The organism is Enterobacter sp. HK169, from assembly GCF_001719105.1.
GTDB classification, from domain to species: domain Bacteria; phylum Pseudomonadota; class Gammaproteobacteria; order Enterobacterales; family Enterobacteriaceae; genus Enterobacter; species Enterobacter asburiae_B.
Genome location: NZ_CP017087.1, coordinates 4,160,053 through 4,390,738, shown reverse-complemented (window position 1 = coordinate 4,390,738; position 230,686 = coordinate 4,160,053). Strand labels below are relative to the sequence as shown.

At 56.9% G+C, this 230,686-nt stretch carries 214 protein-coding genes, 12 tRNA genes and 1 riboswitch (1 of these 227 cut by a window edge); of the genes, 115 read left to right on the top strand and 111 right to left on the bottom strand.

The features are described from left to right. The first annotated feature begins 207 nt into the window (after positions 1-207). Complete coding sequence (locus EnteroDNA1_RS20830; RefSeq protein ID WP_064672154.1) at positions 208-834, top strand: glutathione S-transferase family protein; 627 nt, start codon at positions 208-210, stop codon at positions 832-834. On the opposite strand, the gene EnteroDNA1_RS20825 is transcribed toward EnteroDNA1_RS20830, so the two are convergent. Together EnteroDNA1_RS20825 and bssR are read right to left on the bottom strand one after the other, a co-directional pair. Next, the gene (locus EnteroDNA1_RS20825; protein ID WP_064672153.1) at positions 835-1,953 is read right to left on the bottom strand and encodes a PQQ-dependent sugar dehydrogenase; all 1,119 of its coding nucleotides are present in this window, start codon (positions 1,951-1,953) and stop codon (positions 835-837) included. Between the two features lie 106 nt (positions 1,954-2,059). Beyond that, positions 2,060-2,443, bottom strand: a complete 384-nt coding sequence (gene bssR, locus EnteroDNA1_RS20820; RefSeq protein ID WP_064672152.1) for a biofilm formation regulator BssR — start codon at positions 2,441-2,443, stop codon at positions 2,060-2,062. 216 nt (positions 2,444-2,659) lie between these two features. On the opposite strand from bssR, the gene rimO reads away from it, so the two are divergent. Further along, positions 2,660-3,985, top strand: coding sequence for a 30S ribosomal protein S12 methylthiotransferase RimO (rimO, locus tag EnteroDNA1_RS20815; RefSeq protein ID WP_039261460.1), 1,326 nt, complete (start codon positions 2,660-2,662; stop codon positions 3,983-3,985). Between the two features lie 114 nt (positions 3,986-4,099). Here rimO and gsiD read toward each other — a convergent pair whose 3' ends face one another. From gsiD to iaaA, 5 genes are read right to left on the bottom strand one after another with little or no spacing between them, the layout of a single operon-like run. After that, complete coding sequence (gene gsiD, locus EnteroDNA1_RS20810) at positions 4,100-5,011, bottom strand: glutathione ABC transporter permease GsiD (protein ID WP_069303859.1); 912 nt, start codon at positions 5,009-5,011, stop codon at positions 4,100-4,102. Position 5,012: 1 nt separating this feature from the next. Then, a complete protein-coding gene (gene gsiC / locus EnteroDNA1_RS20805; RefSeq protein WP_023310911.1) occupies positions 5,013-5,933 on the bottom strand; it encodes a glutathione ABC transporter permease GsiC in 921 nt (306 codons plus the stop codon). Positions 5,934-5,938: 5 nt separating this feature from the next. Next, on the bottom strand, positions 5,939-7,477 hold the full coding sequence (gene gsiB, locus EnteroDNA1_RS20800) for a glutathione ABC transporter substrate-binding protein GsiB (protein ID WP_064672151.1): 1,539 nt from the start codon (positions 7,475-7,477) through the stop codon (positions 5,939-5,941). A gap of 23 nt (positions 7,478-7,500) precedes the next feature. Then, positions 7,501-9,372 (bottom strand): glutathione ABC transporter ATP-binding protein GsiA, encoded by a 1,872-nt coding sequence (gsiA, locus tag EnteroDNA1_RS20795; RefSeq protein ID WP_064672150.1) that lies wholly within the window; start codon positions 9,370-9,372, stop codon positions 7,501-7,503. A gap of 11 nt (positions 9,373-9,383) precedes the next feature. Continuing rightward, positions 9,384-10,322: a beta-aspartyl-peptidase gene (iaaA, locus tag EnteroDNA1_RS20790; protein ID WP_069303951.1), complete on the bottom strand. Its 939-nt coding sequence runs from the start codon at positions 10,320-10,322 to the stop codon at positions 9,384-9,386. A gap of 188 nt (positions 10,323-10,510) precedes the next feature. Here iaaA and moeA point away from each other — a divergent pair, with 188 nt between their 5' ends. Further along, a complete protein-coding gene (gene moeA, locus EnteroDNA1_RS20785; protein WP_064672148.1) occupies positions 10,511-11,743 on the top strand; it encodes a molybdopterin molybdotransferase MoeA in 1,233 nt (410 codons plus the stop codon). 1 nt (position 11,744) lies between these two features. Beyond that, on the top strand, positions 11,745-12,497 hold the full coding sequence (gene moeB / locus EnteroDNA1_RS20780; protein WP_064672147.1) for a molybdopterin-synthase adenylyltransferase MoeB: 753 nt from the start codon (positions 11,745-11,747) through the stop codon (positions 12,495-12,497). 89 nt (positions 12,498-12,586) lie between these two features. Here moeB and fsa read toward each other — a convergent pair whose 3' ends face one another. Then, complete coding sequence (fsa, locus tag EnteroDNA1_RS20775; protein ID WP_064672146.1) at positions 12,587-13,249, bottom strand: fructose-6-phosphate aldolase; 663 nt, start codon at positions 13,247-13,249, stop codon at positions 12,587-12,589. Between the two features lie 128 nt (positions 13,250-13,377). Between fsa and EnteroDNA1_RS20770 the strand changes: the two genes are divergently transcribed. The 4 genes from EnteroDNA1_RS20770 to EnteroDNA1_RS20755 all read left to right on the top strand — a co-directional run bounded on the left by EnteroDNA1_RS20770 (position 13,378) and on the right by EnteroDNA1_RS20755 (position 19,102). Beyond that, positions 13,378-14,277 carry a glycyl-radical enzyme activating protein gene (locus EnteroDNA1_RS20770; protein WP_069303858.1) on the top strand — a complete coding sequence of 300 codons (900 nt, stop codon included), beginning with the start codon at positions 13,378-13,380 and terminating at the stop codon, positions 14,275-14,277. A gap of 4 nt (positions 14,278-14,281) precedes the next feature. Further along, positions 14,282-16,714: a formate C-acetyltransferase/glycerol dehydratase family glycyl radical enzyme gene (locus EnteroDNA1_RS20765; protein ID WP_069303857.1), complete on the top strand. Its 2,433-nt coding sequence runs from the start codon at positions 14,282-14,284 to the stop codon at positions 16,712-16,714. Between the two features lie 166 nt (positions 16,715-16,880). Continuing rightward, a complete protein-coding gene (locus EnteroDNA1_RS20760; RefSeq protein WP_048976801.1) occupies positions 16,881-17,696 on the top strand; it encodes a Cof-type HAD-IIB family hydrolase in 816 nt (271 codons plus the stop codon). A 149-nt stretch (positions 17,697-17,845) separates the two neighbouring features. Then, positions 17,846-19,102: a DUF1479 domain-containing protein gene (locus EnteroDNA1_RS20755; RefSeq protein ID WP_047061451.1), complete on the top strand. Its 1,257-nt coding sequence runs from the start codon at positions 17,846-17,848 to the stop codon at positions 19,100-19,102. On the opposite strand, the gene EnteroDNA1_RS20750 is transcribed toward EnteroDNA1_RS20755, so the two are convergent. Then, the gene (locus EnteroDNA1_RS20750) at positions 19,099-20,172 is read right to left on the bottom strand and encodes a LacI family DNA-binding transcriptional regulator (RefSeq protein WP_069303856.1); all 1,074 of its coding nucleotides are present in this window, start codon (positions 20,170-20,172) and stop codon (positions 19,099-19,101) included. The genes EnteroDNA1_RS20755 and EnteroDNA1_RS20750 overlap by 4 nt on opposite strands. Before the next feature lie 288 nt (positions 20,173-20,460). On the opposite strand from EnteroDNA1_RS20750, the gene EnteroDNA1_RS20745 reads away from it, so the two are divergent. Together EnteroDNA1_RS20745 and EnteroDNA1_RS20740 are read left to right on the top strand one after the other, a co-directional pair. Further along, entirely contained in the window at positions 20,461-21,762 is a 1,302-nt protein-coding gene (locus EnteroDNA1_RS20745) for an MFS transporter (protein WP_014883122.1), read from the top strand. Positions 21,763-21,779: 17 nt separating this feature from the next. Beyond that, entirely contained in the window at positions 21,780-24,143 is a 2,364-nt protein-coding gene (locus EnteroDNA1_RS20740) for a glycoside hydrolase family 31 protein (RefSeq protein ID WP_069303855.1), read from the top strand. A gap of 91 nt (positions 24,144-24,234) precedes the next feature. Here EnteroDNA1_RS20740 and EnteroDNA1_RS20735 read toward each other — a convergent pair whose 3' ends face one another. Next, positions 24,235-25,830 (bottom strand): ABC-F family ATPase, encoded by a 1,596-nt coding sequence (locus EnteroDNA1_RS20735; RefSeq protein ID WP_039261438.1) that lies wholly within the window; start codon positions 25,828-25,830, stop codon positions 24,235-24,237. A 222-nt stretch (positions 25,831-26,052) separates the two neighbouring features. Between EnteroDNA1_RS20735 and ldtB the strand changes: the two genes are divergently transcribed. Next, positions 26,053-26,973 (top strand): L,D-transpeptidase, encoded by a 921-nt coding sequence (gene ldtB, locus EnteroDNA1_RS20730; protein ID WP_029740604.1) that lies wholly within the window; start codon positions 26,053-26,055, stop codon positions 26,971-26,973. Positions 26,974-27,015: 42 nt separating this feature from the next. Here ldtB and EnteroDNA1_RS20725 read toward each other — a convergent pair whose 3' ends face one another. The 9 genes from EnteroDNA1_RS20725 to mntR form a co-directional block, all read right to left on the bottom strand. Continuing rightward, positions 27,016-27,732 (bottom strand): GntR family transcriptional regulator, encoded by a 717-nt coding sequence (locus EnteroDNA1_RS20725; protein WP_039261436.1) that lies wholly within the window; start codon positions 27,730-27,732, stop codon positions 27,016-27,018. A gap of 15 nt (positions 27,733-27,747) precedes the next feature. Next, positions 27,748-29,070 (bottom strand): PTS sugar transporter subunit IIC, encoded by a 1,323-nt coding sequence (locus tag EnteroDNA1_RS20720; protein WP_033145007.1) that lies wholly within the window; start codon positions 29,068-29,070, stop codon positions 27,748-27,750. Positions 29,071-29,121: 51 nt separating this feature from the next. After that, positions 29,122-30,498, bottom strand: coding sequence for a glycoside hydrolase family 1 protein (locus tag EnteroDNA1_RS20715; protein ID WP_045887588.1), 1,377 nt, complete (start codon positions 30,496-30,498; stop codon positions 29,122-29,124). A gap of 147 nt (positions 30,499-30,645) precedes the next feature. Further along, entirely contained in the window at positions 30,646-31,686 is a 1,041-nt protein-coding gene (locus tag EnteroDNA1_RS20710) for an aldo/keto reductase (protein WP_023310892.1), read from the bottom strand. A 102-nt stretch (positions 31,687-31,788) separates the two neighbouring features. Beyond that, positions 31,789-33,312 carry an efflux transporter outer membrane subunit gene (locus tag EnteroDNA1_RS20705; protein ID WP_064672138.1) on the bottom strand — a complete coding sequence of 508 codons (1,524 nt, stop codon included), beginning with the start codon at positions 33,310-33,312 and terminating at the stop codon, positions 31,789-31,791. Then, complete coding sequence (locus EnteroDNA1_RS20700) at positions 33,312-34,883, bottom strand: DHA2 family efflux MFS transporter permease subunit (RefSeq protein WP_047061442.1); 1,572 nt, start codon at positions 34,881-34,883, stop codon at positions 33,312-33,314. The genes EnteroDNA1_RS20705 and EnteroDNA1_RS20700 overlap by 1 nt, the downstream gene beginning before the upstream one ends. After that, positions 34,880-35,974: an HlyD family secretion protein gene (locus EnteroDNA1_RS20695; RefSeq protein WP_032661279.1), complete on the bottom strand. Its 1,095-nt coding sequence runs from the start codon at positions 35,972-35,974 to the stop codon at positions 34,880-34,882. Before EnteroDNA1_RS20695 ends, EnteroDNA1_RS20700 begins: the two co-directional genes overlap by 4 nt. 101 nt (positions 35,975-36,075) lie before the next feature. Next, entirely contained in the window at positions 36,076-37,185 is a 1,110-nt protein-coding gene (locus tag EnteroDNA1_RS20690; RefSeq protein WP_048976792.1) for an anion transporter, read from the bottom strand. Next, positions 37,182-37,655 (bottom strand): manganese-binding transcriptional regulator MntR, encoded by a 474-nt coding sequence (gene mntR, locus EnteroDNA1_RS20685; RefSeq protein WP_023310887.1) that lies wholly within the window; start codon positions 37,653-37,655, stop codon positions 37,182-37,184. Before mntR ends, EnteroDNA1_RS20690 begins: the two co-directional genes overlap by 4 nt. 183 nt (positions 37,656-37,838) lie before the next feature. Between mntR and mntS the strand changes: the two genes are divergently transcribed. Next, positions 37,839-37,967: a manganase accumulation protein MntS gene (gene mntS, locus EnteroDNA1_RS20680; protein ID WP_014831181.1), complete on the top strand. Its 129-nt coding sequence runs from the start codon at positions 37,839-37,841 to the stop codon at positions 37,965-37,967. Between the two features lie 283 nt (positions 37,968-38,250). After that, positions 38,251-39,834 carry a phosphoethanolamine transferase gene (locus EnteroDNA1_RS20675; RefSeq protein WP_069303854.1) on the top strand — a complete coding sequence of 528 codons (1,584 nt, stop codon included), beginning with the start codon at positions 38,251-38,253 and terminating at the stop codon, positions 39,832-39,834. A 527-nt stretch (positions 39,835-40,361) separates the two neighbouring features. Here EnteroDNA1_RS20675 and ompX read toward each other — a convergent pair. After that, positions 40,362-40,880 carry an outer membrane protein OmpX gene (gene ompX, locus EnteroDNA1_RS20670; protein WP_023310884.1) on the bottom strand — a complete coding sequence of 173 codons (519 nt, stop codon included), beginning with the start codon at positions 40,878-40,880 and terminating at the stop codon, positions 40,362-40,364. Between the two features lie 354 nt (positions 40,881-41,234). Here ompX and rhtA point away from each other — a divergent pair, with 354 nt between their 5' ends. The 6 genes from rhtA to ybiO all read left to right on the top strand — a co-directional run bounded on the left by rhtA (position 41,235) and on the right by ybiO (position 47,832). Further along, positions 41,235-42,122: a threonine/homoserine exporter RhtA gene (rhtA, locus tag EnteroDNA1_RS20665; protein ID WP_023334998.1), complete on the top strand. Its 888-nt coding sequence runs from the start codon at positions 41,235-41,237 to the stop codon at positions 42,120-42,122. 299 nt (positions 42,123-42,421) lie between these two features. After that, entirely contained in the window at positions 42,422-42,925 is a 504-nt protein-coding gene (dps, locus tag EnteroDNA1_RS20660; protein ID WP_010428924.1) for a DNA starvation/stationary phase protection protein Dps, read from the top strand. A gap of 362 nt (positions 42,926-43,287) precedes the next feature. Beyond that, entirely contained in the window at positions 43,288-44,031 is a 744-nt protein-coding gene (glnH, locus tag EnteroDNA1_RS20655; RefSeq protein ID WP_023310880.1) for a glutamine ABC transporter substrate-binding protein GlnH, read from the top strand. Between the two features lie 84 nt (positions 44,032-44,115). Beyond that, positions 44,116-44,775, top strand: coding sequence for a glutamine ABC transporter permease GlnP (gene glnP / locus EnteroDNA1_RS20650; RefSeq protein WP_003858462.1), 660 nt, complete (start codon positions 44,116-44,118; stop codon positions 44,773-44,775). Continuing rightward, a complete protein-coding gene (gene glnQ / locus EnteroDNA1_RS20645; RefSeq protein WP_032641580.1) occupies positions 44,772-45,494 on the top strand; it encodes a glutamine ABC transporter ATP-binding protein GlnQ in 723 nt (240 codons plus the stop codon). The genes glnP and glnQ overlap by 4 nt, the downstream gene beginning before the upstream one ends. Before the next feature lie 124 nt (positions 45,495-45,618). After that, positions 45,619-47,832: a mechanosensitive channel protein gene (ybiO, locus tag EnteroDNA1_RS20640; protein WP_069303853.1), complete on the top strand. Its 2,214-nt coding sequence runs from the start codon at positions 45,619-45,621 to the stop codon at positions 47,830-47,832. A 45-nt stretch (positions 47,833-47,877) separates the two neighbouring features. Here ybiO and rlmF read toward each other — a convergent pair whose 3' ends face one another. Continuing rightward, complete coding sequence (gene rlmF, locus EnteroDNA1_RS20635; RefSeq protein WP_069303852.1) at positions 47,878-48,789, bottom strand: 23S rRNA (adenine(1618)-N(6))-methyltransferase RlmF; 912 nt, start codon at positions 48,787-48,789, stop codon at positions 47,878-47,880. A 243-nt stretch (positions 48,790-49,032) separates the two neighbouring features. Here rlmF and mcbA point away from each other — a divergent pair, with 243 nt between their 5' ends. The 3 genes from mcbA (at position 49,033) to ybiJ (ending at position 50,234) form a co-directional block, all read left to right on the top strand. After that, positions 49,033-49,299, top strand: coding sequence for a DUF1471 family periplasmic protein McbA (gene mcbA / locus EnteroDNA1_RS20625; protein WP_032661263.1), 267 nt, complete (start codon positions 49,033-49,035; stop codon positions 49,297-49,299). Between the two features lie 122 nt (positions 49,300-49,421). Continuing rightward, a complete protein-coding gene (locus tag EnteroDNA1_RS20620) occupies positions 49,422-49,688 on the top strand; it encodes a DksA/TraR family C4-type zinc finger protein (protein WP_039261413.1) in 267 nt (88 codons plus the stop codon). A gap of 285 nt (positions 49,689-49,973) precedes the next feature. Beyond that, the gene (ybiJ, locus tag EnteroDNA1_RS20615) at positions 49,974-50,234 is read left to right on the top strand and encodes a DUF1471 family protein YbiJ (RefSeq protein WP_023310874.1); all 261 of its coding nucleotides are present in this window, start codon (positions 49,974-49,976) and stop codon (positions 50,232-50,234) included. A gap of 116 nt (positions 50,235-50,350) precedes the next feature. On the opposite strand, the gene ybiB is transcribed toward ybiJ, so the two are convergent. From ybiB to rhlE, 3 genes are all read right to left on the bottom strand, one after another. Continuing rightward, entirely contained in the window at positions 50,351-51,313 is a 963-nt protein-coding gene (gene ybiB / locus EnteroDNA1_RS20610; RefSeq protein WP_069303850.1) for a DNA-binding protein YbiB, read from the bottom strand. A gap of 353 nt (positions 51,314-51,666) precedes the next feature. Further along, positions 51,667-53,832, bottom strand: coding sequence for an ATP-dependent DNA helicase DinG (gene dinG, locus EnteroDNA1_RS20605; RefSeq protein ID WP_069303849.1), 2,166 nt, complete (start codon positions 53,830-53,832; stop codon positions 51,667-51,669). 97 nt (positions 53,833-53,929) lie between these two features. Next, positions 53,930-55,315 carry an ATP-dependent RNA helicase RhlE gene (rhlE, locus tag EnteroDNA1_RS20600; RefSeq protein WP_069303848.1) on the bottom strand — a complete coding sequence of 462 codons (1,386 nt, stop codon included), beginning with the start codon at positions 55,313-55,315 and terminating at the stop codon, positions 53,930-53,932. 207 nt (positions 55,316-55,522) lie between these two features. On the opposite strand from rhlE, the gene cecR reads away from it, so the two are divergent. Genes cecR through EnteroDNA1_RS20575 form a run of 5 tightly spaced genes read left to right on the top strand, consistent with a single transcriptional unit; the run spans position 55,523 to position 61,163 of the window. Then, positions 55,523-56,200 (top strand): transcriptional regulator CecR, encoded by a 678-nt coding sequence (gene cecR / locus EnteroDNA1_RS20595; protein WP_069303847.1) that lies wholly within the window; start codon positions 55,523-55,525, stop codon positions 56,198-56,200. Then, complete coding sequence (gene hlyD, locus EnteroDNA1_RS20590) at positions 56,197-57,183, top strand: secretion protein HlyD (RefSeq protein WP_069303846.1); 987 nt, start codon at positions 56,197-56,199, stop codon at positions 57,181-57,183. The genes cecR and hlyD overlap by 4 nt, the downstream gene beginning before the upstream one ends. 1 nt (position 57,184) lies before the next feature. Further along, entirely contained in the window at positions 57,185-58,924 is a 1,740-nt protein-coding gene (locus tag EnteroDNA1_RS20585; RefSeq protein ID WP_069303845.1) for an ATP-binding cassette domain-containing protein, read from the top strand. Then, positions 58,914-60,047 carry an ABC transporter permease gene (locus EnteroDNA1_RS20580; RefSeq protein ID WP_045142921.1) on the top strand — a complete coding sequence of 378 codons (1,134 nt, stop codon included), beginning with the start codon at positions 58,914-58,916 and terminating at the stop codon, positions 60,045-60,047. Before EnteroDNA1_RS20585 ends, EnteroDNA1_RS20580 begins: the two co-directional genes overlap by 11 nt. A gap of 9 nt (positions 60,048-60,056) precedes the next feature. Further along, on the top strand, positions 60,057-61,163 hold the full coding sequence (locus tag EnteroDNA1_RS20575) for an ABC transporter permease (protein ID WP_039261395.1): 1,107 nt from the start codon (positions 60,057-60,059) through the stop codon (positions 61,161-61,163). On the opposite strand, the gene EnteroDNA1_RS20570 is transcribed toward EnteroDNA1_RS20575, so the two are convergent. Continuing rightward, a complete protein-coding gene (locus EnteroDNA1_RS20570; RefSeq protein ID WP_014883088.1) occupies positions 61,125-61,535 on the bottom strand; it encodes a YbhQ family protein in 411 nt (136 codons plus the stop codon). The genes EnteroDNA1_RS20575 and EnteroDNA1_RS20570 overlap by 39 nt on opposite strands. 133 nt (positions 61,536-61,668) lie before the next feature. On the opposite strand from EnteroDNA1_RS20570, the gene EnteroDNA1_RS20565 reads away from it, so the two are divergent. From EnteroDNA1_RS20565 to EnteroDNA1_RS20555, 3 genes are read left to right on the top strand one after another with little or no spacing between them, the layout of a single operon-like run. Continuing rightward, entirely contained in the window at positions 61,669-62,430 is a 762-nt protein-coding gene (locus EnteroDNA1_RS20565; RefSeq protein WP_023334979.1) for an endonuclease/exonuclease/phosphatase family protein, read from the top strand. After that, the gene (gene clsB / locus EnteroDNA1_RS20560; RefSeq protein ID WP_033144984.1) at positions 62,427-63,665 is read left to right on the top strand and encodes a cardiolipin synthase ClsB; all 1,239 of its coding nucleotides are present in this window, start codon (positions 62,427-62,429) and stop codon (positions 63,663-63,665) included. Before EnteroDNA1_RS20565 ends, clsB begins: the two co-directional genes overlap by 4 nt. Continuing rightward, a complete protein-coding gene (locus EnteroDNA1_RS20555; RefSeq protein ID WP_069303844.1) occupies positions 63,665-64,627 on the top strand; it encodes a lysylphosphatidylglycerol synthase domain-containing protein in 963 nt (320 codons plus the stop codon). The genes clsB and EnteroDNA1_RS20555 overlap by 1 nt, the downstream gene beginning before the upstream one ends. 100 nt (positions 64,628-64,727) lie before the next feature. Here EnteroDNA1_RS20555 and EnteroDNA1_RS20550 read toward each other — a convergent pair whose 3' ends face one another. From EnteroDNA1_RS20550 to moaA, 6 genes are all read right to left on the bottom strand, one after another. Beyond that, entirely contained in the window at positions 64,728-65,435 is a 708-nt protein-coding gene (locus EnteroDNA1_RS20550; RefSeq protein WP_033144982.1) for a Bax inhibitor-1/YccA family protein, read from the bottom strand. Positions 65,436-65,499: 64 nt separating this feature from the next. Further along, the gene (moaE, locus tag EnteroDNA1_RS20545) at positions 65,500-65,952 is read right to left on the bottom strand and encodes a molybdopterin synthase catalytic subunit MoaE (RefSeq protein ID WP_029742165.1); all 453 of its coding nucleotides are present in this window, start codon (positions 65,950-65,952) and stop codon (positions 65,500-65,502) included. A gap of 1 nt (position 65,953) precedes the next feature. Next, positions 65,954-66,199, bottom strand: a complete 246-nt coding sequence (gene moaD, locus EnteroDNA1_RS20540; RefSeq protein ID WP_064672126.1) for a molybdopterin synthase sulfur carrier subunit — start codon at positions 66,197-66,199, stop codon at positions 65,954-65,956. Further along, positions 66,192-66,677: a cyclic pyranopterin monophosphate synthase MoaC gene (gene moaC, locus EnteroDNA1_RS20535; RefSeq protein ID WP_008501142.1), complete on the bottom strand. Its 486-nt coding sequence runs from the start codon at positions 66,675-66,677 to the stop codon at positions 66,192-66,194. The genes moaD and moaC overlap by 8 nt, the downstream gene beginning before the upstream one ends. A gap of 3 nt (positions 66,678-66,680) precedes the next feature. After that, a complete protein-coding gene (gene moaB / locus EnteroDNA1_RS20530) occupies positions 66,681-67,193 on the bottom strand; it encodes a molybdenum cofactor biosynthesis protein B (protein WP_064672125.1) in 513 nt (170 codons plus the stop codon). A 24-nt stretch (positions 67,194-67,217) separates the two neighbouring features. After that, positions 67,218-68,207 (bottom strand): GTP 3',8-cyclase MoaA, encoded by a 990-nt coding sequence (moaA, locus tag EnteroDNA1_RS20525; RefSeq protein ID WP_069303843.1) that lies wholly within the window; start codon positions 68,205-68,207, stop codon positions 67,218-67,220. After that, positions 68,195-68,328, bottom strand: a riboswitch (molybdenum cofactor riboswitch). Its footprint overlaps the gene before it by 13 nt. A 225-nt stretch (positions 68,329-68,553) precedes the next feature. Here moaA and yvcK point away from each other — a divergent pair. Next, entirely contained in the window at positions 68,554-69,462 is a 909-nt protein-coding gene (gene yvcK, locus EnteroDNA1_RS20520) for a uridine diphosphate-N-acetylglucosamine-binding protein YvcK (RefSeq protein ID WP_039261383.1), read from the top strand. 72 nt (positions 69,463-69,534) lie between these two features. Here the strand turns inward: yvcK and uvrB are convergent, their stop codons facing one another. Next, entirely contained in the window at positions 69,535-71,550 is a 2,016-nt protein-coding gene (gene uvrB, locus EnteroDNA1_RS20515) for an excinuclease ABC subunit UvrB (protein WP_029742168.1), read from the bottom strand. Between the two features lie 752 nt (positions 71,551-72,302). Here uvrB and EnteroDNA1_RS20510 point away from each other — a divergent pair. Further along, entirely contained in the window at positions 72,303-73,025 is a 723-nt protein-coding gene (locus tag EnteroDNA1_RS20510) for an ABC transporter ATP-binding protein (RefSeq protein ID WP_064672122.1), read from the top strand. Here the strand turns inward: EnteroDNA1_RS20510 and bioD are convergent. From bioD to bioB, 4 genes are read right to left on the bottom strand one after another with little or no spacing between them, the layout of a single operon-like run. Further along, positions 72,988-73,689 (bottom strand): dethiobiotin synthase, encoded by a 702-nt coding sequence (gene bioD, locus EnteroDNA1_RS20505; protein WP_064672121.1) that lies wholly within the window; start codon positions 73,687-73,689, stop codon positions 72,988-72,990. The two genes, EnteroDNA1_RS20510 and bioD, sit on opposite strands and share 38 nt — an antisense overlap. Continuing rightward, positions 73,682-74,437 carry a malonyl-ACP O-methyltransferase BioC gene (gene bioC, locus EnteroDNA1_RS20500; RefSeq protein WP_069303842.1) on the bottom strand — a complete coding sequence of 252 codons (756 nt, stop codon included), beginning with the start codon at positions 74,435-74,437 and terminating at the stop codon, positions 73,682-73,684. Before bioC ends, bioD begins: the two co-directional genes overlap by 8 nt. Beyond that, positions 74,421-75,578 (bottom strand): 8-amino-7-oxononanoate synthase, encoded by a 1,158-nt coding sequence (gene bioF, locus EnteroDNA1_RS20495; protein WP_069303841.1) that lies wholly within the window; start codon positions 75,576-75,578, stop codon positions 74,421-74,423. Before bioF ends, bioC begins: the two co-directional genes overlap by 17 nt. Then, positions 75,575-76,615, bottom strand: a complete 1,041-nt coding sequence (gene bioB, locus EnteroDNA1_RS20490) for a biotin synthase BioB (RefSeq protein ID WP_069303840.1) — start codon at positions 76,613-76,615, stop codon at positions 75,575-75,577. The genes bioF and bioB overlap by 4 nt, the downstream gene beginning before the upstream one ends. Before the next feature lie 86 nt (positions 76,616-76,701). On the opposite strand from bioB, the gene bioA reads away from it, so the two are divergent. Together bioA and EnteroDNA1_RS20480 are read left to right on the top strand one after the other, a co-directional pair. Next, positions 76,702-77,991 carry an adenosylmethionine--8-amino-7-oxononanoate transaminase gene (bioA, locus tag EnteroDNA1_RS20485; protein WP_073000805.1) on the top strand — a complete coding sequence of 430 codons (1,290 nt, stop codon included), beginning with the start codon at positions 76,702-76,704 and terminating at the stop codon, positions 77,989-77,991. Positions 77,992-78,039: 48 nt separating this feature from the next. After that, complete coding sequence (locus EnteroDNA1_RS20480) at positions 78,040-78,516, top strand: kinase inhibitor (RefSeq protein WP_008501131.1); 477 nt, start codon at positions 78,040-78,042, stop codon at positions 78,514-78,516. A gap of 98 nt (positions 78,517-78,614) precedes the next feature. On the opposite strand, the gene hutH is transcribed toward EnteroDNA1_RS20480, so the two are convergent. The 5 genes from hutH to hutI all read right to left on the bottom strand — a co-directional run bounded on the left by hutH (position 78,615) and on the right by hutI (position 84,860). After that, on the bottom strand, positions 78,615-80,135 hold the full coding sequence (hutH, locus tag EnteroDNA1_RS20475; RefSeq protein ID WP_069303838.1) for a histidine ammonia-lyase: 1,521 nt from the start codon (positions 80,133-80,135) through the stop codon (positions 78,615-78,617). Continuing rightward, positions 80,135-81,820 carry a urocanate hydratase gene (hutU, locus tag EnteroDNA1_RS20470; protein WP_069303837.1) on the bottom strand — a complete coding sequence of 562 codons (1,686 nt, stop codon included), beginning with the start codon at positions 81,818-81,820 and terminating at the stop codon, positions 80,135-80,137. The genes hutH and hutU overlap by 1 nt, the downstream gene beginning before the upstream one ends. A gap of 127 nt (positions 81,821-81,947) precedes the next feature. Continuing rightward, positions 81,948-82,682, bottom strand: coding sequence for a histidine utilization repressor (locus EnteroDNA1_RS20465; protein WP_023310841.1), 735 nt, complete (start codon positions 82,680-82,682; stop codon positions 81,948-81,950). Between the two features lie 19 nt (positions 82,683-82,701). Then, positions 82,702-83,640 (bottom strand): formimidoylglutamase, encoded by a 939-nt coding sequence (gene hutG, locus EnteroDNA1_RS20460; RefSeq protein WP_069303836.1) that lies wholly within the window; start codon positions 83,638-83,640, stop codon positions 82,702-82,704. Next, positions 83,637-84,860, bottom strand: a complete 1,224-nt coding sequence (gene hutI, locus EnteroDNA1_RS20455) for an imidazolonepropionase (protein WP_069303835.1) — start codon at positions 84,858-84,860, stop codon at positions 83,637-83,639. Before hutI ends, hutG begins: the two co-directional genes overlap by 4 nt. Positions 84,861-85,086: 226 nt before the next feature. Here hutI and EnteroDNA1_RS20450 point away from each other — a divergent pair, with 226 nt between their 5' ends. After that, entirely contained in the window at positions 85,087-86,370 is a 1,284-nt protein-coding gene (locus EnteroDNA1_RS20450) for a putative acyl-CoA thioester hydrolase (RefSeq protein ID WP_048976073.1), read from the top strand. A gap of 77 nt (positions 86,371-86,447) precedes the next feature. Here EnteroDNA1_RS20450 and pgl read toward each other — a convergent pair whose 3' ends face one another. Then, positions 86,448-87,443, bottom strand: coding sequence for a 6-phosphogluconolactonase (pgl, locus tag EnteroDNA1_RS20445; protein ID WP_069303834.1), 996 nt, complete (start codon positions 87,441-87,443; stop codon positions 86,448-86,450). Positions 87,444-87,583: 140 nt separating this feature from the next. Here pgl and EnteroDNA1_RS20440 point away from each other — a divergent pair, with 140 nt between their 5' ends. Continuing rightward, complete coding sequence (locus EnteroDNA1_RS20440) at positions 87,584-88,402, top strand: pyridoxal phosphatase (RefSeq protein ID WP_033144968.1); 819 nt, start codon at positions 87,584-87,586, stop codon at positions 88,400-88,402. On the opposite strand, the gene modC is transcribed toward EnteroDNA1_RS20440, so the two are convergent. The 4 genes from modC to EnteroDNA1_RS20420 all read right to left on the bottom strand — a co-directional run bounded on the left by modC (position 88,403) and on the right by EnteroDNA1_RS20420 (position 91,254). Further along, on the bottom strand, positions 88,403-89,461 hold the full coding sequence (gene modC / locus EnteroDNA1_RS20435; protein ID WP_064672111.1) for a molybdenum ABC transporter ATP-binding protein ModC: 1,059 nt from the start codon (positions 89,459-89,461) through the stop codon (positions 88,403-88,405). It lies immediately after the preceding gene. A 2-nt stretch (positions 89,462-89,463) separates the two neighbouring features. Beyond that, positions 89,464-90,153 (bottom strand): molybdate ABC transporter permease subunit, encoded by a 690-nt coding sequence (gene modB, locus EnteroDNA1_RS20430; RefSeq protein ID WP_033144966.1) that lies wholly within the window; start codon positions 90,151-90,153, stop codon positions 89,464-89,466. Then, positions 90,153-90,926 (bottom strand): molybdate ABC transporter substrate-binding protein, encoded by a 774-nt coding sequence (gene modA, locus EnteroDNA1_RS20425; RefSeq protein ID WP_069303833.1) that lies wholly within the window; start codon positions 90,924-90,926, stop codon positions 90,153-90,155. The genes modB and modA overlap by 1 nt, the downstream gene beginning before the upstream one ends. A gap of 178 nt (positions 90,927-91,104) precedes the next feature. Beyond that, positions 91,105-91,254 carry an AcrZ family multidrug efflux pump-associated protein gene (locus EnteroDNA1_RS20420; RefSeq protein WP_023310811.1) on the bottom strand — a complete coding sequence of 50 codons (150 nt, stop codon included), beginning with the start codon at positions 91,252-91,254 and terminating at the stop codon, positions 91,105-91,107. 127 nt (positions 91,255-91,381) lie between these two features. On the opposite strand from EnteroDNA1_RS20420, the gene modE reads away from it, so the two are divergent. The 7 genes from modE (at position 91,382) to gpmA (ending at position 99,129) form a co-directional block, all read left to right on the top strand. Next, entirely contained in the window at positions 91,382-92,170 is a 789-nt protein-coding gene (gene modE, locus EnteroDNA1_RS20415) for a molybdenum-dependent transcriptional regulator (protein ID WP_069303832.1), read from the top strand. A gap of 67 nt (positions 92,171-92,237) precedes the next feature. After that, on the top strand, positions 92,238-93,710 hold the full coding sequence (gene modF / locus EnteroDNA1_RS20410) for a molybdate ABC transporter ATP-binding protein ModF (protein WP_069303831.1): 1,473 nt from the start codon (positions 92,238-92,240) through the stop codon (positions 93,708-93,710). 201 nt (positions 93,711-93,911) lie between these two features. Next, positions 93,912-94,928, top strand: coding sequence for a UDP-glucose 4-epimerase GalE (galE, locus tag EnteroDNA1_RS20405; protein WP_023334950.1), 1,017 nt, complete (start codon positions 93,912-93,914; stop codon positions 94,926-94,928). Between the two features lie 9 nt (positions 94,929-94,937). Continuing rightward, positions 94,938-95,984, top strand: a complete 1,047-nt coding sequence (galT, locus tag EnteroDNA1_RS20400) for a galactose-1-phosphate uridylyltransferase (RefSeq protein WP_069303830.1) — start codon at positions 94,938-94,940, stop codon at positions 95,982-95,984. A gap of 3 nt (positions 95,985-95,987) precedes the next feature. Continuing rightward, positions 95,988-97,136: a galactokinase gene (gene galK / locus EnteroDNA1_RS20395; protein ID WP_029739550.1), complete on the top strand. Its 1,149-nt coding sequence runs from the start codon at positions 95,988-95,990 to the stop codon at positions 97,134-97,136. Further along, positions 97,130-98,170 (top strand): galactose-1-epimerase, encoded by a 1,041-nt coding sequence (gene galM / locus EnteroDNA1_RS20390; RefSeq protein WP_048980885.1) that lies wholly within the window; start codon positions 97,130-97,132, stop codon positions 98,168-98,170. The genes galK and galM overlap by 7 nt, the downstream gene beginning before the upstream one ends. A 206-nt stretch (positions 98,171-98,376) precedes the next feature. Continuing rightward, positions 98,377-99,129: a 2,3-diphosphoglycerate-dependent phosphoglycerate mutase gene (gene gpmA, locus EnteroDNA1_RS20385; RefSeq protein WP_023310804.1), complete on the top strand. Its 753-nt coding sequence runs from the start codon at positions 98,377-98,379 to the stop codon at positions 99,127-99,129. A gap of 62 nt (positions 99,130-99,191) precedes the next feature. Here the strand turns inward: gpmA and aroG are convergent, their stop codons facing one another. Further along, positions 99,192-100,244: a 3-deoxy-7-phosphoheptulonate synthase AroG gene (gene aroG, locus EnteroDNA1_RS20380; RefSeq protein ID WP_024908788.1), complete on the bottom strand. Its 1,053-nt coding sequence runs from the start codon at positions 100,242-100,244 to the stop codon at positions 99,192-99,194. A 304-nt stretch (positions 100,245-100,548) separates the two neighbouring features. Here aroG and EnteroDNA1_RS20375 point away from each other — a divergent pair, with 304 nt between their 5' ends. After that, the gene (locus EnteroDNA1_RS20375) at positions 100,549-100,929 is read left to right on the top strand and encodes a protein YbgS (RefSeq protein WP_032661161.1); all 381 of its coding nucleotides are present in this window, start codon (positions 100,549-100,551) and stop codon (positions 100,927-100,929) included. Between the two features lie 105 nt (positions 100,930-101,034). Then, entirely contained in the window at positions 101,035-101,973 is a 939-nt protein-coding gene (gene zitB / locus EnteroDNA1_RS20370; RefSeq protein ID WP_058841708.1) for a CDF family zinc transporter ZitB, read from the top strand. On the opposite strand, the gene pnuC is transcribed toward zitB, so the two are convergent. The 26 genes from pnuC to sdhC all read right to left on the bottom strand — a co-directional run bounded on the left by pnuC (position 101,970) and on the right by sdhC (position 123,908). Then, positions 101,970-102,689, bottom strand: a complete 720-nt coding sequence (gene pnuC / locus EnteroDNA1_RS20365; RefSeq protein WP_047061376.1) for a nicotinamide riboside transporter PnuC — start codon at positions 102,687-102,689, stop codon at positions 101,970-101,972. The two genes, zitB and pnuC, sit on opposite strands and share 4 nt — an antisense overlap. Positions 102,690-102,710: 21 nt before the next feature. After that, a complete protein-coding gene (gene nadA / locus EnteroDNA1_RS20360) occupies positions 102,711-103,754 on the bottom strand; it encodes a quinolinate synthase NadA (protein WP_069303829.1) in 1,044 nt (347 codons plus the stop codon). 222 nt (positions 103,755-103,976) lie between these two features. After that, positions 103,977-104,052, bottom strand: a tRNA-Lys gene (locus EnteroDNA1_RS20355). Positions 104,053-104,083: 31 nt separating this feature from the next. Then, a tRNA-Lys gene (locus tag EnteroDNA1_RS20350) sits at positions 104,084-104,159 on the bottom strand. Between the two features lie 41 nt (positions 104,160-104,200). Further along, positions 104,201-104,276, bottom strand: a tRNA-Lys gene (locus EnteroDNA1_RS20345). A 3-nt stretch (positions 104,277-104,279) separates the two neighbouring features. Continuing rightward, positions 104,280-104,355 (bottom strand) — tRNA-Val (locus EnteroDNA1_RS20340). Positions 104,356-104,381: 26 nt separating this feature from the next. Next, positions 104,382-104,457: transfer RNA gene (locus tag EnteroDNA1_RS20335), tRNA-Lys, on the bottom strand. 161 nt (positions 104,458-104,618) lie between these two features. Beyond that, on the bottom strand, positions 104,619-105,413 hold the full coding sequence (cpoB, locus tag EnteroDNA1_RS20330; RefSeq protein ID WP_048976319.1) for a cell division protein CpoB: 795 nt from the start codon (positions 105,411-105,413) through the stop codon (positions 104,619-104,621). A gap of 9 nt (positions 105,414-105,422) precedes the next feature. Continuing rightward, the gene (gene pal / locus EnteroDNA1_RS20325; protein ID WP_003858578.1) at positions 105,423-105,944 is read right to left on the bottom strand and encodes a peptidoglycan-associated lipoprotein Pal; all 522 of its coding nucleotides are present in this window, start codon (positions 105,942-105,944) and stop codon (positions 105,423-105,425) included. 35 nt (positions 105,945-105,979) lie between these two features. Continuing rightward, on the bottom strand, positions 105,980-107,272 hold the full coding sequence (gene tolB, locus EnteroDNA1_RS20320) for a Tol-Pal system beta propeller repeat protein TolB (RefSeq protein WP_008501103.1): 1,293 nt from the start codon (positions 107,270-107,272) through the stop codon (positions 105,980-105,982). Positions 107,273-107,406: 134 nt separating this feature from the next. After that, a complete protein-coding gene (tolA, locus tag EnteroDNA1_RS20315) occupies positions 107,407-108,660 on the bottom strand; it encodes a cell envelope integrity protein TolA (RefSeq protein WP_069303828.1) in 1,254 nt (417 codons plus the stop codon). A gap of 28 nt (positions 108,661-108,688) precedes the next feature. Beyond that, positions 108,689-109,117: a colicin uptake protein TolR gene (gene tolR / locus EnteroDNA1_RS20310; protein ID WP_003858589.1), complete on the bottom strand. Its 429-nt coding sequence runs from the start codon at positions 109,115-109,117 to the stop codon at positions 108,689-108,691. A gap of 3 nt (positions 109,118-109,120) precedes the next feature. Next, a complete protein-coding gene (gene tolQ, locus EnteroDNA1_RS20305; RefSeq protein ID WP_008501101.1) occupies positions 109,121-109,813 on the bottom strand; it encodes a Tol-Pal system protein TolQ in 693 nt (230 codons plus the stop codon). Continuing rightward, the gene (ybgC, locus tag EnteroDNA1_RS20300; RefSeq protein WP_003858593.1) at positions 109,810-110,214 is read right to left on the bottom strand and encodes a tol-pal system-associated acyl-CoA thioesterase; all 405 of its coding nucleotides are present in this window, start codon (positions 110,212-110,214) and stop codon (positions 109,810-109,812) included. Before ybgC ends, tolQ begins: the two co-directional genes overlap by 4 nt. Positions 110,215-110,362: 148 nt before the next feature. Continuing rightward, on the bottom strand, positions 110,363-110,653 hold the full coding sequence (gene ybgE / locus EnteroDNA1_RS20295) for a cyd operon protein YbgE (RefSeq protein WP_010428735.1): 291 nt from the start codon (positions 110,651-110,653) through the stop codon (positions 110,363-110,365). Beyond that, positions 110,653-110,766: a cytochrome bd-I oxidase subunit CydX gene (gene cydX, locus EnteroDNA1_RS20290; protein ID WP_003858598.1), complete on the bottom strand. Its 114-nt coding sequence runs from the start codon at positions 110,764-110,766 to the stop codon at positions 110,653-110,655. The genes ybgE and cydX overlap by 1 nt, the downstream gene beginning before the upstream one ends. Before the next feature lie 14 nt (positions 110,767-110,780). Further along, positions 110,781-111,920 (bottom strand): cytochrome d ubiquinol oxidase subunit II, encoded by a 1,140-nt coding sequence (gene cydB, locus EnteroDNA1_RS20285; protein WP_047061368.1) that lies wholly within the window; start codon positions 111,918-111,920, stop codon positions 110,781-110,783. Between the two features lie 15 nt (positions 111,921-111,935). Further along, a complete protein-coding gene (cydA, locus tag EnteroDNA1_RS20280; protein ID WP_023310795.1) occupies positions 111,936-113,504 on the bottom strand; it encodes a cytochrome ubiquinol oxidase subunit I in 1,569 nt (522 codons plus the stop codon). Between the two features lie 732 nt (positions 113,505-114,236). After that, on the bottom strand, positions 114,237-115,106 hold the full coding sequence (sucD, locus tag EnteroDNA1_RS20275; protein ID WP_008501094.1) for a succinate--CoA ligase subunit alpha: 870 nt from the start codon (positions 115,104-115,106) through the stop codon (positions 114,237-114,239). After that, entirely contained in the window at positions 115,106-116,272 is a 1,167-nt protein-coding gene (gene sucC / locus EnteroDNA1_RS20270) for an ADP-forming succinate--CoA ligase subunit beta (protein WP_023310791.1), read from the bottom strand. Before sucC ends, sucD begins: the two co-directional genes overlap by 1 nt. 83 nt (positions 116,273-116,355) lie before the next feature. Then, the gene (odhB, locus tag EnteroDNA1_RS20265) at positions 116,356-117,576 is read right to left on the bottom strand and encodes a 2-oxoglutarate dehydrogenase complex dihydrolipoyllysine-residue succinyltransferase (protein ID WP_008501093.1); all 1,221 of its coding nucleotides are present in this window, start codon (positions 117,574-117,576) and stop codon (positions 116,356-116,358) included. Between the two features lie 14 nt (positions 117,577-117,590). Continuing rightward, positions 117,591-120,398, bottom strand: a complete 2,808-nt coding sequence (gene sucA / locus EnteroDNA1_RS20260; RefSeq protein WP_033144953.1) for a 2-oxoglutarate dehydrogenase E1 component — start codon at positions 120,396-120,398, stop codon at positions 117,591-117,593. Between the two features lie 266 nt (positions 120,399-120,664). Continuing rightward, positions 120,665-121,381 (bottom strand): succinate dehydrogenase iron-sulfur subunit SdhB, encoded by a 717-nt coding sequence (gene sdhB / locus EnteroDNA1_RS20255; RefSeq protein WP_008501090.1) that lies wholly within the window; start codon positions 121,379-121,381, stop codon positions 120,665-120,667. 15 nt (positions 121,382-121,396) lie between these two features. After that, positions 121,397-123,163, bottom strand: a complete 1,767-nt coding sequence (sdhA, locus tag EnteroDNA1_RS20250) for a succinate dehydrogenase flavoprotein subunit (protein WP_023310789.1) — start codon at positions 123,161-123,163, stop codon at positions 121,397-121,399. Then, positions 123,163-123,510 carry a succinate dehydrogenase membrane anchor subunit gene (gene sdhD / locus EnteroDNA1_RS20245; protein ID WP_008501088.1) on the bottom strand — a complete coding sequence of 116 codons (348 nt, stop codon included), beginning with the start codon at positions 123,508-123,510 and terminating at the stop codon, positions 123,163-123,165. Before sdhD ends, sdhA begins: the two co-directional genes overlap by 1 nt. After that, a complete protein-coding gene (gene sdhC, locus EnteroDNA1_RS20240) occupies positions 123,504-123,908 on the bottom strand; it encodes a succinate dehydrogenase cytochrome b556 subunit (RefSeq protein ID WP_020684965.1) in 405 nt (134 codons plus the stop codon). The genes sdhD and sdhC overlap by 7 nt, the downstream gene beginning before the upstream one ends. 639 nt (positions 123,909-124,547) lie before the next feature. Here sdhC and EnteroDNA1_RS20235 point away from each other — a divergent pair. Beyond that, positions 124,548-125,831, top strand: a complete 1,284-nt coding sequence (locus tag EnteroDNA1_RS20235) for a citrate synthase (RefSeq protein ID WP_023334930.1) — start codon at positions 124,548-124,550, stop codon at positions 125,829-125,831. Positions 125,832-125,983: 152 nt separating this feature from the next. On the opposite strand, the gene nei is transcribed toward EnteroDNA1_RS20235, so the two are convergent. From nei to EnteroDNA1_RS20200, 7 genes are all read right to left on the bottom strand, one after another. Then, positions 125,984-126,775, bottom strand: a complete 792-nt coding sequence (nei, locus tag EnteroDNA1_RS20230) for an endonuclease VIII (RefSeq protein WP_069303827.1) — start codon at positions 126,773-126,775, stop codon at positions 125,984-125,986. Positions 126,776-126,794: 19 nt separating this feature from the next. Beyond that, complete coding sequence (pxpA, locus tag EnteroDNA1_RS20225; protein ID WP_069303826.1) at positions 126,795-127,535, bottom strand: 5-oxoprolinase subunit PxpA; 741 nt, start codon at positions 127,533-127,535, stop codon at positions 126,795-126,797. Continuing rightward, positions 127,522-128,454: a 5-oxoprolinase subunit PxpC gene (pxpC, locus tag EnteroDNA1_RS20220; protein WP_069303825.1), complete on the bottom strand. Its 933-nt coding sequence runs from the start codon at positions 128,452-128,454 to the stop codon at positions 127,522-127,524. Before pxpC ends, pxpA begins: the two co-directional genes overlap by 14 nt. After that, positions 128,448-129,104: a 5-oxoprolinase subunit PxpB gene (pxpB, locus tag EnteroDNA1_RS20215; protein WP_069303824.1), complete on the bottom strand. Its 657-nt coding sequence runs from the start codon at positions 129,102-129,104 to the stop codon at positions 128,448-128,450. The genes pxpC and pxpB overlap by 7 nt, the downstream gene beginning before the upstream one ends. Before the next feature lie 14 nt (positions 129,105-129,118). Then, positions 129,119-129,862 carry a type 2 GTP cyclohydrolase I gene (locus tag EnteroDNA1_RS20210; protein WP_023310783.1) on the bottom strand — a complete coding sequence of 248 codons (744 nt, stop codon included), beginning with the start codon at positions 129,860-129,862 and terminating at the stop codon, positions 129,119-129,121. Positions 129,863-129,872: 10 nt separating this feature from the next. Further along, entirely contained in the window at positions 129,873-131,285 is a 1,413-nt protein-coding gene (phrB, locus tag EnteroDNA1_RS20205; RefSeq protein WP_069303823.1) for a deoxyribodipyrimidine photo-lyase, read from the bottom strand. Between the two features lie 598 nt (positions 131,286-131,883). Continuing rightward, complete coding sequence (locus EnteroDNA1_RS20200; protein WP_023310781.1) at positions 131,884-132,090, bottom strand: YbfA family protein; 207 nt, start codon at positions 132,088-132,090, stop codon at positions 131,884-131,886. Positions 132,091-132,398: 308 nt separating this feature from the next. On the opposite strand from EnteroDNA1_RS20200, the gene kdpF reads away from it, so the two are divergent. From kdpF to potE, 9 genes are all read left to right on the top strand, one after another. Beyond that, positions 132,399-132,488 (top strand): K(+)-transporting ATPase subunit F, encoded by a 90-nt coding sequence (gene kdpF, locus EnteroDNA1_RS20195; protein WP_014069365.1) that lies wholly within the window; start codon positions 132,399-132,401, stop codon positions 132,486-132,488. Further along, positions 132,488-134,167: a potassium-transporting ATPase subunit KdpA gene (gene kdpA / locus EnteroDNA1_RS20190; protein WP_047061357.1), complete on the top strand. Its 1,680-nt coding sequence runs from the start codon at positions 132,488-132,490 to the stop codon at positions 134,165-134,167. The genes kdpF and kdpA overlap by 1 nt, the downstream gene beginning before the upstream one ends. Positions 134,168-134,185: 18 nt before the next feature. Continuing rightward, positions 134,186-136,234, top strand: coding sequence for a potassium-transporting ATPase subunit KdpB (kdpB, locus tag EnteroDNA1_RS20185; RefSeq protein ID WP_023310779.1), 2,049 nt, complete (start codon positions 134,186-134,188; stop codon positions 136,232-136,234). 12 nt (positions 136,235-136,246) lie between these two features. Further along, a complete protein-coding gene (gene kdpC / locus EnteroDNA1_RS20180; RefSeq protein WP_064673652.1) occupies positions 136,247-136,822 on the top strand; it encodes a potassium-transporting ATPase subunit KdpC in 576 nt (191 codons plus the stop codon). After that, the gene (gene kdpD, locus EnteroDNA1_RS20175) at positions 136,823-139,510 is read left to right on the top strand and encodes a two-component system sensor histidine kinase KdpD (protein WP_047061355.1); all 2,688 of its coding nucleotides are present in this window, start codon (positions 136,823-136,825) and stop codon (positions 139,508-139,510) included. Continuing rightward, positions 139,507-140,184, top strand: coding sequence for a two-component system response regulator KdpE (gene kdpE / locus EnteroDNA1_RS20170; protein WP_008501074.1), 678 nt, complete (start codon positions 139,507-139,509; stop codon positions 140,182-140,184). The genes kdpD and kdpE overlap by 4 nt, the downstream gene beginning before the upstream one ends. 279 nt (positions 140,185-140,463) lie before the next feature. After that, complete coding sequence (speFL, locus tag EnteroDNA1_RS22220) at positions 140,464-140,568, top strand: leader peptide SpeFL (RefSeq protein WP_003858645.1); 105 nt, start codon at positions 140,464-140,466, stop codon at positions 140,566-140,568. 254 nt (positions 140,569-140,822) lie between these two features. Continuing rightward, positions 140,823-143,021 carry an ornithine decarboxylase SpeF gene (gene speF / locus EnteroDNA1_RS20165; RefSeq protein ID WP_069303822.1) on the top strand — a complete coding sequence of 733 codons (2,199 nt, stop codon included), beginning with the start codon at positions 140,823-140,825 and terminating at the stop codon, positions 143,019-143,021. Further along, the gene (gene potE / locus EnteroDNA1_RS20160) at positions 143,018-144,331 is read left to right on the top strand and encodes a putrescine-ornithine antiporter (RefSeq protein WP_014831099.1); all 1,314 of its coding nucleotides are present in this window, start codon (positions 143,018-143,020) and stop codon (positions 144,329-144,331) included. Before speF ends, potE begins: the two co-directional genes overlap by 4 nt. A 104-nt stretch (positions 144,332-144,435) precedes the next feature. Here potE and pgm read toward each other — a convergent pair whose 3' ends face one another. Together pgm and seqA are read right to left on the bottom strand one after the other, a co-directional pair. Further along, the gene (pgm, locus tag EnteroDNA1_RS20155) at positions 144,436-146,076 is read right to left on the bottom strand and encodes a phosphoglucomutase (alpha-D-glucose-1,6-bisphosphate-dependent) (RefSeq protein ID WP_032649535.1); all 1,641 of its coding nucleotides are present in this window, start codon (positions 146,074-146,076) and stop codon (positions 144,436-144,438) included. A gap of 24 nt (positions 146,077-146,100) precedes the next feature. Beyond that, the gene (gene seqA, locus EnteroDNA1_RS20150; RefSeq protein WP_008501070.1) at positions 146,101-146,649 is read right to left on the bottom strand and encodes a replication initiation negative regulator SeqA; all 549 of its coding nucleotides are present in this window, start codon (positions 146,647-146,649) and stop codon (positions 146,101-146,103) included. Between the two features lie 183 nt (positions 146,650-146,832). Between seqA and ybfF the strand changes: the two genes are divergently transcribed. From ybfF to fur, 4 genes are all read left to right on the top strand, one after another. After that, the gene (ybfF, locus tag EnteroDNA1_RS20145; RefSeq protein ID WP_069303821.1) at positions 146,833-147,606 is read left to right on the top strand and encodes an esterase; all 774 of its coding nucleotides are present in this window, start codon (positions 146,833-146,835) and stop codon (positions 147,604-147,606) included. 128 nt (positions 147,607-147,734) lie between these two features. Next, positions 147,735-148,022: a LexA regulated protein gene (gene ybfE, locus EnteroDNA1_RS20140; RefSeq protein WP_028019455.1), complete on the top strand. Its 288-nt coding sequence runs from the start codon at positions 147,735-147,737 to the stop codon at positions 148,020-148,022. 155 nt (positions 148,023-148,177) lie between these two features. Beyond that, positions 148,178-148,708, top strand: coding sequence for a flavodoxin FldA (gene fldA / locus EnteroDNA1_RS20135; RefSeq protein ID WP_008501067.1), 531 nt, complete (start codon positions 148,178-148,180; stop codon positions 148,706-148,708). 290 nt (positions 148,709-148,998) lie between these two features. Next, a complete protein-coding gene (gene fur, locus EnteroDNA1_RS20130; RefSeq protein WP_014169146.1) occupies positions 148,999-149,445 on the top strand; it encodes a ferric iron uptake transcriptional regulator in 447 nt (148 codons plus the stop codon). A 141-nt stretch (positions 149,446-149,586) separates the two neighbouring features. On the opposite strand, the gene chiQ is transcribed toward fur, so the two are convergent. From chiQ to nagE, 4 genes are all read right to left on the bottom strand, one after another. Further along, positions 149,587-149,913 carry a ChiQ/YbfN family lipoprotein gene (gene chiQ / locus EnteroDNA1_RS20125; RefSeq protein WP_069303950.1) on the bottom strand — a complete coding sequence of 109 codons (327 nt, stop codon included), beginning with the start codon at positions 149,911-149,913 and terminating at the stop codon, positions 149,587-149,589. A 47-nt stretch (positions 149,914-149,960) separates the two neighbouring features. Further along, a complete protein-coding gene (chiP, locus tag EnteroDNA1_RS20120) occupies positions 149,961-151,358 on the bottom strand; it encodes a chitoporin ChiP (protein ID WP_023310769.1) in 1,398 nt (465 codons plus the stop codon). A gap of 446 nt (positions 151,359-151,804) precedes the next feature. Further along, complete coding sequence (gene glnS, locus EnteroDNA1_RS20115; RefSeq protein WP_029740147.1) at positions 151,805-153,472, bottom strand: glutamine--tRNA ligase; 1,668 nt, start codon at positions 153,470-153,472, stop codon at positions 151,805-151,807. Between the two features lie 169 nt (positions 153,473-153,641). Further along, a complete protein-coding gene (gene nagE, locus EnteroDNA1_RS20110; RefSeq protein ID WP_071891616.1) occupies positions 153,642-155,663 on the bottom strand; it encodes an N-acetylglucosamine-specific PTS transporter subunit IIBC in 2,022 nt (673 codons plus the stop codon). Positions 155,664-155,991: 328 nt separating this feature from the next. On the opposite strand from nagE, the gene nagB reads away from it, so the two are divergent. The 12 genes from nagB (at position 155,992) to EnteroDNA1_RS20050 (ending at position 162,858) form a co-directional block, all read left to right on the top strand. Beyond that, positions 155,992-156,792: a glucosamine-6-phosphate deaminase gene (nagB, locus tag EnteroDNA1_RS20105; protein ID WP_023310765.1), complete on the top strand. Its 801-nt coding sequence runs from the start codon at positions 155,992-155,994 to the stop codon at positions 156,790-156,792. Between the two features lie 55 nt (positions 156,793-156,847). Then, entirely contained in the window at positions 156,848-157,996 is a 1,149-nt protein-coding gene (nagA, locus tag EnteroDNA1_RS20100; RefSeq protein WP_064673647.1) for an N-acetylglucosamine-6-phosphate deacetylase, read from the top strand. Positions 157,997-158,004: 8 nt separating this feature from the next. Beyond that, positions 158,005-159,225, top strand: coding sequence for a DNA-binding transcriptional regulator NagC (gene nagC / locus EnteroDNA1_RS20095; protein ID WP_021242995.1), 1,221 nt, complete (start codon positions 158,005-158,007; stop codon positions 159,223-159,225). Positions 159,226-159,270: 45 nt separating this feature from the next. Continuing rightward, a complete protein-coding gene (nagD, locus tag EnteroDNA1_RS20090; RefSeq protein ID WP_023310763.1) occupies positions 159,271-160,023 on the top strand; it encodes a ribonucleotide monophosphatase NagD in 753 nt (250 codons plus the stop codon). Positions 160,024-160,272: 249 nt separating this feature from the next. Continuing rightward, complete coding sequence (asnB, locus tag EnteroDNA1_RS20085; protein ID WP_023310762.1) at positions 160,273-161,937, top strand: asparagine synthase B; 1,665 nt, start codon at positions 160,273-160,275, stop codon at positions 161,935-161,937. A gap of 226 nt (positions 161,938-162,163) precedes the next feature. Then, a tRNA-Met gene (locus EnteroDNA1_RS20080) sits at positions 162,164-162,240 on the top strand. Positions 162,241-162,248: 8 nt separating this feature from the next. Continuing rightward, positions 162,249-162,333 (top strand) — tRNA-Leu (locus EnteroDNA1_RS20075). A gap of 23 nt (positions 162,334-162,356) precedes the next feature. Then, positions 162,357-162,431, top strand: a tRNA-Gln gene (locus tag EnteroDNA1_RS20070). A 32-nt stretch (positions 162,432-162,463) separates the two neighbouring features. Further along, a tRNA-Gln gene (locus EnteroDNA1_RS20065) sits at positions 162,464-162,538 on the top strand. Positions 162,539-162,555: 17 nt separating this feature from the next. Continuing rightward, positions 162,556-162,632: transfer RNA gene (locus tag EnteroDNA1_RS20060), tRNA-Met, on the top strand. A gap of 40 nt (positions 162,633-162,672) precedes the next feature. Further along, a tRNA-Gln gene (locus tag EnteroDNA1_RS20055) sits at positions 162,673-162,747 on the top strand. A gap of 36 nt (positions 162,748-162,783) precedes the next feature. Next, a tRNA-Gln gene (locus tag EnteroDNA1_RS20050) sits at positions 162,784-162,858 on the top strand. Positions 162,859-162,968: 110 nt separating this feature from the next. On the opposite strand, the gene ubiF is transcribed toward EnteroDNA1_RS20050, so the two are convergent. Next, positions 162,969-164,144 (bottom strand): 3-demethoxyubiquinol 3-hydroxylase, encoded by a 1,176-nt coding sequence (ubiF, locus tag EnteroDNA1_RS20045; protein ID WP_069303820.1) that lies wholly within the window; start codon positions 164,142-164,144, stop codon positions 162,969-162,971. Between the two features lie 135 nt (positions 164,145-164,279). Here ubiF and miaB point away from each other — a divergent pair, with 135 nt between their 5' ends. The 10 genes from miaB (at position 164,280) to rihA (ending at position 174,505) form a co-directional block, all read left to right on the top strand. Then, positions 164,280-165,704, top strand: a complete 1,425-nt coding sequence (gene miaB, locus EnteroDNA1_RS20040) for a tRNA (N6-isopentenyl adenosine(37)-C2)-methylthiotransferase MiaB (protein ID WP_033144935.1) — start codon at positions 164,280-164,282, stop codon at positions 165,702-165,704. 163 nt (positions 165,705-165,867) lie between these two features. Next, positions 165,868-166,914 (top strand): PhoH family protein, encoded by a 1,047-nt coding sequence (locus tag EnteroDNA1_RS20035; RefSeq protein ID WP_008501053.1) that lies wholly within the window; start codon positions 165,868-165,870, stop codon positions 166,912-166,914. Further along, positions 166,911-167,378: an rRNA maturation RNase YbeY gene (gene ybeY / locus EnteroDNA1_RS20030; RefSeq protein ID WP_047958024.1), complete on the top strand. Its 468-nt coding sequence runs from the start codon at positions 166,911-166,913 to the stop codon at positions 167,376-167,378. The genes EnteroDNA1_RS20035 and ybeY overlap by 4 nt, the downstream gene beginning before the upstream one ends. A gap of 89 nt (positions 167,379-167,467) precedes the next feature. Next, positions 167,468-168,346 carry a CNNM family magnesium/cobalt transport protein CorC gene (corC, locus tag EnteroDNA1_RS20025; protein WP_021242574.1) on the top strand — a complete coding sequence of 293 codons (879 nt, stop codon included), beginning with the start codon at positions 167,468-167,470 and terminating at the stop codon, positions 168,344-168,346. Positions 168,347-168,351: 5 nt separating this feature from the next. Then, complete coding sequence (lnt, locus tag EnteroDNA1_RS20020; protein ID WP_064673645.1) at positions 168,352-169,890, top strand: apolipoprotein N-acyltransferase; 1,539 nt, start codon at positions 168,352-168,354, stop codon at positions 169,888-169,890. 352 nt (positions 169,891-170,242) lie between these two features. Beyond that, a complete protein-coding gene (locus EnteroDNA1_RS20015) occupies positions 170,243-171,148 on the top strand; it encodes an amino acid ABC transporter substrate-binding protein (protein ID WP_008501049.1) in 906 nt (301 codons plus the stop codon). 155 nt (positions 171,149-171,303) lie between these two features. Then, positions 171,304-172,044: an amino acid ABC transporter permease gene (locus tag EnteroDNA1_RS20010; RefSeq protein WP_023310756.1), complete on the top strand. Its 741-nt coding sequence runs from the start codon at positions 171,304-171,306 to the stop codon at positions 172,042-172,044. Continuing rightward, complete coding sequence (gltK, locus tag EnteroDNA1_RS20005) at positions 172,044-172,718, top strand: glutamate/aspartate ABC transporter permease GltK (RefSeq protein ID WP_023334900.1); 675 nt, start codon at positions 172,044-172,046, stop codon at positions 172,716-172,718. The genes EnteroDNA1_RS20010 and gltK overlap by 1 nt, the downstream gene beginning before the upstream one ends. Further along, positions 172,718-173,443, top strand: a complete 726-nt coding sequence (locus EnteroDNA1_RS20000) for an amino acid ABC transporter ATP-binding protein (protein WP_014883001.1) — start codon at positions 172,718-172,720, stop codon at positions 173,441-173,443. The genes gltK and EnteroDNA1_RS20000 overlap by 1 nt, the downstream gene beginning before the upstream one ends. Positions 173,444-173,563: 120 nt before the next feature. Beyond that, a complete protein-coding gene (rihA, locus tag EnteroDNA1_RS19995; RefSeq protein WP_069303819.1) occupies positions 173,564-174,505 on the top strand; it encodes a pyrimidine-specific ribonucleoside hydrolase RihA in 942 nt (313 codons plus the stop codon). A 56-nt stretch (positions 174,506-174,561) separates the two neighbouring features. Here rihA and EnteroDNA1_RS19990 read toward each other — a convergent pair whose 3' ends face one another. Continuing rightward, positions 174,562-175,044: a zinc ribbon-containing protein gene (locus EnteroDNA1_RS19990; RefSeq protein ID WP_032661386.1), complete on the bottom strand. Its 483-nt coding sequence runs from the start codon at positions 175,042-175,044 to the stop codon at positions 174,562-174,564. Between the two features lie 214 nt (positions 175,045-175,258). Here EnteroDNA1_RS19990 and leuS point away from each other — a divergent pair, with 214 nt between their 5' ends. The 14 genes from leuS (at position 175,259) to lipA (ending at position 190,222) form a co-directional block, all read left to right on the top strand. After that, a complete protein-coding gene (gene leuS, locus EnteroDNA1_RS19985; protein ID WP_033144930.1) occupies positions 175,259-177,841 on the top strand; it encodes a leucine--tRNA ligase in 2,583 nt (860 codons plus the stop codon). A gap of 14 nt (positions 177,842-177,855) precedes the next feature. Beyond that, the gene (gene lptE / locus EnteroDNA1_RS19980; protein WP_039261260.1) at positions 177,856-178,425 is read left to right on the top strand and encodes an LPS assembly lipoprotein LptE; all 570 of its coding nucleotides are present in this window, start codon (positions 177,856-177,858) and stop codon (positions 178,423-178,425) included. Further along, positions 178,425-179,456: a DNA polymerase III subunit delta gene (holA, locus tag EnteroDNA1_RS19975; RefSeq protein WP_069303818.1), complete on the top strand. Its 1,032-nt coding sequence runs from the start codon at positions 178,425-178,427 to the stop codon at positions 179,454-179,456. Before lptE ends, holA begins: the two co-directional genes overlap by 1 nt. Next, positions 179,449-180,114, top strand: a complete 666-nt coding sequence (nadD, locus tag EnteroDNA1_RS19970) for a nicotinate-nucleotide adenylyltransferase (RefSeq protein WP_069303817.1) — start codon at positions 179,449-179,451, stop codon at positions 180,112-180,114. Before holA ends, nadD begins: the two co-directional genes overlap by 8 nt. A gap of 269 nt (positions 180,115-180,383) precedes the next feature. Further along, positions 180,384-180,701 carry a ribosome silencing factor gene (gene rsfS, locus EnteroDNA1_RS19965; RefSeq protein ID WP_023334893.1) on the top strand — a complete coding sequence of 106 codons (318 nt, stop codon included), beginning with the start codon at positions 180,384-180,386 and terminating at the stop codon, positions 180,699-180,701. 3 nt (positions 180,702-180,704) lie between these two features. Further along, a complete protein-coding gene (rlmH, locus tag EnteroDNA1_RS19960; protein ID WP_023310748.1) occupies positions 180,705-181,172 on the top strand; it encodes a 23S rRNA (pseudouridine(1915)-N(3))-methyltransferase RlmH in 468 nt (155 codons plus the stop codon). A 28-nt stretch (positions 181,173-181,200) separates the two neighbouring features. Continuing rightward, the gene (gene mrdA, locus EnteroDNA1_RS19955; RefSeq protein WP_069303816.1) at positions 181,201-183,102 is read left to right on the top strand and encodes a peptidoglycan DD-transpeptidase MrdA; all 1,902 of its coding nucleotides are present in this window, start codon (positions 181,201-181,203) and stop codon (positions 183,100-183,102) included. Between the two features lie 2 nt (positions 183,103-183,104). Continuing rightward, the gene (gene mrdB, locus EnteroDNA1_RS19950; RefSeq protein ID WP_023310746.1) at positions 183,105-184,217 is read left to right on the top strand and encodes a peptidoglycan glycosyltransferase MrdB; all 1,113 of its coding nucleotides are present in this window, start codon (positions 183,105-183,107) and stop codon (positions 184,215-184,217) included. Between the two features lie 16 nt (positions 184,218-184,233). Beyond that, positions 184,234-185,346 carry an endolytic peptidoglycan transglycosylase RlpA gene (gene rlpA, locus EnteroDNA1_RS19945; protein ID WP_069303815.1) on the top strand — a complete coding sequence of 371 codons (1,113 nt, stop codon included), beginning with the start codon at positions 184,234-184,236 and terminating at the stop codon, positions 185,344-185,346. 139 nt (positions 185,347-185,485) lie between these two features. Further along, positions 185,486-186,697: a D-alanyl-D-alanine carboxypeptidase DacA gene (dacA, locus tag EnteroDNA1_RS19940; RefSeq protein ID WP_069303814.1), complete on the top strand. Its 1,212-nt coding sequence runs from the start codon at positions 185,486-185,488 to the stop codon at positions 186,695-186,697. 106 nt (positions 186,698-186,803) lie between these two features. Continuing rightward, positions 186,804-187,067 (top strand): DUF493 family protein YbeD, encoded by a 264-nt coding sequence (gene ybeD, locus EnteroDNA1_RS19935; RefSeq protein WP_006177135.1) that lies wholly within the window; start codon positions 186,804-186,806, stop codon positions 187,065-187,067. Between the two features lie 95 nt (positions 187,068-187,162). Further along, entirely contained in the window at positions 187,163-187,804 is a 642-nt protein-coding gene (gene lipB, locus EnteroDNA1_RS19930) for a lipoyl(octanoyl) transferase LipB (protein ID WP_069303813.1), read from the top strand. 291 nt (positions 187,805-188,095) lie between these two features. Continuing rightward, on the top strand, positions 188,096-189,049 hold the full coding sequence (locus EnteroDNA1_RS19925; RefSeq protein ID WP_032665064.1) for a YbeF family transcriptional regulator: 954 nt from the start codon (positions 188,096-188,098) through the stop codon (positions 189,047-189,049). A 207-nt stretch (positions 189,050-189,256) separates the two neighbouring features. Next, the gene (gene lipA / locus EnteroDNA1_RS19920) at positions 189,257-190,222 is read left to right on the top strand and encodes a lipoyl synthase (protein ID WP_013097595.1); all 966 of its coding nucleotides are present in this window, start codon (positions 189,257-189,259) and stop codon (positions 190,220-190,222) included. An 81-nt stretch (positions 190,223-190,303) separates the two neighbouring features. On the opposite strand, the gene tatE is transcribed toward lipA, so the two are convergent. Then, positions 190,304-190,507 (bottom strand): twin-arginine translocase subunit TatE, encoded by a 204-nt coding sequence (gene tatE, locus EnteroDNA1_RS19915; protein WP_023310742.1) that lies wholly within the window; start codon positions 190,505-190,507, stop codon positions 190,304-190,306. Positions 190,508-190,632: 125 nt separating this feature from the next. Next, positions 190,633-191,421: a deaminated glutathione amidase gene (locus EnteroDNA1_RS19910; protein ID WP_069303812.1), complete on the bottom strand. Its 789-nt coding sequence runs from the start codon at positions 191,419-191,421 to the stop codon at positions 190,633-190,635. Positions 191,422-191,488: 67 nt separating this feature from the next. Between EnteroDNA1_RS19910 and crcB the strand changes: the two genes are divergently transcribed. Continuing rightward, positions 191,489-191,872 (top strand): fluoride efflux transporter CrcB, encoded by a 384-nt coding sequence (crcB, locus tag EnteroDNA1_RS19905; protein WP_033144922.1) that lies wholly within the window; start codon positions 191,489-191,491, stop codon positions 191,870-191,872. A gap of 219 nt (positions 191,873-192,091) precedes the next feature. Here crcB and cspE read toward each other — a convergent pair whose 3' ends face one another. Both cspE and pagP read right to left on the bottom strand, forming a co-directional pair. Then, complete coding sequence (gene cspE / locus EnteroDNA1_RS19900) at positions 192,092-192,301, bottom strand: transcription antiterminator/RNA stability regulator CspE (RefSeq protein ID WP_002439184.1); 210 nt, start codon at positions 192,299-192,301, stop codon at positions 192,092-192,094. A 190-nt stretch (positions 192,302-192,491) separates the two neighbouring features. Beyond that, on the bottom strand, positions 192,492-193,109 hold the full coding sequence (gene pagP, locus EnteroDNA1_RS19895) for a lipid IV(A) palmitoyltransferase PagP (RefSeq protein WP_069303811.1): 618 nt from the start codon (positions 193,107-193,109) through the stop codon (positions 192,492-192,494). Positions 193,110-193,501: 392 nt separating this feature from the next. On the opposite strand from pagP, the gene dcuC reads away from it, so the two are divergent. Together dcuC and rna are read left to right on the top strand one after the other, a co-directional pair. Beyond that, complete coding sequence (gene dcuC / locus EnteroDNA1_RS19890) at positions 193,502-194,869, top strand: anaerobic C4-dicarboxylate transporter DcuC (RefSeq protein WP_069303810.1); 1,368 nt, start codon at positions 193,502-193,504, stop codon at positions 194,867-194,869. Between the two features lie 94 nt (positions 194,870-194,963). After that, positions 194,964-195,773 carry a ribonuclease I gene (rna, locus tag EnteroDNA1_RS19885; RefSeq protein WP_045887730.1) on the top strand — a complete coding sequence of 270 codons (810 nt, stop codon included), beginning with the start codon at positions 194,964-194,966 and terminating at the stop codon, positions 195,771-195,773. Here rna and EnteroDNA1_RS19880 read toward each other — a convergent pair. Next, positions 195,767-196,384 (bottom strand): flavin reductase family protein, encoded by a 618-nt coding sequence (locus EnteroDNA1_RS19880; RefSeq protein WP_023310735.1) that lies wholly within the window; start codon positions 196,382-196,384, stop codon positions 195,767-195,769. The genes rna and EnteroDNA1_RS19880 overlap by 7 nt on opposite strands. 267 nt (positions 196,385-196,651) lie before the next feature. Between EnteroDNA1_RS19880 and rnk the strand changes: the two genes are divergently transcribed. Both rnk and yldA read left to right on the top strand, forming a co-directional pair. Beyond that, complete coding sequence (gene rnk, locus EnteroDNA1_RS19875; RefSeq protein WP_023310734.1) at positions 196,652-197,062, top strand: nucleoside diphosphate kinase regulator; 411 nt, start codon at positions 196,652-196,654, stop codon at positions 197,060-197,062. A gap of 139 nt (positions 197,063-197,201) precedes the next feature. After that, complete coding sequence (yldA, locus tag EnteroDNA1_RS22630; RefSeq protein WP_272481390.1) at positions 197,202-197,291, top strand: small membrane protein YldA; 90 nt, start codon at positions 197,202-197,204, stop codon at positions 197,289-197,291. Between the two features lie 8 nt (positions 197,292-197,299). On the opposite strand, the gene EnteroDNA1_RS19870 is transcribed toward yldA, so the two are convergent. After that, complete coding sequence (locus EnteroDNA1_RS19870; RefSeq protein ID WP_032661072.1) at positions 197,300-198,538, bottom strand: zinc-dependent alcohol dehydrogenase; 1,239 nt, start codon at positions 198,536-198,538, stop codon at positions 197,300-197,302. A gap of 180 nt (positions 198,539-198,718) precedes the next feature. Between EnteroDNA1_RS19870 and uspG the strand changes: the two genes are divergently transcribed. Beyond that, positions 198,719-199,147: a universal stress protein UspG gene (gene uspG, locus EnteroDNA1_RS19865; RefSeq protein WP_023310731.1), complete on the top strand. Its 429-nt coding sequence runs from the start codon at positions 198,719-198,721 to the stop codon at positions 199,145-199,147. A 60-nt stretch (positions 199,148-199,207) separates the two neighbouring features. Here uspG and ahpF read toward each other — a convergent pair whose 3' ends face one another. Continuing rightward, on the bottom strand, positions 199,208-200,773 hold the full coding sequence (gene ahpF / locus EnteroDNA1_RS19860) for an alkyl hydroperoxide reductase subunit F (RefSeq protein ID WP_064673637.1): 1,566 nt from the start codon (positions 200,771-200,773) through the stop codon (positions 199,208-199,210). 127 nt (positions 200,774-200,900) lie between these two features. After that, a complete protein-coding gene (ahpC, locus tag EnteroDNA1_RS19855) occupies positions 200,901-201,464 on the bottom strand; it encodes an alkyl hydroperoxide reductase subunit C (protein ID WP_008501015.1) in 564 nt (187 codons plus the stop codon). Between the two features lie 623 nt (positions 201,465-202,087). On the opposite strand from ahpC, the gene citR reads away from it, so the two are divergent. The 3 genes from citR (at position 202,088) to EnteroDNA1_RS19840 (ending at position 204,994) form a co-directional block, all read left to right on the top strand. Next, positions 202,088-202,987 (top strand): DNA-binding transcriptional repressor CitR, encoded by a 900-nt coding sequence (gene citR / locus EnteroDNA1_RS19850; protein WP_039261223.1) that lies wholly within the window; start codon positions 202,088-202,090, stop codon positions 202,985-202,987. 172 nt (positions 202,988-203,159) lie between these two features. Next, positions 203,160-204,383, top strand: a complete 1,224-nt coding sequence (locus EnteroDNA1_RS19845) for a phosphoadenosine phosphosulfate reductase (protein ID WP_069303809.1) — start codon at positions 203,160-203,162, stop codon at positions 204,381-204,383. After that, positions 204,368-204,994: an IbrB-like domain-containing protein gene (locus EnteroDNA1_RS19840; protein WP_069303808.1), complete on the top strand. Its 627-nt coding sequence runs from the start codon at positions 204,368-204,370 to the stop codon at positions 204,992-204,994. The genes EnteroDNA1_RS19845 and EnteroDNA1_RS19840 overlap by 16 nt, the downstream gene beginning before the upstream one ends. Here EnteroDNA1_RS19840 and EnteroDNA1_RS19835 read toward each other — a convergent pair whose 3' ends face one another. Next, positions 204,995-206,155, bottom strand: a complete 1,161-nt coding sequence (locus tag EnteroDNA1_RS19835; protein WP_069303807.1) for a pyridoxal phosphate-dependent aminotransferase — start codon at positions 206,153-206,155, stop codon at positions 204,995-204,997. A 122-nt stretch (positions 206,156-206,277) separates the two neighbouring features. Here EnteroDNA1_RS19835 and EnteroDNA1_RS19830 point away from each other — a divergent pair, with 122 nt between their 5' ends. The 3 genes from EnteroDNA1_RS19830 to EnteroDNA1_RS19820 are packed head-to-tail and all read left to right on the top strand — an operon-like array spanning position 206,278 to position 208,117. Continuing rightward, positions 206,278-206,892: a methylthioribulose 1-phosphate dehydratase gene (locus EnteroDNA1_RS19830; RefSeq protein ID WP_033144913.1), complete on the top strand. Its 615-nt coding sequence runs from the start codon at positions 206,278-206,280 to the stop codon at positions 206,890-206,892. After that, positions 206,889-207,578: an acireductone synthase gene (mtnC, locus tag EnteroDNA1_RS19825; RefSeq protein ID WP_023334872.1), complete on the top strand. Its 690-nt coding sequence runs from the start codon at positions 206,889-206,891 to the stop codon at positions 207,576-207,578. Before EnteroDNA1_RS19830 ends, mtnC begins: the two co-directional genes overlap by 4 nt. Continuing rightward, on the top strand, positions 207,575-208,117 hold the full coding sequence (locus EnteroDNA1_RS19820) for a 1,2-dihydroxy-3-keto-5-methylthiopentene dioxygenase (protein WP_015571163.1): 543 nt from the start codon (positions 207,575-207,577) through the stop codon (positions 208,115-208,117). Before mtnC ends, EnteroDNA1_RS19820 begins: the two co-directional genes overlap by 4 nt. Before the next feature lie 96 nt (positions 208,118-208,213). Here EnteroDNA1_RS19820 and EnteroDNA1_RS19815 read toward each other — a convergent pair whose 3' ends face one another. Both EnteroDNA1_RS19815 and mtnA read right to left on the bottom strand, forming a co-directional pair. Next, positions 208,214-208,684, bottom strand: a complete 471-nt coding sequence (locus EnteroDNA1_RS19815) for an SRPBCC family protein (protein WP_033144910.1) — start codon at positions 208,682-208,684, stop codon at positions 208,214-208,216. Between the two features lie 42 nt (positions 208,685-208,726). Then, complete coding sequence (gene mtnA / locus EnteroDNA1_RS19810) at positions 208,727-209,743, bottom strand: S-methyl-5-thioribose-1-phosphate isomerase (RefSeq protein ID WP_069303806.1); 1,017 nt, start codon at positions 209,741-209,743, stop codon at positions 208,727-208,729. 104 nt (positions 209,744-209,847) lie between these two features. Here mtnA and mtnK point away from each other — a divergent pair, with 104 nt between their 5' ends. Next, positions 209,848-211,047: an S-methyl-5-thioribose kinase gene (gene mtnK / locus EnteroDNA1_RS19805; RefSeq protein WP_033144908.1), complete on the top strand. Its 1,200-nt coding sequence runs from the start codon at positions 209,848-209,850 to the stop codon at positions 211,045-211,047. 62 nt (positions 211,048-211,109) lie between these two features. On the opposite strand, the gene EnteroDNA1_RS19800 is transcribed toward mtnK, so the two are convergent. From EnteroDNA1_RS19800 to EnteroDNA1_RS19785, 4 genes are all read right to left on the bottom strand, one after another. Further along, the gene (locus EnteroDNA1_RS19800) at positions 211,110-212,351 is read right to left on the bottom strand and encodes an LVIVD repeat-containing protein (RefSeq protein WP_033144907.1); all 1,242 of its coding nucleotides are present in this window, start codon (positions 212,349-212,351) and stop codon (positions 211,110-211,112) included. A gap of 89 nt (positions 212,352-212,440) precedes the next feature. Further along, positions 212,441-213,505 carry a sugar ABC transporter substrate-binding protein gene (locus tag EnteroDNA1_RS19795; protein ID WP_023310718.1) on the bottom strand — a complete coding sequence of 355 codons (1,065 nt, stop codon included), beginning with the start codon at positions 213,503-213,505 and terminating at the stop codon, positions 212,441-212,443. A gap of 20 nt (positions 213,506-213,525) precedes the next feature. After that, positions 213,526-214,521 carry an ABC transporter permease gene (locus EnteroDNA1_RS19790; RefSeq protein ID WP_023334863.1) on the bottom strand — a complete coding sequence of 332 codons (996 nt, stop codon included), beginning with the start codon at positions 214,519-214,521 and terminating at the stop codon, positions 213,526-213,528. Next, complete coding sequence (locus EnteroDNA1_RS19785) at positions 214,518-216,020, bottom strand: sugar ABC transporter ATP-binding protein (protein ID WP_069303805.1); 1,503 nt, start codon at positions 216,018-216,020, stop codon at positions 214,518-214,520. The genes EnteroDNA1_RS19790 and EnteroDNA1_RS19785 overlap by 4 nt, the downstream gene beginning before the upstream one ends. 159 nt (positions 216,021-216,179) lie before the next feature. Here EnteroDNA1_RS19785 and EnteroDNA1_RS19780 point away from each other — a divergent pair, with 159 nt between their 5' ends. The 4 genes from EnteroDNA1_RS19780 (at position 216,180) to EnteroDNA1_RS19765 (ending at position 218,934) form a co-directional block, all read left to right on the top strand. Continuing rightward, positions 216,180-217,268, top strand: a complete 1,089-nt coding sequence (locus EnteroDNA1_RS19780; RefSeq protein WP_069303804.1) for an oxidoreductase — start codon at positions 216,180-216,182, stop codon at positions 217,266-217,268. A gap of 57 nt (positions 217,269-217,325) precedes the next feature. Further along, a complete protein-coding gene (locus tag EnteroDNA1_RS19775; RefSeq protein WP_032661029.1) occupies positions 217,326-218,069 on the top strand; it encodes an SDR family NAD(P)-dependent oxidoreductase in 744 nt (247 codons plus the stop codon). A 183-nt stretch (positions 218,070-218,252) separates the two neighbouring features. Beyond that, a complete protein-coding gene (locus EnteroDNA1_RS19770; RefSeq protein WP_047061325.1) occupies positions 218,253-218,549 on the top strand; it encodes a type II toxin-antitoxin system RelE family toxin in 297 nt (98 codons plus the stop codon). Next, a complete protein-coding gene (locus EnteroDNA1_RS19765) occupies positions 218,530-218,934 on the top strand; it encodes a helix-turn-helix domain-containing protein (RefSeq protein WP_047061324.1) in 405 nt (134 codons plus the stop codon). The genes EnteroDNA1_RS19770 and EnteroDNA1_RS19765 overlap by 20 nt, the downstream gene beginning before the upstream one ends. Here the strand turns inward: EnteroDNA1_RS19765 and EnteroDNA1_RS19760 are convergent. The 7 genes from EnteroDNA1_RS19760 to entC all read right to left on the bottom strand — a co-directional run bounded on the left by EnteroDNA1_RS19760 (position 218,931) and on the right by entC (position 226,307). Next, positions 218,931-219,128, bottom strand: a complete 198-nt coding sequence (locus EnteroDNA1_RS19760; protein WP_006809671.1) for a YbdD/YjiX family protein — start codon at positions 219,126-219,128, stop codon at positions 218,931-218,933. The two genes, EnteroDNA1_RS19765 and EnteroDNA1_RS19760, sit on opposite strands and share 4 nt — an antisense overlap. 96 nt (positions 219,129-219,224) lie before the next feature. Next, on the bottom strand, positions 219,225-221,330 hold the full coding sequence (gene cstA, locus EnteroDNA1_RS19755; protein ID WP_033144900.1) for a pyruvate/proton symporter CstA: 2,106 nt from the start codon (positions 221,328-221,330) through the stop codon (positions 219,225-219,227). Between the two features lie 149 nt (positions 221,331-221,479). Next, a complete protein-coding gene (gene entH, locus EnteroDNA1_RS19750; RefSeq protein WP_023310710.1) occupies positions 221,480-221,893 on the bottom strand; it encodes a proofreading thioesterase EntH in 414 nt (137 codons plus the stop codon). A 1-nt stretch (position 221,894) separates the two neighbouring features. After that, positions 221,895-222,650, bottom strand: coding sequence for a 2,3-dihydro-2,3-dihydroxybenzoate dehydrogenase EntA (entA, locus tag EnteroDNA1_RS19745; protein ID WP_087822169.1), 756 nt, complete (start codon positions 222,648-222,650; stop codon positions 221,895-221,897). Beyond that, positions 222,647-223,501 carry an isochorismatase gene (locus EnteroDNA1_RS19740; protein ID WP_033144898.1) on the bottom strand — a complete coding sequence of 285 codons (855 nt, stop codon included), beginning with the start codon at positions 223,499-223,501 and terminating at the stop codon, positions 222,647-222,649. Before EnteroDNA1_RS19740 ends, entA begins: the two co-directional genes overlap by 4 nt. 10 nt (positions 223,502-223,511) lie before the next feature. After that, the gene (entE, locus tag EnteroDNA1_RS19735) at positions 223,512-225,122 is read right to left on the bottom strand and encodes a (2,3-dihydroxybenzoyl)adenylate synthase EntE (RefSeq protein ID WP_069303802.1); all 1,611 of its coding nucleotides are present in this window, start codon (positions 225,120-225,122) and stop codon (positions 223,512-223,514) included. 9 nt (positions 225,123-225,131) lie between these two features. Then, positions 225,132-226,307: an isochorismate synthase EntC gene (entC, locus tag EnteroDNA1_RS19730; protein ID WP_048975908.1), complete on the bottom strand. Its 1,176-nt coding sequence runs from the start codon at positions 226,305-226,307 to the stop codon at positions 225,132-225,134. A 188-nt stretch (positions 226,308-226,495) separates the two neighbouring features. Between entC and fepB the strand changes: the two genes are divergently transcribed. Further along, positions 226,496-227,455, top strand: coding sequence for a Fe2+-enterobactin ABC transporter substrate-binding protein (gene fepB, locus EnteroDNA1_RS19725; protein WP_069303801.1), 960 nt, complete (start codon positions 226,496-226,498; stop codon positions 227,453-227,455). An 83-nt stretch (positions 227,456-227,538) separates the two neighbouring features. On the opposite strand, the gene entS is transcribed toward fepB, so the two are convergent. After that, entirely contained in the window at positions 227,539-228,774 is a 1,236-nt protein-coding gene (entS, locus tag EnteroDNA1_RS19720; RefSeq protein ID WP_069303800.1) for an enterobactin transporter EntS, read from the bottom strand. Positions 228,775-228,882: 108 nt separating this feature from the next. On the opposite strand from entS, the gene fepD reads away from it, so the two are divergent. Together fepD and fepG are read left to right on the top strand one after the other, a co-directional pair. Next, positions 228,883-229,887, top strand: a complete 1,005-nt coding sequence (gene fepD, locus EnteroDNA1_RS19715) for a Fe(3+)-siderophore ABC transporter permease (RefSeq protein ID WP_069303799.1) — start codon at positions 228,883-228,885, stop codon at positions 229,885-229,887. Continuing rightward, on the top strand, positions 229,887-230,686 hold the 5' portion of the coding sequence (fepG, locus tag EnteroDNA1_RS19710) for an iron-enterobactin ABC transporter permease (RefSeq protein ID WP_072196612.1). 190 nt of this gene lie beyond the right edge of the window; 800 of the gene's 990 nt are visible here — the first part of the coding sequence; its start codon is at positions 229,887-229,889; the stop codon falls past the right edge of the window. The genes fepD and fepG overlap by 1 nt, the downstream gene beginning before the upstream one ends.

The following is a 230,686-nucleotide window of genomic DNA, read 5'->3' as shown; positions in this document are numbered from 1 at the left end:
GTCACATCACCGTGTCGCAAGAAGCGATGAGTAATAGCGCACTAAAACGGTTAAAGAAACCCAACGAGGGTAAAGTTATTAAAGTTTATGCAATAACATTCAGATACGCTTTGATTCAGACGATTTTTTTGTCTTCTGTTGCGTAATTGTTAGGTTTATCTCACCATGCGAAAGCTGACCCGGATTCACATCTCATCAGGAGTAAATATGATTACGCTTTGGGGCAGGAACAACTCGACCAACGTTAAGAAAGTGCTCTGGACGCTCGAGGAGCTGGATTTACCGTTCAATCAAATCATGGCCGGCATGTCGTTCGGCGTGAACAAAGAGGCCGACTATCTGGCCATGAACCCGAACGGCCTGGTGCCGCTGCTGCGCGATGATGAAACCGACGCGACGCTTTGGGAATCCAACACCATTGTCCGTTACCTTGCCGCCCAGTACGGTCAGGGCCGCCTGTGGGTGGAAAGCCCGGCCCGTCGCGCCCAGGGTGAAAAGTGGATGGACTGGGCGAATCAGACGCTATCGCCAACCCACCGCGTGATCCTGATGGGGTTAGTCAGAACTCCTGAACCCGAGCGCGACTACCCTGCCATTCATGCCGCTCAGGATGCGTGTGAAAACCTGTTTGCGATGATGGATGACGAACTGGCGAAGCACGCCTGGTTCTCCGGTGAGGCGTTCGGCGTGGGCGATATTGCCGTGGCGCCGTTCGTCTGGAATCTGACCAACCTCGGCCTGAAGTGGACGCCGCGCCCTCATCTTGAGCGCTGGCTAAAACAGCTGAGCGATCGCCCGGCGTACCGCAACGTGGTAATGATCCCGGTCACCTGATTACGCACCGGACGGGCTGACTTTTAACAGCTGCCCGTCCGTCTCGTCGGTCAGAACGTATAAATAGCCGTCCGGCCCCACCCGCACATCGCGAATACGTTTATCCCGGTCGCCGAGAATTCGCCCATCCTCCGTGACCTTATTGCCGTCCACGCTCAGCACGATAACGTCCTTTTCCTTTAGCGCGCCGATAAACAGCTTGTTTTTCCACTGCGGGAAGACGTCGCTGTTGTAAAACGCCATACCGCTCACGGCAGGTGACACTTTCCAGACGAACAGCGGTTTTTCGGTTCCCTCAACGTGCTCGCCTTTGGCTTCCGGAATTTTCAGACCGCTATAGTTAATGCCGTGCGTCGCCAGCGGCCAGCCGTAGTTCTTTCCTTTCTCCGGGATGTTGATCTCATCCCCGCCGCGCGGACCGTGCTCGTTCAGCCACAGCGCGTCGCTCCAGGGATTCATCGCCATCCCCTGCGGGTTGCGAATGCCGTAAGACCAGATTTCGGGTCGCGCGCCGGGGGTATTCACAAAGGGGTTATCCGGCGGCACTTTTCCGTCTTCGGTGAGGCGTACCACTTTACCCTGCAATTTATCCAGATCCTGCGCCGTCGGACGCTGGTTATTCTCGCCGAGTCCGATAAAGAGCGAGCCTTTGCCGTCGAACACCAGTCGCCCACCAAAATGGTTCCCGGTGGAGAGTTTCGGCATCTGGCGGAACACCACCTGGAAGGCTTCAATGCGCGTCAGATCGTCGCTCAGTCGGCCATAGCCCACCGCCGTTCCGGCCTTGCCGTCACTCCCGGCTTCGGCGAAGCTCAGCCAGATGCGGCGTGATTTTTCAAAATCCGGGGCGAGGACCACGTCCAGCAATCCTCCCTGACCGTTTGCCCAGACCTTCGGCACGCCGACAATCGGATCGGACAGCCCTTTTCCGGCCTGCCAGCGTTTGAGCTGACCGCCCTTCAGGGTCACCAGCAGGCCTTTATTGTCCGGCAGAAACGTCAGAGACCAGGGATGATCGAGTTTGTTTTGCAGCACCTCGACCTTGACCGCCTCCGGGGCAGCAAGAAGCGAAAACGGAATGAACAGCGCAGGCAGGGAAATTAGCGAGGATCGAGGCATAACGCACTCCTTTATCGGCATATGGCATAAAGGTTAGCCACTGCATCCGGGCGCGTTACCACTTTTACAAAAGCTTAATCAGAAGGGGGAGTTGCCTCCCCCTGGGTCAGTGCTGTTCAAGCTTCTCGTGCTCGTTCAGGCACATGATGCATAGAGAGAGCGTGGTCAGGCAGTTTTCAAGCTTCTCCGCGTTAACAGCGATAAAATTCGGGCAGTCGTGGCGTCCGTTCATCAAACATACCCCAGCGATGGAAAGTACCTCAGCGGCGCGGCGCAGGGCGATCAGCTCACTTTCGCCGTATTCCGCCTTCAGGGTCGGTGCTTTTTCACGCATGAAATTGCAAAGTTCAAACAGGTTATCACGCAGATGTTCGCTTTCGCTGACTGACATATACCCTTTTGCCTTCCTCAACTGCAGGTACGCGGCCAGGTCGATTCGGGCGTTGATCAGCTTGTTAAGCAGATCGCGTTTTAGTCTGTCAACGGTCATGCTCTTTCCTCCTCTGTCAGCCATTGTGCATAATCAGGATAAGTACATTTTTTGTACAGTTTAATGCCTGGGATCAATTTTTATTAACTGATTAACATTATTTACAATGTTACAACGTCTGCCCGGCGCATCCGCCTTGCAAAGAGTGTATAAATCCCCCGCGATACGCTGTAAAATCCCGCCCTGATAACTCCATAATTGATGAATTTTTAACCTATGAGCAATGTTACGCACCAGCCGAAAATCGGCTTCGTCTCCCTGGGCTGCCCGAAAAACCTCGTGGATTCCGAACGCATCCTGACCGAACTGCGCACCGAGGGCTATGACGTGGTGCCAAGCTACGACAACGCCGATATGGTGATCGTGAACACCTGCGGCTTTATCGACAGCGCGGTTCAGGAATCACTGGAAGCCATCGGTGAGGCCCTGACGGAAAACGGCAAAGTGATTGTTACCGGCTGTCTGGGCGCGAAAGAAGACCAGATCCGCGAAGTGCACCCGAAGGTGCTGGAGATCACCGGCCCGCACAGCTACGAGCAGGTGCTGGAACATGTTCATCACTACGTGCCAAAACCAAAGCACAACCCGTTCCTGAGCCTGGTGCCAGAGCAGGGCGTGAAGCTGACGCCGCGCCACTACGCTTACTTAAAAATTTCCGAAGGCTGCAACCATCGCTGCACCTTCTGCATCATCCCGTCCATGCGCGGCGATCTGGTGAGCCGTCCGATTGGCGAAGTGCTGGCGGAAGCTAAACGTCTGGCCGACGCGGGCGTGAAGGAGCTGCTGGTCATCTCCCAGGACACCTCGGCTTACGGCGTGGACGTTAAACACCGCTCCGGTTTCCACAACGGCGAGCCGGTGAAAACCAGCATGGTAGGCCTGTGCGAACAGCTGTCTAAACTCGGTATCTGGACGCGTCTGCACTACGTCTATCCGTATCCGCACGTTGACGACGTGATCCCGCTGATGGCGGAAGGCAAAATTCTGCCGTACCTGGATATCCCGCTGCAGCACGCCAGCCCGCGCATCCTGAAGCTGATGAAGCGTCCTGGATCCGTTGATCGCCAGCTGGCGCGCATCAAGCAGTGGCGCGAGATCTGCCCGGATCTGACCCTGCGATCCACCTTCATCGTCGGCTTCCCGGGTGAAACCGAAGAAGACTTCCAGATGCTGCTCGACTTCCTGAAAGAAGCCCGTCTGGACCGCGTAGGCTGCTTCAAGTACAGCCCGGTTGAAGGCGCTACCGCCAACGAGCTGGCGGACCAGGTGCCGGAAGAGGTGAAAGAAGAGCGCTGGAACCGCTTCATGCAGCTGCAGCAGCAGATCTCTGCCGAGCGTCTGCAGGAGAAAGTGGGCCGCGAAATTCTGGTGATTATCGACGAAGTTGACGAAGAGGGCGCGATTGGCCGCAGCATGGCGGACGCCCCGGAAATCGACGGCGCGGTGTACCTGAACGGCGAAACCAGCGTCAAGCCGGGTGATATCATTCGCGTGAAGGTTGAAAACGCGGACGAGTATGACCTGTGGGGTAGCCGGGTTTAATCTCCTTTCCCCCTCACCCTAACCCTCTCCCCACTGGGGAGAGGGGACTGCTGGGTGCGGTTTTTCACCCTCGCCCCTTTGGGGAGAGGGCCGGGGTGAGGGGCAAGCAAAAGCCTACCCCTTAATCCTCGGATCCAGCGCGTCGCGCAGCCCGTCCCCCAGCAGATTAAACGCCAGCACGGTCAGGAAAATCGCCAGACTCGGGAAGATCGCCACGTGCGGCGCAATCACCATATCCGCCCTCGCCTCGTTCAGCATCGCGCCCCACTCCGGGGTCGGAGGCTGCGCGCCTAACCCCAGAAACGACAGGCTGGCCGCCGAAATAATCGACACGCCGATGCGCATGGTGAAATAGACCACGATGGACGACACCGTACCCGGAAGAATATGGCTGAACAGGATGGTGGCATCGCTGGCCCCCATGCTGCGGGCTGATTCGATAAACGTCTGCTGTTTCAGCACCAGCGTATTGCCGCGCACCAGCCGCGCGAACGCCGGAATCGAAAAGACCGCGACCGCAATGATGACGTTCGCCATGCCGCTGCCCATGATCGCCACCACGGCAATCGCCAGCAGAATGCCGGGAAAAGCAAACAGCACGTCGCAGATGCGCATGATGATGCGGTCCCACCAGCCTTCGTAATACCCGGCAACGAGGCCCAGCACGGTACCGATGGCCGCGCCAATCAGCACCGCGAACACCCCGGCGGCAAGCGAGATCTGCGCCCCCACCAGCACGCGGCTAAAGATATCGCGCCCGAGGGAGTCCACGCCGAACCAGTGCAGCATCGACGGTCCGTCGTTCAGACGGTCGTAGTCAAAATAGTTTTCCGCATCAAACGGCGCCACCCACGGCGCAATCACCGCCACCGTAATCAGCAGCAGCACAAACAGCCCCGCGGTCATCGCGACCGGCTGACGGCGGAAACGCCGCCAGAATTCAGACCACGGGGTGCGGACGTGGTCCGGTTTTAGCCCCGGCATGGCGTTTAAAACGGCCTGACGTCGCCAGTTCAACAATCGCATCTTACTTGTACCTGATGGCCGGGTTAATGGCGGCGTAGAGCACGTCCACCACTAAGTTGATAAGAATAAACTCCAGCGAGAAAAGCAGGACTTCCGCCTGAATCACCGGGTAGTCGCGCATCTCGACGGAGTCGACCAGCAGGCGTCCCAGCCCCGGCCAGTTGAAGACCTTTTCCACGACGATCGAGCCGCCGAGCAGGAAACCAAACTGGAGCCCCATCATCGTCACTACCGGGATCATCGCATTGCGGAATCCGTGCTTGAGAATGACCCACTTCTCGCTGACCCCTTTCGCCCGCGCGGTGCGAATATAATCTTCGCTCAGCACGTCAACGAACGAGGCGCGGGTAAAGCGGGCCATCACCGCCGACACGGCAGCGCCCAGCGTCATGGAAGGCAGGATGTAATGCTTCCAGGTATCGGCCCCGACGGTCGGCAGCCAGCCCAGTTCGACGGAGAAGATCTGCATCAGCAACATTCCCAGCGCGAACGCCGGGAAGGAGATGCCGGTCACCGCCAGCGCCATGCCGAGCTTGTCCGGCCAGCGGTTGCGCCAGACGGCCGCGATAATCCCGGCGCCAAGCCCAAACACGACCGCCCAGCTCATGCTGGCTATCGTTAACCAGAACGTCGGCATAAAGCGGCTGGCAATCTCCTCCGACACCGGACGGCGCGACACCATCGAGATACCAAAATCGCCCTGCAGAACGTTGCAAATGTAATGGATGAACTGCATATACAGCGGCTGGTCGAGGCCAAGCTGCTTACGCACCAGGTCAATAACGGTGGCATCCGCCTCAGGCCCGGCGACCAGACGCGCCGGATCGCCCGGCAGCATATGGACAAACAAAAACACCAGGACCGCCACAATCAGCAGCGTCGGAATAAGCCCCAGCAGGCGTTTACAAACATAATTCAGCATGAGGTTTATTTTAAATCCGCATCGTCAAAGCTAAAGCCCGTGTCCGGCATGATGTAGAACCCGGTCAACGCTTTGTTATGGGCTGACACCAGTTTCTCCACCACCAGCGGCACCCACGGTGACTCTTTCCAGATAATATCCTGCGCGTCTTTATAGAGACGCGCCTTCTCTTCCGGTTTGGTGGTTTTCAGGGCATCGGCCAGGTCTTTGTCCACCTGCGGGTTGCTGTAAAACGCGGTGTTGAACAGGGTTGGCGGCCAGTTCTGCGAGGCAAACAGCGGCGACAGCGCCCAGTCGGCCTCACCGGTCGACGCCGTCCAGCCGGTGTAGAACATCCGCACGCCGCTCTCTTTCTGCCCTTTCCCCTCCACTTCTGCCGCACGCTGTCCCGCATCCATTGCGGTGACCTGTACCTTGATACCCACCTGCGCCAGCTGCTGCTGGGTAAACTGCAGCACCTTCTGGGCGGTACTGTGATTATGCGAGGACCACAGCGTGGTGCTGAAACCGTTCGGGAAGCCCGCCTCTTTCAGCAGCTCGCGCGCTTTAGCCGGATCGTACGGCCACGGCTGATAGCTTTGCGCATAGGCGATCGCCGGCGGCAGCACGCCGGTGGCCGGAGTGGCATAGCCGGCAAAGGCGACCTTCACCAGCGCCTGACGGTTAATGGCGTAGTTGATGGCTTCACGCACCTTCGGATTATCGAACGGCTTTTGCGTGACGTTCATGCTGATGTAGCGCTGCATGATTGACGGGCTGGCGACCAGCTCCAGCTTGCTGTTTTTCTGCAAAATGGCGGCCTGCTCGTACGGGATCGGGAAGGCAAACTGCGCCTCGCCGGTTTGCAGCATCGCCGCGCGGGTGTTGTTGTCCACCACCGGGCGCCAGGTGATAGTGTCGAGCTTCGGCAGCCCCTGCTGCCAGTATCCCGCGAATTTCTTCACCTTCACAAAATCGGTCTGGTTCCAGGTGAGCAGTTCGTAAGGGCCGGTGCCAACAGGGTGGAAGCCGATCTCCTTGCCGTATTTCTTCAGCGCGGCAGGGGAAATCATCGCCGTTGCCGGATGCGCCAGGATATTGATAAACGCGGAGAACGGCTCTTTCAGGGTGATTTTAACCGTCGCCGGGTCGACCACCTCTGTACTGGCGATATTTTTATACAGGTTATAGCGCTTGAGGCTATTTTCCGGATTGCTGGCGCGGTCCAGGTTAACCTTCACCGCCTCCGCATTGAATTCTGTCCCGTCCTGGAACTTCACGCCGGTCCTGAGCTTGATGGTATACACCAGCCCGTCGTCGGACACGGTGTACCCCTCCGCCAGCACGTTTTTGAGCTTCATCTCTTTATCGAGGCCAAACAGGCCCTGATAGAACGATTTCGCCACCGCCTGAGAGAGCGTGTCGTTGGCGTCATACGGATCGAGCGTGGTGAAATTGGAGCCGACGGCGACCACCACGTCTTTGGCAGCGAACGCGGGGGCAGCGGCCAGGGCTGCCGTCACGCTCGCGGCTAACAACCATCTACGCGCTACAAATGTAACCATTGTGTTCTCCTGCCTGTTGTAAGTTATAACCGCGAAAAAGCGTTGTCCTGACGCGGGGGAGCGACGAAATGACCCGGCCCGACCTCGCGCAGCGTCACGCGCTCCACGGCCTCGCCGCGTTTATGAATATTGCTCGGCATTTCATCCTGCAGCAGCACGCGCTGGCCGTGACGATGCGCCGGATCGGCAACCGGGACCGCCGCGATAAGCTTGCGGGTGTACGGGTGCTGCGGGTTTTCAAACACCGCCCTTCGCGGCCCAATCTCCACGATCTGCCCCATAAACATCACCGCCACGCGATGGCTGATGCGCTCGACCACCGCCATATCGTGCGAGATAAACAGGAAGGCGATGCCCATATCCCGCTGTAAATCCAGCAGCAGGTTGATGATTTGCGCCCGGATAGAGACATCCAGCGCCGAGACGGACTCATCGGCTATCACCACTTTCGGGTTCAGCGCCAGCGCGCGGGCGATGCAGATACGCTGCCGCTGTCCGCCGGAAAACTCGTGCGGATAACGCCATGCGTGCTCCGGCTTCAGGCCGACGCGCTCCAGCAGCCAGGCCACGCGAAGCTGGGCCGCTTCGCCGTCGAGCAGGTTATGTACCCGCAGCGGCTCCATGATCGAATACCCCACCGTATGGCGCGGATCGAGGGAGGCATACGGATCCTGGAAAATAAACTGAATATCCCGCCGCACCGCCTGCAGCTTGCTGTCCGGAAGGGTATCAATGCGCTCGCCGTTAAAGGTAATGCTGCCTTCCTGTGATTCCACCAGACGGAGCAACGCGCGCCCGGTGGTGGATTTACCGCAGCCGGACTCCCCCACCAGCGCCAGCGTTTCGCCCGGCCAGAGATCGAAACTGACGTTTTCCACCGCGTGCACTTCGCGCTTAACGCGGTTCAGTACGCCGCTGCGCAGTGGAAAACGGGTGACCAGATCGCGCACTTCCAGAATGGGCTTACCCGGCACCACGGTGTCCTGCTCGCGATCCTCCTCCTGTAGCTCAGACGCCTCAAGAGAAATCAGCGGGAAGCTGCGCGGCAAATCGCTGCCGTTCATCGCCCCCAGGCGCGGAACCGCCGCCAGCAGCGCTTTGGTGTAAGGATGCACGGGCGCGTGAAAAATCTGCTCGACCGGGCCGGTTTCCACCGCGCTGCCCTTGTGCATCACCAGCACCCGATCGGCGATATCGGCGACTACGCCCATATCGTGGGTGATGAATATCACCCCCATCTCCATCTCCTGCTGCAGCACTTTAATGAGCTGCAGGATCTGCGCCTGAATCGTCACGTCCAGCGCCGTCGTCGGTTCATCGGCAATCAGCACCGCCGGACGGCAGGAGAGCGCCATGGCAATCATCACCCGCTGGCGCATGCCGCCGGAAAGCTGATGCGGGTAGCGACCCAGAATGGCCTGCGCCTCCGGGATGCGCACCAGCTCCAGCATCCGTCGGGCCTCTTTGAGCGCTTCATCGCCGCTCAGTCCTTGATGCAGGCGGATGGACTCGGCGATTTGTTCCCCGACCGGGAAAACCGGGTTCAGGGAGGTCATCGGCTCCTGGAAGATCATCGCAATATCCGCCCCGCGCACGCCCTGCATCTGCGAACCGCTCAGCTCATTTAAATCAATGACCTGACGGTTACGGCGGCGCAGGAGCATTTTCTCGCTGCTGATTTGCCCGCCCGTCTGTTCCAGCAGGCGCATCAGCGCCAGCGCGGTGACCGATTTACCGGATCCGGACTCGCCAACAATCGCCAGCGTCTCGCCGCGCCTGAGCGTGAACGATAAATTCTGTACTGCGGGGATGAACTGCCGCTCTTCCTGAAACGCAATATTGAGCTGATGGACAGCCAGCACTTCGCGGTTGTCCAGTTCTTCACTGTGCGGCACGCGCTGCCCCCTTATTCACGATAGATGCCCGTGCTCGGTTCATCACCGGCATAACCCCAGGCGCGATACATGCCTTCGCTGTTGAATGGCAGAGCCACGTTGCCCTCACGATCCACCGCAATGAGCCCGCCGACGCCGCCCAGGGCAGGCAGTTTCTCCATCACCACGCGCTCGCAGGCTTCGCTGAGGCTTAAACCGCCGTAATCCATCAGCGCGGTGATGTCGTAGGCCGCGAGGGCGCGAATAAACACTTCCCCGGTGCCGGTACACGACACCGCCGCCGTCGCGTTATTGGCGTAGCAGCCGGCGCCCGGCAGCGGGCTATCGCCGACGCGCCCGGGCAGCTTGTTGGTCATCCCGCCCGTTGAGGTCGCCGCCGCGAGGTTTCCGGCCTTATCCAGCGCCACCGCGCCGACCGTGCCCATTTTGGTGGTTTCATCAAGCGGCGCTGCATGGTCAAGCTGCGTCATGCCCGCCGAACGAGCCTCCAGCAGCTGCTGATAGCGCTCCTCCGTGGAAAACAGATCCGGCGATACCGGTTCCATTCCGTGCCCGAAGGCAAACGCCTCTGCCCCGGCCCCTGTGAGCAGGACGTGCGGACTCGCCTCCATCACCAGACGCGCGGCCAGCACCGGATTGCGCAGATGACTCACGCCCGCCACGGCGCCCGCTTTCAGGGTGACGCCGTCCATCACGCAGGCATCCAGCTCGTGCGTTTCATCCCGGGTAAAGACCGAACCGATCACTGCATTAAATAACGGACACTCTTCCAGCAGGCGCACCGCCTCGGTGACCACGTCCAGCGCGCTTTCGCCCGCTTTCAGCATTTTCTGACCCGTTTCCACAATGGCGTACAGCGCGTCGATATAGCGCTTTTCCTGCTCGGGACTGAGCTGTGCTCGGGTGATTGCCCCGGCGCCACCATGAATTGCGATTACCGCATTAACCATTCGCATCACCCGTTAGCCTGATTTGCGGCTTTTTCTATAAATATCATTATCGTCGATGAAACTTCAGATGATTTTTGAATATAGAAAGACGTAACTGTGATGTAAAGCGTACACCCATCGGGTCATACAGTTAGCCGCACTTTTCTGCCATAATGGCCGCTTTCGTTGTTACTCCGCAGGAGCCCACCATGGATTTTACCGCCGGACTGATGCCGCTTGAGACGGCACTCACGCAGATGCTTGACCGAGTTTCCCCGCTGCATGACGTTGAGACGCTGCCCCTCGTGCGCTGTTTTGGCCGTATTGCCGCGCGCGATATCGTCTCTCCGCTTAACGTGCCGGGGTTTGATAATTCCGCGATGGACGGTTACGCGGTACGCCTGGCGGATCTCCAGACGGGTAACGCCCTGCCGGTGGCAGGTAAAGCCTTTGCGGGCCAGCCGTTTAACGGTGAATGGCCTGCGGGCACCTGCGTACGCATCATGACCGGCGCGCCGGTTCCGGCCAGCTGCGACGCCGTGGTAATGCAGGAAGAGACCGAACAGGCCGACGACGGCGTGCGTTTTACCGCGAACGTTAAAGCGGGCCAGAACATCCGCCGCACGGGCGAAGATATCACCCTTGGCGCGACGGTCTTTGCCGCCGGGCAGAAGCTGACGGCAGGTGAGCTGCCGGTGCTGGCGTCGCTCGGCGTGGCTGAAATCGACGTTATCCGTAAAGTGCGCGTGGCCGTTTTCTCCACCGGCGACGAGCTGCAGCTTCCGGGCCAGCCGCTGCAGGACGGTCAGATTTACGACACCAACCGCCTGGCGGTACACCTGATGCTGGAGCAGCTGGGCTGCGAGGTGATTAACCTCGGCATTATTCCTGACGATCCGGAAAAACTGCGCGCCGCGTTTATCGAGGCGGATAACGCAGCCGACGTGGTCATCAGCTCCGGCGGCGTCTCCGTGGGCGAAGCGGATTACACCAAAACCATCCTCGAAGAGCTGGGGGAAATCGCCTTCTGGAAGCTGGCCATCAAGCCGGGCAAACCGTTCGCGTTTGGCAAGCTCACGCGCGGCTGGTTCTGCGGCCTGCCGGGTAATCCGGTCTCGGCGGCACTCACCTTCTACCAGCTGGCGATCCCGCTGCTGGCGAAGCTTTCCGGCAACAGCGCCAGCCCGCTGCCGGAACGCCAGCGCGTGCGCGCCGCCACGCGCCTGAAAAAATCGCCGGGCCGCCTCGATTTCCAGCGCGGCATTCTGGCGCGCAACGCGGACGGAGAGCTCGAAGTGAGCACCACCGGGCACCAGGGCTCACACATTTTCAGCTCCTTCAGCCAGGGCAACTGCTTTATCGTCCTGGAGCGCGAGCGCGGCAATGTGGAAGCAGGCGAGTGGGTTGAGATCGAGCGTTTTAACCACCTGTTCGGAGGCTGACATGACGGTGGAGCTGAGCGACCCGGAGATGATGCGCTACAACCGCCAGATTGTGCTGCGCGGGTTTGATTTCGAAGGTCAGGAAGCGCTTAAGGCAGCAAGCGTGCTGGTTGTTGGTCTGGGCGGCCTGGGCTGCGCCGCCGCGCAGTATCTTGCCGCGGCGGGCGTGGGCAGAATGACGCTGCTGGATTTTGATACCGTGTCGGTGTCTAACCTGCAGCGCCAGACGCTGCACAGCGATGCGACGGTTGGCCAGCCGAAGGTGGATTCTGCCCGCACGGCGCTGGCGCGCATCAACCCCAACGTTCAGTTCACCCTGATTGACGCGATGCTGGATGACGAGGCGCTGTCCGCGCAGATTGCACAGCACGACCTGGTGCTGGACTGCACCGATAACGTCACGGTCCGTAACCAGCTGAACGCGGGCTGCTTTGCCCACAAAATCCCGCTGGTCTCCGGCGCGGCGATCCGCATGGAGGGGCAAATCAGCGTTTTCACGTACGCGGAAGGTGAACCCTGCTACCGCTGCCTGAGCCGCCTGTTCGGCGAGAACGCGCTGACCTGCGTTGAAGCGGGCGTGATGGCGCCGCTGGTCGGCGTGATTGGCTCCCTGCAGGCGATGGAAGCGATCAAAGTGCTGGCGCGCTACGGCACGCCTGCGGCGGGGAAAATCGTAATGTATGACGCGATGACCTGCCAGTTCCGCGAAATGAAGCTGATGCGTAACCCGGGGTGTGAGGTTTGCGGAGGTTAAAGCAAACGGCAACCTTCAGGTTGCCGTTTTAGTGTTTGCTCCCTCTCCCTGTGGGAGAGGGTTGGGGTGAGGGCATCAGGCCGCACCCGTCAGATCGACGCCCGTCCAAACGCGCCCTGCCAGTCCTGCTCAAACTTCACAATCGCCGCATCCACAGCCGGAGAGGTAATAAACTGCTGCGCCACGTCCAGCGGCAGCGTGATGGACTCGCACCCTGCCAGCAGGCAGTCCAGCGCCTGACGCGGCGTTTTAAAGCTCGCGGCCAGCACCTTTGACTGCGGTACGTGCAGCGTCAGCAGCTGTTGCAGTTCAACCACGGTCTGGATCCCGTCCCCGCCCTGCGCGTCCAGGCGGTTAACGTAAGGCGCTACATACTCCGCGCCCGCCAGCGCGGAGAGCATCCCCTGCGCAGCACCGTAAACCGCCGTACCCAGCGTCGGGATCCCTTCCGCTTTCAGCATCTTGATCGCCGCCAGCCCTTCGGCGGTCACCGGCACTTTTACCACCAGGTCGTTGATGATGGCGCGCAGCTTACGCGCGTCCTCCACCATCCCTTCGGCGGTGGTCGCCATCACCTGGGCGAAAAGACGGCCTTTTCCGCCCAGCGCGTCGTGCAGCGCTGGCAGCAAAACGTCCAGCGGCGTTTTACCTGCCGCCACAATGCTTGGGTTGGTGGTTACGCCCGCCAGCGGGAAAATGCGCGCCAGCTTTTTGACTGCCGCAACGTCAGATGTGTCGAGATAAAGTTCCATGATGTCACCCTCAAATTTAGCCTGCACTTACCCTATCACGACAAAACCTGCTCAGTAGTTGACCTGCATCAAGATAACTTTCATTCGAAAGTAATTTAATCTTCATATGCAATGCGAGAGGCGAAATCATGATCTTCAATATTCAGCGTTACTCTACCCACGATGGCCCCGGTATTAGAACCGTGGTGTTCCTGAAAGGCTGCTCGCTGGGCTGTCGCTGGTGCCAGAACCCGGAAAGCCGCTCCCGCAGCCGGGACGTGCTGTTTGATGCGCGCCTGTGCCTGGACGGCTGTGACCTGTGCCAGCAGGCGGCACCGGGCTGCATCGAACGCGCGCTGAATGGCCTGGTTATCCACCGCGAGAAGCTTGATGAAGCGACGCTCAACGCCCTTAGTGACTGCTGCCCGACGCAGGCGCTGACCGTCTGCGGTGAAGAGCAGCAGGTCGAGGAGATCATGGCGACCGTACTGCGCGATAAACCCTTTTACGACCGCAGCGGCGGCGGGATCACCCTCTCCGGCGGCGAGCCGTTTATGAACCCTGAGCTGGCGCACGCCCTGTTTAAAGCCAGCCACGAACAGTGGATCCACACAGCCGTGGAAACCTGCCTTCACGTGCCGTGGCACTACATCGAGCCGTCATTACCGTACGTCGATCTGTTCCTCGCCGACCTGAAGCACGTCGACGGTGAGGTGTTCAAACAGTGGACGGACGGTTCGGCTAAGCGAATCCTGGACAACCTGAAACGCCTTGCCGCCGCCGGGAAAAAAATCACCATCCGCGTGCCGCTGATCCAGGGCTTTAACGCTGACGAAGCGTCCGTAACCGCCATTACCAACTTCGCCGCCGACGAGCTCGGCGTCGACGATATTCATTTTCTGCCGTATCACACGCTGGGCATGAACAAATACACCCTGCTCGGCCAACCCTACTCTGCCCCTGACAAACCGCTGGATAACCCTGCCCTGCTGGATTTCGCGCAGCAGTACGCCTGCCAGAAAGGGTTAACCGCGACCTTACGAGGATAAACCTATGACAACCCTGAATCTCAACACCCTCAGCGAGCGCATTAAAGCGCACAAAACGGCGCTGGTGCATATTGTTAAGCCGCCGGTCTGTACCGAGCGCGCCCAGCATTACACCGAAATGTACAAGCAGCACATGGACAAGCCGATCCCGGTGCGTCGCGCGCTGGCGCTGGCGCATCACCTGGCCGAGCGTACCATCTGGATCAAACACGACGAGCTGATTATCGGTAACCAGGCAAGCGAAGTGCGCGCCGCGCCGATTTTCCCGGAATACACCGTCTCATGGATTGAGAAAGAGATCGACGATCTGGCGGACCGCCCGGGCGCGGGCTTTGCGGTGAGCGAAGAGAACAAGCGCGTGCTGCACGACATCTGCCCGTGGTGGCGCGGCCAGACGGTGCAGGACCGCTGCTACGGCATGTTCACCGACGAGCAGAAAGGCCTGCTGGAAACCGGCATTATCAAAGCCGAAGGCAACATGACCTCCGGCGACGCGCACCTGGCCGTTAACTTCCCGCTGGTGCTGGAGAAAGGCCTCGACGGCCTGCGCGCTAAGGTGGCCGAGCGCCGCACGCGCATCAACCTGACGGTGCTGGAAGATCTGCACGGCGACCAGTTCCTGAAGGCGATCGATATCGTGCTGGAAGCCGTAAGCCTGCATATCAAACGCTTTGCCAATCTGGCGCGTGAAATGGCGTCCACAGAAACCCGCGAAAGCCGCCGCGACGAGCTGCTGGCGATGGCGGAAAACTGCGACATCATTGCCCACGAGCCGCCAAAAACCTTCTGGCAGGCGCTGCAGCTGTGCTACTTCATTCAGCTGATCCTGCAGATTGAGTCAAACGGCCATTCCGTCTCCTTCGCGCGTATGGACCAGTATCTCTATCCGTACTACCGCCGCGACGTCGAGTTGAACCAGAGCCTCGACCGCGAACACGCTATCGAGCTGCTGCACAGCTGCTGGCTGAAGCTGCTGGAAGTGAACAAGATCCGCTCCGGCTCGCACTCCAAGGCTTCCGCCGGTAGCCCGCTGTACCAGAACGTCACCATCGGTGGCCAGAAGCTGGTCAACGGTGAGCCGATGGACGCGGTGAACCCGCTCTCCTACGCAATTCTGGAATCGTGCGGTCGCCTGCGCTCCACCCAGCCGAACCTGAGCGTGCGCTACCACGCGGGCATGAGCAACGACTTCCTCGACGCCTGCGTGCAGGTGATCCGCTGCGGCTTCGGCATGCCCGCGTTCAACAACGATGAAATCGTCATTCCGGAATTCATCAAGCTCGGCGTTGAACGCGACGACGCCTACGACTACGCGGCCATCGGCTGTATCGAAACCGCGGTGGGCGGCAAGTGGGGCTATCGCTGCACCGGCATGAGCTTTATCAACTTCGCCCGCGTGATGCTGGCCGCGCTGGAAGGCGGGCGCGACGCCACCAGCGGCAAGGTGTTCCTGCCGCAGGAGAAAGCGCTCTCCGCCGGTAACTTCGAAAACTTCGACGAAGTGATGGCGGCGTGGGACAGCCAGATCCGCTACTACACCCGCAAATCTATCGAGATTGAGTACGTGGTGGATACCATGCTGGAAGAGAACGTCCACGACATTCTCTGCTCGGCGCTGGTGGACGACTGCATCGAGCGCGCGAAAAGCATCAAGCAGGGCGGCGCGAAGTATGACTGGGTCTCCGGCCTGCAGGTGGGCATCGCCAACCTCGGCAACAGCCTGGCTGCGGTGAAGAAGCTGGTGTTCGAACAGGGCACTATTGGTCAGCAGCAGCTGGCGGCGGCGCTGGCGGATGACTTCGACGGGCTGACCCACGAGCAGCTGCGCCAGCGTCTGATCAACGGCGCGCCGAAGTACGGCAACGACGACGACAGCGTGGACATGCTGCTGACGCGCGCCTACCAGACCTACATTGAAGAGCTGAAGCAGTACCACAACCCTCGCCACGGCCGCGGCCCGATTGGAGGTAACTACTACGCGGGCACCTCTTCCATCTCCGCAAACGTGCCGTTTGGCGCGGCAACGATGGCCACCCCGGACGGACGTAAGGCGCACACCCCGCTGGCGGAAGGAGCAAGCCCGGCCTCCGGTACGGACCACCTCGGCCCGACGGCGGTAATTGGCTCGGTGGGTAAACTGCCGACGGAAGCGATTCTCGGCGGCGTGCTGCTGAACCAGAAGCTGAACCCGTCGACGCTGGAAAACGACAGCGATCGCCAGAAGCTGATGGTGCTGCTGCGCACCTTCTTCGAGGTGCATAAAGGCTGGCATATCCAGTACAACATCGTCTCGCGCGAAACGCTGCTGGAAGCGAAGAAACATCCTGACCAGTATCGTGACCTGGTGGTGCGCGTCGCGGGCTACTCGGCGTTCTTCACCGCCCTGTCGCCGGATGCGCAGGACGATATTATCGCCCGTACTGAGCACACGCTGTAAAAAAACGCCCGGTGGCGCTTCGCTTACCGGGCCTACATTGTCTCCCCGTAGGCCGGGTAAGGCGAAGCCGCCACCCGGCTTTCTGACTTTCATTCGAAATTAAATTTGTGCTCCCCGTCACCTTGTTATTAGAATGTTTCAAAACGCAGTGATCCAGGAGCACAGTATGACCGTTAAAGTTATCGTCACCGATATGGACGGAACTTTCCTTGATGATGCCAAGCAGTACGATCGTGACCGCTTCCAGGCACAGTTTGAACAGCTTAAAGCCCGCGACATTGAATTCGTTGTCGCCAGCGGCAACCAGTATTACCAGCTCATCTCCTTCTTTCCGGAGCTGAAAGACCGGATCTCCTTCGTGGCGGAAAACGGCGCGCTGGTGTTCGATCGCGGCGAACAGATTTTCCACGGCGAGCTGACGCGTCATGAATCGCAGATCGTGATTGGCGAACTGCTGAAAGATAAAGGACTGAACTTCGTGGCCTGCGGGCTGGAGAGCGCCTGGGTCAGCGACCAGGCTCCTGAAGAATTCGTGGCGCTGATGTCAAAGCACTATCACCGCTTAAAGCGCATCAGCGATTACCGCGAAATTGACGACGTGCTGTTTAAGTTCTCTCTGAACCTGCCGGACAGCGATATCCCTAATCTGGTGGATAAACTGCACGTCTCCCTGGACGGCATCATGAAGCCGGTCACCAGCGGCTTTGGTTTTGTCGATTTGATTATCCCCGGCCTGCACAAGGCCAACGGCATTAGCCGTCTGCTGAAACGCTGGAAAATCTCCCCGCAGGAGTGCGTGGCCATTGGCGACAGCGGCAACGATGCCGAGATGCTGAAGCTGGTGAAATATTCCTTTGCGATGGGCAACGCGGCAGAGAGCATCAAAGAAATCAGCCGCTACGGCACCGACGACAACAACCATCAGGGCGCGCTGAACGTCATCCAGGCCGTGCTCGACAACCATTCCCCGTTCGACGTCTGATCCTTTCCTCGCCGGAGCGTCGCTCCGGCCTCTCACTCTTTTTCCGACCTGTGGCTTGCGTCAAGTTTTTAAACTTGCATTAACTTATTTTTAACTTAAAGTATCACTTGTAGACACTTTTACTTTCGAATGAAAGATGCGAGGCAGTTATGACCTTTACCAGTGAAACCTTGCCAGCGGATCACAAAGCGGCAATCCGTCAGTTAAAACGTGAGCTGCGCGCGCAGATCGGCGACGTGCAGGCAGTGTTTAATAAGCTCAGTGACAAAATTGCCACCCGCGTGGCGGAAATCAACGCGCTTAAGAACAAAGGCGAATCCGTCTGGCCGGTGATCCCGTTTGCGGATGTGAAAAACGGCACCATTACCGACGCACAGCGCGAGGCCGTTAAACGCCGCGGCTGCGCGGTGATTAAAGGTCACTTCCCGCGCGAGCAGGCGCTGGCGTGGGATCAGTCGATGCTCGACTACCTCGATCTGAACAAGTTTGATGAGGTCTACAAAGGCCCGGGCGATAACTTCTTCGGCACCCTGACGGCCTCTCGTCCGGAGATTTACCCGATTTACTGGTCTCAGGCGCAGATGCAGGCGCGCCAGAGCGAAGAGATGGCGCAGGTGCAGTCGTTCCTGAACCGTTTATGGACATTCGAGAGCAACGGCAAACAGTGGTTCGACCCGGACGTGAGCGTGATTTACCCGGACCGTATCCGCCGCCGCCCGCCGGGAACGACCTCGAAAGGACTGGGCGCGCATACCGACTCCGGCGCGCTGGAGCGCTGGCTGCTTCCGGCTTATCAACAGGTGTTCGCCCGCGTGTTTGACGGCAACGTCGAGAAATACGATCCGTGGAACGCCGCGCACCGTACCGAAGTGGAAGAGTACACCGTCGATAACACCACCAAATGCTCGGTGTTCCGCACCTTCCAGGGCTGGACGGCGCTGTCAGATATGATCCCAGGTCAGGGGCTGCTGCACGTGGTGCCAATCCCGGAAGCGATGGCCTACATTCTGCTGCGGCCGCTGCTGGACGACGTGCCGGAAGACGAGCTGTGCGGCGTGGCGCCGGGGCGCGTCCTGCCGGTTTCAGAGAAATGGCACCCGCTGCTGATCGAGGCGCTGACCAGCATTCCGGCACTCGATGCGGGCGATTCCGTGTGGTGGCACTGCGATGTGATCCATTCCGTCGCGCCGGTGGAAAATCAGCAGGGCTGGGGCAACGTGATGTACATTCCTGCCGCGCCGATGTGCGAGAAAAACCTCGCCTACGCGAAAAAGGTCAAGGAAGCGCTGGAAACCGGCGCGTCGCCGGGAGACTTCCCGCGCGAGGATTATGAAAAAAGCTGGCAGGACCGCTTTACCGTGAACGATCTCAACATCCACGGCAAGCGCGCGCTGGGCATGGTTTAACTGTCGTACAGCCCTTCCCGCTCTACGGCGGTGCGTCGTTTCCCCTGACGTATCCGCCGTACCGATTCCCGCACGGCCAGCGTGCCGTTAAGCAGCAAGGTTCCCACCGGCGCGTCCGGGCGCATCAGCCGCTGCTGGAGCATATATACCGCTTCGGTTCCCAGCTCATCGCGCGGAACGTGCACCGCCGTTAATGGAACATCCTGAATCGCCGCCAGGTTAAAGCCGTCAATGCTCATCACCGACACGTCCTGCGGCACGCGCAGGCCGTGGTTTTGTAATGCGCTAATGGTGCCCGCCGCCATAAAATCGCCGCCGACCAGGAACGCGGTAGGTAAATCCTTCCCCTGCACTTCACTGAGCCAGCCGCTGACCATCTGTTCCGTTTCGCGCGCGCTGAAGCTGGGCACTACCAGCAGATCGCGTTTATCGTTGAATTTCAGGTTGTGAGACTGCCACGCGTCGCGGATCCCCGCCAGGCGCAGCTCCATGGTGTAGCGGCGCAGGCACAGCACGTTCATCACCTCACGGTGTCCCATCTCGAACAGATATTCCGCCGCCCGCTCGCCGATAGCGCGATGATCCGGCGCGACGGCAGGCAGACGCATGTGCCGGTCGCGGCAGTTAATCAGCATGCAGGGTTTACCCACGTCCACCGCCAGATCGTGGATATGGGGATCGTCGATGCCAAGAAGGATTGCCGCCTGAGTGTCCGCTTCGTTCATGCGTGCCAGAAACAGCTGGGCGTCGCTGTCGTTCTCCTCCAGCGCGCAGTAGCGAAGACGCACATCGTGGGACGCCAGGCCTTTAATCACGCTCTGGATCACGCGGTAGTAAAAGATGTCGGACCGCTCGTCAAACGCCCGCTGCGGGGCAAAAACCACCAGGCTGTTAAGCAGCAGACGCCCTGCCGCCATGCCGTCCATCACCCCCAGCTCCCGCGCGCACGCCAGCACCTTCGCGCGCGCTTTCTCACTGGTATTCGCTTTTCCCGCCAGCACCCGCGACACGGTGCTGATCGAGAGCTGCGTCCGGGCCGCGATTTCGCTGATTTTTAGCCTTTTGTCCATTTTGTGATCTGGCTCCATTTGCGAAATGAAAAAATTTTCATAGCGTATTGGTCAGGCAATAGCTGACATAAAGGGCATCATGCCAGAGGGTTTACGTCAGTTATGAGAAATTTTGCACAAAATCCACTTTTGCCCACTCATTTTCTTCCTTAAGGTGAACTTGTCACACAACTTCCATACTAGTTGTATACCAACTTAAGCATTTTAAACGGATAGAAATCAAAGGCATAAAAATCCGTGTGACACCTGAACCTCCGTCCCCTTACCGTCCGTCTTGTGGAGAGTAAAATGAGTCAGGACATCAATAACACCGTAGCGACAAGCAAAACCCGTCGCGTCATCAAGAACCTGCGCTGGTACGTGCTGGTGCTGTTCTTACTTGGCGTCACCGTTAACTACATCACCCGTAACTCACTCGGGATCCTCGCCCCGGAACTGAAAGAGAGCCTCGGGATCACCACCGAGCAATACTCCTGGATCGTCGGCGCGTTCCAGATCGCCTATACCATTTTCCAGCCCCTGTGCGGCTGGCTGATTGACGTCATCGGCCTGAAGATTGGCTTTATGGTCTGCGCCGGGATCTGGGCGCTGATGTGTATTTTCCACGCGGGCGCCGGAAGCTGGCTGCACCTCGCTATTCTGCGCTTCTTTATGGGTGCCTCTGAGGCCGCCGCTACCCCTGCAAACGCCAAAACCATCGGCGAATGGTTCCCGAAATCAGAGCGACCCGTTGCCGCTGGCTGGGCTGGCGTGGGATTCTCCATCGGCGCGATGCTGGCCCCGCCTATCATCTACTTTGCTCACGCGTCGTTCGGCTGGCAGGGTGCGTTTATGTTTACCGGCGTGCTGGCGCTGCTGTGGGTGATCCTCTGGTGGGCGTTCTACCACAACCCGGAGCAGCACCCGAACCTGAGCAAGGACGAACTGGCATTTATCAAGCAGGATAACGAACCGCCTGCGGTGAAACTGCCTTTCCTGACCGCGCTGAAAACCGTCTCGAAAAACAAACGCTTCTACGGTATCGCCATCCCGGCCTTTATGGCGGAACCGGCCTGGGCGGTGCTGAGCTTCTGGGTGCCGCTTTACCTCGCCAAAGAGCACGGCATGGACCTGAAGCAGATTGCGATGTTTGCCTGGCTGCCGTTCCTCGCCGCCGACCTCGGCAGCGTGGCGAGCGGCTACCTGACGCGTCTGTACACCCGTCTGTTCGGCTGCTCGCGCGTTAACTCGGTCGTTGCCAGCTCCGTGACGGGCGCGTTCCTGATGATCTCTCTGGGCATCGTGGCCATTACCCGCGACCCGTACATCACCATCGTGCTGATCTCCATCGGCGGCTTCGGGCACCAGATCATCTCCTGCATGCTGAGCGCCCTGGTCGTTGAGTCGTTCGACAAAGGCCAGATGGCGACCGTCAACGGCATGCGCGGCTCGGCAGCGTGGATCGCCAGCTTCCTGTTCTCGCTGTTAATCGGTGTGACCGCCGACAAAATCGGCTTTAACCCGCTCTTTATTGCCATGGGCTTCTTTGACCTGATTGGCGCTGTCTTCCTGGTAGCATTTATTGCTGAACGTCGCGCCAAGCGCGCCTGATAGTGGATGTATTGCATATGAAAACCCTGAAAAACTGGACCCTTGATACGCAGTCGGCAAACCATCTGGAACTGCTGGTCGATAACCAGCACCGCCTGTGCCTGTATGTGCTGGAAGAGAACCTGTTCCGCGTGCTGATTAAACGCAAAGGCGAGCTGGCGCTGGACCGCACCTGGAGCATCGCGCCGGAAAAAGACGTGCCGTGGGAAGGCCGCCGTCGTGACGATATAAGCGGTTTCTCCTGCCCGGCCTGGACCCTGACGCAGCAGGGTGAGACGCTCACGGTGGCAACCGAACAGCTGCGCGTGACGGTCCACCAGCCGCTGTGGCTGGAGTGGCACTACCGCAATGAGGCGGGCGAGTGGCAGCCGCTGGCCAACGACCGTCCGACCAGCGCCTACCTGCTGAACGCCCACGGCGACGGCGTGGCGCACTACCTCAGCCGCCGCAAGGACGAGCGTTTTTACGGTCTGGGCGAGAAAGCGGGCGATTTGCAACGCAACGGCAAACGCTATGAGATGCGTAACCTCGACGCAATGGGCTATAACGCCGCCAGCACCGACCCGCTGTACAAGCATATTCCGTTCACCCTCACCCGCCGCGATGACTTGAGCTACGGCCTGTTCTACGACAACCTGAGCAGCTGCTGGCTGGATCTGGGCAATGAGATAGACAACTACCACACCGCCTACCGTCGCTGGCAGGCGGAAGCGGGCGATATCGATTACTACATCTTTACCGGCAAGCGCGTGCTGGACGTCACCAAAGCCTTTGTGCGCCTGACCGGGAAAACGCTGTTCGGACCGAAATGGAGCCTGGGCTACAGCGGCTCGACCATGCACTACACCGACGCGCCGGACGCCCAGAACCAACTGATGAACTTCATCCGCCTGTGCGAAGAGCACGCCATTCCGTGCGACTCGTTCCAGCTCTCCTCCGGCTATACCTCCATCAACGGCAAGCGCTACGTATTTAACTGGAACTATGACAAGGTGCCGCAGCCGAAGGTGATGAGCCAGGCCTTCCACGACGCTGGGCTGAAGCTGGCGGCAAACATCAAGCCGTGCCTGCTACAGGACCATCCGCGCTATAACGAAGTGGCGGAGAGCGGTCTGTTCATTCGCGATTCAGAAACCGATGCACCGGAACGTTCCAGCTTCTGGGATGACGAAGGCTCGCACCTCGACTTTACCAACCCGCAGACGGTGCAGTGGTGGCAGAACGGCGTCACCACGCAGCTGCTGGAGATGGGCATCGACTATACCTGGAACGACAACAACGAATATGAAGTGTGGGACGGGGAAGCGCGCTGCTTTGGCTTTGGCAAGGAGATCGCCATCAAGCACATTCGCCCGGTGATGCCGCTGCTGATGATGCGCGCCTCGCTGGAAGCGCAGCAGCGTTTCGCGCCGGAAAAACGTCCGTACCTGATCTCCCGCTCCGGCTGCGCCGGGATGCAGCGCTACGTTCAGACCTGGAGCGGCGACAACCGCACCAGCTGGGACACCCTGCGCTATAACATTCGCATGGGGCTGGGCATGAGCCTGTCCGGCCTGTTCAACGTCGGCCATGACGTCGGCGGTTTCTCCGGCGACAAGCCGGACGCCGAGCTGTTCGTGCGCTGGGTGCAGAACGGCGTGATGCACCCGCGCTTTACCATTCACTCGTGGAACGATGACCACACCGTGAACGAGCCGTGGATGTACCCGGGCGTCACGCCAGCCATTCGCGGCGCGGTTGAGCTGCGCTACCGCCTGCTGCCGTACCTCTATACCCTGCTCTGGCAGGCGCACGCCGACGACGAGCCGATGCTGCGCCCGACCTTCCTCGACCACGAACACGATGCGCAGACGTTTGAGGAGTGCGATGACTTCCTGCTGGGCCGCGACCTGCTGGTGGCCAGCGTCGTCGAAGCCGGGCAGCGCGAGCGCCGCGTCTGGCTGCCGGATAACGCCACCGGCTGGTATGATTTTTACACCCACGCGTGGTATGCGGGCGGCCAGTCAATCGTCCTCGACGCGCCGCTGGAAAAACTGCCGCTGCTGGTGCGCGCCGGTGCCGCTCTGCCGCTGAGCGAACGCATTACGCATGTGAGTGCCGAAAAAGATACGACCCGCGAGCTGAAGCTGTTCCCGGTGAAGGGCGTCGGCACGACCACCGGAATGCTGTTTGAAGACGACGGCGAAAGCTGGGGCTACCAGAACGGCAACGCGCTGTGGGTGGAGTGGGAAATGGTGTGCGACGGCGCAACCATCAACCTGAAGGTCAACGCGCGCGGGGATTATCGTCCGGCGTGGAAATCGCTTAAGGTGTCGCTGCCTGCAGGGGAAAAACGTACGCTGCTGGTGAACGGGGTCGAAGGGGGCGAGTGGGTGGTCTAGTGCGGCCCGATGCCCTCACCCTAACCCTCTCCCACGGGGAGAGGGAACAGAACGTAGGCCGGGTAAGGCGAAGCCGCCACCCGGCTTTTTTTTAGTTCTCGATACCTTTACTGCGCAGGTAATCTTCGTAATTACCGGTGAAGTCCACCACGCGCTCTGGCGTAATTTCGATCACGCGGGTCGCCAGCGAGCTGACGAACTCACGGTCGTGAGAGACGAAGATCAGGGTACCCTGATACATCTCCAGCGCCATGTTCAGGGATTCGATAGATTCCATGTCCAGGTGGTTAGTCGGTTCGTCCATCACCAGGATGTTTGGTTTTTCCATCATCAGCTTGCCGAACAGCATGCGGCCCTTCTCACCACCGGAGAGCACCTTAGCCGGCTTTTTGATGTCGTCCTGGCTGAACAGCAGACGACCCAGAATGCTGCGTACCGCCTGCTCGTCGTCGCCTTCCTGCTTCCACTGGCTCATCCAGTCAAAGACGGTCAGGTCGTTTTCGAACTCGTACTCATGGTCCTGCGCGTAGTAGCCAATCTGCGCGTTTTCAGACCACTTCACGGTGCCGTTGTCCGGCTGCAGTTCGCCGACCAGGGTTTTCAGCATGGTGGATTTACCCACACCGTTGGCACCGAGGATGGCAATCTTCTCGCCCACTTCCAGCAGCAGGTTGAATTTTTTAAACAGCGGACCGTTCTCAAAGCCTTTTTCAAGGGCTTCCACTTCCAGCGCGTTACGGAACAGTTTCTTGTCCTGCTCGAAGCGGATGAACGGGTTCTGACGGCTGGAGGCTTTGACTTCGTCCAGCTTGATTTTGTCGATCTGACGGGCACGCGAGGTCGCCTGACGCGACTTAGAGGCGTTGGCGCTAAAGCGGCTGACGAAGGACTGCAGGTCAGCAATCTGCGCTTTCTTCTTGGCGTTATCCGCCAGCAGACGTTCACGCGCCTGGGTAGCCGCCGTCATGTACTCGTCGTAGTTGCCCGGATAAACGCGCAGCTCGCCGTAGTCCAGATCCGCCATGTGCGTACAGACCATGTTCAGGAAGTGACGGTCGTGCGAGATGATGATCATGGTGCTGTCGCGATCGTTCAGCGTCTGCTCCAGCCAGCGGATGGTGTCGATGTCCAGGTTGTTCGTCGGTTCGTCGAGCAGCAGGATGTCCGGGTTAGAGAACAGCGCCTGTGCCAGCAGCACGCGCAGCTTCCAGCCTGGCGCCACTTCGCTCATCGGACCGTAATGCTGTTCAACCGGAATGCCCACGCCCAGCAGCAGCTCGCCCGCGCGCGCTTCCGCCGAGTAGCCGTCCATCTCGCCGTACTGCGTTTCCAGATCGGCCACTTTATAGCCGTCTTCTTCGCTCATTTCGGCCAGCGCGTAGATGCGATCGCGCTCCTGCTTCACTTCCCACAGTTCCCCATGCCCCATGATCACGGTGTCGAGCACGGTGAACTCTTCGAAGGCGAACTGATCCTGACGCAGCTTACCGATACGCTCGTTAGGGTCGAGCGATACGTTACCGAGCGTCGGCTCCAGGTCACCGCCGAGGATCTTCATAAAGGTGGATTTTCCGCTACCGTTGGCACCAATCAGGCCGTAACGGTTGCCGCCGCCAAATTTGACGGAAATGTTTTCGAACAGCGGCTTACTGCCAAACTGCATAGTGACGTTGCTGGTAACTAACACGGGGAGATTCCTGCGAAAAGTGTGATAAACACGGCATTATGCCACAATTCCGAATTGAGATCCCGTGTTGCGGCAATCCACTAAACTTTAACAAAATCGAAAAAAATGTGATTTCGTACACATCTGAATTCCCTGTTAGCGGGAATGCACATATAATGCGCTCCCATCACAGATTCAGACTTATCAACTCATCGCCAGAATGGCTTAGATACCTCGCACAACATGAACATGAAATTAACAACGCTTTTTGCGGCGGCGTTAGCCGTAGTAGGTTTTTGTAAGACCGCGTCTGCGGTGACGTATCCCCTGCCAACAGACGGTAGCCGTCTGGTAGGCCAGAACCAGGTTGTGACGGTACCAGAAGGTAACTCTCAGCCACTGGAGTATTTCGCTGCGCAGTACCAGCTGGGCCTGTCTAACATGCTGGAAGCGAACCCGGGCGTTGACCCGTATCTGCCGAAAGCGGGCACCGTGCTGAATATCCCTCAGCAGCTGATCCTGCCGGATACCGTTCATGAAGGTATCGTGATTAACAGCGCCGAAATGCGCCTGTATTACTACCCGAAAGGCACCAACACCGTTATCGTGCTGCCAATCGGTATCGGCCAGCTGGGTAAAGACACCCCAATGAACTGGACCACCAAAGTTGAGCGTAAGAAAGCGGGCCCAACCTGGACGCCGACTGCCAAAATGCACGCGGAATATATCGCTGCGGGCGAACCGCTGCCAGCCGTTGTACCGGCAGGTCCGGATAACCCAATGGGTCTGTACGCGCTGTACATTGGCCGCCTGTACGCTATCCACGGTACCAACGCCAACTTTGGTATCGGCCTGCGCGTAAGCCACGGCTGCGTGCGCCTGCGTAACGACGACATCAAATTCCTGTTCGAAAACGTGCCGGTCGGTACGCGCGTGCAGTTCATCAACGAACCGGTGAAGGCGACCTCTGAGCCAGACGGCAGCCGCTACATCGAAGTGCACAACCCGCTGTCCACCAGCGAAGACCAGATCAACAACAACGAAATCGTCCCTGTTACGCTGAACAGCGCGGTGCAGGCGGTGACTTCTCAGCCAGACGTAGAAACGGCGATTGTTGACCAGGCCGTGCAGAACCGCTCCGGTATGCCGGTGCGTTTGAACTGATAGCGAAGCATTAAAAAAGCGGGCCTCGTTGCCCGCTTTTTTTTATCCGTTATTCACGATCACGATCCCGCCGTGGTCGTACCGATAGTGGCAGTGGGCATACTCCAGCGGCGTGCCGTCCTCCAGATAAATCACCTGCTCCACTTCCAGGACGGGATCTGTCTGCTCGCAGACCAGATGCTCCCTGTCCAGCGCGTTGGGCTTAAGCGCCCGCACCACCCGATACGACCCCATAATTTTCAGCGCCAGCGTCTCCTGCACGTACTGGAACACTGAACCTTCAAGATGGTTTTTCGTCAGGCCCGGCACCAGATTCATCGGCATCACCGTGGAATCCAGCGACATCGGTTCGCCGTTCAGCAAACGGAGTCGAATGAAGTCATAGATCGGCGCATCGGCGTTAATCATCAGCGACGCCTGCTCTTTTTCGTTCGGGAAGCGCAGCTCGAAATGCACTACCCGGCTGGTCACCGTGCCCAGATGCGCCCAGGTTTTGGTCGCGCCAAAGTAGTCGCTGCCGGAGAGGTCCCACTGCGAGAGCTGAAGGAAGTTTTTGCGGATGAACGTGCCCTGGCCCTGGCGGGTATAGACCAGACCTTCGACGATGAGCTGGCGCATCGCCTGCTGAATGGTCATCCGGCTGGAGTTGAACTCCGCCGCCAGCGCAAACTGGTCCGGCAGGGGTTCATTGGCGGCGTACTGCTGGCTGATAATGCGTTTCTTAATTTCCCGCGCTATGGTGATGTACTTCGCCGCCATCGTTCTTCCTTTCAGTTAGTTTTCTATCCCGCTGTTTTTCAACGCCACTCTCTCGGCAATCTTGAGGAAAGGCAGGTAGAAGAATACACCAAATACGATGATTGCCAACTGCACCACCACCGCCCGCCAGTCCCCTGCCGTGGCCAGCCAGGCGCTGAGAATGGGCGGCGTGGTCCAGGGGATCATCACCACGCAGCGCGACATTAGCCCCAGCGTGGTACAGAGCCAGGCGAAGTAAATGCCGATGGCGGGCAGCAGCACAAACGGGATCATCAGCGGCAGGTTAAACACGATCGGCAGGCCGAAAATCACCGGCTCGTTGATGTTGAACAGACCGGGCGCCAGCGACAGACGCGCCACCTGCTTCGCCGATTTTTGTCGGGAGAAGATAAAGATGGCGATCAGCAGCGATATTGTGCTGCCCGTGCCGCCCACCATGCCAAACGTCGGCACGAAGATGTTGTTGATGATATGCGGGATGGGCTGGCCGTTGGCGAAAGCCAGCATGTTCTCGTTGGTGTTGATCAGCAGGAACGGCTCCAGCACCACGCTGTTAACGACTGACTGATGAATACCGAGCGTGAACAGGAAGTTACCGAAGCTGTAGATAAAAATCGTCCCCGGCAGGCTGGTGTTGATCAGCCGCAGCGGCTGCTGGATAAAGGTGGTAATAAGATGGATCAGGTCCGTGTGCAGCACGTTTGCCAGTATCGCCGCCAGCACCGCGAACAGGGAGAGCGTGAGGATGGTCGGGATCAGCGCGGTAAAGGATTTGCTCACCGCCGGAGGCACGTTTTCCCCGAGGGAAATGTGCAGCGCCTTCAGGCGCGAAATGGCGATAAACACTTCCGTTGAGAGCAGCCCGATCAGCACCCCGGCGAAAATCCCGGTTGAGCCAATATTGGTGAACGTCAGCACCTGGGTGATGTTCACCGCGGCATCGCTGCCGACGGGCGTAATCTGCAGGCGCATCGGCATCATGATGATGAAGCTGCTGACGGCGATAACCACTGCCGAGACCGGATTGTCGAAATCTTTGTTGCGCGCCAGCGACCAGGCAATCATCGGAGCCAGCAGCAGCGCGGCGATGTTCAGCGTGCCGTTGATAATCGCCTCGCCCCATACCTTAAACTGCGCGAGCGTGTCGCCGTGAAAAATCCACGGAAATACCACGTTGTTCACCAGCACCGCCAGGCCGGCGAGGATGAAAATGGGCATCACCGTGGCGAAAGCGTCGCGCAGGGAGCGCAGGTGCACCTGATTAGCCAGGCGCGCCGAGAACTCTACAAACTTATCGACAAAAGACTGCATGTGCGGTGTTATTTTTGTTTCAGACATAGCGGATAGTTCCCATCAATCAGTCACAAAAACGGCCCGGCAGCGTACGGCTTACATCTCGCGTCCGTTGGTATGGATAACCTGTTTTAACCACGCGTAACTCTTCTTCGGCACGCGCTTCAGGTCTTTCAGGTCGTGGTTTTCCCGATTGACATAGACCACGCCGTAGCGTTTACGCATGTCGCCCTGGGAGCTGAGAATGTCGATTAACCCCCAGCCGAGGTAGCCGATCACCTCTGCCCCGTCCTCGAACATCGCCTCCTTCATGGCATTGATATGCGCCCGGTGGTAGTCGATGCGGTAGGTGTCCTCGATCGGATTGACGCCGTCCCAGGACTCAATCACCCCGATGCCGTTTTCGATCGGGAAGACCGGCATCCGCCAGTCGTTGGCGTAGCGGGTGATGATGGTGCGAAAGCCCAGCGGATCGATCTGCCAGTTCCACTCGGTGGCCTTCAGGTACGGATTGTTTTTCTCGCCGTGCAGCAGGTAATAGTTCACCGGCGTGCCTTCCGGGATCGCATCGCTGTCCAGCGTTTTGCTGGCGTAGTAGCTGAAGGCCATATAGTCGTTTTTAGTCCGCGCCAGCAGCGCTAAATCCTCGGCGCGGTAGATATCGCCAAAGCCCTCCTGCTCCACCACCGCCATCACCGCCGGGCTGTAGCCCTGCCCTGCGAAGACGCGCAGCAGGTTCTGGTTGAGGAACTCGTCGTACTGCTGGGCGCAGAAGATATCGCGCGGTTTGCAGGTGGCCGGGTAGATCAGCTGGTGCGCCAGCATGCCGCCCATCAGCTGGCCCGGTCTGGTCTGATGCAGATATTCGGTCAGCGCCATGTGCGCCACCATCGTATGGTGCTGCAGCTCGTACAGCTCGCGCAGGGTTTTCTCACCGTGCATATAGCCGGAAATGCGGAACGCTTCAGGCATATGGAAGATGTTCTGCTCGTTGAAGGTCAGCCAGTACTTCACGCGGTCGCCATAGCAGTCGATCATCTTTTTGCCGTAGCGGATAAAGGCCTCCATCACGCGGCGGTCGTTGAAGCCGTTGTACTCCTGCGCCAGCGCCAGCGGCATATCGAAATGGTACAGGCAGACCATCGGCTCGATGCCGCGGGCGATGAGATCGTCAATAAAGCGGTCGTAAAACGCGATGCCTTCGTCGTTGAACGCGCCGTCGCCCTGCGGGCAGACGCGGCTCCATGAGATCTGAAAGCGGTAGCAGTTCATGCCCAGATCCTGCATCAGGTCGAAATCTTCCCGGTAGCGGTGGTAGGAGTCGGTCGCGACTTTCCAGTCGGAGACGTTCTCCCCGGCTTCGCGAATGTCGTACACCGACATGCCTTTCCCACCCTCATTCCATGCGCCTTCCGTCTGCATGCTTGACACCGAGTTGCCCCATAAAAAATTGGCCGGCAGCGAATTGTTCATGCTCTCTCCCCATATGACTAGTCATTTAAAATTTCATGACTAGTCATATAGGCGAAGATGAAATGGGGATCAAAGAGGAGGATCGTTTTTTGTGAGCAATGCAGGAAAAAAGCCCCGGTTAGCGATGCACTACCGGGGCAAGGAAGATTATTGTTGCGCGAGCTGATTGCGGCGATATTCCCCCTGCCGCTCCAGCATCCAGCCCGGGTATTCGCGCGGCAGCGCGCTCACCGCATCAAGCTGCTTGAGTTCGTCTTCGCTTAAGCGGATCCCGGTCGCGGCGATATTGTCGTCCAGCTGTTCGACGCGTTTCGCCCCAATGATGACGCTGGTCACCGCTTTCTGATGCAGCAGCCACGCCAGCGCGATTTGCGCGACGGAGACGCCCTTGCTTTCGGCGATAGTGCGCATCACGTCCACGCAGTCGAAGGCGCGATCTTTGTTCACCGGCGGGAAGTCAAACTCCAGACGACGACCGCCGGCTTCACTCTGACCGTCGCGGCCATATTTTCCGCTCAGCAGACCGCCCGCCAGCGGGCTCCAGACCATCAGCCCGACGCCTTCGCTCTGCATCATCGGTACCAGTTCGCGCTCAAGATCGCGTCCGGCAATGGTGTAATACGCCTGCAGCGACGCGAAACGCGCCAGCCCAAGACGTTCAGAAATACCGAGCGCTTTGGCAATCTGCCACGCCGCCCAGTTCGAGACGCCGATGTAGCGCACGTGGCCGTGCTGCACCAGGTTATCCAGCGCGTAGAGCATTTCTTCAATCGGCGTTGCGGGGTCGAAGCCGTGAAGCTGGTAGAGATCGATATGATCGAGCTGCAGGCGGCGCAGGCTCTCCTTCACGCTGCTGATGATGTGATAGCGCGAGCTGCCGCGCGAGTTCACCCCTGCCGTTCCCGTTTCGCCGAACACTTTCGTGGCGACCACCACGTTCTCGCGAGGGATCTTCAGGTTTTTCAGCGCCTGACCGGTGATCTCTTCCGAGCGTCCTTCCGAGTAAACGTCCGCGGTGTCGATAAAGTTGATCCCGGCATCCAGCGCGCGGCCCACCAGCTGCTCGGCTTCACTTTGCTGGAGCTGGCCAATCTTGCCCCACATGCCGCCCTCGCCGCCGAAGGTCATGGTGCCGAGGCACAGTTCAGAAACAAACAGACCGGTGTTGCCCAGTTTTTGATAACGCATAACTTATTCCTCGCATGTCGATTGGGTACCCGATAGTTATACCCGCCCCTCAGCCATCGCGAATGTGGTGTTCCTGTCCGTTTCTTGCCCAATCCTCTGAATTTATCCGCGCGGGGCGTCGCCAAAGACGCTGTATTCTGGTAATTGCACCTGCTGATACGGCTCCCAGCCGCCGCCGAGGGCCTTGTAGAGCGCCACCAGATCGAGCGCGCTCTGCACCTGCGCCTGCGCGCGCTGCTGCTGGGCCTGCGCCAGCTGACGCTGGGCGTCCAGCACGTCGATAAAGCTGGCGATCCCCTGCCGGTAGCTGTCGCTCGCTAAATCAAAGGCGTTTTGCAGGGCGTCGATCGTTTTTGCGAGACCCGCTTCACGCTGCTGGTCGGTGCGATAGCTCACCAGCGCGTTTTCGACATCGCCGAGCGCGGTCAGCACCGTCTGGCGATAGTCCAGCACCGCCGCCCCCTGCTGCGCGCGCGCCACCTTGACGCTGGAGACCAGTCGACCGCCCTGGAAGATGGGAATGGAGACCTGCGGGCCGAAGCTGTAGAAGTGGCTGCTCCAGTCGGTCAGCCAGTTGGTTTCGCTGTTGCGCAGGCCAAACTGCCCGGAGAGCGTAAAGCTCGGGAACAGCTCCGCCACCGAGACGCCGATTTGCGCCGTGGCGGCGTGGAGGTTCGCCTCCGCTTCGCGCACGTCCGGACGGCGTCGCGCCAGCGTGGACGGAATGCCGGTCTGCACAATATCCGGCAGGGCCGGCATCGGCTGCACGCTTTGCAATTCCGCATCCAGCGCCCCTGGCGGCTTGCCGAGCAGGATCGCCAGGCCGTTCATCGCCTGCCGCTCCTGCGCCTGATATTGCGGAAGCTGTGCTTCAAGGTTGCCTAACTGCGCCCGGGCGTTTTCCACGTCCATCTGCGGCGACAGCCCGCCCTGCTGGCGGCTTTCGGTCAGATCCAGCGTCTGCTGCGCGCTTTTAATCTGGGTGTTCAGCGTGGCGATAATGCTCTGCGCCCCGCGCAGCTGGAGCCACGCGCGCGCCACTTCGGCCTCCAGCGACACCAGCGCGTCGTTACGCTGCTCGATAGCCGCTTTCTGCTGCGCTTCGGCGGCTTCCACCTGACGACGCACCTTGCCCCACAGGTCGATTTCCCACTGGGCGTCGAAGCTGCCCTGGTAGAGGTTAATCGGCTGCGTCAGCGGCCCCAGCGCGCCCTTCAGGTTGGGATCGATACTATCCACCTGGTCATACACGCCATGGGATTTCAGCTCTCCTTCCAGGCCAAGCTGCTGGCGCGTCGCCTGCAGATTGCCGTTGACCGACGGATAAAACGCCCCGCCCGCCTGATTAATCTGCTCTCGCGCCCCGGCGATGCGCAGCACCGTCTGCTGCAACGTCAGGTTTCCGGCAATGGCGCGCTCAACCAGGCTGTCCAGCTGCGTCGAGCCGAAGGTCTTCCACCAGCGCGGATTGGTCGCAGCGGAAGTAGTTTGCGATTTCACCGCGCTGTCGCCCTTATCGTTCCAGTGCGTAACGGCGGGCGGCGCAGGCTGCTGGTAGTCAGGCCCGACGGCGCAGCCCGCCAGCAGCATCATTATCATCAGGGGGTGTAAACGTCTGTGTATCATCAATGTGCTCCTGCACTCCCCTCGCTCTTAACCGGCGAGAGCAACAAACAAAACGGAATCAGTAACAAGGCCACCGCGCTCAGGATGGTAAAGACGTCGATGTAGGCCAGGATGCGTGACTGCTCAATCATGGTCTGGTACATGCGTCCGGTGGCGATGCCGGTGGGGTCGCCCACCTGGGTGGTGAAGTTCTGGATCGCCTGGGCGCTTTCGCGTATCGCCTGCTGGAACTGCTCGTTAAGCGGCGAGGCGTGGTACGCAAGGTGCGCGCTGTGCGCCTGCGCGCGTTCGGTGATGGCCGCCGTCGAAAGGGATATGCCAATCGAGCCCGCTACGTTGCGGAACATGGTAAACAGCGCCGCCGCATCGGCATTCAGCCGCCTCGGTATCGAGATAAACGCAATCGTCGTGAGCGGCACAAACAGGAACCCCAGCCCTATCGACTGGGCGCTGCGAAACAGCACCAGGGTTTCGAAGTCGATATCCGGCGTCAGCGTGCGCGACCAGAAGAACGACACCGCCAGACAGGTAAAGCCAAAGGCGATGATCCAGCGCGTCTGCACCACCGGCATCAGCTTCAGCACCAGTGGGATAGTTAATACGATCAGCACCGCCCCGGGCGACAGCACCAGCCCCGACCAGGTAGCGGTGTAGCCCAGGTCCTGCTGCGCCAGCTGCGGGATCACCACCGAGCTGCCGTACAAAATCATCGCCATCCCCGCCATCAGCAGGCTGGAGATGGCAAAGTTGCGGTCCTTCATGCAGTGCAGATCCACCACCGGCTTTCTGGCATACACCAGCCAGTAGATGGCGCCGATAATGCCGACAAGCGTCAACACGCCGAAGGTGCGGATAAAGTTCGAGTAGAACCAGTCCTCATCTTCTCCCCGGTCGAGCATCACCTGCAGACAGCCCAGCCCCAGCGCGATCAGGCCGATCCCCGTCCAGTCGATAGTCAGCTTCTCTTTTGATTTGCTCTCCCACGGCGGATCTTCCAGCAGCTGGTAGATCGCCAGCACCGTGACAATCCCCACCGGAATGTTGATAAAGAACACCCAGCGCCAGGAGTAGTTGTCGGTGATCCAGCCGCCCAGCGTCGGGCCGAGCACCGGCGCAACGATAATCGCAATGGAGGACAGACCAAACGCTTTGCCCCGGTCTTCGGGTTTGAAGTAGTCGAGCAGCACCGACTGCTGCGTGGGCTGCAGCCCGCCGCCAAAAAAGCCCTGCATCACGCGGAACAGGATGATCTGCCACAGCTCGGTGGCAATCCCGCACAGGAACGAGCAGACGGTGAACATGACGATGCAAATCAGGAAGAACTGCTTGCGGCCAAACACCCGGCTCAGAAACGCTGAGATGGGCAGCACGATGCCGTTCGCGACCAGATAGCTGGTTAACACCCAGGTGGATTCGTCATAGCTGGACGAGAGCGAGCCTGCCACGTGGGGGAGCGCCACGTTGACGATGGTGGTGTCCAGAATTTCCATGAATACCGCCAGGGTAACGACAATCGCCACCGCCCACGGATTGCTGGCGGGTTTCCAGCTGTCGTGGCTGTGATCCGTCATTCCACCGTCACCTTCGGTGCAACCGACAGCCCCAGCGGCAGCGGTTTGTTTGGATCCAGGCCTTTATCAATCACGATTTTGACCGGCACGCGCTGCACAATTTTGACGAAGTTGCCGGTGGCATTTTCTGCCGGGAAGGCGGAGAAGCGCGAGCCGCTGCCCTGCTGGATACTGTCTACGTGCCCTTCAAGCTCCATATCCGGCCACGCGTCGACGGACACGGTGACCTTATCGCCCGGCTTCATGCGCTCAAGCTGCGACTCTTTAAAGTTAGCAACCACCCACACGTTCGGGGAAACCAGCGAGAACAGCGCCGTTCCCGCCTGCACGAGCGTGCCGGGCTGCACGTTGCGTTTGGTGACAACGCCGTCGAAAGGGGCGCGGACTTCGGTATAGGAGAGGTTAAGGTTGGCCGTTTCCAGCTGCGCTTTAGCCTGATCGACCTGACGCTCGCGCGCTTCAACGTTGGTTTCCTGCTGGCGGATTTGCAGCTGGACCTGCTCTGCCACTTCCAGCTGCGCCTGAGCGCTGGCCAGCCCCGCCTGTGCGCTACGCAGCTGTGCGTTCGCGGAGTCGATACTTTGCTGAGTGGTCGCACGCGGGTCGACGCCGCGCTGGCGACGGTACTCTGCCTGCGCGTTCGCCAGATCGGCCTGCGCTTTCAGCACCTGCGCTTTGGCTTCGTCACGCTGGGCGGGATATTGCACCTTCGAGAGCGCCAGCTGTGCCTGCGCCTGATGCAGCTGCGCGATAGCCAGCCCAAGCTGGGCCTGAGCCTGATCGCGCTGCGCGGTGGTGTCCCGCGGATCGATAACCACCAGCAGATCGCCCTTTTTCACGCGCTGGTTATCGCGCACGCGCAGCTCGGTAACGTAGCCCGCCGTTTTGGGGGCAATCGTCACCACGTCGCCGTCGGTAAAGGCGTCGTCGGTCGTCTCTTCGTTACGGGTTAAAAACCACCAGACCAGCGCCACGACGACCATCACCACCACGACAATGCCGAGGATAATTAACGGTTTCTTGCCCGGGCGCTTACGCTCATTATTGTTTTTGTCCTGCTCGTCAGCAGGCGGGTTTTGATCTTCAGCCATAGTTCAGCAACGGTCCTGTCAGTGAGCGGCATCACACTATGCCGTTCACTAAAGCTAGGACGTTGCTATACGTTTGCCAGGAAAAACTGACAAATTGCGCACTATATGAGAAGGAATATTCCGAAACCGATCGCCGCGGCCCAAACCAGCATCGGAATCGACCAGACGTGGAAACGCCACCAGATACGACGGTCATTGGCCATGCGCAGCGCAATCAGGTTTGCCAGCGAGCCGGGCAGCAGCCCAAACCCGCCGATGTTCACCGCCCAGGCCAGAAGCGTATCGGGCGGAACATAGTTGAGCAGCAGAATGGTGGACGGCACGTTGCTGATAAACTGCGACAGGCCAATCGCCGTCAGCCACAGTCCCGGCTGAGACAGCGTGCTGACGCTGTGCAGAACGTTCTGCAGTACCGGAAGCTGGATAAGAAGATGCACATCAATAAACATCGCCATAAAGACCAGCAGCAGCGTCCAGTCCACGCTCACCAGCACGCGACGCGCCAGGACGACAAACCCCGCGGCAACGAGCAGGACGCCCGCCAGCTCATACTTCAGCTCCAGCGCGAACAGAAAGACGATGTATAACCCAAGACAGCTCCACACCAGACGCGGCTGCCACTGCGGGCCGGTTGTGCCGCTGTGGTACTGCAGCTTTTTATCCGGAAACGCGAACCAGCATACCGCCAGCAGCGACAGCATCATCACCAGCGCCAGAGGGGCCATCTGCCAGGTAAAGGCGGCAAACGACAGACCGGACCGTCCCCACAGAAGGATATTCTGCGGGTTGCCGATTGGCGTCAGAAGCGAGCCTGCATTGACGGCCAGCGCTTCAAAGATGATCAGCCGGCTGACCGGGATCTCGCAAAGCTTACGCAGCGTGAGCGTGAGGGGCACGATGATAAACAGCGCCACATCGTTGGTCAGAAACGTCGACAGCACCGCGGCGGAGAACACCATAAACAGGGACAGCCTGCGCTCGGTGGCAAAGCGGCGCACCATTTTACGGCCAAGAACGTCAAAGTAGCCGCTCAGCTCGACCCCTTTGGTGAGCATCATCAGGCCGCTCAGGGTAATGATGGTGCGCCAGTCAATTGCGGCGGGCCAGGCGTGTGGCGCAAACGGCACAAAGAGGCTTAACGCTGCGCCAATGATTAATAAGAGATGGAAGAAACGATCGCGTGCCAGGGCCTGCAGTCCGGGGATTTTCATTCAGCGGAGGGACCATATTTAAGGGTAAATTCGCGAAACTTTACCAGCGTCTCTTCGCTGACGTGGTGTTCCATGCCTTCCGCATCCCGGCGGGCGATTTCCGGGCTGACGCCCAGCACCAGTAAAAAATTCTCGACAAGCTGATGGCGCTCGCGGCTCTCCTGCGCGAGTTTCTCCCCTTCCGGCGTCAGAAAAACACCGCGCCAGGGGATCATTTCAATTAAGCCCACGGAGGCCAGGCGTTTTAACATTTTAGCGACAGTTGGCTGTGAAACCCCCAGCCTGGCGGCCATATCGACCTGGCGCGCTTCACCGACCTCACGAATCAGATCGGAAATGAGTTCAACATAATCATCAATCAGTTCACGCCGGTGCGCTTCACGGACCTGGCGAAAACCTTCGACATGTTCTTCAACATTCACCAGTTGCGTCGTTTTCCTCATTGTCGGATGACCTGCGCGACGGTTCATTGTACTTCCTCAGTGGGGTGACGCTTCCAGCGCCCGGATTCGAGAGCGCACATTGTAAACCATAGCTCCGCAAGCACAAAAAATTAACGAAATAGCCATAGCTATACAATATAGCCTGTGCTATATCTGTATGTAATGCAGTCACCCTTCACGGATCGAAGGGATCAAAACTCAGGAGGTCTTATGAACGAATTCAAGAGGTGCATGACCGTGTTTACCCACTCTCCCTTTAAAGTGCGCTTAATGCTGTTGAACATGCTGTGCGATATGTTTAACAACAAACCGCATCAGGACGACAAACCTTCCCACTAAGCGGCGTTGCGGTACGCCGCTTCATTTTCCCGTCACAATCTCGCTGTAAACTGGCTTCCAGCCGCCTTATTCCCGATCTTTTTTACGGATTTGCAATCCCCTTCGCAAAACATCTGCTTAGCAACTGTTGATATTATTTAGCGCTCGCACTATCTTCTTGCAGCCCTGCACAATTTGCGGCTCGCTGAAGCGGACCCTCATTCCCTCTCCACGCACTGTCAGGCAGGTTATGACCCTTGACGCCAGGGTGAGCACATGGCGTTTTCATCCATGATAGTGACCTATGAATGTAACCCTGATAGATACCGTTGTTACCCGCAGCCGGGCCTTAAGCCCGTGGACGGGTTTTTACTTTTTGCAGTCATTACTGATTAACTTTGCGCTGGGTTATCCCTTTAGTTTGCTCTACGCGGTGGCTTTCACCTGCGTTCTGCATGTGCTGTGGCGAACCGCACCTCGCGTGCAAAAAGCATTAATCGGGATCTGCTCGCTGGTCGCTGCACTCTATTTCCCGTTTGGCCAGGCTTACGGCGCGCCAAACTTTAATACCCTGCTGGCGCTGCACTCGACCAATATGGAAGAGTCAACGGAGATCCTGACGATCTTCCCGTGGTACAGCTACGTGGTCGGGATCTTTATCTTCGCGTTGGGCGTCATCGCCATCCGCCGTCAGCCGGGCGAGAAAAAAAACTGGGGTAAGATCGAAATACTCTGTCTGGTGTTCAGCGTTGCCGTGGCGTTTGTCGCTCCCATCCAGAATATTCCCTGGGACGGTAAGCTAAGGCTCACCAATATCGGCTATCCGGTTTTCCGCTTCGTGAAGGACGTCGTTGTCAATAATAAAGAGGTTCTCGACGAGCAGGCGCGCATGGCTGAGCTTTCCAATATGAAAGACACCTGGAACGTGCTGGCCGTTAAGCCGAAATATCACACCTATGTAGTGGTGATTGGGGAAAGTGCACGTCGCGATGCAATGGGAGCCTTCGGCGGACACTGGGATAACACACCGTTTGCCAGTTCGGTTAAAGGCACGCTGTTTACCGATTATGTCGCGGCCAGCGGCTCGACGCAGAAATCGCTCGGCCTGACCCTAAACCGTGTCGTCGACGGCAAACCTCAGTATCAGGATAATTTTGTCACCCTGGCAAACCGCGCGGGTTATCAGACCTGGTGGTTCTCCAATCAGGGGCAAATTGGCGAATACGATACGGCCATCGCCAGTATCGCCAAACGTGCGGACGAAGTGCAGTTCCTGAAGAACGGCGACTTTGAAGCCGACAAAAACACCAAAGACGAAGCGCTGTTGAAAATGACGGCACAGGTTTTCGCCACTCCGCGCACCCAGCCTCAACTGATCGTCCTGCACCTGATGGGATCGCACCCGCAAGCCTGCGATCGGACCGGCGGGAAGTACGCGGAGTTCGTGCAGTCCAAAGAGACCTCTTGCTATCTCTACACCATGACGCAAACCGATGAGCTGCTGAGCAAGCTGTACGATCAGCTGCGCAATACGGGCGACAGCTTCTCCATGGTCTATTTCTCGGATCACGGGCTGGCGTTTAAAGAGCGTGGTAAAGAGGTGCAGTACCTGGCGCACGATGACAAGTTCCAGCAGAACTTCCAGGTGCCGTTTATGGTGCTGTCGAGTGATGATAAAACGCATCGCGTTATTAAAGCGCGTCGTTCGGCAAATGATTTCCTGCAGTTCTTCTCGCAGTGGACGGGGATTAAGGCCGAGCAGATAAAAACGGCTTACCCGTTTGTCTCTAACAAGAAAGCTCCCCCAGTGTACGTTACCAACTTCAAGTTACAGAAAGTTGACTACAACCATCTGGGTACGGATATTTTCGATATTAAGAGTAAGTAGCGGTCCGATACCCTCACCCTGTGGGCTGAGGGATCCCCACAAAATAATATCAGCACAGTCGGCTCCCTCTCCCTTGAGGGAGAGGGATGGGGTGAGGGGGAACATACGGCTCTTGTGGTCATTCCGTTCACTTTATGTTCCTTGCTACTCTTTAACGACATGGCTTGTGAACGTGCCAGGGTGGCTCAGTCGCCACCCCCCTGGCGACCCGGGCTCCCGGCGGTAAATCGCCGCTTCGCGGTGTCCTCGTCTTATTCCTTCCGGCTTATCGGGGACGGGCGGAGGTAACATCCCTGTAAAGCCCGCCCTCTCGGCGCATCCCTGCGCCTCGCCCCGGCCGGAAGGCAAACGCCTCAGCAATTTACAGCCGGACCAGGGCATCGCTGTAAACCATTCATTTTCCTGACGCAACATTCATCGCTTCAGGTTAAAAAAATTACTGGGAATTCCTCAGCCCACAGGGAGAGGGAAAAGACAAAAAAAAATCCGCCACATTGGGCGGATTTTTTATTAGCTCACCGGAGTGATTAGAAGCGGTAACCTACGCCCGCGATCCAGGTGCCAACGTCAACGTTGCGGATACGGCTCTGCTCATAGGAGAAGTCCAGAGCAACGTCCTGGATTGGGTTGAACTGCAGGCCTGCGCCATAGGAGAAGCCATAGTCGCTGTTGCTTGCAGTGCGGCTTTCGCTCTGGTTTTCAGTCTGCTGGAATTTACCGTAGCCAACACCTACAACACCGTAGATGCTCGCCCAGTCATTCAGACGGTAAGCTGGACCAGCGGTGATACCGTAGTACTGGCCTTTGTTGTATGCGCCGTTTTCAGAACGATCTTTCTCGGTGTAGGTGAAAGAACCGATCACGCCCAGTGGGTTGTTATCCTGCTCGTAGCGATACTTCAGGTTGAAACCGTTAGCTTTGTTCATCACGCCCTGATAGTCGCTCTGAGCGTAACCACCAGTAACAGTAGAAGTAGCAGCTACAGCGGTACCTGCGGAAACAGCCAGTACAGCGGCCAGTGCTGAAAGACATGCAATTTTTTTCATAACCACCTCAAATGTGCTTCAAGTAAGTCCGTAAGTTTTAAATATATCAAAAAAATTTGCGAAACTCTTTGTGATTCGTGATGTCTAATGAAACCTTTCCTGTAACAGAACGTTTCCAGCATCAGCTATCTCTTTCAAATCACATGCAATTTTCACTACTAAATGCGCATATTGCGCGTACGCGCCGTTACATTCATCCAGATTATTCCTAATCTATCAGGCGATAAATCCACCAGCGCTTAACCATTTTACGGATTTGACACGGTTTTTTTTCAACAGCGCCTCAACCGTTGCCGCTTATTTCCTTTACACTGCAACCTTTACCTCATTTGACATAAGCTGACAGGAGAAAGGATGCCTGGGTTATCCCGCACGTCGTCGGTCTGGTTGCCGGTGGCAGTCATACTCATTGCCATGTTGTCCATTCAAAGCGGTGCTTCGCTGGCAAAATCACTTTTCCCGCTGGTTGGTGCGCCAGGCGTGACTGCCCTGCGTATCGTGCTGGGCACGGCGATACTGGTGGTCATTTTCAAACCCTGGCGTCTGCGCTTCAAAAAGGAGCAGCGTTTACCCCTGCTGTTTTATGGACTTTCCCTCGGGGCAATGAACTATCTGTTCTACCTCTCTATTCAGACGATACCGCTGGGGATCGCCGTCGCGCTGGAGTTTACCGGCCCGCTGGCGGTGGCTCTTTTCTCCTCGCGACGTCCGGTCGATTTTATCTGGGTTGTGTTAGCCGTTCTGGGCTTATGGTTCCTGCTGCCGCTGGGCCAGAGCGTCGCTGAGATCGATCTGACGGGCGCAGCCCTGGCGCTGGGTGCTGGCGCCTGCTGGGCCGTCTATATACTTACGGGCCAGCGTGCAGGAGAAGAGCACGGTCCGGCGACCGTCGCGTTAGGTTCCCTGATCGCAGCCATCGTCTTCGTGCCTATCGGCATGGCGCAGGCGACCGAATCTATCTGGCAATGGTCCGTCATGCCCATCGGGCTGGCGGTCGCGATTCTCTCTACCGCACTCCCCTACTCTCTGGAGATGATTGCCCTTACGCGTCTGCCGACGCGTATATTTGGCACCCTGATGAGCATGGAGCCTGCGCTAGCCGCCATTTCCGGAATGGTGTTTCTCGGCGAAACCCTGACATTGACCCAGACGCTGGCGCTCTGCTCGATTATCGCGGCATCAATGGGCTCGACGCTCACCATGCGCCCGGAACCTAAAGTTGAGAAAGTGGATATCAGCTAAGGCCATATATTCTGCATGGCTTCCATGCCATGCAGAATAAAGGCCAGAAAGACATACGTTATAATTTCTTACACACTTTGTTCTATTTTCGAAATATCCCTCTGCGTTTACATCCCCATCCAGCAATTAAGATTGATCTGTATCAATTTTAAAATTACCAATTCATTTCAATGAATTAAATTCACAAGCCACTTCTCGCTATTAAACCGATAGGCACAGCCAAACCGCAGAGAAAAAATCCGGTGCTATACTTAGTTCCGTAATTACCTGGGACATAAACATCAAGAGGATATGAGATTATGAGTACCGCTAAACTGGTGAAAACGAAAGCGTCTAATCTGCTTTATACCCGTAACGATGTATCGGATAGCGACAAAAAAGCGACCATTGAGTTGCTGAATCGCCAGGTGATCCAGTTCATCGATCTTTCGCTGATCACCAAACAGGCCCACTGGAATATGCGCGGTGCAAACTTTATTGCCGTTCATGAAATGCTGGATGGCTTCCGCACAGCACTGGTGACCCACCTCGATACGATGGCTGAACGTGCCGTTCAGTTAGGCGGCGTGGCGCTGGGTACCACGCAGGTGATCAACAGCAAAACGCCACTGAAGAGTTATCCGCTGGATATCCATACCGTTCAGGATCACCTGAAAGAGCTGGCGGACCGCTACGCGATTGTGGCCAATGACGTGCGCAAAGCGATCGGCGAAGCCAAAGACGAAGATACCGCAGACATTTTCACCGCCGCCTCCCGCGACCTGGACCAGTTCCTGTGGTTTATCGAATCTAACATCGAATAATTCATACGAATTTTCTATCAAACCCTCGCCCTCCGGTGAGGGTTTTGCACATCTATGGTGCACAGTTTTTGTCTGCACACCTGCAAAAGTGAACGAAATGTAATAATCACCTCACACAACCGTTAACGGAAGATTGTTTTTTCGTCAGAATTTACGCTAAATATCTCCCTGTCAGTTGAGCCAAACGAATCGCACCAAAACGGTGCTCCACTTTGGTGCAATAAAGCCTCATTGCCCCATTTATTGTGCAATGCATGACATCATCCCCTTTGCAAAACAATAGCTTGTAAAGTTGGCACGATTTTTTCATCGTGCCACCTGTTCTCGCAGGGGATCGCCCCGTGGATATAAAAGGAAATGCTATGAAGTCTGTATTAAAAGTTTCACTGGCTGCACTTACCCTGGCTTTTGCAGTGTCCTCTCAGGCTGCCGACAAACTGGTTGTGGCGACCGACACGGCGTTCGTTCCGTTTGAATTCAAACAGGGTGATAAATACGTTGGTTTTGATGTGGATCTGTGGGCCGCTGTCGCAAAAGAACTCAAGCTGGATTACACCCTGAAGCCTATGGACTTCAGCGGCATCATCCCGGCACTGCAAACCAAAAACGTTGATCTGGCACTGGCAGGCATCACCATTACCGATGAACGTAAAAAAGCGATCGACTTCTCTGACGGCTACTACAAAAGCGGCCTGCTGGTCATGGTCAAAGCCGATAATAACGACGTAAAAAGCGTGAAAGATCTCGACGGCAAAGTGGTGGCAGTGAAGAGCGGCACCGGTTCTGTTGATTACGCGAAAGCAAATATCAAAACCAAAGACCTGCGTCAGTTCCCGAACATCGACAACGCGTACATGGAACTCGGCACCAACCGTGCTGACGCTGTTCTGCACGACACGCCTAACATCCTGTACTTCATTAAGACAGCCGGTAACGGCAAGTTCAAAGCCGTTGGCGAGTCTCTGGAAGCACAGCAGTACGGTATCGCGTTCCCGAAAGGCAGCGACGACCTGCGCACGAAAGTTAACGGCGCGCTGAAAACGCTGAAAGAGAACGGCACCTATAACGAAATCTACAAAAAATGGTTCGGTACCGAGCCTAAATAATAAGACGTAAAAATGACGTTCACTCGGGGGCGACCTTTCGCCCCTGCTATTTTTGAAACACGGTAACAGTAACAGGAAATTATCATGCAGTTTGACTGGAGCGCCATCTGGCCTGCCATTCCACTCTTGCTTGAAGGCGCTAAAATGACCCTGTGGATTTCGGTCCTGGGTCTGGTTGGTGGGTTGATTATCGGTCTTGTCGCCGGTTTCGCCCGCACCTACGGCGGCTGGATCGCAAACCACATCGCACTGGTTTTCATCGAAGTGATCCGCGGCACCCCAATTGTCGTGCAGGTCATGTTCATCTACTTCGCCCTGCCTATGGCGTTCACCGACCTGCGCATCGACCCGTTCAGCGCAGCCGTCGTCACCATTATGATCAACTCAGGCGCCTACATTGCGGAAATCACCCGCGGTGCGGTGCTGTCGATTCATAAAGGTTTCAGTGAAGCCGGTCTGGCGCTAGGTCTTTCTCGTCGCGAAACGATCCGCCACGTTATTCTGCCGCTGGCGCTGCGTCGCATGCTGCCGCCGCTCGGTAACCAGTGGATCATCAGCATTAAAGATACCTCGCTGTTCATTGTTATCGGCGTGGCAGAGCTGACCCGTCAGGGGCAGGAGATCATAGCTGGCAACTTCCGCGCGCTGGAAATCTGGAGTGCGGTAGCCGTTGTCTACCTGATCATTACTCTGGTTCTGAGCTTCGTTCTGCGTCGTCTTGAAAGAAGGATGAAAATCCTGTGATTGAATTTAAAAACGTTTCCAAGCACTTTGGCCCAACCCAGGTGCTGCACAATATCGATCTGAATATCAAACAGGGTGAAGTGGTGGTGATTATTGGGCCATCCGGCTCCGGTAAATCCACCCTGCTGCGCTGCATCAACAAGCTGGAAGAGATCACCAGCGGCGATCTGATCGTCGACGGCCTGAAAGTGAACGACCCGAAAGTGGACGACCGTCTGATTCGTCAGGAAGCGGGCATGGTGTTCCAGCAGTTCTACCTGTTCCCGCACCTCACGGCGCTGGAAAACGTGATGTTTGGCCCGCTGCGCGTGCGCGGTGCCAGCAAAGCGGCGGCGGAAGCGCTGGCAAAAGATCTGCTGGCGAAAGTCGGCCTGGCAGAACGTGCGCACCACTTCCCTTCCGAGCTGTCCGGCGGTCAACAGCAGCGTGTGGCGATTGCCCGCGCCCTGGCGGTCAAACCGAAAATGATGCTGTTTGATGAGCCTACGTCCGCACTCGACCCGGAGCTGCGCCACGAGGTGCTGAAAGTCATGCAGGATCTGGCGGAAGAAGGGATGACGATGGTTATCGTAACCCACGAAATCGGCTTTGCCGAGAAAGTGGCGTCCCGCCTGATCTTTATTGATAAAGGCCGTATCGCGGAAGACGGTAACCCGCAGGAATTGATTGCGAACCCGCCGAGCCAGCGTTTGCAGGAGTTCCTGCAGCACGTCTCCTGATCCATCGCTTTACGCTAAGCCGGGCTTGCCCGGCTTTTTTACGCCAGATTGTTCCCAAAAATCCCCCTCCTCGCCCCGACTTCTATACTTATCATTTTGTTCGACATTTTCACCGGAGGACGCCGTGCCGTGGATCCTGCTGCTGTTGATTAGCCTGTTTAGTGCGCCTTCGTTCGCCGTCGCGATCCCCGGCGTGACCACCGGAACCCCTGCGACCCAGCAAAATACGCCGCCTCCGGAACCCGATGTTGAACAGAAAAAAGCCGCCTACGGTGCGCTTGCCGACGTCCTTGAAAACGACACCTCCCGGCAGGAGCTCATTGGCCAGCTGCGCAAAGCCGCCGCCACGCCGCCGCAGGAGTCGGTGCCAACCCTCACCCCTCCGCAGGTTGAGGAGCAAAAAACGGTGCTGGAAAACGTCACCGACGTGAGCCGCCACTATGGGGAAGCGCTCTCATCACGCTTCGCTCAGCTGTACCGCAACCTGATTGGCTCGCCGCATAAGGCATTTAACCCGCAAACGTTTACCGCCGCCGCCACGCAGTTCCTGATGCTGGCGGGTGCGGTATTTCTTTTTTACTGGCTGGTGCGCCTGTGCGCGTGGCCGCTGTACCGCAAAATGGGGCAATGGGGACGCAGGAAGAATCAGCATAAAAGCAGCTGGCTGCACCTGCCGTTGATGATAGCCTCAGCGTTTATCATCGATTTACTGCTGCTGGCGTTGACGCTGTTTTTAGGCCAGATGCTGGCCGACAGGCTGAATGCAGGCAACAAAACCATCGCCTTCCAGCAGTCGCTTTTCCTGAATGCCTTTGCCCTGATTGAATTCTTCAAGGCGCTGCTGCGGTTACTCTTTTGTCCGCACGTGCCGGAGCTGCGGCCTTTCTCCATTCGGGATGCGAGCGCGAAGTACTGGGCGCTGCGCCTGAGCGTGCTCAGCGGGCTGATTGGCTACGGCCTGCTGGTTGCCGTGCCGATCATCTCCAATCAGGTGAACGTCCAGTTTGGCGCGCTGGCAAACGTCCTAATCATGATCTGCATTACCGTCTGGTCGCTGTATCTGATCTTCCACAATAAAAAAACCATTACCCAAAGCCTGCTGAATCTGGCCGATCGCTCCCTCTCGTTCTTTAGCCTCTTTATTCGCGCGTTCGCCCTGGTGTGGCACTGGCTGGCAAGCGCTTACTTCATCGTGCTGTGCTTCTTCTCGCTGTTTGACCCGGGCAATAGTCTGAAATTTATGATGGGGGCGACGTTCAAAAGCCTGGCCATTATCGGCATCGCGGCCTTTGTGTCGGGGCTGCTGTCGCGATGGATCTCGAAAACCATCACCCTGTCGCCGCAGGTGCAGCGTAATTACCCGGAACTGCAAAAACGGGTAAACGGCTGGATGTCGGTATCGCTCAAAGTGGCGCGCATTCTCACCGTCTGCGTGGCGATTATGCTGCTTCTGAATGCGTGGAGCCTGTTTGATTTCTGGAACTGGCTGCACAACGGTGCGGGTGAAAAAACGGTCGACATCCTGATTCGCATCGCGCTGATCCTGTTCTTCTCCGCCGTCGGCTGGACGCTGCTGGCGAGCCTTATTGAGAACCGCCTGGTGTCGGATATTCACGGCAGGCCCCTGCCCAGCGCCCGGGCAAGAACGCTGCTCACCCTGTTCCGCAACGCGCTGGCGGTGATTATCAGCACCATCACCATCATGATCGTGCTGTCAGAAATCGGCGTGAATATTGCCCCGCTGCTGGCGGGTGCCGGTGCCCTGGGGCTGGCCATCTCCTTCGGCTCACAAACGCTGGTGAAGGATATTATTACCGGCATCTTCATTCAGTTTGAGAACGGGATGAACACAGGCGATCTGGTGACCATCGGACCGTTAACCGGTACGGTAGAGAGGATGTCCATACGCTCCGTCGGCGTGCGTCAGGACACCGGGGCCTACCACATCATCCCCTGGTCTTCGATCACCACCTTCGCCAACTTTGTGCGCGGGATTGGTTCCGTTGTGGCGAACTATGATGTGGATCGCCACGAGGATGCGGACAAAGCGAAGCAGGCGCTGCGCGATGCGGTAGAAGAACTGATGGAGATGGAGGATATCCGCGGGCTGGTGATCGGAGAGCCGTCATTTGCCGGCATCGTCGGGCTGACGAACACGGCGTTTACCCTGCGCGTGTCGTTCACCACCCAGCCGCTGAAGCAGTGGACGGTGCGCTTTGCCCTCGACAGCATGGTGAAAAAACACTTCGATATGGCGAACGTGCGGATGCCCGTGCAGACGTATCAGGTATTGCCGCCTCCCGCATCGCCGCTCCCGCCGCAGGAGCCGACGCTATAACCGAGCCGGGTGGCGGCTTCGCCTTACCCGGCCTACGACGGAGTGCTATTTGCGACGTTTGTTATTGTCCATAAACGTCCAGGCGATAAACCGGCTCTGTTTCTGGCCCTGCGCCATCTCTTTTTTCACCACTTTTACGGCGCCCGCTTCGGTCAGCGCGCGGTAGAGCGGCGGCAGGTTATCCCCGCGGGAAACCAGCGTCGTGAACCACTTCACCTGACGGCCAAACTGTTTGCTTTCCGCAATCATGCGCAGGATAAACGCCACTTCGCCCCCGTCACACCAGAGCTCCTGCTGCTGTCCGCCGAAGTTCAGCGCGGCGTCTTCAGCCTGACCCAGGTTACGGCGCTTGCGCTCGCTGCCCGCACGAGCCGATGCCGCCGAATCATGGAACGGCGGGTTGCACATCGTGGCGTCATAGCTTTCGTTTTTGTGAATAATGCCGTTGAAGATCGACGCCGCATCTTTCTGACGACGCAGGCGAATGGCGCGGCTTAATCCCGGGTTAGCGCTGATAATCGCCTGGGCGCTGGCAAAGGCCTCGTCACCGATTTCGCTTCCGGTAAAGCGCCACTGATATTCATGCGCCCCGATCAGCGGGTAAATCAGGTTCGCCCCGGTGCCAATATCCAGAATGGTGGCCTGCTGTGGAACGATACCCTCATTGCCTTCGGCAAGAAGGTCGGCAAGGTGATGAACGTAATCCGCGCGGCCCGGCACGGGTGGACAGAGAAAGCCTTCCGGAATATCCCAGTGAGCCACACCGTAAAAATGCGCCAGCAGGGCTTTGTTCAGCATTTTAACCGCCTGCGGGTCGGCAAAGTTAACCGAGGGCTCACCCGCTGGGGTCTGAACAAGATAGTCCTGCAGCGGCGGGCAGCTCAGGCATAACGCGTTCATGTCGTAGCGGCTGCGGTGGCGATTTCGCGGGTGCAATCCCGGCTTTTGGGCAGTCATGGCATTCTCCTTTAAACAGCGGCGTAAGATACCCTTTGCTGGCCCAACGGTAAATCTTTCTCTGCGCTGTTCAAAAAATCGTCATAAATCAAACATCTTTATGTCTATGATCCGTCAGCGAATTGTCAATTTATATCGTTCAAAAAATAAGCAGATCATCATCAAATATTTGCGCTAAGTCACACTCGTCAGGCTTCTAAACTTAAAGGGAATCACCTGTTGTTTCCTCATGAGGATGTGATTATGAAAAAGTACCTGACCCTTGCTGTTATCGCAGCCGCCCTGGCGACCGCGTCCTTCTCTGCCATGGCCGTCCAGTCGCTGACCCAGAGTACTGACACCAGCCAGCTACGCCCTGCGGGCACCGTTTCGGTAAGCCGTGCCAGTAACCTTGACGACCTACAGGCTAAGCTCGCCGAAAAAGCCCGTCAGGAAGGTGCAAAAGGATTCGTGGTGAACTCCGCTGGCGGAGATAACCATATGTACGGCACTGCGACTATCTATAAATAACCTGTCTCTTCCACAAGACTGCATCTGCCCAACGGGTGCAGTTCTCTTCTCCCTTCGCCTTGATTGTTCATTTTTTAACCCCATAGTAACCATATGGCCTAAACCGATTTCAGGAGGACGCTATGGCTTCCGGCTGGGCAAATGACGACGCTGTTAACGAACAGATCAACAGTACAATTGAAGATGCGGTTGCGCGTGCCCGCGGTGAAATTCCGCGCGGCGAAAGCTTAACGGAATGCGAAGAATGCGGAGAACCCATTCCGGAGGCGCGTCGAAAAGCCATTCCCGGCGTACGGCTTTGCATTGCCTGCCAGCAGCATAAAGATTCAAAAAATGCATCACACTCGGGATATAATCGCAGAGGTTCGAAAGACAGCCAGTTACGTTGACTTTGCTTTACCCAGGCTAACCGAGCCTGCACGTTCCTTTACGCTCACGGTTTTTAGCCAGACGCGTAGCAAAACGTGCCCTTCGTATCGCTTCTGTAAAGCGCATCCGCAAGAAGTGTAAAGGGGTGCTTTGAATTTATTAATATTCAATAAGTTATTTGTCATTCAATTTTTTTGAGCAACCACGTCAATTCTCTTCGATTTTATCACTCGCAAAAAACCGTGATACTTATCACATCGACGGAACATCGTCCCCTTAACAGAAACACCTGCGAGAGATTAATTATGAAAACCATCAAATATGCTGTAGCTGCTGTTGCCCTGTCCGCTCTGTCTTTCGGCGCTTTCGCCGTAGAGCCTGTCTCTTCTACTCAGGCACAGAACATGAACAAAGTCGGTGTGGTGAGTGCTGATGGCGCAACCACTCTGGACGGCCTGGAAGCCAAACTGGCTGAGAAAGCCGCTGCTGCCGGTGCAAGCGGATACACCATTACCTCCGCTAACGGCAATAACAAGCTGAGCGGTACCGCGGTTATCTACAAATAATCGACTGAACGAATGCTGTACCCTCGCCATACCCTCTGGTGAGCTGCTCCACCCTCATTGACCCTGTTGTTGTTACCCTTGCTTGCCCGTCCGCCACTGGACGGGCTTTTTTTTGTCTAAAACGCCTGCACCACGCGTTCAAGCCCGGCCTGAACGGATTCCACTTCTCCGGTAGCCAGCAAACAGCAGGCCATCTGCAGCTTGATCGAATGCGGAACAGGAACATTTCCGGCAAGGCACTGCTCAATCCAGTGGGCTGTAGTATGGGGATCTTTTGCCTCAGGCAGTATCACACCGGTATTCTCTTCCCCGCGCTCAAGAATGGCGCGCGTGCCTGCAGAATCAATCAGCATCACCTGCGGGCAGCGCTGCGGGTTCGCATAAACCTCTCCTTCCGTTCCGTGTATCAGCAACGCCCTTGCGCCAATAGCCTCAAAGAACTGCCCCACGCGCGCCACGTATTCCGGGTGCGAAACGCTGGAGAGACGCAGGGCGGCATCTTCGCCAAACGGCGTGGCCAGTTTCGCCAGCGTGTGCGCGCTGTTGCGCACGCCCATGCGCCAGCGCATATCGAGCTGCTTTTCCAGCGGCGGGCAGAGCGTGCCGACCGGGATATAAACAGGCTGATGGCCATCCAGCTTCGCCTGCGCCTGGCCGGCATGACGCGTTGGCTCGATGCCCAGCATCCCGAAAATGGTCTCCGTCAGCACGCGGGTGGGATCTTCGCTAACGCCGTGCACCACCACCGGGAACCCCAGCTTGTGTAACAGGATAGCGAGCAGCGGGGTTAAATTTGCCTGCTTGCGCGCGCCGTTATAGCTCGGGATCACAATCGGCATCGGTTTCGCCACCGGCGGCGTTAAGCGCAGCGTTTGCGCCTGCATGGCATCATAGAAACCGCGCATCTCCGCTTCACCTTCGCCTTTGATACGCAGCGCAATAAGAATACCGCCCAGCTCCAGCTCCGGTACCTCGCCGTTAAGCATGCGGGTATAAAGCGCACGCGCGGTTTCATGGTCCAGATCGCGGGCGTGGTTTTTGCCTCTGCCTACCTCTTTGATAATCTTGCGATAATCCACGGCATCACTCCTGAAAAAATCATCTTGTTAACAATATAGCCCTGTTGAATATCCGGAGGTTAGTTTTTTCTCCAGAATCAAGGTTCTGTTTTTATGACAAAAAAGACATGCTGGACTTATTCCAGCTAGTTGCGATTTCTACAGTAGATTCTTGACGCTTCATTATTTGTCTAAATAAAGAGTGGAAAGTCATTAAGGGTCACGATGAGATATCCAGGCAAGGCAGCCTGTCATCGCGTATACATCGTCTCAGCAAATCCATTGCACGGTGGTTAGCGCTCTGGGGTTCGGCGTACGCTATATCCAAACGAGGACCGCAGTTACCACAGGCCCCGCGATGTCTGGATCGGCCTTTATCTGCGCCCCTTAGCACGGAGGCTTTTCTTGCGCCCTGCGGTCAGTTTGACCGGCGGTTTTTTTACCTCGGGCACTTCCGGCTGTTCGATCGGGAAGATCGGCAGCGCGTTCAGGAGCCGTTGGCCGTAATTTTTGGTGAGCAGACGTTTGTCATAAATCACCACCTCGCCCCAGCAGCCGTGGCTACGAATCAAGCGCCCGACCTGCTGAATCAGGTTAAACGACGCCGCAGGCAAACTCTGTACCTCAAACGGATAGCGGTTGAGGCTTTTCAGCCACTCCCCCTCGGTGATCACCACCGGGCTATCGATAGGCGGGAAGGCGATTTTATGGATATGCACCTGCGTGAGGTAGTCGCCTTTCAAATCCAGACCTTCAGCAAACGACTGCAACCCCACCAGCACGCTGCGCTCGCCGTTATCAATGCGCTTACGGTGGGTTTCCACCAGCCGGTAGCGCGGCTGATCCCCTTGCACCAGCAGGAGTAAACGCAGATCGGTGACGTGTTCGAGGAAACGCTGCATCGCCCGCCCGCTGGCAAACAGCACCAGCATACCGGGGTACTTTTTACTCTCGACCTGCTCGCGGAAGTAGGCCGCCATTTCCGCGATGTGCTGCTCTTCGTTGTCGATGAGCGGCTCGAATTTCATGCGCGGAATGACCAGCTTTCCCTGCTCGCAGTGGTTAAACGGCGAGTCCAGCGCCACGAAACGGTCGCCCGCTTTCTCTTTTAGCCCGCTCATCTCCTGCAGCCTTGAGAAGCTGTTCAGGGAACGCAGCGTGGCAGAGGTGACAACCACGTGCGGCACGCTGCGCCAGATCAGCTTTTCCAGCTGATCGGCCACGCGGATGCCCACACAGTGGAAAAAGAGGTGCACCTGCCCGTCCCGCACGTCGCGGGTGGCCCATTTGGTGACCGGCGCGCCGGACGCCTGCGCCATCGAGGCCAGCCGCCAGAGCTTGCTCTGCGCTTCGAACATCCCCAGCGCGCGGTTCATCTGCAGCAGAACGCGGTGCAGACGCACCACGTCATGCGAGCCGGTTTTCTCGCTGAGATCGTTTAAGAACATCTCCGCCAGCCCGCGCAGCTTTTCCAGATGCTTCGCCAGCTGCTGGCAGATCTCCATCACCTCTTCCGGTAGCTCACCCATCGCAAAGCGGTGTTCGGCTTCCTGGGTTGCCGGAAGATAAAGATTCAGGATGTTGTTCAGGGATGAGATGAGGCTATAGACCTCTTCACAGTGGTCGCTCAGCCGCTCCGGCACCGCCAGCGGCGGCGTGGTTTTCGGGCGGAACTGCTCCATGCAGGTCGCTACCAGCTTGCAGAAGAGATCCAGCTGCAGGCGGAACCACGGAGCGGTGATTTCGGCGCTCATCTCCAGCGCATCCCGCGCCACGTCCGGCAGATGGTGGCCTTCGTCGAGCACCAGCAGCAGGTTTTTGGGCTCCGGCAGCACCGCTTCGCTCTCCAGCGCCGCCATCACCAGCGCGTGGTTTGCCACAACCACTTCCGCCTCCTGAATCTCGCGCCGGGCGACAAAGAACGGGCACTCGCGGTAGTAGTGACAGTTGCGGTTCAGGCAGCTCGCTTTGTCGGTGCTGAGCCTGCGCCACAGGTCGTCGCTGATGGCCTGGCTGGTGTGATCCCGCAGGCCGTCCCACTTATAGCCGTCGAGCTCGACTTTGAGTTTTGCACACTGCTCCTGCTCGGCCTTATTGTTTGGCGTCAGCTCGTCATCCAGAAACGCGAGCAGATCCTGCTGATTCGGCTCGCTGCTGGCCAGCGCCGCCAGGTTGCGCGGGCACACGTAACGCCCGCGCCCAAAGGCTGCCGTAAACCGCAGATCGGGGATGATTTTGCGCAGCAGGGGTAAATCTTTGCTGAAGATCTGATCCTGCAGCGCCACGTTGGCGGTGCTGACCACCAGCGTTTTGTCCTCTTCCCGCGCAATCGCGATGCCGGGAATGAGATACGACAAGGTTTTCCCGACGCCGGTTGGGGCTTCAATCGCCAGATGTCGTCCGTCGTCCCCGGCGAGCGTTTTTGCCACGTCAGCAATCATCTGCCGCTGCGGCGCTCGGGGGATAAAGTCGGGGATCTGCTGTTGTAGCGCCTTATACCATGCGCCAATTTGCGCCTTGAGCGCAGCGGTTAAAGCCATCGGAAAACCTGAAATACTGTATAAACAGCCACTATTGTGGCACTTTCTCTTCGCTGCCGCAAAAAGAAAAGCCCGGCTTTACGACCGGGCTTCCAGATTACTGCGGGTTAGCAGGCTTGCGCGGGCGGCGTCGACGCTGCCCTTCTCCTGCCGGTTTCCCTTCGCCGCTGCGCCACGGGTTTTCACCCGCCGGTTTGCTGTCGTTGTTACGACGCGGCGGTTTGCCGGATGATTTCAGCGCGCCGCCTTCGGCACGACGCGGCTGCTGACCGCGACCGCCGCCGCCCTGAGCACGTCCACCGCCGCCCTGACGACCGTTCTGAATCGGCTCGGCTTTGATCGACGGGTCCACTTCGTAACCCGGGGTTTCGATGCGCGGGATCTCTTTCTTCAGGAGGCGCTCGATGTCGCGCAGCAGCTTGTGCTCGTCCACGCAGACCAGAGAGAGCGCTTCACCGGTTGCCGCCGCGCGGCCGGTACGGCCGATACGGTGAACGTAATCTTCCGGCACGTTTGGCAGCTCGTAGTTCACCACGTGCGGCAGCTCTTCAATGTCAAGGCCACGGGCGGCGATGTCGGTCGCCACCAGCACGCGGATGTCGCCGGATTTGAACTCAGCCAGCGCACGGGTACGCGCGCCCTGGCTCTTGTTGCCGTGGATCGCCGCACTGCGAATGCCGTCTTTGTTCAGCTGTTCCGCCAGGTGGTTGGCGCCGTGCTTGGTGCGGGTAAAGACCAGCACCTGCTGCCAGTTGCCCTGGCCGATCATCTGGGAGAGCAGTTCCCGCTTGCGCTTTTTATCCACAAAGTGAACGTGCTGCGTCACCTGCTCGGAGGCGGTGTTGCGGCGCGCCACTTCCACTTCCAGCGGGTTATGCAGCAGCTTTTCCGCCAGCGCCTTGATCTCGTCGGAGAAGGTCGCGGAGAAGAGCAGGTTCTGACGACGCGCGGGCAGCTTGGCCAGCACGCGACGAATATCGTGGATAAAGCCCATGTCGAGCATGCGGTCGGCTTCGTCCAGCACCAGAATTTCAACCTGGTCCAGCTTCACCGCATTCTGGTGCTCCAGATCCAGCAGGCGACCTGGAGTCGCAACCAGAACGTCGACGCCGCTGCGCAGCTTCATCATCTGCGGGTTGATGCTTACCCCGCCGAAAACCACCAGCGAACGAATGTTGAGATAGCGGCTATAGTCACGCACGTTCTCACCAATTTGCGCCGCCAGCTCGCGGGTTGGGGTCAGGATCAGGGCACGAACCGGACGACGGCCTTTGGCGTGCGGCTGGTTTTTTACCAGCAGTTCCAGCAGCGGCAGGGTAAAACCCGCGGTTTTGCCGGTACCGGTCTGGGCGCTCGCCATCAGGTCACGGCCCTGCAGAACGGCGGGGATCGCCTGCTGCTGGATTGGGGTTGGCTCAACGTAGCCCTGCTCTGCGATCGCGCGCAGAATTTCCGGGTTCAGGCCAAGGGAATCAAAAGACATAAAAACTCCGAACCGCCCCGACCATCACAGGTGTAGTTTTCAGGGAGATATAACGAATAGGGGAGGACAAAAACCACAATGTCGCGAAGGAGCGGAGTGTAGCAGCTTTTGTGACGTGGCGCATAAAATATCCCTCAGCGTTCCCTCGACGTTAGCGTGAATCAGGCATAATCTTAATCAATCGATTGATTAATTCTTAATGCCGCCATGAATACGACCCCCACAACAACCAAAGGTGAACAGGCCAAAAATCAGCTTATCGCCGCCGCGCTGGCGCAGTTTGGTGAGTACGGGCTGCATGCCACCACGCGCGATATTGCCGCGCTGGCCGGGCAGAACATTGCGGCGATTACCTACTATTTTGGCTCAAAAGAGGATTTATACCTCGCCTGCGCCGAGTGGATCGCCGATTTTATCGGCACGCAGTTTCACCCGCACGTTGAGGAGGCCACCGCGCTGCTCGGCCAGCCGTCGCCCGATCGCGCCGCCGTTCGCCAGCTTATTCTCTATGCCTGCCACGATATGATCCGCCTGCTGACGCACGACGATACGCTCAACCTGAGCAAGTTTATCTCCCGGGAGCAGCTCTCCCCGACCGTCGCCTATCAGCGGGTACACGATCGGGTGATTGAGCCAATGCACTCGCACCTGACCCGGCTGATCGCCGCCTATACCGGGCGGGATGCCGGTGATACCGAGACGGTTTTGCATACCCACGCCCTGCTGGGTGAAATCCTTGCCTTCCGTCTGGGCAGGGAAACCATCCTGTTACGCACCGGCTGGACACAATTTGATGAGGATAAAGCCGCGCAGATTAGCAAGGTGATCGCCTGTCACGTCGATCTGATCCTGCAAGGCTTAACGCAAAGGAGCCTGAAGTCATGAAAAAACCTGTCGCCATCATTCTGGTGGTTGTTGTTTCGCTTGCTGCCGGAGTCGGTGGATGGCTGTGGTATCAGAGCCATCAGGATAAAGGCCTGACGCTGTACGGCAACGTGGATATTCGTACGGTGAACATGAGCTTCCGCGTGGGCGGACGTCTCGCCTCGCTGAGCGTTGACGAAGGCGATGCCATTAAAAGCGGGCAGACGCTGGGGATGCTGGATAAAGCGCCCTATGAGAATGCGCTGCTGCAGGCCAAAGCGGGCGTGTCCGTCGCCCAGGCGCAGTATGACCTGATGCTGGCAGGCTATCGCGACGAAGAGATCGCCCAGGCCGCCGCAGCCGTTAAGCAGGCGCAAGCCGCCTATGACTACGCGCAGAACTTCTACGCGCGCCAGCAGGGGTTGTGGAAAAGCCGCACTATTTCCGCTAACGATCTGGAAAATGCGCGCTCGTCCCGCGACCAGGCGCAGGCAACGCTGAAGTCCGCGCAGGATAAGTTAAGCCAGTACCACACCGGTAACCGCCCGCAGGATATCGCCCAGGCGAAAGCCAGCCTTGAACAGGCGCAGGCGCAGCTGGCTCAGGCAGAGCTGGATCTGCACGACACCACCTTAATCGCGCCGTCTGACGGCATGCTGATGACCCGCGCCGTGGAGCCGGGCAGCATGCTCAGCGCCGGCAGCACCGTCTTAACGCTCTCCCTGACCCGCCCGGTCTGGGTACGCGCCTACGTTGATGAGCCTAACCTCGGCCAGATGCAGCCGGGCCGCGAGCTGCTGCTCTATACCGACGGTCGCCCGGACAAGCCGTATCACGGCAAAGTGGGCTTTGTCTCCCCTACTGCCGAATTCACGCCGAAAACCGTTGAAACACCGGACCTGCGTACCGACCTCGTGTATCGCCTGCGCATCATCGTGACCGATGCGGACGACGCGCTGCGTCAGGGCATGCCCGTCACCGTAAAAGTGAACAACGGGGAATGACATGAATGACGCGGTTATTCAGCTCAACAATCTGGTTAAACGCTTCGCGGGAATGGACAAACCGGCCGTCGCGCCGCTGAACTGCACCATCCGGAAAGGCTATGTGACCGGGCTGGTCGGTCCGGACGGCGCGGGGAAAACCACGCTGATGCGGATGCTGGCGGGGTTGCTCAAGCCGGATGAAGGAAACGCCAGCGTGCTCGGCCTTGACCCGATCGAGGATGACGGAGCCCTTCACGCCATGCTCGGCTATATGCCGCAAAAGTTTGGCCTGTATGAGGATCTGACGGTGATGGAAAACCTGAACCTGTACGCCGACCTGCGCAGCGTCACCGGCGAAACGCGGCAAAAAACCTTCGCGCGCCTGCTGGAGTTTACCTCCCTCGGCCCGTTCACCGACCGGCTGGCGGGCAAGCTCTCCGGCGGGATGAAGCAGAAGCTGGGGCTGGCCTGCACGCTGGTTGGCGAGCCGAAAGTGCTGCTGCTGGACGAGCCCGGCGTCGGCGTAGACCCGATTTCGCGCCGTGAACTGTGGCAGATGGTGCACGAGCTGGCGGGCGACGGGATGCTGATCCTCTGGAGCACCTCCTACCTCGACGAAGCGGAACAGTGCCGGGACGTGCTGCTGATGAACGAAGGCGAACTGCTTTATCAGGGCGAGCCGACGACGCTGACGCAGAGCATGGCCGGGCGCAGCTTCCTGCTGCACAGCCCGCAGGAGTCTAACCGCAGGCTGCTGCAGCGGGTGCTCAGGCTGCCGCAGGTCAGCGACGGGATGATCCAGGGCCGCTCGGTACGGGTGATCCTCAAAAAAGAGGCCACCGTCGACGATATTCGCCAGGCGCCCGGCATGCCTGAGATCGAGATGGAAGAGACCGCGCCGCGCTTTGAGGACGCGTTTATCGACCTGCTGGGCGGCGCGGGTACCTCAGAGTCGCCGCTTGCCGCCATTTTGCATACGGTGGAAGGCACGCCGGGCGAAACGGTGATTGAAGCCAAATCCCTCACCAAAAAGTTCGGGGATTTCGCCGCTACCGATAACGTCAATTTTTCGGTAAAACGCGGGGAGATTTTTGGCCTGCTCGGGCCGAACGGCGCGGGAAAATCGACCACCTTTAAGATGATGTGCGGCCTGCTGGTGCCGACGTCCGGCAAGGCGCTGGTGCTGGATATGGATCTGAAGGTCAGCTCCGGCAAGGCGCGCCAGCATCTCGGCTATATGGCGCAGAAGTTTTCCCTGTACGGCAACCTGACGGTCGAGCAGAATCTGCGCTTTTTCTCCGGCGTGTACGGCCTGCGCGGGCGGGCACAGAACGAGAAAATCCGCCGCATGAGCGACGCCTTCGCCTTAACCAACATCGCCTCCCACGCCACCGACGAGCTGCCGCTCGGCTTTAAGCAGCGGCTGGCGCTGGCCTGCTCGCTGATGCACGAGCCGGATATTCTGTTTCTGGATGAACCGACTTCAGGCGTTGATCCCATTACCCGCCGCGAGTTCTGGCTGCACATCAACAGCATGGTGGAAAAAGGGGTGACCGTGATGGTGACCACCCACTTCATGGACGAGGCGGAGTACTGCGACCGCATCGGGCTGGTGTATCGCGGCAAGCTGATTGCCCACGGTACCCCGGACGACCTGAAAAACCAGGCCGCCGACGATGAGGTTCCGGATCCGACCATGGAGCAGGCGTTTATCACCCTCATCCACGACTGGGATAAGGAGAATGCCCATGCGCAGTAATGCCATTTCCTGGCGCAGGGTGCGCGCGCTGTGCATTAAAGAGACGCGGCAGATCGTGCGTGACCCCAGCAGCTGGCTGATTGCGGTAGTCATCCCCCTGCTGCTGCTGTTTATCTTTGGCTACGGCATTAACCTGGACTCCAGCAAGCTGCGGGTCGGGATTTTGCTGGAGCAGCAGAGTGAGGATGCGCTGGACTTTACTCACGCCATGACCGGATCGCCCTACATTGACGCCACTATCAGCGATAACAGGCAGGAGTTGATCCAGAAAATGCAGGCCGGGAAAATTCGCGGCCTGATCGTCATTCCGGTGGATTTCGCCGCCAACATGGCGCGGGCAAATACCGACGCGCCGATCCAGGTGATTACCGACGGCAGCGAGCCGAACACCGCCAACTTTGTGCAGGGCTACGCGGAGGGGATCTGGCAGCTGTGGCAGATGCAGCGCGCGGAAGATCGGGGCGAAGAATTTAAACCGCTGATCGACGTGCAGACGCGCTACTGGTTTAACCCCGCTGCCATCAGCCAGCACTTTATTATTCCGGGCGCGGTGACGATTATCATGACGGTGATTGGCGCGATCCTGACCTCGCTGGTGATCGCCCGCGAGTGGGAGCGCGGCACCATGGAGGCGCTGCTTTCTACCGAAGTGACGCGCGTCGAGCTGCTGCTGTGCAAGCTCATCCCCTACTATTTCCTCGGCATGCTGGCGATGCTGCTCTGTATGCTTGTCTCGGTCTTTATCCTCGGCGTGCCGTATCGCGGCTCGCTGGTGGTGCTGTTTTTTATCACCAGCCTGTTTTTACTCAGCACGCTGGGCATGGGGCTGCTCATCTCCACCATCACCCGCAACCAGTTCAACGCCGCGCAGGTGGCCCTCAACGCCGCCTTTTTACCGTCGATTATGCTGTCCGGGTTTATCTTCCAGATAGACAGTATGCCTGCGGTGATCCGCGCCGTGACCTATGTTATTCCGGCGCGCTACTTTGTGAGCACGCTGCAAAGCCTGTTCCTGGCGGGGAATATTCCGGTGGTGCTGATCGTCAACACGCTGTTTTTAATGGCGTCAGCGGCGATGTTTATCGGGTTGACCTGGATGAAAACCAAACGGCGACTGGATTAAGGAGCGAACATGTTTCACCGATTATGGACGTTGATACGCAAAGAGCTGCAATCCCTGCTACGCGAGCCGCAAACCCGCGCCATTCTGGTCTTGCCGGTGCTGATCCAGGTTTTACTGTTCCCGTTTGCCGCCACCCTTGAGGTGACCAACGCCACCATTGCCATTTACAACGAAGATAACGGCAAACATTCCGTCGAGCTGACGCAGCGCTTTGCGCGTGCGAAAGCCTTTACCCACATCCTGCTGCTGAAAAGCCCGCAGGAGATCCAGCCCACCATCGACACGCAAAAAGCGCTGCTGCTGGTGCGGTTCCCGGCGGATTTCTCCCGCAATCTGGATACCTTCCAGACCGCACCGATGCAGCTGATCCTCGACGGGCGTAACTCCAACAGCGCCCAGATAGCCGCCAACTATCTGCAGCAGGTAGTGAAGGATTACCAGCAGGAGCTGATGGACGGCAAACCGAAGCCCAACAACAGCGAGCTGGTGGTGCGTAACTGGTACAACCCGAATCTGGACTACAAGTGGTTCGTGGTGCCGTCGCTGATCGCCATGATCACCACTATCGGGGTGATGATCGTGACTTCCCTTTCCGTCGCCCGCGAGCGCGAACAGGGCACGCTGGACCAGCTGCTGGTCTCTCCGCTCGCCACCTGGCAAATTTTCGTCGGCAAAGCGGTCCCGGCGCTGATCGTCGCGACGTTCCAGGCCACCATCGTGCTGGGGGTGGGAATTTGGGCCTATCAGATCCCGTTCGCCGGTTCGCTGGCGCTGTTTTACTTCACGATGGTCATTTACGGGCTGTCGCTGGTGGGATTTGGACTGCTGATCTCGGCGCTCTGCTCGACGCAGCAGCAGGCGTTTATCGGGGTCTTCGTCTTTATGATGCCCGCGATTTTGCTCTCGGGTTATGTTTCACCCGTCGAGAACATGCCGGTGTGGCTACAGGACCTGACGTGGGTAAACCCGATTCGGCACTTTACGGACATCACCAAGCAAATCTATCTGAAGGATGCGAGTCTGGATATTGTCTGGGGAAGTTTGTGGCCGCTACTGGTCATAGCGGCCACGACGGGCTCAGTGGCGTACGCGATGTTTAGACGCAACATTGCGTAGCTTTTTCTCTTTGGTCAGCAGCGAGACGACCGCAGGCCCTGCGAGGATAGCCAGACCGGCCAGGGCCAGCAGCAGGTTGTTTTGCAGCACGCGCGACAGCAGCCAAAGCACGATCATCGCCGCGCCAAAATACCAGGTGGTGGTGAGCTCTTCGAGCACATCACCCACCTCGCGCCAGCGCGCTTCATGGTGGCGCTGTAAGAACAGCATCGACAGCACGGTGACGCCATAAAGGACGCATAGCCCCAGGCCAACACGCACCAGCGTGCCGCTCATCCAGCCCATCACCAGTACGGCCACGACCAGTAAATGCAACATTATCTGCCAGCAACTCAGGCCAGTTGCGACACGAACACGTTGTTGCCACTTCATGGCTTCTCTCCTGAAGGATTTTTCTCTGCTTAATCAGACTACCGCACTTTACGGAAAATTCCGTAACGCCGCATCTTTTTGTGACGACGACTACACTTTATTTTCATTGGGATAGTCACTCAGGAAGGAGCTTATGACTCAAAAAATGCAGCATTTCTCGCTTAAGGTGCTGACGATAAACATTCATAAGGGCTTCACAGCATTTAACCGCCGCTTCATTTTACCGGAGCTGCGCGACGCGGTACGCACCGTCAGCGCGGATATTGTCTGCCTGCAGGAGGTGATGGGCGCACACGAAGTGCACCCGCTCCACTTTGAGAACTGGCCAGATACGCCGCACTATGAATTTCTGGCCGACACCATGTGGAGTGACTACGCCTACGGCCGCAACGCGGTCTATCCGGAAGGGCATCACGGAAACGCGGTGCTGTCCCGCTACCCCATTGAACATTACGAAAACCGCGACGTTTCCGTCGGGGAAAGCGAAAAACGCGGCCTGCTTTACTGCCGCATTACGCCGCCCGACCTCGAGCGACCTGTCCATGTCGGCTGTGTTCACCTGGGCCTTCGCGAAGCCCATCGTCAGGCGCAGCTGAAAATGCTGGCCGAATGGGCCAACGCGCTTCCCGAAGGTGAACCGGTGGTGGTAGCGGGCGATTTCAACGACTGGAGACAGCGGGCAAACCATCCGTTGAAAGTGGATGCCGGGCTGGAAGAGATTTTTACTCGCGCCAACGGCAGGCCTGCGCGCACCTTCCCGGTCCGTTTCCCGCTGCTTCGGCTTGACCGCATCTACGTGAAAAATGCCCACGCCAGCAGCCCGACCGCCCTGGCGCTCCTTAACTGGCGACATCTTTCCGACCATGCCCCGCTCAGCGCGGAGATCCACCTATGAAATGTTCCTGGCAGGAAGGTAACCGAATCACGCTTCTGGTCAATGGGGACGAGTATTATCCGGCCGTGTTTAAAGCGATTGACCATGCACAGCAGAAGGTGATCCTCGAAACCTTTATCTGGTTCGAAGACGACGTCGGCAAGCAACTGCATGGCGTGCTGCTGCGCGCCGCCCGGCGCGGCGTCAAAATTGAAGTATTGCTTGATGGCTATGGCTCGCCGGATCTCAGCGATACGTTTGTGAATGAGTTGACCTCCGCAGGCGTGGTGTTCCGCTACTACGATCCCGGCCCTCGCCTGTTCGGCATGCGCACCAATCTTTTCCGCCGGATGCATCGCAAAATAGTGGTGGTGGACGAGACGGTGGCGTTTGTCGGCGGCATTAACTACTCCGCTGAGCATATGTCCGACTACGGCCCGGAGGCGAAGCAGGACTACGCTATTCGCATTGAAGGTCCCGTGGTTCAGGACATCTTACTGTTTGAGCTGGAGAACCTGCCGGGTAAAGAGGCCGTTCGCCGCTGGTGGAGACGCCGCCATCGCCCGGAAGAGAACCGGAAGCCCGGCGAAGCGCAGGCCCTTTTCGTCTGGCGGGATAACGGCGAGCACCGGGACGACATTGAACGTCATTATCTCAAGATGCTCGCCAACGCGAAGCGCGAAGTGATTATTGCTAACGCCTACTTTTTCCCCGGCTATCGTCTGCTGCACGCCATGCGCAATGCGGCCCGACGCGGGGTACGCGTGAAGCTGATTGTGCAGGGCGAGCCGGATATGCCCATCGTCAAAGTCGGCGCGCGGCTGCTGTATAACTACCTGGTGAAGGGCGGCGTACAGATCTACGAATATCGCCGCCGACCGCTGCACGGCAAAGTGGCGCTGATGGACGATCACTGGGCCACCGTGGGTTCCAGTAATCTCGATCCGCTGAGCTTATCGCTCAATCTCGAGGCTAACCTGATCATTCACGATCGCCAGTTTAACCAGACCCTGCGGGATAACCTGCAGGCGCTAATCGTTAACGACTGCGTGCGCGTGGACGAATCCATGGTTCCCAAACGCACCTGGTGGAACCTGGGCATCAGCGTGGTGGTGTTCCACTTTCTGCGTCATTTCCCGGCCATGGTCGGCTGGCTGCCGGCGCATACGCCTAAGCTTGCGCAGGTGGACCCGCCGGTACAACCCGAAATGGAAACCCAGGACCGTATTGAAGCGGAAGACGGAGGCAAACCCTGATGTCGAAATCGCATCCGCGCTGGCGGCTGGCAAAAAAGATCCTGACCTGGCTGTTTTTTATTGCGGTCGCGGTTCTGCTGGTGGTCTACGCGCAGAAAGTTGACTGGGAAGAGGTATGGAAAGTCATCCGCAACTATAACCGGATGGTGCTGCTGGGCGCTGTGGGGCTGGTTATTGTCAGCTACCTGATGTACGGCTGTTATGACCTGCTGGGCCGTGCTTACTGCGGCCACAAGCTGGCCAAACGTCAGGTTATGCTGGTGTCGTTTATCTGCTACGCCTTCAACCTGACGCTGAGCACCTGGGTCGGCGGCATTGGCATGCGCTATCGCCTCTACTCGCGGCTCGGCCTGCCGGGCGGGACCATCACGCGCATTTTCTCGTTAAGCATCACCACCAACTGGCTGGGCTATATTTTGCTCGGCGGGGTGATCTTCACCATCGGCGTGGTGCAGCTGCCCGCGCACTGGTATATCGATGAAGCCACGCTGCGCATTCTGGGCATCGTACTGCTGCTGATTATCGCCGTTTATCTGTGGGCCTGCGCCTTTGCCAGACGCCGCCATATGACCATTAAAGGGCAAAAACTGGTGCTGCCCTCATGGAAGTTTGCGGTGCTGCAGATGGCCGTCTCCAGCGCCAACTGGATGGCGATGGGGGCCATTATCTGGCTGCTGATTGGCGAGGACGTCAATTACTTCTTCGTGCTGGGCGTGCTGCTGGTGAGCAGTATTGCGGGCGTAATTGTGCATATTCCGGCGGGGATCGGCGTGCTGGAGGCGGTATTTATTGCCCTGCTGGCCGGGGAGCATGTCTCTCAGGGAACGATTATCGCCGCCCTGCTGGCGTACCGCATGCTGTATTACTTCCTGCCGCTGGCGCTGGCAACGGCGTGTTATCTGGTGCTGGAGAGTCGGGCGAAAAAGCTGAGAGCGAAGAACGAGAAGGCGTTAGCGAAATAAAAGCAAAACGGCAACCTTGTTGCCGTTTTTAGTGTTTGTTCCCTCTCCCGTGGGAGAGGGTCAGGGTGAGGGCACCAGACCGCCACCCGGCAAAACAACCTTAGCGACGGTTGCCGAAAATCCGCAGCAGCATCAGGAACAGGTTGATGAAGTCCAGATACAGCGTCAGCGCGCCCAGGATCGCGTATTTGCGCAGGTTCGAACTGTCGCGTACGTCGATCTGCTCGCCGATGTTTTTCAGCTTCTGGGTGTCATACGCCGTCAACCCAACGAAGATCACCACCCCGATGTAGGTTACGGCCCACATCAACGCGTCGCTCTTCAGCCACAGGTTTACCAGCGACGCCAGCACAATCCCGATCAGCCCCATAAACAGCATGCTGCCGAAACCGCTCAGATCGCGCTTCGTGGTGTAACCGTACAGGCTCATCGCACCGAACATCCCGCCGGTGACCACGAAGGTGCTGGCGATGGAGGAGTAGGTGTAAACGATGAAGATACTGGAAAGCGTCAGCCCGGTTAGCGCCGAATAGAGCATAAACAGCGTAGTCGCCATTCCGGCACTCAGCTTTTGCACCAGACCAGAAAGCACAAACACCAGCGCCAGCTGCGCGATAATCAGCCCAAAGAAGGTGATTTTGCTGGAGAAGATAAACATCATCAGTTCAGGCGTGTTCGCCGCATACCACGCGATAAACGCGGTAAGCAGCAGACCAACCGTCATCCAGCCGTACACCTGAGCCATATACGTCTGCAGGCCGCTACGGGTCTGCTGTACTATTGAATCGGAACGCGGAAATCGGTCCATGATTCACTCCTGATTAAGTTTAAGTAGACACACACGTTAAGATTAACACATCCACGTAAACCGACTACCAACGGCTGGCGGCTTGTTTATCGCTGTCGCGCGATTCTACCCAGCGGTCACCTTCCGGCGTGGCTTCGCGCTTCCAGAACGGCGCTTTGGTTTTGAGGTAATCCATAATGAACTCCCCTGCCGCAAACGCGCTGCTGCGGTGCGCGCTGGTCACCCCGACGAAGACAATCTCTTCGCCAGGCCACATCTCGCCGATGCGGTGAATAACCGTGACGCGGCCAAGCGGCCAGCGGCCTCGCGCCTCGTCGACAATCTCCGCCAGCGATTTCTCGGTCATCCCCGGATAGTGCTCCAGCGTCAGCGCCTTCACGCTGTCGCCGAGGTTGTGGTTGCGCACTTTGCCGGTGAAGGTGACAACCGCGCCGTCTTCATCGCGTTCCGCCAGCCAGCTGTATTCTGTCCCTACGTTAAAACGCTCGGGGCTCACCAGAATTCGGGTTTCAGCCATCTTAGCCCCCCGTTACCGGCGGGAAGAAGGCCACTTCATCGCCTTCCTTCAACGGATGGGTGAACTCCACCAGCGTTTGGTTAACGGCGGCCAGCAGCTTGCCTTCGTCCAGCGCCAGCGCCCAGCGGTCGCTTTGTGTCGCCAGATGCGCGCGCAGGGCCGCGACGTTTTCGAAGGACGCATCCAGCGTCAGGCTGTCGGTATTCACCAGCTCGCGCACCTGCGCAAAAAAGAGCACCTTAATCATGGCTATCCACCTTAAAATCACCGGATTTGCCGCCGCTTTTTGCCAGCAGGCGAACCGGGCCAATCACCATATCTTTCTGCACCGCTTTGCACATGTCGTAGATGGTCAGCGCGGCGACTGAGGCCGCCGTCAGCGCCTCCATCTCCACGCCGGTTTTGCCGGTTAAGCGGCAAAGTGACTCAATGCGCACGCGATTATGCTCCGGCTGTGCCTGCAGGTTCACTTCCACCTTGCTCAGCATCAGCGGATGGCACAGCGGAATGAGATCCCAGGTCCGTTTGGCGGCCTGAATCCCCGCGATGCGGGCGGTGGCAAAGACGTCGCCCTTGTGGTGGCTGCCGTCGATAATCATCGCCAGCGTCTCCGGCAGCATGGTGACGAACGCTTCCGCGCGCGCCTCGCGCACCGTTTCCGCTTTGGCGGAGACGTCCACCATATGCGCTTCGCCGGCGGCGTTAATGTGGGTCAGTTGTGACATAGCTTATTTCTTTAAATGGGGATGGAAATTACACGGACGGGTACGGGCGTCCAGCTGCGGGGCGATGATGTTTTCCCACGCGGTACGGCAGGCTTTGGTCGAGCCCGGCATAGCGAAAATCAGGGTTTTGTTAGCCACCCCGGCAACGGCGCGCGACTGGAGCGTGGAGGTACCAATCTCTTCAAAGGAGAGCATGCGGAACACTTCGCCGAAGCCTTCCACCTCGCGGTCGAACAGCGGGATCAGCGCTTCGGGGGCCTGATCGCCTGCGGTAAAACCGGTGCCGCCGGTAATCAGCACCACCTGCACCTCATCACTCGCAATCCACTGCGAAACCTGAGCGCGAATGGCATAGCGGTTCTCCTTCACGATCGCTTTATCGACGATGTGATGCCCCGCGTCATAGGCCGCCTCGCGCAGCCAGTGGCCAGAGGTATCATCCTCTTCGCCACGGCGGTCGGAAACGGTAAGGATAGCAATGCGTGTCGGGATAAATTCTGCGCTTACCTGACTCATCTTCTGGTTCCTTCTTAAGCCTGATTACCCGCCGATGTAGGACAGGTTCTGAGTAATACCGGTATTGCCCTGATGCAGGAAGTGGGTCTGTTTTTTATGCGTCAGCGCGTCAGAAATGCGTGCTTCAAGCGCGGCCTGCTGCGCATCGTCTTCCAGCAGATCGCGGAGATCCACGCCGCCGTCGCCGAACAGGCAAAGATGGAGCTTGCCAACGGAGGAGACGCGCAGGCGGTTGCAGCTGGCGCAGAAGTCTTTCTCATAGGGCATGATAAGCCCAATCTCACCTTCGTAATCCGGGTGGCAGAAGACCTGCGCCGGGCCGTCGCTGCGCTGGCGGATTTGATGGATCCAGCCGCGTTTCAGCAGCTCGTGGCGCAGCACCATGCCGGAGATGTGATGGCGACGAAACAGCTCGCTGCCCTCGCCGGTTTCCATCAGCTCAATAAAACGCAGCTGTATAGGGCGGGATTTGATCCACGCCAGGAAGGTATCGAGCTGGTGATGGTTCACATCACGCATCAACACTGTGTTGACTTTGACCTTCTCGAACCCGGCCGCAAATGCCGCGTCGATGCCGTCCATGACCTGCTGAAATTTATCCTGGCCGGTAATGGCGTGAAACTGACGGGCATCCAGGCTATCGACGCTGACGTTGATCGCCGTCAGCCCCGCATCGCGCCAGTTCGCCACGTCACGCGCCATGCGGTAACCGTTGGTGGTCACCGCAATCTGGCGGATGCGTTCGTTTTCACGCACGGCGGCAATGATGTCGGGGAAATCGCGGCGCAGAGAGGGTTCTCCGCCGGTCAGACGCACTTTTTCGGTGCCGAGCTCAGAGAAAGCGCGCGTGACGCGGCGCACTTCATCCACGGAGAGAAAGCCGTTATTGGTGACGCTGCCCGGTTTGTAGCCATCGGGCAGGCAGTAGGTGCAACGGAAGTTGCACACATCGGTAATCGACAGACGTAAGTAATAAAACTTACGCGCGAAAGCATCAGTAAGTTGTGAAGCCATGTACACCTTTCCAGATCGGGAGGCACAGTCATTTCTTTCTGTACCCTGGTGGCAAATTCGCCACGGCCAGAGCGCCATATCTTTCGACACAGGCACAAGGGCTAGAGTGTATGTTTTCAATTTTGAAAACGTGGTTAGGGCGATAGTAGCGCGGAAATTCTGACGACGCCATTATCGCTTCACGCTATATAATTATCTATATAGCGAATCGTTCCTGCATTTTCGCTACAGAATACCTAAAAACCGCATTTTCACATTGATATACGTCATTTTGCATCGGGTGAGGCATCGTCTTTTAGGGGTAGTTAGGTTACTGTTACGCGATCGAACGTGATAAGGAATACGTATGCGCAATCGCACTTTTGCGGATCTTGACCGAGTGGTCGCTCTTGGCGGAGGACACGGCTTAGGCCGGGTTATGTCCTCTTTGTCGTCACTCGGCTCAAGGCTGACAGGGATAGTAACTACCACCGACAACGGCGGCTCAACCGGGCGCATTCGACGTGCCGAAGGCGGCATTGCCTGGGGAGATATGCGCAACTGCCTGAACCAGTTAATTACCGAGCCGAGCGTCGCGTCGGCGATGTTTGAGTACCGTTTTGGCGGTAATGGCGAACTTTCCGGGCATAACCTCGGAAATTTGATGTTAAAGGCGCTCGATCACCTGAGCGTACGGCCTCTGGAAGCCATCAATTTAATCCGTAATCTGCTCAAAGTGGACGCATTCCTGATCCCCATGTCAGAACAACCGGTAGACTTGATGGCCATCGACGCCGAAGGGCATGAAGTTTACGGCGAGGTGAATATCGACCAGCTCATCCTGCCGCCAACGGAGTTAATGACCTATCCGAGCGTGCCCGCCACGCGAGAAGCGGTGGAGGCCATCGGGGAAGCGGATCTTATCCTGATCGGTCCAGGCAGTTTTTATACCAGCCTGATGCCAATTCTACTCGTAAAAGAGCTGGCGCAGGCGCTGCGCCGCACCCCTGCCCCGATGGTTTACATCGGTAACCTGGGACGTGAGCTGAGCCCCGCGGCGGCGAGCCTGTCGCTGGCTGACAAACTGGAATTAATGGAGCATTACGTCGGCAAGAAAATCATTGACGGCGTAGTCGTGGGCCCAAAAGTGGATGTGTCAGGGATTGGCAATCGTCTGGTGGTGCAGGAGCCGCTGGAGGCCAGCGATATCAAGTACCGCCACGATCGTCACCTGCTGCGCGAGGCGCTGGAGAAGGCGATTCAGGCGCTGGGTTAGGTTCGTTTTGTGCGGCCTGTTGCCCTCACTCCTGCCCTCTCCCACGGGGAGAGGGAGAAAACAACGCTTTACTCACGATGCCGCGATGAAAAGATCCCGCAGCTGATGAAGCTGGTCGCGGATCTGCGCCGCCTCTTCGAACTCCAGGTTCTGCGCGTGCTGCATCATCTGCCCTTCCAGCTCGTGGATTTTCTGCTGCAGCGCTTTCGGCGTCAGCACGACGGTATCTTCTTCCACCACTGAACGCGCCTTGCCGCGGCCTTTCGCTTTGGTTTTGGCGATGTTCTGACCCAGCGCCAGAATATCCACCACCTTCTTATTCAGCCCCTGCGGCGTAATGCCGTGCTCTTCGTTGTAACGCTGCTGTTTCTCGCGTCGGCGCTCCGTTTCGCCAATCGCTTTCGCCATCGACGGGGTGATTTTGTCACCGTACAGAATCGCTTTACCGTTGACGTTACGCGCCGCACGGCCGATGGTCTGGATCAGGGAGCGTTCAGAACGCAGGAAGCCCTCTTTGTCCGCATCCAGAATCGCCACCAGCGAGACTTCCGGCATATCCAGACCTTCTCGCAGCAGGTTGATCCCCACCAGCACGTCAAACTCGCCCAGACGCAGATCGCGGATAATCTCCATGCGCTCCACGGTGTCGATATCCGAGTGCAGATAGCGCACCTTCTCGCCGTGCTCTTCGAGATACTCGGTGAGGTCTTCCGCCATACGCTTGGTGAGCGTGGTGACCAGCACGCGCTCGTTGATGGCGGAACGGGCGCGGATCTCAGAGAGCAGATCGTCCACCTGCGTGGCCACCGGACGAACTTCAATAATTGGGTCAAGCAACCCGGTCGGACGCACAACCTGATCGACAACGTCTTCACCGGATTTCTCCAGCTCGTAGTTGCCCGGCGTGGCCGAGACGTAAATGGTTTGCGGCGCTAATGCCTCAAACTCTTCAAACTTCATCGGACGGTTATCCAGCGCCGACGGCAGGCGGAAGCCGTACTCCACCAGCGTCTCTTTACGCGCCCGGTCACCGCGGTACATCCCGCCGATCTGCGGGATCGTGACGTGGGATTCGTCGATCACCAGCAAACCGTCTGCCGGGAGGTAGTCAAACAGCGTTGGCGGCGGCTCGCCCGGCCCGCGTCCGGAGAGGAAGCGCGAGTAGTTTTCAATGCCGGAGCAGTAGCCCAGCTCGTTCATCATCTCAAGGTCGAACTGGGTACGCTGGCTGAGGCGCTGCTCTTCCAGCAGCTTATTGTTCGCCAGCAGCACCTTACGGCGCTCGGCCAGCTCCACTTTGATCTCTTCCATCGCCTGCACGATACGCTCGCGCGGCGTCACGTAGTGCGTTTTCGGGTAGATGGTAAAGCGCTGGATCACCGACTCAACGTGTCCGGTCAGCGGGTCGAAGAGCGACAGGCGTTCAACCTCTTCGTCAAACAGCTCGACGCGCAGCGCCATATCGTCCGATTCCGCCGGGAAGATGTCGATCACCTCTCCGCGTACGCGGAAGGTGCCGCGCTGGAACGCCTGATCGTTACGGGCGTACTGCAGCTCTGCCAGACGGCGGACGATGGCGCGCTGGTCGATAATCATCCCCTGCGTCAGGTGCAGCATCATCTTGAGATAGAGATCCGGATCGCCCAGACCGTAGATCGCGGACACCGACGCGACGACGACCACATCGCGACGCTCCAGAAGCGCCTTCGTGGCCGACAGACGCATCTGCTCGATGTGTTCGTTCACCGAGGCATCCTTCTCGATGAAGGTGTCAGAGCTCGGTACGTAGGCTTCAGGCTGGTAGTAATCGTAGTAGGAGACGAAATACTCCACCGCGTTTTCCGGGAAGAACTCTTTCATCTCGCCGTAAAGCTGTGCGGCCAGGGTTTTGTTGGGTGCCAACACCATCGTTGGACGCTGGAGATCCGCAATCACGTTGGCGATAGTGAACGTTTTACCCGAGCCGGTTACCCCCAGCAGCGTCTGGTGCGCCAGCCCGTCTTCCAGCCCCTCTTCCAGACGACGGATCGCCTCAGGCTGATCGCCAGATGGACGGAAAGCAGAATTCAATTTGAACGGTTTACTCATGGGCGACGACCTGATGACGTTATAAGCGGCAGGTGAGTAATTTTACTCGTTGTTGCCAGGAATGCCAGTAAAAAACACTGGATGAAAAACCAGTGGCATGTCAGGATATTTAGCATAGCGCCTGAATGATAAGTGGGATAACAGCCAAAATTTGGACTGTGACAATATAAAACACCAGTCAGGTCAGGTTATCCCCAGAACTTTTTCTTTTTTAACATTTGTCAAGCCAGGTAATGATAGTTTTGTGGCAACGGGTGACACTTTCATGACGGGAATTGCTTTTATCTAAGCAATTAAATAATAAACGATATTTTCTAAAGCCGCGTTTCGCGCCAATTTGGGCGTAAGCCGCGTCTTCTCTCGCTTATCGCGTGTTTTCTAACTCTAATGCACATGGTTATCCACAGGAATAGTGGATAACTGCTTCCAGCCCATACAGACTGGCGCTCGGCAAATTCCCGGTTTTTCCCACGAGACGGCAGTAAAAAATTTTTATAGCTATTTTTTGATGATTAACAGTTGCGTCATTCATAACCAGTCGATGGGATCTTGCTCACATTTTCATCATTTTGGGTTCTGCACCACAACTCACCACCTCCAGCACCGTCGCTGTGCAATCCGGTTTTTTATAAACCGCTTTCTGGTGATTCATTCCTAAAAAAGCCGTTTTTTTGAACACTTTTCGGTTTCTGGCAGGGGTTTTGCAGATTCAAACATGAGCCTCACCTACACACATTTTTAAGGAGAAAAAGATGTTGAGTCTGCGTGCTGTGAATCAGTTTTACGGAAGCCAACATACGCTATGGAACGTGAATTTGGATTTTCCGCAAGGGATGTGTACAGGCGTCGTTGGCCTGCCGGGGATGGGGAAAACCACCCTCATGAATTGCATCGCCGGGAGAGTGCCCGTTGAAAGCGGCAGCATCATCTGGCACGAGGCGGGCGCGCCGCCGCGCGATTTGCTTAACCTGCCTCCAGAACAGCGTTCAGGACCGGGGATAGGCTATGTCCCGCAGGACAGGCGGATCTTCTCCCAGCTAACGATTGAGGAGAATCTGCATATCGCCATGCGGGCGATGGGGAAACCCAACCCGGAGGCGAAAAGTGACGTTTACGACCTGTTTCCGGCGCTCTACGCATTGCGGCAGGCCCGCGCCAATACGCTCTCTCCGGACGATCAGTATCAGCTTGCGCTGGCTAATGCGCTGGTGAACCGTCCGCACCTGCTGATCCTCGATGAGCCACTGCACGGCGCAGGACAAAGCTTCGCCCAGAAGCTGGGGCAGCTGCTGGCGCGCTTAAACCGGGAGTTAGGTATGACGGTGCTATTAGCGGAGCAGCAGCTGTCGTTTATCCGCCGGGTTGCGGACCGTTTCTGCATGCTCTATCGCGGGCGTAACGTGGCGCAGGGCCACGTTAACGAACTGGATGACGAGCTTATCGCGCACTGGATGTCGCGGGAAGCAAGACGCTGAGATCGAGATAACGCCCGGTGTCGGCATTTTCCGCACCCTCAGCAAGCCAGGGAATTTCCCCGAGGCACGGGGCGGGAAGTACGCGCCTGAGCGTCGCCAGATACTCCTGGTGTCGTTTACCCGGCGCAACCACGTCGTTGGCTATCCAGCCCGCCAGACGCAGCCCGGCCTGCTGGACGGCCTGCGCGGTCAACATGGCGTGATTGATGCAGCCCAGCCTGACGCCGACGACCAGAATGACCGGAAGCTGCTCGGCCTGCACCCAGTCAGCAAACGTCTGCGTGTCCGAAAGCGGCGTAAACCAGCCGCCCGCACCTTCCACCAGCACCCAGTCGGCCTGGCTTTCCAGCGTCCGTAACCCGGCTGACAGCACGGTGAAATCAATCGGACGATCTTCGTCAGCGCTGATGATGTGCGGCGAGGTCGGCTCGGCAAAGGTGTACGGATTGACCGCTGAATAGGCGAGTTCAAGGGTGCTGTTACGCTGGAGCGCCAGCGCGTCGGTGTTGCGTAATCCTTCCGCCGTCACCTCGCTGCCGGAAGCAACGGGCTTATATCCGGCGGTGTTTTTTCCGAGCAGTCGTGCCGCCTGCAGCAGCGCCGAGCTGGCCACCGTTTTGCCCACTTCCGTATCCGTGCCGGTAACAAAATAACGTTCAGTCACGTTCGATAATCCCATGAAAAAGTTGATAAGAGAGCGGGAAATGCCCCCGCTGCTGCGGCCAGGCCAGCTCCAGACGCTGCAGCTGGCCCCGGGTCAGCGGTTTTTTCTCCCGCCCGGCGTGCAGGTGCGTGGCGCCGATACCCTTCAGCGAACGCATGGCGCTGAACGCATTGCTAAAATTGAGGGTGATGGTCTGCACCGTGCTGCGGTAGCGCCAGCCTGCCAGCGCCTGCGTCACCTGGTCATGCGATAAAAAGCGGTTAGCGTGAGGCTGCTCATCCACCGCTTTCCACGCCTGATTCAGCTCCGGCAGCGAGCTTTCCAGCAGGGTGGTAAAGGCCACCTTCCCGCCCGGTCGCGCCACACGATAAAGCTCGCGCAAGGCCTGCGGCAGGCTGCTGCACCACTGGACCGCCAGATGACTCCAGACCAGATCGAAGTGCGCATCCGCCAGCGGGATCGCCTCGATATCCGCCAGCAGATAATGGTCCGCTGCCTGCCTCTGACGCGCCTCGTCGAGCATCTGGGCCGAGAGGTCGATAGCCGTGACCTGGCTTCCCGTCCCGCGCCAGTAGCGGCTGTTGCTGCCGGGACCACAGCCGGCGTCCAGCACCTGCGGAAAGCGGTTGTCGCCAAGCGCGGCCAGAAGCCCCTGCGCGCTCTGACGCTGCAGTTCATCGTGCTGAGAATAGCTCTGCGCGGCCCGACCAAATGCCGCCGCGACGGCCTGCTTATTCACCGGCGTCATTGAGCGCCTCCAGCAGCGTCTGGATATCCCGAGCGTCATGCGCCGCCGTCAGGGTTAAACGCAGCCGCGCGGTGCCCGGCGGGACCGTTGGCGGGCGAATGGCGGTCACCCACATGCCGCGCTCGCGCAGCGCCTGTGCCAGCGCCAGCGCGCGACCGTTTTCGCCGACAATCACCGGCTGGATGGCGCTTTGCGAATCGGGACTGTGGAAGGGCAGCGCCGCTAACCCCTTGCGGAAGCGTGAAATATGCTCTGCCAGCCGCTGACGACGTTCATCGCCTTCAGCGCTGCGGATCACCGCCAGCGACGCAGACAGCGCCACGGCCTGCGCCGGGGGCATGCTGGTGCTGTAAATCAGGTGTCGGGCAAACTGCAGCAGATAGTCGGCGACGGACTCACTGCACAGCACGGCGGCGCCGCTGACGCCAAAGCCTTTGCCGAAGGTGACGATCAGCAGCTCCGGCTTCACGTTTTGCTGGTATGCGCTGCCGCGACCTTCGTCACCCATTACGCCAATGCCGTGGGCATCGTCGACCAGCAGCCAGGCGTTTTGCCGCTTTGCTGCCTCGTGCAGCGCGGCAAGCGGCGCGCTGTCGCCGTCCATGCTGAACACCCCTTCCGTAACCGCCAGCTGCTGTCCGTCGCAGGGTTTATCCAGCAGCGCGGCGAGCTGCCCCGCATCGTTATGGGCAAAGCGGCGCAGCTGCGCCGGGCTTAAATTTGCCGCCTCCAGCAGCGAGGCGTGGCTCAGGCGGTCGGCGACAATCCGGTCCTCTTTTCCCATCAGGGCGGTAATGACCGCCTGGTTGGCGGCAAAGCCGGAGATGAACAGCAGCGCGCGCGGGTAGCCGAGCCAGTCGGCAAGCGCCTCTTCCAGCGCCTGATGCGCGGTGGTATATCCGCTGACGTGTCCCGAGCCGCCGCTGCCCACGCCAAACCGCTCCGCACCCTGCTGCCAGGCGCGGATAATGGCCGGATGCTGGCTCAGCCCGAGATAGTCGTTGCTGGAGAAATTACAAAACTGCCGCCCCTCGCGGGTAAGAAAACGGCCCGCGCCGTTTTCCACCACCCTGCGAACGCGAAACGCCTCTGCCGCCCGGCGTTCGTCCAGCGCGGTATTAATGCGTGCCTGCCAGGTCATACGGCTGCCGCGTTGTAGAACTGGTCGGTGTCGGCGTTGAAAATCTGCTGCTCCAGCTGCTGCTGTTGCTCGTTATCGCCCGTCAGCACCTCGGTCTGATGCGGGTTAAGCCCCAGCTTGCGGAACAGCTGAACGTCTTTGTCCTCTTCCGGGTTCGGCGTGGTCAGCAGCTTGCAGCCGTAGAAGATGGAGTTGGCTCCGGCCATAAAGCACATCGCCTGGGTCTGCTCGTTCATCTGCTCGCGACCGGCAGAGAGGCGCACGAAAGAGGTCGGCATCATGATGCGCGCCACCGCGATGGTGCGAATAAAATCAAACGCATCCACGTCGTCGTTATCCGCCAGCGGCGTCCCCTTAACCTTCACCAGCATGTTGATCGGCACGCTTTCCGGCGGGGTCGGCAGGTTTGCCAGCTGCAGCAGCAGGCCCGCGCGGTCTTTGACCGTCTCACCTAAGCCGACAATACCGCCGGAGCAGACCTTGATCCCCGCGTCACGCACTTTATCCAGCGTGTCCAGACGCTCCTGATAGGTCCGCGTGGTGATGATGTTGCCGTAAAACTCCGGCGAGGTGTCGAGGTTATGGTTGTAGTAGTCCAGCCCCGCCGCAGAGAGGCGCTGCGCCTGCTCCTCGTTCAGCGTGCCGAGCGTCATACAGGCTTCGAGGCCCATCTCCTTCACGCCCTTCACCATCTGTTCCAGATACGGCATGTCGCGGTCGTGCGGGTTCTTCCACGCTGCGCCCATGCAGAAGCGGGTTGAACCGGCGTTTTTCGCCTTGCGAGCGGAGTCGAGCACCTGCTCCACCTCCATCAGCCGTTCGGACTCCAGGCCGGTTTTGTAGCGCGCGCTCTGCGGGCAATATTTGCAGTCTTCAGGACAGGCACCGGTTTTGATCGACAGCAGCGTGCTGACCTGAACATGGCGCGGATCGAAGTGCTGACGATGCACCTGTTGGGCTTCGAACATCAGCTCAAGGAAAGGTTTGTTGAATAATTCAGTGACTTGCGACATCGTCCAGCGTGTGTGGTGAGCCATCGGGCTTCTCCAAAGGGTTTTGTTAATTTTCGGTTCGGTTTATACTCGTAAACCTAAAACTTTTCAAAATGGTTTACAAGTCGATTATGACCCAGGACGATCTCGCCTTCGACAAGCAGCATATCTGGCACCCTTACACCTCCACCACCCGCCCCCTTCCCGTTTATCCGGTGGCCTCGGCCCACGGCTGCGAGCTGCACCTCGCCAGCGGCGAACAGCTCGTTGACGGGATGTCTTCGTGGTGGGCGGCCATTCACGGGTACAACCACCCGCGCCTGAATGCGGCGATGAAGGCCCAGATTGACCAGATGTCGCACGTGATGTTTGGCGGGATCACCCATCAGCCCGCGGTGGATTTATGCCGTCGCCTGGTGGCGATGACGCCTGAATCGCTGGAGTGCGTGTTCCTGGCCGATTCCGGCTCCGTGGCGGTGGAAGTGGCGATGAAAATGGCGCTGCAGTACTGGCACGCGAAGGGCGAAACGCGCCAGCGGTTCCTCACCTTCCGCAACGGCTATCACGGGGATACCTTCGGGGCGATGTCGGTGTGCGATCCGGACAACTCCATGCACAGCCTGTGGAAGGGCTATCTGCCGGAAAACCTGTTCGCCCCTGCCCCGCAGAGCCGCTTCGACGGCGAGTGGAACGAGATGGACATGGTCGGTTTCGCGCGGCTGATGGCGGCGCATCGCCATGAAATCGCCGCCGTGATCCTGGAGCCGATTGTGCAGGGCGCAGGCGGAATGCGGATGTACCATCCGGAATGGCTGAGGCGCATTCGCAGGATGTGCGACCGCGAGGGCATTCTGCTGATTGCCGATGAGATCGCCACCGGCTTTGGCCGTACCGGCAGGCTGTTTGCCTGCGAGCATGCGGGCATTGCGCCGGATATTCTGTGTCTGGGTAAAGCGCTGACCGGCGGCACCATGACGCTCTCCGCCACGCTCACGACCCGCCAGGTGGCCGACACCATCAGCGACGGCGAGGCGGGCTGCTTTATGCACGGCCCGACGTTTATGGGCAACCCGCTGGCCTGCGCCGTCGCAAGCGAAAGCCTTGCCATTCTGGAGAGCGGCGAGTGGCAGACGCAGGTTGCGGCGATTGAGGCACAGCTGAAAGATGCACTGAGCGCCGCCTCGGGCGCGAATTTTGTGGCAGACGTGCGCGTGCTGGGCGCCATTGGCGTGATTGAAACCACCCATCCGGTGAATATGGCGGCGCTGCAGCGCTTCTTCGTGAACCAGGGCGTGTGGGTACGGCCCTTCGGCAAGCTTATCTACCTGATGCCGCCGTACAGCATTACGCCGGAGCAGCTGCGTAAATTAACCGACGCGGTTGTAACAGCCGTTAACATTCCCGCGCATTTCACGATGTAACCCTATGCATTACACTTGCTGAACGAGCGATCAACGAGGGTAAACCGTATGAAAATCATCAGTAAAGATCTGCGCGACGGTGAAAAACTGCCGGAACGCCACGTATTCAACGGCATGGGGTATCAGGGAGACAATATCTCCCCGCACCTGGCGTGGGACGAGGTTCCGGCCGGAACAAAAAGCTTTGTCGTGACCTGCTACGACCCGGATGCGCCGACCGGCTCCGGCTGGTGGCACTGGATTGTGGCGAACCTGCCTGCCGACACGCGCGTCCTGCCGCAGGGTTCCGGTTCAGACCTGGTTGCCCTGCCTGAAGGCGCCATTCAGACGCGCACTGACTTTGGTAAAGCGGGCTACGGCGGCGCGGCGCCGCCAAAAGGGGAAACCCACCGCTATATCTTCACGGTGCACGCGCTGGATGTGGAGAAGATTGAGGTCGATGAAGGGGCGAGCGGCGCGATGGTAGGGTTTAACGTGCATTTCCATTCGCTGGGCAGCGCGTCGATTACGGCGATGTATTCATAATAGTGCGGGCTGATGCCCTCACCCCGGCCCTCTCCCACAGGGAGAGGGAGAAAACCGGGCAATTCCCTCTCCCTGTGGGAGAGGGTCAGGGCAAAAAATCACAGCACTGAAGGTAGCAGTCCTACAAGGCTTCCCTCTTCCAGAAGCTGCATCGCCTTATCAATATCCGGCGCAAAGAAGCGGTCGTCATCGTAGTGCGATACGTGCTCGCGCAGCGCATGACGCGCCTGCTCCAGCAGCGGGCTGGATTTTAGCCCTTCACGCAGATCGACACCCTGACATGCCGCCAGCCATTCCACCGCCAGCACGCCGCGGGTGTTGGAAGCCATTTCCCACAGACGACGCCCGGCAGCCGGCGCCATCGAAACGTGATCTTCCTGGTTCGCTGACGTTGGCAGGCTGTCCACGCTGTGCGGGTGCGACAGGGCTTTGTTCTCGCTCGCCAGCGCCGCTGCGGTCACCTGGGCAATCATAAAGCCCGAGTTGACCCCGCCGTTACGCACCAGGAACGGCGGTAGCTGGGACATATGTTTATCCATCATCAGCGCGATGCGGCGCTCGGACAACGCGCCGACTTCGGCAATCGCCAGGGCGATATTATCCGCCGCCATTGCCACCGGCTCGGCGTGGAAGTTGCCCCCGGAAACCACCTCGTTTTCCTGGGCGAACACCAGCGGGTTATCGGAAACCGCGTTGGCCTCCACCAGCAGCACTTCTACCGCCTGACGCAGCTGCGTCAGGCACGCGCCCATCACCTGCGGCTGGCAGCGCAGGGAATACGGATCCTGAACCTTCTCGCAGTTATGGTGTGAATCGGCAATTTCGCTGGTGTCGGTAAGCACGTGACGGTACATCGCGGCGGCATCAATCTGCCCGCGCTGACCGCGCACCTCGTGGATGCGGGCATCGAACGGGCGGCGCGAGCCCAGCACGGCTTCGGTAGTCAGCGCACCGCACACCACCGCCGAGGCAAACAGATCTTCCGCTTCAAAGAGGCCGCGCAGCGCGAAAGCGGTCGATGCCTGCGTGCCGTTCAGCAGCGCCAGCCCCTCTTTCGCCGCCAGGGTGATCGGGTTTAGCCCGGCTTTTTTCAGCGCCTCTTTCGCAGGAAGCCACTCGCCCTGCCAGCGCGCTTTGCCTTCGCCCAGCAGCAGCAGCGACATGTGCGCCAGCGGCGCAAGATCGCCGGATGCGCCAACGGAACCTTTTGCCGGGATCCACGGATAGACTTCCGCATTGACCAGCGCCATCAGCGCCTGAATCACGCTCAGGCGAATGCCGGAGAAGCCGCGGGCCAGGCTGTTGATTTTGAGCACCATCATCAGACGGACAATCTCATCATCCAGCGGCTGACCCACGCCCGCCGCATGTGACAGCACCAGCGAACGCTGTAAGTTTTCCAGATCGTGTGTCGCGATGCGGGTCTGCGCCAGCAGGCCAAATCCGGTGTTAATCCCGTAGGCGGTGCGCCCTTCGGCAACGATGGCTTCGACGCAGGCGACGCTGTCGTTAATGGCGGCGTGGGCACTTGCATCCAGCGAAAGGGTGACCGGTTTACGCCAGACGTTACGCAGCTGCTTGAGCGTCAGCGAGCCGGGAGTAAGTGTTAATGCGTTCATTAATGCTTTCCTTGTGTGGCAGGGATCATCGGCAGGTTAAGGCCCTGCTCTTTGGCACAGTCAATGGCAATTTCGTAACCCGCATCCGCGTGACGCATCACGCCGGTGGCCGGGTCGTTGTGCAGCACGCGAGCGATACGCGCGGCGGCTTCATCGGTTCCGTCGCAGACGATGACCATCCCGGAATGCTGGGAGAAGCCCATCCCCACGCCGCCGCCGTGGTGCAGCGACACCCAGGTCGCGCCGCTGGCGGTGTTCAGCAGAGCGTTCAGCAGCGGCCAGTCGGAGACCGCATCCGAGCCGTCGCGCATGGCTTCGGTTTCGCGGTTCGGGCTGGCGACGGAGCCGGAGTCCAGGTGATCGCGGCCGATGACGATCGGCGCGGAAACTTCACCGCTGCGCACCATTTCGTTGAAGGCAAGGCCGAGTTTTTGACGCCACTCCAGCCCTACCCAGCAGATACGCGCCGGCAGGCCCTGGAAGTTAATGCGCTCGCGGGCCATGTCCAGCCAGTGATGCAGGTGTTCGTCATCGGCGACGATCTCCTTCACTTTGGCGTCAGTTTTGTAGATATCCTCCGGGTCACCGGACAGGGCAACCCAGCGGAACGGACCGATGCCGCGGCAGAACAGCGGGCGGATATAGGCAGGAACGAAGCCCGGGAAGTCAAAGGCGTTATTCACGCCCATCTCTTTCGCCATCTGGCGGATGTTGTTGCCGTAGTCAAAGGTCGGAATGCCCATCTGGCTGAAGGCCAGCATGGCGGAGACGTGCTCGGCCATGGCGCGTTTCGCAGCAAGCACCGTGCCTTCCGGGTCGGTTTCCGCTTTTTGCTGATATTCTTCCCACGCCCAGCCTTTTGGCAGGTAACCGTGCAGCGGGTCATGGGCGCTGGTCTGGTCGGTGACCAGATCCGGACGCACGCCGCGGGCGACGAGCTGCGGGAGAATGTCCGCCGCGTTGCCGCACAGGGCAATCGACACCGCTTTGCCTTCGGAGGTGTATTTTTTGATGCGCGCCAGCGCATCGTCCAGATCGGTTGCCTGCTCATCGACGTAGCGGGTGCGCAGACGGAAATCAATGCGGCTCTGCTGGCACTCAATGTTGAGCGAGCACGCGCCGGCAAGCGTGGCGGCCAGCGGCTGCGCGCCGCCCATGCCGCCGAGACCCGCGGTCAGCACCCAGCGGCCTTTCAGCGAGCCGTTATAGTGCTGGCGACCGGCTTCCACGAAGGTCTCGTAGGTGCCCTGCACGATCCCCTGGCTGCCGATGTAGATCCAGCTACCCGCGGTCATCTGGCCATACATCGCCAGCCCTTTCGCGTCCAGTTCATTGAAGTGTTCCCACGTCGCCCAGTGCGGCACGAGGTTAGAGTTAGCGATCAGCACGCGCGGCGCGTTTTTGTGCGTTTTGAACACGCCAACCGGCTTGCCGGACTGTACCAGCAGGGTTTCGTCGTGTTCGAGTTCGGTCAGGGATTTTACAATTGCGTCATAGCATTCCCAGTTGCGCGCGGCGCGGCCAATGCCGCCGTAGACCACCAGCTCGTGGGGGTTTTCCGCCACCTCAGGGTCGAGGTTGTTCATCAACATGCGCAGCGGGGCTTCGGTGAGCCAGCTTTTGGCGGTAAGCGTGGTGCCGCGCGCGGCGCGGACGTCCTGCTGGCGGTATTTACCTGACGACATTGTGTGCTCCTCATAGGGGACAGATGATGCATTTAGATATACTTGTATAGACAAGCACACACAAGGTCAGATTTAACAAAAAAGATACAATTTTGTTATATTGCGTTAGCGATCACGCTTATAAAACTTATGACATGAAGTGGCCCTGCAGCCGGTAGCGATTCCCCGGGAAAAGCAGCCGGGCATGCGACACAATGTGCGACGAGGACCAGGTTCGACGGCGGATCAGCAGGCACGGATCGTGCTCTTTAATGCGTAGCCTTTCGCACTCCTGCGGCGTGGCGCGCACGGCCTCCACAATGTGCTCCCCTTCCGTCAGCGGTGCGACGAGCGAGAGATAGGCGTGTGGCGTGGTCTGGGTGTAATCCTGGTTCAGATAGTCCGGTATCCGCTCAGCGTTCACGCAGCGATCTTCAATCTGCACCGGAATGTCGTTTTCGAAATGCACCATCACGGAGTGGAAAATGCGGCTTCCCTCCTTGACGTTAAGCTCTGTGGCCTGCTCGGCGCTGGCCTGGGTCTCTTCGAGCACCAGCACCTCGCAGCGGTGCTGATGATTACGCGCGGCTATCTCGTCCGCAATGCTGCGGATTTCAAACAGCGCCGACTGTCCTTTCGGTTCCGCCACAAACGTCCCCACGCCCTGCAGGCGCACCAGAAGCCCTTCGTCGGTCAGCTCGCGCAGCGCGCGGTTGACGGTCATCCGGCTAAAACCAAACTGCGCTACCAGCTCGGCCTCCGAAGGAATGCGATCGTGCGGGCGCCAGACGCCGGTAGCGATTTTTTCGCTAATTGCCTGCTTCACCTTTTCGTAGAAAGGCGCGGGAGGGCTCGACTGCGGCAGAGGTGAGCGTGAAAACATCGTGACTCCTTGAATAGTGTTATGCCCACCAGTGAGCAATTTGCCAGGCCAGGCGGGCGGCGAGCTTAGCGCCCTGTCCGTCCCGATCGTACTGCGGGTTAAACTCTACCAGATCGGCGGCCTGTAGCTTACCGCTACGGCAGATTTGTTCGATAACCGGGAGAAGATCCAGCGCCGGTATGCCTAACGCAGCCGGTGCGGACACGGCAGGCATTTCGCTGGCGGAGAGGACGTCCAGATCGATCGTCAGATAGATACGATCGGCCTGCGCCAGCACCCTTTCCAGGGCGGATAGCGCATCGCGCCTGAAATGGAGATCTTCCACCAGCGTGACGTTCAGGCGTTCGGCCTCGTCCCACAGCGCCAGCGTGTTCGCCGCCCGGCTCACGCCAAGGCAGGCGTAGTGAAATTCCCGCCCGCGCTCATCGCAGTAGCGCGCCAGCTGGCGAAACGGGGTGCCGGATGTGGCCCGGTCGGCCCTGCGCAGATCGAGATGGGCATCAAGGTTGATAATGACAACCCGCTCGTTCGGGAAGGCCTCCAGCACGCCGCGACCGTGCGCCCACGCGGTTTCGTGCCCGCCGCCAAAGACCAGCGTGCGCATCCCGGACTGCTGACAGGCCGTGACGGCATCGCTTAACGCCTGCTGTGCCGCTTCCAGCTCGCCGCCTTCAACGTACACCGAGCCCATATCCGCCAGCCGGTCATGTCCCTGATGGCTTGCCATATTTGCCAGCGCCTTTCGCAGCATATCCGGTGCCTGCACGGCGCCGGGCCTGCCCTGATTGCGTTTTACCCCTTCATCACATTCAAAGCCTATCAGCGCGATGCCGGATGAAAGCGGCGTGAACTGGCCCTGCTGCTTTATCGTCTGGAAAATGCGCTTTGCACTGCTGGCCTCGGCGCTGTCATCGCGCCCCTGCCAGACGGTTTCGGCTACGGGCCGCCATAACCTCATACTGCCTCCCCACGGAAAATACGTTGATACAGCGGATTGCGTCCCGGCTCGTAGACCATCTCAACCGGATGATGTGCATCCCAGACGATAAAATCGGCGACAAACCCTGTCCTGAGCTGTCCGTGGGTTGCGCCACGGCCCAGCGCCTGCGCGGCATGGCGCGTGACGCCAGCCCAGGCCTCTTCAGGGGTCAGACCAAACTGAACGCAGGCCATGTTCATCGCCAGGTGCAGGCTCGCAAACGGGCTGGTGCCGGGGTTATAGTCGGTGGCGACGGCCATCGGCACGCCCTGTTTTCTGAGCTGTTCAACCGGCGGACGCTGACGCTCCTGAAGAAAATAGAACGCACCCGGCAACAGGACGGCAACCGTGCCGCTTTCCGCCATCGCCTGAACGCCTGCGTCGTCGAGATACTCGATATGATCGGCGGAAAGGCCCTTGTACTGGCTGACCAGCGCCGCGCCGCCCTGATTCGACAGCTGTTCGACATGCCCTTTCACCGGGATACCCAGCGCGGCGGCGGCCTTGAAGAGTCGCTCGGTCTGCGACGGGGTAAAGCCGACGTTTTCACAAAACACGTCGACTGCTTCATATAACTCTTTTTGCCACAGCGTAGGCAGTATCTGCTCGCAGACCAGCGTGAGGTAGGCATCCGGATCCTGCCGGTATTCCGGCGGAACCGCATGGGCCGCCAGCAGCGTTGGGCTGATATCAATCGGATTATTGAGGCCCAGCTGGCGGGCAACCTGCAGCATCTTCTCTTCGGCCTCGGCGTTGAGCCCGTATCCCGATTTGATTTCAACGGTCGTCACGCCTTCATTCATGAGACGCTGGAGCCGCTGCTGCGCCAGTTTCAGCAAGGTTTCGGCTGAGCTGCTGCGCGTCGCCGTCACGGTAGCGTTAATCCCGCCCCCCTGGGCGCTGATGGTTTGATAAGAGACGCCGTTCAGACGCTGCTCCCACTCCGCCGCGCGGTCGCCGCCAAATACCAGGTGGGTATGGCAGTCAATCAGGCCAGGCGTGACCAGACGTCCCTGAAGATCGACACAGTGTCGGTGTCCCGAAGGAATGTCAGATTCAGGGATCGCGGCCAGAATAGTGTGGCCGCGCACGACCAGGGCGTGTTGCTCTTTCAGTCCATAAGGCGCAGGTACGTCCGGCGCCATCGTAGCCAGTCGCGCATTTCGCCATATTACATCGTCGGGATGAATCTGCTGCATGGGGCATTCCACTTGTCTTAGGTTGTATAGACATTTATTTGCATCCACCGTCTACTGTCAACCGCCTTGACTGAAAATGTTATTTATTTGTGATCACTTACCTGCCGCTCCGGGGCTAAAAATGCAACTTTTACCCTTTTTATCTTCCCGTTTCGCTCAACTTAGTATAAAAAAGCAGGCTATTTCGTCTATCCCGTTTAAGACTTGCATACCCAGGAGCTCTACCTTGAACATTTCCAGGATTTCCCGTCTGGCGTTAGCACTCGCCTTTGGCGTGACCTTATCCGCATGCAGTTCAACACCACCGGATCAGCGTCCTTCTGAGCAGGTTGCGCCCGGTACCGCCTCCCGCCCGATTTTGTCCGCTGATGAAGCGAAGAACTTCGATCGTGCGCACTACTTCTCGGCGATGGATCCTAACGCTGCGCCGTGGACACCGTCGTCTATCAACCTGCCTAAACAGCCTGACTTCGTGGTTGGCCCGGCGGGTGCGCAGGGCGTAACGCATACCTCTATTCAGGCTGCGGTTGATGCTGCCATCACTAAACACAGCGCGTCTCGCCAGTACATCGCGATCCTGCCGGGTGAATATGAAGGCACCGTGTATGTTCCGGCGGCCCCTGGCAGCATTACGCTTTACGGTCTGGGCGAAAAAGCGATCGACGTAAAAATTGGCCTGGCGATTGATTCCGAAATCGACAGCAACGCCTGGCGTCACCTGGTGAATCCGGCCGGTAAATATATGCCGGGCAAACCGGCGTGGTATATGTTTGATAACTGCCAGAGCAAGCGTTCCGCCACCATTGGCGTGATGTGCTCGGCGGTATTCTGGTCTCAGAATAACGGTCTGCAGCTGCAGAACCTGACCATTCAGAATACCCTGGGCGACAGCGTTGATGCCGGCAGCCACCAGGCCGTTGCGCTGCGTAGCGATGGCGATAAGGTGCAGATTAATAACGTCAACATTCTGGGCCGTCAGAACACCTTCTTCGTGACCAACAGCGGCGTGCAGAACACCCTGCAGAATAACCGCCTGACCCGTACTCTGGTGACCAACAGCTACGTTGAAGGTGACGTGGATCTGGTGTCCGGTCGCGGCGCGGTGGTGTTTGATAATACCGATTTCCGCGTGGTGAACTCCCGCACTCAGCAGGAAGGTTACGTGTTTGCTCCGGCAACCCAGTCTAACCTCTTCTACGGCTTCCTGGCCGTGAACAGCCGCTTTAACGCTGCCGGTGACGGCGTGGCGCAGCTGGGACGCTCCCTGGACGTGGACTCTGCGACCAACGGTCAGGTCGTGATCCGCGACAGCGTGATCAATGAAGGCTTCAACATGGCGAAGCCGTGGGCTGATGCCGCGATCTCCAAACGTCCATTCTCCGGCAATACCGGTGCGGTGGATGATAAAGGGAACGTGCAGCGCAACCTGAACGACGCTAACTTCAACCGCATGTGGGAATACAACAACCGCGGTCTGGGTAGCAAAGTGGTTGCTGAGCCGAAGCAGTAAGCTGTTTTGCCCGGTGGCGCTGCGTTTACCGGGCATAAAAAAACCTCGCATTCGCGAGGTTTTTTGTTTTTAGCCGCTTAGTGAGCGTTTACCACGACCCACATTGGCCCCTGGCCTACGGCATAACGCCCTTTCTCTTCCAGTAGCCCCTGCTCGCCTTTAATTTCATACAGCGCGATGTGGTGGGATTTCTGCCCCGCCGCAATCAGGTATTTACCGCTGTGATCGATATTAAAGCCGCGCGGCTGGGTTTCCGTTGGCTGGAACCCTTCAATCGCCAGCACGCTGCCGTCTTCAGAGACGCTAAAGACGGTAATCAGGCTGGAGGTACGGTCACAGGCGTACAGATGGCGGCCATTTGGCGTAATGTGGATATCCGCCGCCCAGCGGGTATCGGAGAAATCAGACGGCATCATGTCCAGCGTCTGCACGCACTCAATCTGGCCGTTTGGATCTTTCAGCTCCCATACGTCCACAGAGCTGTTCAGCTCATTGACCACGTAGGCGTACTGCTGGTTCGGATGGAAGACCATATGGCGCGGACCGGCGCCTTCAACGGTAGTCACTTCGGCAGGATTCTGCGCCACCAGGTGACCATCGTCGCTCAGGGTGAACAGGCAGATACGATCCTGCTTCAGCGCAGGCACCCACAGCGTGCGGTTATCCGGAGAGATATTCGCCGAGTGGCAGCCTTCAAGCCCTTCCACCACATCCACGGTTTCGACCGGAATACCATCTTCCAGACGCGTTACGCTGACGCAGCCCGCGTTATACGAGCCGCTGAAGACAAAGTTGCCTTTACGATCGGTCGAGATATGGGTTGGGCTGCCCGGCAACGGGGCTTCGGCAGTGTACGTCAGCGCGCCATCGTCCGGAGAAATACGATAGGCCAGCACGCGGAACTCCGGGCGCACACCCACGTACAAGAAACGTTTATCCGGGCTGATGACCATCGGTTGCACCTGGCCTGGCACATCAACAACCTGAACCAGCGTGAGTGTCCCTTTGGTATTTAAACGCCAGACGTGGATCTGCTGGCTTTCAGGACTGGCGGTATAAACGGTTTGTTTCATGAATATTCACTCCTCACTGCGCATGAAAGTAGTTAACTTTTGACGGTGAATGCTGAATTGTCGACAGGAATTTTGAAGCGTTCGCCTCTCGGTGTACCATCCCATCAAAACGTAAATTCAATATTAACCCGGGAAAACAGATGACCTCGCGTGTGATTGCTCTGGATTTAGACGGTACCTTACTGACGCCGCAAAAAACCCTTCTCCCCTCCTCCCTTGAGGCGCTAAAACGCGCGCAGGAAGTGGGATATCAACTCCTTATCGTAACGGGTCGACATCACGTTGCCATTCACCCTTTTTATCAGGCACTGGCGTTAGATACACCTGCAATTTGTTGTAATGGCACTTATTTGTATGATTATCAGGCAAAAAAGGTTTTAGAATCCGACCCGCTGCCGGTTCCCCAGGCGCTGCAGCTGATCGATCTGCTGGATGAGCATGCCGTTCACGGCCTGATGTACGTGGATAACGCGATGGTGTACGAGCGTCCTACAGGCCACGTGGTGCGCACAAGCAACTGGGCGTTGTCCCTGCCTGAAGCGCAGCGTCCGGTCTTTACCCAGGTTTCCTCCCTGCGTCAGGCAGCCCAGGACGTTGAGGCTATCTGGAAATTCGCCCTGACCGATGAAGACACCACCAAACTGAATACCTTCGCAAAACACGTGGAACACACGCTGGGTCTGGAGTGCGAATGGTCCTGGCATGACCAGGTGGATATTGCCCGCAAAGGCAACAGCAAAGGCAAGCGCCTGACGCAGTATGTGGAATCGCAGGGCGGGTCGATGCGTGACGTGATCGCCTTCGGCGACAACTATAACGACATCAGCATGCTGGAAGCCGCCGGTACCGGCGTGGCGATGGGCAATGCCGATGATGCGGTCAAAGCCCGCGCCAACGTGGTGATTGGCGACAACACCACCGACAGCATCGCGCAGTACATTTACACCCACCTGCTGTAATCAGGCGGTGATCGAGACGCTCTTAATTTGCGCGTAAAGCCACAGGCCGGGTTTGATCCCTAACTCATCCCTCGCCCACGGGCTGATGCGCGCCCAGAGCGTCCTGCTCCCCACTTCAAGCTTCACTTCCACCTGCCCGTTATCATCAAAACACTCCGCGACTTTGGCGCGCAGAATATTTCGAATACTGGTTTGCAGCGGCGGCTGCAGCACCAGCGAGACGTCCGACGCCTGGATGCGAATTCGCAGCGCGGACTGTAGCGGTTTGTCGATCTTATTGACCCACAGATGCTGGTCACCCAGCGCCAGGGCGGTCATCGCGTAGTGCGGATGATGTTCCAGAACGCTCACTTTAAGAATGCTGCTCTGCTGTTCCCGGGGTAACCAGGGGTGCATTACGCTGCTGCCCCATACCTCTTCCAGGTTGCCGAAGGCCTTCACGCTGCCCTCTTCCAGCACCAGCACCTTGTCGGCCAGATGGAGGATTTCGTCCAGCGAATGGCTGACGTAGAGCATCGGAATATTAATTTCGCGCGTCAGGCGCTGAAGATAAGGCAGAAGTTCGCGTTTACGCGGAATATCGAGCGAGGCCAGCGGTTCGTCGAGCAGCAGCAGTTCGGGTGCGGTCAGCAACGCGCGGCCAATGGCCACACGCTGTTTTTCTCCACCGGAGAGCGAGGAGGGCAGCCTGTCGAGCAGAGGTTCAATGCCTAAAAGCGTCACCAGCTTGTCAAACTGCCCGGCCATGCTTTTCGCCATGCCGTAACGCAGGTTGCCGCGCACGCTGTAGTGCGGGAACAGGCGCGCGTCCTGGAAAACATAGCCGATGCGGCGCTTATCCGGCGAGAGGTAAACCTTATTCTCCACGTCATTCAGGACGCGGTCATTCAGGACAATACGGCCAGACTGCGGGCGGGTCAGGCCGCTGATGGCATTAATCAGCGACGTTTTTCCCGCCCCCGACACGCCAAAGATAGCGGTGATACCGCTGGTTGGCAGCGTTTCGTTAAGCGTCAGGGTATGGTTTCCCAGCGTCTGGGTAAAATGGAGTTCCAGCATGCTTATTTCCCCATCCGCTCGCGGCTAAGCCGCGCCAGCCATTCAGACACCATTAGCGATACCAGCGCCAGCACAATTGAAATAATACACAGCCGCGCCGCCGCGCCTTCACCGCCCGGCGTTTGAATCAGGGTGTACATTGCCGACGGGATGGTTCGCGTCTCGCCGGGGATGTTCGACACAAACGTGATCGTCGCGCCAAACTCGCCCAGCGAGCGGGCAAAGGCTAGCACCGTCCCGACAATAATGCCCGGTAGCGTAAGCGGGAGCGTGATGGTGAAAAAGACGCGCCAGCGCCCTGCGCCCAGCGTGCGGGCCGCCTGTTCGAGCTTCATGTCCACGCCTTCCAGCGCGAGGCGGATCGCCCTCACCATCAGCGGGAATGACATCACCGCCGCCGCCAGGACCGCACCGCGCCAGCTGAACGCAAACGTCAGCCCAAACCAGTCGTAGAGCTTCTCGCCGATAAAACCGCGTCGCCCCATCGAAATCAGCAGCAGGTAACCGACCACCACGGGCGGCAAAACGAGCGGAAGATGAAGCACGCTGTCGAGCAGCGTTTTGCCGGGAAACTGACAGCGAACCAGTAGCCAGGCAAAGAAGATCCCAAAGGGCAAGCTCAGCGCAACCGCCAGGGAAGAGACTTTTAGGCTCAGCAGAACAGCCTGCCATTCAGGATCGGTCAATATCATCAGTGAGTCGTGAATCCATAACGTTTAAAGATTGCGGACGCCTCCGGCCCTTTCAGGTAATCGCGGAAGGCCGTCACGGCCGCATTTTTATGTCCATCAACAATCGCAACAGGATATTCCACTTTCTTGTGGGAGTCTTCCGGGAACGTTGCGACCACTTTTACACCTTTACTGGCAACGGCATCAGAGCCATACACAATGCCCAGCGGGGCTTCGTTGCGTTCTACCAGCGCCAGCGCGCCGCGCACGTCTTCCGCCGGGGCCAGCTTCGGTGACAATGTCTCCCATGCACCCAGCTTTTGCAGCGCTTCTTTGGCATAAATCCCCGCCGGAACGTGCTCCGGGTCGCCTACGGCCAGACGGCCACCGTTCAGCAGGCTCGTCCAGTGGGTCTCTTTGTTGATGGTGAAGTCCGCCTGCGCGCTGGCTTTTGGCGCCACGACAACCAGACTATTCCCCAGCAGCGTTTCGCGGGTTGTCGCATCAATCGATTTCTTCTCCGCCGCGTAATCCATCCACTTCTGGTCAGCCGAGATGAACAGATCCGCCGGTGCGCCCGCTTCTATCTGGCGCGCCAGCGTCGAGGAAGAGGCAAACGAGGAGACCACCTCGACGTTTTTCTCTTTTTTATACGCCGCCGCGATGTCCTGCAGCGCGTTGGTCAGCGACGCCGCGGCAAAGACGGTGATTTTACCCTCGTCCGCCAGCGCGTGTCCGGTAAGTGAAAGCGTCAGCGTTGCCCCTGCGAAAAGGCGTATCCATGAACGTGCCATCTGTAACTCCTGTGAGTAGCGTTATATACATCTTAATATAACGATTACGTCAGGGAGATCCCAGCGTTTAATCGTACCGCTGAAGGGGTAAACCGGTGTGATGCGTTAAATAATATCGGCGTAGACGGGAAAATCTTGAGAGCAAAACGCCCGGACTGGCCGGGCGTTTTGTGGGGAATCAATGCTGCTTTTTAGCCTGGTCTTTATGACCAATGTTCGAAAAGACGTTGAACACTTCACCCAGGCCGTAGATGGCACCGAGGATGATGGCCATCACTACTGGTACCATGATCACGGCGAATACCAGACTTTTCAACAACTCTAACATGGTTTTCTCCAGATATTGTGAACGGCTCATTCTACCCTTTCAAGTGAGAAAAACATCCCCTTTTGTGCGGTACCCTTTGCGCCCTGCACCATTTAGGCCACAATACTCTTTTTGCCAGGACACTGTTATGCAGGCCGAAATTCTTCTCACTCTACGACTTCAGCAAAAGCTTTTCGCCGATCCGCGACGTATCGCCCTGCTTAAACAAATAGAACAAACGGGCTCAATTAGCCAGGGGGCGAAAAACGCGGGCATCAGCTACAAAAGTGCCTGGGACGCCATCAACGAAATGAACACCCTGAGCGAACACCCGCTGGTGGACAGAGCCACAGGCGGCAAAGGCGGCGGCGGTGCGATCGTGACGCGCTATGGCCAGCGCCTTATTCAGCTTTACGATCTGCTGGCCCAGATCCAGCAAAAGGCGTTCGATGTGTTGAGCGACGACGATAACGTTCCGCTGGACAGCTTGCTGGCCGCCATTTCCCGCTTCTCGTTACAAACCAGCGCCCGCAACCAGTGGTTTGGTACGGTGACGGCGCGCGACAATCTGCAGGTACAGCAGCATATTGAGATCCTGCTTGCCGATGGCACCACCCGTCTGAAGGCCGCAATAACGGCGCAGAGCGCAGAGCGCCTTGAGCTCGATGAAGGTAAAGAGGTGCTGGTGCTGCTGAAAGCGCCGTGGGTCAATATCACGCGCGATCCCGACGCCGCAAAGGCGGCCGATAACCAGCTCCAGGGCGCTATTAGCCATATCGAACGCGGCCAGGCGCAGTGCGAAGTGCTGATGACCCTCGCAGACGGGCAACCGCTTTGCGCGACGATACCGCTTAGCGAAGCGGACGGTTTAGAAGAAGGTTCTGTCGTTACCGCCTGGTTCAACGCAGACCGGGTGATTATCGCCACATTGTGCTGAGCGCATTGACAATCGCGCCGACAGTGCGTATCCCTGATATCTGTTGCTGCAAAAACAGGGATAAACCATGTCATCATTGCATATTTCGCAAGGCACGTTTCGTCTTAGCGATACCCGAACGCTGACGATTGCTGATTTGACGATACGCGCGGGTGAAAGCTGGGCGTTTGTCGGCACTAACGGCAGCGGTAAATCCGCGCTGGCCCGCGCGCTGGCCGGCGAGCTCCCCCTCCTCAAGGGCGAATGCCAGGGCGACTTTACGCGCCTGACGCGCCTGTCATTTGAACAATTGCAAAAGCTGGTAAGCGACGAGTGGCAGCGCAATAACACTGATTTACTAAGCCCTGGCGAAGAAGATACCGGCCGTACGACGGCGGAAATTATTCAGGATGAGGTGAAAGATCCCGCCCGCTGTCAGCGTCTGGCAGAACGGTTCGGCATCACCGCCCTGCTCAACCGGCGCTTTAAATACCTTTCAACCGGCGAGACGCGAAAAACGCTGCTTTGCCAGGCGCTGATGAGCGAGCCCGAGCTGCTTATCCTCGACGAACCCTTTGACGGCCTTGACGTGCAGTCCCGTGCGCAGCTGGCGGCCCTGCTGGAGTCGCTTAATCAGCAGGGATATACCCTGGTTTTGGTGCTTAACCGCTTCGATGAAATTCCGGATTTTATTCAGCACGCGGGCGTACTGGCCGACTGTAACCTGACCGAGACCGGTGAAAAAACAGCGCTTCTCAAGCAGGCGCTCATTGCCCAGCTCGCGCACAGTGAACAACTCGACGGAATTACGCTTCCGGAACCTGACGCCCCTTCGGCCCGCCATGCGCTCGATCCCCACCAGCCACGCATCGTGCTGCGGGATGGGATGGTCTCTTATGACGATCGCCCGATCCTTAACCGTCTTAGCTGGACGGTCAATCCCGGCGAGCACTGGCAGATCGTCGGACCTAACGGCGCGGGAAAATCCACGCTGCTGAGCCTGATAACCGGCGATCACCCGCAGGGCTATAGCAACGATCTGACGCTGTTTGGTCGGCGTCGCGGCAGCGGCGAAACCATCTGGGATATTAAAAAACATATCGGCTACGTCAGCAGCAGCCTGCATCTGGATTACCGGGTCAGTACCACGGTACGCAACGCGATCCTTTCCGGGTATTTTGATTCCATCGGTATTTATCAGGCGGTGTCTGACAAACAACACAAGCTCGCCCAGCAGTGGCTGGATATCCTGGGCATGGACAACCGGGTCGCTGACGCACCGTTTCATAGTCTGTCGTGGGGACAGCAGCGTCTGGCCCTGATCGTTCGCGCGCTGGTGAAACACCCTACGCTTCTGATCCTCGACGAACCGCTGCAGGGACTCGATCCGCTGAATCGCCAGCTTATCCGCCGCTTTGTGGACGTGCTGATTAGCGAAGGTGAAACGCAGCTGCTGTTCGTTTCACATCATGCCGAAGATGCCCCCGCCTGCATCACGCATCGCCTGGAGTTTGTGCCGGACGGTGGGAGTTATCGCTACCTTCTCAGTAACGTCGATTAACCGTGGAGGGCTCTGCCCTCCTCTTTTTCAGATAACTTGCATCAATACATGGCTATCTCTTTGATCTAGAATGCACTCAGTCATTGAAAAAGCGAGTGTGAAAACGAGTGTAAACGATTCCACTATTTTATCCCATGTCACACTTTTCGCGTCTCTGTTATGCTATGGTTATTACATACCATAAGCCCAATGGAGCGAAATATGCGAGTTCTGGTAACAGGTGGTAGCGGTTACATAGGTAGTCATACCTGCGTGCAACTGCTGCAAAACGGTCACGACGTCATCATCCTCGACAACCTGTGCAACAGTAAGCGCAGCGTGCTGCCGGTGATTGAACGCCTTGGCGGTAAACAACCGACTTTCGTGGAAGGCGACATCCGCAACGAAGCGCTGATGACCGAGATCCTTCACGACCACGCCATCGAAGCGGTGATCCACTTCGCGGGTCTGAAAGCGGTCGGTGAATCCGTTGCGAAGCCGCTCGAGTATTACGACAACAACGTCAACGGTACTCTGCGTCTCATCTCCGCCATGCGCGCGGCCAACGTCAAAAACTTCATCTTTAGCTCCTCCGCCACCGTCTACGGCGATCAGCCCAAAATCCCTTACGTTGAAAGCTTCCCGACCGGTACCCCGCAAAGCCCGTACGGCAAAAGCAAGCTGATGGTGGAGCAGATCCTGACCGACCTGCAAAAAGCACAGCCGGAGTGGAGCATCGCCTTACTGCGCTACTTCAACCCGGTCGGCGCGCATCCGTCTGGCGACATGGGTGAAGATCCGCAGGGCATCCCGAATAACCTGATGCCGTATATCGCCCAGGTTGCGGTGGGTCGCCGCGACTCGCTGGCGATTTTTGGCAATGACTATCCGACCGAAGACGGTACCGGCGTGCGCGACTACATCCACGTGATGGATCTGGCCGACGGTCACGTTGCGGCCATGCAGCAGCTGGCCAACAAACCGGGCGTGCATATTTACAACCTCGGCGCCGGGGTCGGCAGCAGCGTGCTGGACGTGGTTAACGCCTTCAGCAAAGCCTGCGGCAAGCCGGTGAACTACCACTTCGCTCCGCGTCGTGATGGCGACCTGCCTGCTTACTGGGCCGATGCCACCAAAGCCGACAAAGAGCTTAACTGGCGTGTGACGCGCACGCTTGATGAAATGGCACAGGATACCTGGCACTGGCAGTCACGCCACCCGCAAGGCTATCCGGACTAAGGATCCGTCATGACGCAATTTAATCCCGTCGATCATCCGCATCGTCGTTTTAACCCGTTAAGCGGGCAATGGATTTTGGTTTCTCCGCATCGCGCCAAGCGCCCCTGGCAGGGCGCGCAGGAGACGCCTGCAAAACAGACGCTGCCACAGCACGACCCGGACTGCTTCCTCTGTCCGGGCAACACGCGCGTCACCGGGGATAAAAACCCGGACTACAAAGGCACCTTCGTGTTCACCAACGATTTTGCCGCGCTGATGACCGACACGCCGGACGCGCCGGAAAGCCACGATCCGCTGATGCGCTGCGAAAGCGCGCGCGGAACCAGCCGCGTGATCTGCTTCTCGCCCGATCACAGCAAAACGCTGCCGGAGCTGAGCGTGGACGCGCTGAAAGAGGTCGTCAGCACCTGGCAGGCGCAAACCGCAGAGCTGGGGCAGAGCTATCCGTGGGTGCAGGTGTTCGAAAACAAAGGCGCGGCCATGGGCTGCTCTAACCCGCACCCGCACGGCCAGATCTGGGCGAACAGCTTCCTGCCTAACGAAGCCGAGCGTGAGGACCGTCTACAGAAAGCGTATTACGCGGAAAACGGTTCGCCGATGCTGGTGGATTACACCCAGCGCGAGCTGGCCGACGGCAGCCGCACCGTGGTGGAAACCGAACACTGGCTGGCCGTCGTCCCTTACTGGGCCGCCTGGCCGTTTGAAACGCTGCTGCTGCCGAAAGCGCACGTGCAGCGCATCACCGATCTTAGCGACGCGCAGCGCGACGACCTTGCCCTGGCGCTGAAAAAGCTGACCAGCCGTTACGACAACCTCTTCCAGTGCTCTTTCCCGTACTCCATGGGCTGGCACGGCGCCCCGTTTAACGACGAAGAGAATCAACACTGGCAGCTGCACGCCCATTTCTATCCGCCGCTGCTGCGCTCTGCGACGGTGCGTAAATTCATGGTGGGCTATGAAATGCTGGCGGAAACCCAGCGTGACCTGACGGCGGAACAGGCGGCAGAACGTCTGCGTGCCGTTAGCGACGTCCACTATCGCGAATCAGGAGTCTAAAAAATGAGTCTGAAAGATAAAACACAATCCCTGTTTGCTGAGAAATTTGGCTACCCTGCCACCCACGTTATTCAGGCGCCAGGCCGCGTTAACCTGATCGGTGAACACACCGACTATAACGACGGTTTCGTGCTGCCGTGCGCCATCGATTACCAGACCGTCATCAGCTGCGCGAAGCGCGACGACCGTAAAGTTCGCGTGATTGCGGCGGATTACGGTAATGAAACGGACGAGTTTTCCCTCGATGCCCCGATTGTGACGCACGACAGCCAGCAGTGGTCTAACTACGTGCGCGGCGTGGTGAAACACCTTCAGAAGCGTAACAAGAACTTTGGCGGTGCCGATTTAGTTATCAGCGGCAACGTGCCGCAGGGTGCGGGCTTAAGCTCCTCTGCGTCGCTGGAAGTCGCCGTGGGCACCGTGTTCCAGCAGCTTTATCATCTGCCGCTGGATGGCGCGCAAATCGCCCTGAACGGTCAGGAAGCAGAAAACCAGTTCGTGGGCTGCAACTGCGGCATTATGGACCAGCTGATCTCCGCGCTGGGCAAAAAAGAGCATGCCCTGTTAATTGATTGCCGCTCGCTGGGCACCAAAGCCGTTCCCCTGCCGAAAGGCGCGGCTGTGGTGATCGTCAACAGCAACTTTAAGCGCACGCTGGTGGGCAGCGAATACAACACCCGCCGCCAGCAGTGCGAAACCGGCGCCCGCTTCTTCCAGCAGCCTGCCCTGCGCGACGTGACGCTCAATGAATTTAACAAAGTGGCGCACGAGCTTGATCCGGTTGTCGCCAAACGCGTTCGTCACGTGCTGACGGAAAATGCCCGTACCGTTGAAGCCGCGTCCGCGCTGGCAAAAGGTGACCTGAAACGCATGGGTGAGCTGATGGCGGAATCTCACGCCTCCATGCGCGATGATTTTGAAATCACCGTTCCGCAGATCGACACCCTGGTGGACATCGTTAAAGCCACCATTGGCGACAAAGGCGGCGTGCGCATGACGGGCGGCGGTTTTGGCGGCTGCATCGTTGCGCTGGTGCCAGAAGAGCTGGTCCCTGCCGTACAGGATGCCGTGGCGAAGCAGTACGAAGCAAAAACGGGTATCAAAGAAACCTTCTATGTTTGTAAAGCATCACAAGGAGCCGGACAGTGCTAAACGAAACACCTACCCTTGCACCGGATGGTCTGCCGTATCGCCTGTTAACCCTGCGCAACAGCGCGGGGATGGTCGTTACGGTGATGGACTGGGGGGCAACCCTTCTTTCTGCCCGCGTACCGATGCCGGACGGCAGCGTGCGCGAGACACTGCTCGGCTGCGCCTCGCCTGAGCAGTACGTCAATCAGTCCGCCTATCTGGGCGCGTCCGTCGGGCGCTATGCTAACCGCATCGCGAAGAGCCGTTTTGAACTCGACGGCGTGCAGTACACCCTGCTTCCAAGCCAGGGTGAGAACCAGCTGCACGGCGGACCGGACGGGTTTGATAAACGCCGCTGGAAGATTGTTCGTCAAAACGATGGCGAAGTGCTGTTCTCGCTGGATTCGCCTGATGGCGATCAGGGCTTCCCGGGGAACCTTGTCGCGTCCGCGCGCTTTACGCTGACCGACGACAACCGTATCGCCATTGAATACCGTGCGACGGTCGACAAGCCGTGTCCGGTCAACCTGACCAACCACGCGTACTTTAATCTGGACGGTAACCAGTGCGACGTGCGTGAGCACAAGCTGCAGATCCTGGCGGATGCGTATCTGCCGGTTGACGAGATGGGCATTCCGTATCAGGGCCTTAAAGACGTGAGCGGCACCAGCTTTGACTTCCGCAGCGCGAAGTCCATCGCCCAGGATTTCATGAGTGATGACGATCAGCGCAAGGTGAAAGGCTACGACCACGCTTTCCTGCTGCAGGCCAAAGGCGATGTGAAACAGCCTGCCGCGCAGGTCTGGTCTGCGGATGAGAAACTGCAGATGACGGTTTATACCACTGCCCCTGCCCTGCAGTTTTACTCAGGCAACTACCTCGGCGGCACGACGGCGCGCGAACATGATGAGTACAGCGACTGGCAAGGCCTGGCGCTGGAGAGCGAGTTCCTGCCGGACAGCCCGAACCATCCGGAATGGCCGCAGCCGGACTGCGTGCTGCGCACGGGTAAAGAGTACGTGAGCATGACGGAATATCATTTTATTCCACATTAATATCCAGCCCTCCCTCCGGAGGGCTTTTTTCTGCGCGCCTTGCTGAAAATAGCGCCGATCGCAGACAAAATCATAACCCTGGATTCACAAGCATCTTACACTCAGAGACTATTTTCGCTATGGTTAGGGTTAAGCGTTGCTGGTGGCACGGCCACGGCAATATAATGAGAATTGTTATCATTCTAAAAATGCTTGAGGAGTAAGAGATGGCTATAACTAAGCTGGTCCTGGTGCGTCACGGCGAAAGCCAGTGGAACAACGAAAACCGCTTTACCGGTTGGTACGACGTTGATCTGTCTGAGAAAGGCGTAAGCGAAGCAAAAGCAGCGGGTAAACTGCTGAAGGAAGAAGGCTTCAGCTTTGATTTTGCTTACACCTCTGTGCTGAAACGTGCCATCCACACCCTGTGGAACGTGCTGGACGAACTGGATCAGGCCTGGCTGCCGGTTGAGAAGTCCTGGAAACTGAACGAACGTCACTACGGTGCGCTGCAGGGCCTGAACAAAGCGGAAACCGCTGAGAAATATGGCGATGAGCAGGTTAAACAGTGGCGTCGCGGCTTCGCAATCACTCCACCAGAACTGACCAAAGATGACGAGCGTTACCCGGGCCACGACCCGCGCTACGCGAAGCTGACCGACGCTGAGCTGCCAACCACCGAAAGCCTGGCGCTGACCATCGACCGCGTTGTGCCTTACTGGAACGAAACCATTCTGCCACGCCTGAAAAGCGGCGAGCGCGTGATCATCGCTGCTCACGGTAACTCCCTGCGTGCGCTGGTGAAATACCTGGACAACATGGGTGAAGACGAAATCCTCGAACTGAACATCCCAACCGGCGTACCGCTGGTGTATGAGTTCGACGAAAACTTCAAGCCAATCAAACACTACTATCTGGGTAACGCAGAAGAGATCGCGGCGAAAGCAGCGGCTGTCGCGAACCAGGGTAAAGCGAAGTAACTTTCGCAAGGCATAAAAAAAAGCGCGGAGCCTTCCGCGCTTTTTTATTTGTGCCTGAGAATTCAGCCGCGGCGCGCTTTTACCGCATTCGCCAGCTGACGCAGGATGGTATCGGTATCGTCCCAGCCAATGCAGGCATCGGTGACGCTTTTGCCATACACCAGCGGCTCGCTGCCTTCCAGGTTCTGGTTACCTTCAACCAGATGGCTTTCGATCATTACCCCAATCACCGCCTTCTCACCGCCGGCAATCTGCTGGCAGACGTCTGCACCCACTTCCATCTGCTTTTTAAACTGCTTGCTGGAGTTGGCATGGCTGAAATCGATCATCACCTGCGGTGGCAGCCCGGCTTTTTCCAGCCCGACCTTCACTTCCGCCACGTGTTTCGCGCTGTAGTTCGGCTCTTTGCCGCCGCGCAGAATGATATGGCAGTCACCGTTACCGCTGGTGTTAACGATGGCGGAATGGCCCCATTTGGTCACGGACAGGAAGCAGTGCGGCGCACCCGCTGCGTTGATGGCGTCGATAGCCACCTTAATGGTGCCGTCAGTGCCGTTTTTGAAACCCACCGGGCAAGAAAGACCGGACGCCAGCTCGCGGTGAACCTGAGATTCGGTTGTGCGGGCACCAATTGCGCCCCAGCTCATCAGGTCTGCCAGATATTGTGGCGTAATCATGTCGAGGAATTCACCGGCCGCAGGCAGGCCGCTGTCGTTGATCTCCAGCAGCAGCTTGCGCGCAATGCGCAGGCCGTCGTTGATCTGGAAGCTGTTATCCATATGTGGATCGTTAATCAGCCCTTTCCAGCCCACGGTGGTGCGCGGTTTTTCAAAATAAACGCGCATCACGATTTCCAGCTCGTCCTTCAGCTCTTCACGGAGGGTGAGCAGACGGGCTGCGTACTCTTTCGCAGCTGCAGGATCGTGAATAGAGCACGGACCAATCACCACCAGAAGACGATCGTCATTACCTTTCAGGATCTTATGGATCGCTTTACGAGCATGAGAAACCGTATTTGCGGCATTTTCAGTGGCGGGGAATTTCTCAAGGAGCGCTACAGGAGGTAATAACTCATTGATCTCTTTAATACGTAAATCGTCGTTCTGATAATTCATTTTCTTTCCAGCTCTGCCATATCTTTAGTAATGAAAGCAATCCTTTCAATCTATCTTGTCGACCAGGAAGTGTAAACACGGTTTTACACTTCACGCAGATAATTCCTGGAATTCGCCTAAAAATCGCCACAAAATAGCGAAAAATGAGATCTAACCTAAGCTTTTTAACTGTAACAACCAATTTTACACGCTTAAACGCGATTCCCTACTGGCGTAAGTCCGTAAGGCGGAATCTTTCGCCTCAGAAAAAGATGCACTGTTGGAGAATGTTATCCAGCGTAACGACAAGAACAGGAGCACCATGATGAAAATGACAAAACTGGCAACCCTCTTCCTGACCGCCACACTCACTCTGGCCAGCGGCAGCGTCCTGGCCGCGGAAACGGGCACATCAGACAGCAACGGTGATGCGAATGCCGCTGCGGCAGCAGGCCAGCCCGCACCTGATGCGAAACAGAATATCGCCCCGAATAATGTCGACAACAGCCAGATCAATACCGGCAACACTAACACCGGAGGTACCATGCTGCATCCCAACGGCAGCGGTTCCGGCACCATGAATCATGACAATATGAGTTCGGACGAGGTTCATAAGAACTCAATGTGCAAGGACGGCAAATGCCCTGACCCTAATGACAAAGTAGGAAACGACGCGAATACCAAAACCGATGGCACCACCCAGTAATGGGGATGTTCGGTAAGAAAAAGGAGAGCTCTGGCTCTCCTTTCTTTTTGGAGTAACCTATTAAAAACGCTACACTAAAAACAATAACACATCAGGAAAGCAGACATGGCGCACTCCCATTCCCACTCACCCTCTCCCGGCAACGACAACGCTAAACGACTGATGCTGGCCTTTGGCGTCACGGCAACGTTTATGGTTATCGAGGTCATTGGCGGCCTGATTTCCGGCTCTCTGGCGCTACTGGCTGATGCCGGGCATATGCTGACCGATGCCGCAGCGCTGCTCTTCGCCCTGCTGGCGGTGCAGTTTGCGCGTCGTCCTCCCAATGCGCGCCATACCTTCGGCTGGCTGAGGCTGACAACCCTCGCCGCGTTTGTTAACGCTATTGCGCTGGTGGTCATTACCGTTCTTATCGTCTGGGAGGCCGTACAGCGCTTCAGACACCCGCAGCCGATCGCCGGGGCGACAATGATGGTGATTGCCGTGGCGGGGCTGCTGGCGAATATCCTCGCCTTCTGGATTTTGCACCGCGGCAGCGGGGAAAAGAACCTCAACGTGCGCGCTGCGGCTCTGCATGTTCTGGGGGATTTACTCGGCTCAGTCGGGGCGATTGTCGCCGCGCTGGTGATCCTCTACACCGGCTGGACGCCTGTCGATCCGATTCTGTCCGTGCTGGTGTCGTGTCTGGTCTTGCGCAGCGCCTGGCGGCTGCTGAAGGAGAGCGTGAATGAACTGCTTGAAGGGGCACCGGCATCGATGGATATTGACGAGCTGAAGCGCAACCTGCGCCGTTCAGTCCCGGAAGTCCGCAATGTTCATCACGTGCACGTCTGGCTGGTAGGGGAAAAACCGGTCATGACGCTGCACGTCCAGGTGATCCCGCCTCACGACCACGATGCGCTGCTTGAACGCATCCAGCATTTTCTTGAACATCACTACGAAATTGGCCACGCCACCATCCAGATGGAGTATCAGCCCTGTAACGGGCCGGACTGCCACCTTAACGAGGCGCAGTCCGGACATTCACATCAGCATCACCACTAGCTGGAAAGCGCGTGAGAACCCCGCTCACGCGCGCTCTTAATCCACATCCGGCTGCCGTTCAGCGCGATGAAGGTCAGCAGCAGATATTCCAGCGACATCGCATAGACGCCCTGCAGGGCGAAGATTGCCACGCTGATCACGTTGATGATGACCCACAGCAGCCAGTTCTCAACGTATTTACGGGTCATCAGGATCATCGCCGCAATCGACAGCACCATCATGCAGGAATCCCAGAACGGGAAGGCATCCGGCTGGAGCTCGGGCATCGTCACGTTCAGGCCGAAACCGGACATGACCGAAACGGCAACGCGGGTCAGGAACGCAAACACCGGGTTGATATAGACGGTCATTAAACCAATGGCGACCACGCAGGCGACAAACCAGGCGATGGCTTTCGGCAATGGAAGCCAGCGGATCTGCAGTTCTGCCTCCTGCTGGCTGTTCTGACGCGACCACGCGTACCAGCCGTAAATATTGGCGGCGAAGAAGAACAGCTGCAAAAGCAGGCTGGCGTACAGCTGGATCTGGAAGAAGATAATCGCAAACAGCGTAACGTTAATCAGCCCGAACGCGTAGTTGCTAATCTTCTCCAGGCTTGCCAGCCAGATACAGAGTAATCCCGCCAGCGTGCCAACGGCCTCAATCCATGACAGGTCATAGCCACCTGCACCAATCGGTATATGAACCAGAATGTTCTGCGTGCTAAAAAAATCCATCTTTTCCCCGGTCGTTTTGAATTAAGTACGTAGTGTAGCCGCAAAATCCAGCATGCGGTTAAGCGGAATTAATGCACCTTCACGCAGGGCGGCATCCACATGGATTTCATGTGCTGCCCCGCCCGTCTCGAGCCCTTCGGCAATGGCCTTCAGGCCGTTCATCGCCATCCACGGACAATGCGCACAGCTGCGACACGTTGCGCCCTCGCCCGCCGTTGGCGCTTCAAGGAGCTCTTTCTCCGGCACGGCCTGCTGCATCTTGTAGAAGATACCGCGATCGGTCGCCACGATGAGCTGCCTGTTAGGCAGCGTTCTGGCCGCGTTGATAAGCTGGCTGGTTGAGCCCACGGCGTCCGCCATGTCGACAATCGACTGCGGTGATTCAGGGTGAACAAGAATCGCGGCGTCAGGATAAAGTGCCTTCATGCGCGCCAGCGCCTGGGTTTTGAATTCGTCGTGCACAATGCAGGCCCCCTGCCAGCAGAGAACGTCAGCCCCCGTCTGCTTCTGGACATAATTTCCAAGATGGCGGTCAGGCGCCCAGATAATTTTCTCGCCCAGGCTATCCAGATGTTCAATCAGCTCAACGGCGATGCTGGAGGTGACAACCCAGTCTGCCCGCGCTTTTACCGCCGCAGAGGTGTTGGCGTAAACCACCACGGTCCGGTCAGGGTAGGCGTCACAGAAGGCCGTGAATTCGTCAATCGGGCAGCCGAGATCCAGTGAACACTCCGCATTAAGCGTCGGCATCAGAATGGTTTTTTCAGGGCTCAGGATCTTTGCCGTTTCGCCCATAAAACGCACGCCAGCAACCAGCAGCGTGGAAGCAGGATGTTTTGCACCGAAGCGTGCCATCTCCAGTGAGTCAGAAATACAGCCCCCGGTCTCTTCCGCCAGCTGCTGAATTTCCGGGTCGGTGTAGTAATGGGCTACCATCACCGCATCTCGTTCTTTGAGAAGACGTTTGATCTTCTCACGGTAGAATTGCTTTTCGTCCTGGCTCAGCGGGACAGGCTTTGGCGGAAACGGATAGATTGCGGCTTCAGGATCAAACATCACGCTCATTATGGCTTCTCGTTTTACGGGCTTAACAATATTGCCTTTCTTTTGCATGACATAGCAAAACGCATGGCAATTGTGTTTTGTATACTAAACAAGATAGCGAATATGAGAGGAAAAGTCACCGGAAATAGGTGCGGATAGCATTTGTCGGCTGGCGGATTCGCCTTGCCCGACCTGCACAGACGGCAGATAGCAAAAAGGCGCCTTTAGGGCGCCTTTCTACACTGGTGGGTCGTGCAGGATTCGAACCTGCGACCAATTGATTAAAAGTCAACTGCTCTACCAACTGAGCTAACGACCCCTTGCGGGATGTACTTCAAATTTATTCAGGCTGGTGGGTCGTGCAGGATTCGAACCTGCGACCAATTGATTAAAAGTCAACTGCTCTACCAACTGAGCTAACGACCCTTTTGGGTGTTGCCTGAATTATCACTCGGAACCAATAAAATTGGTGGGTCGTGCAGGATTCGAACCTGCGACCAATTGATTAAAAGTCAACTGCTCTACCAACTGAGCTAACGACCCGAGTGGTGGGTGATGACGGGCTCGAACCGCCGACCCCCTCCGTGTAAAGGAGATGCTCTACCAACTGAGCTAATCACCCACTCTGTACTGCTGGTGTGCGTTAAGTGGTGGGTCGTGCAGGATTCGAACCTGCGACCAATTGATTAAAAGTCAACTGCTCTACCAACTGAGCTAACGACCCACTTTTACGCTGTTTTCACGTTGTTTGATATCCCGTGGCAACGGCGGCATATATTACTGATTTAAGAATTCAGCGCAACAAAAATTTCGATGAAGATCACTTAACTGCTTACGAATCATGCTGCACGACCAGAAATAACGCGATTTCTGGTCATGCGATAATCATCCCATCGAATTCAGACGTTTTTGCGCCTGCTTAGCACCTTCGGTACCCGGGAATTTGGAGACCACCTGCTGGTAAACCGCTTTGGCTTTCGCAGTGTCGCCTTTGTCCTGCATGATGACGCCCACTTTATACATCGCATCAGGCGCTTTTGGCGATTTCGGGTAATTTTTCACCACTGAGGCAAAATAAAACGCCGCATCGTCCTTTTTACCCTTGTTGTAATTCAGCTGACCGAGCCAGTAATTCGCATTTGGCTGATAAGTGGAATCAGGGTATTTCTTAACAAAGTTCTGAAACGCAGCAAGCGCGTCATCCTGACGAGATTGATCCTGCACCAGGGCAATGGCCGCGTTGTAGTCCGTATTCGCGTCACCGCTCTGTACAGGCGCACCTGTTGCAGCAGAAGCATCCGCAGCCGGAGCTGATGTCGCCGCACCGGTCTGATCGCCCGCGGCTGGCTGTGCTTGTGCTGCTGCACCACCGCTGCTCAGGCTATCTATCTGCAGCAAAATCTGCTTCTGACGTTCCACAACCTGGTTCAACTGATACTGGCTTTCCTGAATCTGGCCGCGGAGAGAGTCAATATCGTTTTGGTTATCAGAAAGTTGTTGCTGGAGTTGGGTTAAAAGCTGGCTGTGAGCGTTAGAAATACGCTCGAGTTGAGTGACCCGGTCTTCTACCGAGCCTGAGCCGACACTACTGATTGGTGCCTGAGCAAAAGCGGCCCAGGGGGCCGCTATTCCAACCAGTAACGACAGACTCAACAGATGATGTCTGAAGTTACTGCTCATGCAATTCTCTTAGTAAACCAGTACGGCACGACGGTTTTTGGAGTAAGCCGCTTCGTCGTGACCCAGTACTGCAGGTTTTTCTTTACCGTAAGAAACGATGGAGATCTGGTCAGCAGAAACGCCTTTACCCTGCAGGTACATTTTAACAGCGTTAGCACGACGTTCACCCAGGGAGATGTTGTACTCTGGAGTACCACGTTCGTCCGCGTGACCTTCTACGGTGACTTTGTAAGATGGGTTGCTACGCAGGAAGTTAGCGTGAGCATCCAGCATCGCAGCGAAGTCAGAACGGATGTCGTATTTATCCAGATCGAAGTAAACGATGTTGTTCTGCTGCAGCTGCTGCATCTGAAGACGCGCCTGCTCTTCAGAAGACATGTTGCCATTGCCGTTCGCGTCCATACCGGTGCCGGCACCCATCATGCCTTCGCCGCTCTGGTCATTGCTGGCGTTCTTGTTAGAAGAACACGCTGCGATTGCCATTACAGGCAGAGCGATCATCAGCCCCTTCAGCACTTTGTTCAGTTGCATTTCTATGATTCCTTTAGTAATCAATTAATTATTATTTACAGATACGGCGACCAGGCAGGTGATTTTACCTGTCCATCAGTTGCCGGAATACGCGCTTTGAAACGCCCATCTGTAGAAACCAGATTCAGCACAGATCCCATCCCCTGAGAAGAGCTGTAGATTACCATCGTGCCGTTAGGTGCCAGACTTGGCGTTTCATCCAGGAACGTTGACGACAGAACTTGAACGCCACCCGCTACCAGATCCTGTTTGGCAATGTGCTGCTGCCCACCGTTGGAGCTCACCATTACCATAAATTTACCGTCGCTGCTCACGTCTGAGTTCTGGTTCTGCGAACCTTCCCAGGTAATACGCTGCGGAGCACCGCCGTTGATGTTGACTTTATAGATTTGTGGACGGCCAGCCTGGTCAGAAGTAAACGCCAGGTTTTGACTATCCGGGAACCATGAAGGTTCAGTGTTGTTGCTGCGACCGTCGGTTACCTGACGGATCTGGCCAGAGCCAATGTCCATCACGTACAGGTTCAGGCTACCGGTTTTTGACAGCGCAAACGCCAGTTTAGACCCGTCCGGAGAGAAGGAAGGTGCACCGTTGTGACGTGGGAAAGACGCCACCTGACGAACAGCACCGTTTGCCAGCGTCTGGATAACCAGCGCTGAACGGCCGCTTTCGAAGGTTACATAGGCCAGTTTAGAACCGTCAGGAGACCAGGCTGGAGACATCAGCGGCTGTGAAGAACGTTTCACCAGGAACTGGTTGTAGCCGTCGTAGTCAGATACGCGCAGCTCATACGGGAACTGACCACCGTTGGTCTGCACCACATAAGCAATACGGGTACGGAACGCCCCTTTAATGCCGGTCAGTTTTTCAAATACCGCATCGCTGGCAGCGTGTGCCGCGTAGCGCAGGTACTGCTTAGTGACCTTGTAAGAGTTCTGTGCCAGAACGGTACCCGGTGCACCGCCGGTATCCACCAGCTGCCAGGCCACGTTGTAAGAGCCGTCCGGGTTAGGCGTAACCTGACCCACAACCACGGCATCAATACCCAGTGCAGACCATGCTGCAGGCTGTACTTCCTGCGCGCTGCCCGGCTGCTGCGGCAGACGAGAACGATCTAACGGGTTGAATTTACCGCTGTTACGCAGGTCAGCCGCCACGATGCCACCGGCATCTTCAGGTGCAGCGCCAGGACCGGCCCACTGGAACGGAACAACACCGATTGGGCGTGCCGAGTCCACCCCCTGGGTGATCTCGATACGTACTTCTGCGTGCAGTACTGCTGCCCACAGCATTAAAAAACTAAATGCTACACGTAATGCCTGCTTCATCATATCTCCCTTATCCGGGTAACCTTACCCACGATAATTTAGCAGAATGTTAACAAACTCAAATAGACAAAACTACCAGAACCCTGTGACTAAACCTGGTCTATTTTTCCCCGTTTGCACGGGGAAAATGTAACTTAAGGTTTGAAGTCCAGCGGCGCATTTTTGAAGACTTCGTAAACTGCCTGAGACGGCGGTTTAGGCATCTTCGCCTGACGCGCTGCAGCCAGGGCCGCAGTACATAGAGCCGGGTCGCCACCTTCAGACTTGATATCCAGCAGCATGCCGTCCGGAGCCAGTTTTATACGCAACGTACACGTTTTACCGGTATAGGAAGACGCATCATAGAATCGGCTTTCAATAGCGGATTTAATCTGCGCGGCATAACCGTTGATTTCAGCCCCTGTCGCACCGTTACTCTTAGTGTTACCACTTCCCGTCGGCGCTGCGTTGTTTCCTTTCGCCCCACCGCCCGTTTTCGGTGCATTCTTACCGGAGCTTAAATCGCCCAGCAGATCGTCAACCCCTGCGGCAGCAGCGGCTTTTTCAGCAGCCGCGGCCTTTTTGGCCGCCGCTTTATCAGCAGCAGCTTTCTTATCGGCAGCGGCCTTCTCAGCTGCAGCTTTTTTATCGGCAGCGGCTTTTTCAGCGGCGGCAGCTTTTTCTGCAGCCGCTTTCTCAGCAGCAGCCGCTTTCTTCGCGGCCTCGGCAGCAGCTTTCTTCTCTGCTTCCTGAGCGGCTTTTTTCGCGGCTTCCGCTTCGGCTTTCTTCAGAGCATCGGCAGCGGCTTTCTTCGCGGCTTCCGCTTCAGCTTTCTTCTGAGCATCGGCAGCGGCTTTCTTCGCCGCTTCTGCTTCAGCTTTCTTCTGAGCATCTGCAGCGGCTTTCTTCGCCGCTTCTGCCGCTAATTTTGCCTGGGCATCAGCCTGTGCTTTCGCGTCCGCTGCGGCTTTTGCTGCCGCCTCTTCCGCCTGCTTTTGCTGTTCCTGGGCTTTCTTCGCGGCCTCTTCGGCTTGTTTCTGCTGCTCCGCCTGCTCTTTCGCAGCTTCCTGCGCCTGCAAACGTTCTTTCTCAAGCTGCTTCAGACGCTCCTGCTCTGCGGCCTGCTTTTCACGCAGTTCTTCCGCCTGCTGTTGCGACTGTTTTTCGCGCTGCTCTTCAGCCCGTTTGGCACTCGCCTTCTGCTGTTGCTCGCGATTATAGTTCTGTACTACCGCACCGGGATCCACCATCACGGCGTCAATGGAAGACCCTCCACCGCCGCCGGCTGATGCATCAATATGCTCGTCGAACGAACTCCAGATCAGCGCTGCAAAGAGAATAACGTGCAGCACTGCGGAGACGATTATCGCTCGCTTAAGCTTGTCGTTCTGTTCGGTTGCCTTTGACACTATCGGTTCCCAAAAACTACGCGGATGATCAAATAGGTTGGGTCATTAAGCCAACTGACTTAACACCCGCACTATGTAGCAAGTTCAGCGCTTTAATAATTTCATCGTAGGGTACGTCTTTCGCGCCACCGATTAAGAAGACCGTTTTCGGATTTGACTCCAGACGACGCTGCGCTTCAGCAATAACCTGCTCAGGCGGCAGCTGATCCATACGATCCTTCTCTACCACGACGCTGTATTGCCCTACGCCGGAAACCTCAATGATAACCGGAGGATCGTCGTTGGTGCTCACCGCCTGTGATTCTGTCGCATCCGGCAGATCCACTTCCACGCTCTGGGTAATGATTGGCGCTGTCGCCATGAAGATCAGCAGCAGTACCAGCAGGACGTCCAGCAGTGGAACGATATTGATTTCGGACTTGAGCTCGCGACGACCTCGTCCACGCGATCTGGCCATGGTTTACCCCTTGTTGCTCTCGGTGCTGGTAAACGCCTGACGGTGCAGAATCGCAGTGAACTCTTCCATAAAGTTGTCGTAGTTCAGTTCCAGTTTGTTCACGCGCTGGTTCAGACGGTTGTAAGCCATAACCGCAGGAATTGCCGCAAACAGACCGATAGCGGTCGCAATCAGTGCTTCAGCGATACCCGGTGCAACCATCTGCAACGTCGCCTGCTTCACCGCGCCCAGCGCGATAAAGGCGTGCATGATCCCCCACACGGTACCAAACAGGCCGATATACGGGCTGATGGAACCGACAGTGCCGAGGAATGGAATATGCGTTTCGAGATTTTCCAGCTCACGGTTCATAGAGATACGCATCGCACGCGAGGCACCTTCTACAACCGCTTCCGGCGCATGATTGTTTGCACGATGCAGACGAGCAAACTCTTTGAAACCGCTATAAAAAATTTGCTCGGAGCCTGTAAGGTTTTCACGGCGTCCCTGGCTTTCCTGATAAAGACGAGAAAGCTCAATACCCGACCAGAACTTATCTTCAAACGCTTCAGCTTCACGGCCAGCGGCATTGAGGATACGCGTTCTCTGGATGATGATGGCCCAGGATGCGATTGAAAAACCAATCAAAATCAACATGATAAGTTTAACCAGAAGGCTTGCCTTCAGGAACAAATCAAGGATATTCATGTCAGTCACTGCTTAAACTCCGCGACAATAGACTTAGGAAGCGCACGAGGCTTCATTATGGTTGGATCAACACAAACAATCAGCACTTCAGCTGAGTTCAGTACGGTATTCTCTGCGTTGACTATCCGCTGCGTGAAAACCAGTGAGGTCCCGCGCATTGATGTAATTTCAGTTTGGACTTCGAGCATATCGTCGAGTCTGGCAGGCGCAAAATACTCAAGCGTCATCTTGCGTACCACGAAGGCAACTCGCTCAGCCAACAGCACCTGTTGACTAAAGTGATGATGGCGCAGCATCTCTGTGCGTGCCCGTTCATAAAAAGCAACGTAGCTGGCGTGGTAAACCACACCACCGGCATCGGTATCTTCGTAATAGACACGAACCGGCCATCGAAACAGCGTTGTATTCACTTTACATCCCGGTAATGCAACAAAAGTTAATGCTTTTAAACTTCGCTACTATACGCGCGGGAAAGAGGGTTGGGAATGGGAGAAAGTAAACGGAGAGTAAATTTTTATGGGCTCGGGTAAGCCCATAACGTTAACGGACATTTCTTATTCAGAAGAAGAAGAAAATCAAACCGGCGAGAAGCACCAGATCGGCAATCAGCGGGCAAAAAATTCCCTGCCAGTGAACGGCTTTCGGACGAAAGCCCACGCCGTGGATCACACCTGCGCACACCGCCCACATAATGAGAAAGCCGTGCCAGATTTCAAGCTCGCTGGTTTTCGCTGCAAAGCGCGAAGGGTCCCAGAAGATACAACCTGCCAGCAGTAATGCCATCACTAAAGAAAGCGCCCGTAGCGGGCGCTTATCCATTACCGCGTAAAGCGTCGCGATAATATTCATCAGTGTTTTTCTTCACCCGCTTTGGTCGCTTCGACGTGCTCAAGCGCCAGGGCAGTGATGACACCAAATGCACAGGCAAGAAGCGTCCCTAAAATCCATGCGAAATACCACATATTCAGCTCCTTACTTAGTACATAGAGTGGGTGTTGCTTTCGATATGTTCTTTAGTGATGCGACCGAACATTTTCCAGTAACACCAGGTGGTGTAGAGCAGGATAATCGGTACGAACACGCAAGCAACATACGTCATCAGGTTCAGCGTCAGCTGGCTGGACGTTGCGTCCCACATGGTCAGGCTAGCATTCAGCATGGTGCTGGATGGCATGACGAATGGGAACATCGCAATACCCGCCGTCAGGATGATGCACGCCAGGGTCAGCGAAGAGAACACGAACGCCAGCGCGCCTTTCTCCAGACGAGACGTCAACACGGTCAGCAGCGGCAGCAATACGCCCAGAGCCGGGATCGCCCACAGCGCAGGGGTGTTATTGAAGTTCACCAGCCAGGCGCCAGCCTGACGCGCCACTTCTTTGGTCAGCGGGTTAGACGGTGCCGAGTGGTTAATTGCAGAGGTCACCACATAACCATCAATACCGTACACCACCCATACGCCGGCCAGTGCAAAGCAGACCAGCGTGACCAGCGCAGCGACCTGAGCCGTCGCGCGAGAACGCAGGTGCAGTTCACCAACCGTACGCATCTGCAGATAGGTTGCGCCCTGAGTGATGATCATCGCCACGCTCACCACGCCGGCCAGCAGGCCAAACGGATTCAGCAGCTGGAAAAAGTTACCGGTGTAGTAAAGACGCATGTATTCGTCCAGGTGGAACGGTACGCCCTGCAGCAGGTTACCGAACGCCACGCCGATCACCAGCGGTGGAACGAAGCTACCGATAAAGATGCCCCAGTCCCACATGTTGCGCCAGCGGGTGTCTTCAATCTTGGAACGGTAGTCGAAACCAACCGGACGGAAGAATAAAGAGGCCAGCACCAGAATCATCGCCACGTAGAAGCCGGAGAACGCAGCCGCGTAGACCATCGGCCAGGCAGCGAACAGCGCGCCGCCAGCGGTGATCAGCCACACCTGGTTACCGTCCCAGTGAGGGGCGATGGAGTTGATCATGATTCGACGCTCGGTGTCATTACGACCGAGGAAACGGGTGAGCATCCCCACCCCCATGTCGAAACCATCCGTGACGGCAAAACCGATCAGCAGAACGCCAACCAGCAGCCACCAGATAAAACGCAATACTTCATAATCGATCATTTGATGACTCCTGTCTTAGCGTGCCGGCTGAGTAGTCGCAGTGGACTGCTCGTAGTGATAGCGACCGGTTTTCAGGCTGCTTGGGCCAAGGCGCGCGAACTTGAACATCAGGAACAGTTCAGCCACCAGGAACAGGGTGTACAGACCACAAATCAGCAGCATGGAGAAGATCAGGTCGCCCGCTGTCAGGGACGAGTTCGCTACCGCCGTTGGCAGTACCTCACCAATCGCCCATGGCTGACGGCCGTACTCCGCAACAAACCAGCCGGATTCGATCGCGATCCACGGCAGTGGAATACCGTACAGCGCGGTGCGCAGCAGCCATTTTTTCTCGCCGATGCGGTTACGAATCACGGACCAGAAGGACGCCGCAATGATCAGCAGCATGATGATGCCGCAGCCCACCATGATACGGAATGCGAAGTACAGTGGCGCAACGCGTGGAATCGAGTCTTTGGTAGCCATCTGGATCTGCGCTTCTGTCGCATCAGAAACGTTCGGGGTATAACGCTTCAGCAGCAAACCGTAACCCAGATCTTTCTTCACGTTGTTGAACTGGTCGCGAACGGCCTGGTCGGTAGAACCGGCACGCAGCTGTTCCAGCAGCGAGTAGGCTTTCATACCGTTACGGATACGCTCTTCGTGCTGAACCATCAGCTCTTTCAGACCGGTCACCTGCTTATCAACAGAACGGGTGGCGATGATACCCAGCGCATAAGGGATCTGAATGGCGAAGCGGTTTTCCTGCGCGTCCTGATCCGGAATACCGAACAGCGTAAAGGCAGCAGGCGCTGGTTGGGTTTCCCATTCGGCTTCGATGGCGGCCAGTTTGGTTTTCTGCACGTCACCCATTTCGTAACCGGATTCATCACCCAGAACGATAACAGAGAGGATTGCAGCCATACCGAAGCTTGCCGCGATAGCAAAGGAGCGCTTAGCAAACGCGAAGTCACGACCGCGCAGCATGTAGTAAGAGCTGATGCCCAGTACAAACATCGCGCCGCACACGTAGCCAGAAGCGACGGTGTGAACGAATTTAACCTGCGCAACCGGGTTCAGGACCAGCTCGGCAAAGCTGACCATCTCCATACGCATGGTTTCGAAGTTGAAATCAGACGCGATAGGGTTCTGCATCCAGCCGTTCGCCACCAGAATCCACAGCGCGGACAGGTTCGAACCTAATGCCACCAGCCAGGTCACCGCCATATGCTGGACTTTACCCAGACGGTCCCAGCCGAAGAAGAACAGACCTACAAAGGTGGATTCGAGGAAGAATGCCATCAGACCTTCAATGGCCAGCGGCGCACCGAAGATATCCCCGACATAGTGGGAATAGTAAGACCAGTTAGTCCCGAACTGGAACTCCATGGTCAAACCGGTTGCCACGCCCAGCGCAAAGTTGATACCAAACAACTTGCCCCAGAACTTGGTCATATCTTTATAAATCTGTTTGCCGGAGAGAACGTATACCGTTTCCATAATGGCCAGCAGGAACGCCATACCGAGCGTCAGTGGCACAAACAGGAAGTGGTACATCGCGGTCAAGGCAAACTGTAAGCGCGACAGTTCGACTATATCTAACATCATGACTCCTTGCTCATCGCATGAAGACTCCGAGAGTGAACCCCGTCAGAGAGAGATCCACACGCATGCCCCAATACAAATTATTCGCATCCTTGTCGTCGTTATTACCCTGAAGGAGGATAAAAACGATGACGTGAGGTTACAAATACGTTAATAAAAAACTCAAATTGATCCCGCAAATATAATACGCTGCAAAACCCTTACAATAAACAGGTTTTTATTGAATCACATTTACGTTTTTCGACGGCGATCAATTTATAGCAAAATTACCACTTTTCGGCCATTTTGATCGGGGACAATTTACCGCCTTTTGATGGGTTTTTCCAAGGATTAAACATTGATTTAAATCAAAAACAATCCGTTGTGTTAAATGTGTTTTGATGCGGTGAACATAGTAAAAACCATGTTAAAGATATGTATATAAAATACAATTAAGGTTATCAAGTCGATTGATGAATATAAACAGAATTGATTTTTATTAACTCAGAAGCCCGAATGCCTAATTTATTCAGGACATAAATTTTAGTGCGTTTTTCGTTTTTTTCCATCCGCTCTCTTTAAGGTAAATAAATAACAATTATTTTACTTTTACCCCCCTCTCTAATTAACACCATTTAGTGACTATTGCATGACACCCGGCAGGCAATAAAAAAGGCCGCTTTACAGCGGCCAACCATGTCGAAACGGACATTTTTATACTTCAACGCCCCCCTTTCGGGGAGCAGAGAGGACTTACTTAATGATGGATTTCAGTGCTTCGCCGATATCCGCCAGGCTGCGAACGGTTTTCACGCCTGCGGCTTCCAGCGCTGCGAATTTCTCATCAGCCGTACCCTTACCACCGGCGATGATCGCGCCTGCGTGACCCATACGCTTGCCTTTCGGCGCGGTCACGCCCGCGATGTAACCGACAACTGGCTTGGTCACGTGTTCTTTGATGTAAGCAGCGGCTTCTTCTTCCGCGCTACCACCGATCTCACCGATCATCACGATCGCTTCGGTCTGTGGATCTTCCTGGAACAGCTTCAGGATGTCGATGAAGTTAGAGCCCGGGATCGGGTCACCGCCGATGCCCACGCAGGTGGACTGGCCGAAGCCGTAATCGGTGGTCTGCTTCACAGCTTCATAGGTCAGCGTACCGGAACGGGACACGATGCCCACTTTACCCGGCTTGTGAATGTGGCCCGGCATGATGCCGATTTTGCATTCGCCCGGGGTGATAACGCCAGGGCAGTTCGGGCCGATCATGCGCACGCCTGCTTCATCCAGCTTCACCTTCACGGTCAGCATATCCAGCGTCGGGATGCCTTCAGTGATGGTGATGATCAGCTTGATGCCTGCGTCGATCGCTTCCAGAATGGAGTCTTTGCAGAACGGTGCCGGAACGTAGATCACGGTCGCGGTTGCGCCCGTCGCTTCGACGGCTTCACGCACGGTGTTGAATACCGGCAGGCCCAGATGCGTGGTGCCGCCTTTACCTGGCGTTACGCCGCCAACCATCTGCGTGCCGTAGGCAATCGCCTGTTCGGAGTGGAAAGTCCCCTGGCTACCGGTGAAGCCCTGGCAGATAACCTTGGTATCTTTATTAATTAAAACTGACATTATTTCCCCTCCACTGCGGCAACAACCTGCTGAGCTGCATCCGTCAGACTTTTCGCTGCAATAATATTCAGGCCGCTGTCAGCCAGTTTTTTCGCGCCGAGTTCAGCGTTGTTACCTTCCAGACGCACAACCACCGGAACGTTCACGCCCACTTCTTCTACCGCACCGATGATACCGTCGGCGATCAGGTCGCAACGAACGATGCCGCCGAAGATGTTAACCAGAACGGCCTTCACGTTGTCGTCAGAGAGAATGATTTTGAACGCTTCGGTTACGCGCTCTTTGGTTGCGCCACCGCCTACGTCGAGGAAGTTTGCTGGCTCACCGCCGTGCAGCTTAACGATGTCCATGGTGCCCATTGCCAGGCCCGCACCGTTAACCATGCAGCCGATGTTGCCGTCCAGCGCCACGTAGTTCAGCTCCCACTGTGCAGCCTGCGCTTCACGCGGATCTTCCTGAGACTGATCGCGCATTTCACGCAGATCGGACTGGCGGAACAGCGCGTTGCCGTCAGCGCCCAGCTTGCCGTCGAGGCAGATCAGGTCGCCCTGGGTGGTGATCACCAGCGGGTTGATCTCGATCAGCGCCAGGTCGCGCTCCAGGAAGATGTTCGCCAGACCCATGAAGATCTTGGTGAACTGCTGAACCAGCTTGCCTTCCAGGCCCAGTTTGAACGCCAACTCGCGACCCTGGTAAGGCATTGGACCTGCCAGCGGATCGATTGCCACTTTGTGGATCAGGTGCGGGGTCTCTTCCGCCACTTTTTCGATTTCCACGCCGCCTTCGGTAGACGCCATGAACACCACGCGACGGGAGCTACGGTCAACAACCGCGCCCAGGTACAGTTCTTTCGCGATATCGGTCGCCGCTTCAACCAGGATCTGGTTAACCGGCTGGCCGTTCGCATCTGTCTGGTACGTTACCAGACGCTTGCCGAGCCAATGTTCAGCAAACGCACGAATCTCTTCTTTGCTCTTAACAACCTTCACACCGCCCGCTTTACCACGGCCACCAGCGTGAACCTGACACTTAACTACCCAAGGGCCGGAACCGATTTTAGATGCGGCTTCTTCTGCTTCACGCGGGGTAGTACAGGCATAACCCACCGGAGCCGGTAAGCCATACCGGGCAAACAGCTGTTTGGCCTGATATTCATGTAAGTTCATGTGTTCTATCCATCCTTCAGGTAATCGTTAGGTCGTGCTTTTATTGGCCCGGCAGCCATACGACGCCGGGCAAGACTGCAAAACTAGACGTCCAGCAGCAGACGGGTTGGATCTTCCAGCAGCTCTTTAATCGCGACCAGGAAGCCCACGGACTCGCGGCCGTCGATCAGGCGGTGATCGTAAGAGAGCGCCAGGTACATCATCGGCAGGATCTCAACTTTACCGTCTACCGCCATCGGGCGATCTTTAATGGCATGCATACCCAGGATCGCGCTCTGCGGCGGGTTAATGATCGGGGTAGACATCAGCGAGCCGAATACGCCGCCGTTGGTAATGGTGAAGTTACCGCCGGTCAGGTCGTCTACGGTCAGCTTGCCGTCGCGGCCTTTTACAGCCAGCTCTTTAATGTTTTTCTCGATGTCAGCCATACCCAGGGTATCTACATCACGCAGAACCGGGGTGACCAGGCCGCGTGGAGTAGAAACCGCCATGCTGACGTCGAAATAGTTGTGGTAAACCACGTCATCGCCATCGATAGACGCGTTCACTTCCGGGTAGCGTTTCAGCGCTTCAACTACCGCCTTAACGTAGAAGGACATAAAGCCCAGACGGATACCGTGACGTTTTTCAAACGCGTCACCGTACTGCTTGCGCAGGTCCATGATTGGCTTCATGTTCACTTCGTTGAAGGTGGTCAGCATCGCGGTGGAGTTTTTCGCTTCCAGCAGACGCTCGGCCACGCGCTTGCGCAGGCGAGTCATTGGCACGCGTTTTTCGCTGCGGGCACCCAGAGCAGGCTGTGCTGCTGGTGCTGCCGCAGGGGCTTTCGCTTCTGCCTGAGCTGGCGCTTTCGCCAGGTGTTTGTCGATGTCTTCGCGGGTCAGACGACCGCCCACACCGGTGCCTTTGATGGCTGCCGGGTCAAGGCTGTGTTCAGCCAGCAGGCGACGGATCGCCGGGCTGAGGGCGTCGTTAGACTGTTCTTCCAGAGAAGCCTGCTGGCGCTGAGCCGGCGTAGAGGCTTTCTCTTCAGATTTCGCGCTGGACTCTTTGCCCGCGCTGTTGCCTTCACGCAGGCGACCCAGGATCTGACGAGAGGTTACGGTGGTACCTTCATCTTCCAGCACCGCGTCCAGAACGCCATCCGCCGAAGCCGGTACTTCCAGTACCACTTTGTCAGTTTCGATTTCTACCAGCACTTCATCGCGCTTAACGGCATCGCCTGGTTTTTTGTGCCAGGTAGCGACGGTCGCATCTGCTACGGATTCAGGCAGGTCGGGAACAAGAATATCTACGCTACTCATTTTGTATCCTTTAATTAATCGACGTTCAGCGCGTCATTGACCAGATCTTGTTGCTGCTTCTGGTGAACGGACATATACCCTACCGCCGGAGAGGCGGAGGCCGGGCGACCTGCATAACGCAGGGCTGACCCAAATGGAATCACTTCACGGAAATGATGCTGGCTGCAGTACCATGCGCCCTGGTTGAGCGGCTCTTCCTGGCACCAGACAAAATCATGTACGTGAGCATATTGTTTCAGCACTTCCTGCATCGCCTGATGCGGGAACGGATAAAGCTGTTCGATACGCACGATGGCGACATCTTTCTGATCGTTCTTGCGGCGCTGTTCCAGCAGGTCGTAATAAACCTTACCAGAACACATCACCACGCGCTTCACGCCCTGCGGATCCAGCTCGTCAATTTCACCGATGGCTGGCAGGAAGGTTCCGTTCGCCAGTTCTTCCAGGCTCGACACCGCCAGCGGGTGACGCAGCAGGGATTTCGGCGACATCACCACCAGCGGACGGCGCATACCGCGCAGCGCCTGACGACGCAGCATGTGGTAGACCTGAGCCGGGGTGGACGGCACGCAGACCTGCATGTTCTGCTCGGCGCAGAGCTGCAGATAACGTTCCAGACGCGCGGAGGAGTGCTCCGGACCCTGACCTTCATAACCGTGCGGCAGCAGCATCACCAGGCCACACATGCGGCCCCACTTCTGCTCGCCGGAGGAGATGAACTGGTCGATAACCACCTGCGCGCCGTTGGCGAAGTCACCGAACTGCGCTTCCCAGATGGTCAGGGTGCGTGGTTCAGCGGTGGCATAACCGTATTCGAAGGCCAGAACCGCTTCTTCAGACAGCACGGAGTCCCAGACCTTGAACTGGCCCTGACCGTTGTGCACGTGCTGCAGCGGGGTATAGGTTGAACCGTTGGACTGGTTGTGAACAACCGCGTGACGGTGGAAGAAGGTCCCACGGCCCGCATCTTCACCGGACAGACGAACAGGAATGCCTTCGTCAACCAGCGTTGCGTAAGCCAGCGTTTCAGCGCCGCCCCAGTCGAACAGCTTCTCGCCTGCCGCCATGGACTGACGGTCAGCGTAGATTTTCGCCACGCGAGACTGCATCTCGATAGCGTCCGGTACGGTGCTGATGCGTTTAGCCAGCTCCTGCAGGCGCTTCATCTCAACCTTGTTCGGGTAGCTCTCATCCCACTCGTGGTTGAGGTACGGCGACCAGGTAAAGGAGTGCATGTTCATCGGGCGCAGCTCTTTGACCACGCATTCACCCGCATCCAGCGCGTCGCGGTAGAGGTTGACCATTTCGGTCGCATCTTCCAGCGTCGTCACTTTGTCGCTCTCCAGCTTGTCAGCATAGATTTTGCGCGGGGTCGGGTGTTTTTTGATTTTCTGATACATCAACGGCTGGGTTGCACTTGGCTCGTCCGCTTCGTTGTGGCCGTGACGGCGGTAGCAGAAGAGGTCAATGAACACATCGCGTTTAAAGGTATTACGGAAGTCCAGCGCCAGACGGGTAACGAAAGCAACGGCTTCCGGGTCATCCGCGTTAACGTGGAAGATTGGTGCCTGCACCATCTTACCGATGTCGGTGCAGTATGGGGTAGAACGCGCGTCAAGCGGGTTAGAGGTGGTAAAGCCCACCTGGTTGTTGATCACGATGCGAACGGTACCGCCCACTTCATAACCACGCGCTTTCGACATGTTCAGGGTTTCCTGAACCACGCCCTGCCCTGTTACCGCCGCATCGCCGTGGATGGTAATTGGCAGAACTTTATTGCTGCTCGGCTCGTCCAGACGATCCAGACGCGCACGCACGGAACCGATAACCACCGGGCTAACGATTTCCAGGTGTGACGGGTTAAACGCCAGCGCCAGGTGAACCAGACCGCCTTCGGTTTCGATATCCGACGAGAAGCCCATGTGGTACTTCACGTCGCCGGTGCCAAGGTGTTCTTTATGTTTGCCCGCGAATTCGTCGAACAGGTCCTGCGGTTTTTTACCCAGCACGTTGACCAGCACGTTCAGACGACCACGGTGCGCCATGCCCAGTACCACTTCACGGGTGCCGCTCTTGCCTGCGTGACGAATCAGCTCTTTGAGCATCGGCACCAGCGCGTCGCCGCCTTCCAGCGAGAAGCGTTTTGCGCCCGGGAATTTCGCGCCCAGATAGCGCTCAAGCCCTTCCGCTGCGGTCAGTTCGTTCAGGAAGCGTTTTTTCTCGTCAGCCGAGAAGGTCGCGTGGCCCGCTACGGATTCGATGCGCTGCTGGATCCAGCGTTTCTCTTCGGTAGAGGTAATGTGCATGTATTCCGCGCCGATGGAGCCGCAGTAGGTTTGCTTGAGCGCGTCAATCAGATCGCCCAGCTTCATCGTGTCTTTGCCGATGGCAAAGGAACCTACGTTAAAGCTTTCCTGGAAATCGGCCTCGGTCAGATCGTGATACGCCGGATCGAGATCGGCCACACGGTCTTGCTGCCACAGTCCCAGCGGATCGAGATTCGCATGCTGGTGACCACGGAAGCGATAAGCGTTGATAAGCTGCAGGACTTTAACCTGCTTCGCATTAGTGTCAGGGTCGGAAATCGCAGAAGAGTAACGTGAGGCATCCTTCGCCAGACGACGGAAATAATCACGTGTTTTGGAATGGAATTGATCCGGTTTGACCCCTGTGCCAGGCAACTGCTGGAACATGGAACGCCAGTTTGCGTCCACTGAGTCAGGATCGGTTAAGAAGTCTTCATAGAGCTGTTCAATCCAGCTCTGGTTTGCACCAGAAAGGAAAGAAGAGTCCAGCCAGGCTTTCATTGCGCCGTTCTGCATCGTGATCCCTTAAGCATTTTTATGCTTACTTTCGCCGTAGAAACTACCACGCACACCACGTGTACGTGCCGGGGTTCACCTGCGAGCTCTTTGTGGCCCGCGAAGGAACCTTTAGAAACTGTCTAAGGGTCTTTACCCTCACCCCTACCCTCTCCCTAAGGGAGAGGGGGAATGCCGTCGGCAGTTTTTAAAGATTTCCTGCAATCTGTCCCCTCTCCCTTAGGGAGAGGGTTAGGGTGAGGGGAACAGCGCTCCCCTCTCGCTACTTACGCACTGCGCTGCAGCAGCATCGACTTAATATGGCCGATGGCGCGCGTCGGGTTCAGCCCCTTCGGACACACACTGACGCAGTTCATGATGCTATGGCAGCGGAATACGCTGAAAGCGTCACTCAGCCCTTCCAGACGGCTGTCGGTTTCGGTGTCGCGGCTATCGATCAGGAAGCGATAGGCAGCCAGCAGACCGGCCGGGCCGATAAACTTGTCCGGGTTCCACCAGAACGACGGGCAGGACGTTGAACAGCATGCGCAGAGAATACACTCGTACAACCCATCGAGTTTTTCACGCTGCTCAGGAGACTGTAAGTGCTCGCGAGCGGGTGGATTTTGCCCATTATTCAATAAGTAAGGCTTAATCTTCTCATATTGTGCATAGAATTGCCCCATGTCTACCACCAAATCACGCACGACCGGCAGGCCTGGCAGAGGACGGATAACAATTTTCTGACCAGGACGCTGCAGCGCTGAAATTGGCGTGATGCAGGCCAGGCCATTTTTGCCGTTCATGTTCACACCGTCAGAGCCACAAACCCCTTCACGGCAGGAGCGGCGGAACGACAGCGTAGGATCTTTTTCTTTCAGCTGGATTAAGGCATCCAGCAGCATCATGTCGCGACCTTCTTCCGCTTCCAGGGTGTAGTCCTGCATACGCGGAGCATCATCAACATCCGGGTTATAACGATAAACTGAGAATTCGAGTTTCATTATCCTGTCTCCGCATTAGTAAGTACGAATCTTCGGCGGGAACGCCGGACGCAGTTTCGGTTCCATGTTGACGCTACGACGCGTCATGGATTCCGACTCTGGCAGATACAGGGAATGGCACAGCCAGTTTTCGTCATCACGATCCGGGAAGTCGAAGCGGCTATGCGCGCCACGGCTTTCGGTACGGAAGTTTGCCGACATCGCCGTCGCGAACGCGGTTTCCATCAGGTTATCCAGCTCCAGGCACTCAACGCGCTGGGTGTTGAATTCGCTGGAGGTGTCGTCCAGACGGGCATTTTTCAGACGCTCGCGGATCGCTTTGAGCTGCTCAAGACCTTTGGCCATCGCGTCGCCTTCGCGGAATACCGAGAAGTTGTGCTGCATGCATTCCTGCAGCGCTTTACGGATTTCCACCGGATCTTCGCCGTTACGGTTACCGTTCCAGCGGTTGAGACGCTCAAGAGAGGCATCAATTTCGTCGTCGGTCGCGTCACGCAGCGCGCCCTGCTCGGCAATGGATTCCTGCAGATGCAGTCCGACTGCACGACCAAACACCACCAGATCCAGCAGGGAGTTGCCGCCCAGACGGTTTGCACCGTGTACGGATACGCAGGCAATTTCGCCTACCGCGAACAGGCCAGGAATGACCACGTCTTCGCCCTGCTCGTTTACGGTCAGCGCCTGACCGGTCACTTTGGTAGGAATACCGCCCATCATGTAGTGGCAGGTTGGGATAACCGGAATCGGCTCTTTCACCGGGTCGACGTGTGCGAAGGTGCGGGACAGCTCCAGGATGCCCGGCAGACGGGACTCCAGAACTTCTTTACCCAGGTGGTCGAGCTTCAGCTTCGCGTGTGGACCCCATGGGCCGTCACAGCCGCGGCCTTCACGGATTTCGATCATGATGGAACGCGCCACCACGTCACGACCCGCCAGGTCTTTCGCATTCGGGGCATAACGCTCCATGAAGCGCTCGCCGTGTTTGTTCAGCAGGTAACCACCTTCACCGCGGCAGCCTTCTGTTACCAGAACGCCCGCACCGGCGATACCGGTTGGGTGGAACTGCCACATCTCCATATCCTGCACCGGCACGCCCGCGCGGATAGCCATACCGACACCGTCACCGGTGTTGATGTGGGCGTTGGTGGTGGACTGATAGATACGGCCTGCGCCGCCGGTAGCCAGCACGGTAGCGCGGGCTTTGAAGTAAACCACTTCACCGGTTTCGATGCACAGCGCGGTACAGCCGACGATTGCGCCATCGGCGTTTTTCACCAGATCCAGCGCGTACCACTCGGAGAAGATGGTGGTATGGTTTTTCAGGTTCTGCTGATACAGGGTGTGCAGCAGTGCGTGACCGGTACGGTCAGCCGCCGCCGCGGTACGTGCCGCCTGCTCGCCGCCGAAGTTTTTCGACTGGCCGCCAAACGGACGCTGATAGATGGTGCCATTTTCCAGACGGGAGAACGGCAGACCCATGTGGTCCAGCTCCAGAATCGCTTCCGGGCCGGTTTTACACATATATTCGATGGCATCCTGGTCGCCGATGTAGTCGGAACCTTTTACCGTGTCGTACATGTGCCATTCCCAGTTATCTTCATGGGAGTTACCCAGCGCAACGGTGATACCGCCCTGCGCAGACACAGTGTGGGAACGGGTCGGGAAAACTTTAGAGAGCAGCGCACAGGTCTGGCCGCTCTGGGAAATTTGCAGTGCGGCACGCATACCTGCGCCACCGGCACCAATTACAACAGCATCAAATTCTCTGACTGGCAGTTTCATTACACACCCCACACCACAACGAATCCATAAATAACGTAAACCACCAGTGCAACAACAATGGCCAGCTGCAGTGGGAGGCGAATCGCCAGCGGTTTAACGTAATCGGTCAACACCTGCCACATTCCAATCCACGCATGAATAAGGATGGAGAACAGAGCCAGCAGGGTGAACACTTTGGTGAAGGCGGATCCGAAGAACCCACTCCAGATTTCCCACGTCAGCGTGCCGCTGGTCGCGAAGAAACCGATCATATAGATGATGTAAAGAGTGAGAACGATGGCGGTAGCACGGACCAGAATGAAGTCATGTACGCCGTTGCGTCCTAATGCGGAGGCGTTGCTTACCATACGAGAACTCCTGCGAGAAGTGAAAGCACGACAGTAATCACAAATGAAATGTTAGCGGAGCGTTTCCCGGCTTCGAAAGTCTCTTCCAGGTAGCCAAAGTCCATCAGCATATGGCGAACACCCACGACGACGTGGTACGCCAGCGCGGTCAGAATGCCCCACATGATAAATTTCACGAAGAAGCTGTTCATGATGGCGGAGGCCTGGAGGAATCCTTCAGGGGAAGAGAGGCTGGTGCCCAGTAACCACAGCAAAATACCGACCGCCACAAACGTAATCACACCAGAAACACGGTGCAGAATGGACGCTATTGCTGTTACAGGGAACCGGATCGTTTTGAGATCCAGATTGACAGGTCTTTGTTTTTTCACATTTCTTATCATGAATAACGCCCACATGCTGTTCTTATTGTTTCCTTCCTCCGGACTGCGATGCGGGTCAAGCAGCGTTCCTTTTCTATAACTGCGCGTCATGCAAAACACTGCTTCCAGATGCTTAAACGACACGTTACAACGCTGGGTGGCTCGGGATTGCAGGGTGTTCCGGAGACCTGGCGGCAGTATAGGCCGTTCACAAAATCATTACAATTAACCTACATACAGTTTGTCGGGTTTTCTCTGGAACAGTGATCAGGGTCACGATAACAACATCTTTTTAATTTTTAATCATCTGATTTGACAAATGTTAAACAATATTGTTACAAACGTCATCAGAAAAGGCATATAATGCGCAAAAGTTATGAGGTCTCTCTTTCACCTGACAAATAGTTATGTAACAGTGTGATGGTATTGACCGAAGTTATCAGGACAGTTATTAGTGATATACAGGTTTGAATAATTCGGACTGCAAAAACGCTGATTTGCTGTTGTTTCACTGATATTTCATTCGTTTACCTGCAAGGCGCCATAGCTCTGTACCCTGGTTTGTCCTCGTGAGCTGAGCGGTAAGCCAAATAACAATCTGGTAACGGTGATTAACAGCTGAAAGCAAATCCGGTAAAGCGCAGTCTTAAGCATAAGGCGCTAAGGAGACCGTAAATGGCTGATACAAAGGCAACGCTCACCCTAAATGGTGACACTGCTATTGAACTGGATGTGCTAAAAGGCACGCTCGGTCAGGATGTTATTGATATCCGTACGCTGGGCTCTAAAGGTGTATTCACCTTTGACCCTGGATTTACCTCTACCGCATCTTGCGAATCCAAAATCACCTACATTGACGGTGACGAAGGTATCCTGCTCCATCGCGGCTTCCCCATCGATCAGTTAGCCACCGAATCCAACTATCTGGAAGTGTGCTACATCCTGCTGAACGGCGAAAAACCGACGCAGGCACAGTACGATGAATTCAAAACCACCGTGACCCGTCACACCATGATCCATGAGCAGATTACCCGTCTGTTCCATGCGTTCCGTCGTGACTCTCACCCGATGGCGGTGATGTGCGGTATCACTGGTGCGCTGGCGGCGTTCTACCACGACTCCCTTGACGTGAATAACCCGCGTCACCGCGATATCGCGGCGTTCCGCCTGCTGTCCAAAATGCCTACCATGGCGGCGATGTGCTACAAATACTCCATCGGCCAGCCGTTTGTGTATCCGCGCAACGACCTCTCCTACGCGGGTAACTTCCTGCGCATGATGTTCTCCACGCCGTGCGAAGAGTACGAAGTGAACCCGGTGCTGGAACGCGCGATGGACCGTATTCTGATCCTGCACGCTGACCACGAACAAAACGCCTCTACTTCTACCGTCCGTACCGCGGGCTCTTCAGGGGCGAACCCGTTCGCCTGTATCGCTGCGGGCATCGCCTCCCTGTGGGGACCGGCGCACGGTGGCGCGAACGAAGCGGCACTGAAGATGCTGGAAGAGATCAGCACCGTTGAGCACATTCCTGAGTTCGTGCGTCGTGCGAAAGACAAGAATGACTCCTTCCGCCTGATGGGCTTCGGTCACCGTGTTTACAAAAACTATGACCCGCGCGCCACCGTCATGCGTGAGACCTGCCACGAAGTGCTGAAAGAGCTGGGTACCAAAGATGACCTGCTGGAAGTGGCGATGGAGCTGGAACACATCGCGCTGAACGACCCGTACTTCATCGAGAAGAAACTCTACCCGAACGTCGATTTCTACTCTGGCATTATTCTGAAAGCGATGGGCATTCCGTCTTCCATGTTCACCGTGATCTTCGCCATGGCCCGTACCGTAGGCTGGATTGCGCACTGGAACGAAATGCACAGCGAAGGCATGAAAATCGCCCGTCCTCGTCAGCTGTATACCGGCTACGAGCAGCGTGATTTTAAGTCTGATATTAAGCGCTAACAGAAGTTGTGTGCGGCCTGATGCCCTCACCCCGGCCCTCTCCCACAGGGAGAGGGTGAAAACCTTAGAAACGGTAACCCATGGGTTACCGTTTTACTTTTATTGCTGGCAAAAATGTAGGCCGGGTAAGGCGGAGCCGCCGCCCGGCTTTTTTATTTTTGACAGTGTGGACACCAGTAAAAAGGTCTGGAAGAGAGCATAATCCTGTCGATAATCCCGCCGCATCGCTCGCACTTTTTCCCCGCCCGATGAAACACCTTGAACCGGAACAGCGCCCCATGATGCGTGTTCTCATCCACCACGCCGCGCGTGTTGTACGACAGCCGCGGAATATCCAGCAGCGCGTGGGATAACGCCTCCAGCTGTTCATCGCTCAGCTGAGACGCTTTATGCTGCGGCGCCAGCCCGACTTCCCAGAGGATCTCTACCCGCAGGTAGTTACCCAGCCCGGCCAGAAAGGCCTGGTCGAGGAACAGACCGGAAAACTGTCGGTTCCGGAATTTAGGTGATAACAGCCGGGCCTTCACGTCGCTTGCCGTCAGGCGCATGTCCAGCACGTCCGGCCCGACCCGCTGCAGAAACGGGTGCGTCAGCAGCTGCTCCGGCGTTAACATTTCGATATCCGACGCGCTATAGAGCAGGATCGCTTTATCCGCCGTTTGCAGCCTGACGCGCAGCACGCGGGTGGTTTGCGGCAGCTCGTCCGCCTCCACCACGCGCCAGACGCCGTAAAGCTGGTTATGGCTATATAACGTCAGGTTATGGGAAAAGTGCGTGAGCAAGGCCTTGCCGCGCGTTTCAATATGGGTCACCGTCTGGCCCACCAGCTGTGATTCAAACGGTTTCAGTTGAGGAAAAGCAAACCAGACATCCGTCAGGGGTTTGCCCTTTATCGCCGCCTCCAGGCTATCCGCCGCGCGGCGGATCTCCGGACCTTCAGGCATTTTTGTGTCCTTATCGTCATTATTCGGCGCTGACGAGGATGCCCTCTTCAGAGAACGCTGCCCGCAAGCGGCGCGCGAACTGGAGCGCATGCTCGCCATCGCCGTGTAAACATACCGTATCGGCCTGAACGTTTGCCGGTGTTCCATCCACGGCGGTCACCCGCCCGGCGCGCACCATCTCCAGCGTCTGCGCCAACGATTTGCCTTCATCGGTAATCAGCGCCCCGGCCTGCGTCCGCGGAACCAGGCTGCCGTCCGGCAGGTATCCACGATCGGCAAACACTTCCTGACGCGTGGTCAGCCCCAGCCGTTGTCCGGCGCGAATCAGCTCGCTTCCCGCAAGGCCTACCAGAATCAGCTGCGGATTACAGTCCCACACCGCGCGGGCAATGGCGTCCGCCAGATCCGCATCTTTCGCCGCCTGGTTGTAAAGCATGCCGTGCGGCTTCACGTGGCGCATCACGCCGTTCTGGGCGCGCACCATCGCCTCCAGCGCGCCGATCTGGTAGAGCACCTGCGCGTAGACCGTATCCGGCGGCAGATCCATCGCCGTACGGCCAAAGTTTTCCCGATCGGGAAAGCTGGGGTGAGCCCCAATCGCGACGCCGTTTTTAATGGCATTACGCACGCTCTCCAGCATGGTTTGCGCATCCCCCGCGTGAAAGCCGCAGGCGATATTGACCGAGGTAACCAGGGTCATCAGTTCCGCATCAGCGCTGCTTCCCTCCCCCAGATCGGCGTTCAAATCAATCTTTACCATCAAGCCTCCACGCCAGCTGTTCGAGATAACGCTGCTGATCCTGCCGCGCTTTCAGCGCCTCCTCCAGCGAACACTGCACGAAGTGAATCGGCTGACCGAGGGGAATTTGCGCCAGATGGTAGCGATCCGCTTCAATGATGCAGGCAATGCGCGGGTAACCGCCGGTAGTTTGCGCGTCGTTCATTAACACGATGGGCTGACCGTTCCCCGGCACCTGAATAACCCCCGGCAATAAACCGTGGGAGAGCAGTTCCCGCTCCGTCGTGCGGGTCAGCGGCTGACCCTGCAGGCGGTAGCCCATGCGGTTACTCTGCGGGCTGATCTTCCACGGCGCGCGCCAGAAGGACTCTTTAGAAGCCTCGTCAAACTCATGATATTCCGGCCCCGGTAAGGCACGGATCTGGTTTCCCCACAGCAGCTGTTTTACGCCCTGCGTGGTCGAGAAATGGCGCGCGGAGTCTTTGATTGCCAGCCGATCGCCGTCGCGCAACAAACGTCCTTCGTGACCGCCGATCCCGGCTTTTTGATCGGTACTGGATGAACCCAATACCTCCGGCACGTCGATGCCGCCAGCCACCGCGAGATAGCTACGCACGCCGTGCAGCGGACGTTTTAGCGTCAGGCGCTGCCCGGCTTTCGCCCGCAGCCGCCAGCCGGTCCACACCGCTTTGCCATCCAGCGTCGCATCACACCCTGCGCCGGTTAAGGCAAACCAGGTCTCCTGACCAAACTCAATCACACACTGACCCAGCGTAATTTCTAGCGCCGCCGTGCTGCCTGGGTTGCCCACAAGCAGGTTGGCAATCTCCAGCGAAGGACGGTCAAGCGCACCGCAGTAGCTCACGCCCGACTGGCGCAGACCAAAGCGCCCGGCATCCTGTACGGAGGTGTAAAGCCCGGCGCGAATAAGCGTTAACATACCCCCTCCTTCTGCGGGATAAAGCGAAGGGTATCGCCGGGACGCAGGAGTATTGGCGTCTCCAGCCCGGGTTCAAATAACGGTGTAGCGGTATGCCCAATAAGCTGCCAGCCGCCGGGCGATGTCAGCGGATAAATGCCGGTCTGCTCGCCGCCGATAGCCACCGTTCCCGCCGGCACGCTCAGGCGCGGCTCGGCACGGCGTGGCGTATGCAGCCGGGGAGATAATCCGCCCAGATACGGGAACCCGGGCTGAAACCCCAGGAACCAGACCACGTAGTCAACCGAGCTGTGCAGCTCAACAACCTGCTTTTCTGTTAATCCGCAGTGATCTGCCACCACGCCAAGATCCGGCCCACCCGTACCGCCATAAACGACCGGGATCTCAATGGCGCGCGATTCCGGCTCCAGCGCCTCGCTCTCTTCCCACCAGCGCTGCAAACGCTCAATGGCATCCAGCGCCAGGGTATGCGGGCTACGCAGCACCACGGTGATGTTATTCATCCCCGGAATGGCTTCAACCACCTCCGGTAGTTCGGCCAGACGCTGGGTCAGCCGCCAGATACGCTTTTGCGTGGCAAGCGTCACCGGTGGTTCAAGCTCCAGAACCACGGCGGTTTCACCCAGAAGATAACAACGCGCTCGCTGCACTTAACTACCTCTCGTCAGGCTGGGTTAGGGATATCAATAAAGGTCACATCCAGATCGGTATTTTCCGTCAGCCACTCGCTGAGGGCACGAATGCCGCCGCGCTCGGTGGCGTGATGGCCAGCCGCGTAAAAATGCAGCCCCTGTTCACGCGCCGAATGAATGGTCTGCTCGGAAACTTCGCCGGTGATAAAAGCATCGACGCCGAAACGCGCGGCGCTGTCGATAAAGCCCTGACCGCCGCCGGTACACCATGCGACACGCTTCACCGTATCCGGACCGGTATCACCGCTCCACAGCGGACGACGGCCCAGGCGCGCTTCAATCCACGATGCCAGCTCCAGTCCAGGTACCGGCATCGCCAGCTCGCCCCACGGCACCAGCGGCTCAATTTCCCCCATCACGGTAATTCCCAGTAGCTGCGCCAGCTGGACGTTGTTGCCGAGCTCCGGGTGCGCATCCAGCGGCAGGTGGTAACCGTACAGGTTGATGTCATTAGCCAGCAGCGTTTTCAGGCGATTGCGCTTCATCCCGCGAATAATCGGCGATTCGTTTTTCCAGAAGTAACCGTGATGAACAATCACCGCGTCGGCGTTCTGACGAACGGCCTCGTCCAGCAGCGCCTGGCTTGCCGTCACGCCGGTGATAATTTTTTGCACCGTCTCACGGCCTTCAACCTGGAGCCCGTTCGGGCCGTAATCGCTGAAGGAGGTACTGTTCAGTTTTTCGTTAATCAGGCTTTCCAGTTCGCTGTTTTTCATCATCACTCTCTTATGCTTTGCGGGCAGCTTCGTACGCCGCCAGCGTGGCGACACGCGCCTGTTTATGGTCGACAATCGGACGAGGGTAATCCAGCTTTACACGCTGTTTATCCGCCCATGCCCACGGTTCGTGGATCGCTTTAGCAGGTATAGCGTTAAGTTCAGGAACCCAGCGGCGGATAAACTCGCCGTCCGCATCAAATTTTTGCCCCTGCGTGGTCGGATTGAAAATCCGGAAATAGGGCGCGGCATCGGTGCCGGTAGAGGCTGCCCACTGCCAGCCGCCGTTATTCGCCGCGAGATCGCCATCGATCAGCTGAGAGATAAAATAGCGCTCTCCGATACGCCAGTCGATAAGCAGATCCTTCACCAGAAAGCTGGCGGTAATCATCCGCAGGCGGTTATGCATCCACCCCGTCTCATTAAGCTGACGCATGGCGGCATCGACTATCGGGTAACCCGTCAGCCCTGCTTGCCAGGCTTTCAGCTGCTTATCATTCGATTGCCACTTTACGTTATCGGTCCAGCCAATGAAGGGCCGATGTTTACATAAATCAGGGTGATACGTCATCAGATGGCGGTAGAACTCGCGCCAGATGAGTTCATTCAGCCAGACGGACCCTGCGCCGCCCTCCAACGCCTGCGGCTGCTCCGCCAGCAGACGATGCAAACACTGGCGCGGTGAGATCGCGCCCAGCGCCAGACAGGCCGACAGGCGGCTGGTGCCCTCGATGGCGGGAAAATCCCGACGCGCGTCGTAATATCCCGCGTCCTGCTTGCAGAACTGGCGCAGTTGGGCGATGGCCGCTTTCTCATCGGCGGGGAACAGCGTTTCATCAAACGGCTGCTGAGGGTAATCAAACGTCAGCTCAGGCAGATCCTTTATGGCTTCGCCTCGTACGGCAGGCGCGGCAACGCACTCCGGCAGCGCCTCTTTCAGACGTTTGATAAAGGCATTTTTGAACGGCGTAAAAACTTTATACATCTCGTGGTTGCCGGTCATCACGCTGCCCGGTGCCAGCATCACGCTGTCATCAAACCCTTCACAGACCACCCCTTCCAGCATCTTCTCCAGCTGACGGTCGCGCTGCTGTTCGTTGAATTCGTACTGATAGTTGTAAAAAAGATGCGTGACGTTGTGCTGCTTACATATCTCCTGCACCGTCTGAAGCTGTGCGGCAAAATCACTCACCTCTTTATAGAGAAGCGGTATGCCTTTTCCAGCGAGCGAGTGCTGCAGATCGTTCAGATATGCCCGGAGCAAGGCCGCCTGCCGGGGGGCCATATCGTGCTGCCGCCACTGCTCGGGCGTGGCCATAAACAGGGCCAGTACGTTAGCGTCTTTGGCGCGGCAGGCTGCCGCAAGGGCGATGTTGTCATGTACGCGCAGGTCCGCGCGAAACCAAACCAGATGGGTGGGCATAAAACTCCAGGCAATTATCCATTATGTCCGTAAGGGCATGCCGTAAAAGGAAAAAGCATGCATTGAACTACTTTGCCATGAAGTGTAGACGGGATGAAATAAAAAAGGCCGCCCGAGGCGGCCTTAGCGCTACTTGTCCTGCGCTATCGTGGTTAACGCGACAAACCCATTAGGTTCATCGCTCTTTACAACGAGTACGCTGGCGACAATGAACGCGATGCAAAAATAGCGTTTCATTATGCGGTCCCTGCTGCTAACCGCTCCACCGTTCACCACCGGTGATAAGTCGGTGGACACAAGCCCGGGTAGGCGGGCTGCTTTACGGCTGTAAATACACCTTTCCCAGGACCGATGCCCATTTGCGAGATGGCGGAAAGGGACGCAGCATCATAATTAACATCCGCTGCGAAGGTAAGATACTCAAATAAAATTAGGAATTTATAAAGGCTTCGAGGGATTGCCATCTGCTTACAGGAGGGTATGATAAAAATCCCGGGTAGGGGCTGCAAGACCACCCAACGGACCGCGAATCCCGAGGGACAAAAAAACCGCCAACAGTAATGTGGCGGTTTTTTTATTGCTATGTGTAGTCTTAGTATCAGTAGAAATCGCAGGTCGCTTTCTCGGCCTGATCCATCCACACCGGCTTCTCGCTGGTTTTCGCCCAGACGCGGTGCAGATAGCTGTAAAAACGTGCGCGATCTTTCCAGAACAGCATCACCGGCAGAGCCAGCACGCCAGCCACTACGGCGAAAGCGCGGCGCAAGAACACGATATGAGCCGGATACTCTTTATAAAGATCCATATTTTCTCCCCTATAGTTGGCCGGAAACGTCATCCGGAAAATTCAAAATCTGTGACCTGGCTAAAATAATATCGCTTTGTTTGTAATTTTACTACTCATCCGACCACTTATTTTTGCCCATTTAGTGAATATTTACATTCACGCCGTAATTAAGTTACAAAAAAGTTAACAGTTTACTTATCAATAGTTAAATTGTGGGCTTTGCCATTTTTATACTTTTTTTACACCCACCCTCCCCATTTTTGCGAAATCTTTGCGCCGGAAATCCTACCGTTAGTACAACAACGAAAGTCACCTGGAGGTGGATTGTGAGTGCAGGTCTTATTGCCGGCATCGTGCTGGTGTTCCTGTTATTGGGTTATCTGGTCTATGCCCTGATTAATGCGGAGGCCTTCTGATGGCTGCTCAGGCGTTTCTGCTTATTGCCAGCTTCTTAGTGGTACTGTTCATTCTGGCAAGGCCACTGGGATCGGGACTGGCACGATTGATCAACAACGTCCCTTTGCCCGGCACGGGAAGCGTTGAAAAAGGGATCTGGCGCGTGCTGGGAATAGACGATCGGGAGATGAACTGGCGTCAGTATCTGATCGCCATTCTGCTGCTGAATATCGTTGGGCTCATTGCGCTTTTTGCCATGCTGATGTTGCAGGGCATCCTGCCGCTGAATCCGCAACAGTTACCGGGCCTGTCCTGGCATCTTGCGCTAAACACGGCGGTGAGCTTTGTCACTAACACCAACTGGCAGTCCTACGCCGGTGAAACCACGCTGAGCTATTTCAGCCAGATGGTCGGGTTAACCGTGCAAAACTTCCTCTCTGCCGCCAGCGGTATCGCCGTGATCTTCGCGCTGACGCGTGCGTTTGCGCGTCAGAAAATCAGTACCCTGGGTAACGCGTGGGTGGATCTGACCCGCATTACGCTGTGGATCCTGCTGCCAATTGCGCTGCTGATCGCGCTGTTCTTTATCCAGCAGGGCACCCTGCAAAACCTGATGCCTTACGCGCCCTATACCTCGCTGGAAGGTGCAAAACAGCTCCTGCCGATGGGGCCAGTAGCGTCACAGGAAGCCATCAAAATGCTCGGGACGAACGGAGGTGGCTTCTTCAACGCCAACTCGTCGCATCCGTTTGAAAACCCTACCGCACTAACCAATTTTGTGCAGATGCTGGCGATTTTCCTGATCCCCGCCGCGCTCTGCTTCGCCTTTGGTGACGTGGTTAACGATCGACGTCAGGGCCGCACCCTGCTCTGGACGATGTCGCTGATCTTTGTGGTCTGCGTGGCGCTGGTGATGTGGGCTGAATGGAACGGCAACAGCCATTTCATGCAGCTAGGGGCCAACAGCAATATCAACATGGAAGGTAAAGAGAGCCGCTTTGGCATTCTCGCCAGCAGCCTGTATGCGGTAGTCACCACGGCGGCCTCGTGCGGGGCAGTTAACGCCATGCATGATTCTTTTACGGCGCTGGGTGGCATGATCCCGATGTGGCTGATGCAGATTGGCGAAGTCGTCTTTGGCGGCGTGGGCTCGGGTCTTTACGGCATGCTGCTGTTCGTGCTGCTGGCGGTGTTTATTGCCGGTTTGATGATTGGCCGCACTCCGGAATACCTCGGTAAAAAAATCGACGTTCGCGAGATGAAATTAACCGCGCTGGCGATTCTGGTCACCCCTGCGCTTGTGCTGCTCGGCACCGCGCTGGCGCTGATGACCGAGGCCGGACGCAGCGGCATCTTTAACCCCGGCATTCACGGTTTTAGCGAAGTGCTGTATGCCGTCTCCTCTGCCGCCAACAACAACGGCAGCGCCTTTGCGGGCTTAAGCGCCAACTCACCGTTCTGGAACTGCCTGCTGGCGTTCTGCATGTTTGTGGGTCGCTTTGGGATCATTGTGCCGGTGTTGGCGATTGCCGGATCGCTGGTGAATAAAAAAATCCAACCGACCACCACCGGGACATTACCGACCCACGGCGCGCTGTTTATCGGCCTGCTGACGGGTACCGTGTTACTGGTCGGCGCCCTGACCTTTATCCCCGCCCTCGCGTTAGGCCCGGTCGCGGAATACCTCTCTTTACGCTGATTTTGCGGAGAAATTGTCATGAGTCGTAAACAACTGGCCCTGTTCGAACCGTCATTAGTTCGCCAGGCGCTCATGGATGCGGTGAAAAAGCTGAGCCCGCGCGTGCAGTGGCACAACCCGGTGATGTTTATTGTCTGGGCGGGAAGCGTCCTGACCACCGCCCTGGCGATTGCCATGGGAACGGGCCACATGCCGGGAAATGCGATGTTTACCGGCGCCATCAGCCTGTGGCTGTGGTTTACCGTGCTGTTCGCCAACTTTGCGGAAGCGCTGGCGGAAGGCCGGAGTAAAGCCCAGGCCAACAGCCTGAAAGGGGTGAAGAAAACCGCCTTCGCGCGCAAGCTGCGTGAACCGAAATACGGCGCGCAGATGGACCACGTTCCGGCGGATGAACTGCGCAAAGGCGATGTGGTGCTGGTGGAAGCCGGTGACATTATCCCTTGCGACGGTGAAGTCATCGAAGGGGGCGCCTCGGTGGATGAAAGCGCCATTACCGGGGAGTCCGCGCCGGTTATCCGTGAGTCCGGCGGCGATTTCGCCTCCGTGACGGGCGGGACGCGCATTCTCTCCGACTGGCTGGTGATCCAGTGTAGCGTTAACCCGGGGGAAACCTTCCTCGACCGGATGATCGCCATGGTGGAAGGCGCCCAGCGCCGTAAAACACCGAACGAGATCGCCCTGACCATCCTGCTGGTGGCCCTGACCATCGTCTTCCTGCTGGCAACCGCGACCCTGTGGCCGTTCTCCGCCTATGGCGGCACCGCGGTCACCATCACGGTGCTGGTGGCGCTGCTGGTCTGCCTGATCCCCACCACCATTGGTGGCCTGCTGTCAGCCATCGGCGTAGCCGGCATGAGCCGTATGCTCGGTGCCAACGTCATTGCCACCAGCGGGCGTGCGGTTGAAGCCGCCGGTGACGTGGACGTCTTACTGCTGGATAAAACCGGGACCATTACCCTCGGTAACCGCCAGGCGTCAGATTTCCTGCCCGCCCCGGGCGTGGATGAAAAAACGCTGGCGGATGCCGCGCAGCTCTCTTCGCTTGCAGATGAAACCCCGGAAGGCCGCAGTATCGTGATCCTCGCCAAGCAGCGCTTTAACCTGCGCCAGCGCGACGTTCAGAGCCTGCACGCTACTTTCGTGCCCTTCACGGCGCAAACCCGCATGAGCGGCATTAACATTCAGGATCGCATGATCCGTAAAGGCTCTGTTGACGCCATCCGTCGCCACATTGAGGCCAACAACGGCCACTTCCCGCCGGAAGTGGACAGCCTGGTCGAAAGCGTGGCCCGTCAGGGGGCGACGCCGCTGGTGGTGGCCGAAGGGGCACACGTGCTGGGAGTGATTGCCCTGAAGGATATCGTCAAAGGCGGCATCAAGGAGCGCTTTGCCCAGCTGCGTAAAATGGGGATCAAAACGGTGATGATCACCGGGGATAACCGTCTTACCGCTGCGGCAATTGCCGCCGAAGCGGGCGTGGATGATTTTCTTTCTGAAGCCACACCGGAAGCAAAACTGGCGCTGATTCGTCAGTATCAGGCGGAAGGCCGTCTGGTGGCGATGACGGGCGACGGCACCAACGACGCCCCTGCCCTGGCGCAGGCCGACGTGGCGGTGGCAATGAACTCCGGTACCCAGGCGGCAAAAGAGGCGGGCAACATGGTCGACCTCGACTCAAACCCGACCAAGCTGATTGAAGTGGTGCACATTGGCAAGCAGATGCTGATGACGCGCGGGTCGCTGACCACGTTCAGTATTGCCAACGACGTGGCGAAATATTTCGCCATCATTCCGGCGGCGTTTGCTGCGACCTACCCGCAATTAAACGCGTTGAACGTGATGCACCTGCACTCTCCGGCATCGGCCATTCTGAGCGCAGTGATCTTTAACGCCCTGATTATTGTCTTCCTGATCCCGCTGGCGCTGAAAGGCGTGAGCTATAAGCCGCTCACGGCCGCCGCCATGCTGCGCCGCAACCTGTGGATTTACGGCCTGGGCGGGCTGGTGGTGCCTTTCATCGGTATCAAGGTTATCGACCTGCTGTTGACGCTGTTCGGCCTGGTTTAAAAGGTGAATCAAATGACGATGTTACGCCCCGCTATACTTCTGTTTATTCTGCTGTCTCTCATTACCGGCGGGCTGTACCCGCTGGTGACCACCGCGCTGGGCCAGTGGTGGTTTAAGGATCGGGCCAACGGCTCGCTGATTATGCAAAACGGTGAAAGCCGCGGTTCGCGCCTGATTGGTCAGAACTTTACGGATGCCCGTTACTTCCAGGGACGCCCTTCCGCCACTGCCGAAAGCCCGTATAATCCAATGGCATCCGGCGGCAGTAACCTTGCGGGCAGCAACCCCGAGCTGGACAAAGCCGTTGCTGAGCGCGTGGCAGCCCTGCGTGCCGCTAATCCGCAGGCCAGCCGTGAGGTGCCCGTAGAGCTGGTGACCGCCTCGGCCAGCGGGCTGGACTACAGCCTGACGCCGGCAGCCGCGGCATGGCAAATCCCGCGCGTCGCCGCGGCCCGTCAGCTGACCGTCGAACAGGTTAGCCGGCTGGTTGCGGAGCACACGCAAAAGCCGCTGGTCAGCTTTATCGGCATGCCCGTGGTGAATATTGTTGAGCTGAATCTGGCGCTGGACGCGCTAAGGAAAAACTAAATGACCGACGAGCCCATGCGCCCGGATCCGGACAGGCTGCTTGAACAGACGGCTGAAGCCCATCGCGGCAAACTGAAAATTTTCTTTGGCGCCTGCGCAGGCGTCGGGAAAACCTTCGCCATGCTGACGGAAGCCCAGCGGCTTCGGGCGCAGGGGCTCGATATTTTGATTGGCGTGGTTGAAACCCACGGACGTAAAGAGACGGCATCGCTGCTGAAGGGGCTGGCTACCCAGCCGCCCCGCCGCATCAGCCACCGCGGTCGGTTAGTTACCGAATTCGATCTTGATGCCGCCCTCGCCCGCCGTCCCGCCCTTATCCTGATGGACGAGCTGGCGCACAGCAATGCGCCAGGCTCACGCCACCCAAAGCGCTGGCAGGATGTTGAAGAGCTGCTTGAAGCCGGCATCGACGTTTTCACGACGGTTAACGTTCAGCATCTCGAAAGCCTGAACGACGTGGTCAGCGGCGTGACCGGCATTCAGGTGCGCGAGACGGTGCCCGACCCCTTCTTTGATTCCGCCGATGAAGTGGTGCTGGTTGACCTGCCCCCTGACGATTTGCGCCAGCGCCTGCACGAAGGCAAAGTCTATATCGCCGGCCAGGCCGAGCGCGCCATCGAACATTTCTTCCGTAAAGGCAACCTGATTGCCCTGCGCGAGCTGGCCCTGCGTCGTACTGCCGATCGCGTCGACGATCAGATGCGCGCCTGGCGCGACCTGCAGGGCCAGGAGCGCGTCTGGCATACGCGAGATGCCATCCTGCTGTGCGTAGGGCACGGCAGCGGCAATGAAAAGCTTGTCCGCACCGCCGCGCGCCTGGCGGCTAAATTTGGCAGCGTCTGGCATGCGGTGTATGTCGAAACGCCGCAGCTGCACGCGCTCCCCGAGAACCAGCGCCGCGCGATATTGAGTTCGCTTCGCCTGGCGCAGGAGCTGGGTGCCGAAACCGCCACTCTTTCCGACCCTCAGGAAGATAAAGCCATCCTGCGCTACGCCCGCGAGCACAATCTGGGAAAAATAGTGATTGGCCGTCGCCAGCATCGCCGCTGGTTTAGCCGCGAATCGTTTGCCGACAAGCTGGCCCGCCGCGCACCGGATCTGGACCTGGTGATCGTGGCGCTGGATGATAAGCCCACGCCGTTACCCAGCCGCGCGCCGGACAGCCGTGCCTTCAGCGATAAATGGCGCATTCAGCTGCGCGGCTGTCTTGTCGCCGTCGTGCTCTGCGCCCTGATTACCGTGATTGCCAGCCAGTGGCTGATCGCATTTGATGCCGCCAACCTGGTGATGATCTACCTGCTTGGCGTAGTGGTGGTGGCGCTCTTTTACGGGCGCTGGCCGTCGGTACTGGCGACGGTGATTAACGTCATCAGCTTCGATCTGTTCTTTATTGCCCCCCGCGGGACGCTCGCCGTGTCGGATGTGCAGTACATCCTCACCTTCGCGGTAATGCTCACCGTCGGGCTGGTGATCGGGAATCTGACGGCGGGCGTGCGCTACCAGGCGCGTATTGCCCGCTATCGCGAACAGCGCACGCGCCATCTCTATGAGATGTCGAAATCGCTGGCGGTGGGCCGCACGCCGCTGGATATCGTGCAGACCAGCGAGCAGTTCATTCGCTCGACGTTTCATGCCAGCAACCTGATTTTGCTCCCGGACGAACACGGCAAGCTGCGCCCGCTGACGTCGGCCTCAGGCATGACGCCCTGGGACGAAGCCATCGCGCGCTGGAGCTTTGATAAAGGGTTACCTGCGGGCGCAGGGACCGACACCCTGCCCGGTGTGCCCTACCAAATTCTGCCGCTGCGCAGCGCCGATAAAAATCAGGGGCTGGTGATTGTTGAGCCCTCAAACCTGCGCCAGCTGATGATCCCTGAACAGCAGCGGCTGCTGGAGACCTTTACGCTGCTGGTTGCCAGCGCGCTGGAGCGGCTTGCCCTCACCGCCAGCGAAGAGCAGGCCCGGCTGGCGAGCGAGCGTGAAAGCATTCGTAACTCGCTGCTGGCGGCGCTCTCTCACGATCTGCGAACCCCGCTCACCGTCCTGTTTGGTCAGTCAGAAATCCTGACGCTGGACCTGGCGGCGGAAGGCTCTAAACACGCCCTTCAGGCCAGCGAGATCCGCCAGCATGTGCTGAATACCACGCGTTTGGTGAATAACCTGCTCGATATGGCGCGTATCCAGTCAGGCGGTTTTAACCTCAAAAAAGAGTGGCTCACGCTTGAAGAGGTGGTGGGCAGCGCCCTGAAAATGCTCGAACCCGGCCTGGGCGGGCGGCATATTGCGCTGAACATGCCCGAGCCCCTGACCTTAATTCACGTTGATGGTCCGCTGTTTGAACGGGTGCTGATCAACCTGCTGGAAAATGCCGGTAAATATGCGGGCGCCAGCGCGCGAATTGGCGTGGATGCGACGGTAGACGACGGCACGCTTCGCCTTGACGTCTGGGATACCGGACCCGGCATTCCCGCCGGGCAGGAGTTGGCTATTTTCGAAAAATTCGCGCGCGGCAATAAGGAGTCGGCCATTCCGGGCGTGGGGCTGGGGCTGGCGATTTGCCAGGCGATCATTGACGTCCATGGCGGGTCCATCTCCGCTGAGAATCGCCCCGAAGGCGGCGCGCGGTTTTGTGTTACACTTCCTCTGGAAACCCCGCCAGAACTAAATGAATTACCAGAGGATTTGTGATCAACGTTCTGATTGTTGAAGATGAGATCGCCATTAGCCGTTTTCTGCGCGCTGCGCTGGAAGGGGATGGTCTGCGCGTTCATGATGCGGGCACGCTTCAACGGGGTTTAATTGAAGCCGCCACCCGCAAGCCGGACCTGGTGATCCTCGATCTTGGTTTGCCGGACGGCGACGGCATCGATTTTATCCGGGAAGTGCGTCAGTGGAGCCAGATGCCGATCCTCGTGCTCTCCGCGCGTACTGAAGAGACGGATAAAATCGCGGCGCTGGATGCCGGGGCGGATGACTATCTGATTAAACCTTTTGGTATCGGCGAGCTTCAGGCTCGCCTTCGCGTGGCGCTGCGTCGCCACAGCGCAACCACGCCAGCTGACCCAACCTACACGTTTGGGGATATCCGGGTTGACCTGGCCGCGCGGCGTATTGTGCGCGGTGAAGAAGAAATCCATCTGACGCCAATAGAATTTCGCCTGCTCGCCGTACTGCTCAACAACCACGGCAAGGTACTCACCCAACGCCAGCTGTTAAGTCAGGTGTGGGGGCCCAACGCGGTGGAACATAGTCATTATTTACGCATATATATGGGACACCTTCGTCAGAAACTCGAAGTTGACCCCGCTCGCCCCCGCCATTTATTAACTGAAACCGGTATCGGTTATCGGTTTATGCTTTGAATAACTATTCATTTTATTTTTAAATAAAAACGAAATCCCTCAGACAATATTTCACAAATAACCCATAAATTATTTTTACGGGCTATTTTCGCTCATTTAAAACATTGACAACACAACCTGTTAACGCATCATCAACAAATCAGAATTTTGATCTGCGATATTCATCTAAAACGAATATTTATTTCTGATTTGATCGGTTAACGGTGATCTACCTCACGGTTAATCGTCTTTCCCTGGATAAAATGACCATGCTTTCAATTACTGAAAGGAAAATGAAACATGGAAAACAACAATCGCTTAATGCCCCATATAAGGCGGACAACACATATCATGATGTTTGCCCACCGAAACTGCTTTGACTTTCATCTCTTTAATGCCCGGTAGTCCTTCGACTTCTGGCGCACTCGCTTACAGGTTACCCTGAAACACCTTATTTTACAGGCCATTGCCTGTGAACTCGTGCGCTCATTCATTTTAATTCAGACTCATCCGCACCGGGCGGACTGAATTTCAATCATCAAAAAAGCAATTCACTGATTTTAATCAGCGGCCACCCTTTGCTTTTTTTCCGGTAAATTATCGATTTCTTTCTTGCAAGAAATCGAGGGACGCTTATTACCTAAAATAAAGAGAGAAAGATGAAAAGTTTAAAAATCGCAGCCAGCCGTGCATGTCCGGATTGCTTTACTACCCAGCGTGAACTGGTAGATGTCCGCGCCTCTGATTATATTGATGTTGCCGCCATTGTTCTGGCGGTCACGGATATTGCCAGCGGTATCCTGGACGAAATAGAAGCCACCGGTTTTGGCATTCCTGTTTTTGTCGCGACGCACAAAGAAGAGTTCATCCCGGCAGACTATTTATCGCGCATTCATGGCGTATTTGAGTATTCAGACACCAGCAACGACTTTTATGGACGCCAGCTGGAAGCGGCCGCCCAGAAGTATGAAACCCAGCTGCGCCCGCCGTTTTTCCGCGCCCTTGTCGACTATGTGAAGCAGGGCAATAGCGCGTTTGACTGCCCGGGGCATCAGGGTGGTCAGTTCTTCCGCCGCCATCCAGCCGGTAATCAGTTTGTCGATTTCTTTGGTGAGACGCTTTTCCGCTCCGACCTGTGTAACGCCGACGTGGCGATGGGCGATCTGCTGATCCACGAAGGCGCACCGTGCATCGCCCAGCAGCATGCTGCAAAAGTCTTTAATGCTGATAAGACCTACTTCGTGCTGAATGGCACCTCGTCATCCAACAAAGTGGTGCTTAACGCCCTGCTCACCCCGGGCGACCTGGTGCTGTTCGACCGTAACAACCACAAATCTAACCATCACGGTGCCCTCCTCCAGGCGGGAGCAACGCCGGTCTATCTGGAAACCGCGCGCAACCCGTACGGCTTTATTGGCGGCATTGACGCCCACTGCTTTGAAGAAAATTATCTGCGCGAGCTGGTGGCAGAGGTGGCGCCTGGCCGTGCACGCGATGCGCGTCCGTTCCGTCTGGCGGTGATCCAGCTGGGTACCTACGATGGCACCATCTATAACGCTCGTCAGGTGGTGGATAAGATTGGACACCTGTGTGATTACATCCTGTTTGACTCGGCCTGGGTGGGTTACGAGCAGTTTATTCCGATGATGGCCGACTGCTCTCCGCTGCTGCTGGAGCTGAACGAAAACGATCCGGGGATCCTGGTCACCCAGTCCGTGCATAAACAGCAGGCCGGCTTCTCGCAGACCTCGCAAATCCATAAGAAAGACAGCCACATAAAAGGGCAACAGCGCTATGTCCCGCATAAGCGCCTGAATAATGCCTTTATGATGCACGCCTCCACCAGCCCGTTTTATCCGCTGTTCGCTGCGCTGGACATTAATGCCCGTATGCATGAAGGCCAGAGCGGCCGCAACATGTGGATGGACTGCGTGGTGAACGGTATCGAAGCGCGCAAGCTGATTCTGGAGAACTGCCGGTATCTGCGCCCCTTCGTGCCGGAAACGGTGGATGGCCTCCCGTGGGAAAGCTGGGACACGGCGAAAATTGCGACCGATCTGCGCTTCTTCCACTTCGTACCGGGTGAAAACTGGCACGCTTTTGAAGGCTACGCTGAGCATCAGTATTTTATCGACCCGTGCAAGCTCCTGCTGACCACGCCGGGTATTAACGCCCGCACCGGGGAGTATGACGACTTCGGCGTGCCCGCCACTATCCTCGCCAACTTCCTGCGTGAAAACGGCATCGTGCCGGAAAAATGCGATCTCAACTCGATCCTGTTCCTGCTCACGCCTGCGGAAGATATGGGAAAACTGCAGCAGCTGGTGGCGCAGCTGGTGCGCTTCGAAAAACTGCTCGAGAGCGATGTTCCGCTGAAAGACGTGCTGCCATCTCTCTGCAAACAGCATCCGGAACGTTACGCGGATTACACCCTGCGCCAGATCTGCCAGGAAATGCATGACCTGTACGCCCGCCACAACGTGAAACAGCTGCAGAAAGAGATGTTCCGCAAGTCTCACTTCCCGCGCGTGATGATGAACCCGCAGGACGCAAACTACGCCTATCTGCGCGGTGAGGTTGAACTGGTCTCTCTGCGCGATGCGGAAGGCCGCATCGCCGCCGAAGGCGCCCTTCCTTATCCACCGGGGGTGCTGTGCGTGGTCCCAGGGGAAGTCTGGGGCGGTTCCGTGCTGCGCTACTTTGCCGCGCTGGAAGAAGGCATCAACCTGCTGCCGGGCTTCGCGCCGGAGCTGCAGGGTGTGTACGTCGAGGAGTGTGAGGGTCGCAAACAGGTTCGCTGTAACGTCATCAAACAACCCGCCGCTCAGCCCGCGCTGCTGAAAGGAGAGAAATTATGAGTAAGTCCAACAAGATGGGCGTGGTGCAGCTGACCATCCTCACCATGGTGAACATGATGGGCTCCGGGATTATCATGCTGCCCACCAAACTGGCAGAGGTGGGCACCATCTCCATCATCTCCTGGCTGGTGACGGCAGTCGGTTCAATGGCGCTGGCATGGGCGTTCGCCAAGTGCGGAATGTTCAGCCGTAAGTCAGGCGGGATGGGGGGCTACGCCGAATACGCCTTCGGCAAGTCGGGCAACTTTATGGCCAACTATACCTACGGGGTGTCGCTGCTGATCGCCAACGTGGCGATTGCCATCTCCGCCGTGGGTTACGGTACGGAGCTGTTTGGCGCGACGCTCAGCCCGGTGCAAATAGGGCTGGCGACCATCGGGGTGCTGTGGATCTGTACCGTAGCTAACTTTGGCGGCGCGCGCATCACCGGGCAGCTCTCCAGCATCACCGTCTGGGGCGTGATTATCCCGGTTGTCGGCCTGTGCATCATCGGCTGGTTCTGGTTCAGCCCGACACTCTACGCCAACTCCTGGAACCCGCACCACGTGCCGTTCTTTACCGCGGTCGGCTCTTCTATCGCCATGACGCTCTGGGCCTTCCTGGGTCTGGAATCCGCCTGTGCGAACGCGGAAGTGGTAGAGAATCCGGAAAAGAACGTGCCGATTGCGGTCCTCGGCGGCACGCTGGGCGCGGCGGTGATCTATATCGTCTCGACTAACGTGATTGCCGGGATTGTGCCAAACATGGATCTGGCAAACTCTACGGCGCCGTTCGGTCTGGCCTTCGCGCAGATGTTCACGCCTGAGGTCGGGAAAGTGATCATGGGGCTGATGGTGATGTCCTGCTGCGGTTCACTCCTCGGCTGGCAGTTCACCATCGCACAGGTCTTTAAATCCTCGGCTGATGAAGGTTACTTCCCAAAAATCTTCTCCCGCGTGACCAAAGCGGATGCGCCGGTGCAGGGCATGCTGGCGATTGTCATCTTCCAGAGCGGATTGTCGCTGATGACCATTAGCCCGTCGCTGAACAGCCAGTTCAACGTGCTGGTCAACCTGGCGGTGGTGACGAACATCATTCCGTATATCCTGTCGATGGCAGCGCTGGTGATCATTCAGAAGGTGGCGAAGGTGGATCCACGCAAAGCGCGTGCGGCCAATATCGTGGCGCTGATTGGGGCAATCTACAGCTTTTATGCGCTCTACTCATCCGGCCAGGAAGCGATGCTCTACGGGGCAATGGTGACCTTTATGGGCTGGACGCTGTACGGTCTGGTGTCACCGCGGTTTGAATTGAAGAACAAACATAGTTAGGTAAAAGCAAAACGGCAACCCAGGGGTTGCCGTTTTTAGTGTTTTCTCCCTCTCCCTGTGGGAGAGGGCCGGGGTGAGGGCATCAGCCCGCACCCATACCGCACTTACGCGTTTTTCAGCACTTCGCTGACAATCTCTACCGCTTCTTTCTCAATCTGCTGACGGTGCTCAGCGCCGAGGAAGCTTTCGCAATAGATTTTATACGCATCTTCCGTACCGGACGGACGCGCGGCGAACCAGCCGTTCTCAGTCATCACTTTCAGACCACCAATGGATGCGCCGTTGCCCGGTGCCGCCGTCAGACGCGCGGTGATCGGATCGCCTGCCAGGGTGCTTGCGCTGACCATCTCCGGAGATAGTTTGGACAGGGCCGCTTTCTGAGCTGACGTCGCGCTAGCCTGAATACGGTTATAGCTTGGTGCACCAAAGCGTGCCGCCAGGTCGTTGTAGTGTTCCTGCGGGTTCTTACCGGTGACCGCGGTGATCTCCGCCGCCAGCAGGCACATGATGATGCCGTCTTTATCGGTTGACCATGGCGTGCCGTCGAAACGCAGGAAAGATGCGCCCGCGCTTTCTTCACCGCCGAAGCCGAAGCTGCCGTCGTGCAGACCGTCAACGAACCATTTGAAGCCGACCGGCACTTCCACCAGCTTGCGGCCCAGCGCCTCGACCACGCGGTCGATCATCGCGGAGGAAACCAGCGTTTTACCGACGGCCACCTCTTTGCCCCACTGCGGGCGGTGCTGGAACAGATAGTTAATTGCAACAGCCAGATAGTGGTTCGGGTTCATCAGCCCGGCAGGCGTGACGATACCGTGACGGTCATAATCCGGATCATTAGCAAACGCCAGATCGAATTTATCACGCAGCGCCAGCAGGCCCGCCATCGCGCACTCGGAGGAGCAGTCCATACGGATCGCGCCGTCTTTATCCAGGTGCATAAAGCGGAAGGTCTGATCGACGTGATCGTTCACGATGGTCAGATCCAGCTTGTAGTGCTCGGCGATACGTTTCCAGTATTCGATACCGGAGCCGCCCAGCGGATCCACGCCCAGCTTCAGGCCGGCTTTCTGGATGGCCGCCATATCGACGATATCCGCCAGCCCTTCCACGAACGGCTGAACCAGATCCTGCTCTTTCACGTGACCGGACGCCATGGCAGCATCCAGAGAAATACGCTTCACGCCTTTCAGACCGTCAGCCAGCAGCGCGTTCGCACGATCTTCCACCACTTTGGTGACGTTAGTGTCGGCCGGGCCACCGTTAGGCGGGTTGTATTTGATACCACCGTCTTCCGGCGGATTGTGGGATGGCGTGATAACGATACCGTCCGCCAGCGCGCCACCTTTTTTGTTGTGCACCAGGATGGCGTTAGAGACCGCAGGCGTCGGGGTGAAGCCATTGTTCTCCTGAACAATCACATCGACGCCGTTTGCCGCCAGCACTTCCACAACAGAGATGAACGCCGGTTCAGACAGGGCATGGGTATCTTTCCCCACATAGCACGGACCGGTAACGCCGTTTTTAGCGCGCTCTTCCGCAATGGCCTGAGCAATGGCCAGAATGTGCGGTTCGTTAAAGCTGTGGCGCGCCGCGCTGCCGCGGTGACCAGATGTACCAAACTTCACTGCGTGTTCTGCGTTGCCCACGACCGGTTTCAGCACGTAATACTGCGCGGTCAGCTGAGCGACGTTAATCAAATCGCTTTGTTGTGCAGGTTGGCCTGCACGGCTGTGATTTGCCATTACCGGGTCCTTCTGATGCAAGGGTTAAATTGTACCGCAAACCTTTTCAATCAATTCCGCCGGGAACTGCATGGACTGCATGATGTGTTCAATCATGCTGCACTTGCGGCCCGTATTGGTATTGGTGATCACCCAGTACGGGGTGCCAGGAACATGTTTGGGTTTGGTTTGATTGCCATTTTGCAGCAGCGTCTGCTCGTCGCCCGCGAAGTAGACGCGAGTACGGCCGTGAAGCGACTCGGTCGCTTCAGCAAACGCTTTGTTATCCAGTGAGTAAAGTGTAGACAGCACCAGCATAAAGCGGTTAACCGCCTTTTTCTGCTCCGCGTATTCATCGGAGAGCAGCAGCTCGCGCATCGCGCGCACTTTATCTTTTGCCGGCGTCACGGCAGGTTTTGCTTGTGCAACAACGCTCGGCTGAGACACGACATCTTTGGTGACTGGGGTAGCAGGCTGTGAAGCGGCGGAAATTTTAAGCATGCGCCGTAAAATGTCGGACGCGCTCTCCCCGATATGCCGCGTCTGGCTGGCAATATACTGATAGAGTTCGTCATCAACTTCGATTGTTTTCATCTTAATCCAGTGCGATATCTTATCTGAATACAAGTCATTGGGATTATAAGGTCAAATCCCAACAGCGGATAGCGTCAAACCAGGTTGGCCGCAAAAGTCAGATTAAACTGGAACCTTGCAGCCGGGCGGCAGAATGGTCAACATGATACCCTAACCTGACATACGTAAAAAAAGAACTTTGCCATGAAATTGAATACCCGAGCGCAAACTGCACAATCGCCGAACAATAATTCTCCCATCGTACTGGTTCACGGGCTTTTTGGCAGTCTGGATAACCTGGGCGTGCTGGCGCGCGATCTGGTTACCGACCACGATATTTTACAGGTCGATATGCGCAATCATGGTCTTTCCGGGCGTTCCGACGAGATGACCTACGCGGCGATGGCGCAGGATCTGCTGGATACGCTGGATGCCCACGACCTGCAAAAGGTGACCCTCATCGGGCATTCAATGGGTGGCAAAGCGGTGATGGCCCTGACGGCACTGGCCCCGGACCGTATTAGCGGCCTGGTGGTGATTGACGTCGCGCCCGTGGATTATGACGTCCGCCGTCACGACGAGATTTTTGCCGCCATTAATGCGGTCACAAAAGCGGGTGTCGCGACGCGCCAACAGGCGGCTGCCGTCATGCGTGAGCATCTTGATGAAGAAGGCGTCGTGCAGTTCCTGCTGAAGTCGTTTGTTGACGGCCAATGGCGTTTTAACGTGCCGGTACTCTGGGAGCAGTACAATAACATCGTGGGCTGGGAAACCGTCCCGGCCTGGCCACACCCTACCCTCTTTATTCGCGGTGGAAACTCGCCTTACGTTACCGACGCGTACCGCGACACGCTGCTGACCCAATTCCCGCAGGCTCGCGCCCACGTGATTGCCGGTGCCGGGCACTGGGTGCATGCGGAAAAACCGGATGCTGTACTGCGCGCCATTCGCCGCTATCTCACTGATACTGCAAATTGATTAAAAAGAAAGCGACTGGAAGGCTGCGGGCTTCCAGTCGTTGGCGTGCCGTTTTTGGTGATGTATGATGGCGCGCTTATCGCCCGGGCATTAGCAGGGCGGCGTGTTTCCCCCGAAGTCTCAGAATCATGGCCAAAGAACAAACGGACCGTACGACACTAGATCTGTTCGCGAATGAGCGTCGCCCGGGACGACCCAAGACGAATCCGCTTTCGCGCGATGAACAGCTGCGTATCAATAAACGCAACCAGCTTAAACGCGATAAAAATCGTGGGCTTAAGCGTGTCGAACTGAAGCTTAACGCCGACGCCGTCGACGCGCTGAACGAGCTGGCTGACGCCCGAAATATCAGCCGCAGCGAGCTCATTGAAGAGATGTTGCTCGTCCAGCTTGAGACGTTACGCAGCCAGGCATAAGTCTGAAAATCCCCTTTCTCACCCTTTTCATGTAGCACAGAGTGCAGTCCTGCGCGATAGCTGTTTCCGCAGGGTTGCCAGTTCTGCTATTATTGCCCTTATCCGTGGCCGAATTGCGCCACCATACTATTAAGTTTCAAGAGGTTATTTTACTCATGGCAATCATCGGCATTTTCTTTGGCAGTGATACCGGCAATACCGAAAATATCGCAAAAAACATTCAAAAACAGCTCGGTAAAGACGTTGCTGATGTGCATGACATCGCCAAGAGCAGCAAAGAAGATCTGGAAGGCTATGACATTCTGCTGCTGGGTATCCCAACCTGGTACTACGGTGAAGCCCAGTGCGACTGGGATGATTTCTTCCCGACGCTGGAAGAAGTGGACTTCAACGGTAAGCTGGTCGCCCTGTTTGGCTGTGGCGATCAGGAAGACTACGCCGAATACTTCTGTGACGCGCTGGGCACCATCCGCGATATCATTGAGCCGAACGGCGCGGTTATCGTAGGCCACTGGCCGACCGCCGGTTACCACTTCGAAGCGTCTAAAGGCCTGGCCGATGACGATCATTTCGTAGGCCTGGCCATCGACGAAGACCGTCAGCCAGAACTGACCGCAGAGCGCGTTGAGAAGTGGGTGAAGCAGATCCGTGAAGAACTGCACCTGGATGATATTCTGAACGCCTGATTTTATCGCGGCGCAACTGCGGTTGCGCCCATGCTCCAGGTCAAACCGATTAAATTAATCGCTACAATCTTTTAACTTTTTCGCCCAGACCTGTACAATGTCTCCCTGATAAAACGTGGTTTTCCATTGAGCAAGTTTGTTGGTGATACCACGTTTTTATAAGCATATTTTGCCTGAGACTTGCAGTTTTCATTTAGCCATGGCAGTTCTATAATGAGACGCATTATCCCGGGTGCATTTTCTGTCACTTCCTACAGAAGTGAATCGTTTAGCAACAGGACAGATTCCGCATGACTGACAACAATACCGCATTAAAGAAGGCTGGCCTGAAAGTTACGCTTCCTCGGTTAAAAATCCTTGAAGTGCTTCAGGGTCCAGACAATCACCATGTCAGTGCGGAAGACCTTTATAAACGTCTTATCGACATGGGTGAAGAGATTGGGCTGGCTACCGTCTATCGCGTGCTGAACCAGTTTGATGACGCGGGCATTGTTACCCGTCATAATTTCGAAGGCGGTAAATCTGTTTTCGAACTGACCCAGCAGCAGCACCACGATCACCTGATCTGCCTCGATTGCGGCAAGGTCATTGAATTCAGCGATGATTCCATCGAAGCGCGCCAGCGTGAAATCGCGGCGCGTCATGGCATCCGCCTGACGAACCACAGCCTGTACCTTTACGGTCACTGCGCTGAAGGCGATTGCCGCGAAGACGATCACGCGCACGACGCGAAATAATAAGATTCATACTCTGAGCCAGCCGCAAGGTTGGCTTTTTTTTTGCCTGGAAAAAGCCCGGTGGCGCTGCGCTTACCGGACCTACGGGCTATGACACCTTTGTAGGCCCGGTAAGCGCAGCGCCACCGGGCGTAAAGCAACTTATTTATTGTTGTTGCGTATCTCGTTCCAGATCTTATCGCAACGCTTCTCCACTTCCTGATCGTTACCGGTTTTACGCGCCTGAATGCAGGCCTGATAATCCATCACGCGGACGTTTTCCTGCGTCGCGAACTGCTCATGCGCTTTCTCTTTCTTCAGCACGTTCAGCACGCTCTGACAGGCCTGAATTTTCTCCGGCGATCCTTCCGCAGTATTTATGCAGGCGCTATACGCTTCCTTCAGACGGGAGTCCTCTTTCGGCGCCTGATTCTGAGCACACGCCGCCAGCCCTGAAGCCAGCAACGCGACGATTACGATTTTTTTCATCATGTGCATTCTCCATACCGGCGGGACTCAGCCCGCCGGTGCGTTTATCAGAAGATGGTGAATGGGGCAATAACCATGAATTTCACGTCACGCTCATCCTGGAAGATGTTGCCGTAACCGCCCGCATAGCTCGGGATATCGGAGTGGTTGTCATACTGGGTGAAGTGCAGTTTGAACATCGTGCCTTTCGCACGGCCATCCTGCAGGGTATAGATAGCATCGAGGCTGTAGGAAGACTCTTTCAGGCGATAGTTGGGATCGTAGTATGCGTCCGGCGTGGCCATATCGGCAGGTTTTGCGTCCCAGGCGTAAGCGTAAGAAGCGCCCACCGCCCAGCCAGGCAGGTTCCAGTTTTTCAGGTCATACATTGCGCCGAAGAAGACCGCTTTCTCGCCGTCGGCGTTGAAGTCTGAGCGGTTATCCCACCAGATATCAAGACGACCGTTGGAGGAGGCGTAGGTCGGGGTCATACGCTGCAGGAAGTAGCCCTGCTGCCCTTCCGCCTTCACCCATGTGCCTTCCAGACGCAAATCAACCTGACCGACCTTGTAGCCGAAGGTTAACGCCTGTAGCCACGCGGTGCCGTCATAAATGTCGTTGACGCCACCGTTGCTGACTTTGTCGCGCGTACCGTAGAACTGGTAGCTGGTGCTCAGCGGGCTACCCGCGACATCGAATTTATAGCTGGCCTTAGCAAAGTACTGATCGACATAGCCCTGTGCCTGACCAAATGCCGCTTCCAGCACCAGATCGTTTTTGAAGTCGTACTTCGCGCCCAGCGAGTGCAGGTAATCGACTTTGGTTTTTTTATCGTTCTGGTAGAACTTGTCCATTTCGATGTGCCACGGTGCTTTGTACTCGTTGGTCCACATATAGGAGAAGCTCAACGCACCCGCATCACCGTAGTCAAAGTTCGCCCCGGCTTCGGCACCCTGATAGGTACCCGGCATAAAGCTCCAGTGCGGTGCTAACAGAGTCTGGCCAGTTGGCTGAATATAACCACCGCGCGCCCAGACCGGACCGTATTTAAATTTTGCAGCGGCTTTGTAAAGGCTAATGCCGCTCTTATCCCCGGACCAGTCTTCTTTATAGGCTTTGTTGCTGGAGGAGAAGGCAATTTCGTTCGGGTGGGCGCTGTCGCCGTTTTCCGCCATTTCAATCGCGGTAAACGCAGCAATATCCAGACCGAACATATCCGCGGCATAGCCTGACTGGAAGTCCAGGTTGGCGTTCCAGGTGGAGTGAGAAAGGTTGGTTTTGTATTTGTCTTCGGTGACGTCTTTACGGTCACGTTCACGCTGCCAGTAATAAATACCGCCCGTGAGGGTAGAATCATCGATGAAGCCCGCCGCTTTCGCCTCTGGTGTCACCACCAGACCCGACATTGCTGTCACACCGGCAATAGCCAGCGCCAGCGCACTACGTTTGCCACTGAACGTACGCATAGATTATTCCTCTTTGACGAATTAAAACGCCTGAAGCGGCGTAAATAAAAAAGACCAAATGGTCAGGGGTAGTTTTAAATACCCTCGAATTAACTACCGTCTTTAGGTTATTTTTCGCGACGCGAATTATCAATGCTTTTTAGCGGACAAAAGTCAGGACTATGACGAAGTGCACATAATTGGTAGCGCTTTGTAACATTTGTGAGGAGGCGAGGAATGGCGGGGGATTATCAGGTATTTCAGTGGCTAGACGTGAGAATTCTTTCCTTTTTTATAACCTTTTTAATTTCCGCAATAATACAAACTTTTTTTTGAAAAATAAGTAGCACCTCATTGACCTGATATTTTTATCACGCCTTTTTAGGCCCTGTCTTAATCCCCTGATCGTTAAATAAAAAAACGCCGCATAGTGCGGCGTTTGTCTCTCATTGACCAGAGCAGCAATATTATTCGCCGATCTTCGTCCAGGTATCACGCAGGCCTACGGTACGGTTAAATACCGGTTTTTCCGCCGTGCTGTAACGGCTGTCCAGGCAGAAGTAACCTTCACGTTCGAACTGGAACGCTTTGCCCGCTTCAGCGGCTTTCAGAGAAGGCTCCGCATAACCCTGCTTGATTACCAGAGATTCCGGGTTGATGGTCGCCAGGAAATCTTCCGCTGCACCTGGGTTAGGCACGCTGAACAGACGATCGTACAGACGGATTTCTACCGGCAGCGCGTGGGAAGCGCTCACCCAGTGAATCACGCCTTTCACCTTGCGGCCATCCGCCGGATCTTTGCTCAGCGTTTCAGCGTCATAAGAACAGAAGATGGTGGTGATATTCCCTTCAGCATCTTTCTCTACGCGCTCGGCTTTGATGACGTAGGCATTACGCAGACGCACTTCTTTACCCAGCACCAGACGCTTGTACTGCTTGTTGGCTTCTTCGCGGAAGTCAGCGCGGTCAATCCAGATGTCACCGCTGAACGGCACGTCACGGCTACCCATTTCCGGTTTGTTCGGATGGTTAGGCATGGAGACCAGCTCGCTTTCACCCTGCGGATAGTTTTCGATAACCAGCTTCACCGGGTCGATAACGGCCATCGCGCGCGGGGCGTTTTCGTTGAGATCTTCGCGAATGCAGGATTCAAGGGAGGCCATCTCTATGGTGTTGTCCTGCTTGGTCACGCCGATGCGTTTGCAGAACTCACGAATAGAGGCGGCAGTGTAACCACGACGGCGCAGACCAGAGATGGTTGGCATACGTGGGTCATCCCAGCCTTCAACGTGCTTGTCGGTCACCAGCAGGTTCAGCTTACGCTTGGACATCACGGTGTATTCCAGATTCAGACGAGAGAACTCGTACTGGCGCGGATGTACAGGAATGGTGATGTTGTCCAGAACCCAGTCGTACAGACGACGGTTGTCCTGAAACTCCAGCGTACACAGGGAGTGCGTAATGCCTTCCAGCGCATCGCTGATGCAGTGAGTAAAGTCGTACATCGGGTAGATGCACCACTTGTTGCCGGTCTGATGGTGTTCCGCGAACTTGATGCGGTACAGCACCGGATCGCGCATCACGATGAACGGAGACGCCATGTCGATTTTGGCACGCAGGCACGCTTTGCCTTCTTCGAAGCCACCGGCACGCATTTTTTCAAACAGCGCAAGGTTCTCTTCCACGCTGCGATCGCGGAACGGGCTGTTTTTGCCCGGGGCGGTCAGCGTACCGCGATATTCACGGATTTCATCAGCAGACAGTTCGTCAACATACGCCAGACCCTTGTTGATCAGTTCAACCGCGTAGGCGTACAGCTGATCAAAATAGTCAGAGGAGTAGCAGATATCGCCAGACCAGTTGAAGCCCAGCCATTGCACGTCATTCTTGATGGACTCAACGTATTCGATGTCTTCTTTTACTGGATTGGTGTCATCGAAACGCAGGTTGCACTGTCCCTGGTAGTCTTGTGCAATGCCAAAGTTCAGGCAGATGGACTTCGCATGCCCGATATGCAGGTAGCCGTTCGGCTCCGGCGGGAAACGGGTATGAACTGTGGTGTGCTTACCACTGGCCAGATCTTCATCGATGATCTGACGAATAAAGTTACTCGGGCGGGCTTCTGCCTCACTCATCGTGGATTCCTCAAAGCGTAAACAACGTATAACGGCATATGATCTTATAAGCCGGACGTAGTGACAACCCTTAAAACGTCTCTGAAGAAAATAATGGGGGCGTTTGCTGCAAAAAAAAGCGGCGGAGGATATCCCCCGCCGCTTAAGGCATGACTCTACTCAGGAGCGATTACTTGCCTTTAATCTCATACAGCGGTGTTTGACCCGCAACAACCTGACCTTTCGCCTGAATGACCAGGCCACTGAAGTCATCGATGTTGCTGCAAACGACCGGGCTTATCATGGAGCGCGCGTTGGCGTTCAGGAAGTCCAGATCCATTTCCAGAATCGGCTGCCCGGCCACCACTTCAGCGCCCTCTTCCACCAGGCGAGTAAAGCCCTGACCGTTCAGCGCAACGGTATCGATACCCATGTGGACAACGATCTCCGCGCCATTTTCGGTTTCGAGGCAGAACGCGTGGTTGGTGTTGAAGATTTTCACAATGGTACCGGCCGCCGGAGACACAACGGTTTTGTCCGTTGGTTTCACCGCCACACCGTCACCAACCGCTTTGCTGGCGAAGGCTTCGTCAGGCACCTGCTCAATCGCAACGACTTCACCGGTTACCGGCGAAACCAGCGCGGCTACCGTTTTGGCGTTCGGTACCGCCTGCGGTTTTGCGGCCGCTGGCGCGGCGGCAGGTGCGGCAGAAGCGTCTGCTGCGGCTACCGGACCAGTGGTTTTCATGGCGTTAGCAATTTTCTCTGCCACGAAGCCAACGATAATCTGCACGCTGGTTTTGTTCAGGCGGATAACGCCGGAAGCACCCAGACGTTTAGCCAGCGCTTCGTTCACCAGGGAAGAGTCTTTGACGTTCAGACGCAGACGAGTAATACAGGCGTCGATACCGGTCAGGTTGTCAGAACCGCCGACAGCGGCGATGTACTGACGCGCCAGGCCTGAAACGTCCTGATCCTGAGCACCGCTCACGTTCACATCCTGACCATCCGCTTCGCTACCGGCCACGGCTAGTTCACGACCCGGGGTCATCAGGTTGAATTTGGTGATAGTGAAACGGAACACCATGTAGTAGATCGCGAAGAACACCAGACCTTGCGGGATCAGCATCCACCAGTGGGTCGCCAGCGGGTTACGGGACGACAGCACCATATCCACCAGACCGGCGCTGAAGCCGAAACCGGCAATCCAGTGCATGCTGGCAGCGATGAACACGGAGATACCGGTCAGCACGGCGTGGATCACATACAGAACCGGCGCCACGAACATGAAGGAGAACTCCAGCGGCTCGGTGATACCGGTGAAGAAGGCCGCGAACGCCCCCGCCATCATGATACCCAGCACTTTCGCTTTGTTCTCTGGACGCGCGCAGTGGTAGATAGCCAGCGCAGCACCCGGCAGACCAAACATCATGATCGGGAAGAAGCCCGCCTGGTAACGACCGGTGATACCGACAACCGCTTTACCTGCTTCGATGGACTGTGCGCCACCCAGGAAGTTAGGGATATCGTTAATACCGGCAACGTCGAACCAGAATACGGAGTTCAGCGCGTGGTGCAGACCGACCGGGATCAGCAGACGGTTGAAGAACGCGTACACGCCCGCACCGACAGAACCCAGTTTCTGGATGTGCTCACCGAAGTTCACCAGACCGTCGAAAATCATCGGCCAGACGTACATCATGATGAACGCGACAACGATCATCACAAACGAGGTCAGGATAGGAACCAGGCGGCGACCGCTAAAGAAGGAGAGCGCTTTTGGCAGCTCTACGCTGCTGAAGCGGTTATACAGTTCGGCGGAAATAATACCCACAAGGATACCGACAAACTGGTTGCTGATCTTACCGAACGCCGCCGGAACCTGGTCCGCCGGAATTTTTTGGATCATGGCCACCGCTGCAGGCGAGCAGAGGGTGGTTAACACGAGGAAACCGACAAAACCGGTCAGCGCAGCGGCACCGTCTTTGTCTTTGGACATACCGTAAGCCACACCAATCGCGAACAACACGGACATGTTGTCGATAATGGCGGAACCTGACTTGATAAAGAACGCCGCCAGCGCGCTGGTATTACCCCAGCCGTTGGGGTCGATCCAGTAGCCGACACCCATCAGGATGGCTGCGGCAGGCAGCGTGGCGACCGGCACCATAAGCGCGCGGCCAACCTTTTGTAAATAACCTAGAATACTCACTTTCTTCCCCCTATGAGACCCCGTTTAAGGCATGTTCTCAGCTCTGTTTTTTATTGTGTCACGAACTATAGATACAGTTGATGCTTCACTGGCATTGTGAGTGTGTGAAAAATTAATTCGTATCGCAAATTAAACGCGTACTTTTTGTGATTTTTGTCACCAAATATCGTTATTCACCCTCCCTTATACTGGCTAACAGCGAAAACTTATTTTATCATTCAAAAAATCAAGACGGATTGATCCGGCCTGAAAGTTTCCAGGTTACGCTTAAGTATCAGGTCCCGATAGCCATCCGCCCACTCTTCTACTTAAACTCTTGAGGTGAACAATGAGACTGATTCCCCTGGCAACTGCTGAACAAGTCGGTAAATGGGCCGCTCGCCATATCGTTAACCGTATTAACGCCTTTAAACCGACCGCCGATCGTCCTTTCGTTCTTGGACTTCCGACAGGCGGCACACCGCTGACCGCCTATAAGGCGCTGGTTGAGATGCATAAAGCAGGCCAGGTTAGCTTCAAACATGTTGTGACCTTCAATATGGATGAATACGTTGGCTTACCGAAAGACCACCCGGAAAGCTACCATAGCTTTATGCACCGTAATTTCTTTGATCACGTTGATATTCCATCTGAAAATATTAACCTGCTGAATGGAAACGCGCCTGATATTGACGCAGAATGCCGTCAGTATGAAGAAAAAATCCGTTCTTACGGTAAGATCCACCTGTTCATGGGTGGTGTAGGTAATGATGGTCATATCGCGTTTAACGAACCGGCGTCATCTCTGGCTTCCCGCACCCGTATTAAAACGCTGACCCATGACACGCGCGTGGCAAACTCCCGCTTCTTTGACGGCGATGTTAACCAGGTTCCAAAATACGCCCTGACCGTAGGCGTAGGCACCCTGCTGGATGCCGAAGAAGTGATGATTTTGGTGCTGGGCGGCGTGAAAGCGCAAGCGCTCCAGGCTGCCGTTGAAGGCAACGTTAACCATATGTGGACCATCAGCTGCCTGCAGCTGCATCCTAAATCCGTCATCGTCTGCGACGAACCGTCCACGATGGAGCTGAAGGTTAAAACGCTGAAATACTTCAACGAGTTAGAAGCTGAGAACATCAAAGGTCTGTAATTGAATAACCGCCTCTTCATCAAGAGGCGGCCGCTTTTTTTAACCGGGGGTCGTTATGTACGCTTTAACCCACGGTCGGATTTATACCGGCCATGAAATTCTGGATGACCATGCGATTGTTATCGCTGATGGCCTGATTGAACGTGTTTGCCCGCTGGCAGAACTGCCGCCGGAGATTGAACAGCGCTCACTCAATGGAGCAGTAATCTCCCCCGGTTTCATCGACGTACAGCTCAACGGCTGCGGCGGTGTGCAATTCAATGACACCGCGGATGCGGTGACGGTCGAAACGCTGGAGATCATGCAGAAAGCCAACGAGAAATCGGGCTGCACCAGCTATCTGCCAACGCTCATCACCAGCAGTGATGATCTCATGAAGCAGGGTATCCGCGTGATGCGCGAATATCTGGCCAAACACTCTAACCAGGCGCTGGGTCTGCACCTTGAAGGGCCATGGCTGAATATGGTCAAGAAAGGAACGCATAACCCGAATTACGTGCGTAAACCGGATGCGGAGCTGGTTGACTACATGTGTGCGAACGCCGATGTGATCACCAAAGTGACGCTGGCGCCTGAAATGACGGGTACGGATGTCATCAGCAAACTGGCTGGTGCCGGGATTATCGTTTCAGCAGGTCACTCAAACGCGACGCTGAAAGAAGCGAAAGCCGGTTTCCGCGCGGGCATTACTTTCGCGACGCACCTTTACAACGCTATGCCGTATATCACAGGCCGTGAACCGGGTCTGGTCGGGGCGATTCTGGATGAGCCAGACGTTTACTGCGGCATTATTGCTGACGGCTTACACGTCGATTACACCAACATTCGCAACGCTAAGCGGCTGAAAGGTGACAAGCTTTGTCTGGTGACGGATGCCACCGCACCGGCAGGTGCAAATATTGAGCAGTTCATTTTTGCCGGTAAAACAATATACTACCGCAATGGACTGTGTGTGGATGAAAACGGTACGCTGAGCGGTTCCTCTTTAACCATGATTGAAGGGGTGCGTAACCTGGTTGAACATTGCGGGATTGCGCTTGATGAAGTCCTGCGTATGGCCACCCTTTATCCGGCGCGCGCAATGGGCGTGGATAAACAGCTCGGCGAAATTGCACCAGGTATGGTTGCAAACCTGACGGCATTCACACACGATTATAAAATTATTAAGACCATCGTTAATGGTAACGAGGTCGTCACTGAGTAAGTAAAAGTATGACACCTGGCGGACAAGCTCAAATCGGTAATGTCGATCTCGTTAAACAACTTAACAGTGCGGCGGTATACCGCCTGATTGACCAGCACGGACCAATCTCGCGAATTCAGATAGCCGAACAAAGCCAGCTTGCTCCCGCCAGCGTGACAAAAATTACCCGCCAGCTCATTGAGCGCGGTCTGATCAAAGAAGTCGATCAGCAGGCCTCCACCGGGGGCCGCCGCGCCATCTCCATTATTACCGAAACCCGCAATTTTCAGGCCATTGGCGTCCGTCTGGGCCGTCATGACACCACGCTCACGCTGTACGATCTGAGCAGTAAAGCCATTGCGGAAGAGCACTACCCTCTTCCGGAGCGCACCCAGGAGACGCTGGAGCATGCGCTGCTGAATACCATCGCGCAGTTTATTGAAAGCTGTCAGCGCAAGATCCGTGAACTCATTGCCATTTCCGTGATTCTGCCCGGACTGGTCGACCCGGAAAGCGGCGTGATCCGCTATATGCCGCACATTCAGGTTGAAAACTGGGGGCTGGTCGACGCGCTGGAAAAGCGTTTTAAGGTGACCTGCTTTGTGGGCCACGACATTCGCTCTCTGGCGCTGGCAGAGCACTACTTTGGTGCGAGCCAGGACTGTGAAGACTCTATTCTGGTGCGCGTTCACCGCGGAACGGGCGCCGGTATTATCTCTAACGGCCGTATTTTTATTGGTCGCAACGGTAACGTCGGCGAGATCGGCCACATTCAGGTTGAACCCCTCGGGGAGCGCTGCCACTGCGGCAACTTCGGCTGCCTTGAAACGATTGCCGCCAACACGGCCATCGAGCAGCGCGTTCGCCATCTCCTTGAACAGGGTTACCAAAGCCGCGTCACGCTGGACGATTGCAAGATAGGCACCATCTGCAAAGCCGCCAATAAAGGCGACGCGCTGGCCTGTGAAGTGATTGAGCAGGTAGGCCGCCATCTGGGGAAAACCATCGCCATCGCCATTAACCTGTTTAACCCCCAGAAAGTGGTGATCGCCGGTGAAATTGTGGAGGCGGAAAAGGTGCTGCTCCCCGCCATTGAAGGCTGTATTAACACCCAGGCGCTGAAAGCATTCCGCCAGAACCTCCCGGTGGTTCGTTCAAAGCTTGACCATCGCTCGGCGATTGGCGCGTTCGCGCTGGTCAAACGCGCCATGCTCAACGGAATTCTGCTGCAGCATTTGCTGGAAAGTTGATCGGACCTTATAGTAACGCCTTCTTTTTTTGATGTCGGACTGTCCATGACCATTAAGAATGTAATTTGTGATATCGACGGCGTGCTGATGCACGACAACGTTGCCGTGCCGGGTGCTGCGGAGTTTCTTCACCGCATCATCGACAAAGGAATGCCTCTGGTTCTGCTCACGAACTACCCTTCCCAAACCGGTCAGGATCTGGCTAACCGCTTTGCCACGGCGGGCGTCGACGTTCCGGACAGCGTGTTTTATACCTCGGCAATGGCCACGGCGGATTTCCTGAAGCGTCAGGAAGGAAAAAAAGCCTACGTGGTGGGTGAAGGTGCGCTGATACACGAGCTGTATAAAGCTGGCTTTACCATCACTGACGTGAACCCGGACTTTGTGATTGTCGGCGAAACGCGTTCCTTTAACTGGGAGATGATGCATAAGGCAGCATACTTTGTCGCCAGCGGCGCGCGCTTTATCGCGACCAACCCGGATACGCACGGCCGGGGTTTTTATCCGGCCTGCGGCGCGCTGTGCGCCGGTATCGAAAAAATCTCAGGCCGTCAGCCGTTTGTGGTCGGTAAACCGAGCCCGTGGATCATTCGTGCCGCGCTCAACAAGATGCAGGCCCACTCTGAAGAAACCGTTATTGTCGGCGACAACCTGCGCACCGATATTCTGGCCGGATTCCAGGCGGGTCTGGAGACGATTCTGGTCCTCTCCGGCGTCTCTCAACTTGATGACATTGATTCGATGCCGTTCCGGCCAAGCTGGATTTACCCCTCCGTCGATGAAATCGACATCATCTGATACCGAACCACGCCTCAGGGCGTGGTTTTTCATTTATGGCCTACAAAAATAAAGTCTCATCTAACAAAAAGCACGTTTCATTGAAAAATCATCAATAAAAGAATTTCTGGCGTGCTCTTTTTTCACTATTCCGCAATCACTATTGCACTATTTCCGTTTTCACCCGTAAAACGCTTGCGCGCCCTGCCCCTTTGCGGCATTTTCATAAGCAAGCAACATTACAAAGCAACAGGGTTAACGGAGAAGGTTATGTGTTCAATTTTTGGCGTACTGGATATTAAAACTGACGCGGGCGAACTGCGTAAAAAGGCACTCGAACTGTCCCGCCTGATGCGTCACCGCGGTCCGGACTGGTCAGGCGTTTACGCCAGTGATAAAGCGATTCTGGCTCACGAACGTCTGTCCATTGTTGACGTCAACGCCGGTGCACAGCCGCTGTATAACGAGAAAAAAACGCACGCGCTGGCTGTCAACGGTGAGATCTACAACCACCAGGCGCTGCGCGCCGAATACGGCGACCGCTACGCTTTCCAGACCGGTTCTGACTGTGAAGTGATCCTGGCGCTGTATCAGGAGAAAGGGCCCGAGTTCCTGGACGACCTGCAGGGCATGTTCGCCTTCGCCCTGTACGACAGCGAAAAAGACGCTTACCTGATTGGCCGTGACCATATCGGCATTATCCCGCTGTATATGGGCCACGATGAGCACGGCAACTTCTACGTGGCCTCTGAAATGAAAGCCCTGGTGCCGGTATGCCGCACCATTAAAGAGTTCCCGGCGGGCAGCTATCTGTGGAGCAAAGACGGCGAGATCCGCTCCTATTACCAGCGTGACTGGTTCGACTATGATGCGGTAAAAGACAACGTCACGGACAAAGCCGAGCTGCGCCAGGCCCTTGAAGACTCCGTGAAAAGCCACCTGATGTCTGACGTGCCCTACGGCGTGCTGCTCTCCGGCGGTCTGGACTCCTCCGTGATCTCCGCGATCACCAAGAAATTCGCGGCCCGTCGCGTGGAAGATCAGGAGCGCTCAGAAGCCTGGTGGCCACAGCTGCACTCTTTTGCCGTTGGCCTGGAAGGGGCTCCTGACCTGAAAGCCGCGCAGGAAGTGGCGAACCACCTCGGCACCGTGCACCATGAGATTCACTTCACCGTGCAGGAAGGTCTGGATGCGATCCGCGATGTGATCTATCACATTGAAACCTATGACGTGACCACCATCCGCGCCTCAACGCCGATGTACCTGATGTCGCGTAAGATCAAAGCGATGGGCATCAAGATGGTGCTCTCCGGTGAAGGTTCTGACGAAGTGTTTGGCGGCTACCTGTACTTCCACAAAGCACCGAACGCCAAAGAGCTGCACGAAGAGACCGTGCGTAAGCTGCAGGCGCTACACATGTTCGACTGTGCGCGTGCCAACAAAGCGATGTCGGCCTGGGGCGTGGAAGCGCGCGTGCCGTTCCTGGATAAGAAATTCCTCGACGTGGCGATGCGCATCAACCCGCAGGACAAGATGTGCGGCAACGGCAAAATGGAAAAACATATCCTGCGTGAGTGTTTTGAATCCTACCTGCCGGCGAGCGTGGCATGGCGTCAGAAAGAGCAGTTCTCTGATGGCGTAGGTTATAGCTGGATCGACACCCTGAAAGAGGTCGCGGCGAAACAGGTTTCTGACCAACAGCTGGAAACCGCGAGCTTCCGCTTCCCGTACAACACGCCGGGCTCGAAAGAGGCCTATCTGTATCGTGAAATTTTTGAAGAGCTGTTCCCGGTACCGAGTGCCGCGGAGTGCGTACCGGGTGGCCCGTCCGTCGCCTGCTCTTCTGCCAAAGCGATTGAATGGGATGAATCTTTCAAATCCATGAACGATCCGTCAGGACGCGCGGTAGGCGTTCACCAGTCAGCCTACAAATAATCACTCAGATTGCAATCGGGCCCCTCAGGGGCCTGATTTTTTTGCCTCACATTTCACCGTCTAAATCTGATTAATAACCAATAATTGCCGAATATTCGGCCACGCTGTTCGCAACCTAACCAAACAGTCACATTCCGGCTATTTTCGTTGAAAAAGGTGTTGACGCTGCAAGGGTCTATACGCATAATGCGCCCCGCAACGCCGATAAGGTAACGCGAAAAAAGATGGCTACGTAGCTCAGTTGGTTAGAGCACATCACTCATAATGATGGGGTCACAGGTTCGAATCCCGTCGTAGCCACCATCTTTTTTGCGGGAGTGGCGAAATTGGTAGACGCACCAGATTTAGGTTCTGGCGCCGCAAGGTGTGCGAGTTCAAGTCTCGCCTCCCGCACCATTCCCGGGTAAGCGTTGCACGGATGGGGTATCGCCAAGCGGTAAGGCACCGGTTTTTGATACCGGCATTCCCTGGTTCGAATCCAGGTACCCCAGCCATATTTCTTCGATTTTGCGGTTCTCCGCGGTATTGGGGTATCGCCAAGCGGTAAGGCACCGGTTTTTGATACCGGCATTCCCTGGTTCGAATCCAGGTACCCCAGCCATCGAAGATTGCAGTACTGGCTACGTAGCTCAGTTGGTTAGAGCACATCACTCATAATGATGGGGTCACAGGTTCGAATCCCGTCGTAGCCACCAAATTAAGATTGTCGATTTTTCGGTAATCAAGACAAATTGTTGGGGTATCGCCAAGCGGTAAGGCACCGGATTCTGATTCCGGCATTCCGAGGTTCGAATCCTCGTACCCCAGCCAATTTAAAAAGTCGTTAAGCAGTTTGTTTAACGCAATTGGGGTGTCGCCAAGCGGTAAGGCTCTGGTTTCTGATACCAGCATTCCGGGGTTCGAATCCCTGCACCCCAGCCACTTAAGTAACAAAAAAGCCCGCTCTGCGGGCTTTTTTGTTTTTGTTGTTCAGAATGGTGCGGCCTGATGCCCTCACCCTGACCCTCTCCCACTGGGAGAGGGGAAAAAGATTAGAGTCCCAGCGCGTATTTCAGCGCCTGACGCTTCAGACCACCGGCACGTTCCGCTGCCATCAATCCAATATTACGCAGAATGCGCACCGGGGCTAAGTCATTGCTGAACCCGGCATAAAACAGATCCATCCCCGACTGCATAATAAAGTTATCCGCCATGCGTCGCGTCTGGTAACGCTTCAGGATCTGATGGCTGGCCCAGTTTTCCGCGTGCCCGCGGGCGCTGCTCAGCACATCCAGTAACGCATCGACATCACGGTACCCCAGGTTCACGCCCTGCCCGGCCAGCGGATGAATGGTGTGTGCCGCATCGCCCACCAGCGCCAGCCCTTCACGGGCATACTGCAAAGCATGGCGGCGCGTGAGCGGAAATGCACCTGCAGCGACCGGCGTCACGTTGCCCAGACGGCTCGGGAAATGCAGGCGGATTTCCCGCTGCAATTGTTCCATTGTAAGCCCCTGCAGCTGGCGAATGCGTGCCGGTTTGTCGTACCAGACCAGCGATGCCCAGTTATCAAACAGCGGTAAAAAGGCATGCGGGCCATTCGGCGTAAAGTGCTGCCACGTGCTTTCACCCGGCGCATGCTCGCACTCGACGGTAATCAGCATGCAGGACTGCTCATACTGCCAGGCATGAACGCCAATTCCCGCCATCTGTCTGACCTGCGAGTTAGCGCCGTCCGCTCCGACGACGAGCTTCACGGCCAGTTCATCGCCGCTGTCGAGCGTCAGCAAATACCCGCTCTCGTGAGGATGCAGTGCCTTAATCGACGCCGGAACGCGCAGCGTCACCTTCGGATGCGCCTCCAGCGACAGCCAGAGCGCCTGCTGGAGCACATTGTTTTCCACCATATAACCCAGGCGCGGCAGCTTCAGCTCAGCGGCATCAAACGCGACGTGGGCATTTTCCCACTCCCAGGTTTCAAGACGGCTGTAAGGATGGGCGCGCATCGCCAGCACCGCCTCCCAGACGCCCAGCCCGCGCAGCAGATCGACGGACGCCGCGCTGATCGCGGATATGCGCACATCCGGTTTGCTCGCGGGATCGAATGCCGGCGGAGCAGCCTGTTCGATTACCGTTACCTCAAATCCCTGCTGCGCCAGCCCCAGCGCCAGCGCGCCGCCGACCATACCGCCGCCGACAACGGCAACTTCGGTGTGTAGGAGTGTCATGGTCAATTTTCCTTATTGGAGAATCCCTTAAGTTTACCGGATTTTTGCGGTCCTGAGACACATAACCTTCATACTGGTCACAACCCCACCAAAGCATTACAATACGCGGCTTGCAATCCTGAGCTGAGCAAGTCGATGACTAAAAAACTCCATATAAAAACCTGGGGCTGTCAGATGAACGAATACGATTCATCCAAGATGGCCGATCTGCTGGATTCAACCCACGGATACCAGCTGACTGAAAATGCGAAAGAAGCGGACGTGCTGCTGCTGAACACCTGTTCGATTCGTGAAAAAGCGCAGGAAAAAGTCTTTCACGTGTTAGGCCGCTGGAAGCTTCTCAAACGAAAAAATCCGGACCTGATCATCGGGGTGGGTGGCTGCGTCGCGTCGCAGGAAGGTAAGCTGATCCGCCAGAGAGCCCCGTATGTGGATATCGTCTTTGGCCCTCAGACCCTGCACCGCCTGCCGGAGATGATCAATCAGGTTCGCGGCAACCGTAGCCCGGTCGTTGACGTCAGCTTCCCGGAAATCGAAAAGTTTGACCGTCTGCCGGAGCCGCGCGCCGATGGCCCGACCGCCTTCGTCTCCATCATGGAAGGCTGCAACAAATATTGCACTTACTGCGTGGTGCCTTACACCCGTGGTGAAGAAGTCAGCCGTCCGGCAGACGATATTCTGTTTGAAATTGCGCAGCTTGCCGCACAGGGCGTTCGCGAAGTGAACCTGCTGGGCCAGAACGTGAACGCCTGGCGCGGGGAAAACTACGACGGCACCACCGGCAGCTTTGCCGAACTGCTGCGTCTGGTGGCCGCGATTGACGGTATCGACCGCATTCGCTTTACCACCAGCCATCCGATGGAGTTTACCGACGACATCATTGACGTGTATCGCGATACGCCAGAGCTGGTGAGCTTCCTGCACCTGCCGATTCAGTGTGGCTCTGACCGCGTGCTGAACCTGATGGGCCGCCCGCATACGGTGCTGGAGTACAAGTCCACCATTCGTAAGCTGCGTGAAGCGCGTCCGGATATCCAGATCAGCTCCGACTTCATCGTCGGCTTCCCTGGCGAAACCGCTGATGACTTCGAGCGCACCATGAAGCTCATCGGTGAAGTGAATTTTGACGTCAGCTACAGCTTCATCTTCTCTGCGCGTCCAGGAACACCAGCGGCCGATATGGTTGACGATGTGCCGGAAGAAGAGAAAAAGCAGCGTCTGTATATTCTGCAGGAGCGTATTAACCAGCAGGCCAACGCGTGGAGCCGCCGTATGCTCGGCACCGTTCAGCGCATTCTGGTGGAAGGCACCTCCCGGAAGAGCATTATGGAACTCTCCGGTCGTACCGAAAATAACCGCGTGGTGAACTTTGAAGGCACCCCGGATATGATCGGTAAATTCGTGGACGTCGAGATTGTCGAAGTGCTGACCAACTCGCTGCGCGCGAAGCTGGTACGCACCGAGGACGAAATGGGCCTGCGTATTGCCGAGTCACCGGAATCCGTGATCTCTCGTACCCGTAAAGAAAACGATTCTGGCGTAGGGATTTACCAGCCTTAATCCTCCTGGCCTGCCTTTCCGGCAGGCCTTGTATTTCCTCTCATCGTCCCCAATATCTTCCGCAACGCTTGCGCCTTTATTCTGTGGCGTGAATAATTTCGGTAATGACCGTTTTATTACGTCCTATCGCAATGGGTCAGTTAACCAATTAAAGAGGAACAGTTTGAATATAGATACGCGTGAAATTAGCCTTGAGCCAGCAGACAACGCTCGCCTGCTGAGCCTGTGCGGGCCGTTTGATGACAACATCAAACAACTGGAGCGACGTCTGGGTATCGAAATCAATCGTCGCGATAATCATTTCAAACTTACCGGACGCCCTATCTGCGTCAACGCCGCTGCGGACATTCTGCGTAGCCTGTATGTGGATACATCACCCATGCGCGGCGAAATTCAGGATATCGAACCGGAACAAATTCACCTCGCCATTAAAGAGGCGCGCGTGCTTGAGCAGAGCGCGGAAAGCGTGCCGGACTACGGCAAGGCCATTAACATCAAGACCAAACGTGGCGTTATTAAGCCGCGTACGCCAAACCAGGCGCAGTACATCGCCAATATCCTCGACCACGACATCACCTTCGGGGTGGGGCCGGCGGGGACGGGTAAAACCTATCTGGCCGTTGCCGCTGCGGTAGATGCGCTGGAACGCCAGGAGATCCGTCGTATTCTGCTGACCCGTCCGGCCGTTGAAGCGGGCGAAAAGCTGGGCTTCCTGCCGGGCGATCTGAGCCAGAAGGTCGACCCGTATCTGCGCCCGTTATACGATGCGCTGTTCGAGATGCTCGGCTTTGAGAAGGTTGAGAAGCTCATTGAGCGTAACGTTATCGAAGTGGCCCCTCTCGCCTACATGCGCGGTCGTACGCTGAACGATGCGTTCATCATTCTCGATGAGAGCCAGAACACCACCATCGAACAGATGAAGATGTTCCTGACGCGTATCGGCTTTAACTCGAAAGCGGTCATCACCGGTGACGTCACCCAGATCGACCTGCCGCGCAGCACCAAATCCGGCCTGCGCCACGCCATTGAGGTGCTGGCCGAGGTCGACGAAATCAGCTTTAACTTCTTCCACAGTGAAGACGTGGTACGCCACCCGGTGGTCGCGCGTATCGTTAACGCCTATGAAGCCTGGGAAGAGGCGGATCAGAAGCGTAAGGCCGAACTGGCCGCAGAACGTAAGCGCGAAGCGCAGGAGCAAGAACAGAAATGAGTCAGGTGATCCTCGATTTACAGCTGGCCTGTGAAGACAATTCCGGCATGCCAGATGAGGCACAGTTTCAGAAATGGCTGGATGCCGTTATTCCTCAGTTTCAGGAAGAATCAGAAGTCACGATTCGCCTGGTGGATGAAGCAGAAAGCCATGAGCTTAACCTGACCTATCGCGGGAAAGATAAGCCGACCAACGTGCTCTCATTCCCGTTCGAAGCGCCGCCGGGCATTGAGATGCCGCTGCTGGGCGATCTGATCATTTGCCGTCAGGTGGTTGAACAGGAAGCCAAAGAGCAGCAAAAGCCGCTTGAGGCCCACTGGGCGCATATGGTGATACACGGCAGCCTACATCTGCTCGGCTACGATCACATTGAAGATGACGAAGCGGAAGAGATGGAGTCCCTCGAGACAGAGATAATGCTTGCTCTGGGCTATGAGGATCCGTACATTGCCGAGAAAGAATAGTCCGTCACCTGACGGACTCACATGCCGCCACGAAAGGATATCGCGTGGCGGTAAACGTTGAACTAACAAGAGAACCCTTAACAAACGCCATGAGCGACGACAATTCACACAGTAGCGACACGACAACCAGTAAAAAGGGATTTTTCTCCCTCATTCTGAACCAGCTTTTCCACGGCGAACCCAAAAACCGTGATGAACTGCTGGAGCTGATTCGTGATTCCGGGCAGAACGACCTTATCGACGAAGATACGCGCGAAATGCTCGAAGGGGTTATGGACATCGCCGACCAGCGCGTTCGCGATATCATGATCCCCCGCTCGCAGATGATCACCCTGAAACGTAACCAGACTCTGGACGAGTGCCTCGATGTGATCATTGAATCCGCCCACTCGCGTTTCCCGGTCATCAGCGAAGATAAAGATCACATCGAAGGGATTTTGATGGCGAAAGATCTGCTGCCGTTTATGCGCAGCGATGCCGAAGCCTTCAGCATGGAAAAAGTGTTACGCCAGGCCGTGGTTGTGCCGGAAAGTAAACGTGTGGATCGGATGCTGAAAGAGTTTCGCTCTCAGCGTTACCACATGGCGATTGTTATTGATGAGTTTGGTGGCGTTTCCGGTCTGGTCACGATCGAGGATATTCTTGAGCTGATCGTGGGCGAAATCGAAGACGAGTACGACGAAGAAGAAGATATCGACTTCCGGCAGCTTAGCCGCCACACCTGGACCGTGCGCGCGCTGGCCTCTATTGAGGACTTTAACGACGCCTTCGGTACCCACTTCAGCGATGAAGAGGTCGATACCATTGGCGGGCTGGTGATGCAGGCCTTTGGCCACCTCCCGGCGCGCGGTGAGACCGTTGACATTGACGGTTACCAGTTCAAAGTGGCAATGGCCGACAGCCGACGTATTATACAGGTTCACGTCAGAACGCCGGACGACTCACCGGTGCCAAAACTGGAAGATTAATGTAAATGGCATTTGCCCCACTGCTTGAACGCCAGCGCGTCCGTTTGCTGCTGGCGCTGTTACTCGGAGCCAGCGGTACGCTGGCTTTTTCTCCTTACGATATCTGGCCCGCCGCCATTCTCTCCCTGATGGGGCTTCAGGGCCTGACCCTGAATCGTCGTCCGGTACAGGCTGCGGCCATTGGTTACTTCTGGGGACTGGGGCTGTTTGGCTCAGGTATCAACTGGGTTTATGTCAGCATCGCCCAGTTTGGTGGTATGCCTGGCCCGGTTAACGTCTTCCTGGTGGTATTGCTCGCCGCGTATCTCTCGCTCTATACCGGTCTGTTCGCCGGTATCCTTTCTCGCCTGTGGCCAAAAACCACCTGGCTGCGCGTCGCCATTGCCGCGCCGGTGGTCTGGCAGATAACCGAGTTCCTGCGTGGCTGGGTGCTGACGGGCTTCCCGTGGCTGCAGTTCGGCTACAGCCAGATTGACGGCCCCCTGAAGGGTCTGGCGCCGGTAATGGGCGTTGAGGCCATCAACTTCCTGCTGATGGTGGTCAGCGGCCTGCTGGTCCTGGCGCTGGTCCAGCGCTGCTGGAAACCGCTGGCTGTGGCGCTGGTGCTGTTTGCCCTGCCCTTCCCGCTGCGTTATATCCAGTGGTTCACGCCTGAGCCAGAGCGCACCCTGCAGGTGTCCATGGTGCAGGGGAATATTCCGCAGTCTATGAAGTGGGATGAGAAAGAGCTGCTGAATACGCTGAAGATCTACGCCAACGCCACCGAAGAGGTGATGGGTAAATCACAGCTGATTATCTGGCCGGAATCTGCAATCCCCGATCTGGAAATTAACCAGCAGCCGTTCCTCAACATGATGAACGACCTGCTGCTGGCGCGCGGCAGCACGCTGATCACCGGGATTGTCGATGCGCGTCTGAATCAGCAGAACCGCTACGACACCTACAACAGCATCATTACGCTCGGGAAAGATAGCGAGTACAGCTACCACTCCACTGACCGGTACAACAAGAACCACCTGGTGCCGTTTGGTGAATTTGTCCCGCTGGAGTCGATTCTGCGCCCGCTGGCCCCGTTCTTTGACCTGCCGATGTCCTCTTTCAGCCGCGGCCCGTACGTACAGCCTCAGCTGCACGCGCACGGCCTGGCCCTGACGGCGGCCATCTGCTACGAAATCATTCTCGGCGAGCAGGTACGCGATAACTTCCGCCCGGATACTGACTATCTGCTGACCATCTCCAACGACGCCTGGTTTGGTAAGTCAATCGGCCCGTGGCAGCACTTCCAGATGGCACGTATGCGCTCTCTGGAGCTGGCGCGTCCTCTGCTGCGCAGCACCAACAACGGCATCACGGCTGTGATTGGTCCGCAGGGCGAGATTCAGGCGATGATCCCGCAGTTTACTCGCGAGGTACTGACCACTAAAGTCACGCCAACCACCGGGCTGACGCCATACGCGCGCACCGGCAACTGGCCGCTGTGGATACTGACCGTGCTGTTCGGCTTTGGCGCGGTGCTGATGAGCCTGCGTCAGCGTCGGAAATAACCTTCCCTTCTGTTGTCGGGTGGCGTAGCCGCCACCCGACAATTTTCTCCAAACTCCCATTCTGGCACGCCTATTGCTTTGTTTATTCAGGTAAACGCAGTTTGGCTTAACGTGCAACTTTGTCGCACCAGCGTAGATCATCGGTAGCACCGAAACGGTGCAACGGGAGATATTTGCCTCTGATTGGTGCGGCGCGCTTCGCAAAAATAAACAATAACGCAGCAAAATCTTTACATTAAGCCAGACTAAATGTTAACAAGCTTGCATAACACTGCACTCGCATTGCGCGAGATATAACAACATCACAATGGGTATCAATGCGTCGCTGGCGCTGATAAAAAAGGAGTTGGGTATGCAATTACGTAAACTGGCCACAGCAATGCTGGTTATGGGAATGTCTGCAGGCGTGGTTCACGCTGAAGATGCGCCTGCAGCAGGCAGCACTCTCGACAAGATTGCCAAAAACGGCGTCATCGTGGTCGGCCACCGTGAATCTTCTGTCCCGTTCTCTTACTACGACAACACGCAAAAAGTCGTGGGCTATTCACAGGATTACTCCAACGCCATCGTTGAAGCTGTGAAGAAAAAGCTGAACAAACCTGACCTGCAGGTGAAGCTGATCCCAATCACTTCACAGAACCGTATTCCACTGCTGCAAAACGGCACCTTTGACTTCGAGTGTGGCTCCACCACCAACAACCTCGAGCGTCAGAAACAAGCTGCCTTCTCTGACACCATCTTTGTCGTGGGCACCCGTCTGCTGACGAAGAAAGGCGGTGAGATCAAAGACTTCGCTGACCTGAAAGGCAAAGCGGTTGTTGTGACCTCCGGTACCACGTCAGAAGTGCTGCTGCACAAGCTGAACGACGAGAAGAAAATGGATATGCGCATCATCAGCGCGAAAGACCATGGCGACTCCTTCCGTACCCTGGAAAGCGGTCGTGCCGTTGCGTTTATGATGGATGACGCCCTGCTGGCGGGCGAACGTGCGAAAGCGAAGAAACCAGACAACTGGGATATCGTCGGTACCGCGCAGTCCAAAGAAGCCTACGGCTGTATGCTGCGTAAAGACGATCCGCAGTTCAAAAAGCTGATCGATGACACCATCGCTCAGGTGCAGACCTCCGGCGAAGCGGAAAAATGGTTCGACAAATGGTTCAAGAACCCGATTCCACCAAAAAACCTGAACATGAATTTTGAACTGTCTGACGACATGAAAGCGCTGTTCAAATCTCCAAATGACAAGGCTCTTAACTAATTAGAACTACAGGGGCGGGATCTCCTGCCCTCTCGATTGTCGGGAAGCATGGACAGACTATACGTTGAGTGGTCGTTCCCCACTCAGCGCGAAAAATGAGCTTCTCACCAATCTTCGAGGGTAGCGCTGCTACCCTTTTTTTTCTGGAGTTTATTATGTCAATAGACTGGAACTGGGGCATATTCCTGCAACAAGCCCCGTTCGGCAACACCACCTATCTTGGCTGGCTGTGGAGCGGCTTTCAGGTCACCGTGGCACTATCGATAACGGCGTGGATTATCGCGTTTCTTGTCGGTTCTTTGTTCGGTATTCTGCGCACCGTCCCTAACCGTTTTCTTTCAACGCTTGGCACCCTGTATGTGGAACTGTTCCGTAACGTTCCGCTGATCGTGCAATTCTTTACCTGGTATCTGGTCATCCCGGAACTGCTGCCGGAAAATATTGGCATGTGGTTCAAGTCGGAGCTGGATCCGAACGTGCAGTTCTTTGTCTCCTCCATGATGTGTCTGGGGCTGTTTACCGCTGCACGCGTTTGCGAGCAGGTGCGTGCCGCCATTCAGTCATTGCCGCGCGGACAAAAAAACGCTGGCCTGGCGATGGGCCTGACGCTGCCCCAAACCTACCGCTACGTGCTGCTGCCTAACGCTTACCGGGTTATCGTTCCACCGATGACCTCCGAGATGATGAACCTGGTGAAAAACTCGGCCATCGCCTCAACTATCGGCCTGGTCGACATGGCCGCGCAGGCGGGCAAGCTGCTGGATTATTCCGCTCACGCGTGGGAATCCTTCACCGCGATCACGCTCGCGTATGTTCTGATTAACGCTTTCATCATGCTGGTGATGAACCTGGTTGAACGCAAAATCCGCCTGCCGGGTAATCTGGGGGGCAAATAATGTACGAATTTGACTGGAGTTCTATCGTTCCATCCATGCCTTACCTGCTTGATGGCCTGGTGATTACCTTAAAAATCACCGTTATTGCCATCATCATTGGTATCGTCTGGGGTACCCTGCTGGCCGTTATGCGCCTGTCGAGCTTTAAGCCGTTCGCCTGGTTTGCGACCGCCTACGTTAACGTGTTCCGCTCCATCCCGCTGGTGATGGTGCTGCTGTGGTTTTACCTGATTGTGCCCGGCTTCCTGCAGAACGTGCTGGGGCTGTCGCCGAAAACCGATATCCGTCTGATCTCCGCCATGGTGGCGTTCTCAATGTTCGAGGCCGCTTACTACTCGGAGATTATCCGAGCGGGCATTCAGAGTATCTCCCGCGGGCAATCCAGCGCCGCGCTGGCGCTGGGAATGACGCACTGGCAGTCCATGCAGCTCATTATTCTGCCGCAGGCGTTTCGCGCCATGGTTCCGCTCCTGCTGACCCAGGGTATCGTGCTGTTCCAGGATACCTCGCTGGTCTACGTTCTGAGTCTGGCAGACTTCTTCCGTACCGCGTCAACCATCGGTGAACGTGATGGTACGCAGGTCGAGATGGTGCTCTTTGCGGGTGCGGTCTATTTTGTGATTAGTTTAAGCGCGTCGCTGTTGGTCAGCTGGCTGAAGAAAAGGACGGTATAATGATTTCCCTGAAAAATGTTTCTAAATGGTATGGGCACTTTCAGGTGCTGACCGACTGCTCCACCGAAGTCAAAAAAGGCGACGTGGTGGTGGTATGCGGGCCGTCCGGCTCCGGTAAATCAACGCTGATTAAAACCGTCAACGGACTGGAGCCGGTGCAGCAAGGTGAGATCGTTGTCAACGGCACCAAAGTCAACGATAAGAAAACTAATCTCGCCCAGCTTCGCTCTCACGTTGGCATGGTGTTCCAGCACTTTGAGCTGTTCCCTCACCTCTCCATTATTGAGAACCTGACGCTGGCGCAGGTAAAAGTGCTGAAGCGTGATAAAAAAGCGTCGCGCGAGAAAGGTCTGAAGCTCCTGGAACGCGTTGGGCTTTCGGCGCATGCAGATAAGTTCCCGGCACAGCTTTCTGGCGGCCAACAGCAGCGTGTGGCGATCGCCCGCGCGCTGTGTATGGATCCGGTGGCGATGCTGTTTGATGAGCCAACGTCGGCGCTCGATCCAGAGATGATCAATGAAGTGCTGGACGTAATGGTCGAGCTGGCGCACGAAGGGATGACCATGATGGTGGTGACCCACGAAATGGGCTTTGCCCGTAAAGTGGCCAACCGCGTGATCTTTATGGACGAAGGGAAAATTGTCGAAGACTCACCGAAAGAAGAGTTCTTCGCTAACCCGAAATCAGAGCGTGCGAAAGATTTCCTCGCGAAAATCCTGCACTAACCTTCCCGGTGCGCAATCTGCGGATTGCGCACTGCTTCACGCTTTCACTCAGTTCCTCTCGTCGGCGTCACATTGCAGCGTTAACCTTGTCACAAAATAACGCTACGTATGGAGAACGCTATGGCACAGCCTATTATTCTCGACTGCGATCCGGGTCATGACGACGCGATCGCGCTCGTCCTCGCTCTTGCCTCCCCTGAACTCGAGGTAAAAGCCGTCACCTCGTCCGCCGGAAACCAGACGCCGGACAAAACCCTGCGCAACGTGCTGCGCATGCTCACGCTGCTCAAACGCACCGACATTCCTGTCGCCGGCGGGGCCGTGAAGCCACTGATACGCGAGCTGATTATTGCCGACAACGTTCATGGTGAAAGCGGGCTGGACGGTCCGGCACTGCCGGAGCCGGGTTTCACGCCGCAAAACTGTACCGCCGTGGAGCTGATGGCGAAGGTTCTACGTGAGAGTGCAGAACCGGTAACGCTGGTGGCAACCGGACCGCAAACCAACGTCGCGCTGCTGCTGAACAGCCATCCTGAGCTGCATAATAAAATTGCCCGAATTGTGATTATGGGCGGGGCCATGGGGCTGGGGAACTGGACGCCTGCGGCGGAGTTCAACATCTTTGTCGACCCGGAAGCCGCGGAAATCGTCTTCCAGTCCGGCTTACCAATTGTAATGGCGGGACTGGACGTTACCCACCGCGCGCAGATTATGGCGGACGATATTGAGCGATTCCGCTCCGTGGGTAATACGGTCGCGACAACCGTGGCAGAGCTGCTCGACTTCTTTATGGAGTATCACAAGGCCGAGAAGTGGGGCTTCCACGGCGCCCCCCTGCACGACCCGTGCACCATTGCCTGGCTACTGAAGCCGGAGATGTTCACCACGGTGGACAGATGGGTTGGTGTTGAGACGCAGGGAAAATACACCCAGGGAATGACGGTGGTGGATTACTACTCGCTGACGGGGAATAAACCGAATACCACGGTGATGGTGGACATCGACCGCGAGGCGTTTGTGGATTTGCTGGCGGAGAGACTGGCTTACTATTGTGCGGTCTGATGCCCTCACCCCCGCCCTCTCCCACTGGGAGAGGGAGCAGAGAGTTTTGCTTTTATTTAGGGCTCAAACGGCCGACGCTGGAACTGATCGTGGCCGCATTTCGGACACAGCGGCAGGACATCCGGCGTATATACCGCAATATGATGGTGGCAATTCTCACATACCAGATTTCCCAAGCCGACCACCTCACCACTGTGATACACACCGTGATGGTTCAAATCCTGAAAGACCTCGCGCCACTCCAGCTGCGTTTTATCCGTGATGTCGGCCAGCTCTTGCCACAGGCTCTCTTTAATCACCCGCATAAAAACGCTGTCCGTGACCTCCTCCTGGCTCTCCTGGTAGCTGCGCGCGAACTCTTCCAGATCGCGACGCACGGCGCGCGTCACCTCTTCCACTTCGGTTCGCGTTAACTCACCCGTTTGCGTCACGCGGGCACGCGCTTGCTCCACCAGCGCGTCGATATCTCGCTCGCCGTTACGCAGCCGTTCCGTCAGTGTCGCCACCAGTTCGCGGTAAAATTGAGCAACCTTGTTCATCATTTTGCCTCCCGGGTAAGTAACTATTTCTAATAATAGACCTTATTTCATCGCCGCTTTGTCAGGTGAAGCACAGACCCGGTAAATTCCTGCAAAGCGCATTTGTGCGAAAGGCTGTTTTGACGCTGGCGTTTGGGCTATGCTATGCGGATCTGAATTACCACATCCATTGGCTACATTTGTAGCTGTATTGAAAACAGGACCACTGGCTGCCATGCAAGAGCAATACCGCCCGGAAGAGATAGAATCAAAAGTCCAGCAACACTGGGACGAGAAGCGCACCTTTGAAGTAACCGAAGACGAGAGCAAAGAGAAGTATTACTGCCTGTCGATGCTTCCCTATCCTTCTGGTCGACTACACATGGGCCATGTGCGTAACTACACCATCGGCGATGTGATTGCACGCTACCAGCGCATGCTGGGTAAAAACGTTCTGCAGCCTATCGGCTGGGATGCGTTCGGTCTGCCTGCGGAAGGCGCGGCGGTCAAAAACAACACCGCACCGGCGCCGTGGACGTACGACAATATCGCGTACATGAAAAACCAGCTCAAGATGCTGGGCTTTGGCTATGACTGGAGCCGCGAGCTGGCAACCTGTACCCCGGAATACTATCGCTGGGAGCAGAAGTTCTTCACCGAGCTGTACAAAAAAGGCCTGGTGTATAAGAAGACCTCTGCCGTTAACTGGTGTCCAAATGACCAGACCGTTCTCGCGAACGAACAGGTTATCGACGGCTGCTGCTGGCGCTGTGACACCAAAGTTGAGCGTAAAGAGATCCCACAGTGGTTTATCAAAATCACCGCTTACGCTGATGAGCTGCTGAACGATCTGGATAACCTGGATCACTGGCCAGATACCGTTAAGACCATGCAGCGCAACTGGATTGGCCGTTCTGAAGGCGTGGAGATTACCTTCAACGTTGAGAACTACGACCAGACCCTGACCGTCTACACCACCCGTCCGGACACCTTCATGGGCGCGACCTACCTGGCCGTGGCCGCAGGTCACCCGCTGGCGCAGAAAGCGGCAGAGAATAACCCGGAGCTGGCCACCTTCATCGACGAGTGCCGCAACACCAAAGTGGCCGAAGCCGACATGGCGACGATGGAGAAAAAAGGCGTCGCGACAGGCTTCTATGCGAAGCATCCGCTGACTGGCGAAGCAATTCCTGTCTGGGCAGCGAACTTCGTGCTGATGGAGTACGGTACAGGCGCGGTAATGGCCGTTCCGGGCCACGATCAGCGCGACTACGAGTTTGCCACCAAATACAGCCTGCCGATTAAAGCCGTTATTCTGGCCGCCGATGGTTCTGAACCCGACCTGTCCGAACAAGCGCTGACCGAAAAAGGCACTCTGTTCAACTCCGGTGAATTCAGCGGCCTGAGCTTCGAAGAGGGCTTCAACGCCATCGCCGATAAGCTGGCCTCTCTGGGCGTGGGCGAGCGTAAAGTTAACTTCCGTCTGCGCGACTGGGGCGTGTCCCGTCAGCGTTACTGGGGCGCGCCAATCCCAATGGTGACGCTGGAAGATGGCACCGTGATGCCAACGCCGGAAGATCAGCTCCCGGTGATCCTGCCGGAAGACGTGGTCATGGACGGTATCACCAGCCCGATCAAAGCCGATCCTGAGTGGGCAAAAACCACCGTCAACGGTCAGCCTGCGCTGCGTGAAACCGACACCTTTGACACCTTTATGGAGTCATCCTGGTACTATGCGCGCTACACCTGCCCGCAGTATCAGGACGGTATGCTCGATTCCGATGCGGCAAACTACTGGCTGCCGGTTGATATCTATATCGGCGGCATCGAACACGCCATCATGCACCTGCTCTACTTCCGCTTCTTCCACAAACTGATGCGCGATGCAGGCATGGTGAACTCTGACGAACCAGCAAAACAGCTGCTGTGTCAGGGCATGGTACTGGCAGATGCGTTCTATTACGTCGGTGCCAACGGCGAGCGTAACTGGGTTTCTCCGGTTGATGCGATCGTCGAGCGCGACGAGAAAGGCCGTATCGTTAAGGCGAAAGATGCCGAAGGTCATGAACTGGTCTATACCGGCATGAGCAAGATGTCCAAGTCGAAAAACAACGGCATCGATCCGCAGGTAATGGTTGAGCGTTACGGTGCGGACACCGTGCGTCTGTTCATGATGTTTGCCTCTCCGGCCGACATGACCCTGGAATGGCAGGAGTCCGGCGTGGAAGGCGCGAACCGCTTCCTGAAACGCGTCTGGAAACTGGTTTACGAACACACTGCACTGGGCGATGCCCCGGCGCTGAACGCCGCCGCACTGACTGAAGATCAGCAGGCGCTGCGTCGCGATGTTCATAAAACGATTGCGAAAGTGACCGATGATATTGGTCGTCGTCAGACCTTCAATACCGCAATTGCGGCTATTATGGAACTGATGAACAAGCTGGCGAAAGCCCCGCAGGACGGTGAGCAGGATCGTGCCTTAATGCGTGAAGCGCTGCTGGCCGTCGTTCGCATGCTGAACCCGTTCACTCCGCACGTCAGCTTCACCCTGTGGCAGGAGCTGAAAGGCGAAGGCGATATCGACAACGCGCCGTGGCCGCAGGCTGACGAAGCCGCGATGGTGGAAAACACGACGCTGGTTGTGGTCCAGGTAAACGGCAAAGTCCGCGGTAAAATTACCGTGGCGGTCGATGCAACCGAAGAACAGGTTCGCGAGCGCGCGGGCCAGGAACCTCTGGTCGCAAAATATCTTGAGGGCGTTACCGTACGTAAAGTGATCTACGTACCGGGTAAACTGCTCAATCTGGTCGTTGGCTAAGCGCGGGAGGAAACGTGCGACAACTGGCAACAATACTCTTATCACTGGCGGTGCTTGTCACCGCTGGCTGTGGCTGGCACCTGCGCAATACCACGGCGGTGCCTGCTGAGATGAAAACGATGATTTTCGACTCATCGGATCCGAATGGTCCACTCAGCCGGGCAGTTCGTAATCAGCTGCGTCTGAACGGCGTTGAGCTTGTTGAGAAACAAACGCTGCGCCAGGATGTACCGTCTCTGCGTATCATCGGAGGAGGTCTGTCGAGAGATACGGCCTCCATCTTCCAGGACGGTCGTACAGCTGAATATCAGATGGTGCTGACGGTCAACGCAGCGGTCCTGATCCCGGGTAAAGACATCTATCCGATCAGCACGAAAGTGTTCCGTTCGTTCTTCGATAACCCGCAGACGGCGTTGGCAAAAGATGCCGAACAGCAGATTATCATCAACGAAATGTACGACAAGGCGGCGGAACAGCTGATCCGTAAACTGCCAGGTATTGCAGCGTCTACCCGACAAGGCTCTGACATTGTTGAAAAACCGGTTGCTGGCACGCTTCCTGCTGCTAACTCTCTGGGTAAATGATGATCAGGCTGTATCCTGAACAACTCCGCGCGCAGCTCAAAGAAGGGCTGCGCGCGGCGTATTTGCTTCTTGGAAACGATCCGTTATTGCTTCAGGAAAGTCTGGATGCCGTGCGGCATGAAGCCGCCTCTCAGGGCTTCGATGAACACCACACCGTCCAGCTGGATAACAACACCGACTGGAATGCCCTCTTCTCACTCTGTCAGGCGATGAGCCTTTTTGCGTCGCGCCAGACTATTCAGATCCTGCTGCCGGAAAACGGCCCTAACGCGGCCATCAATGAACAGCTGGCCACGCTGGTCAGCCTGCTTCACAGCGATCTGCTGCTGATTGTGCGCGGCAACAAGCTCACCAAAGCGCAGGAAAATGCGGCGTGGGTCACCCAACTCGCAGCCCACGCGGTACAGGTCACCTGTCAGACGCCTGAACAGGCGCATCTGCCCAAATGGGTGGCAGCGAGAGCGAAGCAGAACAACCTTCAGCTGGATGATGCGGCGAACCAACTGCTCTGCTACTGCTATGAAGGTAACCTGCTGGCCCTGGCGCAGGCGCTGGACAGACTCTCCCTGCTCTGGCCAGATGGCAAGCTGACCTTGCCGCGCGTCGAGCAGGCCGTTAACGACGCGGCGCACTTCACGCCGTTCCACTGGGTGGACGCGCTGCTGTCGGCGAAAAGCAAACGCGCCCTGCATATTTTGCAACAGCTGCGTCTCGAAGGGAGCGAACCGGTTATTCTGCTGCGTACGCTGCAGCGCGAATTGCTGCTGCTGATTACGCTCAAGCGTCAGTCTGCCCATACGCCGCTGCGTTCGCTGTTTGATAAACACCGCGTGTGGCAAAATCGCCGGGCTTTGATCACCGAGGCCGTCAACCGCCTGAGTCATGAACAGCTTCGTCAGGCAGTGCAGCTTCTGATGCGCGCTGAGCTCACGTTAAAACAAGATTATGGCCAGTCGGTCTGGGCGGAGCTGGAAAGTCTTTCTCTCCTGCTCTGCCACAAGGCGCTGGCAGACGTTTTTATTGATGGATAGCATGCATTCTTTACAGGCCTTATATGGCGGCACCTTCGACCCGGTACATTACGGGCATCTGAAGCCGGTTGAAATTCTGGCAAATCTGATCGGCCTTCAGCGCGTCACCATCATGCCCAACAATGTCCCGCCCCATCGTCCACAGCCCGAGGCGACCAGCGAGCAGCGAAAAGAGATGCTTGCACTTGCCATCGCAGATAAACCGCTCTTTCGACTTGACGAGCGTGAGCTGCGTCGCGACACGCCCTCCTGGACGTCTCAGACGCTTCAGGAGTGGCGCGCCGAACAAGGACCAGACCAGCCGCTTGCCTTTATCATCGGCCAGGATTCTCTGCTGAATTTCCCTACGTGGCATCAGTATGAAACCATCCTGGAGAACAGCCACCTGCTCGTCTGCCGCCGTCCCGGCTATCCACTGACCATGCGCGAAGAGCAGTACCAGCAGTGGCTGGAAGACCATCTCACCGATAATGTTGAAGATCTTCACAACCAGCCTGCCGGGAAGATCTATCTGGCGGAAACGCCGTGGTTTGATATCTCTGCAACCCTCATTCGCGAGCGTTTACAGCAGGGTTTAGCGTGTGACTATCTGCTGCCAACCCCGGTGCTGGCCTATATCCATGCGCACGGTTTGTATCAGAAAAGCGCAGATGAATAGCCGGAGAGCATAAAAAGCGGCTTATTGTTTATCCTGCCTTGACAGGGTAAGCCATACTGTTATTCTCCGCTGCCAGACTTTCCCGCCGATCATTGCTTTACAGAAATTGTTTTACAAAAATGGCAATGCAATCTCAGGCGGAGGGTGGGATGATACCCGCCTTCAAAAGCCCGGCCGGAGACATTTGTCCCGACGCAGGCGTGAGTTCAGGTATACTGTCTGGCTACGAATTCAAAGTTTTACAATCTCATTCACCCCAGGGGGAAAACTTGCAGGGTAAAGCACTCCAGGATTTTGTTATTGACAAAATTGATGACCTGAAAGGTCAGGACATCATCGCTATCGACGTTAAGGGTAAATCCAGTATTACCGACTGCATGATCATCTGCACCGGTACATCGACGCGTCATGTTGTTTCAATTGCCGATCACGTGGTTCAGGAATCGCGTGCAGCAGGGCTGTTGCCGCTGGGTGTTGAAGGTGAAGCGACGGCTGACTGGGTGGTAGTCGACCTCGGCGATGTGATTGTCCACGTCATGCAGGACGAGAGCCGTCGCCTGTATGAGCTGGAAAAACTCTGGGGTTAATGCGTGAAGTTACAGCTGGTCGCCGTCGGCACCAAAATGCCGGACTGGGTACAAACCGGTTTTACTGAATATCTGCGTCGTTTTCCAAAAGACATGCCGTTCGAGCTGGTGGAAATTCCCGCCGGGAAGCGCGGCAAGAACGCTGATATCAAACGTATTCTCGATAAAGAGGGCGAACTGATGCTGGCTGCCGCTGGCAAAAACCGCATCGTCACCCTCGATATTCCAGGTAAACCCTGGGATACGCCGCAGCTGGCGCAAGAACTGGAGCGCTGGAAGCAGGATGGTCGTGACGTCAGTCTGTTGATTGGCGGACCAGAAGGGTTATCCCCTGCCTGCAAAGCGGCGGCTGAACAAAGTTGGTCCCTCTCCGCGCTGACGCTTCCCCACCCGCTCGTTCGGGTACTGGTGGCAGAAAGCCTGTATCGCGCGTGGAGCATTACTACCAACCACCCCTATCACCGCGAGTAATGACTGACCAGGGTAGATTAAGCAGCGGATGAAACTACAGAATTCTTTTCGCGACTATACGGCTGAGTCCGCGCTGTTTGTGCGCCGGGCGCTGGTCGCCTTTACCGGGATTTTGCTGCTTACCGGCGTGCTGATCGCCAACCTCTATAATCTGCAAATTGTCCGCTTTACCGACTACCAGACGCGTTCAAACGAAAACCGTATTAAGCTGGTGCCTATCGCACCCAGCCGCGGCATTATTTACGATCGTAACGGCACCCCGCTGGCGTTGAACCGCACCATCTATCAAATCGAGATGATGCCGGAAAAAGTCGATAATGTTCAGGATACGCTGGAAGCGCTGAAAAGCGTTGTCGACCTTGACGATGACGATATTGCGGCCTTCAAAAAAGAGCGCGCCCGCTCTCACCGCTTCACCTCGATTCCGGTTAAAACCAATTTGACGGAAGTCCAGGTGGCCCGCTTTGCGGTGAATCAGTATCGTTTCCCCGGCGTGGAAGTGAAGGGATATAAGCGTCGCTACTATCCCTACGGCTCCGCGCTGACGCATGTGATTGGCTACGTTTCCAAGATTAACGACAAAGACGTCGACCGCCTTGATAAAGACGGCAAGCTGGCCAACTACGCTGCTACGCACGATATCGGTAAGCTGGGGATCGAACGTTACTACGAAGACGTTCTGCACGGGCAAACCGGCTATGAAGAGGTTGAGGTTAACAACCGCGGTCGCGTGATCCGTCAGCTAAAAGAAGTGCCGCCTCAGGCGGGGCATGACGTCTATCTGACGCTCGACCTCAAGCTTCAGCAGTATATCGAAACCCTGCTGGCGGGCAGCCGTGCAGCCGTTGTGGTCACCGATCCTCGTACCGGCGGTATCCTGGCAATGGTCTCCATGCCTAGCTATGACCCGAACCTCTTTGTTGATGGGATTTCGAGTAAAGACTATTCCGGTCTGCTGAATGACCCGAACACGCCGCTGGTGAACCGCGCGACGCAAGGGGTTTACCCGCCAGCATCAACGGTTAAACCGTACGTGGCGGTCTCTGCGCTGAGTGCCGGCGTCATCAACCGTAATACCAGCCTGTTTGACCCGGGCTGGTGGCAGCTGCCGGGTTCAGATAAGCGCTATCGTGACTGGAAAAAATGGGGCCACGGTCATCTCAACGTCACCAAATCGCTGGAAGAATCTGCGGATACCTTCTTCTATCAGGTGGCGTATGACATGGGTATCGACCGCCTGTCAGAGTGGATGAGCAAATTCGGCTACGGGCATTACACCGGCGTGGACCTTTCAGAAGAACGTTCTGGCAACATGCCAACGCGTGAATGGAAGCTGAAGCGCTTTAAAAAACCGTGGTATCAGGGTGACACCATTCCGGTGGGTATCGGCCAGGGTTACTGGACGGCGACGCCGATTCAGATGAACAAAGCCATGATGATCCTCATCAATGACGGCGTGGTAAAAGTGCCCCATCTGCTACAGAGTACGGTTGAAGACGGCAAAAAAGTGCCGTGGAATCAGCCGCACGAGGCGCCAGTGGGTGACATCCATTCCGGCTTCTGGGAAATTGCGAAAGACGGTATGTACGGCGTGGCAAATCGCCCGAACGGTACCGCGCATAAGTACTTCACCGGTACGCCGTACAAAGTGGCCGCGAAATCCGGTACTGCGCAGGTGTTTGGTCTGAAAGCCAACGAAACCTATAACGCGCACCGCATTGCTGAACGTCTGCGTGACCATAAGCTGATGACGGCGTTTGCCCCTTATGATAACCCGCAGGTCGCGGTGGCGATGATTCTGGAGAACGGCGGTGCCGGGCCAGCAGTAGGTACCATCATGCGCCAGATCCTTGACCACATTATGCTGGGTGATAACAACACCGAACTGCCGGCTGAAAACCCGGCCGCCGCTGCGGCGGAGGACCAATAATCATGACGGATAATCCAAATAAAAAATCGCTGTGGGATAAAATCCACATCGACCCAGCCATGCTGCTGATCCTGCTGGCTCTGCTGGTTTACAGCGCCCTGGTTATCTGGAGCGCCAGCGGCCAGGACATCGGCATGATGGAGCGCAAAATCGGCCAGATCGCCATGGGTCTGATCATCATGGTGGTGATGGCGCAAATTCCGCCGCGCGTCTACGAAGGCTGGGCGCCCTACCTCTACATCTTCTGTATTATTTTGCTGGTTGCGGTAGATGCGTTTGGCGCCATTTCAAAAGGGGCACAGCGCTGGCTGGATCTGGGCGTTGTCCGCTTCCAGCCCTCGGAAATTGCCAAAATCGCCGTTCCATTGATGGTGGCACGCTTTATCAACCGCGACGTCTGTCCGCCGTCGCTGAAAAACACGGCCATCGCGCTGGTGCTGATTTTCCTGCCGACGCTGCTGGTTGCGGCGCAGCCTGACCTTGGCACCTCAATTCTTATCGCCCTTTCCGGCCTGTTTGTCCTTTTCCTGTCGGGACTGAGCTGGCGCCTGATTGGTATCGCGGTGGTGCTGATTGCGGCGTTCATTCCTATCCTCTGGTTCTTCCTGATGCATGATTACCAGCGCCAGCGCGTCATGATGCTGCTCGATCCGGAAACCGATCCGCTGGGCGCGGGCTATCATATTATTCAGTCCAAGATTGCGATTGGCTCCGGCGGCCTGCGCGGTAAAGGCTGGCTGCACGGCACGCAGTCGCAGCTGGAATTTTTACCGGAACGCCACACCGACTTTATCTTTGCCGTACTGGCGGAAGAGCTGGGGCTGGTTGGCATCTTAATATTGCTGGCGCTGTACGTACTGCTGATCATGCGGGGATTGTGGATTGCAGCACGCGCACAAACCACTTTTGGTCGCGTCATGGCCGGCGGGTTGATGCTGATTTTATTCGTTTATGTCTTCGTAAATATTGGTATGGTGAGTGGTATTCTGCCGGTGGTAGGCGTACCGCTGCCGCTGGTGAGTTACGGAGGCTCGGCACTGATCGTGTTGATGGCCGGGTTTGGTATCGTGATGTCGATCCATACCCACAGAAAAATGTTGTCAAAAAGCGTATAAAAATAAGGGGATCGGAATGCGTAAGCAGTGGCTGGGGATCTGCATCGCGGCAAGTTTACTTGCGGCCTGCACAAGTGATGATGGTCAGCAACAGGCAACCGTCGCGCCGCCGCAGCCTGCGGTGTGTAATGGCCCGATCGTTGAAATCAGCGGTGCCGATCCCGTTTATGAACCGCTGAATGCCAGTGCCAATCAGGATTACCAGCGCGACGGCAAAAGCTATAAAATTGTTCAGGATCCTTCCCGTTTCAGTCAGGCGGGCTTTGCCGCCATTTATGATGCCGAGCCGGGCAGTAACCTGACGGCTTCCGGGGAAGCGTTCGACCCAATGCAGCTGACGGCAGCACACCCGACGCTGCCGATCCCGAGCTACGCTCGTATCACCAACCTGGCGAATGGCCGTATGATCGTCGTGCGGATCAACGACCGTGGTCCTTACGGAAATGACCGGGTGATTTCCCTGTCGCGCGCGTCTGCCGATCGCCTGAACACCTCGAACAACACCAAAGTCCGTATTGATCCGATTATCGTCGCACAGGATGGTTCGCTCTCCGGGCCGGGTACCGCGTGTACGACGGTGGCAAAACAGACCTATGCCCTTCCTGACCGCCCAAATCTTGACGGCGGAATGGGAAGCGTCTCGTCTCCGGCAGAGCCTGCTCAGCCGGGGGGAGAAATACGCCCGATCAGCAATGACACGCTGCAAAGCGAGGATTCTACCGGTGCGCCGGTAAAGAGTAGCGGCTTTCTTGGCGCACCGACGACCTTAGCCTCGGGCGTGCTGGAAGGCAGTGAGCCAACTCCGGCCCCTGCGCCCGTTGCTGCGCCAGCGACCCAGCCGGCTCCCGTAACGGCGCCAGCGGCCACGCAAAGTGCGGCGGTGGCGGCTCCAGCAGCGGCCAGCGGCAGCTATGTGGTTCAGGTAGGCGCAGTGAGCGATCAGGCCCGGGCCAGGCAGTATCAACAGCGTCTGAGCCAGCAGTTTGGCGTACCGGGACGCGTTGAGCAGAACGGCGCGGTCTGGCGCATTCAGATGGGGCCGTTTGCCAGCAAATCGCAGGCCGCGTCCCTGCAGCAGCGTCTGCAGAATGAAGCTCAACTTCAGTCATTTATCGCTGTTGCGAAATAATTAACCGGCGGTATCCGAATTGTCAGTTAGTGTAAAACACATTCACAAACTCATGCTTAAAGTCGGATGCCTGCCTGAATAGCATTTGCTATAGTAAGGCACTTTTTTTAATTCCATCACGGATGTCGTAGTTCTGACCATGAAGACCACTTTTTCTGCTCGTTTTGTGCAGCGCATGGCGCTGACCACGGCCCTTTGCGCTGCTACGCTCTCTGCAGCTCACGCCGATGACCTGAATATCAAGACCATGATCCCTGGCGTTCCGCAAATCGACGCGGAATCCTACATCCTGATCGATTACAACTCTGGCAAAGTGCTGGCAGAACAGAATGCCGATGCCCGCCGTGACCCGGCCAGTCTGACCAAAATGATGACCAGCTACGTTATCGGCCAGGCGATGAAGGCAGGTAAATTCAAAGAATCGGATCTGGTCACCATCGGTAACGATGCGTGGGCAACCGGGAACCCTGTTTTCAAAGGTTCCTCTCTGATGTTCCTGAAGCCGGGTATGCAGGTTCCTGTTTCCCAGCTGATTCGCGGTATCAACCTGCAGTCTGGTAACGATGCCTGCGTGGCGATGGCCGACTTCGCCGCCGGGAGCCAGGATGCCTTCGTGGGCCTGATGAACAGCTACGTTAACGCACTGGGTCTGAAAAACAGCCATTTCCAGACCGTACACGGCCTGGATGCAGACGGTCAGTATAGCTCTGCACGTGACATGGCCCTGATTGGCCAGGCGCTGATCCGCGATGTACCGAATGAATACTCTATCTATAAAGAGAAAGAGTTCACCTTCAACGGTATTCGTCAGACCAACCGTAACGGCCTGCTGTGGGATAACAGCCTGAACGTTGACGGCATCAAAACTGGCCACACCGACAAAGCGGGCTACAACCTGGTGGCCTCTGCCACTGAAGGTCAGATGCGTCTGATCTCTGCCGTGATGGGCGGCCGTACCTTTAAAGGTCGTGAAACAGAAAGCAAGAAACTGCTGACCTGGGGCTTCCGCTTCTTCGAAACCGTGAACCCACTGAAAGCAGGCAAAGAGTTTGCGTCTGAACCCGTCTGGTTCGGCGACAATGACCGTGCTTCACTCGGCGTTGATAAAGATCTCTATCTGACCATTCCACGCGGTCGCATGAAGGATCTGAAAGCCAGCTACGTGCTGAACAGCACCGAGCTGCATGCCCCGCTGCAGAAAAACCAGGTTGTGGGTACGATCAACTTCCAGCTGGATGGAAAAACGATCGATCAGCGTCCGCTGGTTGTCCTGCAAGAAATTCCTGAAGGCAATTTCTTCGGCAAAATCATTGATTACATTAAATTGATGTTCCACCACTGGTTTGGTTAAAAATTGAACACTTGAAAGTGTGATTTTGATCCCCATATACTAAATATCCTGATAACTCCCACCTGACGTGGGAGTTATTATTTTTTGACGTTACGCCGGAGCTGACATGAAAACCAAACTTAACGAACTGCTTGAATTCCCAACCTCATTTACCTACAAAGTAATGGGTCTGGCGAAACCTGAGCTGGTTGATCAGGTGGTTGAAGTGGTACAGCGCCATGCGCCGGGTGACTACTCTCCGTCAGTAAAACCAAGCAGCAAGGGCAACTACCACTCGGTTTCTATTACCATCACTGCGACACATATTGAGCAGGTGGAAACGCTGTACGAAGAGCTCGGCAATATCGAAATTGTTCGTATGGTGCTGTAGTCCCTTTGCGGTTACCCGGTTTGCCGGGTAACCCCTCTCCCCCGCTGTGATATACTCCTCCACACCTTTTGTCCCTCGTCTTCGGAGACGCAGTTTTGTATCAGGATAAAATTCTGGTCCGTCACCTCGGGCTGCAACCTTATGAGCCTGTCTCCCAGGCTATGCATGACTTCACCGATTCACGCGATGACAGCACCCCAGATGAGATCTGGCTGGTCGAACACCTGCCGGTATTTACGCAGGGCCAGGCGGGTAAAGCAGAGCATTTGTTAATGACGGGAGATATCCCGGTTATTCAGAGCGATCGCGGCGGTCAGGTCACTTATCATGGGCCCGGTCAGCAGGTGATGTACGTCCTGCTCAATCTGAAGCGCAGAAAGCTGGGCGTGCGTGAACTGGTTACCTTACTGGAACAAACTGTCGTCAACACGCTGGCGGAATATGGTATTGACGCGCATCCACGCGCCGATGCGCCGGGCGTCTACGTTGGGGAAATGAAGATCTGCTCACTGGGGCTGCGTATTCGTAAAGGTTGCTCATTCCATGGCCTGGCCTTGAATATTAATATGGACCTTGCGCCCTTCCAGCGCATTAACCCCTGCGGCTACGCCGGCATGGAAATGACGCAAATGCGTCAGTGGGTTGAAACCGCTACGCCAGAACATATTCGTCCCGTGCTTTTAAAGCAGATGTTAGCGCTACTTAACAATCCCTCGTACGAATATATCCCTGCTTAATACATCATACAACATGGCTCGATAATTTGGCGGGCCACTGTTTATTTACAGCTTTTGCACTTTACAATAATCCACAGATTCTATATTTTCGAAGCGCCCGAATATTACCGCCACATATTATTTAGCCTCCAGCAAGCATGGCAAACACGGCATAAGTAAGGTGAGCAATTATCACACAACCGTTTGCCCTTGATAAACAAGTGAAACAAAACCAACACTTTACGAATCTCTACAAGCATAATAAATAAATTCAACTATCATTCATATTGTGAATGTATACGGAGTGAAAGCGTGGAGTATAATAATTTACCAGCCAAACGACTGAATGAACCCGGTGGCGAAGACAAGCCGCAAATTTTTCGGACTTTACGTAATATTGATCTCAATTTACTGACTATTTTTGAGGCGGTATATGTCCATAAGGGTATCGTTAACGCTGCGAAAATTCTTAATCTCACGCCATCAGCAATAAGCCAGTCAATCCAAAAGCTACGCGCTATATTTCCCGACCCGTTATTTATCCGCAAGGGCCAGGGGGTAACGCCGACGGCTTATGCCACGCATCTCCACGAGTACATCAGCCAGGGGCTGGAGTCGATTCTGGGCGCACTGGATTTAACCGGGAGCTATGATAAGCAGCGAACCATCACCATCGGCTGTTCCCCTTCTGTCGGGGTGCTGGTGATGCCGGCGATCTTCCAGGCCGTAAAAGAGCATGCTCCGCAGCTCCTGCTTCGCAATGTGCCTCTCAATGAACCTGACATTCAGCTTGCCCAGTTCCAGACGGACCTGATTATTGAAAGCGGCAGCTTCAGTGCCAGAGCGCTGGGGCAAAATGTGCTTTATGCGGATAACCTGGTACTGGTTTGCCGCCAGCAGCATCCTGCTCTTAGCGAGCCGTTAACCATCGAAAACCTGCGCAACTACGATCACTCGTCTTTCATGACCGAAGGGCAATCTAATCATGCACTTCGTCAGCGTATTGATGAAATTTTCCCGGAACGTCAGATCAGCTTCAGCAGTTACAATATGTTTACCACCGCATCCCTGATCGGCAGCAGCGATATGCTGTGCGTTATGCCATCACGCCTGTACAGCCTGCTACAAAAATGCTGGCCGCTGGAAAGCATCCCGCTCAGCCAGCTTAATGCGGAATCTATCGAGATTTCACTGCATTACAACAAGCTGAGTTTGCGCGATCCGGTCCTGGAAAACGTCATCCGCATCATCCGTCAGGCCTTCTGACAGGTTTAGCCAGCACAAGCCCCTGCAACCCGCAGGGCAAAAGGCACAAAACAACAACTATTTTACAAATTGGCGATCTGGCAGGCTGCTTTAACGACCGTTTCAATGATATACTGCCTGTCGTTCGTTCAAAAATAGTTGATAAATACAACATTCCCTTGAATTGAAACGCTTTCCTTCGATATTCGCAACTGGAACACGCACGCTATGAGTAAACCCATTGTGATGGAACGCGGTGTTAAATACCGCGATGCCGATAAAATGGCCCTTATCCCGGTTAAAAACGTGGCTACAGAGCGCGAGGCGCTGTTAAGAAAACCGGAATGGATGAAAATCAAACTTCCGGCCGACTCTTCGCGTATCCAGGGGATCAAAGCGGCGATGCGCAAGAATGGTCTTCACTCCGTGTGTGAAGAAGCCTCTTGTCCGAACCTTGCTGAATGTTTCAATCACGGTACCGCGACGTTTATGATTCTGGGTGCTATCTGTACCCGCCGCTGCCCGTTCTGCGATGTTGCTCATGGCCGTCCAGTCGCGCCTGATGCTAACGAACCCCAGAAACTGGCGCAGACCATCGCCGATATGGCGCTGCGTTATGTGGTTATCACATCCGTTGACCGTGACGACCTGCGTGATGGTGGTGCTCAGCACTTCGCCGACTGTATTACGGCCATTCGCGAGAAAAGCCCTAACATCAAAATCGAGACGCTGGTGCCTGACTTCCGCGGCCGTATGGACCGCGCGCTGGATATCCTGACCGCGACGCCGCCAGATGTGTTTAACCACAACCTGGAGAACGTGCCGCGTCTTTACCGTCAGGTGCGTCCGGGCGCTGACTATAACTGGTCCCTGAAACTGCTGGAGCGTTTCAAAGAAGCGCATCCGCATATTCCGACCAAGTCTGGTCTGATGGTGGGTCTGGGTGAAACCAATGATGAAATCATCGAGGTGATGCGCGATCTTCGCCGCCACGGTGTGACCATGCTGACCCTGGGACAGTATCTGCAGCCAAGCCGTCACCACCTGCCGGTACAGCGCTACGTGAGCCCGGACGAGTTCGATGAAATGAAAGCCGAAGCGATGGCGATGGGCTTCACCCACGCTGCCTGCGGCCCATTCGTTCGCTCCTCATACCATGCCGATATGCAGGCTAAAGGCGAAGAAGTTAAATAATGCTGTAATATTCATTTACAGTAATACAAAAAAACCGGCCTCATGAGCCGGTTTTTTTTCGCAAGCCCTGAGGCGTTGCTGTCACTCTTTGTGAGAAAGCTTGTCTGCCGGGACGTCATCCTCGGCGCTTTTCTTCGCCGCTGCATCATCATCGTTCATCGCTTTCTTAAAGCCTTTGATGGCAGCCCCCAGGTCACCACCCAGCGTGCGTAACTTCTTGGTACCAAACAGCAGGACGACCAGTGCGGCAACCACCAGCAGTTTGGTAATACTAATCTCACCCATAGATACCTTCTTTACTTAAAACAGGCTGCATTCAGCGCCAAAACCTGACTGTATTAACGGTCATTTTGCGCGTGCACACAATAGCAATCTGTAACAAGGTGAATCAAGCATTGTTGAAAAAAACATCACAATAATTGCGGTGGCGCAAACCGACGATTGCGAAGAACGGGTAATTGCTGACGCGCAAGCGCAATTCTCTCTAAGTTTATCTCCGCCACCAGCACATGCGGGGCTTCAACGGCGGCGGCGATCGTCACCCCCAGCGGATCAACCACCCTGCTTTGCCCGATGTTTTTCGTGCCACATTCCCCTGCGGCAACGACATAGCAGGTTGTATCCAGCGCGCGTGCCGCAAGCAGCGTTGCCCAGTGATGCTCTTTTAACGGCCCTTTGACCCACGCGGCAGGCAGTACCAGCACGTCAGCCCCCTGCAGCGCCAGATGGAGCGCCAGCTCGGGAAAACGCAGGTCATAGCAGGTCATCAGTCCGATCTTAAATCCGTCAATCTCCAGCAGCGGAGGGATATTGTCTCCGGGGTCAACGCGTCGCGACTCCTTGATGCTGAACGCATCATAGAGGTGAAGCTTGGCGTAACGTGCGACGATGGCCCCGTCACGAATCGCCACGAGCGTATTCACCGCGCGACCCGGCGTGGAGGGAACATGGATCGTTAAGATCGTCGTCATCGTATTGCCCGCGCTCTGGGCGAGCAATTGCTGTAAGAATTCGCCATCCAGCGGCTGCGCGGACTTCACGGATAAATCCGGGTCATTATCATCCCTGGCCAGCAGCGCCTCGGGGAGAACCAGCAGCGATGCGCCTTTCTGCCGGGCCTGCATCATCAGGTTGACGCATGTTCTCGCATTCTCATGCCAGTCAGGCGTGACGGCAAACTGCCCTACCGCTACATACATATTTGTCCCCTCATCATAAACGGCGTTAAACTCGCTACTCTTACACATCAAATAGCAGGTATTTAGCGTGTTACAACTACTTTTAGCCGTTTTTATTGGTGGGGGAACGGGTAGCGTTGCGCGATGGTTTCTGAGTATGCGGTTTAACCCCCTGCATCAGGCGATTCCTATGGGAACACTTGCCGCAAACCTGATTGGTGCCTTTATCATTGGTATGGGGCTGGCCTGGTTTAACCGAATGACGCACATCGACCCAATGTGGAAGGTGTTGATTACCACCGGATTCTGCGGCGGTTTGACCACCTTCTCAACCTTTTCTGCGGAGACGGTTTTTCTCTTTCAGGAAGGCCGTATCGGCTGGGCGCTGATGAATGTGGCGATCAATATGCTCGGCTCCTTTGCGATGACGGGGATCGCATTTTGGCTATTTTCTTCCGCAAGCGCGCATTAACAGCCGAACCGTTAATGTTGGCTTAATTTTTCTCTGTCACTCTGAATGTAATACTGAACGAGGGTGACAGAATGAAACAGAGTCTGATGAGCGCAGGAATGGTGTTGTTGAGCGTGCTGATCGTTGCCAGCTTCCTGAAAATGTATCTGCTTGGCTGATTCAAAACGAAAAAAACCCGCTCAGTGAGCGGGTTTTGAAATTCTTGCTGACGCGTCTGAATTACAGAGCGATTACGTTAGCAGCAGAAGGGCCTTTGGCACCGTTAGTGATTTCGAACTCTACACGCTGACCTTCAGCCAGAGTTTTGAAACCATTAGACTGGATTGCAGAGAAGTGTACGAACACGTCTTTGCTGCCATCTTCAGGAGTAATGAAACCGAATCCTTTGGACTCATTAAACCACTTAACGTTACCTTTAATCTTAGACATCAAAATTACCTTTACATTAAAAAACGACACAAATGCTGTGTCGGTTATCAGTACATCAATTGTGGGACCTTTTGTCCAGCGGATCTTTGATAAAAAGTGACTAAAGTCGCGTTAATTTTCACTGACAGATTTTTATCGCTTATGAATCAACAACTGCGCGTTTTATCACCAGCATGTAACGTTTTGTCAGTTAAAACTGAAAACGCATCCAGGCGAAGTAAACGTTACCGTTGTTGTACGTACCCGGGATGTAGGTCATCTGGAACGTTGCGGGGCCATAGCCAATAGAGGCCAAAGGCAGCAGCACCGGGATTGGAATGTATTTCCAGTTGTCACGTGCAGTAACCCCGGCGGTATAGCCCAAACCGACGTGGAAGTTCTCGTCCGCTAGCGGGCGCCAGGTTTTTTCCCAGCCATACCCTCCAATCGGCTCCCATTTATTAAACGAGTCTTTGAAGGCCATCAGATAGATGCCATGCCAGTTTCCCTTTTCATCCCAGCGCGACTGGCCAAAACCCGCGCCCCACGGACGCTCGTTGTATTTATCGGTTTTCTCTTTGTCATAAGCAAAACGCGCATGCCACGTTATTGCCGGGACATAGAGATCATAATGTTCAGGTGCCGTCCATGTCTGGGAAACATTATCCGTAAAGGTTGAGAACCAGCCTTTATCCGTCGCGTTGCTTTCTGCCTGTGCAACAGAAGAAAACGTTAACTGCCCAAAAATAAACAACAAAATAGAGAAAAATGTATTACGTACAATCACAATGCAATTACCATTCTTAGTATTCGAGGCAAAGTTTACCATAAAGTAGTTGAATCAAAGCTTAACGACATCAGCGTTATTCCTAATTATTCAGCTTCTTTTCGGGAATATTCTTAAGGAAAGGCGGCGATGCGTTCAAAATAAACCCACAAGGGGTGTGACTTTACCCATTTAATGTTCTGAATCAGTGACATGTAAAACCACACAAAGCATTAACAATTTGTTATCATTATTGGGACATGTTGCGCTATTTCTAACGGTCAAGACCCTCATGACATAAATGTATGGGCCATGGCAAAAAGACGGTTGTTCTGTTCTTTAGTCGTCTGTTTATTGATTTTAATCAGCAAGAACAGGCCAATTATTCGGCACATTTTCATCCTTCTTTTTTTTGATTTTTTGTGCTCCATTGCAGCAGAGATACAGGGGAAATCATGCTTACGTTATTCGAACTCCTTATTGGAGTCGTCGTCATTGTCGGCGTCGCACGCTACATCATTAAAGGCTACTCGGCCACGGGCGTATTATTTGTCGGCGGTCTAACGCTGCTGATTATCAGCGCAATAATGGGGCACCAGGTGTTACCTGCCAGCGCGACCAGCACCGGTTACACGGCTACAGATATTGTTGAATACATTAAAATATTGCTCATGAGCCGCGGCGGTGACCTGGGTATGATGATCATGATGCTGTGCGGTTTTGCAGCCTACATGACCCATATCGGCGCCAACGACATGGTCGTTAAGCTTGCCTCTAAACCCCTGCAATACATCAACTCGCCGTATCTGCTAATGGTCGCCGCCTATTTCCTCGCCTGCCTGATGTCACTGGCCGTTTCGTCGGCTACAGGGCTTGGCGTACTGCTCATGGCGACGCTGTTCCCGGTCATGGTGAACGTCGGTATCAGCCGTGGCGCGGCCGCGGCAATTTGCGCGTCTCCGGCAGCGATTATTCTCTCCCCGACCTCCGGCGACGTTGTGCTGGCGGCAAAGGCAGCGGAGATGTCACTCATCGACTTCGCCTTTAAAACCACGTTACCGATCTCGATTGTTGCCATTGTGGGCATGGGGATCGCGCATTTCTTCTGGCAGCGCTATCTCGATAAGAAAGAAAACATCAGCCATGAAATGATGGACGTGAGTGAAATCACCACCACAGCTCCCGCGTTCTATTCCATTCTGCCGTTCACCCCAATCATCGGGGTGCTGATTTTTGACGGCAAATGGGGTCCACAGCTGCACATCATCACCATTCTTGTCATCTGTATGCTGCTGGCCGCCGTGCTGGAGTTTGTACGCGGTTTTAACACGCAAAAAGTCTTCTCAGGTCTGGAAGTGGCGTATCGCGGTATGGCGGATGCCTTCGCTGGCGTGGTGATGCTGCTGGTTGCGGCAGGCGTTTTTGCCCAGGGTCTGAGCACAATCGGCTTTATCCAGAGCCTGATTTCTATCGCCACCTCGTTCGGCTCGGCCAGTATTATCCTGATGCTGGTTCTGGTGGTGCTCACCATGCTGGCGGCCATGACCACCGGTTCCGGTAATGCGCCTTTCTACGCTTTCGTTGAGATGATCCCGAAACTGGCTCACTCCTCCGGTATTAACCCGGCCTATCTCTCCATTCCCATGCTGCAGGCATCAAATCTGGGCCGCACCATTTCGCCGGTGTCGGGTGTGGTCGTCGCCGTTGCCGGGATGGCGAAAATCTCGCCATTCGAAGTCGTCAAACGCACCTCAGTGCCCGTTATAGTTGGTCTGATTATCGTGATTATCGCCACGGAAGTGCTGGTACCCGGCGCGGCCTAAGCTAAATTAGGGATATCCAAAAAGCGCCTGTAGGCGCTTTTTGTGCTTTAATAACTTCCAGAAATTAATAGTGCTCATTCGATCAGGAAATCATATGTTCAGGAAGGATATCGTCATCCCGTCTGGCGCAATCGCGCTTGCTCTCTGTCTCTTCTCCGCACAGGCGGAACCGCTGAAGGCAACACAGTATGGCGATTTCGATCGCTATGTGCTGGCTCTGTCCTGGCAAACCGGTTTTTGCCAGAGCATGGTCGAACGCAACCGCAATGAACCTGACGAATGTCGCCTGCAAAAAGAGCGCGATAATAAAGCCGATTTTCTGACCGTTCACGGTCTATGGCCTGGCCTGCCGAAATCTATTGCCGCACGCGGCGTGGATGAACGTCGGTGGATGCGTTTTGGCTGCGCCACGCGCCCCATTCCGAACATGCCGGAAGTAAAGGCTAGCCGCAAATGCGATGCCGCCGAAACCGGACTGTCGCTTTCCGCAGCCGCAAAGCTCAACGACGTGATGCCGGGCGCGGGCGGTAATTCCTGCCTGGAACGTTATGAATATGCCAAACATGGCGTCTGCTTTGGTTTCGATCCAGATGCCTATTTCGGCACGATGGTGCGGATGAATCAGGAAGTTAAAAACAGCGCGGTCGGTAAATTCCTCGCCGATAATTACGGGAAAACCGTCAATCGCAGCGACTTTGACGGTGCCGTTGCCAAAAGCTGGGGCAAAGAAAACATCAAAGCGATCAAGCTGACCTGCAACGGCAATCCGGCGTATCTGACCGAGATGCAGGTTTCGCTGAAGGCGGACACCATTAACAACCCGCTTTCTGCGGCGTCATTTGCCCCGCAGCCACATCCGGGTAACTGCGGAAAACAGTTCGTGATTGATAAAGCCGGCTACTGATCCGCGCCCGGGCGCACCATATCAAACCGGTTTTCGTCACTGATGCCATAATACGCCGTCGGCCCACCCGCACGCAGGATGGGCTGCGCTTTCGCCGTCTGGTAAATCCCCTCTTCCAGCAGCGTTTCGGCAATATGGATACCGACCACCTCCCCCAGCACCAGCCAGGTATCGACCGGTGTGCCGTCAGCACCGGTAAGCTGAATGCACTGCGACAGGCGGCACTCAAAGTTCACCGGGCTTTCTGCGACGCGGGGCGCGTTAACCAGCTGGCTCGCCGCTGGCGTAAGTCCGGCAAAGCTGAATTCATCCCGATCGTGCGGAAGCATCGCAGAGGTTTGGTTCATCGCTTGCGCGAGATCGCGCGTCGCAAGGTTCCAGACAAATTCCTTTGTTTCGGTAATATTACGCACGCTGTCCTTCCAGCCGTTGCTGGAAAAGCCGATGATCGGCGGGCGATAGTTAAAGCAGTTAAAGAAGCTATACGGTGCGAGGTTGAGCTGACCGGCCTTGTCGCATGAGGAGATCCAGCCGATCGGACGTGGACCAATAATGGCGTTCAGCGGATCGTGCGGCAGGCCGTGCCCCTGAGACGGTTGGTAGAAGTACATAGTTCTCTCTCGTTGATGGGCGGACGCGAATTGCGCTTCGCGCAACGCCCGGGTTCAGGACACTCAGCGTAACGTATTCCGCCCGGAATGAAGACTGAATAAATTTCAGCGAAAATTCATATGGACCATGAATGTGACCTTCATCACTTCAAACTTGCGCGCTCAGCCAGTATCATCGGGAGAGTTAAACCCTCGCTGCCAGACGGCGAGGGTTTTCTTTTGGATTGGTTTCTGCGTTACGCGCAGCATTAACGACATGGAGTAAAAATGTCCAGACCTACAATTATCATCAACGAGCTCGACGCAGAACGTATCGACAGGCTGCTGGAAAAAGCGGAGTTTGCCTCACTTCCCGTGGCCGACGCCCTGAATGAGGAGCTCGACCGGGCGCAGATGTGCACGCCTGAGACGATGCCGCATGACGTGGTCACCATGAACAGCCAGGTAAAATTCCGCAACCTCACCACCGGTGAAGAGCTGACCCGCACGCTGGTTTACCCGGCTCAGATGACCGACAGCAGCGCACAGCTTTCTGTTCTTGCGCCTGTGGGTGCCGCACTGCTGGGCCTGCGCACGGGCGATACCATCCACTGGGAATTGCCGGGCGGCGCCTCTGCCCATCTTGAAGTGCTGGCGTTGCTCTACCAGCCAGAAGCCGCGGGCGATTACCTGCGTTAACCACTTCTGAACAAGCGCCCACCCGCTTTGCACAGAGGATGCAGCCGCATCCTCTTTCCGTAAATTCACCCCATTTTCTTATATCGCGCAAAAAGCCCTTAATCCACGCTTAATCTGTTTTGGTGCCGTGGGGACGGTCATGAGTGAGATACTGGTTATCACACTTATTTTTCTGATTATTGCGGCGATTATCGTCATGGCCGTGCTTTATCTTGAACGCCACAGCTAGGCGAGTACTCATGCAACCCCACCCGGGAAAGCATTTACCAGGCCCTTAACTTTTTGCTCTGCGGCCTCGGGCGTTTCTGCGCCAGGGACCAGAATCACCTTCCGGCACTCCTCCTCCCGTTTTTCGAATACCTTATAGGCGCGTTCCGCATCGGCAAGGGGAAGATAATGGGTCACGATCTCTTCCGGGGTAAGCAGCCCTTTTTCGATCAGCGGCAGCAGCTCACCCAGCCAGGCATGGACGTGCGTCTGGCCCATCTTAAACGTCAGCCCCTTATCAAAGGCATCGCCAAACAGGAAGCCATGAATAAACCCGGCGTACACGCCGGGTACGCTAACCACGCCACCGCGTCGAACGGCAGCAATGCACTGCCGCAGCGCTTTGCCGCTGCTGCCTTCAATTTTAAGATTGCTGAGGATCGTTTCGGTGGTGCTGCCTTTCGCTTCGAACCCTACCGCATCAATCACGGCGTCAACGCCGCGCTGGCCAGCGGTCTGCTCGATGATTTTTTCCGCTGCGTCGTTATCGTCATCAAAGTTGATGGGGATTGCGCCGTAACGCGCCTCGGCAAATCGCAAACGGTACGGGTGGTGATCGATAACAAAGATCTGCTCGGCCCCTAACAGCCGCGCGCAGGCAATGGTCAGGAGCCCCACCGGCCCGGCGCCGAAAACCGCAACGCTTGAGCCTTTTTCAATCTGCGCATTTTTTGCCGCCTGCCAGGCCGTGGGCAAAATATCGGAAAGGAACAGCGCCTTATCATCGGAGAGGAGTTGCGGGACCTTAAACGGCCCGACGTTGCCTTTTGGCACGCGGACATATTCCGCCTGTCCCCCCGGCACGCCGCCGTAGAGATGGCTGTAGCCAAACAGCGCGGCCGGCGCGGGAATTTGCTTTTTGTTCAGCGCGGCGCCCTGCCCGGCATTGGTATTCTCACAGGCCGCGTATTGCTGCAGACGACAGAAGAAACAGTCCCCACAGGCAATGACAAAGGGGATCACCACGCGATCGCCTTTTTGCAAATTCTTCACCTCTGCGCCGCACTCGACGATTTCCCCCATAAACTCATGGCCAAAAATGTCGCCGTGCTGCACCTTCGGGATCTTTCCGCGATAGAGATGCAAATCGGAGCCGCATATCGCCGTGGCCGTGACGCGCAGAATGATATCGTCGGGCTGTTCGATAATGGGATCGGGGACATTCTCGACGCGTACATGGTGCGGACCGTGATACGTAAGTGCTTTCATGCGACCTCCGAAAGGTTCCAGGTAAGTGTATAAGGGTAGCTACCCCTGAAGGTCTGCCCTGGAATACGGGGCTTTTGAGATTTATCCTGGTGAGATAAGAAAACTGACGGGGCGCTTACAGAAACCATTTTTATTTTATGGTTGAATGAATTCAGCGTTTATAAACAAGGAGAAACGGGTATGTATCAGAGAATCATTATGCCGGTTGATGTTTTTGAGATGGAGCTGAGCGACAAGGCCGTTCGCCATGCGGAGTTTCTGGCGCAGCAGGACGGTGTTATCCATCTTTTACACGTACTGCCGGGCTCCGCCAGCCTGAGCCTGCACCGCTTTGCCGCCGACGTGCGTCGCTTCGAGGAGCATTTGCAGCATGAAGCGGAAACTCGCCTGCAAACCATGGTCAGCCACTTCAGCATCGACCCTTCGCGCATCAAAACGCACGTCAGATTCGGCAGCGTTCGCGATGCGGTAAACGAACTGGCGAACGAGCTAAAAGCAGACGTGGTGGTCATCGGTTCGCGCAACCCTTCCATTACCACGCATCTGCTGGGCTCTAACGCCTCCAGCGTGATCCGCCACACCCATATACCGGTGATGGTCGTAAGATAAAAAAAGAGGCCACCTTTCGGTGGCCTCTCGCTATTGCAGGTGTAGCCTTACTTTCTTCTGTTATGCGGTTTTGGTGCGAATCAGGTAGTCAAAGGAACTCAGAGACGCCTTCGCCCCTTCGCCCGTGGCGATAATGATCTGTTTGTACGGCACGGTGGTGCAGTCGCCCGCCGCAAACACGCCTTTCACGCTGGTTTCACATTTCGCATCGATGATGATTTCGCCCATGCGGTTGCGCTCAATCGCGCCTTCCAGCCAGGTGGTATTTGGCAGCAGACCAATCTGCACGAAGATCCCTGACAGCGGAACGCTGTGCACGTCACCGCTCACGCGGTCGCGGTATTCCAGGCCGGTCACTTTGCTGCCGTCGCCCTTCACTTCCGTGGTCTGCGCGTTCAGTACAATGTCGACGTTTTTCAGGCTGCGAACTTTATCCTGCAGAACCTGGTCGGCCTTCATCTCTGGAGCGAACTCCAGAAGGGTAACGTGCTCAACAATCCCCGCCAGGTCGATAGCCGCTTCAACGCCGGAGTTACCGCCGCCGATCACCGCCACGCGTTTACCTTTAAACAGCGGGCCGTCGCAGTGCGGACAGTAGGTCACGCCTTTGGTACGGTACTGATCTTCGCCCGGAACGTTCATGTTGCGCCATTTCGCGCCGGTGGCAATGATAATGCTGCGCGCTTTCAGCACCGCGCCGGACGCGGTTTCAATCTGGTGTAAACCACCCTCGACCGCTGCCGGAACCAGCTTGCTGGCGCTCTGACTGTCGATCACGTCTACGTCATAGTCGCTGACGTGCGCCTTCAGCGCCCCCGCCAGCTTCTGGCCTTCGGTCTTCGGCACGGAAATGTAGTTTTCGATGTCCACGGTATCGAGCACCTGGCCGCCAAAGCGTTCACCCATCAGGCCGGTACGAATACCTTTACGCGCGGAGTACACCGCTGCCGCCGCGCCCGCAGGGCCGGAACCGACGATAAGCACGTCGTAAGCATCGCGTTTGTTCAGCTCTTCCGCCGCACGTTTTTCAGCACCGGTATCCACTTTGGCAACGATTTCAGTCAGCGTCATGCGGCCCTGGCCGAACTCTTTGCCGTTCATGTAGACGGCCGGAACGCCCATCACGTTACGATCGGTGATTTCATTCTGGAAGGTACCGCCGTCAATCGCCGTGTGCTTGATGCGCGGGTTCAGAACCGACATCAGGTTCAGCGCCTGCACCACGTCCGGGCAGTTGTGGCAGGAGAGCGAGTAATAGGTTTCAAATTCGAAATCACCGTCGATATCGCGGATCTGCTCCAGCAGCGCCTGCGCTTCTTTTGACGGATGACCACCGGTCCACAGCAGCGCCAGCACCAGTGAGGTAAATTCGTGACCCAGCGGCGAGCCGGCAAAGCGCGGTCCCTGGTCGGATCCTGGGTTGGTAATCAGGAAAGAGGGCTTACGGACCGGCAGCGCGTTGTCTTCTTTGAAGGTCACTTTCGGCGACAGCTCGGCGATCTCCGCCAGCAGTTCCTTGATTTCTGCCGATTTGGCGCTGTCGTCCAGCGTGGCAATCAGCTCAACGGGTTTGGTCAGTTTCTCAAGGTAGGCCTTGAGCTGGGTTTTCATGTTAGTGTCGAGCATTGTTCTTCCCTCTCTTAAGACGTCATCATGCAAGCTGCCTTATACGGGCGGCCTGAATGCAACTTGCATCATGGTGCTGGAATGAAATGGGCGCGGGTGCGCCCATTGATTACCGAATGGGCAAAACTTAGATTTTACCAACCAGATCTAAGGATGGAGCCAGCGTCGCTTCGCCTTCTTTCCATTTCGCCGGGCACACTTCGCCTGGGTGAGAAGCCACGTACTGAGCGGCTTTCACTTTACGCAGCAGGTCAGAAGCATCACGGCCGATACCTTCAGCGGTAACTTCGATAGCCTGGATAATGCCCTGCGGGTCAACAACGAAGGTGGCGCGGTCAGCCAGGCCTTCATCTTCACGCATGTTGTCGAAGTTACGGGTCAGGGCGCCAGTCGGGTCGCCGATCATCGCGTATTTGATTTTCGCGATGGTTTCGGAGCTGCTGTGCCATGCTTTGTGGGTGAAGTGGGTATCGGTAGAGACGGAGTAAACGTCTACGCCCAGCTTCTGCAGTTCATCGTAATGGTCTGCAACGTCACCCAGTTCAGTCGGGCAAACGAAGGTAAAGTCAGCCGGATAGAAGAAGAAGACGCTCCAGCGGCCTTCGGTATCTTTCTCGGTAACTTCGATGAACTCACCGTTTTTGAACGCCTGGTTTTTGAAAGGTTTAATTTTGGTGTTAATCAAAGACATCTGTACTTCCTCCGTGTTTTCGTTGAGGTGTAAGGTAACCAACTTTATTCATCGGGGCTAATGCGTATGCTTTATCAAATCAATCAGCCAAACCTTACAACGTCGACAAGACAACAAGGTGAACCTTTTACAGGAAAGCCTGAAAGTAAAAAGGCCGCCTCAACGGGCGGCCCTGATACCTGAATTCCCCGCAGGTACATTCAGTGCCAGCCGAAACTGGCGTTGCGTTGCGCTCTACAACCCTTTATATCAAGGCGGTAACAGCCGTTTGATTACACCACCCGCGCAGGGATTGAGCAATCCATAAGAGAGGCATTCCTGCCTATGGCTGTGATAGGTTGTGTCGAACATCATTCCGGTGCGTTATAAATTTATTTTTATTATAAAACTATCGCGATATATAAATGGCAATTGTCATTTAAAATGTTCACTCCCTTTTCTACAATAAAATTATCTCAATCGCTTTCGAAGCGCTATTTCAATAATCTGCCACCGTGATATATTAAGATGGTTTTAATTTAAAACTAAGAGAATTAACCGAAAGAATTATAAATGGTTAGCCTCAAACTATTGTTATCAGTTATATGATAACCACAGCAAACGCAGCGCCCTCAGGACGAAACATGGCAAACCTCTATGACCTTAAAAAATTCGATCTTAATCTGTTAGTCATTTTCGAGTGCATTTATCAGCACCTTAGTATCAGTAAAGCCGCCGAGACGCTGTATATCACACCCTCAGCCGTGAGCCAGTCACTGCAGCGTCTGAGAGGACAACTCAACGATCCTCTGTTTATCCGTTCCGGTAAAGGGATCACGCCCACGACCGTCGGCGTCAATTTGCATCATCATCTGGAACAGAACCTGAACCAGCTGGAGCAGACTATCAATATCATGCACAGCAGCGGGTTGAAGAAGAACTTTGTCATTTATTGCCCGCATTTTATGAGTACGAAAGCAACGCTTGACCCTATAAAACTGTTGATGGAAAACCATAACTATTCAATTGAATTACATGATGTTTTTCTTTCGTCTGATTCAGCGGAAGATCTCTTAGCCTACAGAAGAGCCGACCTGATATTTTCGTTTTCTTCTTCTAACAATCATTCTGTCGCCTGTAGCCTTTACCATAAACTTCCTTTCGTCCTCGTTTGTCGGGAGGGCCATCCCCGTCTCAGTGAAAATCCCACGCGTGAAGAGATTCTGAATGAAAACTTCACCGCCTACCTGAACGATGAAAACAGCTTCAAAGACTATCAGGAAAAGGCCGAAAACCTGTTAACCGAAAGAAATATCGTCTATCGCAGCGACTCTTTTATATCCCTTCTGTCGGTGATCGGTTCGTCCGACCTCATAGGATTAGTGCCCGCGCCGGCCTTCGAACAATATGGGCCAGCCCTCAACCTGCGAAAAGTGGAAACTGACATTCAATTCCCCAGCATTGATATTTACATGATGTACAATCGTTCCGCGCTCAATAGCTCGGCATTCGCGAGTTTTATTGAAGAAATATCCTTACCGTGAGATATTGCTGTGGTTCTCGCACAAAATGGGAACCACACCGTTAAAACATACACCACCGTTATAGAATTACGCGGCATAACCGTTACATATCCAATTAATTATTGACTGATATAATCCTCTTATTAGTATTGACGCTACAGTCAGGTATTTATTCCTCAGGATGAGAATAAGCATGTCAATTTATAAATACCCTTTAAACCAGGATGTTCTTACCGCTGCTCGGGAGCGAATAAAATGGACGCTCGAAAACTTACCCAGAATCTGTGTTTCTTTTTCAGGAGGTAAAGACTCCACCGTCATGCTGCATCTGGTTGCCCAGCAGGCGCGACTGATGAACATCAAAATAGATGTGCTCTTTATCGACTGGGAAGCGCAGTTTTCCCATACCATTATCCATGTGGAACATATGCGCGAGTTGTACAGCGATGTCATCGACCATTTCTGGTGGGTCGCGCTCCCCCTGACAACGCAAAATTCACTGTCGCAATTCCAGCCGGAATGGCAATGCTGGGAACCCGGCACACAATGGGTCCGCCAGCCTCCTGACGATGCGATAACCGATCCCGCTTTTTTTCCCTTCTACCAGCCAGGCATGACGTTTGAAACCTTTGTCCGCGGTTTCTCCGACTGGTTCTCTCGCAATCGCCCGGCGGCGGTACTGATTGGCATCCGCGCCGATGAGTCATACAACCGTTTTCTGGCTGTCGCGTCGGCGCGTAAACAGCGGTTTGCCGACGATAAACCCTGGACAACCGTCGCACCGGGAGGACATGCCTGGTATATCTACCCTCTCTACGACTGGAAAACCGCCGATATATGGACCTGGTTCGCCAAATCAGGGTGTTGCTATAACCCACTCTATGACCTGATGTTTCAGGCCGGCGTGCCGCTACGCTACATGCGGATTTGTGAACCCTTTGGTCCGGAACAGCGCCAGGGATTATGGCTCTACCACGTTGTTGAGCCCGATCGCTGGGCGGCTATGTGTGAGCGCGTGAGCGGTGCGCGCAGCGGGGGGATGTACGCCGGACACGATAACCATTTTTATGGTCACCGAAAAATTCTGAAACCCGAACACCTGTGCTGGCGCGAATATGCCATGCTGCTCCTCGACAGCATGCCGCAAAATACGGCTGAGCATTACCGCAATAAAATCGCCATTTATCTGCACTGGTATCAGAAGAGAGGCGCAGAGGATATTCCCGATACGCAGGACGGTGACATCGGTGCCAAAGATGTTCCCTCATGGCGCCGTATTTGTAAGGTTCTCCTGAATAACGACTACTGGTGCAGGGCGCTATCGTTCAGCCCAAATAAACCCAAACATTATCAGCGCTACAGCGACAGAGTGAAGGCGAAACGCAAGGAGTGGGGCATATTATGCGACAAAAACTAATCAACGAGATGGAAACGTACCTTCAGTCACTTCCCGAAGAGGAACGCATTAACGCCATAAATGCTTTTCGTGAAGCGATCCATAAACACAGTCCGTTTCGTGCGCAACCGATAGACTGCGTCCTCTGGATCAAACAGGACGCTATTACCGCTAACGACTACAACCCCAATAACGTTGCCCCGCCAGAAAAACGGCTGCTCAGTAAGTCGCTGGAACTCGATGGATTCACCCAACCTATCGTTGTGACAGAAAGTGAACCGCAACATTACGAAATTGTGGATGGTTTTCATCGCCATGAAATCGGTAAAAATCGGGCGGCACTGAAGCACCAGCTCAAGGGTTATCTTCCTGTCACCTTCCTGCGCCAGGACCGACAGGATAAACATGACCGTATGGCTGCCACTATTCGTCACAACCGGGCGCGGGGTCGACACCAGATTAACGCTATGTCGGAGATCGTTCGCGAGCTGGTGCAGCTTGGCTGGAATGACGAGAGAATAAGCAAGGAGCTGGGAATGGACAGCGATGAAGTCTTGCGCCTCAAGCAAATCAACGGTCTGCTGGAGCTGTTTGCAGACCGTCGTTATTCAGAAGCCTGGACGGTGAAATAATCAGAGCGTGTTAAGACGCTCTGCCGCCGCCAGCAGCGTCGATTCCTGCTTCGCAAAGCAAAGACGAATCAGCTTATGCGGGAAGGGATCGGCGCAGAATACAGACAGCGGAATGGCGGCTACGCCCACCTCTTTCGTCAGCCACTGGCAGAAACTCACGTCGTCCAGATCCGATATCGCGCTGTAGTCGGCGAGCAGGAAATAGGTCCCTTCTGAGGGCAAAATTTCCAGACGACTTTTGCTTAGCGCCGCCACAAACAGATCCCGACGTTCACGATAGAAGTGCGGCAGCTCGCGATAGTGCTCCGGCTCGGCGCGCAGCATATCCGCCAGCGCCAGCTGAGCCGGCGTGTTCACGGCAAAGGTCAGGTACTGGTGCACCTTGCGCAGCTCGGCGCTGATAGCCGCCGGTGCGACGCAGTAGCCCACTTTCCAGCCGGTCATATGGTAAGTCTTACCGAATGACGAGACGGCGATAGCACGCTCGCGAAGCTGCGGATGGGCCAGCACGCTGGCGTGTCCTTCTTCTGCAAAGCAGATGTGCTCGTAGACTTCATCGCTCAGCACGTAAATTTCACGTTCCGCAATCGCCTGCCACAGCACGGCGAAATCGGTCTTTTGCCACACCGTCGCCGACGGGTTGTGCGGGGTATTCAGGATCACCAGGCGGGTTTTGTCGCTCAGCAGCGCAGCAAACGCCTGCCAGTCAGGGCGAAAATGCGGCGGCTGGAGCGCCACGCGTTTCACCACGCCGCCGGAGAGTTCAACCGCAGGCGCATAGCTGTCGTAGCTCGGATCAAAGCAGATAACTTCATCGCCCTTACGCACCAGCGCGGTGATGGCCGCATACAGCGCTTCGGTCGCCCCTGCCGTCACCGTAATGTCGCTGTTCGCATCGGGCTTATGGCCGTACAGCTCCGCCGTTTTATCCGCAATGGCTTCCCGCAGCGCCTGCATGCCCGTCATCGGCGCATACTGATTCGCCCCCTGCGCCACGTGGTACGCCAGACGCTCCTGCAGATAGGTCGGGCCGTCGAAATCCGGGAATCCCTGAGAAAGGTTAATGGCGTTGTGCTGCTGCGCCAGAGCGCTCATCTGCGTAAAGATGGTAGTACCGAGATTGGGAAGTTTACTCTTCGGAATCAATGCGTTATTGCTCATTGTGTCATGCCTGCTTGTAATACTTATGTTGCTGCCACTATAACACGATGTTAGTCTTTGGCAATCAAGACGCTTAGACGTCTAAACCATATGAATATTCCTGGCCGCGAGGGTAAAAGGAAATGACAGACAACCTGCAACTCACACATCTTGTCGACGCCTGCCGCTGGATTGGCGCCAAAGGCTGGGCACCCGCCACCGGCGGCAACATGTCGGTGCGTCAGGACGAGCGCCTCTGCTGGCTCAGCGAATCCGGCAAAGACAAAGGCAGCCTGACAACGGCGGATTTTCTGCAGGTTGAAATCGCCACCAACCGCGCGCCGTCTGGCCGCAGGCCGTCGGCGGAAACCGGTCTTCACACGCTGATTTATCGCCTGTTCCCGGAAGCCAACGCCGTCCTGCACGTTCATACCGTCAACGCCACGGTGCTGTCGCGTCTGGTCAAAGAAGCCGAGCTCAACATCAGCGGCTTTGAGATGCAAAAATCCCTCACCGGGCAGACCACGCATCTGGATACAGTGGCTATCCCGGTCTTCGATAACGACCAGGATATTGACGCCCTCGCCTCCCGAATCGCCCATTACGCACAGGAACGCCCGCTTAATTATGGTTTTCTTCTGCGCGGTCATGGCTTAACCTGCTGGGGACGCGACGTGGCCGAGGCCCGCCGTCATCTGGAAGGACTAGAATTCTTATTTGAATGCGAAATGCGTTTACGACAACTGGAGAGAGTATGATTCGCGCGATTGTGACGGATATTGAAGGGACCACCAGCGATATCCGTTTTGTCCATGACGTTTTGTTCCCCTACGCGCGTGAGCGGCTGGCGGCCTTCGTGACCGCGCAGCAGTACGCCGAGCCGGTCAAATCCATTCTGGACAACCTGCGTGATGAAATCGGTCACCCGCACGCCAGCGTCAGCGAGCTTATCGACGCCCTGTTTGCCTTTATGGATGAAGACCGCAAATCCACGGCGCTCAAAGCCCTCCAGGGGATCATCTGGCATGACGGCTACGTGAACGGCGACTTTACCGGCCACCTCTACCCGGACGTACTGCCTGCGCTGGAAAAGTGGAAAGCGCAAGGGATTGATCTCTATGTTTATTCCTCTGGCTCCGTCGCCGCGCAGAAACTGTTATTTGGCTACAGCGACGAAGGTGATATTACTCATCTGTTCAGCGGCTATTTTGATACCCACATCGGCGCCAAGCGCGAGGTGCAGTCCTATCAGAACATTGCGGCACAAACGGGCATCGCCCCGTCGCAGATCCTGTTCCTGTCCGATATTCATCAGGAGCTGGACGCGGCTGAACAGGCAGGTTTTCGCACACTGCAGCTGATTCGCGGTGATGATGACGGCGCAAGCCATCACCATCAGGTCCACCAGTTTGACGAGATTAATCCGGAGCAGATCCCTTCATGAGCGCATTGACCATTTATTCCGATAAAGACGCCAGTCAACACCAGTGGCACAGCACCGACGCCGCCGAGATCGCCCAGCAGCTCAATGCCAAAGGCGTGCGGTTTGAACGCTGGGCGGCGGATCGCGATTTAGGACACGATCCCGCGCCCGAAGCCGTGATCGAGGCGTATCAGCATGCGATCGACAAGCTGGTGGCGGAGAAAGGCTATCAGAGCTGGGACGTGATCAGCCTGCGCGCCGACAACCCGCAGAAAGAGGCGCTGCGCGCGAAGTTCCTGAACGAACACACCCACGGCGAAGACGAAGTGCGCTTCTTCGTGGAAGGCGCGGGACTGTTCTGCCTGCACATTGGCGATGAGGTGTATCAGGTGCTGTGCGAAAAAAACGACCTGATTTCCGTTCCCGCGGGCACGCCGCACTGGTTTGATATGGGCTCCGAGCCGAACTTTACGGCGATTCGTATTTTCGATAACCCGGAAGGCTGGGTGGCGCAGTTTACGGGCGATGCCATCGCGGATGCGTATCCACGGTTGGCATAGGTAAAAGCAAAACGGCAGCTATAGCTGCCGTTTTTAGTGTTTGCTCCCTCTCCCTGTGGGAGAGGGTCGGGGTGAGGGCATCAGGCCGCTCGAGCTTCAACGCTCCAGTCCTTTCACATACCCCACCAGCTGATCCAGCACAATCCCCCACCCTTCGTGGAAGCCCATCTGTTCATGCTGCTCGCGGATTTCCTTCGTCGGATGACGCGCAATCGCCGTGTAGCGGGTCTTGCCCTCGCCCACATCTTCCAGCAGCAGGATCGCCGTCATAAACGGCTTCTCGGCCGGTTTCCAGCCTTCGGTATAGCCGTCGGTAAAGACCAGCTTTTGACCGGGATCGATTTCCAGAAAGACGCCCCGGTTATCCATCCGCTGACCGTCCACCTCAAACACGGTGTTGAACCGCCCGCCCACGCGGAGATCGAGATCGCATTCGGTCACCTTATGGGGAGCAGGAATGAAGAAGTTTTTGATGTGCTCCGGCGTGGTCCAGCAGAGCCACAGCAGGTCGCGCGGTGCATCCACCACGCGCTCCAGTTTTAAGTCAGTTTCAGGATCCAGCGTCACGATATTGTCCTCTCAAGGGAACCCCTTAAAGGATAGCCGGACTCAGGCGAACTTCCCGTTTGCCACTGCTTCCGGCGTGACCACGCCCGTGTCCAGCACCCAGCCGCTAATCAGCGAGGCAGGGGTAACGTCAAACGCCGGGTTATAGACCTGCGCGTTTTCCGGCGCCCACTGCACCGTGCCAAAGCTTCCGGCCACGCCCGTCACCTCGCTGGCGGCGCGCTGCTCAATCGGGATAGCATCCCCGTTCGGGCAGTCCGGATCGAGGGTCGTTTGCGGGGCGGCAACGTAGAACGGAATGCCGTGGAACTTCGCCAGCACCGCCAGGGAATAGGTGCCGATCTTGTTCGCCACGTCCCCGTTGGCGGCAATGCGGTCTGCGCCCACCCACACGGCGTCCACCAGCCCTTTTGCCATCAGGCTGGCGGCCATGGAATCGGTAATCAGCTGATACGGCACGCCCAGCTCGCCAAGCTCCCACGCGGTCAATCTGCCGCCCTGCAGCAGCGGACGGGTTTCATCCACCCAGACGCTGCTGACGTTGCCGTCCTGATGCGCGCGGGCAATCACGCCCAGCGCCGTACCGACGCCCGCCGTTGCCAGCCCGCCGGTGTTGCAGTGGGTCAGCAGACGGCTACCGGGCTTCACCAGCGCGCTGCCGGCTTTGGCAATCGCGTCGCAAAGCCGTTTGTCTTCGTCAATCAGGCGCAGCGCTTCGGCGACCAGCGCCGGAACATACTCTTCCTGCCACAGGGCGAGCTTCATGCGGTCGAGATTGTTCATCAGGTTCACCGCCGTCGGGCGGGAGGCGCGCAGGGTTTCCAGCGCCGCCGCCAGTTCGTCGCGGCTTTTGCCGTTTTCCGCCAGCAGCGCCAGCAGCAGGCTTGCAGAGAGACCAATCAGCGGCGCGCCGCGCACGCGCAGGGCGTGGATATGCCCGACCAGCGCCTCTACCGTCGAGGCATCCAGCCAGCGTTTCTCCTGCGGAAGCGCCTGCTGATCGAGAATAAAGAGCTGATTATCCGCCACCCGCAGGCTGGTCGTCTGTAATGTCTGCATGTCGTTAATTCCCTGTTGCGTTGTTGTAGCACATTGTGTCAGGATGAAATCCAGATGTATAGACGTCTACATGTCTTAATTAGAAAACTCGTGAGGAGCAGGCCATGTCGCAATACCGTACCTTTACCGCTCAGGACGCCGTGGAGTATGCCAGGCAGTTTGGCGGACTTGACGATCCTTCATCGCTGGTAGAGGCGCAGGAAGTAGGCGACGGCAACCTCAATCTGGTATTCAAAATTTTCGACGGCGCGGGCGTGAGCCGCATCGTCGTTAAGCAGGCGCTGCCCTACGTGCGCTGCGTCGGCGAGTCCTGGCCGCTGACGCTGGACCGCGCCCGCCTTGAAGCACAAACCCTGGTCGAGCACTACCAGCACAGCCCGCAGCACACCGTGAAAATCCACCACTTTGACCCGGAGCTGGCGGTGATGGTGATGGAGGATCTCTCCAGCCATCGCATCTGGCGCGGCGAGCTGATTAAAAACATTTACTACCCGCAGGCGGCCCGTCAGCTGGGCGAATACCTCGCCCACGCGCTGTTCCACACCAGCGATTTCTACCTGCACCCGCACGCGAAAAAAGCGCAGGTAGCGAAATTCATCAACCCGGAGATGTGCGAGATCACCGAAGATCTGTTCTTCAACGATCCGTACCAGATCCACGAACGCAACAGCTACCCAGCCGAGCTGGAAAATGACGTCGCGGCCCTGCGCGACGACGCGCAGCTTAAAATTGCCGTAGCTTCCCTGAAGCACCGCTTCTTCTCGCACGCCGAAGCGCTCCTGCACGGCGATATTCACAGCGGCTCGATTTTTGTGGCCGACGGAAGCCTGAAGGCCATCGACGCCGAGTTCGGCTACTTTGGCCCGATTGGCTTTGACGTCGGTACCGCCATCGGCAACCTGCTGCTGAACTTCTGCGGCCTGCCGGGGCACCTGGGCATTCGCGATGCCGCCGCCGCGCGCGAGCAGCGCCTGACCGATATCCAGGAGCTGTGGAACACCTTCGCGGAACGCTTCCAGGCGCTGGCAAACGAGAAAACGCGCGACGCCGCGCTCGGCGCGCCGGGCTATGCCTCCGCGTTCCTGAAAAAGGTCTGGCATGACGCCATCGGCTTCTGCGGCACCGAGCTCATTCGCCGCAGCGTCGGGCTTTCCCACGTCGCGGATATCGACACCATCCAGGACGAGGCGATGCGCCACGAGTGCCTGCGCCACGCGATAACGCTCGGTAAAGCGCTGATTGTCATTGCCGACCGCATCGACAGCGCCGAAGATCTGGTGGCACGGGTGCGGCAGTACAGCTGATTATATTTGGTTTTCTCCCTCTCCCTGTGGGAGAGGGCCGGGATGAGGGCATCAAACCGCACTCATCCCAGATACTCAATCACCGACAGCCCGCCGTTATAATCCGTGCTGTAAATTATCCCCTGCGCATCCACAAACACGTCGCACGACTGGATCACCTGCGGGCGATTCGGCCGCGTGTCCATCATTCTCTCCGGCGCGGCGGGCACCAGCGCACCGGTTTCCACCGGTCGATACGGATTGGAAATGTCATACGCCCGCACGCCCGCGTTCTGATAGGTCGCAAAAATCAGCGTCGAGCTGACAAAGCTCCCCGGCCGGTTCTCGTGCAGGTTATGCGGGCCAAAATGCGCCCCTTTCGCCACGTAGTCGGTTTCATCCGGCTGCGGGAAGGTCGAGATGCTGACCGGGTTCGACGGCTCGCGGATATCAAACAGCCAGATCAGCTTTTCGCCGTCCTCCTGGTTATCGAGCACCGCTTCGTCCAGCACCACCAGCAAATCGCGGTCCGGCAGCGGGAGCGCGGTGTGCGTCCCGCCGCCAAACGGCGGGCTCCAGTTGCGGTGGCTAATCAGCTTCGGCCGGGTGCGGTCCTTCACGTCCAGCAGCGTCAGGCCGCCGTCGCGCCAGCTGCCGTAGGCGGTATCGCCCGCGATAATCGCGTGATGCAGCGCGTAGCGTTTCCCTTCCGGCCAGTTCGGCTTCTCCCCTTCGGCCTGGTTCATCCCCGGCAGCCACCAGCGCCCCGCCACTTCAGGCTTACGCGGATCGGCCAGATCGATGGTCAGGAAAATGTAGTCGGTAAAGCCGTCGATCAGCGCTGACACATACGCCCAGCGGCCGCCGACGTACCAGATGCGGTGGATGCCGATGCCGCTCAGCGACAGAAAGCCGATTTCGCGCGGCCTGTCGGGCGTGGAGATATCAAACACCCGCAGCCCGGCGCTCCAGCCTTTGTCCTGCACGTCGCTGACGGTCTCCCCCACCTGGCGGGTGTAGTAGACCTTCTCGTCGGCAAAGCGAGCATCGGCAAACAGATCCCGGGCGTTAATCACCAGCAGCAGGTCGTCATGCGCCTGCAGATGCACGTTCCAGGTGCCGGGCGGCGCGGGCACGTAGCCCGCCGCTTTCGGGTTTTTCGGGTCGCGCACGTCGACAATCGAAAATCCCTGCGACACCATATGGCCGATATAGGCGAAACCGCGATGCACCATCAGCTGCACGCCGTCCGGGCGACCGCCCTGATCGCTATGGCCAATCAGCCGCATATTGCGGCTGTATTCTGGAAGGGGTACTTGCGTCACCGTTAGCTCCTTTGGGTTTTCCCCCTCTCCCTGTGGGAGAGGGCCGGGGTGAGGGCATCAGGCCGCACCTGACGCCACCCGGCCTGGTTTTATTTATTCTTCGCTTCCAGCGTCGCAAACCACGGCGCGATAAAATCTTCCGTCTGGCCCCAGCCCGGAATGATTTTCCCCAGCGACGCCACGTTCACCGGGCCCGGCTGAGCGGTCAGCAGCGCCTGAGGAATGGCCGCCGCTTTGAAATCGTAGGTCGCAGGCGTCGCTTCCCCGGCAATCTTGTTCGCCACCAGACGCACGTTAGTTGCGCCAATCAGCTTCGGATCCACCGCCACGCTCACCTTCCACGCGCTGCCCGGCTCGCGCATCAGCTGCAGATCCTGGTTAGAGATGTCGATGCTGTAGAGCTTGATCTCGGTGCGGCCGTTCTCCTTGAGCGCCTTATACGCGCCCTGGCTGAAGGCGTCCCAGGTTCCCCAGATGGCGTCAATTTTGCCTTTCGGGTATTTCGCCAGGATCGCCCCCACCTTGTTGGCGGTATCGCCCTGCACGTCAGAGGACACGGCGCCGATAGACTCCAGCTCTTTGATGTCCGGATACTGCTTTTGCAGCTCTTTATAGGCCGCCTGACGACGCTCCATCGGCGGGAAGCCCGCCACCCACAGCTTGACGATATTGGCCTTGCCGTTAAAATCTTTCGCCAGCTGGCCGAAGGAGAGGTTCGTCAGGGAGGCATCGTCCTGCTGGGTGACGGTCACGCCCGGGATCTCGCCGTTAACCGCCGTATCAAAGACGGAGACTTTGATCCCGGCATCCACCGCTTTCTTCACCAGCGCGGTGGAGTACGGATCGCGCCCCTGAGAGAGAATAATCCCGTCATACTTCTGGCTGATGGCCTGGTTCACGAAGTCCTGGAATTTGGCGTCGTCCCCGTTGCTTAAAAAGGTGCTGACCTTAAAGCCGAGCTTCTTCCCTTCCTGAATTGCCCCGGCAATAAACTGCGTGGTGTTGTCGTCTGAGCCGAGGTTACGGATCACCGCGATGCGGATGGGGCCATCATGGTTCGCAATGGCAGCCGGAAGCGGCGCGGGCGTAGCCGCGAAACCTGGCAGAGCCGTGAGCAACCCAAGTGCCACCAAAGAGAGTGCAATCTTTTTCATTTTTTTATCCCGTTGTGTTGTCAGCGTTTTTGTATGTAGGTAATCGCCAGCGCTACCGCGAGCACCAGCCCTTTTATAATGTCCATGGCGTAATACGGCACGGAGAGCATCACCAGCCCGTTCGACAGCACGCCGAGAATGACCGCCCCAACCAGGGTTCCCAGCGCGTTCGGCTTGCCGGATCCGGCCAGCGAGAAGCCAATCCACGCCGCCGCCACCGCATCCATCAGGTATCCGCCGCCCGCATTCACCTGCGACGAGCCGATGCGTGAAGCCAGCAAAATCCCGCCCAGACCCGCCAGCAGCGAGGCAATCACGTAGGCCGCCACCTTGTAGCGCGTGGTGCGAATGCCGGAGAGGCGCGCCGCTTCGGGGTTACCGCCGATGGCGTACATGCGTCGGCCATGCGTAGTGAGCGACAGGCCCAGCTGCGCCAGCACGGTCACCACCAGCATGACGATCACGATGGTCGGCACCTGCCCCAGCAGGCTGAACGCCGCCGGAATGGTCCCTTCCGCCATGTCGCCGCTCGGCAGCACCATGTTCTCGGTAATCGACCCGCCGTAGCTGTAGGTCATCGCCACGCCCTGGATCACAAACAGGCTGGCAAGCGTCGCCAGCATGTCCGGAATGCGCAGGATGACGATCAGGAAGGCGTTAAACAGACCCACCAGCGTGCAGAGCGCGAGGGTGATCAGAATCGACTCGGTGGTGCCAAAGCCGTGCCAGACGAAAAGTGAAATCACCAGCGCGTTCGCCAGCGAGGCGGTGGATCCCACGGAGAGATCGAACCCGCCGATGGTCAACGAGATCGACACGCCAATGGCAATCACCGTCACGATGGCAATCGAGCGCAGAATATTGATGATGTTGTTCGGATCGAGGAAGCTGTCCGACGCCAGGCCAAAGACGGCCACCAGCGCGACGACGGTTAACAGCATGCCCCACCTGTAGAGAAAATCGAAAATCTGCTGGCGGCCAGACGCCGCCGCGTTCACTGAAAGGGCCTTGCTCACGACGCCGTTCCTCCGGTTGAATAATAAAGTAGTGTTTCTTCGCGGGCCTCGGCCCCGGCGATTTCCGCCACGATGCGTCCGTCCCACAGGACGCAGATGCGGTCGCATAGCCCGACCAGCTCGGAAAACTCGCCCGAGGCGTAAATCACCCCTTTGCCCTCGCGCGCCAGGCCGTCAATCAGCTGGAACAGATCGGTTTTGGCCTTCACGTCCACGCCTTTGGTCGGCTCGTCGAATATCAGCACGCTGGCGTCATTGCGCAGCCATTTACCGATGGCGACCTTCTGCTGGTTGCCGCCGGAAAGACGGCGCAGCACCTGCCCTGGCCCACGCGCGCGCACGCCGACGCGGGTGATGACCTCTTCCGCCCAGCGCCACGCCTGACGATGGCCAAACAGGCTCCAGCGCGAAAAGCTGTTATCGGCGCACACGGCGAGGTTCATGCTCACCGGCTCGTCGATAAAAATGCCCTCTTTCCGCCGCTCCTCCGGCACCAGCGCCAGACCGCGCAGCACGGAGTCGGCCGGGTCGCGCGGCTGCCAGGATTGATGATTCAGCTCACCGCGCGCCACGCGGCTTTTGCTGGCGCCAAACAGCGCCTTGCAGAGTTCGGTTTTCCCCGCCCCCGCCAGCCCGGCAATCCCGAGAATTTCGCCTTTGCGCAGGTGCAGGGAGATATCTTTCAGCAGCGCGTCGTCGTGAAGCCCCTCAACGCGTAACAGCGTTTCGTCGCCGTGCGGCGGCCGCGCGGGCGGATAGATATCGCTCAGCACGTGGCCGAGCATCTTCTCGACGATCGCTTCGCCGCTTAGATCGGCCATCGGGCCGGACTCGATCAGCTTGCCGTCGCGCAGCACCGTCAGGGTGTCGCAGATGGCCTTCAGCTCGTGAATGCGGTGAGAGATAAATACCACGCCGATGCCCTGCTGCTTTAAACGTCTCACTACCGCAAACAGGCGCTCGCTCTCGTGCGCGTCCAGCGGCGCGGTGGGTTCATCAAGAATCAAAAAACGGCAGTGATGGGACAGCGCCCGCGCCAGCAAAATCTGCTGCTTTTCGGCCAGCGAACAGCCGTCGATGGAACGGCGAACGTCCAGCGTCACGTCAAGCTGCGCCAGCGCCTGTCTCGCCTGCTGGCGGATAGCGCGCCAGCTGAAGCGATGCCCCGGCTGCGCCAGCTGGTCGAGCATGATGTTCTCGGCAATGCTTAACCCCGGGATCAGCGCTACGTCCACTTCCTGCTGCACAAGGTGGATCCCCAGCCGTTTGGCATCGAGCGGTTCGCGGATGCTCACCGGCTGGTTGTTGATGCTGATCTCACCCTCATAGTGGTCGTGCGTCCCGCACAGCACCGCCATCAGGGTCGATTTTCCCGCGCCGTTGGCACCGGTCAGCGCGTGTACGGATCCGCCGGTTAAGGTGAAATTCACGCGCGACAGCGCCTGAAAGCCGGAAAAGGCCAGGCTGATACCGCGCATCTCAAGGCGACTGGAAACCATCCGCGTAAATCCTTCATTACTCTTCTGATTTATCGAATTTTTCACAGCTCCGGTTGACTGACAACGACGGAAAAGGCATAAGTTAAAGCGAAATATTATTAGCCATCCGGATGTCCAGACATAACATCGGGTTAGCGCTTCCGCAAAAAGGACACCATCATGAGCAACACCGATATCCGCGTCGTGCCTGGCCCGGCGAACTACTTCTCTCATCCCGGAAGCCTTGCGCAGCTGGATAACTTCTTTACCCCGGAACAGCTTTCCCGCGCGGTGTGGATTTACGGCGAGCGCGCTATCGAAGGCGCGCGCCCTTTCCTGCCGGCGAGCTTTAACGCGCCGGGAGCGAAACGCCTGCTGTTTAAAGGCCACTGCAGCGAGCGCGACGTCACCCATCTGGTGAATGAATCCGGCAGCGACGCCAGCGTGGTGATTGGCGTCGGCGGCGGCGCGGTACTGGATACCGTCAAGGCCGTGGCGCGCCGCTTAGGGGTGCCGTTCGTGGGTATCCCCACCATTGCCGCCACCTGTGCGGCGTGGACCCCGCTTTCCGTCTGGTACAACGATGCCGGACAGGCGCTGCATTTTGAGATCTTCGACGACGCCAACTTCCTGGTGCTGGTGGAGCCGCAGATCGTCCTCAACGCCCCGGCGGAGTACCTGCTGGCGGGCATCGGCGATACGCTGGCGAAGTGGTACGAAGCGGTGGTATTGGCACCAGAGCCGGAGAACCTGCCGCTGACCGTGCGGCTGGGCATTAACGGCGCGCTGGCGATCCGCGACGTGCTGCTGGCGCGCAGCGAAGAGGCGCTGGCCGACCAGCAGCGCGGCGAACAGACGCAGGCGTTCCGGGACGTGGTCGATGCAATCATCGCCGGCGGCGGGATGGTCGGCGGCCTGGGCGAACGCTATACGCGCGTGGCGGCGGCGCATGCGGTACACAACGGCTTAACCGTGCTGCCGCAGACGGAAAAATACCTGCACGGCACCAAGGTGGCCTACGGCATTCTGGTGCAGAGCGCCCTGCTCGGCCAGGACGACGTGCTGGCGCAGCTGGTCGCGGCGTACCAGCGTTTTAACCTGCCGACCACGCTTCGCGAGCTGGACGTCGACATCAATAACCGCGACGAGTTGGATCGGGTCATCGCCCACACCCTGCGCCCGGTGGAGTCGATTCACTATTTACCTGTTACGTTAACGCCTGACGTTCTGCGCGCCGCGTTTGAGAAAGTGGAATCCTTCAGCCGTTGATCGCGCCGACAGGCTATACCTAATGATGATTCTTACCACTCTCGTAACGAGGTCATCATGCAGATCGATTTAACAGGTAAAAAGGCGCTGGTTACCGGCGCCAGCCGCGGATTGGGTCGTGCGATTGCCCTGTCGCTGGCGCGCGCCGGTGCGGATGTGATTATTACGTATGAAAAATCTGCCGATAAAGCCCAGGCGGTCGCCGATGAGATTAAGGCGCTGGGGCGCCACAGCGAAGCCGTGCAGGCCGACAGCGCCAGCGCGCAGGCGATTCAGGATGCCGTCACCCATGCGGCGCGTTCCCTTGGCGGGCTGGACATTCTGGTCAACAACGCCGGGATCGCGCGCGGCGGCCCGCTGGAGTCCATGACGCTGGCGGACATTGACGCCCTTATCAACGTCAACATTCGCGGCGTGGTGATCGCCATTCAGGAAGCGCTGGTGCACATGTCAGACGGCGGGCGCATTATCAACATCGGCAGCTGTCTGGCAAACCGCGTGGCGCAGCCGGGCATTGCCGTTTACTCGATGACCAAATCGGCGCTGAACTCCCTCACCCGCGGGCTGGCCCGTGATTTAGGGCCGCGCGGCATTACCGTTAACCTGGTGCACCCCGGCCCCACCAACAGCGATATGAACCCGGAAGACGGGGAACAGGCTGACTCTCAGCGTCAGCTTATTGCTTTGGGTCATTACGGTCAGCCGGAAGACGTCGCGGCGGCGGTCACGTTTCTTGCCAGCCCGGCGGCCGGGCAGATCTCCGGCACCGGCCTGGATGTGGACGGCGGTTTGAACGCCTGATCGCAATCTCCCTGCAAGCCTCTGTCGCCCGGCAGAGGCGTTTCCGAGCATCCTCGACGGTTCGCGTTTTGCCGCTTTCTCCGGTTATTTCCCCGCTCTACAGTACCCCATTAGAAATTCGGAATTTATCTAATAGCCTTATTATTTCCTTATACTTTGTGTGGGCGTACAGTGGAGGTACGGATGAAGATTGTCTGGTCAAAGAATGCAAAGAAAGAGTTTTCCAAAATCGATGGCCGATATCAGCGAAGAATCAAAGCAAAACTTGCTGAGCTGGACGACCGCTCAGCTCCCCGGCCCGATATCAAAAAAATATCGGCAACAGAAAATCATTTCCGGCTACGCGTTGGCGATTACCGCATTCTGATTACACTTCGGGGCGATCCCGATAACCATTGTTATGTTTTGGCCGTCAAGCGCAGAACTTCAACGACCTACCTTCACGAGGAGAAAGCCCCCTATGGCTGTTCAGCTAATTAAGGACAATGACGGAAAAGCGCAGTACGCCGTAATTCCCTATGATGAATACTTTCGTATGTGCTTACAGATGGCAGAAATCGACGACGAAACCGATGATGATCTAGAGGATATTGAAGTCGAACACGATTGTTATGATGACGTAGGATTACCTGGTGAAGTGTGCGACGTCATGCATAACGAGAACGTCAGCCTGCAGGCCGCGTGGCGTATCCTGCGCGGCATGTCCCAGCAGGAGGTGGCTGAGAAACTCGGCATCACCCAGTCCGCCGTGTCACAGCTGGAAGCGCTGGACTCCCGTCCGCAAAAGCGCACCCGTGAAAAGCTGGCTGCTATCTACGGCTGCAAGCAGGAGCAGATCAGCCTCTATCTTCCGAAAGAGGGTTAACAGCACTTCGCCCCGCCCTTGCCGCCGTAGCGGGCGTCCTGGCGGTCGCGGAAAAATTCTTCGTAGGTCATGGGCGTCTGGTCCGGATGGTTGACGCGCATATGCTCGACGTAGTTGTCGTAGTCCGGCACGCCAATCATCATTTTGGCGGCCTGGCCCAGGTACTTACCTGCTTTGGATAGAGTGTCGAACATAATCAGTTTCTCGTTTGTTTCCGGCCCTCTCCCGGAGGGTGAGGGCGGAGAAGAAATGTAGGCCGGGTAAGGCGAAGCCGCCACCCGGCAAACAGGTTAGTGCGCCCCTTTCGCCTGGGTCACAATCTCTTCCAGGTTTTCAGGCATCGGCTCGTACGGTGTTTCTTTCGCCGTTGGCTGATCGTTTTTCAACGCCGCGAGCGCGGTCTTGAGAGAATACAACGCCAGCACCACGACCACCACCATAAAGAAGATGGTCAGCCCGGCATCCAGACGGTTGTTAAACACCAGTTGGGACAGCTGCGACTCGGTGTACTGCGCCGGGATCTTGCCGCTGTCGATCATCGCCTGGAACTTGTTGGCGATCGCCAGGAAGCCCACCTTGTTGTCCGGGCTGAAGGCTTTCTGCCAGCCCGCCGTCAGGGTACAGATCAGCAGCCACGCGGTTGGCACCAGTGCCACCCACGCGTAACGCTGGCGCTTCATCTTGAACAGCACCACCGCGCAGAGCATCAGCGCCATGCCTGCCAGCATCTGGTTGGCGATACCAAACAGCGGCCACAGGGTGTTAATCCCGCCCAGCGGATCGACTACCCCCTGATGCAGGAAGTAGCCCCACGCCAGCACGCACAGCGCCGTCGCCAGCAGGTTAGCCGGGAGCGAATCGGTACGCTTCAGGTTCGGGGAGATCACCCCCAGCAGGTCCTGCAGCATAAAGCGCGCCGCACGGGTTCCTGCATCCACCGCCGTCAGGATAAACAGCGCCTCGAACAGGATGGCGAAGTGATACCAGAACGACACGTCCATCAGCCCGCCCAGCGCGCCGTGAAGAATATACGCCATGCCGACCGCCAGCGTCGGCGCTCCGCCCGCACGGGAGATAATCGACTGCTCGCCCACCTCACTGGCGATGCTCGTCAACGTATCAGGGGTAATCGCAAAGCCCCAGCCGCTCACCACCTGCGCGGCGGACGCCACCACGTCAACGGTGCCAGCCGGTGCCAGTACCGCCATCGGGCTGTTCATCGCGAAGTACACGCCCGGGTCGATAATACAGGCAGAGACCAGCGCCATGATGGCGACAAAGGATTCCATCAGCATACCGCCGTAACCGATCAGGCAGGCCTGATTTTCATTCGCCAGCATCTTCGGTGTGGTTCCGGAAGCGATCAGCGCGTGGAAGCCCGACACCGCGCCGCAGGCGATGGTGATAAACAGGAACGGGAACAGGTTACCGGTCCAGACCGGACCGGTACCGTCGATGAATTTGGTTAACGCAGGCATGGTCAGGGTCGGGCGCATAATCAGAATGCCGATCGCCAGCCCGACGATGGTACCGATTTTCAGGAACGTAGAGAGATAGTCACGCGGAGCCAGCAGCAGCCATACCGGCAGCACCGCCGCCACAAAGCCGTAGCCCACCAGCATCCAGGTCAGCTGGACGCCGGTAAAGTCGAAGAACGGCGCCCAGGTCGGGCTTTCCGCCACCCAGCCGCCGGAGATAATGGCGAACACCAGGAACACCAGGCCAATTACCGACACCTCACCAATGCGGCCCGGGCGCAGGTAGCGAATATAAATCCCCATAAACAGCGCCAGCGGAATGGTGAAGGCAACGGTATAGGTCCCCCACGGGCTGTGGGTCAGCGCTTTCACCACGATCATCGCCAGCACCGCGAGGATGATCACCATGATCATAAAGGTCGCCACCAGCGCAATCACCCCGGCGGTTGCCCCCATCTCCTCTTTCACCAGCTCACCCAGCGAACGCCCGTCGCGGCGGGTCGAGACGAACAGCACCATAAAGTCCTGCACCGCGCCCGCCAGCACCACGCCCGCGAGGATCCAGATCATCCCCGGCAGGTAGCCCATCTGCGCCGCCAGCACCGGCCCCACCAGCGGACCCGCCCCGGCAATCGCCGCAAAATGGTGACCGAACAGCACTTTTTTGTCGGTCGGCACGTAGTCCAGCCCGTCGTTATGGCGGACGGCAGGCGTCATGCGCGTCGCATCAACGCCCAGAACGTTCTTCGCAATATAGCGGCCATAAAAACGGTACGCGATCAGATAAATGCAGACGGAGGCGACGACGATCCAGAGCGCATTGATCTGTTCCCCCCGGTTGAGGGCGATATAGCCCAGGGCAAAGGCTCCCACAACGGAGAGCCCTGCCCATATAAGGTATTTCCCTGAGTTGTTCATAGTTGTTGTCCGTTGTTGTGAAACAGTGAGATGTTACATTTTGTTTCTAGAACAACCGGAAAAATTTAACAACTTTGAAACGCAATAATGCGTGGTCAAACCAGAGATTTACACCACAGTGTTAAGCCGATCACTTTGATCTGCCTGGCTTAGCCCAACACCATCGTACTCAACCGACAGGTGCAGCACCGCCGCCCCTGCTCGTCGAATACCACAATCTCCCAGCTCTGGCTCGAACGCCCCAGATGCAGCGGCTGGCATACCCCGCGCACTTTGCCGTGAGAGACCGCACGATGGTGCGTGGCGTTAAGCTCCGTCCCCACCACGCTCTGCCCGTCGCGGGTCATCAGAAAACCGGCCATCGACCCCAGCGTTTCCGCCAGCGCCGCCGACGCGCCGCCGTGCAGCAGGCCAAACGGCTGATGGGTACGCGCATCCACCGGCATCTCCGCTTCCAGCGTGTCGTCGCCGAGGCGGGTATAGACGATACCGAGATGCGCCACCAGGGTGTTCAGGCTGGTCGCGTTCAGCTCCTCGAGCGGTAAATGACGTTTCCAGATCATCTTACGCCCCCAGCGTGGAGCCGCCGTCCACCACGATATCCTGCAGGGTGATATGGCTGGCGGCATCGGAAGCAAGGAACAGCACCGTGCTGGCAATCTCCTGCGGGCGAGCGATTTTGCCCAGCGGAATGCCGAGCTTGAACTGCTCGCCAAAACCGCGAATACGCTGCTGCTCCGCGTCGTCGCTTTTCCACAGCGTGCGCTGCATATCGGTATCCGTTGAGCCCGGCGACACCAGGTTACAGCGCACGCCGCTGCCCGCCAGCTCCAGCCCGACGGTCAGGGCCAGGCTTTTCAGCGCCGCCTTCGACGCGCCGTAGGCGCTCATGCCGATGCGCGGCGTGTGTGCCGCGTCGGACGCCACGGTGACTATCGCCCCGCCCTGCTGACGGCGAAACTGGCCCATCGTCTGCTGGAACAGGTTGAACGCGCCGCCGACGTTGACCGCGAAGGTCTGCTGCCAGTCCTCTTGCGAAAGCTGGTCCGTCGCCCCCATGCGCAGAATGCCCGCCGCGTTGACCAGCACGTCCAGCCGTTCAAGCGACGCCAGCGCGCGCCCGCACACCTCATGCACCTGCGCGGCATCCGCCACGTCCAGGGTTTCAGTGGCGAACGGATAATCCCCCAGCGGAAAAGCCAGATCGAAGCCGGTCACCCGTGCGCCCACCTCCACAAACGCCAGCGCCGTCGCGTAGCCAATCCCCTTACCCGCGCCCGTCACCCAGACGGTTTTACCGGTGAAATCCAGCCCCATCACTTCACCTCGCGGGACAGCAGCGCCCACCAGGCGTCGATGGTTGGATTTTTGGCCAGCATCACGAAGTCAATGTCGCCGTGCACTTTGCGCCAGCGGGCGGCCAGCGCCATCATGCGCACCGAGTCCAGGCCGTAGTCGATCAGGTTTTCGTCATCCATCGGCTCGTCGGACTCGTCCAGCAGCGGCAGGATCAGCTCACGCAGCGCGGCTTTGGTCGCCGGAACGGACGGCAGCAGCTCGTCGGTCATCACCACGCGGCCCGAGCGTCCGGCCACATAGTTCAGCGACATCAGGTGCTCGTCACGGGTGAAATCCGCCAGCGCGTCGGCGATAAAGAACGGTTTGATGTCGCGCATAAAGGCATCGGTGGCGGTGGTCATACAGCCGATATGGGCGTAAACGCCGGTAATCAGCAGCTGGTTGCGGCCGGTTTCTTTCAGCATCTGCTCCAGCGGCGAGCGGTGAAACGCGCTGTAGCGCCACTTCACCAGCACCGTGTCCGCTTCGTCCGGGGTCAGTTCGCGGACAATGCGCTGCTGCTCCGGCGAGCGGGTCAGGCCCGGCCCCCACATGTCGTTCAGCAGGGCGCGGTCTTCGTCGCTCTGCTCTTTCGGCTGAGCGGTGTAGTACACGGGAATATTGTGCGCTTTGCAGTAAGCGCGCAGTCTGGCGATATTCGCCACCACCTGCTGCATCATCGCGCTGTTTTCGCCCCAGAAGTTCAGGAAATACTCCTGCATATCGTGGATCAGCAGCGCAGCACGTTCAGGCTCAAACGCCCAGTTCACTTTACTGGTTGGCAGCTCTGCGGCGGTCGGCAGCGCGTAAGCGGTTAATTTTGGAATGGCCATACTCTGTTCCTCAGCCCCGGGCGCGTTCAGCAAGCCACAGGCGCAACTGTTTCTTATCGACTTTGCCGACCGGCGTCAGCGGGAGCGCATCCACGCTCTCCACGCGGTCCGGCAGCTTGAATTCGGCAACGCCCTGCTCGCGCAGGAAGCGGCGCACCTCGACCGCGCGCAGGGGCTGTTTCACCACCAGATACGCGCAGCTTTTTTCGCCCAGCAGGCTGTCCTCCATGCTCACCAGCGCGGCGTGGATCACCGCCTCGTGGCGCAGCAGCAAATTTTCAATCTCTTCGGCGGCGATCTTCTCGCCGCCGCGGTTGATCTGATCCTTCTCGCGCCCCTGCACGGTGATGTAGCCCTGCTCGTCGATGGCGATCAGATCGCCGGAGCAGTAAAAGCCGTCGGCGTCGAAGGCGCTGGCGTTGTGTTCCGGGCTGTTGAAATAGCCGCGGAAGGTATACGGCCCGCGCGTCATCAGACGCCCGACCTCACCGCGCGGCAGCGGGTTACCGTGCTCGTCCGCCACCCACACTTCGTCGTCCGGGCACATCGGGCGGCCCTGAGTGTTGATGATGCGCTCCGGCAAGTCGTCGAGCGCGGTGTAGTTCACCAGCCCTTCCGCCATGCCGAACACCTGCTGAAGCTGGCAGCCGATTTCCGCCGGAATGCGCGCGGCAAGCGTGGCGGAGAGGCGTGCGCCGCCAACCTGCAGCAGCCTGAGGGACTTAAGCTGCGCGTTCCCCACGCCGTCGGCAATCGCCTGCAGCCAGAGGCTCACCGCCGGAGGAACCAGCGAGGTGACGTTAATCTGATGCCGTTCAATCAGCGGGAAGCAGAGCGTGGCGCTCGGATCGTTCGCCAGCACTACGCACCCGCCCGCGGTGAAGACGCCTAACGATCCCGGCGAGCTCATGGCGTAGTTATGCGCCGCGGGCAGCGCGTTCAGGTAACGGGTGTGTGCATTGATTCCGCAGATCTCGTTGCTGCGGCGGATGCTGTAGTCGTAGTCGTTATGCGTGCGCGGGATCAGCTTCGGCGTGCCGGTGCTGCCGCCGGAAAGCTGGAAAAATGCCACTTCGTCAGCGGGCGTCGGGTTCGGGATGAAGTTGTCCGCCGGACGCGCAATCGCCGCTTCCAGGGCGTGTTCGCCCTTATCGCCGCGCAGCAGTACAAGGCGTACCGAGCGATGCGCATCCACAAAGGCGTTGAGGAAATCATCGCCCGCAAACAGCGCGTGGTCGCGATCGGCAATCAGCACGGCGGGTTTGATCTGCTCCGCGTAGGCGTTCAGCTCGCTGCGCTGATGGCTAAAGAGCGCGTTAACCGGCGCGACGCCAATTTGCAGCAGCGCAAAGAAAGTGACGTAGAACTCGGCCACGTTACCGAGCTGCACCAGCGCGATCTCGCCGCGCTGCAGCCCGCGCGCCTGAAGAACGGACGCCAGGTTGTTCACCGCCTGATTAAACGCGCGGTAGGTGATGTGCCGCTCGCCGTCGACAATCGCCACGGCATCGCTGTCAGCGCGATCCGTCAGGATGTGGGTCAGCGGCTGATCCTGCCAGTAGCCTTTTTCGCGGTAGCGGCGGGCGAATTCCTCAGGCCAGCGGGTAAAAGGAATGGTCATGAGCGATCCTTAGTGCAAGCCAAACACGTTGAGCATGGTGGAGAGCTTCACGCCCGTTTCGCGCCATTCGCCCACCGGCGAAGAGGCAGGCACAATGCCCGCGCCGGCAAACAGGCGAACGCTATTTTCGCGAAGACGCGCGCAGCGGATGGTCACCACCCACTCGCCGTTACCTTCGCTGTCGCACCAGCCGACGATGCCGCCGAACAGCTCGCGGTCGAACGGCTCCAGCTCGGCGATCAGCTCTTTTGCCGCCTCATGCGGGAAGCCGCTCAGCGCCGGGGTCGGGTGCAGCAGGCAGGCCAGAGTCAGGGCGTTTTCGTTTTCACGCGCGTCACCTTCAACCGGCGTCGCCAGATGCCACAGCGTCGGCGTGGTGATGAGCTGCGGGGAAGACGGCATGCTCAGGTGGTGGCTGCGCGGTGCCAGAATGGCCTTCATTGCCTGAGTCACCAGGTCGTGCTCGTGACGGTCCTTTTCGGAGGCCAGCAGCTTATTGCCCGCTTCGCGATCTAATACGTCGTCCGGCTGACGACGCGCCGAGCCTGCCAGCGGCAGCGAGCTAAAGTGCGCGCCCTCTTTACGCAGCAGCAGTTCGGGGCTGGCGCCGAGCAGCACGCCGCCGTCTTCCAGCGGCACGTGGAAGTTAAAGCTCGCCGGGTTCTGGGCGATCAGCCTCTCCATCAGCGCGCCGCTGTCCATGTGTTTGTCGGTCGCGATATCAATCAGACGCGACAGCACGACCTTGTTCACCTGCGGCGTGGCGGTGAGCGACGCGGCGCGAGCGACCATCTCTTCAAACACGGGCTGCGGCGGGATCTCGGTGCGTTGTTCCACCTTCAGCGCCTGCGAGCCGGAAAAATAGCGTGCGGACTGCTGACGCGCCGGACGGGAAAAGGTCTGCCAGCGCTGCGGAATAAACAGAGAAGATGGCTTGCGGGTATCGAACGGAATAGCCCCCACCATCACCGGATGAGCGATACCGTTAGCTTTCGCATTCCGGAAGGCCTGGGCTAATTTTTGCTGGAATTGCCCGGCCGGATCGTCACCGCCGACGGCGGGTTCAGAGAAGCGGGCAAAACAGCCTGAGGTAGTAAAACTGCGGTAAGGCGACATAAAGAAAAAGCTGTCTGATTGCAGCGTGGTCGCGGTGTGCTGAACTTCCTCAGCCAGGGACGTGTCCATATCATCCTCCTCAAAATGATAAAAGAAGCAATAATGATTATCATTTATATTTTCGTCGGCTAACCTAATCCCACATCGCTTCGCTGTCAACCGTCGGACAAATAACTTATGCGACAAAAGCTTGCATCCCTTCGCATCAACCATGAAAATGAGAAGCATTATCTTCAACGAAAACAGGATGTCGCGCTGTGAAATTCCCTGCCCTATTCCGTAATACCCTGCTTTTATCTGGACTTTTTGTTTTAGGACTTGCCTCAGCCGCTGCCGCCGACTGGCCGCGTCAGGTGACCGACAGCCGAGGCGTTCACACGCTTGAGAGCAAACCGACGCGCATTGTCTCCACCAGCGTGACCTTAACCGGCTCCCTGCTGGCGATTGACGCGCCGGTCGTTGCCAGCGGCGCGACCACGCCGAACAACCGCGTGGCGGATGCGCAGGGCTTTTTGCGTCAGTGGGGTGATATTGCGAAACAGCGCAAGGTTGCGCGACTGTACATAGGCGAGCCAAGCGCCGAAGCGGTCGCCGCGCAAATGCCGGATCTGATTTTGATCAGCGCTACCGGCGGGGATTCCGCGCTGGCGCTGTACGATCAGCTCTCCGCCATCGCCCCAACGCTTATCATCAACTACGACGACAAGAGCTGGCAGGAACTGCTGACGCAGCTGGGCACCCTCACCGGGCAGGAAAAACAGGCCGCAGAGCGCATTGCCGCGTTTGATAAACAGCTCGCGCAGGTGAAACAGCAGATGAAATTGCCGCCGCAGCCGGTGAACGCCATCGTCTACACCGCCGCCGCGCACAGCGCCAACCTGTGGACCGCGGAATCCGCGCAGGGCCAGCTGCTGCATCAGCTGGGCTTTACGCTGGCGGATCTGCCCGCCGGGCTGCAGACCTCTAAAAGCCAGGGCAAACGCCACGACATCATTCAGCTGGGCGGTGAAAACCTGGCGACGGGGCTGAACGGCGAAGGGCTGTTTGTGTTTGCCGGCGATCGGAAAGACGTGGATGCGATTTACGCCAACCCGCTGCTGGCGCATTTGCCGTCGGTGAAAAACAAACGGGTCTGGGCATTGGGAACGGAGACGTTCCGCCTGGATTACTACAGCGCGGTGTTGGTGTTGCAGCGTTTAGAAGCAATCTTTGGGTAACAGCTGCGCCCGGTGGCGCTTCGCTTACCGGGCCTACGAGTGCAAAATGTAGGCCGGGTAAGGCGCAGCCGCCACCCGGCAAATCACACCGGAGCACTCTCCTGCCTGAACCGCCGCAATTCCACCAGCGCCACTAACAAAATCACGCCAATAATTGCCAGTACAAACCCGCCGCAGCTCGCCGAGGCCACCGGAGTCATCATCGCCCCCAGCCCGCCGAGGATCGCCGCACCAATCGCATCGCCCGTCACGTTCTGCGCCGTCCACAGGCCGTTAATGCGCCCGAGCATCCCTTCCGGCGTCTGGGTCTGGATCAGGGTGTACTGCAAAAGCGAGCTGATGGCGCTCAGCCAGCCGAAAATCACCAGACACAGCACCCCGAGCGCCCACACCGGCATCAGGCTGAAGAAGCCGATGGCGATAAACGACGCCAGCGTGGCAAGCAGCATAATCAGCCCCGGACGCGCGCCCTGCGCCAGGTTGCCGCTGGTCAGCGCCCCGCACGCCGCGCCGAGCGGAATGGCAGCGTAGAGAATGCCAATCTCCGAGGCGCTCATCTGCCACTCTCCCGCCAGCGCCGGGTAGAGCACGCGCACGGCGCTCGCCATGGTCAGCAGGCCGCCGAGCAGCGCAATCCCGCCAATCAGCGGGTTGCTGAACAGGAAACGAATCGCGGCCATCAGCGATTTCAGCGGATGCTCGCGCGGCTGCGGCGGAGGCGGCAGCAGCGGCAGGCGCAGCAGCGTCAGCGTGGTGATAAAGGTTCCCGCCGCCGCAAGCCCGTAGTTCCAGGCCACGTTGCCGGTCGCCAGCAGCAGGCCGCCCACCATCGGCGAAATCACCGAGCCCAGACGCACGGTGAGCATGGTGATCGCCCCCGCCTGCATCAGGTTCTCGCGCCCGACCAGCGCGGGCGTCGCCGCCAGCAGCGCCGTCACGCCCAGCGAGGCGAAGAAACCGTCCCACAGCCCCAGGGCATAAATCGCGATCAGCGACGGCTCCGGCAGCATCGCGTTCAGACACAGCCCAATAAAGCCCACGCCGCAGGTGCCGCGCGCCAGCAGGATCAGCTTTTTACGCTCGTAGCGGTCCGCCAGCACGCCGCCGACCATCAGGCCGATGAACATCGCCCCGCCGGTTAAGGTGACGGATAACCCCACCTGCCAGCTGGAGTGCGTCATGGTCTGGATCTGGACCGGCACGGCCACGCCGAGCAGCCCGAGGGACAAAATGGAGATAAAGCGAGCGATAAAAACGGCGCGATACGCCGGGTGCGTTTTCAGCAGGCTGAGGTTGAGCAGCCAGGATTTTTGATTCATGACAAAGCCTTGAGTCTATTTCTACCCATTCCATGGGCGCACATGCTAACATAGCCAAATAAGATAGATAACGATAATCACTATCATTATCAAATCATGGATGTTGCTATGTCGTTTTCCTCTTCCGCGGTGCGCGCCGTTGCCGTGCCCGTTTTATTGCTGCTGTTGATCCTTGCGACTGCACTCAGCCTGCTGGTCGGCGCGAAGCCGCTGCCCGCGTCCGTTATCGTTGATGCGCTCTCCGGCACCTGCCAGAGCGCCGACTGCGTCATCGTGCTCGACGCCCGACTGCCCCGCACGCTTGCCGGACTGCTGTCCGGTGGCGCGCTCGGCCTTGCCAGTGCCCTGATGCAAACCCTTACCCGTAACCCGCTGGCGGATCCCGGTATTCTCGGCGTTAACTCCGGCGCCAGCTTTGCCATCGTGCTCGGCGCGGCGCTGTTCGGGTTGACCTCGCCCTCCGAACAGCTGGTGATGGCCTTCTGCGGCGCGTTGGCCGCCTCGCTGGTGGTCGCCTTTACCGGCAGCCAGGGCGGCGGGCAGCTGAGCCTGGTACGCCTGACGCTTGCGGGCGTGGCGCTCGCGGCGGTGCTGGAGGGCTTGTCCAACGGCATCGCCCTGCTCAACCCGGACGTCTACGACCAGCTGCGCTTCTGGCAGGCCGGCTCGCTGGATATCCGCACCCTCGAAACCCTAAAAGTTGTGGCGATCCCGGTCATTATCGCCGCCGCCGTGGCGCTGTTTTTAAGCCGGTCGCTCAACAGCCTGAGCCTCGGCAGCGACACCGCGACCGCCCTCGGCAACCGCGTGGCGCGCACGCAGCTGATTGGACTTCTGGCGATCACGGTTCTGTGCGGCAGCGCGACCGCGGTAGTCGGCCCGATTGCCTTTATTGGCCTGATGATGCCGCACATGGCGCGCTGGCTGGTGGGCGCGGATCACCGCTGGTCGCTGCCGGTGACGCTGCTTGCCACCCCTGCCCTGCTGCTGTTTGCCGATGTGCTCGGTCGTCTGCTGGTGCCCGGCGAGCTGCGCGTCTCGGTGGTCAGCGCCTTTATCGGCGCGCCGGTGCTGATTTTCCTGGTACGCCGTAAACGCGGAGGTGGCGCATGATGGCCCCGTCCCGTCGTTTACTCACCAGCGTATGCCTGCTGACTATCGTCATTCTGCTGCTGGCTGTCTGGAGCCTGCGCAGCGGCGCGGTGACGCTCGACTTTACTCAGGTATTCAACGCCCTGCTCGGCAGCGCGCCGCGCAACATCACCATGGTGGTGACGGAGTGGCGACTGCCGCGCGTGGCGATGGCGATTCTGGTCGGCGCGGCGCTCGGCGTGAGCGGTGCGATATTCCAGTCGCTGATGCGCAACCCGCTCGGCAGCCCGGACGTGATGGGCCTTAACACCGGGGCCTGGAGCGGCGTGCTGGTGGCGATGGTGCTATTTGGTCAGCACCTGACGGCCATTACCTTTACGGCGATGGCGGGCGGCATTCTGACGTCATTACTGATCTGGGCGCTGGCCTGGCGCAACGGTATCGACACCTTTCGCCTGATCATCATCGGGATCGGCATCCGCGCCATGCTGATGGCCTTTAACACCTGGCTTTTACTGCAGGCCTCGCTGGAAACCGCGCTCTCCGCCGGGCTGTGGTACGCCGGATCGCTCAACGGCCTGACGTGGGGCAAAACCTGGCCCGCCGCGCCGCTGATTTTGCTGATGTTTATCGGCGCGCTGCTGCTGGTGCGGCGCATGCGTCTGCTGGAGATGGGCGACGACAGCGCCTGCGCGCTGGGCGTGGGCGTCGAGCGCTCGCGCCTGATGCTGATGCTGGTCGCCGTACTGCTGACCGCCGCCTCCACCGCGATTGCCGGGCCAATCTCGTTTATCGCCCTCGTGGCACCGCACATCGCCCG

Coding starts and splice junctions, on each gene's coding strand:
- rhtA (WP_023334998.1), top strand. CDS start 41,235: ATGCCTGGGTTATCCCGCACGTCGTCGGTCTGGTTGCCGGTGGCAGTC.
- EnteroDNA1_RS20760 (WP_048976801.1), top strand. CDS start 16,881: ATGACCGTTAAAGTTATCGTCACCGATATGGACGGAACTTTCCTTGAT.
- EnteroDNA1_RS20440 (WP_033144968.1), top strand. CDS start 87,584: ATGACCTCGCGTGTGATTGCTCTGGATTTAGACGGTACCTTACTGACG.
- holA (WP_069303818.1), top strand. CDS start 178,425: ATGATCAGGCTGTATCCTGAACAACTCCGCGCGCAGCTCAAAGAAGGG.
- cecR (WP_069303847.1), top strand. CDS start 55,523: ATGAATACGACCCCCACAACAACCAAAGGTGAACAGGCCAAAAATCAG.
- rlpA (WP_069303815.1), top strand. CDS start 184,234: ATGCGTAAGCAGTGGCTGGGGATCTGCATCGCGGCAAGTTTACTTGCG.
- leuS (WP_033144930.1), top strand. CDS start 175,259: ATGCAAGAGCAATACCGCCCGGAAGAGATAGAATCAAAAGTCCAGCAA.
- EnteroDNA1_RS20565 (WP_023334979.1), top strand. CDS start 61,669: ATGACTCAAAAAATGCAGCATTTCTCGCTTAAGGTGCTGACGATAAAC.
- modE (WP_069303832.1), top strand. CDS start 91,382: ATGCAGGCCGAAATTCTTCTCACTCTACGACTTCAGCAAAAGCTTTTC.
- EnteroDNA1_RS20740 (WP_069303855.1), top strand. CDS start 21,780: ATGAAAACCCTGAAAAACTGGACCCTTGATACGCAGTCGGCAAACCAT.
- EnteroDNA1_RS20235 (WP_023334930.1), top strand. CDS start 124,548: ATGGCTGATACAAAGGCAACGCTCACCCTAAATGGTGACACTGCTATT.
- uspG (WP_023310731.1), top strand. CDS start 198,719: ATGTATCAGAGAATCATTATGCCGGTTGATGTTTTTGAGATGGAGCTG.
- hutI (WP_069303835.1), bottom strand. CDS start 84,860: ATGCAGCAGATTCATCCCGACGATGTAATATGGCGAAATGCGCGACTG.
- moeA (WP_064672148.1), top strand. CDS start 10,511: ATGGATTTTACCGCCGGACTGATGCCGCTTGAGACGGCACTCACGCAG.
- rimO (WP_039261460.1), top strand. CDS start 2,660: ATGAGCAATGTTACGCACCAGCCGAAAATCGGCTTCGTCTCCCTGGGC.
- moaC (WP_008501142.1), bottom strand. CDS start 66,677: ATGTCACAACTGACCCACATTAACGCCGCCGGCGAAGCGCATATGGTG.
- dinG (WP_069303849.1), bottom strand. CDS start 53,832: ATGGCTTTAACCGCTGCGCTCAAGGCGCAAATTGGCGCATGGTATAAG.
- EnteroDNA1_RS20000 (WP_014883001.1), top strand. CDS start 172,718: ATGATTTCCCTGAAAAATGTTTCTAAATGGTATGGGCACTTTCAGGTG.
- mtnK (WP_033144908.1), top strand. CDS start 209,848: ATGTCGCAATACCGTACCTTTACCGCTCAGGACGCCGTGGAGTATGCC.
- sdhC (WP_020684965.1), bottom strand. CDS start 123,908: ATGTGGGCGTTATTCATGATAAGAAATGTGAAAAAACAAAGACCTGTC.
- ldtB (WP_029740604.1), top strand. CDS start 26,053: ATGAACATGAAATTAACAACGCTTTTTGCGGCGGCGTTAGCCGTAGTA.
- rnk (WP_023310734.1), top strand. CDS start 196,652: ATGTCCAGACCTACAATTATCATCAACGAGCTCGACGCAGAACGTATC.
- EnteroDNA1_RS20575 (WP_039261395.1), top strand. CDS start 60,057: ATGTTTCACCGATTATGGACGTTGATACGCAAAGAGCTGCAATCCCTG.
- EnteroDNA1_RS20420 (WP_023310811.1), bottom strand. CDS start 91,254: ATGTTAGAGTTGTTGAAAAGTCTGGTATTCGCCGTGATCATGGTACCA.
- uvrB (WP_029742168.1), bottom strand. CDS start 71,550: ATGAGTAAACCGTTCAAATTGAATTCTGCTTTCCGTCCATCTGGCGAT.
- EnteroDNA1_RS19795 (WP_023310718.1), bottom strand. CDS start 213,505: ATGAAAAAGATTGCACTCTCTTTGGTGGCACTTGGGTTGCTCACGGCT.
- mntR (WP_023310887.1), bottom strand. CDS start 37,655: ATGAACCGTCGCGCAGGTCATCCGACAATGAGGAAAACGACGCAACTG.
- EnteroDNA1_RS20690 (WP_048976792.1), bottom strand. CDS start 37,185: ATGAAAATCCCCGGACTGCAGGCCCTGGCACGCGATCGTTTCTTCCAT.
- cydX (WP_003858598.1), bottom strand. CDS start 110,766: ATGTGGTATTTCGCATGGATTTTAGGGACGCTTCTTGCCTGTGCATTT.
- seqA (WP_008501070.1), bottom strand. CDS start 146,649: ATGAAAACAATCGAAGTTGATGACGAACTCTATCAGTATATTGCCAGC.
- EnteroDNA1_RS20765 (WP_069303857.1), top strand. CDS start 14,282: ATGACAACCCTGAATCTCAACACCCTCAGCGAGCGCATTAAAGCGCAC.
- EnteroDNA1_RS19760 (WP_006809671.1), bottom strand. CDS start 219,128: ATGTTCGACACTCTATCCAAAGCAGGTAAGTACCTGGGCCAGGCCGCC.
- bioF (WP_069303841.1), bottom strand. CDS start 75,578: ATGACCTGGCAGGCACGCATTAATACCGCGCTGGACGAACGCCGGGCG.
- yldA (WP_272481390.1), top strand. CDS start 197,202: ATGAGTGAGATACTGGTTATCACACTTATTTTTCTGATTATTGCGGCG.
- ompX (WP_023310884.1), bottom strand. CDS start 40,880: ATGAAAAAAATTGCATGTCTTTCAGCACTGGCCGCTGTACTGGCTGTT.
- cpoB (WP_048976319.1), bottom strand. CDS start 105,413: ATGAGCAGTAACTTCAGACATCATCTGTTGAGTCTGTCGTTACTGGTT.
- EnteroDNA1_RS20585 (WP_069303845.1), top strand. CDS start 57,185: ATGAATGACGCGGTTATTCAGCTCAACAATCTGGTTAAACGCTTCGCG.
- speFL (WP_003858645.1), top strand. CDS start 140,464: ATGGAAAACAACAATCGCTTAATGCCCCATATAAGGCGGACAACACAT.
- glnP (WP_003858462.1), top strand. CDS start 44,116: ATGCAGTTTGACTGGAGCGCCATCTGGCCTGCCATTCCACTCTTGCTT.
- chiP (WP_023310769.1), bottom strand. CDS start 151,358: ATGCGTACGTTCAGTGGCAAACGTAGTGCGCTGGCGCTGGCTATTGCC.
- potE (WP_014831099.1), top strand. CDS start 143,018: ATGAGTAAGTCCAACAAGATGGGCGTGGTGCAGCTGACCATCCTCACC.
- ybiJ (WP_023310874.1), top strand. CDS start 49,974: ATGAAAACCATCAAATATGCTGTAGCTGCTGTTGCCCTGTCCGCTCTG.
- gsiC (WP_023310911.1), bottom strand. CDS start 5,933: ATGCTGAATTATGTTTGTAAACGCCTGCTGGGGCTTATTCCGACGCTG.
- EnteroDNA1_RS20620 (WP_039261413.1), top strand. CDS start 49,422: ATGGCTTCCGGCTGGGCAAATGACGACGCTGTTAACGAACAGATCAAC.
- citR (WP_039261223.1), top strand. CDS start 202,088: ATGGCAAACCTCTATGACCTTAAAAAATTCGATCTTAATCTGTTAGTC.
- EnteroDNA1_RS20705 (WP_064672138.1), bottom strand. CDS start 33,312: ATGATACACAGACGTTTACACCCCCTGATGATAATGATGCTGCTGGCG.
- rihA (WP_069303819.1), top strand. CDS start 173,564: ATGGCACAGCCTATTATTCTCGACTGCGATCCGGGTCATGACGACGCG.
- hutG (WP_069303836.1), bottom strand. CDS start 83,640: ATGAGGTTATGGCGGCCCGTAGCCGAAACCGTCTGGCAGGGGCGCGAT.
- fur (WP_014169146.1), top strand. CDS start 148,999: ATGACTGACAACAATACCGCATTAAAGAAGGCTGGCCTGAAAGTTACG.
- EnteroDNA1_RS20465 (WP_023310841.1), bottom strand. CDS start 82,682: ATGTTTTCACGCTCACCTCTGCCGCAGTCGAGCCCTCCCGCGCCTTTC.
- clsB (WP_033144984.1), top strand. CDS start 62,427: ATGAAATGTTCCTGGCAGGAAGGTAACCGAATCACGCTTCTGGTCAAT.
- yvcK (WP_039261383.1), top strand. CDS start 68,554: ATGCGCAATCGCACTTTTGCGGATCTTGACCGAGTGGTCGCTCTTGGC.
- pgl (WP_069303834.1), bottom strand. CDS start 87,443: ATGAAACAAACCGTTTATACCGCCAGTCCTGAAAGCCAGCAGATCCAC.
- EnteroDNA1_RS19770 (WP_047061325.1), top strand. CDS start 218,253: ATGAAGATTGTCTGGTCAAAGAATGCAAAGAAAGAGTTTTCCAAAATC.
- EnteroDNA1_RS19780 (WP_069303804.1), top strand. CDS start 216,180: ATGAGCAACACCGATATCCGCGTCGTGCCTGGCCCGGCGAACTACTTC.
- EnteroDNA1_RS20725 (WP_039261436.1), bottom strand. CDS start 27,732: ATGGCGGCGAAGTACATCACCATAGCGCGGGAAATTAAGAAACGCATT.
- ahpF (WP_064673637.1), bottom strand. CDS start 200,773: ATGCTCGACACTAACATGAAAACCCAGCTCAAGGCCTACCTTGAGAAA.
- mrdA (WP_069303816.1), top strand. CDS start 181,201: ATGAAACTACAGAATTCTTTTCGCGACTATACGGCTGAGTCCGCGCTG.
- galK (WP_029739550.1), top strand. CDS start 95,988: ATGAGTCTGAAAGATAAAACACAATCCCTGTTTGCTGAGAAATTTGGC.
- nagD (WP_023310763.1), top strand. CDS start 159,271: ATGACCATTAAGAATGTAATTTGTGATATCGACGGCGTGCTGATGCAC.
- EnteroDNA1_RS20770 (WP_069303858.1), top strand. CDS start 13,378: ATGATCTTCAATATTCAGCGTTACTCTACCCACGATGGCCCCGGTATT.
- EnteroDNA1_RS19830 (WP_033144913.1), top strand. CDS start 206,278: ATGACAGACAACCTGCAACTCACACATCTTGTCGACGCCTGCCGCTGG.
- EnteroDNA1_RS20570 (WP_014883088.1), bottom strand. CDS start 61,535: ATGAAGTGGCAACAACGTGTTCGTGTCGCAACTGGCCTGAGTTGCTGG.
- asnB (WP_023310762.1), top strand. CDS start 160,273: ATGTGTTCAATTTTTGGCGTACTGGATATTAAAACTGACGCGGGCGAA.
- mrdB (WP_023310746.1), top strand. CDS start 183,105: ATGACGGATAATCCAAATAAAAAATCGCTGTGGGATAAAATCCACATC.
- EnteroDNA1_RS20695 (WP_032661279.1), bottom strand. CDS start 35,974: ATGGCTGAAGATCAAAACCCGCCTGCTGACGAGCAGGACAAAAACAAT.
- ybfF (WP_069303821.1), top strand. CDS start 146,833: ATGAAATTGAATACCCGAGCGCAAACTGCACAATCGCCGAACAATAAT.
- EnteroDNA1_RS19845 (WP_069303809.1), top strand. CDS start 203,160: ATGTCAATTTATAAATACCCTTTAAACCAGGATGTTCTTACCGCTGCT.
- EnteroDNA1_RS20755 (WP_047061451.1), top strand. CDS start 17,846: ATGACCTTTACCAGTGAAACCTTGCCAGCGGATCACAAAGCGGCAATC.
- sucD (WP_008501094.1), bottom strand. CDS start 115,106: ATGTCAGTTTTAATTAATAAAGATACCAAGGTTATCTGCCAGGGCTTC.
- sucC (WP_023310791.1), bottom strand. CDS start 116,272: ATGAACTTACATGAATATCAGGCCAAACAGCTGTTTGCCCGGTATGGC.
- dacA (WP_069303814.1), top strand. CDS start 185,486: ATGAAGACCACTTTTTCTGCTCGTTTTGTGCAGCGCATGGCGCTGACC.
- hlyD (WP_069303846.1), top strand. CDS start 56,197: ATGAAAAAACCTGTCGCCATCATTCTGGTGGTTGTTGTTTCGCTTGCT.
- pxpC (WP_069303825.1), bottom strand. CDS start 128,454: ATGTTAACGCTTATTCGCGCCGGGCTTTACACCTCCGTACAGGATGCC.
- EnteroDNA1_RS19870 (WP_032661072.1), bottom strand. CDS start 198,538: ATGAAAGCACTTACGTATCACGGTCCGCACCATGTACGCGTCGAGAAT.
- EnteroDNA1_RS19840 (WP_069303808.1), top strand. CDS start 204,368: ATGCGACAAAAACTAATCAACGAGATGGAAACGTACCTTCAGTCACTT.
- fsa (WP_064672146.1), bottom strand. CDS start 13,249: ATGGAACTTTATCTCGACACATCTGACGTTGCGGCAGTCAAAAAGCTG.
- ybgE (WP_010428735.1), bottom strand. CDS start 110,653: ATGAATATTATCGCGACGCTTTACGCGGTAATGGATAAGCGCCCGCTA.
- EnteroDNA1_RS20745 (WP_014883122.1), top strand. CDS start 20,461: ATGAGTCAGGACATCAATAACACCGTAGCGACAAGCAAAACCCGTCGC.
- kdpD (WP_047061355.1), top strand. CDS start 136,823: ATGACCGACGAGCCCATGCGCCCGGATCCGGACAGGCTGCTTGAACAG.
- tatE (WP_023310742.1), bottom strand. CDS start 190,507: ATGGGTGAGATTAGTATTACCAAACTGCTGGTGGTTGCCGCACTGGTC.
- gltK (WP_023334900.1), top strand. CDS start 172,044: ATGTACGAATTTGACTGGAGTTCTATCGTTCCATCCATGCCTTACCTG.
- EnteroDNA1_RS19785 (WP_069303805.1), bottom strand. CDS start 216,020: ATGGTTTCCAGTCGCCTTGAGATGCGCGGTATCAGCCTGGCCTTTTCC.
- modF (WP_069303831.1), top strand. CDS start 92,238: ATGTCATCATTGCATATTTCGCAAGGCACGTTTCGTCTTAGCGATACC.
- galT (WP_069303830.1), top strand. CDS start 94,938: ATGACGCAATTTAATCCCGTCGATCATCCGCATCGTCGTTTTAACCCG.
- corC (WP_021242574.1), top strand. CDS start 167,468: ATGAGCGACGACAATTCACACAGTAGCGACACGACAACCAGTAAAAAG.
- miaB (WP_033144935.1), top strand. CDS start 164,280: ATGACTAAAAAACTCCATATAAAAACCTGGGGCTGTCAGATGAACGAA.
- sdhA (WP_023310789.1), bottom strand. CDS start 123,163: ATGAAACTGCCAGTCAGAGAATTTGATGCTGTTGTAATTGGTGCCGGT.
- zitB (WP_058841708.1), top strand. CDS start 101,035: ATGGCGCACTCCCATTCCCACTCACCCTCTCCCGGCAACGACAACGCT.
- fepD (WP_069303799.1), top strand. CDS start 228,883: ATGTCGTTTTCCTCTTCCGCGGTGCGCGCCGTTGCCGTGCCCGTTTTA.
- EnteroDNA1_RS20210 (WP_023310783.1), bottom strand. CDS start 129,862: ATGAAAAACAGCGAACTGGAAAGCCTGATTAACGAAAAACTGAACAGT.
- dps (WP_010428924.1), top strand. CDS start 42,422: ATGAGTACCGCTAAACTGGTGAAAACGAAAGCGTCTAATCTGCTTTAT.
- EnteroDNA1_RS20675 (WP_069303854.1), top strand. CDS start 38,251: ATGAATGTAACCCTGATAGATACCGTTGTTACCCGCAGCCGGGCCTTA.
- mcbA (WP_032661263.1), top strand. CDS start 49,033: ATGAAAAAGTACCTGACCCTTGCTGTTATCGCAGCCGCCCTGGCGACC.
- hutU (WP_069303837.1), bottom strand. CDS start 81,820: ATGTCGTCAGGTAAATACCGCCAGCAGGACGTCCGCGCCGCGCGCGGC.
- entC (WP_048975908.1), bottom strand. CDS start 226,307: ATGGACACGTCCCTGGCTGAGGAAGTTCAGCACACCGCGACCACGCTG.
- entH (WP_023310710.1), bottom strand. CDS start 221,893: ATGATCTGGAAACGTCATTTACCGCTCGAGGAGCTGAACGCGACCAGC.
- EnteroDNA1_RS20720 (WP_033145007.1), bottom strand. CDS start 29,070: ATGTCTGAAACAAAAATAACACCGCACATGCAGTCTTTTGTCGATAAG.
- EnteroDNA1_RS20010 (WP_023310756.1), top strand. CDS start 171,304: ATGTCAATAGACTGGAACTGGGGCATATTCCTGCAACAAGCCCCGTTC.
- EnteroDNA1_RS19765 (WP_047061324.1), top strand. CDS start 218,530: ATGGCTGTTCAGCTAATTAAGGACAATGACGGAAAAGCGCAGTACGCC.
- EnteroDNA1_RS20710 (WP_023310892.1), bottom strand. CDS start 31,686: ATGCGTTATCAAAAACTGGGCAACACCGGTCTGTTTGTTTCTGAACTG.
- kdpC (WP_064673652.1), top strand. CDS start 136,247: ATGACGATGTTACGCCCCGCTATACTTCTGTTTATTCTGCTGTCTCTC.
- cydA (WP_023310795.1), bottom strand. CDS start 113,504: ATGTTAGATATAGTCGAACTGTCGCGCTTACAGTTTGCCTTGACCGCG.
- fldA (WP_008501067.1), top strand. CDS start 148,178: ATGGCAATCATCGGCATTTTCTTTGGCAGTGATACCGGCAATACCGAA.
- gsiD (WP_069303859.1), bottom strand. CDS start 5,011: ATGCGATTGTTGAACTGGCGACGTCAGGCCGTTTTAAACGCCATGCCG.
- ubiF (WP_069303820.1), bottom strand. CDS start 164,144: ATGACACTCCTACACACCGAAGTTGCCGTTGTCGGCGGCGGTATGGTC.
- EnteroDNA1_RS20750 (WP_069303856.1), bottom strand. CDS start 20,172: ATGGACAAAAGGCTAAAAATCAGCGAAATCGCGGCCCGGACGCAGCTC.
- lnt (WP_064673645.1), top strand. CDS start 168,352: ATGGCATTTGCCCCACTGCTTGAACGCCAGCGCGTCCGTTTGCTGCTG.
- glnS (WP_029740147.1), bottom strand. CDS start 153,472: ATGAGTGAGGCAGAAGCCCGCCCGAGTAACTTTATTCGTCAGATCATC.
- EnteroDNA1_RS19910 (WP_069303812.1), bottom strand. CDS start 191,421: ATGTATGTAGCGGTAGGGCAGTTTGCCGTCACGCCTGACTGGCATGAG.
- nagC (WP_021242995.1), top strand. CDS start 158,005: ATGACACCTGGCGGACAAGCTCAAATCGGTAATGTCGATCTCGTTAAA.
- cstA (WP_033144900.1), bottom strand. CDS start 221,330: ATGAACAACTCAGGGAAATACCTTATATGGGCAGGGCTCTCCGTTGTG.
- entE (WP_069303802.1), bottom strand. CDS start 225,122: ATGACCATTCCTTTTACCCGCTGGCCTGAGGAATTCGCCCGCCGCTAC.
- EnteroDNA1_RS20200 (WP_023310781.1), bottom strand. CDS start 132,090: ATGGATCTTTATAAAGAGTATCCGGCTCATATCGTGTTCTTGCGCCGC.
- phrB (WP_069303823.1), bottom strand. CDS start 131,285: ATGCCCACCCATCTGGTTTGGTTTCGCGCGGACCTGCGCGTACATGAC.
- speF (WP_069303822.1), top strand. CDS start 140,823: ATGAAAAGTTTAAAAATCGCAGCCAGCCGTGCATGTCCGGATTGCTTT.
- pnuC (WP_047061376.1), bottom strand. CDS start 102,689: ATGGATTTTTTTAGCACGCAGAACATTCTGGTTCATATACCGATTGGT.
- cydB (WP_047061368.1), bottom strand. CDS start 111,920: ATGATCGATTATGAAGTATTGCGTTTTATCTGGTGGCTGCTGGTTGGC.
- gpmA (WP_023310804.1), top strand. CDS start 98,377: ATGGCTATAACTAAGCTGGTCCTGGTGCGTCACGGCGAAAGCCAGTGG.
- cspE (WP_002439184.1), bottom strand. CDS start 192,301: ATGTCTAAGATTAAAGGTAACGTTAAGTGGTTTAATGAGTCCAAAGGA.
- EnteroDNA1_RS19740 (WP_033144898.1), bottom strand. CDS start 223,501: ATGGCCATTCCAAAATTAACCGCTTACGCGCTGCCGACCGCCGCAGAG.
- pgm (WP_032649535.1), bottom strand. CDS start 146,076: ATGGCAAATCACAGCCGTGCAGGCCAACCTGCACAACAAAGCGATTTG.
- nadD (WP_069303817.1), top strand. CDS start 179,449: ATGGATAGCATGCATTCTTTACAGGCCTTATATGGCGGCACCTTCGAC.
- EnteroDNA1_RS20550 (WP_033144982.1), bottom strand. CDS start 65,435: ATGGACCGATTTCCGCGTTCCGATTCAATAGTACAGCAGACCCGTAGC.
- EnteroDNA1_RS20700 (WP_047061442.1), bottom strand. CDS start 34,883: ATGACGGATCACAGCCACGACAGCTGGAAACCCGCCAGCAATCCGTGG.
- moaD (WP_064672126.1), bottom strand. CDS start 66,199: ATGATTAAGGTGCTCTTTTTTGCGCAGGTGCGCGAGCTGGTGAATACC.
- ahpC (WP_008501015.1), bottom strand. CDS start 201,464: ATGTCTTTGATTAACACCAAAATTAAACCTTTCAAAAACCAGGCGTTC.
- EnteroDNA1_RS20715 (WP_045887588.1), bottom strand. CDS start 30,498: ATGAACAATTCGCTGCCGGCCAATTTTTTATGGGGCAACTCGGTGTCA.
- pagP (WP_069303811.1), bottom strand. CDS start 193,109: ATGGTAAACTTTGCCTCGAATACTAAGAATGGTAATTGCATTGTGATT.
- EnteroDNA1_RS20555 (WP_069303844.1), top strand. CDS start 63,665: ATGTCGAAATCGCATCCGCGCTGGCGGCTGGCAAAAAAGATCCTGACC.
- EnteroDNA1_RS19835 (WP_069303807.1), bottom strand. CDS start 206,155: ATGAGCAATAACGCATTGATTCCGAAGAGTAAACTTCCCAATCTCGGT.
- bssR (WP_064672152.1), bottom strand. CDS start 2,443: ATGACCGTTGACAGACTAAAACGCGATCTGCTTAACAAGCTGATCAAC.
- modC (WP_064672111.1), bottom strand. CDS start 89,461: ATGCTGGAACTCCATTTTACCCAGACGCTGGGAAACCATACCCTGACG.
- tolR (WP_003858589.1), bottom strand. CDS start 109,117: ATGGCCAGATCGCGTGGACGAGGTCGTCGCGAGCTCAAGTCCGAAATC.
- entS (WP_069303800.1), bottom strand. CDS start 228,774: ATGAATCAAAAATCCTGGCTGCTCAACCTCAGCCTGCTGAAAACGCAC.
- odhB (WP_008501093.1), bottom strand. CDS start 117,576: ATGAGTAGCGTAGATATTCTTGTTCCCGACCTGCCTGAATCCGTAGCA.
- sdhD (WP_008501088.1), bottom strand. CDS start 123,510: ATGGTAAGCAACGCCTCCGCATTAGGACGCAACGGCGTACATGACTTC.
- EnteroDNA1_RS19880 (WP_023310735.1), bottom strand. CDS start 196,384: ATGTACTTCTACCAACCGTCTCAGGGGCACGGCCTGCCGCACGATCCG.
- EnteroDNA1_RS19775 (WP_032661029.1), top strand. CDS start 217,326: ATGCAGATCGATTTAACAGGTAAAAAGGCGCTGGTTACCGGCGCCAGC.
- nagA (WP_064673647.1), top strand. CDS start 156,848: ATGTACGCTTTAACCCACGGTCGGATTTATACCGGCCATGAAATTCTG.
- sdhB (WP_008501090.1), bottom strand. CDS start 121,381: ATGAAACTCGAATTCTCAGTTTATCGTTATAACCCGGATGTTGATGAT.
- tolB (WP_008501103.1), bottom strand. CDS start 107,272: ATGAAGCAGGCATTACGTGTAGCATTTAGTTTTTTAATGCTGTGGGCA.
- moaE (WP_029742165.1), bottom strand. CDS start 65,952: ATGGCTGAAACCCGAATTCTGGTGAGCCCCGAGCGTTTTAACGTAGGG.
- lipA (WP_013097595.1), top strand. CDS start 189,257: ATGAGTAAACCCATTGTGATGGAACGCGGTGTTAAATACCGCGATGCC.
- modB (WP_033144966.1), bottom strand. CDS start 90,153: ATGATATTGACCGATCCTGAATGGCAGGCTGTTCTGCTGAGCCTAAAA.
- kdpB (WP_023310779.1), top strand. CDS start 134,186: ATGAGTCGTAAACAACTGGCCCTGTTCGAACCGTCATTAGTTCGCCAG.
- EnteroDNA1_RS20015 (WP_008501049.1), top strand. CDS start 170,243: ATGCAATTACGTAAACTGGCCACAGCAATGCTGGTTATGGGAATGTCT.
- iaaA (WP_069303951.1), bottom strand. CDS start 10,322: ATGGTTAATGCGGTAATCGCAATTCATGGTGGCGCCGGGGCAATCACC.
- dcuC (WP_069303810.1), top strand. CDS start 193,502: ATGCTTACGTTATTCGAACTCCTTATTGGAGTCGTCGTCATTGTCGGC.
- nei (WP_069303827.1), bottom strand. CDS start 126,775: ATGCCTGAAGGTCCGGAGATCCGCCGCGCGGCGGATAGCCTGGAGGCG.
- gsiB (WP_064672151.1), bottom strand. CDS start 7,477: ATGGTTACATTTGTAGCGCGTAGATGGTTGTTAGCCGCGAGCGTGACG.
- kdpA (WP_047061357.1), top strand. CDS start 132,488: ATGGCTGCTCAGGCGTTTCTGCTTATTGCCAGCTTCTTAGTGGTACTG.
- chiQ (WP_069303950.1), bottom strand. CDS start 149,913: ATGAAAAAAATCGTAATCGTCGCGTTGCTGGCTTCAGGGCTGGCGGCG.
- nagB (WP_023310765.1), top strand. CDS start 155,992: ATGAGACTGATTCCCCTGGCAACTGCTGAACAAGTCGGTAAATGGGCC.
- EnteroDNA1_RS20510 (WP_064672122.1), top strand. CDS start 72,303: ATGTTGAGTCTGCGTGCTGTGAATCAGTTTTACGGAAGCCAACATACG.
- EnteroDNA1_RS20830 (WP_064672154.1), top strand. CDS start 208: ATGATTACGCTTTGGGGCAGGAACAACTCGACCAACGTTAAGAAAGTG.
- hutH (WP_069303838.1), bottom strand. CDS start 80,135: ATGAACGCATTAACACTTACTCCCGGCTCGCTGACGCTCAAGCAGCTG.
- EnteroDNA1_RS20480 (WP_008501131.1), top strand. CDS start 78,040: ATGAAAATCATCAGTAAAGATCTGCGCGACGGTGAAAAACTGCCGGAA.
- rna (WP_045887730.1), top strand. CDS start 194,964: ATGTTCAGGAAGGATATCGTCATCCCGTCTGGCGCAATCGCGCTTGCT.
- sucA (WP_033144953.1), bottom strand. CDS start 120,398: ATGCAGAACGGCGCAATGAAAGCCTGGCTGGACTCTTCTTTCCTTTCT.
- moaA (WP_069303843.1), bottom strand. CDS start 68,207: ATGGCTTCACAACTTACTGATGCTTTCGCGCGTAAGTTTTATTACTTA.
- rlmF (WP_069303852.1), bottom strand. CDS start 48,789: ATGACTGCCCAAAAGCCGGGATTGCACCCGCGAAATCGCCACCGCAGC.
- modA (WP_069303833.1), bottom strand. CDS start 90,926: ATGGCACGTTCATGGATACGCCTTTTCGCAGGGGCAACGCTGACGCTT.
- rhlE (WP_069303848.1), bottom strand. CDS start 55,315: ATGTCTTTTGATTCCCTTGGCCTGAACCCGGAAATTCTGCGCGCGATC.
- ybfE (WP_028019455.1), top strand. CDS start 147,735: ATGGCCAAAGAACAAACGGACCGTACGACACTAGATCTGTTCGCGAAT.
- moeB (WP_064672147.1), top strand. CDS start 11,745: ATGACGGTGGAGCTGAGCGACCCGGAGATGATGCGCTACAACCGCCAG.
- aroG (WP_024908788.1), bottom strand. CDS start 100,244: ATGAATTATCAGAACGACGATTTACGTATTAAAGAGATCAATGAGTTA.
- moaB (WP_064672125.1), bottom strand. CDS start 67,193: ATGAGTCAGGTAAGCGCAGAATTTATCCCGACACGCATTGCTATCCTT.
- bioC (WP_069303842.1), bottom strand. CDS start 74,437: ATGACGCCGGTGAATAAGCAGGCCGTCGCGGCGGCATTTGGTCGGGCC.
- bioA (WP_073000805.1), top strand. CDS start 76,702: ATGACCCAGGACGATCTCGCCTTCGACAAGCAGCATATCTGGCACCCT.
- EnteroDNA1_RS20375 (WP_032661161.1), top strand. CDS start 100,549: ATGAAAATGACAAAACTGGCAACCCTCTTCCTGACCGCCACACTCACT.
- EnteroDNA1_RS19990 (WP_032661386.1), bottom strand. CDS start 175,044: ATGAACAAGGTTGCTCAATTTTACCGCGAACTGGTGGCGACACTGACG.
- EnteroDNA1_RS20580 (WP_045142921.1), top strand. CDS start 58,914: ATGCGCAGTAATGCCATTTCCTGGCGCAGGGTGCGCGCGCTGTGCATT.
- galE (WP_023334950.1), top strand. CDS start 93,912: ATGCGAGTTCTGGTAACAGGTGGTAGCGGTTACATAGGTAGTCATACC.
- ybeY (WP_047958024.1), top strand. CDS start 166,911: ATGAGTCAGGTGATCCTCGATTTACAGCTGGCCTGTGAAGACAATTCC.
- ybeD (WP_006177135.1), top strand. CDS start 186,804: ATGAAAACCAAACTTAACGAACTGCTTGAATTCCCAACCTCATTTACC.
- mntS (WP_014831181.1), top strand. CDS start 37,839: ATGAACGAATTCAAGAGGTGCATGACCGTGTTTACCCACTCTCCCTTT.
- mtnC (WP_023334872.1), top strand. CDS start 206,889: ATGATTCGCGCGATTGTGACGGATATTGAAGGGACCACCAGCGATATC.
- EnteroDNA1_RS19820 (WP_015571163.1), top strand. CDS start 207,575: ATGAGCGCATTGACCATTTATTCCGATAAAGACGCCAGTCAACACCAG.
- mtnA (WP_069303806.1), bottom strand. CDS start 209,743: ATGCAGACATTACAGACGACCAGCCTGCGGGTGGCGGATAATCAGCTC.
- EnteroDNA1_RS20825 (WP_064672153.1), bottom strand. CDS start 1,953: ATGCCTCGATCCTCGCTAATTTCCCTGCCTGCGCTGTTCATTCCGTTT.
- pal (WP_003858578.1), bottom strand. CDS start 105,944: ATGCAACTGAACAAAGTGCTGAAGGGGCTGATGATCGCTCTGCCTGTA.
- glnH (WP_023310880.1), top strand. CDS start 43,288: ATGAAGTCTGTATTAAAAGTTTCACTGGCTGCACTTACCCTGGCTTTT.
- bioB (WP_069303840.1), bottom strand. CDS start 76,615: ATGGCTCACCACACACGCTGGACGATGTCGCAAGTCACTGAATTATTC.
- nadA (WP_069303829.1), bottom strand. CDS start 103,754: ATGAGCGTGATGTTTGATCCTGAAGCCGCAATCTATCCGTTTCCGCCA.
- pxpA (WP_069303826.1), bottom strand. CDS start 127,535: ATGGTAAAGATTGATTTGAACGCCGATCTGGGGGAGGGAAGCAGCGCT.